Origin of the sequence: Paenibacillus sp. GCM10027629 (genome assembly GCF_042676425.1) — a bacterium.
GTDB lineage: Bacteria > Bacillota > Bacilli > Paenibacillales > Paenibacillaceae > Paenibacillus_K > Paenibacillus_K terrigena.
The window spans coordinates 466,355-697,040 of the sequence record NZ_JBHTGZ010000012.1; the positions used below are offsets into that span (position 1 = coordinate 466,355).

The following is a 230,686-nucleotide window of genomic DNA, read 5'->3' on the forward strand; positions in this document are numbered from 1 at the left end:
AGCTTTTTGTTAGTTTCGTAGTTTCCATGATAGGTCTTCCTTTCATCGATAAAATCCGAAGTTCAAAAAGTCGAATACTTCGTGATCATAAGGTGACTTTTAAATTACCGATTATAGCAAATTTGTAAGAGTTGTTCGGAGCTCGCTTCCCCACCAGGCACTTCAGCCACGATAGACCCTTCTCGAAGCACATAGATCCGATCACATAAGTCCAATATTTCGTGAATATCAGAAGAGACATAGACAACCCCGCGCTTTTCACTCGCTTGCTGCCTAAGCAGGCGATGAATTTCTTCGCGCGTCATGACATCAACCGCTTGCGTTGCCTCATCACATAAGAAGAGCTCCGGATTGTTCATCATTGCTTTGGCAAAGACGACTTTCTGTTGATTCCCTCCACTAAGCTCGGATACGTTCTGCTCACTGGACGTTGCTTTGACATTCATGTGATCCATAAAACGCCGCACTTCGCTCTTCTCGAACCGCTGCCGCACGTAGAATCCCGTTGAGAAATGTTTCAGACGAGGCAGTGTCATATTCTCGCGAATCGTCAGATTCATGACGAGACCTTCCGATCTGCGATCTTCAGGGATGAGTACCATGCCGTTCTCCAAGGCTTGCTGCGGTGTGGCAATGCGCTGCGTTTTCCCTGCGACTGCCACATCGCCACTCTGAATCGGCCGCCCGCCATAGATCGCTTCGAGTAATTCCGTACGTCCCGCTCCAGCCAGACCGAAGATGCCGACAATTTCACCGCGATGGACACGGAAGCTGGTATCTCTCACCGTACCATCGACGGTAGATAAGTTTCTCACTTCAAGAAGTACAGGCTCATGCAAGGCATTTCTGCGCTCTTGTGCCGTTGTTCCTTGATAGTCTGTATCCGTCATATAAGAAATCACTTTCTTGAGATCGGCTTCTTCCCGTTGAAGCGTACCTGCCCACTTGCCGTTCCGAAATACGATAATTCGATCGGATAATCGGAAAATTTCCTCCATCCGGTGCGAGACATACAGAATCGCTGTCCCTTGGTCCGTCATCCGTTCGATCAGGCGGAATAGAACTTCCGTCTCCTGATCGGTTAACGATGCTGTCGGCTCGTCGAGAATTAGCAGCTTGCAATCCTGCATCATAACCCGCATCAGCTCGAGCATCGTACGTTCTGGCGGGGACATCTCCTCTGCGGTTTTCGTCAAATCCAACTCGATCCCAAGCTCTTTTTTCACAGCCTCAGCACGTTCCTTCATCTGGTTCCACTTGACCCGAAGTCCGAATTTCAGCTGTGGAAGCGGAAGACCGAGATACAAATTCTCATACCCTGAGAACGAAGGGATTAAATGCCGCTCTTGATGGATTACATGAATGCCCAAACGATGCGCATCACGCGGTGAATGAATCGTAACGGCTTGTCCATTCCATGCGATGCGACCGCCATCCGGTGTATAGACACCTGTTATAATTTTGATGAACGTCGATTTACCTGCGCCATTCTCCCCCACTAGACCCACGACTTCGCCTGACGCGATCGAGAGGGAAATGTCCGAGAGGGCGTGATGTAGACCGAACTTCTTATCCAGTTGTTGAACCTCTAACAGTGACATCCAGGTCATCCTCCTGCCATGGAAGGAATAAAGCGGCTGGAGACCAGCCGCTCTACCTTCATCCATTTGTGTTATCCTTGGTCTTTCGTAATTAAGCTTGCTGGTGCGTACAATTCTGTACCTTCAACCGCTTTGCCTTGGAATACGAGATCAAGCTGTTGCGCTACGATTTCTGCCATTCCAGGGAAGTTCTGTTTGACGGTTGCGATCAATGGTGAACCCTTCTTGATCATTTCTACCGCTTGACTGTTGCCGTCGATTCCGATAACGACGATATCTTTACGTCCAGATGCTTCGATCGCTTGTGCTGCACCAATTGCTGGCTCATCCCATCCTGTCCATACTGCTGTGATCGAACCTGGCTCTTTATTCGCGAGCAATAAGCTCTCCATTTGTTTACGTGCGCTCTCGATTGGCCCAGGAACTTCAACTTGCATTTCCGTTACTTTCTTCACATCTGCGTTCTCGCTTAACATTTGATCAAGGAAAAGCGTACGTTTCAGAACACCTGGATGCGCACGGTACGTTAAAGCAACCAAATTTCCTTTTTTGCCGATTGTATCGAATAAGTGCGTTGTAATCATTTTCGACATTTCCGTATTGTCGCTTGTCGCGTTCATCGTCATGCCATCAATATATCCAGCGTCACAGCCCATAACCGGGATATTCTTCTCTTTCGCCGATTGAATTTGTGCTTTCAATTGGTTCGGGTCCGTACTTACGATGATAATCGCATCCGTTTTGCTCGCGATGACATCCTCCATGCGGCTAGCTAATTGACCTACATCGCCCTTCGTATCGATGACATTGGCTTTCCAGCCATGATCAGCGGCTTGCTTCTTCAGCGCCTCGACCATCTCGTTCGTCGTTACGGATGATAAGAATGGCGTCATGATGGACACGTTCTTCTCGCCATCCTTGCTTGAATTACCGCCGCCTGAGCACGCTGCTAGACTAATGATAAAAATGATAGATAATAACACGGATACTGCCTTTTTCATTATTATTCCCCCTAGTCATTTCTTTCTCTTGATACGGTTCTATGTAACGGGATGAGCGTGATGCCACTCTAACACAGCCTTGGCCGTAGCCATATCCGTGACGAGTACATTGACCCATTTCCCTCGCAAGACAGAACATATGGCTGGGACTTTATCCATACCACTCGCGGTTGCGATCACATTCGGTATTCGCCGTAATGTCTCCGCACTCATGCCGATCATTCGCTGTTCAGATGGATATGAAATCACATGACCCTGCTCGTCTAAAAACGAAGTACAGATGCCGCCGACCGCGCCCATAGACTTGATCTCATTCATTTCTTTCGTGCCAAAATACCCAAACTTCACAACAGATGCTTCGTCGGTCACTTGACTGATGCCTACGACAGCCACATTTACCTGATCCCACATGTCCACGACCTTCGATATCTCCGGCTCATTTACAATCGTATCGCGCACATCCTTGGACCCTACAACCGCGGGTGCATTGAGCTGCAGATACTTTGCCTTCAACTTCTCTCCAATGACGCGTGCATTCGAATTCGCATGCCATGTTGCGCCTTCAGCGCCCCAGCCTCCGATCAACGGAACGATCTGCATATGCTTGCGGCTGAAATAATTCAGTTCTTTGCTGAGCTCAGAGACTGTTCTCCCTGCCATAATCCCTACGGTGTCATAGTCTTTAAGTACGGATTCAAGCAGTGCGGCGCCCGCTCTTGCAAGCTTCAAATCGATCAAATGCTGTTCTTCTTCTGGCATCTGAATAATAATCACATCATGGATTCCGAAGGTTTCGGCAATCACCCTCTCATACACCTGTTCCTCAGAGTACGGGTTGCGAATCGAAATCTGTACGATTCCTTGCGCTTTCGCAGCACTTAACATGCGACTGATCTGCGGTCTGGAAATTCCGAGTCTCTCCGCAATTTCTTGTTGATTGAGGCCATCCATGTAGTACAAATGGCTCACTTTGACGAGTAACCTCGTTCTTTCTTCTGCGATATCAGTCATGCTGAAAATTCCCCTTTCTGGCACAAATGTTCAAAAATGAAATATTGTTCGTATTTAATCTTAAAGCCATTTCATATATTTGACAAGGGATTTATTGGTTTTCATTAGACAAAATCATACAAATTTCGTGTAAATGCCTCAAAAATCGATTTTTACAGTTCAAGACAAAAAGCCCTAATCCAAATGAAATTTGGACTAGAGCTTGAGATACAACGTTCAGTTAACGAAATGCGGCTAATGACTCAGATAATGCCTTCGTTTGATCATATACTTGCTGGTAAAATCGATAGAGTTGATCGTATTTTGCAACATTTTCCGGGTTCGGCTGATATCTCTGGGCAGGTCTTAAGAACTCATTCGCGCAGGCTTCCAGCGATTCGAACCAACCGCAGCCGTGAGCTGCAAGCATAGCCGCACCCATCCCTGGCCCTTGCTCGCTCGTAAGACGCACAATTTCTGCATTGAACACATCCGCTTGAATCTGCAGCCAGGTCTCATTCTTGGCACCGCCGCCAATCGAGATCATCATCGGAATATGCTTCCCTGCATCACGCAGAATATCAAGCGACTCCCGTAGTGAAAAAGTAATGCCTTCGATCACAGCCCGCGTGAAATGCTCTTGTGTATGTGAGGCGTCCATGCCGATGAACGAGCCACGAATATTCGCATCCGGATGCGGCGTACGCTCACCCACTAGATACGGCGTGAATAGCAGCCCCTTCGCACCAACATCTGTGGATGCTAGACCGCTCAGCATATCCGGGAATGACTGTGTCTTGCAGAAAGTATCATGGAACCACTGCAAAGAATAGCCAGCTGCAAGTGTAACGCCCATGGCGTAATATGCATCCTGCTGCGCATGGTTGAAGAAGTGGACTTTGCCTGCGACAGGAAGTGCCTTATTCTCCTCATAGGACAAGATCACCCCGGACGTACCGATTGAACACATCGCCTTGCCATCCGATAGAATTCCTGCTCCAATCGCGCCACAAGCATTATCTGCACCGCCAGCGAACACTTTGGTATGCACAGATAATCCCGTCGACGCTGCAAAATCCGCCGTTACATACCCTACAAAGGCATGGGATTCGACGAGTGGTGGACACAGCCGTTCCTCCACACCCACTGCGCTGCATATCGCTGAACTCCAGCGTTTATTAGCTACGTCCAAGAGCAGCGTCCCTGCCGCATCGGAATATTCTTGAGCAATGTGACCCGTCATACGATATCGAACATAGTCTTTGGGCAAAAGGAATACATCCGCCTGCGCATAAATTTCCGGTTCATGCTCCTTCACCCACAGCAGCTTCGGAAGCGTGAAGCCTTCGAGCGCCGCATTACGGGCTGTATCCAACAGCATTGGCCCCAACCGATCCTCAATCTGCCGACATTGCGGTGTCGTACGTGTATCATTCCAGAGAATCGCATTGCGCAGCACTTGGTGGCTTGCATCCAGCAAGACAAGGCCGTGCATTTGGCCTGAGAAGGATATCCCGTCGATGTCCTCTGCCTTCACGCTCCCCATGGCAAGCAACTGCTTCATGACGTCCATTGTACCTGTTACCCAATCTTCTGGCCGCTGCTCGCTATAACCGGATTGTTCATGGAATAAGGGGTAACTCGCACTCGCTTCATGAACGACATGCCCGTTTCGATCAACCAACAGTGCCTTAACGGCGCTTGTACCTAGGTCAACCCCGATTACATATTTCATTGCCATCTCTCCTATGGTCTGCTTCTTACTCCGACAACAAATATTCGTTCACGATCGCCTTGATTTGCTCTTGACGACCTGAAGCGTTTTGAATCGGATGATTCTGTAATGCATAAGCTTCGAGCGATTTCAACGTTGCCGTACCAGCTGCAATCTCTGCGCCAATCCCTTCTCGGAAAGAGCCGTAACGCTTCTCTACAACATCCTCAAGCACACGGTCTTCGATCAATTGGGCAGCTACCTTCAATCCCTTCGCATAGGCATCCATCCCCGCAATATGCGCGAAGAACAAGTCTTCTTGATCGAAGGATGCGCGGCGAACCTTGGCATCGAAATTGACGCCGCCACGACCAATGCCGCCGTTTTTCAAAACTTCGTACATCGTCAACGTCGTCTGTGTCAAATCTTGCGGGAACTCATCCGTATCCCAACCGAGGAGCATATCCCCTTGGTTCGCATCAAGAGATCCCAGCATGCCGTTAATACTCGCAACACGAATCTCATGTTCAAACGTATGTCCTGCTAGTGTTGCATGGTTCGCTTCCAGATTCAATTTGAAATGATCTTGTAAGCCATACGTGCGTAGGAAGTTCATCGTCGTCGCAGCGTCAAAATCATATTGATGCTTCGTCGGCTCCTTCGGCTTCGGCTCGATCAAGAATTGCGCGTCAAAACCAATTTCCTTCGCATAATCAATAGCCATTCGGTATAGATGCGCTAGGTTATCCAGTTCCAGCTTCATATCTGTATTGAGCAGCGTCTCATAACCTTCACGTCCGCCCCAGAATACATAATTTTCCGCACCGAGTTCTTTGCCTATTTCAAGACTTTTCTTAACTTGTGCCGCTGCATAGGCGTATACATCTGCATTCGATGTCGTCCCTGCACCATGTACGAACCGCGGATTCGTGAACATGTTCTGCGTGTTCCACAGTAATTTGACGCCCGTGTCCTTCATGAACTGCTTCATCATCTCTACAATAACATCTAGATTCTTATTCGTCTCTTGCAGCGTTGCACCTTCCGGCGCGATATCGCGATCATGAAATGCGAAGAACGGCACGCCAAGCTTCGTAATGAATTCGAAAGAAGCCTCTGCGCGAGCTTTGGCGAGATCAAGTCCGGTGTAACGATCCCAGTTCCGCACCATCGTCCCTGCACCGAACGGATCCGTCCCGTTAGCTGTGAATGTATGCCAATAAGCTACAGCGAAGCGCAAGTGCTCCTCCATCGTTTTGCCTGCGACAACTTCCTTCGGATTGTAATGTTTAAATGCTAGCGGGTTCTTCGAGCCTCTACCTTCATATGCAATCGGGGAAATACCTTCGAAATAAGTCATCAATGATTACCTCCAAATGGTGAATTATCTTGCTTATGGGTTCAGTATACATTCATGAACTTAGTTTGTCTATTGGTTAAACTAAGTTATTATTGTTTTGATAATCGCTGAAAATATGTCATTTATTTCAAGAAATTTCTTCATTATGCTGATATAATGACAACAACGATAATTTATCGGTTATACGAATGAACGTACAAGCAGGAGGTTTCATGAAGACAACAGGTGATCAATTTCTCGTCAAAAAAATCAATAAATCCATTGTTCTTGATACGATTCGGGAGCACTCCCCCATTTCGCGTGCAGCCGTGTCCAAAATGACCGGATTAAATAAAGGAACCGTCTCCTCTCTCGTACAGGAGTTAATCGACAATGGTCTTATTCTCGAGATCGGTACAGGTAAATCAAGCGGGGGCCGCAAACCCGTCATGCTGCTATTCCATGAGACAGCTGGCTATGCGATTGGTGTTGAGCTGGGTGTTTCGAGTATTCGTACGTTATTAACGAATTTGAATGGCGAGATGATCGAAGAAGATCAACGTCCACTTGATACGACGGATCGCGGTCAGGTCATTGAAGGGTTATTCTCAGCTATACAAGCGATGATCGATCGTGCACCTTCATCCCGTTATGGCATTGTCGGCATTGGCATCGGCGTGCCTGGCATCGTGGATGAGAAGGGGCAAATTCTATTCGCACCAAACCTTGATTGGGAGCATGTCGATCTGCATACGCTCGTATCCGATCAGTTCAGGCTTCCTGTTACCATTGATAATGAAGCCAATGCGGGTGCAGTAGGAGAACTGCAATACGGCGCTGGCCGCTCTGCATCGAACATCGTCTATATTTCCGTTAGTGAAGGGATTGGTACGGGCATCATGATTGGCGGAGAGCTCTTCCGCGGTGCTGCAGGCTTGTCTGGTGAAATGGGACATATGACGATTGAGGCGAACGGGCGCAAATGCCGCTGCGGGAATAAAGGCTGCTGGGAGCTGTATGCATCTGCTAGCGCCCATCCGAATTTTGACTTTAAGACTTTGCTGCGATTGGCTTCTGATGGCGATGCGGATGGCATCCGTGGATTCTATGAAATCGGTGAATATCTCGGGATTGGCATCAGTACGATTATCAACACCTTCAATCCAGAGCTCATCATCATTGGAAACCAAATATCCCGAGCGGAACGCTACATCACGAGCGCGATTCAACAGACGGTGGCATCACGTTCCTTATCCTATCACCGCAAACATACGACGATCCGATTCGCGCAGCTCGAGACCCGCTCCACGCTGCTTGGCGCAGCGTATTATGCGATCTCTGGCTTTTTCTCGAAGGATCGTGCGACATTGGTGTAGTTTGAAAACCAGAGATTACTCCGCCGCGATGACTTGGATATCGATAAGACTATCTTGACTATACTCGGCCCCCTTGGTGTGCCTGCCTTTGAACGTCATGCTAACATTCATCTGAGAGTGCGGCTCCAATTGGAGTTCAAATGGATCGAAAGTTACATCGCGCCATTCCAAATCCTGCGGGATCGGAACAACCTTCATTCGCGTTGCTCGCCCATAATTGTAAATCTTGTAATCTTGGGATCGAATTATCAATTCGCCCGCTTCATTGCGCTCGATATAGGCACGTGGATCCTTCGGCGCGACCTGAATGGAACCTGTGCCCTTCGCGTTGTAATGGATGAGGTACATCGTATTCTCCGTCACCCAAGGTATCACAGCAAACAATAGGATGACGCCAATCAAGAGCCGACTAACAATCTTCGGATAGATGGGACGGTAACCGTTGACGACACCCATGAAGCTGATTACCAACATTATGAGGCCGATAATATTCGGGATATGTAATCCTTGCGTCCCTTCGGACCACGGCGACAATCCGATCGCTCGAAACGCGACTTCACCAAGCGATTGATTCAGATGACTTCGCGCGAGCCAGATGAGTGAAATCATAAGCAGGAGCAAAAAGACATGCCGCTTCTTCATCTTTGTCCCTCCTAGTGCGGAATGCAGGGAGAATCTCCCTATGTATAGCATAGCTCATATTTACAGATAATCCCATAACAATCTGCTCGTGGCAACCGCTGATCCGACATGCCTATGGCTAACGAACCCAGTAATCGCTATTTGTCCCAAAATGGGCATTTTGAAATTCTAACGAATCGGTGACACGCTATTCCTTACATTTGAGCCTGTTTTCGCTCATTTTGAGCACAATAGCGTGTCTGGGATTCGTTAGCTCGATAAACGATCCAATTTGAGGCGAATAAGCTCTTTACGATTCGTTACACGCCAAATCCCCTTGTGCTCTTTGGCAAGGGGATTTGTTAACTTCACAAAGCGAGCTACCAAAGTGAGAGGGGTATCTCTTGGAGGAGTTTACGTTCGATCTTTGGGAGCCATTTCCCTCCTTCTATCTAATCCAAGGAAATGGCGGACAAGTATCGACCGGAAAGAGATACCCCTTCACTTCTACTCCGCTCGCCTCCCTTCCCTTGCGCTCTTTGGCAAGGGGATTTGTTAGCTTCACAAAGGCGAGCTACCAAAGTGAGAGGGGTATCTCTTGGAGGAGTTTACGTTCGATCTTTGGGAGCCATTTCCTTCCTTCTATCTAATCCAAGGAAATGGCGGACAAGAATCGACCGGAAAGAGATACCCCTTCACTCCCACTCTGCTCGCCTCACTCTCCACTTAACGCACTAAATCCCCTTGCCAACAAGCACAAGGGGATTTCCACTAATTGAGTTCTGGCCGCTTCCCCGTTACGAGGAACACGACACTCTCGCCAATATTCGTGGCGTGATCCGCGATCCGCTCGATGTAACGTCCAACGAACGTTAAGAGCATCGCTTGGGATACCGTCTTCGGATCTTCCACCATCAGCGTGAACAACTCACGCACGATTTGGCTATAGAGCTGATCCACAACGTCATCGTCTTTGGACATTTTGTAAGCCAGATCCACGTTCTCTTCCATATAAGCACGAATCGATTCAAAGATCATCTGCTGTACCGTCTCACCCATCCGTGGAATATCGATCAATGGCTTGACGAGCGTCTGCCCTTCAAGACGAACGACAACTTTCGCAATATCTACGGAGAGATCCGCCATACGCTCCAAATCGCTAGAGATTTTGAAAGCCACGAGAATGCGGCGCAAATCTTTAGCCACCGGCTGCTGTGTGAGAATCAACTTGGAGCCCACATCCAGGATGCGTTCCTCCATGTGGTTGATCTCTGAATCGCGGGCGATAAGAGCTCGCGCATGATTTACATCCAAGCGCTGCAGCGATTCGATAGACTCTTTCAGCATTTGTTCCGTTTCGTTACCCATCGCTTCTAACAGCTTCGTCAGTTCATTGAGCCCTGAATCAAATTCTTTTCTAGGCATTGCCGTCTCCTCCTGCACATTGATTTCGGATTAACCGAAACGTCCTGTAATATAGTCCTCGGTACGTTGGTCCGTTGGATTCGAGAATAATTGCTCCGTCTGCGAGAACTCGACGACTTCCCCGTTCAAGAAGAACACGGTCTGATCCGAGACACGCGCGGCCTGATGCATGTTGTGTGTAACCATAACAATGGTATAGCGATCTTTCAGCTCTTGTACCAACTCTTCAATCTTCAGTGTCGAGATTGGGTCAAGGGCAGAAGTCGCCTCATCCATCAAGAGAATATCTGGATTGACAGCTAGTGCACGCGCAATACATAGACGTTGCTGTTGACCGCCTGAGAGACTAAACGCGGAACGCTTCAAGTAGTCTTTAACTTCATCCCACAGAACCGCCTGGCGCAAGCTTTGCTCTACAATCTCATCAAGCTTCTGTTTACTCCGAATGCCGTGCAATCTCGGGCCGTATGCAATATTGTCGTAGATCGATTTAGGAAAAGGATTCGGCTGCTGGAACACCATGCCGACTTTCTTGCGAAGAGTCTCCACATCCACCTCATTGCTATAAATGTCCGTACCGGTAATTTCTACGCTGCCTACGATTTTCGTGCCAGCAATCATGTCATTCATACGGTTTAACGTACGCAACAAGGTTGATTTACCACACCCGGATGGTCCGATAAACGCCGTGACCGCCTTTTCTGGAATCGTAAGAGATACATCTTTGAGCGCGTGGTACGTGCCATAATATAAATTCAATTTTTTAATATCGATCAACGTATTCATACGTTATTTCTCTCCTTTAATTACAGCTGGAATCGAGCGTCGAGCTTGTTGAAATAGTACATTACAAATTTTTAGAGTATTTGTTTCTGAGTAGGATCGCCGCGAAGTTCATAATGAGCAGCAAGCCAAGTAAGAGAATGATCCCTGCGGCTGCAAGTTCATGGAAAGCTTCCTGCGGTCTCGAAATCCAGTTAAAAATCTGAATCGGCATAACAGTGAATGAGTCCATAATGCCATTTGGCAAAAATGCCACGAACGTCAGTGCACCGATCATAACAAGCGGAGCTGTCTCACCAATCGCACGAGATAATGCGAGAATGACACCCGTCATAATCCCTGGCATCGCGGATGGCAGTACTGAACCGGATACTGTCTGCCACCGTGTTGCGCCAAGTGCGAAGGATGCATCACGGCGTTGTCTTGGCACCGCGCGCAGCGCTTCTTGCGCAGATACGATAATAATTGGAAGGATCAAGAGTGTCATCGTCAATGCACCCGATAACAAGCTCCGTTCCAAGTGCATACCACGTACGAAAATCGTAAGTCCTAAGATCCCGTAGACGATGGAAGGCACGCCTGCCAATGTACTTATATTTAATTGAATAAGACGTGTAAGCCAATTCTTATTCGCATATTCTTCCAAGTAAATGGCCGCTCCGACACCTAGAATGAAAGAAATTGGCGTCATGATCAGCACCATATAGATGGAGCCTACGATGGCGGATTTCAGTCCAGCCTTCGAAGCCATCCGTGACGGATAGTTCGTGAACAAGTCCGGGGACAATCTCGATAACCCATCCATCATAATGTTCACGAGGAGCGCCATTAGCGCTAGGATTCCAACTGCGGTCGCTGCGATAAAGAGTATGTGCAGAATCCAATCGATTTTACGTCTACGGCTAATCTGTTCTCTGTTGGCATCTTGTAAAATACTCATCTGCTTAGTACTCCTCCCTGAACCGTCTCGCGACCCATAGGGCTAGAATGTTCAATAAGAATGTAATGACGAACAACGCCATCCCTACCGCATAAATCGTTCCATATTCGATAGACCCGTGCGGGATATCCCCAAGGCTTACCTGTACAATATATCCTGTCATCGTCTGAATGCTCTCTAGCGGATTGAATGTCATCTTCGGTGTTGCACCTGCTGCGACAGCAACGATCATCGTCTCTCCAATGGCTCGAGAGAACGCGAGAACGGCGGAGGATACAATACCGGAGAACGCCGCCGGGACGACGACCTTCAGCGCCACTTCAAATCTGGTTGCGCCAAGCGCATATGCACCGTGACGTAAACTGCGCGGTACAGCCTGCATCGCATCTTCACTTAAGGAAGATACCATCGGAATGATCATGATCCCGACAACAATACCGGCACTCAGTGCATTAAACACCCCCGTGTCCGGGAAAATCATACGAATCAATGGCGTTACAAATGTCAGTGCGAAATATCCATAAACAATCGTTGGAACGCCTGCCAACACTTCCAATACCGGCTTCACAATTTTCCGCACTCTCGTCGGTGCATATTCACTCAGATAAATTGCACAAGCTAGACCTACGGGAATTGCGAATAGACATGCAATGATCGTAATCATCATCGTACCGCTGAGCAGCGGGAGAATTCCGAATGATTTCGGCGCGATGAGCGGACTCCAGTTCGTTCCGAAGATGAAATCGAAGATCGGGATTTTACGGAAAAAATCAACGGTCTCGGATAACAACGTGTAGACGATCCCGATTGTAGTTACAATCGAGACCGCTGCACATAAGAACAGGAATAGGGGCATCGCACGATCTAGGATGTACGTCTTCTTATTTTTGAAGGAGATGCTGGTAATGCCTGGGCGTTCCTTCGCTTGGTTCATGGTGTATGCCTCTTTTCTATATCGTTCTACTTGTTAAGCGCTGCAATTTGCTCATCGTATTTCTCTTGCGGAAGAGCGATGAATCCGACTTCTTGAGCGAAGTTAGCTACATTTTTCAAATAGTATTCTGTGAAAGCTTTTACTTCTGGTTTCTCAAGAGCTTTCGTGTTCAGGTATACATACAATGGACGGGATAGCGGCGCGTAAGAATTATCTTTAATCGTCTCTGCCGATGGTGATACAACTGCTGTTCCATTATCGATAGGAACTAATTTCAACTTATCTTGGTTCTCTTCGTAGAAGGAGAATCCAAAGTAGCCAATGGACGTTTTGTCGCCTTCAACACCAGACACAATCGAGTTCGTATCTGCTGCAAATGTGATTTGCTTGTCATTGCGGCTTTCTTGCGCTTTACCATTGATTACTTCTGTGAAGTAGTCGAATGTTCCATGCTCAGAGCCTGGCGAGTAGATCTTGATTGGCTCTGCCGGCCATCCTGCGCGTACATCTGCCCAAGTTTTCGCTGTAGCTTCTGGACCATAGATTTTTTTCAATTCATCAAGTGTTAATTTATCCACCCAAGTGTTCTCTTTGTTCACGACAACAGATAGACCATCGTAAGCTACTTCTAATTCTTTATAATCGATGCCCGCTGCTTTTGCTTCTTCAGCTTCTTTGTCTTTGATTGGACGGGATGCATTGCTCATCGCAATTTCACCTTTGATAAAACGTTTGAATCCGCCGCCTGTTCCAGCTGTACCAACCGATACGCGAACGCCTGCATTTTCTTTACCGAATTCCTCTGCTGCTGCTTCTGTTAATGGGAAAACTGTACTTGAACCGTCAATTTCAATCGTACCGGATAATGCTGCTCCAGTGCCTGTATCCGTTGTGCCTGTTCCCGCTTCTTCTTTCTTACCTCCGCCGCATGCTGCAAGTGCAACGGCAACGATCAACAACATGACTAACATCATGTAACTTTTTTTATTTTTGTGTAGCAATTCTACCACTCCTCTAGTTGATTGATTAACTTCTATAGCTGTATCATAAGATTCGAATGTTAAGGCTATTGATAGAGTTTGTTAACGGATTGTAAATTTTGATTTTTTATTAAGATTTCGTGAACGACGGGTGCTAGCTTGTCTTCTGCAACTGCTCAACGATCTGAGAGAGCGAACTCGTCACTTCGGATGTCTTCTTATCTGCAATGACCGATTGATGGCGAATATCCGACGCTTGCAGGCGATTCTCTTCTGCGGCATGAGACAACCGTTCGAATAGGTCCTTCGCCCCAGTAACGAGCATGGCGCTATTGGCCGTCTCTTCCCGTCCGCTCTGGACATCACGCACCGTGCTCGTTACCGCTTGCGCGATCTGCTCGATCATTTCCGTAATCGCAAGTGCCGAACGCTTCGTCTCGTCTGCTAACTTCCGAACCTCCGCTGCAACAACAGAGAAGCCTTTCCCATGTTCTCCGGCTCTCGCCGCTTCTATCGCAGCATTGACGGCCAACAGATTACTCATCTCTGCAATTTCACGGATAAAATGTGAAATCTCTGATACCGAGCTTGTCTTCTTCTGCAATTCATCAATCTGTCTCTCTTGCCTTTCCGCCTGCAAGGCAAAATTATTGAAGAGTAGCGAGACTTTATCAAGTTCACTCTTACCTTGAAGCGTCAACTGCGCCATTTCCTCGGATTGCCTCATCCCTTGATCCGCTGCACTTGCTACTTCCTCAACCGAAGCATGAATCTGCTCCATTCTCTCCTCCATACTATGAGCAATCCCAAGCTGATCTTGGATCGATTGCTGCTGCTGCATCCGTGCGATGTGGAGCAATACCCCCACCGTCAAAACCCCTATGAATTGTCCCTGGTTCGTCACGATAACGCAGTCGTACATATGTTTTTCCTCACGATTTAACGCCATATCAATCATCTCTTGCGGCCTTATATGTATATCCACGATCAACGGGTTGGGGTCCATGATCTGCGTGATCGGTTTCTCATAATACAGATCTGCACCGTATTTTTTCCCTAGAAAACGGAAGAAGCGATCTTTCATCACAAGCCCCACAGGTTCATGGGTGATCTCATGACATACGACAAGGCATTCGCTATCAATTCCGCGATGTATCATCTGGACGACTTCACGACATGGTTGATTCGGCGAGATTACGCTAGGTACAGTAATAAATTTGTGAATCATTAGTGCTTTTGACATCGCTGTTCCTCGCATTCTTTGCTTTTGCTAATCAATTTACCATCCAACTATTAAATCAAGAGCTGCACTTTGTACTAAAAGTGTAAAATTTGGGCAAATTACGACCGAAGCTTATTTCGAATTTGAACAGAGGTGCACAGGTGACACAGCACAAATCAACCAATACCATACACAAACAAGAACAACGTCTCATCAAACTCTGTCTCGTCGTGGCGATCATTATGCTGCTCGCTTTAACACGGATGTTGATGAAATGGTTCTTATAAAGGAGGCGCGGTTCGCATGAGTCACTATGATCCCGTCGTATACAGCCGAATGTTAACGTCTATCACGCTTGGATTTCACATTATCTATGCCACCATCGGTGTGGGCGTCCCCATGCTCATTGCGCTCGCGGAATGGATGGGCATCAAGCGCAAGGATCCTCATTATCTATTACTCGCAAGACGTTGGGCACGCGGTTATACCATTACCGTCGCGGTAGGTGTCGTCACAGGAACGGCGATTGGACTACAACTAAGTCTATTGTGGCCAAGCTTCATGCTCGTCGCGGGACAGTCGATTGCACTGCCGCTCTTCATGGAGACGTTCGCCTTCTTTATCGAAGCGATCTTCCTTGGGATCTATTTATACACATGGAATCGCTTCAAGAATCCAATCCAACATTTCATGCTGCTGATCCCCGTCGTCATCGGTTCATCGGGATCAGCCTTCTTCATTACTTGCGTGAATGCATTCATGAACACCCCTCGAGGGTTCAATATCTCAGACACGGGGAAGTTGACCGATGTTCAGCCATTCCTTGCGATGTTCACCGCGTCCATGCCGACCAAAGCCGCACATGTACTCGCTACAGCCTATGTCACAGCTTCGTTCATCCTAGGTGCTATGGCGGCGATGGCTTTACTTAAGGGCAAGAACCATGTCTATTATCGAAAAGCACTCAAGATCACGATGGTGGCAGGCATCATCTTCTCTCTTGCGACAATTCTTATCGGAGATTTGTCCGGAAAATATCTCGCAGCCTATCAGCCTGAGAAGCTCGCAGCAGGAGAATGGCATTTCGAGACGGAACGTTACGCCCCGCTCATTGTTGGCGGTGTCCTCGATAATCAGAACAAGGTGCACTATGCTGTCAAAATTCCTTTTGCATTAAGCATTCTGGCGCATGGGCTGCCAAGCGCCGAAGTCCAAGGATTGAATGAGACACCCAAAGATCTTCAACCGCCGCTCTGGATCCACTACATGTTCGATCTGATGGTTTCCATTGGCATGCTGCTGTTATTTATTGGTCTCTGGTTCGTCATTGCGATTCGAAGACGGCGCAAATCAGTAGAACCAGCCAAACCGCTGAACAAGCTGTTGCTATCGCTTATCATTGTCGGCGCCCCACTGTCGGTCATCTCGATTGAAGCGGGGTGGATCTATACCGAAGTCGGTAGACAGCCTTGGATTCTTGTTGGATTTATGAAAACAGCAGAAGGAGCTACCAAATCTGGACAAGTTGATCTTATGCTCTGGGTCTTTGTCGCATTATATCTTGTTCTTGGTGTGAGCAGTGCTTATGTCCTGCGGAGAATGTTCAAGCATCATCCGGCGGAAGAAGAATTGAAGGAGGAGGTCTAGCGTATGAGTTATGAAATCTTGGGGATTACCGTATTGTGGATTTTTCTATATGGGTACCTCATCGTTGCATCCATCGATTTTGGAGCTGGCTTCTATAGCTTCTTCAGTCTTATCACAGGGAAAAGGCATCGCATCCACCCGATCGTTGAACGATATCTCGCCCCTGTGTGGGAAGTGACGAATGTCTTCCTCGTCTTCTTCTTCGTCGGCATCATCGGCTTCTTCCCAGAGACGGCGTATTACTATGGTACGTCCCTGCTCGTCCCTGGAAGTATTGCGATTGTTCTCTTGGCCATTCGAGGGGTCTACTATGTCTACAGCCAATATGGGAACCGCAACAATAAATTCTATATGTTCCTCTACGGGGTTAGTGGATTGCTGATTCCAGCATCATTGTCCATTGTGCTGACGTTGTCCGAAGGAGGATATATTCACGAGAACAACGGTGTCGTCTCCCTGGATTACCACGCGCTGTTTACGAGTGGATATTCGTGGTCAGTCGTTGTGTTAGCCATCGTTAGCGTATTGTACATCTCCGCCATGTTCTTGTCGTACTATGCCGGCAAGGCCAAAGACAAGGAAGCCTTAGAAATATTGCGGCGTTATGCGCTATTCTGGTCCGTACCAACCATTCTCTGCAGCTTCTGGGTCTTCTTCTCGATTCAGCGTCATAACCTGGAGCATTTCAACAAAATGGTCGATAATGCCTGGTTCTTTATCGCATCATTCATCTGTTACGCCATCGCTGTGTATCTCGTGTGGAAGCGGAGACGGCTCCAAGTATCCTTCGTCATGGTCATGCTTCAGTTCGGGTTCGCCTTCTTCGGGTATGGCAAATCGCATCTGCCGTACATCTTGGTTCCTTATCTAACGCTGCACGAACACTTTACCAACAAATCGATGGCCCTTGCGCTCGTCATTGTTTTCCTACTCGGACTGCTCGTTCTGGTTCCTTCCTTGTACTTGCTGCTGCGCTTGTTCCTATTCGATGCGCACTATGTTCGAGGCAAGCTCAGTAAAAAATAACGTGGAGGTTCACTGCCTATGGAAGTATTCCTGTTGTTCGTTGCACCGTTTATCATTATTATTCTCGCTGTTGCGGTGCTGTTCTGGTGGGGAACGATCGTGAAAGAGGATCAGGCATAAAAAAACGCCCAACTTTTATTAAAACGTTGGGCGCTATTTATTAGTCACATTAACGCGGCGCGCTTACCTTCTTGTTCATCACAAGCTTGTAACCTACACCCCGAATGGAGTCGATCTGCACGGATTGTTGATTCATCTCCAGCTTCTTCCGTAGCGAACTCACATGGACATCGACGGTTCGTTGTCCGCCAATGTAATCGAATCCCCAGACGACGTTCATCAAGTCATCGCGCGTGATGACCATACCTGGTCGCTGGACTAAATAGAGCAGCACTTCGAATTCTTTCGGACGTAGTGGAATGGCTTCGCCATGCAGCACGACTTCATATTTCTCCGGATAGATCAGGAGCTCTCCGGCATGAATCACATTCTCCTTGGAAGCGGTTTGGGTTAACGAAGTATCATCGCCAGAAGTTCTACGCAGTACAGCCGAGACTCTTGCAAGCAGCTCCGCCACGCCGAATGGCTTCGTAATATAGTCATCGGCACCATGCTTCAAGCCTTGTACGACTTCTTCTTCCGCATTACGCGCTGTCAGAATAATAATTGGCGTCCGCATACCGGATTGCCGGATTCGACTCAAAATCTCAAACCCGTTCATGCCTGGCAGCATAATATCAAGAATAATCAAATCGTACATTTTCTGAAGGGCTGCCTGTAATCCCTCCGTGCCATGATCAATAACCGTAATCTCATATCCATCTTGCGACAAGTTATAGGAGAGTAATCGAGCTAAGGTCGGCTCGTCCTCGATAATTAATATTTTTTGCGGCATGTGAGTCGCAACCTCCTCGTCAAGCTCTTACCGGTCTATTCGCCTCATTCATCATACCATGATTATGTTAACGGAGTGTAAATGTTTTGTAAATCGAAATTAATATTTACGAATTCACTTACTAAAATGCATGCTCTTGAACAACAGGAATTTCAATGACGAACCGAGTACCTACTCCAATCTCGCTGTCCACCGTAATGGTACCATCATGGGAATCAACCAGATGCTTCACAATCGAGAGGCCAAGCCCTGTACCACCTGAACTGCGTGATCTTGCTTTGTCCACCCGATAGAACCGCTCGAAGATCCTCGGCAGATCCGATTTCGGAATCCCCATACCAGTATCGGAGATCGTGAATCGAATCCGTTCATAATCGCCTGCTGCGTTCAAATCGACCGGCTCCAAAATCACCTTCACCTGACCACCCTCTGGGGTATAAGAAATCCCATTCGATACCAAATTCAAGATGATCTGGCGCAGCCGATCTTCATCCGCTTCTGCATAGAGATGTTCAGGAACTTGGACATATAGATCAATGTGTTTTTTCGATGCTTCTGTTCGAAGCACATCAACCGTTGATTCGACGAAGCTTTGCAGCTCTACAGGAGAGAATTGCAGCGGTACACGTTTCGATTCAATTTTGGACAACTCTAGAATATCGCCTATTAACCGGTTCAAGCGTTCACTCTCATCATAAATAATCTGTAAGAAGGAGTTCGCTGTCGCAGGATCATTTACAGCTCCGCTCAGCAAGGTTTCCGCGAACCCTTTGACCGCTGCAATCGGTGTTTTTAGCTCATGGGATACATTCGCGACAAACTCGCTGCGCATCCGCTCCAACCGCCGAATGGCCGATAAATCCTGCATCAACACAAGAATGCCGCCGAAATCCTCTTCCCAGATCATCGGGACGACATCAATCTCTAACAATCGCTCCTCGGGAAAATAAATCGTCACTTCGTCTCGCATCATTTCACGCTTCTCAAGTCCTTCGGCGATCATCTTCGTCAATTCATACTGCTGCTTCACTTCGGTATACCGATGCCCAAGCAAATATCCCGTTTCTTTACCTAGAATATTCTCGGCCATCTGGTTGACGAGCACGATTTTGCCTGTAGGATCAACCATGACAATTCCGTTAATCATATGCTCGAGTACATTTTTCAATCGGTTCTCATTCTCACGAATCAGATTCATCTGAACTTGCAGACTATCCGCCATCGCATTAATCGCCGAGCCAAGCTGCTCAATTTCATCGACATTTTTCACATCGACACGCGTACGGTAATTCATATGTGAAATTTGGTGCGCGACGCGAGTTATTTTCTCAATCGGGCGAGTAAGATTATGGGCAATGCGATAACTGATGATCCCTGCAAGGACAAACATGATCGCTAGACCCACGGTTAGATAGATCCATAAGGCACGAATGCTCGCCTCTACATCTTTAATGCTCATCGCAAGGCGAATATAACCCTCGAAATAAGGCTTATTCTTCACTGGCAACGCAACATATAACATGTTCTCACCCAGCGTATTGCTGTAGCGAATTTCACTACCAAATCCCTTCGCCTTCGCATTCATCACTTCAAGTCGGTCCAAATGGTTATCCATCGACGCCGGATCATGGTCCGAGTCACCTAATACTGTGCCATCCTCACGAATGAACGTTACCCGTGCGCCTGCGGATTTGCTGAGTAGATGAGCCGCCTCCGTCAATTGCTTCATTGCTTCCGGATCCATCGCTTGAATTTGATTCCAATGATAGGTCGCATCAACAATTTTTATTTCCCGGGTCATATTATCTTCCAAAGCCTCGATATGCGACTTCTTGAACATCTGAACCATATAAAAGCCGGAAGCAGCCATCGATAAACCAATAAGGACGATCATGATCACCGTTAGTCGAACTTTGAATTTTTTCATCACACGCATCCTATCTGTTATTATGGTTTACCTCTTATCGTACCGAGACATGCCTTTTTTGGCTAGATGTCGTATTGTTAAGATTTTATGAAGCGCATGAAAAGCAGTTGCCATCGGCTGCTGGATTAGAATGGACAGGACGACCGGAATCGATGCTTGAGGCGTAAAAAAACCCATCGCAATCACAATCCCAAGCGAGATATTCCGCATGCCTGTGGCATACGCAACTGTAACCTGAAGCGCGGGATCGAGGCTTTCCTTCATTAACCATCGTGAACCAATAGCTCCGATCCCATAACAAATGGCTACTAATAGAATAACCATTGGCACGAGCTTCATCATATCCTGTGATAAATCCTTTACGTACGGTGCTATCGCTGAAGCGTTCAATAGAATCACCGCCAGAAAAGCCAGCTTGGAAGTCGGAAGCATGAACGGCGCTGTCTGCGTCTTGGCATGCCCCTTCGATAATTCATGCACAGCGACACCAATCACTGTAGGGAGAACAACTATCAAGATTAAATCCAGCATGACACCCCCTGTATCGATCGACACCATCTGGCCGAACATCCAATCGATCGAATGAGGGACAACCAACGGACTTAACGCTGAATCAAGTACGACCAAGGCTAAGATTAGCGGCACACTCCCTTGCGAAAGCCCCACCCATATGACGGAAGAGACGCCAAGCGGAATCACCGTGAACAACACCATGCCAACGACATAGGGTGAATGCGCACCGAATACAGCCGAACCGAGCAAATAGGCAATTATCGGTGACAGCAGATGAGCTAACCCTAATGTCAACAACATTAAGCCTGGTTTACGGAATACCTGTCTCACATGTCCCACACCGCATCCCATCGCCATCACGAACGTCGAATATCCGAAGAGATATGGGATAGCGCCAATAGCCGGCTGCAGCAATGGAGCAAAAAGAAACCCCAGCAATAAAGCACCCGGGGTCAGTAGGAACATGTATTTATCAACAAATTGACTGAACTGTATGCCAAAGGACCGCATAGCAGATCCTATTTGAACACTGGGTCTTTGAATTGAGATAATTTCGTTAAAGAGTCTTGCTCAACATCTGCATGCAAACTGTTACCATGGGAATCCATCGTTACAATCGCTGCAAACCCTTCAACCTGCAAATGCCACATCGCCTCTGGTATACCGAACTCCATAAAGTCCACACCATTTACTTTGTTCAAGCATTGCGCATAGTATTGCGCTGCGCCGCCGATAGCATTCAGATAGACTGCACCATGTTCTTGCAGTGCCGCGAGCGTCTTTGCACCCATGCCGCCTTTACCGATAACCGCACGGATTCCGAACTTCTTAATAATATCGCCTTGGTAAGGTTCCTCACGAATGCTCGTCGTCGGTCCAGCAGCCTTCACATGCCAGCCGTCCTCATCCTTCAGCATGACAGGTCCGCAGTGGTAGATCACCGCACCATTCAAATCAATCGGTGCATCGTGATCCATCAAATATTTGTGAAGCGCATCTCGGCCCGTGTGCATTTCACCATTAATTACAACAACATCACCAACGCGAAGGGAGCGAATTTGCTCTTCTGTAATCGGCGTTGTGAGTACAACTTCACGGCGTTCCGCCCCTTCAACCTCACGAACCTCTTCTTCAGCAGCGTTGTTCATCGTCACTTCTGTACCTTGCTCATAGATCCATTCTTGAATTTCACCATTCTCTGCGTTAAGCAATACCCCTTGTCTGCGGTAAGCCCAACAGTTGTATGCCACGGATACGAAGAAGCTTGCTGGAAGACGATCCATCACGCCGACTTTACAGCCCAGCAGCGATACTTGTCCGCCGAAGCCCATCGTTCCGATCCCTAATTTATTCGCATTCTCCAAAATATATTCTTCAAGCTTCGCCAGATCTTCAACCTCGTTCACATCATCGACATGACGGAACAGTTGCTGCTTCGCCAGTTCATATCCCGTTGTCCGATCTCCACCGATTCCAACGCCGATAAACCCAGCACTGCAGCCTTGGCCTTGCGCTTGATAGACGGCATGCATAATACATTTGCGAATCCCATCAAGATCGCGACCCGCTTTGCCGAGCCCTTCGAGTTCGGTTGGCAGACTATATTGGATATTCTTATTCTCGCAGCCGCCGCCTTTGAGTATAAGACGCACATCAATATCATCCCGTTCCCATTGTTCGAAATGAATGACCGGCACGCCAGGACCAATATTATCACCGGAGTTCGCACCTGTTAAGGAGTTCACGGAGTTGGGACGCAGCTTGCCGTTCTTCGTCGCCCGTTGAATGGCACTTTTGATTTGCTGCTTCATTACGATTTGGTTCGCCCCAACGGGGGTATGAACGATAAATGTCGGCATCCCGGTATCTTGGCAAATCGGAGATACGTTACATTCCGCCATCTCAATATTCTGAGCGATTGTCGATAGCGCAATCCCTGCGCGGGTCGCCTGATCTTCCGCCTGACGCGCTCTCTTCACTGCACGCCGTACATCCGCCGGCAAATTCGTCGAAGTCTCTACAATCAACTGATAGACGCTTTCTTCAAACTGCTGCATGTTGTCCATTTTCCCCTCTCATGATTCACGAAATCCTATTTTAACCATCGCTACTATCATAGCATAGCTAGCAGGATCTATAAACGCTTTCATGTCCAATGGATGTAAATTGTTGTTTAAAATAACCATTTCGAAGCTGACCCAGATCGACTATGATAGGAGTATATGAAACTGGATAAAGGAGCCCAAATGGATGGAGAAGCATTTCTCAGCCTATATGTATAGGCTTCGCTATATTGAACGATGGAGTCTGATGCGCAATGTCATGCCTGAGAATGTCGCTGAGCACTCTTATCATGTCGCCTTGCTGACCCATATGCTCTGCACGATTGGCAATAGAGAGTTCAACCAGCAAGTGGATACCAATCAAGCCGTCACCATGGCACTGTTCCATGATGCTACGGAAGTCTTCACTGGGGATATCCCTACCCCCGTTAAGCATCATAACCCACGAATTCTCGCGAACTTCCGCGAGATTGAAGAAATTGCCTCAGAGCGGTTAATTAGTATGGTTCCTAACACACTGCTGCCCATATATGAGTCACTGCTCGACAGCAAGAGCGACCAACATCCCGAGCTTCGTGCTTATGTTAAAGCGGCCGATTTACTGGACGCCTATCTCAAGTGCGTTACCGAACTCACGGCAGGGAATCGGGAATTTGCCGAGGCTAAACGCCAGACCGAAGCGAAGCTTCAAGAACTGGCGATGCCAGAGGTCGACTACTTCCTGATCTATCTCGCTCCTAGCTTCGAGAAGACCTTGGATGAATTGTCGGAGACAGAATAATTTTTAGTAAAGCAAAAGAACCGTCGTTCCACTCATTTTGTAATGTGGGACGCGGTTCTATTTTCTTTCCACTGCGGAGTGAACATGATTGGGATCCGAGATCCTTTGTGAACGAATTTCTTAGCTTAAGCTGCGAAGCAACAACGGAGAGGAAGGTTGAAACTGGAGGAGTGGACACGTCCGCCTTTGTTTTCGGATTTCCTCCGTCGACGATTCATTCAAGAAATCCGAAAACAACAGCGGCCGGAAGTTCAACCTTTCTCGGAGTAACATCGCGCAGCCCTGCAATCAGTAAATTCGTTGCAACAGATCTTTAATCACGATTATGTGAGCGACCTATCCGTTCACAATGTCCCCACCATTGACATGAATCATTTGCCCTGTGATATAGGATGCATCATCACTTGCGAGGAAGACATAGCTTGCAGCAAGCTCTTCCGGTTGACCTGGCCGTCCCATTGGCGTATCTGACCCAAAGGTACTAACCTGCTGCTCATCAAAGCTCGCAGGGATGAGCGGTGTCCAGATCGGCCCTGGTGCCACACCATTGACCCGAATGCCCTGTGCGACCAAGGAACCAGCGAGCGAACGGGTGAAGGAGACAATCGCCCCCTTCGTTGCTGAATAATCAATTAACTCTGGACTGCCTTTATAAGCCGTAATCGATGCCGTATTCACGATGCTGCTGCCCTGCTTCAGATGAGGGAGAGCCATCTTCGTCAAATGGAAATAACCGAAGATATTAGTCTTAAAGGTTCGTAGCAGCTGTGCCGTCGTAATATCGGATAGTGACTTCTGCGGATATTGCTCAGCAGCATTGTTCACAACAATATCGAGCTGATCCCATGCATCAATCACCTGCTTCACGGCTGTCTTACAGAAATGCTCCTCCCCAATATCCCCACTGATGGCAATACACTGCCGCCCGAGCTGCTCGACGGCTTGCTTCGTCTCTTGTGCATCTTGCTCCTCATTAAGATAAAGAATGGCTACATCCGCGCCTTCTTTTGCGAAAGCAACCGCAACGGCTCTTCCAATCCCGCTATCGCCTCCGGATATAATCGCTTTCTTGCCTGCTAATTTCCCAGCTGGTTTATAATTTTTGCCCTCAAAAGCAGGTCGCGGTGTCATTTCTGCTTCAATGCCTGGCTGCTGATTCTGATGCTGTGGCGGGTTGATGGCTTTTTGCTTGGGCTGACTTTGTGGCATATTCGATCCTCCTACACTAACATATTCCTTGGTAGGTTACCCCGAATTGGCTGGCCTATAACAACACAGCAAAAACCCCGAGACCATGTGATGGTCTCGGGGTCCTCGTTATATATGGGAGATGGAATTAACCTTGAACGACTTTGATTACGTTACGTACGGAATCAGCCGATTTATCAAGTGCCACTTTCTCATCTGCAGTCAGTTCAAGTTCGAAAATTTTCTCGATACCGTTACCGCCAAGGATTGTCGGTACACCTAAGAACAAGTTGTCATAGCCATATTCGCCTTCAAGCAATGCGATAACTGGAATGATACGTTTCTTGTCCTTGATGATCGCTTCAGCCATTTGAACCAAGGAAGCTGCTGGTGCATAGTATGCACTGCCGTTACCCAGCAGGTTCACGATTTCGCCGCCGCCAACGCGTGTACGTTGAACGATTGCTTCAATTCGATCAGCTGAAATCAATTTCTCGATTGGGATACCGCCAACGTTCGAGTAACGAACGAGTGGTACCATGTCGTCGCCGTGGCCGCCAAGCACGAAACCACGAACATCTTCAACCGATACATTAAGTTCTTGCGCGATGAATGTGCAATAGCGAGCTGTATCCAGAACACCGGATTGACCGATAACACGGTTTTTAGGGAAACCAAGTGTCTCGAACGCTGCAAATGTCATGGCGTCAACGGGGTTACTAAGGATGATGACAATCGAATCTGGGCAATATTTTTTAATATTTTCACAGACCGATTTCACGATACCTGCGTTTGTGTTCACAAGGTCATCACGGCTCATGCCCGGTTTGCGAGCAATCCCTGCCGTTATGATCACGATATCGGAATCTGCTGTATCTTCGTAATTGGAAGTACCGATGATGTTGCTATCGAAGCCTTGTACTGGACTAGCTTCCAACATATCAAGCGCTTTGCCTTTCGTTGGGTTCTCAAGTTGAGGAATATCAAGCAATACAACATCCCCAAGCTCTTTTTGTGCAAGCATTAGTGCTGTAGTTGCTCCTGTAAACCCTGCGCCAACGACGGTAATTTTCTTACGTTGAATAGCCATGATTACGATTGCCCCCCTTAAATGTAACTACATGTTTTTGATAATTTCATCTGCAAATGCAGAGCATTTCACTTCTGTAGCGCCTTCCATGAGGCGGGCAAAATCGTAAGTTACTGTCTTGTTGTTGATGGAAGTCTCCATCCCTTTATAGATGAGGTCTGCAGCTTCCTGCCAGCCCAAATGCTCAAGAAGCATAACGCCGGAAAGGATAACAGAACCTGGGTTAACCACGTCAAGGTCCGCATATTTCGGAGCTGTACCATGCGTAGCTTCGAAGATCGCGTGTCCAGTCACATAGTTGATGTTCGCTCCTGGCGCGATACCGATACCGCCCACTTGCGCTGCAAGCGCATCGGACAAGTAGTCACCGTTCAAGTTGAGCGTAGCGATCACGTCGAAATCTGTTGGACGCGTCAATACTTGCTGCAATGCGATGTCCGCGATTGCGTCTTTAACAAGAATTGCACCTGCTGCAAGCGCATCTGCTTGTGCTTTGTTCGCTTCGTCTACGCCGTCAGCTGCTTTGATGCGATCATATTGATCCCATGTGAATACTTTATCGCCGAACTCTTGCTCAGCCACTTCATATCCCCAGTTCTTGAACGCGCCTTCTGTGAACTTCATGATGTTCCCCTTATGTACAAGGGTCACACTCTTACGTTCATGTTTAATTGCATATTCTACGGCAGCGCGTACCAAACGTTTGGAACCCTCTTCGGATACAGGCTTAATACCAATACCAGAAGTCTCTGGGAAGCGAATTTTCTTCACGCCCATTTCTTGTTGCAAGAATTCAAGCATTTTCTTCACTTCAGCAGAACCTGAAGCATACTCGATTCCAGCATAGATATCTTCTGTGTTCTCACGGAAAATAACCATGTCTACAAGCTCAGGACGTTTCACAGGCGAAGGTACGCCGTCGAAATAACGAACTGGACGCAAGCAAGTATACAAATCTAGTTCTTGACGAAGTGCCACGTTCAAGGAACGAATACCGCCGCCGATTGGCGTTGTAAGAGGTCCTTTGATCGCTACGATATATTCACGAATTGCTGTTAATGTATCATTTGGCAACCATTCGCCGTACGCATTGAATGCTTTCTCCCCTGCGAACACTTCGTACCAAGCGATTTTCTTGTCGCCGTTGTAAGCTTTCTCTACCGCTGCATCTAGCACGCGTTTGGAAGCTTTCCAGATATCACGGCCTGTGCCGTCGCCTTCGATGAACGGAATGATTGGGTTGCTAGGAACCTGAAGTTTCCCGTTATCGATTGTAATTTTGTCGCCTTCTGTTGGTAAAGCAAATTTCTCAAGTTGCATGAATTAAATCCTCCTTCGTCTTCTTACAAATTCTATCTATCAATACTACCTATGATCATACCTGAAAAATTAACGATTTTGAATCGGAATATATTTTTGATTCGTGAGACCTGTATATTCTGCACGAGGACGGATGAGACGGTTGTTCTCATACTGCTCCAAGATATGTGCTGTCCATCCAGATACACGGCTAATTGCAAAGATTGGTGTAAATAGCTCACGTTGAATGCCAAGAATCGTGTAAACCGAAGCAGAGTAAAAATCAACATTCGGCTTGAGGCCCTTCTGGCCTGTTACCATCTCTTCAATGCGAACAGACATATCGTACAATTCCGTGTTGCCTTGCAGCTGGCTCAAATCCTGTGACATCTTCTGCAAATGCTTCGCACGCGGATCGCCGCCCTTATACACGCGATGTCCGAAACCCATAATTTTCTCTTTGTTATCCAGTTTCGTCTGTACATAATCTTCAACACGGTCGAAGGATCCGATCTCTTCGAGCATCACCATAACCGCTTCGTTCGCTCCGCCGTGAAGAGGTCCCTTCAACGCGCCAATAGCTGATGTCACACCAGAATAGATATCTGACAACGTCGCAACCGTTACGCGAGCAGCGAATGTGGAAGCATTCAATTCATGGTCTGCATGAAGAACGAGAGCTTGATTTAGCGCTTTCACAGCTAGTTCGCTAGGTTCCTCACCGTTTAGCATATACAAAAAGTTATGCGCGATGGACACACCGGATTTCGGCGCAATTGGCTCAAGACCTGCACGAAGACGAGACAAAGTAGCTACAATTGTCGGCAATTGTGCTTGAAGCTTAATCGCTTTCCGGATATTCGCTTCAGAACTCATTTCATTCGCTGTTTCATCATACAAAGCAAGTGCAGAGACGGCTGATCGCAATGCTGCCATCGTGTTCGTCCCCGTAGGATATAATCTCATTTGTTCAACCAATTCGGATGGAATCGCAGCGGATTCACTTAGGTCGCGAAGTAATTGATCCAATTCGGATTGCACAGGGAATCTTCCATACCAGAGTAAATAGATTACTTCTTCAAAAGATGCGTGTACTGCAAGATCATCAATATTATAGCCACGGTATGTCAGAACACCGTCAATAATGGAGCTGATCGATGAAGTTGTTGCAACAATTCCTTCCAAGCCTTTTGTCGCTGTCATATACTTCTCTCCTTTGCAATGTTAGCGAAATAAACGTTAAAAAAAGATAAAGCAGCGTGAAATTTGTCTGAAAATGAAAGCGGTTGCCGATTAGATACCTCTATTTGTCAATACTTATTGCTATACTAATAATATAAGACTTTGGATGTTATGTGAACATGAAAAGACGGAAAAGCGAATAGAATTGTTTATCACACCCATCATCTTTTTTTGTAACATATTTCATAGAAGCTATTATTGATGGTACAATAAGCGAAAATCTTCAAAAAAAGGGGCATCCCTATGCGCAATTCATTAAGCATCGGCATCATTGACATCGGATCCAACTCCATTCGTCTCGTCGTATACAATCGTTCAGAGAACGGGGCCTTCCAAGTCATTGATGAGAGTAAATACGCAGCAAGACTTAGCCAACTTGTCGATTCGGAGAATAAGATCGATTTGGATCAACTTCAACCTTTGATTGAACGTTTAAATCATTTCAAACGGATATGTGAAATCCATCAAGCAGATACAATCCGCGTAGCGGCGACAGCTGCGATACGCAATGCGGGCAACCGCAATGCGCTCCTTACGTATTTGCAACAACATACTGGCTTAACGATCGAGGTATTATCCGGCGAGCAGGAAGCCTACTACGGATTTATTAGTATGGCGAACACCATGGATGTCCAAGACGGATTTCTTATAGACATTGGCGGTGGCAGCTCCGAAATCACATTATTTAGAAATCGTAAAATTGTGAATAGTGTATCCTTCCCGTTTGGTTGTGTAAACACATCTAGAACATTCGGGCAGAGTGATCCGCTCTCCGATTCAGATATGAAACGAATACAATCCATGGTAAAACAAGCTATTCAACAGGAGCCGTGGCTTACCAATGCACCTGGCTTGCCTATGATCGGTTTAGGAGGGGCTGCTCGCACCATTGCCAAAATAGAGCAGCTGCGTACGAAATACCCTCTCCAGCGTATTCATCAATACCAAATGGAATCCGAGCAAGTGTCAGATATGCTGGAGCGACTACGAGATCTCCCGCTCGCACAGCGCACCAGTGTGCCCGGATTATCCAAAGACCGTGCGGATATCATCATCCCAGGAATAATTATTCTACAGACGATGTTCCAGCATTGTGGTTGCAGTCATTATATGATGAGCGGCTCTGGCATTCGAGATGGCTTGTTCTACGAGACCATTATGCCGGAGGCACCGATTGTCCCGAACGTATTGGAATATAGCCTGAGAAACTTGATAGCTCTGCATTTATCCGCTTTACCAAAGGATCATGTCGAACAGGTTAACCGGCTTGGGAATCAGCTCTTCTATAGCCTTCATGAGGACAAGCAATTTAAGTTAACTGTGCAGGACGGGCTGTATTTGCACATCAGCTCTTTGCTCTATCGAGTCGGTACCATCATTGATTATTACGGGTACAGTCAACATACGTTCTATCTGATCATGAATGCACGTCTTTATGGTCTGACTCATCGGGAGCTAATCCTTTGTGCTATGATTGCCTCATATACAACCAAGAGCCGTGCGCGTCAAGTCGTTGCCGAGTACAAAGAAATACTTGATGAGAGTGATTATCCACGACTATGCAAGCTAGGGTCTTTGTTGCAGCTTGCTATTGCACTCGACAAAAGTGAAACGCAATCCATAGAATCATTAAATATTCAGATTCGGAAAAACAAATTGCGAATTCAGGCCTTACACCATCACGGTATCGCCTTTGAACAAATGGAAGTGCAAGGTGTAGCAAAAGAGTTCAAAAAAGCGTGGGATCTTACCCCTATACTAACATCTGAGCTTTGAACCACTCGTCTCATCTTGAGTCGCTTTACGATGAACCAAAAACAGGGTGTTCTCCGAACTGTCACAAGCTCGAAGAACACCCTGTTTGCGTTATTTCTTTCGCCCTATGGTTTTCTCAATATCAGACACGAACGGGCACAGACTTCCATGCTTCAATATGCATTGCTTCGAACTGACTGCGGCATGTTTGATTCTCCCGTCTCACACGCATATATGTACCATTCAATTGCAATTCCCTTGCCTTTGAATTATCTCTTAATTTTAAATCCAGCATTCGAATCAAAGACTTACGGAGCGCCTTATCGAACACAGGACACATAAGTTCAATACGACGCGTCAAATTCCGTGTCATCCAATCGGCACTCGATAAATATACTTCTTCGTCTTCGCCGTTCTTGAAATAGATGATTCGGGAATGCTCCAAGAAACGATCCACAATGCTAATAACACGAATATTCTCACTTAAGCCAGGTACTCCGGGTCTTAAACAGCACACCCCTCGAACGATAAGATCAATTCGAACACCCATCTGTGAAGCAGCGTAGAGCTGATCGATCATTTCTTGATTGGACAAAGAATTAATCTGTGCGATGATATGCGCTTCTTTACCTTCTGAGGCCCATTTCATTTCGCGTTTGATTTTGCTGATTAGCTTGTCCTTCAATTCTGTCGGTGCCACGACGAACGCCTGCCAATCATGCGGTGCAGAATATCCGGTCACCTCATTGAACAGCAGCGACGCATCTTCGCCGATTACCGAATTGGATGTGAACAGACCGACATCCGTGTATAGCTTGGCCGTATTTTCGTTATAATTGCCTGTCCCCACATGGACATACCGACGGAGCATAGACTGTTCGCGCCTTACGACAAGCGTAATCTTCGCATGCGTCTTTAAGCCCACAAGTCCGTATACGACGTGACAGCCTGCTTTCTCGAGCTGACGTGCCCATGCAATATTCCGTTCTTCATCGAATCGCGCCTTCAGCTCCACGACGACGGTCACTTGCTTCCCGGATTCCGCGGCCCTCGCCAACGCTTGGACAAGAATAGAGTTGCCTGAGACGCGGTATAGCGTCATTTTGATCGCTAACACATCGGGGTCATCCGCTGCTTGACATATAAAATCGTTCACCACATCAAATGACTCGTAAGGATGATACATTAGCACATCCTTCATCCTCAACACACTGAACAAATCATCGGCATCTACGAGCTCATCCGGATACACCGGATCCAGCTTCGGATATCGCAGATGGTCCGCATTCTGAAGTGACATTGCGAACTTCATCAGAAAGCTTAAGTCAATTGGACCATCAATCGTAAACACATGCTCCATAATTTCGAATTCTTCTTGAAGCAGTTGAAGTGCATAGGGGTGCATCCCCGATTCAATTTCGAGTCGGACCGGAACGCCCCAACGCCGCCGCCTTAGCTCCTTCTCAATCTCTTCCAGCAAATCTTCTGCGCCTTCTTCATCCAGTGTCAGGTCGGCGTTCCTAGTCATTCGGAAACCATGAACGGCAACAGGAATATAGCCGCTGAACAGAATCTCGATATGTACTTTGATCAAGTCTTCTAACAGGATGAATTCCTGCTTCTTGCTGTTCGTTCGATTAGGTACATGAATATACCTCGGAAGGATCGACGGGACCTGTACGACCGAAAAGAACGGCTCCTGTTCGGGTTCCTGCAATTTATCCGGCCCATATACTCTCCGCTGCAGCACGACAGCTAGATACAGCTCGTTCGTATGAACAAGAGGGAATGGCCGACTCTGATCCACCGCCATCGGAGTTAATACCGGGAATACAATTTCATCAAAATAGATCTGCATGGCCTTCTGCTGCGTACTATTTAAATCATCAAAGGTCGTAAATACCAACCCTTCTTTATGCAAACTCCGGATTAATTCACGATACGTTCGATACTGATCGGTCACCGCTTTACTCGTACGCTTCATAAGGCGTTTTAATAACCCTGAAGGCGTATAGCCGGTAAAATCTTTTTTGTGATATCCAAGTCGTAATTGATCATGAATCCCTGCGACACGCACACTCATAAACTCATCCAAATTGCTTGATACAATCGATAAAAATTTCACCCGTTCCAATAGCGGCGTCTCTGGATCCTGCGCCTCTTCCAGAACACGGCGATTAAATTCCAACCAGCTTAAGTCACGATTCACATATTTTGCAGAAATCATCCGTGTCCGAAGTCCTTTCTCCTCAAGGGATTCCCCTTAATTCTGTAATGAGTCTATTATCCATCAAGAATGTTCGGACAGTTTTAAGATTTTGTAAACGGAGTGTAAACGCAAAATAAAGTCGTGATTTGAAAGGAACAAGCATAGATATCAATAGACAAGTCCAAATCGGAAATTCTTCAAAGGAGCGATCTCCTTGGATCACTTAATTGTTAAAAAAATCCTTCGCGGCTGTTGGGTGTTATTCATCTTTACTGTGTTTATTTATGCGCTTTACTGGGTAACCCCACTCATCTATCCGTTCATTCTGGCTTGGATCATCGCTTATTTCCTGAATCCAATCGTTAATATGCTCGAACGAAAGGGGAAAATGCCAAGGTGGCTTGCCGTGACCATCGCAATCCTCGGGTTCGTCGTTACCATGCTCACCATCGTGTCCGCTGTCATTACACGCATCATTATCGAGATCTTCAACCTCTCGCAATCACTCGAAGGCAGTATTAATGATCTGAAAAATATGCTCGTGAACGTTCTAGAGAACGAACAATTGAATAGATTCATCACCCAAATCAGCTCATTCTATGAAAATAACCGAAATGTGCAGGACACAATCAATAACAATATGAATCATACAGCGCAAACCTTGACCGATGCCGTCTCGAATCTCATCAGCTCCATGCTCAACAGTATCCTGTCGATTCTCTCGTCGCTCCCCAATATTGCAACGATCTTCATCGTGGTGATCCTCGCCGTCTTCTTTATCAGTAAAGATTGGGCGGATCTCATGCGATGGGTACGCAAATGGCTGCCAGAACGTGTCCAGCAGCCAATATCGATCATATGGGTTGATCTTCAGAAAGCGCTATTCGGATATCTCCGAGCGCAGTTTATCGTCATCTCATTAACAGCTATTGTCGTCATCATTGGTCTCATTATCCTACATATTCAATATGCGATTACAATTGGATTACTTATAGGACTATTGGACCTTATGCCTTACCTCGGGGTTGGAATCGCGATGATACCGTGGATTGCTTATTCTTACATGAGTGGAAACCATAATCAAGCCATAGGTCTCAGCATACTCTATTGCGTCGTTCTCATTGCAAGACAAATTGTAGAGCCTAAAGTGCTTGCTTCAAGCGTGGGGTTAAATCCACTTCCTACACTAATCGCCATGTTCGTGGGACTTCAGCTTTTCGGCATCCTGGGACTTATCATTGGTCCTGTGACACTTGTGATTGCATCCGCTATCCAACGCGCGAACGTGTTCCGTGACGTATGGCACTATATTTTCAGAGGCGGTCGTCAAATCTAACGGCGATAAATTGTAAATTTGCCATTCTGCATTTTCTTCATAATCCACATCAGAATCAACCAGCGGTAAAAAGGCCGGGTCAGTGGAAATGCCAACGTAAACCCAATAATATCTGTAATAAAGCCAGGGATGATGAGTAACCAGCCGCCAAGGAGCACACAAATGCCGTCAATAAAGGTGCGTCCAGGGACTTTCCCCTCACTCATTTGCCGCTTGGCATCTTCCAGCACCTTCATGCCTTCAAATCGCGTGATCGCAATACCCAGTAGAGAGGTTAGAGCTATCACGAGCAAGGTGTAGAGGCCACCGATCCAGCTGCTTACAAGTGTAATACCAAAAGCTTCTACGACAAAAACCGCTAACACGATCCATATGCTATTTCTAAGCATCCGGGTCCATCCTTTCTACTGCTTGTTCTAAACAGATAAATAGTTCTGGCGCTTCCTTATCCATACGCACTGGACGAAAATCGCGATTGACCCAAACATGGTGTGTCTCACCGGATACGAGAAGTTTGCCTTCAGGCATCGTTGACGATGGGGAGGAATCTAATGCATTGCGCTCCTCATCCGAGAAGAGGCGAACCTCTGATTGGAAATGCAGCTTCCGTGAACTATAAGCAGCGATCCGGGTACATACGGTGATTTGGTCATCATATCTCGCAGGCATCCGGAATTTTGTCATTAACTCCGTCACAGGCAGCAATAATCCACGTTTCTCGATATCAATGTATTGGATTCCTAACTCGCGAATGAGCTCTGTACGCCCAATTTCGAACCAGTTCAAGTAATTCGCATGATACACGACACCCATCTGGTCTGTCTCTTGATATCTTACCCGTAATTGCGTATAAAACCAACGGCTATATTGCTCCATTTCCATCATTGTACCAAGACTCCTTTTTTGCAAAAAAAGAGCAATGGCTTGTCCCATTGCTCTTCCTTTTTCACTTGCTATCTATAATGAATTAACGTTTTTTCGCGTGGCAAACTTTGATCAAGTTCGTCGAACCGGATTGTCCTGTTGGTACACCAGCAGTAATCACGATAAGATCATCCTCTTCAACAAGACCGGAGTTAAATCCACCTTGGATCGCGCTGTCGAACATGCTGTCTGTCGATGTTGCAACTTCACCTTTAACCGGGATAACACCCCAAGTTAACGCAAGACGACGCATCACTTGGTCTTCAGGAGTTACAGCAACAATCGGTGCTTTTGGACGGTATTTGGATACCATACGCGCTGTGTAACCGGATTGTGTCGAGCTGATGATTGCTTTCGCATCCAAATCTAATGCAGAGCTTGCAACTGCTTGGCTGATCGCTTCTGTAACAGAAGCTTGTTGTGCTAAACGTTGTTTGAAGAACAGCTCACGGTAATGAAGTGCTGACTCTGCACGCTCAGCAATACGAGACATCGTCTCAACGGACTCAACAGGATATTTCCCTGCTGCTGTCTCACCCGATAGCATGATTGCATCTGTACCGTCGAAAATCGCATTCGCTACGTCACTTGCTTCAGCGCGCGTAGGTCTTGGGTTACGTTGCATGGAATCAAGCATTTGAGTTGCTGTGATAACCGGCTTACCTGCACGATTACATTTCTCGATCATCAATTTCTGTGCAAGAGGTACTTCTTCAGCTGGGATCTCAACACCAAGGTCACCACGAGCAACCATTAGGCCGTCAGACACTTCAAGGATTTCGTCCAAGTTGTCAACACCTTGTTGGTTCTCGATTTTGGAGATGATTTGGATATGCTGAGCGTTGTGCTTCTCAAGCAATTCACGAATTTCAAGCACGTCGCTAGCTTTACGAACGAACGAAGCCGCGATGAAGTCGATTCCTTGCTCAATCCCGAAGCGAATATCGCTTGCATCTTTTTCTGTGATCCCTGGCAAAGAAATTTTAACGCCTGGAACGTTAACACCTTTCTTGCTCTTGATTGTGCCGCCATTCACAATTTTACACTTGATTTCAGTTCCTTGGACCTCAGTAACCGTTAGACCAATTAGACCGTCATCGATAAGAATCGTGGATCCAACTTCGACATCATTCGGCAACTGTTCATATGTAACCGAAATGCGATCTTTATCGCCAAGGATTTCTTCTGTCGTTAATGTAATGAATTCGTCTTGAACCAATTCGATCGGCTCAACAGCCAATTTACCAGTACGAATCTCAGGACCTTTCGTGTCTAGTAGAATCGCAACCGTTTTATTTAATTCCTGGCAGGCTTGACGAATCGTCTTGATTCGATTGCCGTGCTCTTCAAAATCACCATGGGAAAAATTAAGACGTGCTACATTCATGCCAGCTAGAATCAATTTCTTTGTATTCTCTAGGGATTCGCTGGATGGTCCGATCGTACATACAATTTTAGTTTTGCGCATTATGGTTTCCTCCGTTTTCAAAGCATCTCTTCACAACTAATAAATTTACAACAAAATAGCATTTTTGTACATGAGAATTGTCATAACTACAATATCATCAGTCTCTCCAACTGAACCTTCGGCCAATCATTAAACTTCATCAAAGGTAAACTTACCAATTTTCCGAAATTTATGATAACGGTCTTCAAGTAATTGTTCGGTCGACATTTCTCTTAACTCAGATAATTGTTTCTCTATGGCAATCTTGATCCATTCCGCCTGCGAAGTCAAATCTTTGTGTGCGCCTCCACGAGGTTCTGGAACGATCTCCTCAATAATTTCCATCCGTAGCAAATCGGAAGCTGTGATCTTTAGAGCTTCTGCCGCTTGATCGGCTTTGCCTGCGTCTTTCCATAAAATTGAAGCCGCACCATTCGGTGAAATTGCGGAATAAATCGCATTCTCTAGCATGATCACGCGATTCCCAACGCCGAGTGCAAGTGCGCCGCCGCTTCCGCCTTCCCCGATCACAACGCAAATAATCGGTACCCGAAGCAGCATCATATCACGTAAATTTCGTGCGATAGCTTCCGATTGCCCGCGTTCTTCAGCGGTGTTCCCTGGGTAAGCGCCTTTGGTATCGATAAACGTAATGATCGGACGGTTAAACTTGTCCGCTTGCTGCATCAAACGAAGCGCTTTGCGGAATCCTTCAGGATGCGGGCTCCCAAAGAAACGCGCGATATTATCTTTCATATCTTTCCCGCGTTGGTGTCCAATAACTGTAACCGGCAAGCCGTTTAATTTCGCTAAACCGCCTACAATGGCCATATCATCGCCGTACAACCGATCACCATGAAGTTCCATGAAGTCGGTAAAAATCGCTTGAATGAAGTCAAGCGATGTCGGGCGCCCCTGATGACGTGCAAGATGCATTTTCTGAGAAGGGGATATGTTCGTGTACACTTCTTCCTCTAATTGCTTATAACGCTCTTCAAGGCGCGCAATTTCATCCGTGAAATCGATACCCTTCTCTGAGCCAAATTGCTTCAGTTCATCAATTTTTTTGCGCATTTCGACGAGAGCCGTCTCAAAAGGCATTTCATTCGCCATGTGAAACATCCCCCTTCACCGTGTGGAAATCAAGCAATTTGGTCAATGTACTCCGCATATCTTTGCGATGAACGACCATGTCGAGTTGTCCATGCTTCATGTTAAACTCCGCCGTCTGGAAGTTATCAGGCAGCTTCTGGCGAATCGTCTGTTCGATAACAATACGACCCGCAAAGCCTGCACTCGCGCCAGGCTCGGCCAAAATGAAGTCGCCCAGCATCGCAAAGCTCGCCGATACCCCACCAAAGGTCGGATCGGTGAAGACAGAAATATAGAGCCCGCCTTGTTCATGGAATTTCGCAAGTGCCGCGCTCGTCTTCGCCATTTGCATGAGGCTAATGATCCCTTCTTGCATCCGTGCACCGCCGGAAGTCGAGAAGATAATAAGTGGATATTTCTTCTGCATTGCCGTCTCAATAGCGCGCGTCACTTTCTCGCCGACAACGCTACCCATACTACCGCTGAAGAAATCGAAGCTCATAACGGCAAGGACGACCGGATACCCTCCGATCGTTCCTTCACCGGTTACAACCGCTTCTTGTAGACCGGAATTGGCCTTTTGCTGCTCTACTTTCTTGGTATAGCCAGGGAATTCCAATGGGTCTTCCGAAATCATATTCGCATCGTATTCGAAGAAGCGACCTTCGTCGACCGTAAGCGCAATACGATCTCTTGCACTTAGACGCATATGATGTCCACAGTTCGAACACACCATAAGACTCTTCTCTAATTCCTTCGTAAAGTGAATCGTGCCGCATTTGGAGCACTTATTCATAAGTCCTTCAGGAATTTCGCGTTTCGGACGCTCGCCTTCTTCCGCCCCGCCCGTGCGTACCGTGCGTTCGGAAGGAACTGTTGCGTACTTTCTTTTTTTCTGGAATAAGTCTTTTAACACAACTACACCCCACAAAAGCCTTATTTTTGTTACCTATTTCGAATAGTTCGAATAAATAGTATCTATTACGAATTTAATATTGAGTTCAATACTTCTTGAACTTCCTCCAGTTCGCCTGAAGGAACTAAAATTTCAAACTGCTGCTTCGATAGATTAATAGGGCGGACTTGCACCAAAAAACCTTCTTCGGACAGTTTCGACTTCAGTCTGTCTGCAATCTTCGCTGTAGGAGCAATATAAATAACCGTCCACATGCGCTTCGTCCTCCTTAACCTCACAAATTAGCCCAATTAATGCAATAATGATAACATAACTCCCATTTTAACATCAAGAATGCTTCTTACGTAGCATCGGGAGGATTCAGTGGATATGCAATGGCCCGCGGGTCGGCATGCGCGATTCTGGCTGATGCCGCTGCGGCTAACCCAGCAACAAGATCATCCAGAAAAACATGAATATGCGGACCCTTCGAATTTAGTTGATGAATGATTCCTATCTTCTCTTTATCCAAATAGCCAAAGCTTGTCAACCCGATCATCCCGTATACATTCGTAATGCCGAGAGCGAGTGTCTCATCAACGCCAAAAAGGGATTCATCCGCTTCCATAATGGCTTGCAATGGCTGCGGCAGCTTCTTCTGCTCTGCAAGTTCATCCAAAGCAATGCCGGTATACAGTGTATATTGGACTTCCCGCTTATGCAATACCGCAATCACACTATCTTCACAATCTTTCATGGTTAATCTAGGGTTATATGCAATCTGCAGCTTGTGAACAATTTCCGTAATCGATTGAATCGTAACTCCGCGCCGCTCCAGCATTTTTACTACGATTTCATATGACATACGCTTCTCCCACCTGTCCTTTGAGTGTAACCTAAATGTATGCAGATGGAAGATCAAATGTTCATAGAAACGTAAAAATTTATTTTTTTAAAATTGAAAGAATGCGTTGTTTTCAAGGTGCTTATCACCAATATTTCCTTAATATAGGATGAGCAACCATAAGATTGAAAGTCAGGCTATTCACCTTGCACAAAACCGGATCAATTGCTCGGATCACATCTACTACTAACGAACTCCTTAAGCCTTATTCGTATCAAAACAGTCTACAGACTCGCTAAGGAACTCCAAGATCGTTATTTCCTCTAAAATTGCATGAAATCATAACTTTTGAGCGCAATAACGCTACTGGAGTTCCTTAGACTGAAAATCAACCGTTATTTGTACGAATAACGCGTCTACGATTCGTTACACGCTGATGCGAGCGTCGCATAGACGTACCTACCTTCTAGTTTGAACGCAAGATTCGACGCAGAGTAAACTTCCTCGAAAATACTTCGTGATCAAAAGCCGCAGGGGCTTTTCAGCACCGAGAAGGTTGCGTGAAAACGAAGCCAGGCTTCCGAAGCGAGTTTTCCTCCGGAAAACTTGTAGGAGGAACAGAGTTTAGGCAAAACCTAAATGAATACCGCACTTCGAGTTTGAGCGCAAGATTCGATGTCGAGTAATCATCCTGATTCATCTTCGTGATCAAAAGCCGCCCGCAAAAGACCTTTCAGCGCCGAGAAGGTTGCGTAAACCTGAAGAGGAGGAACGCAGTGTAGGATAAGCCTACATGAGTACCGGACTTCGAAGGTGAACGCAAGATTCGACGTCGAGTAGACTACAAAGAATAAACATCGCGATCAAAGGTCGACTATTTGATGCGGATGGTTGAGGGGCCGAGAAGCGCCTCAACCTGCTGCAGCAGAATCGGCGAAGGCTTCGTATGGAACGCCTCGCTCAGCGCCATCGCCTTCTGCTCCCGCTCATAGAACAGGACCGTCGGCATCTGTCCTGAATGCTCCTGCAGCAGCTCCTTGAGCTGCGCCAGGATCGTCGCCGTCTCGCGATCGGCGGCGATCTTGATATACACGCGCTGCCCCGCATGCGCGTGCTTGCCTACCGCGCCGCGAGCCGATGCTCCGCTCGGCTGCGGTGCGGGCGGTGCCGCCTGCGCTGCGCCGCCTTGCGGGGCGCTCGCGCGCGGCGCGGTGCTGCTGCCTGGCCGCCCAGCGGCAGCAGGCAGCTCGCGCTGTTGCTGCGGCCTGCGACGCCGCAGCAGTGCCTGGATCGCGCCGGCGTCAAGCGGCGCGACGTCGTCAGCCAGCAGCTTGAAGTCTTCGTCTTGCTGCTGCAGCTTGGCACGAACCGCGAGCAGGGCGCCTTTGTCGATCAGATCATGGCATCGCTCCCACACTTTCGGGAAGAGTACCACTTCCGTCCGAGATATACGATCCTCGAGCTCCATAAAGCCCATCATCTTGCCCTGCTTCGTCGAGATCTGCTTCAACGATACGACCATCCCCGCGACGACCACTTCACTCTCATCAGGCGCTTCCGTTAGATCCATGAGTCGATCGAGCTCAAGCTTGGATAACATTTCATCATGATCATCCAAGGGATGTCCTGAAATATAAAGACCAAGCAGTTCCCGTTCAAATTCCAACTGCTGCGTTATCGTATATGGACGAATGTCCGGGTATTCAATGGACCAGTTATTCACTTCAATGAATCCGAACAACTGGATTTGGAGATCATCACGTTCTTTGCGCCATTTCACCGCGGCTTCCACGGTCTCATCGAGCATGGCAATGAGCTGCGCCCGGTGCCCTGGCAGCGAATCGAGCGCTCCGCCTTGGATCAGCGACTCCAACACCCGCTTATTGCACACACGCAGGTCAATACGGCGGCAGAAATCAATCAGACTGTCATACGGCCGTTCTTCCCGCTCCTTCATAATGCTCTCAATGGCTTGCGTACCAACATTTTTAATCGCAGCAAGGCCAAACCGAATCGCTTGCCGCCCATCCTCAAAAGCAACAGGTGTGAATAACACACCACTCTCGTTCACATCGGGAGGCAGCACATCTATGCCCATATGCTTGGATGCATCCACATACTCCGCCACTTTTCGGTGATTTCCCATCACCGATGCAAGCATCGATGACATGAATTGCACCGGATAATGGGCTTTCAGATAAGCGGTCTGGAACGCCAATACACCGTATGCTGCCGCATGCGCGCGCGGGAATCCGTAATCGGCGAAGCGAACAATCATATCATATACATGATTCGCTTCCTCTTCCGTAAACCCTTCTCCAATACTCCCTGTCACGAAATGTGCGCGCTGTTCATCGAGCACTTCCCTTTTCTTCTTCGATACGGCACGACGTAATAAATCCGCTTCACCGAGCGTGAAGCCCGCCATCTGCGAAGCGATCTGCATAATTTGCTCTTGGTACACAATGATCCCGTACGTATCCTTCAGAATCGGCTCTAGTGATGGATGCGGGTATTCCACTTCGATCTGCCCGTGCTTCCCCTGAATATACTTCGGAATGAATTCCATCGGACCTGGACGATATAACGCAACGACCGAGACGATATCTTCGAATTCGGATGGTTTAAGGTCTTTCAACACTCTTCGAACCCCGGAAGACTCCAACTGAAAGATCCCTGTCGTATCCCCATGTCCTAGCATCGCGTACGTATCCGGATCGTCATCCGGTACCTCGTGGAAATCAATCGACTGTCCCGTCTCCTCACGAATCCATGCCAGCGTTCTTTCAATGATCGATAATGTCCGCAAACCGAGAAAATCCATTTTGAGCAGACCCACAGCCTCTAGATTTTCCATGGAATATTGCGTTAGCGCCGTCGTCTCCGACCCTTCCTGCAGCGGCACGTAATGTGTAAGCGGCTCCTCCGATATAACAACCCCTGCGGCGTGCGTCGAAGCATGGCGCGGCATACCTTCCACTTTCATCGCCATATGAACCAGTTCCATAACCCGCTCACTGCGGTCTTGAAGCGAAGCCAAATCCGGGTTAAGTCGCAGCGCCTCTTCAATCGTAACCCCAAGCTGATTCGGGATCATTTTGGCCACACGGTCAACTTCACCAAAAGGTATATTGAGTACGCGACCGACGTCCCTGACCGCTGCGCGAGCCGCCATCGTTCCGAACGTAATGATCTGGGCCACATGTTCAGAGCCATACTTTCGCACAACGTAGTCAATCACTTCATCTCGCCGCAAATCGCTAAAATCGATATCGATATCAGGCATCGTCACCCGCGCAGGATTCAAGAACCGCTCGAACAATAGCTTATATTTAATCGGGTCCACATCGGTAATATTCAGAACGTAGGCGACCAAGCTGCCGGCAGACGATCCCCGTCCCGGACCAGTCGCAATCCCGTTCTCATGAGCGAATCGAATGAAATCCCATACGATGAGAAAATAATCGGAATACCCCATTCGAGCAATAACATCCAGCTCATATCGAAGCCGTTGCCATACTGTCTCCCGGTACGACGAATCCTCCCAGATTGGTAACGAACCATAACGGCGTTCAAGTCCTTCTTCACACAACTCCGCCAAATACTGTCCCGCTGTCTGCCCCTCTGGGATCGGTTGAAATGCGGGGAGAATCGAACGACCGAATTCAAGCTTCAGATCGGCACACTTGGCCGCGATCCTCTCCGTATTTGCAATCGCTTCCGGGACATGAGGAAATAACTTGGCCATCTCCTCTTCACTTTTCAAATACAACTGATCCGTCGTGATTCGAAGCCGGTCTTCGGCGTCGACTGTTTTGCCCGTCCCAATACAGATCAAGACATCCTGCATCGCCGCATCCTCAGGCGCAATATAATGCACATCATTCGTCACTACGAGCGGAATGCCTGTCTCTTCGCTTAATGCGATCAACTGCGGATTTACCCGCTTCTGCTCTGAAATCCCATGGTCTTGAAGCTCCAAATAGAAATCTTCGCCGAAAATATCCTTATATCGCAGCGCTGAAGCTTTTGCTTCCTCATGTCGACCATGTAATAAATGCTGCGGAATCTCTCCACCAAGACAAGCACTCAGGCAGATAATCCCTTCTGAATACTGCCGCAGCACCGTGAGATCAATGCGCGGTTTATAATGAAATCCTTCTAAATGCCCGAGTGAACAGAGCTTCATCAAGTTCCGATACCCTTGTTCATTCTTCGCGAGCAAAATAAGATGATAGATCGGATTCTCCTGACGCGTTCCCTTATCCTTCATCGAACCCGTCGTCAAATACGCTTCACAGCCGATGATCGGCTGAATACCATGCTGAACACATGCTTTATAAAAAGGAACCACGCCATACATTACACCGTGATCTGTTAATGCGAGTGACTTCATACCGAGGCGTGCAGCTTGTTCCACCATCTTGTCAATCCGCGCCGCGCCGTCTAGTAAGCTATATTCACTATGAACATGCAAATGTACAAATCCGCTCATCGCCTGTCCTCTCTTTCTAGTCTATTCCTTGGACAACACCCATAAGCTTAAGTATACACGATAACGGGGCGCAAACAGAGAGGAAAGGAGCCGAATTTAGAATGGAATCCTTCGCAACCAAGGCATTATTAGATTTTTTCATTGCTTTTGGCATTGTACTCGGGGGCGCAATGCTCGGCGGCATCGGGGCTGTTATTGCATTACAGCCGCCAACGCTTACGATGCTGAATGTCGCCAAATCACTCAAAATATGGGCGCTTGCCGCTGCTGTGGGCGGAACCATTGATCCATTGCGCGTCATTGAGAGCAATTTTTTCGACGGCAATCTATCACCCGCCATCAAACAAATTCTCTATATTATCTGTGCCTTTCTAGGTGCCCATATGGCGACAGAGCTTGTAGCCTGGATCTGCCGAGAGCGAGGGTAGGTTCCCGATGCGAGTGCCGCCTTTTAGCCGATATCGCCATCTGATGCGCTTCGTCGCCATCTTCCTCTGCGGAATGATCGTCGGAAGCGCTGTGTACAATGGTTTCTTTCACCTCCAATTCACGCACCTTACGAATATTAACAGTGATTTGCGTGCACAAATCGAGCAATATAAAGCCGATATTGAAGCACTCAACAAATATAAGAATCAGCACACGTCCATCCGTAAAATTCAAGTCTATATTATCAAGCAAGCGAATGAAAAAGACCAAATCGATCTAGAAATAGAAAATGAGCTCAAGAAACAAATACGTGAAGATCTGCATATCTTCTTAGGACGCGACATGTTCAAAATAAGCTCTGACGCCAAATTCGCCAGCGAGCTAATTAAACATAAAGTCTACAAAGACATCCATGATCAAGACTTCAAAATCCAAATCCGAACGATGCTCGTCAATGATGGATTGTTACAAATTTGGGTCGACGCAAAACGCCATGATATCCCTTGAGGAAATATGTTACAATAGACGGAGCAATTGACGAAAAAAAGGGGCTACAATACATATGACAGGCACAATCTTCATCGTTCTCTACTTCCTGCTTGCTATTTCACTTGGCTTCTCCGTATTCAATAGCTGGAAGTCGCATCGCTCCAAGGATTCCATGCAACGCGGCTTATACGGGGCACGAATGAATATAAGTCTTGGCGCCATGTTGATCCTGCTCGCAGTCATCCAACTGTTCATGTTCAGCGGTTCATCGACACGCGTCGTGATCGGTGCATTGTTCTTACTTCTCGGATGCTTCAACATTTATGCAGGACTGCGAAACTACAGCCATTTCAACAAAATGAATAATAACGCCTAACAGCTGTTCAACGATTAATAACCCTCTTGCTCGCATCTTCATCCGATGTGACAAGGGGGTTATTTGTGTACCTTCTTACTATTCGAATGAACTCATGCCTCGCCAAAAGCCTGCGCCGTTATCATCACCTTGCAGACGATTTGATCATCACATTTCACGACGACATCGACCTTACAGAATCGTCGACTTGCCTCGATCATTTCAACGCGAACCGTCATTTCCTTCTCAATCTGAACGGGTCTTAAAAAGTAGAATGTCATGTTCTCCACGTCATGATCGGTGTGACGCTCGTCTCGAATGAAACGGTACACCGCTTGGGTGACAATGGTCGTAAAGACACCCTTGGAGAGTGATCCCAAATGACTTGACATCTGCGGTGTCACTTGGCCGCGGAAGTACAACTTGTTCTGCTCATCCCGCTCCTCCTCGAAGTGGCTCCAGATGAGATCATCGAATGTCTCTCCAAGCTGCGGCAGCTTCTGTGCATCCCGCATCGCCTGAAGAACCTGCTTCCGCGTCGCGGTCGAGAGCAGCTTGCGATTGCGATCGACGATCGGCAGTACTTCGATACCTTCCCACGCCATCATATGGGCGGCAGAGGCCAGGGAAGTACTCATGGTAACCGTGATCGGATTCCGCGTGTAATGCTTGTCGATGACATGATCCGGCTGCAATCCGGAGATATCTTTGTACGTGATCATCCCGATGACATGGTTCCATTCATCGACCACCGGGAATCTGGATTGACCTGTCCGTTCGCGCAGCTCTTGGAAATCCCCAATGGTACTGTGCGATTTCAATGCATTCACTTTTTTGCCGAGCTCAACGATGTCTTCAATCAGCATAATTTTTTTCTTGATCAACCGGTCATAGATCGCCCGGTTAATGAGCGAAGCAACAGTAAACGTATCGTGCTTACACGAGATAATCGGCAAATCGAGCGCATCGGCAATCAGCTTCACCTCACGGCTCGCCTCAAATCCCCCTGTAATGAGCACGCCTGCGCCTTGCTGCAAGGCTAAACGATGCGCGCTCTGCCGGTTACCAACGATCAATAGGCTTCCCGCGTCAATATAGCCGAGCATATCCTCCAGCTCCATCGCACCGATCACATATTTGTGTAGCGGTTTGACGAGCCCTTTGGAGCCTCCGAGAACGTGCCCGCCAACGATTTTGACGACCTCCTCGAAGGTTAAATGCTCAGATAAATGACGGCGTGAAGCCTTATCGACCCGAATCGTTCCAATCCGATCTTTCGTTAAGACGTAACCGATATTTTCTGCTTCCTTTACGGCGCGGTAAGCTGTTCCCTCACTGACCTGCATTTCTTTGGCGAGCTTTCGAACCGATATTTTGGAACCAACCTTCAGTCCTTCAATATGCTGCAACAACAGCTCATGCTTTGTGAGCGTCTCTTCATGAAAATCCACGCTGTATCACCTCGAATCCGAATCTGTACTATTTCACTAGTATAGCATTCGAAAGCGATTTTTTACACATGAATCCTCACTGTATTATTTCGTACGGAAGCTAACCCATTCTTGATCCATACCGACGTGATTCACATCTACGAGATAACCCGATCCTTGATCTGTCACACGAATCTGTCCATGATTCCGCTTATCCAGGCGATCAACCGTCAGCGTGATGGTCTTTCCGTCTTTCGAAATTTCACCTGCTGTAGGCGTGACACGATTCCCACTAATAACGATTTCGAAATCATCGATCCGACCTTTGTAGCCTTGCACAGGATCACTCAAGGTCAATACGATTTTAGTGCGTTCCGCATATACGCTCTCGATATATGATGCATCGTGCTTGCTTCCTTGGGCCTTGAAGCTGGACTCGTTCGCGCCTTGTGCCGTGTCATACCCTTTACCCTGATCATCCACGATCCGGCCAGAATCCGTGTTATAGATTAATTTGTAATCATCGTTTTTCTTCAGGCCATCCAACTTGTCGGCAAATAAGTGAATGTAGAGCTTGGTACGGTCTTCCGACACTTCGAACGCAGCATTCTCTCCATTTTTCAGATCCAGTGCTTTCCGTTCCTCATTCCATATTGTAAAAGGACCCTTCTCCGCATTACGTACAGGTTCGCTGAATTGCACAGTAATATTATACGGATCTGTCGAAGCTGTGCTTGCGATACGCGGCGCTGCATTATTGTCGCCAATGCCTCGGAACTGTACACTGTACGAATTCGATCCATCGGCAACCTTCATGCTGTTCCAACCTGCTGCATCTGTCACGGCACCCGTAAAGGTCATCGTGTAGACATCCCCATCCGTCGGCGAATCGAGATAAAGAACAGCTTCATCGACTATTTTATTGCGATTATTGATAGAATCCGATTTGATGGTCACGTATCCGCCTTTTGCATCTTTGATGATGAACCCATCGCGCGACACATTACGAACCGGCTCGCTGAATTGCACAAGGACAGAACGTTGATCGAGCGCCTTCACCTGCTTGATCGTTGGAATTGGATTCGCATAATCCGTACCCGAGAACGACTTCACATTCGCTTGATTCCGCGTATTCAAGTTCGGCAGTCCATAGACGGAGGCTTGGATCGTATGCTGCTCACGGAACAGATTCGGGTTCCCGTTATCCGCCGTTCTGAATTGTACACGGATCGTTCGGCTGTCTGGCTGCGTCACATAGGATTGCCATCCAGACATGGAGACGGTATTCCCATTATCCCGGTTCACAACCACGTTCAGCTGCGCAAGATCAGCAGCGGTAAGCGGATCGTCAACCCGAATCTCGAGTGTATTCCAATCGATAGACCGGATGCTCTGCACGTTTAATGTCATCCATGCATCATCATTCACGCCTGTAAAATTAACCTTCGTCGGGTTATTTATTCTGTTCCCGAAGCGATCTTCGATATATTTCATCGAGATCGTATATACTTTCCCATTCACTTGATCTGGTGTTGTTAACGTGACAGATTGGTTCGAATCATTGTAGCTGACACCCGATGGATATCCCAAATCTCCGTTCATGCTGTAGTTGTACTTATCCTCCGCGGTTCCACGGTCCAGACGTTCGTCGAACCAGATGGTTACACGATTCGAATCGGAGGTCACCTTCTTTACGGTCGGTCCCGATCGATCATCATCTTCCCCGAAGCTGAAGTTAACGGGATCGAGTGTATTGCCTGCCTTATCCGCGACCCGATAAGCAACAAAGGTATAGCGTGTATTCGACTTCTGTTCTGAAGTCTGAATCGTAACGGTACGGCCGTCGTTCGAGAGATCTGCACGATATAGATAGAGGTTGTTATTCACGGAGTAATTGGATAAGTCTGTCGCAGAGCTTAGATCAACAGGCTCTGAGAAGGTAATTGACAGCCAATAGTTCGAAGCGGTATGGAATTCGGTGATTCGAGGCTTCGTCGTATCCACAGCAAGCGAGACGAATGGCTTCGTATTGTCATCTACTGTTAATGTGTATTGTGTGGATCCTTCTTGTGGATCAGTTATAATCTCAACCTTCTTCCCGTCACTGCTCAGGACAGCTTGGCGAATGGTGAGTTTGCTATTGCCATAGGTCTTGCGAATCGTAATATTGTCCGGTTTAATGACAGACACCGCTTCATCGAGGTTCAAGACCAGCTTCGTATTCGAAATGACGTCTAGTGATTTCACCTTAAGCGTCTTGTATTCAGGCTCAGCCATCTTCTGATAAGCGGCGTACGTCGCGTCCACGAGCAGCGCTCTCGTCGCATTCCCGGTGTAATCGTACATAATCGGAATAATGCCCTTATCGAGTGCGACAGCTACCGTACTCCGCGCCCAAGATGATACTTTGCCACCAACCCCATTGCTGCTTGATCCTTCGATACCATAGGCACGCACAAGCATAGTAGCAAGCTGCTCGACCGTCACCGGTGCTGTAGGTCCGAACTTGCCTGCTCCAAGGCCCTTCATGAGACCTGCTTGCGTCGCTGCCTCTACGTATCCATAGGACCAGCGTGTCTTAAGTACATCGTTGTAACTCGGTGAACCGGGAACTTGCTTCAAGTCCATCAATCGGAACAAGACGGCAGCGAATTGCTCGCGCGACATTTCCTCATTCAGTCTTGCGCTGCCGTCCGAGAATCCCGTGAATATCCCCTTATCTTTCAGAATTTGATACTTCTCTAGTGTCGTCTGCGCAGCTGCTGATACGTGATTTGAGATACTAACGGAAACGAGCATGAACGTTAATAAAACCGATACCCATCTTCGCATGATGCGAACCTCCCCCATTCTCACTGGTCTGCTTTGCAAAGCATGGATATAGACGTTCTTTTTTCCAGAAAGTTTCAGTTCCAAGGGCCTAAATATTGTTCGACAAAAACGATTAAAATTGTACCCCTTCGCCTCGACAAAGATCGGATCATTCCCCTCTGATTCGTGTCTTCCGTTCGAGTGACTGCGATAGCTTCTGCTGCCATTGTAAACGGCGATATCTTCTTAGGCGCTGAATTTTCTCCTCCTGCTGCTCGCTCGATAGCAATAAATAATGAAGCTGCGATAAAATGATTAAGAAAGCAAATAAGAGCCAGACATAGACGAATACCGTACCTGCTGACCACGACAATAATAGATGAAGTTTCGGCCAAGCGAAGAGCAGCATGCCGAGAGCAACCCCCAAATAAATAACCGATTTTGCTACTTTCCAAGTACGCATACGCAAAAACTCCTTTGCATGTTTGTCCTATTCTTCACCCTATGTGGATAAGGATCGAAATATGACAAAAAGCAAAGGAGCTCGCAATAGAACTATTCTTTTTTCGCTACAACTTATTGATATAGGAACTCCAAGTTCTGAAGCACAATTTTGTTAATGTCTTCAATAATTACACTAAGACGACGCTCTGCATCGAACAATCGACTGATATGTTGGTTCATCTGGAGCAGTTCGAACATTTTCTCCATCTTCTCCATCTCTTCCGGATTCGGCATATCGCCTGACATCATTCTCTGCTGCATCTCAGCTTGATTCGCACGGAACTCATCCAGCATACGCTTGCTGTCTGGGTCTGCAGCGATCAAATTCATCATACTTTTAACTTCAGCCACCTCTGGGCAATCTTTCAACGCTTTTGCAAGCTCATGTGCCTTATCGTATACATTCATTCTTCTTCTCTCCCTTATAATGGTTGTTCAAAAAGTCATCATTTGATCACGAAGTCATTCAAGAAGCATAATCGACATCGAATCTTGCGTTCACCTTTGAAGTCCGGTACTCATTTAGGTTTCGCCTAAACTCCGTTCCTCCTTCTTCAGGTTCTCGCAACCTTCTCGGTGCTGAAATGCCGTCTTTTTGAACTCGCACTTATTATCAATCTGTAATGAGATTCCATCACCCTAACCATAGCATGAACAGAGCCTGGAATAACCCAATAATACCGCCGAGCAGTGCGCCAAGCCATGTAATCGCTTGGAATTCTCGTCCCGACACACTCAGAATAATCTGTTCCAAGCGTTCGATCGGGAATCGCTCAACCTGTTCGCGAACGAGCTGAGGCAATTGAATCGACTTGACGATATTCGCCATATTACGTTCCAACATGCCTAGCGCCACCTGAACAACACGAGGCATAACCAACGTTAGACGTTCTTCAAATCGACTTACGAGCGACCCGATATGTATTTCTTCCGCCTGCTGGACCCATTGCTTCCATTGTAACATGTTCCGGGCATGGCGTGATATCCAGTTCAATCCATCCTCACCCGCCATGGAACGGAGCACCTGATCGAGTGGCAATGTCGACAAGGATTCAAGTTTACGTTCGATCTTCGTACTAAGAATAACCCGAACATGTTCCGACTCTAGCTGCTCGACCAAGACAGGGGTTATCTTCTGAACGATCTTCTCCTCATCCATGAACATGGAAGCCATCGCGCCCAGGAATCCACCCGACTGGCTCACGAGCCCCGAAGCTACACGTCTGAGCATCCGTTGACCTTGTAGGGAAGTAATCTCTTCACGAACAGCGCTCATAATGCCTTCCGCGGCCATATCGGACCACCGTGTCATCAGCTCAGGCGACCAACCTGGAATTAGTTCATGAAGAGGCTTGTCCGCCAGTTCATATCGATTCCACGTCCACTTGATACCCTGATCCACCGCGCCCTGAAGCCAGAGGACCGTTCGATCTTTGTAAGCTTCCCACGCTTCTTCTGACATATATCCAAGCGCGAATTCTTTGAGTGTTCGCTCATCTTGACCTAACCGCTGTATACCCTCAATCAATCTGTTCTCAATTTGGGCTCGGAAGTGAGGCTTTTGCAGGAGCTCCTGCAGACCTTCCGTTGTTACGAGGTAATCCGAGACAATTTCGCCAAGCGAACCTGCTATTTCTTCTTTGCGCTTAGGAATTAATCCTGGCGTGAATGGAACGCGCCAGCTCCCTAGGTAAATCGGTTTTCTCGGATGAAATAACATTTTAATGGCAAAATGATTGGTCAGACCACCCACAAAGGCGGCGACTGCAATACTAATAAGAATATATAACCATGTCGGCATCCTAATCCCCCATTTCTTGTTGGTTTCTTTGTTTTTCGTAAGTGGGTCAATCACCAAGGGAAATATGTCCTCATATGATGAATCTATGCAGTGTAGTACAGTAGGCCACTCTAGTCCCATTAAGTTGTAGTTGAGAGGAGCTCCACAATGTCTAAAAGCAAATTCCCCATCCAGGTGACCAGCTCCGGCATCATACAAGAAGACGTGCTCATGATTGGGGAAAGTACGATCAAACAGTGGAAAATCCCTACCCACCAATACTTGATGCTCCATTTCGGTTCATTCAGACAACACGTGAAAGTCATTCCCGTACCAAAGTACGACGGAATCCGGATCCACCCCGCTTTGGCGCGCAAAACAGGGCTGTTCTCGGGTGTTCAACTTCGATTGAATTACAAAAGCGGAGTACTCAAGATGGGGCCACTTATAAGCGTGTTGATCACCCGTGACTATTCGGAAGATTCGGATAAACCCTTTGGCACCATCACGAGCTTCTGCAAAGAACTCGTCGACGCCTGCCGCGTACAAGGTGCTTTTGTGTATTTCTTCACTCCGGATCATATCGGCTCGAGCACATATCAACTTCAAGGCTGGGTCTATAATGGCCGTTGGCAGAAGTCGATACTTCCCATTGGAGATGTCATCAATAACCGACTTACATCCAGAAAATTTGAGAACAAACCTAGCGTACAGTATTTTCTGAAAGAAGTAAAATCCCGTTACAATACCCCATTCTTCAATGAGAAATTTCTCGATAAGTCGGAAGTCTTCGAGGCCCTTCGCAAAGATACGTCCTTGCAGCGATTTTTACCAGAATCCCATATGCTGCGCAATTTTGCGGGATTGAAGAGCATGTGCGCCAAATACAGCCATGTGTTCCTCAAGCCTATTCGCGGGAGCCTCGGGAAAGGAATCATCCGTGTGAGCAAGCAAAATGGCGGAATCGCATATCAAGCGCATTATGCCACGATGAACGGTACGCGGCGAGCCACCTATCCCTCTTTACCGAAACTGTTCTCTAGCCTCTCGGTCAAAATGAAAACGACACGCTATCAGATGCAGCAAGGACTCAATCTCATCGACAATACCAAGCGTCCCATTGACTTCCGCGCCTTGGTGCAGAAGAATGCAACAGGTAAATGGCATGTCACCTCGATTGTCGCACGGACGGCTGGGGATCATCACTTTGTATCCAATCTCGCACGAGGCGGAACGCTGAGTACAGTAAAGGAAGCGGTGAGTAAATCCAACCTCCCACCCGGCAATAAAGGGGATGCACATCTTCGTCTTCATAAAGCAGCGCTTGAAATCGCCAAGGGTGTTGATGATTACATTCCCGCACACTTTGGTGAACTCGGCATCGATCTCGCACTCGATACATCGGGACATATTTGGCTGCTGGAAGTCAACTCGAAGCCATCCAAGAATGACAATACACCACTTAAAGAGAATAAGATCCGGCCTTCTGTTAAGCAAATGATTGAATACTCGCGTTTCCTGTCCGGATTCTAAAGGAGTCTTGCCTGTGTCAAAAAATAGAGCCTATAAGCCCGCTCAATATCTTGGCATTATGGTATGTGAGACGAGAGGGGACCTCCCGATTCCTGAGAAATCATTCTGCCGGCGATTGTGTGAAGTCGGGCGTAAACATGGTATCACCGTCTTTGTCTTCTCCCCGACCTGGTTACGGCCCAAGCTCGGGTATATCGTTGGCTACGCCTATACCGATAAAGGTTGGGAACGTGGTGCTTTTCCTATTCCGAAAGTCGTCTACGACCGTTGCTATTATCCAACTCTTCACAAATACCTGGAAACCCAACGTGCCATCCAGCGACTGAACGAACTGGCTTCCATTACATTCCTCGGCCGTGGATTGAAAGGCAAGTGGGATGTCTATCAGATCATGTGTGGGTATGAAGCCGTGAAGCCCTATCTGCCTGAAACTGTGCTCTACGAATCGATCACTACATTGCGGGAGTGGATTGAATCCTGTGGTGGTGAAGCCTTCCTGAAGCCACACGGCGGCAGTCATGGCAAGAACACATTATATGTGCGAAGACAGGACGGCAAATTACGCATTCGCGGACGCGACGCGAGCAACGATATCGTCGAACGCGTGTTTAAGCAAGAGGAAGCAGGGTATCGCTGGATTCATCAGTGGGTTGGAAGGCGTAAGTTCATTATGCAGCCCTATTTGTATTTAAATAATCGCAATGAAGAACCCTTTGATATTCGATCCCTTGTTCAGAAAAATGAGCATGGTGAATGGCAATTGACGGGGATGGCTGTAAGACGAGGAAAGCCGGGTTCACTAACCTCCAACTTGCATGGCGGCGGGCATGCAGAAGCAGCGATCCCGTTCCTTGAACATGAGTTCGGCATCGACAAGACGGCAACCCTCATAGAGAGCATCAAGGAACTTTCACAGCAGATTCCCATTCTGCTCGAAGAATGCCACGGCAGATTAGCGGAGCTCGGTATTGATTTTGGTGTCGATCGCAACGGAAATCTCTGGGTATTGGAGGTTAACTCCAAGCCAGGACGATCCATCTTTCTGCAAATGAATGACCGCTCCACCGCCTTGAAATCTGTTGAGAATCCCATTGTATATGCCCGTTATTTATTGCTTCGACAACTTAGGAGGGTCCTTTCATGAGTTTAATGGTTTGTAATGTTCATTTTACGCAGCAGCCCGAGAAGGTCGTCTATGTATCCAATGCTCTGATGAAGACATTGAAGCTTTCTGGCAAAAAGTCTATTTACCTCAAGCTTGGGAGAGTATCGATTCCTGCGACAATGAAGCCGATCAAGAAGTCGGGGAAACACCTCTATCTCACAACCGGCCTTCGTAATTCCATTCGGGTCCCGAATTCCGGTAATGTCTACCTGCTGAATAGCAACGCAGATGAAGTCCAGATCGGCCCGCTGATTGGTATCCTCTCGGATTCAACAGCACGAACGACGACGAATCCTTTTGGCAGCCGCACCGAGTTTATTAAATCACTGCTGCGTGAAGGCAATAAGAAAGGGTTCTTTTTCGCGTTCGCCCCCCGGGATATTAACTGGGTTGATGATACTGTCCTCGGCTATTTCCTGAGTGATTCTGGCACGTGGACGCGCAAGACCGTCCCTCTTCCGGATGTCGTCTATAATCGGCTGCCGAGCAGACGCGCAGAGACGGGGTCGATGATTGGCACCTTACGAGACCGCTTCATCAAACGTAAGATACCCTTCTTTAACTGGAGTTTCTTCAATAAGTCAGATGTCTACGAGCTGCTCAAGGACGACGAAGTAGCGAACCAATATGTGCCCGAATCGGTCATGGGGCCGACATCGGAGCAGGTGAAGGAGATGCTCGAGAAGCATCAATTCCTCTACTACAAGCCGACGGCGGGAAGTCTTGGTATCGGCATTTATCGTCTGACCCATAATCCCAAGAAAGGGTATTTCGCCAGGTACCGTGCGAAGGGAAGCAATGTGCTGCTGCGGTTCAATACCTTCAGCAGCCTCATGCGCATGCTCCAAGCAAGGCATGGCCGCGCCCTGCATAACTATGTCATTCAGCAAGGGATTCGACTGATTGAGATTGATCAATGCCCGATTGATTTCCGATTCCATATGCATAAGAATGGCAGCAATCAATGGGTCGTCGTCGGCATCGGCGCGAAGAAGGCCGGGAAAGGCAGCGTCACGACCCATATCAAGAACGGCGGCCAGCTTCTTACGCCAGAACAAGCATTAAGCCGGACGTTTGGGGCTCGAGGCAATGAAGTGCTCCAGAAGGCCAAAGAAATCTCCATCAGCCTTGCGGAATCGATTGAGAAGAATTACCCCCACCTGCTCGGGGAACTTGGCTTCGACATTGGTATTGACCAAGATGAACAGGTATGGATGTTCGAAGCGAACGCGAAGCCTGGAAGATCGATCTTCAAGCACCCTGCGCTGCGCAAGGAAGGGAAAGCGTCAATCGTTCACATCATCGAACACTGCATGTATCTCAGCAAATTTCGGAGAGGGGAGAGCTAGATGGATGCTAGCACCCAAGAGGCTACAGAAAAACCTGTTATCGCCATTCTAACAGTCGATGATGACCATCTGATGTTCCGGGGGAACAGGGACAATTTCATTGATATATTACGAACAGGCAAAGAACTCGGGTATCTGGTCTACGTCGTGACAGTTAAGGATTTAAAGCTCAATATGGCGAAAGTCACTGGCTACACGTATTACAACGAATCAAATCAGTGGGTGCAGCAATGGTTACCTGCGCCCCATGTCATCTATAATCGTATTCCTCTTCGGGAAGATGAGATCGAACCTGCTGTACAGAGCAAAATTGCAGAATGTTTGGCGAATCCGAAGATTAAACTGTATAATCCTTACTTTTTCAATAAGTGGCAGCTATTCGAATGGCTCAAGAAGTCCAAATCCACGAAACCTCATATCCCAAATACGCATCGGTTAACAGGCTCGACGGAGCTCGGCAAACAGCTTCTGCGACACTCCTATCTCTATTTGAAGCCGGAATCCGGTAAAGCCGGGGTCGGCATCATGATGGTGAAATACCAGCCGAGCAGATCGCTCCCGTTCCGTCTGAAGATACAGGATAAGAAGAATAGTATCACGTACAAATGCTCTACCCTTAACAAGCTCTGGACACGAATTAAGAAAGAGGCAGGACAGAACCAATATATTGTTCAACAAGGGATCGAGCTGGCCTCGATTCAACGGAGGCCCTTCGATTTACGTGTTCTCATCCAGAAAAATCGCCGAGGACAATGGGAAGTATCAGGTATCGGAGCTCGCATGGCAGGCTCCCTTAGCATTACCACCCATGTTCCACGCGGCGGAAGCATCGAAGATCCCGAGAAGCTGCTTATCTCGGCTTTCGGGCAAGTGCCAACCCGAAGAATCCTTTCCCGTGCCCGGAGTACCGCCTTAACGATCGCCAGACAGCTTGAACGTGGGTCTGGCTTTCAATTGGGTGAGATGTCCATGGACCTCGGCGTAGATGCTCAAGGTCATATTTGGTTCTTCGAAGCCAATTCGAAGCCAATGAAATTTGATGAGCCGGATATTCGGAAGCGCTCGATTGAACGTATTTTCCAATACAGCACATTCCTCGTGCAACAAGCTTAGAGGAAGACAGGAGGAACCCCTGTGGACATTCGCGTCATTCGCTCTCCGCACGAAGAGAAATGGCCTGTGCTTCGTGCTAAATTTATCCAATTCATTATTAACGCTGGCGATCAACGAATCACCACCGATGCGTTGAAGAAGCTGGAATCATTACCTGTACGAGGATTACAAGAAGAAGGAACACAGCTCTTGATTGCAACCGAGCGAACATCACGAGCGAAGGCACGTCTAATCGGGCTATCTTTTGTCGAAGACTTCGGCAATACGACATGCCTTGTCGTCGTTCATCCCGAATTCCGTGGGAATCACATCGGCTCGATGCTGATGCGAGAACAGATTAGTCGGCTCGGAAGTCTTACCTGCCATGTGGCCATAGATAACCTGTCTAGCTTACACATGTGTTTTCAAGCGGGCTTAATCGCACATCATCTCATGGAAGGGCCTACGGGGAAACCTACATTAGCATTTGAATACGACGCAAGAAGGTGAATTAGCCTTGTCTCAACCAGTCCTCGGTATACTCACGCTATATTTGAATGAGAAGAAACATTTGGAGGAACGTCCCATCTACCAGCGCATGATTGCAGCGAGCCACAAACTGGGGATGCAGACTTTTGTCTTTACACCGCAAGATGTCGATTCGAATAAGAAACAGATTTATGGGATGTTCTATCACCCCAAATCGCGTACTTGGACGAGGAAATGGACGCCTTTTCCACATCTTATATTTGACCGCTGCCGCATTCAGAATACGCATCGCTTCAAGGAATTACTGAAATTCCGGGCAAGATATAACTCCTTACATTTCCTGAATCGTCCGCTTCGAAACAAATGGACCATCTACCAAGTTCTGTGTAACCATCCCTTGATTAAACCTCATTTGCCTTATACTAAATTATATAACTCTGCGAACGATGTACATCTGCTGATGAAGAAGGAAAGGCTCGTCTTTCTCAAGCCGATCAACGGTACAGGCGGGCGCGGAATTCTGCGCATTGAACGCCTGATTGGAAGTCGTCGATATGATATTCAAGGACGAGACCATAGACGTCATATCATCTCCCCTCAGCGTATTCTACCCTCACAATTAGCCTCAAAGCTCTCTAGCTGGAATGCGAAGAATCGCTATATCCTGCAGCAAGGGATCGCTATCAAGCTGCCAAATGGCCGCGTTCACGACTACCGTCTACTCGTCCAGAAGGACGGCAGCGGGGAGTGGACGGTAACTGGCTGTGCCGGTCGGGTAGGTCCCTTACGGAGTGTCACCTCAAATCTGCATGGAGGCGGAGAAGCCGTCCCGATGATGAAGCTCTTGAAAGAGTGGATCGAAGACCCCGAGAAGATCAGAACGGTCAAGGAAAAAATGGAGACGCTAGGAATTGAGACGGCAAAATTCCTGGAAGAGAAATACGGCGCGCTCTGTGAGCTCGCACTCGATATAGCGATTGATCGCAGCGGGCACGCTTGGCTGCTCGAAGTCAATCCGAAACCAGCGAGGGAAGTATTCGCCAAAGCCGGTGAGAAGGATACTTACAATCTAGCGATAATAAAGCCGATTGAATACGCCTTCTTCGTCTACAATTCGATGTTCAAGGGCAAAGTCAAACCAAATGCCCGCGAAAGAATACGGAGAAAAGAGAGCCGGGTTACCTCCTTCGATACACTGCTTAACTTAGAAGATATTACGAATCTATGAGATCAACCTTGACCCTTATTATAGAGCCCTCCATACGATTATGGAGGGCTTCTCATTATCGTTTTATTACGAACGTCGATAACAGAAAAAAACCCTTAAATCACTTGATCTAAGGGTTATCCGTATAGTTATCTGTGCTCAGCGAACTGAGATAAATACAATATTGGATTAACGTCTTGAGAGACTTACGATGTATACGCGGTTCGTCGAATTTCATCGGCTTCGAATTGGCCTCGAAAAACCACAGCTTCCCGTTGCTATCCACGCCGATGTCCATCGACATCTCACCCAGTTCATATCCCGATGATTTCTCAATTTGTTCCGCAATGACGAGTGCTAATGTTCCCGCGTTCTCTTTGATATCTTGCGCCCTTGTCGCGCCGAATACCGCCTTAAGCACTTTGATTGCGCTCTGAATTGATCCTCCCCTTGGGACATGGGTCGTAATGCTTCGCTTACCTGCAACACGTGCGCCAATCCCTGTCAACTGCCACGTATTCGTCTGATTCTTCTGTACGAGAATCCGAAGGTCAAACGGATCACCATTCGATTTCGTTAAATCAATCGCTTGCTGCACGATATATTCTTTGGCCCCCATTTTCTGCCTCAGATGTAGCCACATCTCGGGAATCGTCCAGAAATTATGAACGTGCCGCTTCTTCCCCTTGGTATAAATAAGCCTGTATTTCGGACCGCCTTCATTCTTCAGTCTTTGCCCCTGCATGATGCCTTTGCCGGCTTTCCCATGAATCGGCTTCAAATAGACAGCTGCATGCTGCTCCAAATAGGTCTCCAGGATGGAGAAGGACGTGAGCTTCTCTGTCTTCGGCAGCGATGTCCTCGTAGATTTGGCGCGAGACAACCATTCATAGAGGGTCCATTTATTGAAGAAAAACGGGTTGAATAACCTCACTTTGCGATCTTGCAAAAAATTGTGAATGGTCTGCTGTATTTCCGGCTTCGCCTCATATTTACGGAAGGGAATCCGGTTATAGATCACATGGGGTGCAGGAAAGGACTTCGTCATCCACATGCCAGACTGCTTACTGTAATAGAGACCCACAATTTTTTTCTGCGATGACCGGATATCCTCTGCGGTCGTGACATACACCGTTGCTCCGAGCTTTTTGCCGACCCGAATGATATCGCTGAAATTGCTGAATCTTCCGCGCATACTTCGATGTTGATCCTTGGCTGTTAAGATAGCTATGACAGGACGTCTGCGCGCCTGAGCCTGATCTGTTGTCATCACCCTACCCTCCCAGGTCAAAACTTGCTAAGGTATTTGCAATAGTCAATCAAATTGTCGAGCGAGGCACGCTCCCCGGATTTCGCGGTAGGATGTTTGAAGATGGAGCGGCCTGGCTTCGCATTCGCTTCGAACATCCAGACCTTACCGGACCGATCGATCCCTAGATCAAAGCCAATTTCCCCTAGTAAATATGGATAATTACGTTCAATAGCTCGCGCTAGATCAACCGCGGTTGACCTTACTTTTCGCAGCATCTGTGGAGCCTCTCCTCCGAATGTCTGTCGAAATACTTGCTCTGTCGAAAGCAGCTTGCCGCCGCTAGCTACATGTGTCGTAATGCTGCCTTTCCCCGCTTTTTTGGCGCCAATCGCAGCGACGACCCATTGATTTTCTCCGTCCTTGGTCATATGGAATCGAAAATCAACCGGACACGAATCTACCTGAATGAGATCAATCCCTTGCTGAGCAATATACTGATGGAATCGGCTTCGCTGATGCTTCATCAGCGTGTTCAACATGCGATCCGCACTTGTATAGTGCACGACTCTATTCTGACCACGACTCCGATAACGAACCGTATAACGACGTTCTCGATGACGTATCAGCTTATAAATACCAACCCCAAGACTACCACCTGACGGTTTCAGATAGACCGTTCCGTGCTTGCTTAGCATCTCCTTCATCGTATTCAACGTCGGACTCAAATGCGATTCTGGAATATGTTTCGCGAGCGGATCGTCAACAAGCAGCTTATAGACATCCGACTTATCAAAAAAGCTCCAGTTAAATAACGGAATGGATCGACGCAGGAAACGCTCTTTGAAGCTACCCATCGATGTCACCCGCTCGGCCTGTCGACTCTGCATTCGGTTATATACGACATCCGGCAGCGGAAGCTTCCTGCGAATCCACCCTCCTGTTTTTTGAGGAAAATAACCCGTAACGGTCTCCTCTTCCCAGTTCACATCCTTTGGACTAAAGGCAAAACTATATGATTTACCCTCGCCTGCGCTAATCAGCTGCCTGAAAAAACCTGACATCCCTCCGAAGGAAATCCCTCCGTGCTCCGTACGTCCTGCCAGGATCCCAATGAGTGGACCAATTTGAATCTCGTTGTCACCTCGTTTGGTGACGAGACATTTCCCCGCATGGGGAAGCTTCAGTTCATTAGACAGCGCTGAGGATAAACGCAAGGAATGACCTTGTCTGTGAGTCAGAACCAAATCAGAAGTTATTAATTTACTACCGAACTTGAGACTGATTTGGCGAGGTTTCCCAATCCCGAGCGTCTTGAGTAGTTGAGAAGAAATACGAATACCATGCCCGGGAGCGATCTGTATCGAACAATTTGCAGAACTCATCGACAGCCTCCCACACTTCTACGAATGTATCAACAGTCTATGGGATTTGACCCTGAAAGGTCACTCATCCGTTGGAAAAAAGTAATCCTACTGCTAAATCGCTGATTCCTTCGTCTAAAAATGATATTCGGCACAGTGATTTCCGTGAGTACAGCCTGTGAACAGAAAAAAGGGCTGTTCCTTTGGTCATACTTCATGACCTATGGAACAGCCCCTTATCGTAAATGCTGCTACTTTGATATTTGATCAAACTCCAGATAATAGCGATAACGCTCCCCAATGTAGTAACATTCCGTATACTCCGAGAAATGCTTCTGTTCATTGAACGTGCTGCGCACGCGTTTGAGAATCGGTTGGTTCGGTTCGATATTCAGGATTTGCTGCAAGCTTTCACTTGGATTCACGGCTTCAAGGTACTCCTGCACTTTCTTAACCTTGATCCCAAGGCCCAGCAGCATCTGATACAACGATCCGTAATAGTCCTCTGGCTTCAGCGAGAGCTCGATCGGAACGTGGATATACGTCTTGAAAAATACGATGGCTGTATCCCCTACGCCTCTGACGCGCTGGATTTCATAGATAAGCTCACCCTCTTGGACACCAAGCTGCTCCGCGATAAATGCACTCGCTGGAGTACGCATCACTTCTGCCTTTAAGGTCCCCGCTTCCTTGCCCATTTCTTTCATCTGATGCGTAAAACTCCGAAAATGGGTTTCATAGACATCCGAATCCTGCCGCTGTCCTGGAACGCCAAGGACATACGTCCCTTTGGCTCTTCGCCGAATAAGATACTCTTCCCATACCAGCTCGTTCAGCGCATCCCTTACCGTTGTTCTGCTTACATCGTACAGCTCACACAAATCAAGCTCATTCGGGATCTTATCTCCCTCACTCCACGTTCCATTCAGAATCTTTGATTTGAGGTCCTGTTTGATTTGAATATATAGAGGCAATGCCTCCTTGCTCTGGTCTAACTCAAAGGCCATTGACATTCCCCCTTCATCCTATCTAAATATCGAGTCCGTTATGCTCTTACAAATGCTTTTATCGTTGCGATCGTCTTGCCAACCGATGGGCCATGCGGACGAATCGTGTACGTTTTGACCGATGCTGGAATGAAAAACGTCTCTGCATAGTGAATAATGAACGGTTCGAATGCATGGGAGGGACTTTCGACGATAGCTTCTTCCCCCTCCACCAAGTTTAGCACATTCACGCTCTCATGGGTGTCATGCAATACGGTCTTGGAGAACCAATGTCTTCTCGTCTCGATAAATTGGCGATCATGCAGCCCTGTTCTTTCTTCGATCCAACCATCGCCCTCAGCAATCTTCTCGATTCGATTGATTAAATTCGATTCCACCCACTCCGTATCCCGGTTCCACTGAATAACCTTCTCCCCGTGATCGATATGAACCGGGCGAGGACGCCCATCCAAGCCGAGACGGTCCCAATCCCACAACTTGAAGGTAAAGATATAAGGTGTTGCACTGATCTCGAGGATCATCGTATTTTCCCCCGAGCAGTGAATCGTACCCGCAGGGATCAGGTAATGATCGTGTTTTTTCGCGATGTAAGTATTAATGTATTTGTCGTCCGGGAAAGAGATCTCGCCGCGTTCTGCTCTACGCAGATCTTCCATCATTCCTTCGGGCTCAATACCTTCTTTGACTCCCAAATACACAAGCCCTTGATCCTTCGCATCTAGAATATAATAGCTCTCATCCTGCGTATAATGCATGCCGAAGCTCTCTTGAATGTACTCCGTTAATGGATGCACCTGGAGACTTAGATTCTGGCCGCCCATCGTATCGAGGAAATCGAACCGAATTGGGAATTCCGTTCCGAAGCGAGCATGTACCTTATCGCCTAGAATTTCGGCCGGATGTCTGAACACCAAGTTAATCGATGGCACTTCAATTCGAACGTCGCCATACGTGAGATACAAGCTGTTCTCCTCCGGCACCCCGTCGAAACTCCAAGCAAAATTGATCTGATCTCGGTCAAGATCACAGACTTCTTTCATCCATTGACCGCCCCATACGCCGGCATCAAAATACGGCACAACGCGGAACGGACGACGACTAGCTTCTGCAAGACCTGCCAAAAAGGCTTCCCCGGTAACCATTTTGGGTTGATTCAACACATTCGTGTCTACGAGATAATCGATTTGTTGGTATAACCGTTTCTTATGTCGATCGGCAATACGCCACTCGACGAAATAACCTCGTTTATATTTGCGCAATATATCTTCGTTATGATTATCAACCTTCCAGTTCCCCATCTCCTTGGAGCGGTATCGCTGTTGAATCTCCCAACGTGCGAGGTCCAAATATACGAGCAGATCCGGCTGGTAGACGAGCGAAGCACCCACACCATAGATCACGATTAATCCTTGGTTAACACCATTTATTTTGTTTTTGGCTTCAGCTATTTTGGCTTGATCATAAAATTCATGCAGCTGGTGGCATGACATGACACCGAATACGCGATCATCCGTTAGATTACGCTCGATCATTGCTGTAATCTCATCACCGGAATAGGCTAAGTCATCAGAATGAATCACAAGATCCGCGTTCAGCGGCTTGATCATTTGCTCTAGAATCTCTTCATATCGAACACCGGGATAACAATCAATGACCAATACCGTTCGCTTACCCAGCTTATTCAATGTGGTATTTAGTTCAGCAACAATTGAATCATAGCCTTTCCATGCGCTTGAATCTTTCCCCTTAACCCGAACCTCTGGAAACTTATCATAATTAGACATCTGTTCTTCCTCCACTCCGAATCATATGTTTTGTTTGTATATTTGTTATAATGTTATAACATTATAACTTAATATGACCATAGCCTAACACAGGCGCAACATATAAGCAATACAACAACGAAAAAGATGATATCCGCGCACTTGCGAGCAGATATCATCCTCTTTGTTTAATGCCGTCCTTCATATAAAGGAAATTGAGATGTAATCTCACGTACACTTCCCAATATCTGTTCTTTAATCGTTAGGCTATTGGGATTTTTAAATGCCAATACAATAAGATGCGCAATTTCTTTCATTTCTTTTGGCCCTAATCCTCTCGCCGTCATGGCGGGTGAACCGAAGCGAATTTATGCAATCCATAACTTTCAGGAATGAGTTTGTGATCTTGTACTTCCCTCATGTGCGACTTCACTGTAAAATGGGGTAATTGCAATGGGAAATGCGCTGTTGGCGGCGTTTAAAACACGATTTTCCTGACAGCATTAGGGAGGTACTCTATGAACATTTTAATTTTGGGAGCAACGGGGCGAGTGGGAGGCCATATTGTCTCTCATGCTCTTCATGACAACCATTATGTTAAAGCGCTAGTTCGCATGCCAGAGAAGCTTCAAGTTAAGAACGGAAATTTAACTATTATTCAAGGTGACGTATTAAATAAGTACGATCTCCTTAACGCCATTTCAGGAACTGACGTGGTCATTAGTGCACTGAATACAGATGGTACAAATACGTTATCAGAAAGTATGCCGCTCATTATGGAAGCAATGGAACACGAGGGGATAAAACGAATCATTACTGTAGGAACTGCTGGTATCCTGCAAAGCCGTACCTCACCTCATGTACTGCGTTATCAGTCGAGCGAGTCTAAACGCAACTCCACTCGTGCAGCCCAAGAACATCATAAAATGTATGATATCCTCAGACGATCGACACACGATTGGACAATTGTCTGTCCTACGTATTTACCTGATGGAGAACGTGTGGGGAAATACCGCGTTGAACGTGATTTTTTGCCAGAGGGTGGCATTCAAATTTCAGTGCCGGACACAGCCGAATTTACATATCAGCAAATAAACAGTAATGATTATATAAAATCACGTGTGGGTATTGCTTACTAATCTATTTTCGTAGGAATGCGTCTGCCGAAGGGCGCAAGACATGAACGAATGCCTTAAAAATAAAAACGAAGAGTTCATCAGGATATCCTGATGAACTCTTCGTTACAATGCCGGTGAAGGGACTCGAACCCCCACGGTTTCCCTCACGATTTTGAGTCGCGCGCGTCTGCCAATTCCGCCACACCGGCTTATGAAGTTATGGAGCGGACGACGGGAATCGAACCCGCGACCCTCGCCTTGGCAAGGCGATGCTCTACCGCTGAGCCACGTCCGCATGTTGTTAAAAATGGTGACCCGTAGGGGATTCGAACCCCTGTTACCTCCGTGAAAGGGAGGTGTCTTAACCCCTTGACCAACGGGCCTTCATATCAATTCCTTATTTACCGGACAGTTATTTACTTTATCATAAGTTATACGGCTTGACTAGAGGTATTTTTTTACAAATATTTTATCTTAAAATACCCGTTTCGTATTCCAATCTGCTTTAATAATCTCGACAGCTTCGCGGAAGCGAAGGGAATGGATGATCTCGCGCTCTCGAAGGAATTTCAAGCTATCCTGCAGATCGACATCATCCGTTAGATCAATAAGCCATTGATAGGTCGCACGTGCTTTCTCTTCCGCTGCGATGTCCTCGTATAGGTCAGCCAATGGATCGCCTTTTGCTTGGATGTAGGCTGCTGTGAATGGAACGCCTGACGAATTGCTGTAGAATAACGCACGGTCATGCTGCGCATACATCTCTGAAAGCCCGGCCTCCTTCATCATCTCTACCGTCGCATCTTTGGTCAGCTTGTAGACCATCGTGGCGATCATTTCTAAGTGAGCGAATTCTTCTGTACCGATATCAGTAAGTAGGCCAATCACCTTGTCAGGGATCGAATAACGTTGATTTAAGTATCGTAAGGCCGCTGCGAGCTCGCCGTCTGCACCTCCGTATTGTTCCAGCAGCAGCTTCGCCATACGGGGATCGCATTTGCTCACTTTCACCGGGTATTGCAACTTCTTCTCGTACAACCACATATCGTTGTTAGCCTCCCTTCGAATCGTAAATCCGCGTTACACCTGCCACGGCCATGGCGTCTCGATCCATTGCCACGGGAACCTTGAATAACTGTGACCATACTGCAAGAGCGGTCCGTAATTCAGCTCGTATTGATACGCAAGCTTCTGGCGTTGTTCAACCCCCTGGTTGAACTGTTGGATGGATTTCATATCATTCGGATGCGTGTTCAGGAACAACGCCAACTCGAGCAGCACAAAATCAACCGCCTGCAGCTCATGCAGCAGCTTGTAATACTCATCATCGATCGGCTTGGTATTCGTGTTCGCATTTGCGTTCATTTTATCACTCATGACGTCGATTCCCCTCCTTCTGACCCTCTCGTTGGTTCATAGGGACTGAATAATGCCGGCCATAGTGTTCCATATCTCAAAGCTTCCTGCGGTGTGAACTGCGGTAGATCGAGCGGTTGAAATTGAATATACTGATTCGGAGGCACGACATATGTCTTCACCCGAATGGGTGGACACGGATTGTTCGGACCAATAAAGGGGTACCAGACGCGGACTTGATCGTTCATATCAAACCCTCCTTCATCTTCGACTTACTCTCCTAACATATGTCGTTCGCCTAGGGATGTGAACCAGAAATAATCCCACAAAGTGAAGTTTTAGGTGCAACGTGATTCTAAATATATACAAAAAAAACCGCCCAAGCTTATACTTAGGCGGGTTCGCTCATACTTCTGATGCGTATCCGAATCACATTATTCAAATTTAATCTTGATCTGGAACAATCCTGCCTTGCGCATCGCTGAATAGACAATAACGACCAGTGGTCCCAGAAATAACCCAATCGCTCCTACTAGCTGCATCCCGACATAGAGACTGATCAGGGCCGATAAGGAACCGATCCCCACCGCATCCCCAAGAATTTTCGGTTCAATAATACGGCGCAATACCGTAATCACGAGGAACAAGACGATGAGCCCGATCCCTGTGAAAATATTCCCCGTCAGCAGACAATATACTGCCCACGGAACCAGTGCCGAACCAACCCCAAGTATCGGGAGAATATCGACAATTGTCACGAGGAGTGCAATCGCAAGCGGATATTTAATACCAAGAATTAACAAACCGATCAGCGTCATGATATAAGTAAACATACTAAAAATAATTTGTGCACGAATAAATCCAAACACCGAATTCTTAAGACTATTCAGCACCTCATTCACTTGGTCGCGAGAGCGTTCTTCGAATAACGTCAGCATGGATCTACGCATAGTGTCCATGTTGAAGCAGAACAGGTATACCGCGACGATAAAGAATAGGAAGAAGAAGAATAAGCCTGGAATGCCTGAAGCAAAGGACAAGAGAATCTGCGATAACTTATTCACTACACCGCTAATGGAATCCGTTAAATTCGATAACATCCCGATGACACGGTTCGCGATATCCGGTGACATGGTATCCAGAAATCCCTGCCCCTGTTCGATCAATTTGAGAATATAGGCCTGAACCCCTTCGAAATATGCTGGTGCATTCGAAAGGAAGTTCATCGTCTGTTCTAATACTTGAAGCCCGAGGAGATAAATCGTCACCAAAAAGATGAGCATGAACAACGTACAGGTGATAGAAGATGCCACGATCCGCTTTATTTTTAAATTACGCATCAGCAAGCCATTGATCGGTTCCAATAGCATGGCGCAAATAAAGGCGAGCAAGAACGGCGCTCCTACCGTGAACAATCCATACAGAAAAGCAAGGCCCAGCAAAATTAATATCAATTGTTTGATCTGCATCGTTCCTCGTTTATCTCCTTTCTCACGCGACTGGATCTTGTCCTCCCTTTTGCCTATAAATGTGTATTCGAACAATCCGCAATCGTTCGACTTCCGCCACTTCGAACCAGACATCGTCGATCAGAATCTTCTTGCCTTCCGCAACATTTCCTTCTAGCTGCTTGAACAACCATCCGCCGATGGAATCTACCTCGTCATCCTCAATCGTAACGCCGAGCATCGCATTCACATCTTCAAGCAGCATCCGGCCATCCACCGAGATAATGCCATCCGTCGTCTCGACATTTGGCCGCTCATCCTCATCGAACTCATCGCGAATCTCGCCGACGATCTCTTCAAGAATCTCTTCAGTCGTCAGCATGCCAGCGGTTCCGCCGTATTCGTCTACAACAAGCGCAATCTGCGCGCGTTTCTTCTGCATGAGACGAAGGACATGACTAACTTCCATCGATTCTGGGACGTTCAGAATCGGCCTTACCAGCGCTTGCATCGCTTCTACGGATTGCGGAGGCGTAATGAAGAGATCAGAGATATGAATGAATCCAATAATCTGATCTTTATCTTCTACGGCCACCGGATACCGCGTATGCTTTGTCTCAAAGACGATCTCCATATTCTGCTCAATCGAATGGGTCGTATAGAGGCATTCCATATCTATGCGCGGAAGCATCACTTCACGAGCCAATCGGTCAGAGAAATCGAAAATATTGTCCATAAGCTTCATTTCATCTTTATCAATAAACCCGCTCTGCGCGCTCTGGCTCACAAGGATGCGAATTTCTTCTTCCGTATGCGCGAGTTCATACTCGGCTGCGGGCTGCAGCCCAAAGAGCTTCAAGAAGCCATTCGCTGCCGCATTCAACAGCCATATTGCAGGCATGAACACCTTATAGAACAATAACAGCGGTCCAGACAACCATAATGATGCAGCTTCTGCCTTCTGAATGGCCAGTGTCTTCGGCGCGAGTTCGCCGAGTACGATATGTAGGAAGGTGATGACAGAAAATGCAGCGACGAAGCTAATCGTCTGCGTAATTGTCGGATCAGCCACGCCAAGCTTCGCAAGCAGCGGTTCTACGATCAAATGGGAAATGGCAGGCTCACCCACCCAACCGAGCGCGAGAGAGGCAAGTGTAATTCCAAGCTGTGTCGCAGAAAGATAGGTATCTAGGCGATGGTTCACTTTCAGGGCAAAATGAGCTCGACGGTTACCTTCATTCGCTAACTGCGTCAAACGAGTCTGTCTCACTTTGACAAGTGCGAATTCTGCCGCAACAAAAAATCCATTCAATAAGACGAGTACCAATACAAGCAGGATATGAAGGAAAATGGCGCCAGGCTCAAAATGGGTCATACTCTAACTCCTCTTCACGGTAGCGAATCTAGATGATTGCTTTTCTTGACTTGAAATCTACATTCTTATAATACATATCTGCGACCAATAAATTCGGACCACAGCATTTTGCAGCACTACAATGACAGTTGATGCGTTGATTCAGTGGATGTTCATGCAACCAGCGGTTGAAGATATCATCCAGCTTCTCTTTCTCCATATTACCAAATGGAGGGATATCTGCAAAATCAGTCACAAACACGTCGCCTGTAAAAGCATTCAAGTTCACACGGTTACGTCCATCCGGATCGTTCCGAAGCGTAACATTCGGTTCCGTTCTAAGACGACGCAGCAGCGTCTGATCTTCTTCGTTATCATTACATGCGTAGAACGGTAGTGTCCCGAACAGCATCCACATGTTCTGATCGCGTGTATCTAGCAGGCGATGAATCGCAGTGCGCATTTCAGCTTGCGACAGAACAGGGAGATCCGCTGCAAATGCGGAAGGGTACATCGGATGCACTTCATGACGGAGACAGCCCATCTCACGAATCAGCTCATGAATCTCAGTAATTTTGTGATGGGTACGATAATTAATCATCGACTCTGCGGAGATGAACATCCCTTCACGGCTAAGTCGACGCGTATTCTCAATCATCCGGTCATATAACTTCGTTGCCGCCTCGAGGCTTACGGAATGCCCCGCGTGCTTGAAGCCCACTTCATGGAAGTCTTCCGGGCTCACATAGTTAAAAGAAATGTGCATCACGTCCAGATAGGGTGCGAGCACTGCATAGCGATCATAGTCTAACGTTAAATTCGAGTTAATCTGTGATCGAACCCCGCGATCACGTGCATATTTCAAGAGCGGCACCATGTAATCCTGCACCGTCTTCTTATGGAAGGTCGGCTCACCGCCTGTAATACTTATCGTCTCCAAATGCTCAACTTCATCCAATGCTTTGAGCAGCTTGGTAAGCGGAATTTTGTCCGGTTCAATGACCGTTAACGAATCGCCTACTGCACAGTGTTCACAACGCATATTGCATAAATTCGTTATCGTAAATTCAACACTCGTCAATACATGTTTGTCGTATTGCTCAAGTGACCGAATGGGATCCCAAGGGTCATATGCCGGTGATAATACTGGCAGTGTACTTGCTCTTTCTGATGATAAAATGCTTCTTGATTGCATGTCTAAATCCCCCTACACTTCGTATTGATCTAAAAAAACCTGGTCCAATGTCCAGGTTTTATACTCCGCCCGTTAAAACAGCAACGATCATTAAATTGAGTTTCACGGACAAATCAATGTCATAAATCGAGCTAAGCTCCTGTCCATCTTCATCATACAGAATCCGGATGATCGGTCGCTGCGGTGATGTTGAATTCAAATCAACGACGACGCCGATCGCACCTGTATTCAATTTGACCGTGACGCCAATCGGATAGATGGCGATCCGATCCCGGAACAGTTCGAGCATCCCCTGCTCATAGAGCGTACCTGATCCTGTGTAGAGAATTTCTAATGCTTGATGCGGCATCATCGCAGACCGATATATCCGATGACTTGTCATCGCATCATACGAATCGACAATGCCGATCATTTTGGAATACTCATGAATCTCTACGCCTCTAATGCCACGCGGGTATCCTGTCCCGTCAATTCGCTCATGATGTTGAAATGCGCAGTGGGCTGCGAGCAACGGAATATTCGCTTCATCTTTCAGAATGCGATACCCTAATTCAGTATGCTGCTGAATAATGCGATATTCCTCATCCGTTAATTTATCCGGCTTCAAGAGCACTTCCATCGGGATTTGTGTTTTCCCAATATCGTGCAGCAGCGCTCCGAGCGCAATTGTATTTAGCTCTTCCGAATTGTAGCCTTTCGACAGCGCCATCATTACCGTATAAATGCACACGTTCAAAGAATGACGATATAAGTAAAAGTCCGTTGAATTGATATCCGACAGCATGATCATGGCATCCTCATGACTGCTCAGATCATCGATCAGATTCGTAATGACTTTGCGAAAATTTTTCCCGAGACTCGGGTATGCCGATTGCTTCTCCGAAAAAGGTTGATTCATTAATTCACGAAAGTTCTTACGAATTTCATACATCGATTCCCGCTTGGTCTCTTCTGAGATTAATTCAGGAATGAGAATATCGTCTGTTCTTGCGTCTTCTATGTACAAGTATCGGAGCCCGAGTTGCTCTAGCCGCAGGATCATCGACGGAGTCAACTCGATATGCTCAGATAAGAGAACGAGTCCATCTTCGTTATATATCTTCTTCCCAAGCTTCATGCCTGGCTGACAAAATTGGATAGGCATTAGTCGCAAATTAAAAACCTCTGATCTGTTTAAAGATTCATATCAACGATTATGAAAAATGATTAACCATCCTATTATGACATATTTACAGCATCAGTTCTACAATTTAGATCATATTGCCTAGATGATTTTTCGCTTATTAACGCAGGATAAAGAACCAGAACAAGAATGCAACGATGAGACGATAATAAGCAAAGTGACGCAGTTGAATCTTCTGAATATATTTCAAGAAAACGACGACGACGATATAAGCAACAACGAAAGAGACAATAAACCCGACGAGGAAGAACATCCAGTCACCGTTAAGAATCACCTCATAATTCTTTAGCAGCTCATATCCTGAGGCCGCACACATAATCGGAATCGCCATTAAGAAGGAGAAATCGGCTGCTGCTTTGTAGCTGAGACCGCTTAACATCCCTCCGGCCATCGTCGAACCCGAACGGCTAAATCCAGGCCATACAACGGACAAGATCTGATAGATACCGATGAGGAAAGCTTGCTTGTACGTCATGTCATCCATGTCTTTCGCCGTAATTTTCACACGACTGCGCGAGAAGAACTCTGCGAATAAGAGGAACAACGCACCAACAACCAGTGCCCATAAGACTGTAGTCGAAGAATCGAACTTACTCTTGATATAGTCTTTCAAGAAAAAAGCGGTAATTAACGCGGGGGCAATCCCGAGAAAGACGTGCATTAAGTTTAATTGTGATTTACGCACACGCCCTCCAGCCGTCGAAGTGGATGGCATTGCAGCTGCTTTTTTCAATCCGAAAAGTCGGTAAAGACGCTCGCGGTAGACAATTGCAATGGCAAGGATCGCAGCAAGCTGAATAATGACCTCGAACGAACTTAGAATGTCACGCGGCACATTGGGATGAATAAGTTTGTCGGTTAGAATCATGTGACCTGTGGATGAGACAGGAATAAATTCTGTCAGACCCTCGACAATCCCGAGAATAATCGCTACTAAAATGGAATCCATAATGGTTCGTACTCCTCTTTTCTTATTATATTATTATTCCATATTCAAGCATTAACGCCTCCGGCGTCCTTTCGAGGACGGTATGCGTTAATGCGAGAAATATATATAAAGATGTGTGTAACTTATCATTCCCTCTATTTTAACAAATGCCAGTGCTCGGTTGGACAAGTAGAGAGCAACGATTCCTGACATAATGCCCAAGCCAGCAGATCCCGGATGAACTCCGGAAGATAATATCGTCTATCGATCCCTTCCTTCAGCGCCATATATCCGACGCCAAAAGTGAACATATCAAGTGTTGCTACTTGATAGACTTCCTCCTTCTGAAGTCGGTCCCCTGTCCCGGTAACAATAACTTCCTGAATCCGTTCATACGGTGGCTGCTCTACATCGTAATAAATCTCTAGACCATCCACAGCGATTGTCCCTAGTACTCGGCCTCGAAATCCGAACCCGCGAATAGCCCGCTGCTGAAATTCTGGAAGAAGCGACTCTTCTAGGGATTGCAGTAATTGCGCCCCCGTAAGATTCAGGACACAAGGATTAATTGGCGATGGACATATGCGGTGCAGCATTTCAAGGGTGATATCCCCAGCTTCAAGCGCATCCAGCAATTGCCCGGTATTCGTGAGGCCAATCCCTGCACCTGTCCATGCCTTAAGCGCTGCAGCCAGCAAGTTCGCAAGTGGTGATTCCTTTTCCTCCGAGATCGTCAGCATATGGTCCAACCTCGCTACGACCTTGCTCAGGTTCTGCCTTGCTATCGCACCGTATTGATCAATGATGGACAGAATCCCAGGGTCTGGCGGAACCTCCTCTAGTGAGATCGCTACGGCACGCGTGACATCATAACGTCTTGAATCCGAATTGAACTCTAGTTCAATTCGTCCTAGATGGGAACCAAATTTCCCGGCGGCACAGATATAGGTATCTCCAATTTTCTCAGCTTCCTCGAACAGGTGATGCGTGTGCCCGCCAAGAATCAGATCGATTCCAGGGATCCGTTCGGCTATTGCTCGATCATGCTTAATCCCAAGATGCGACATGACGATGAGCACATCGACTTGCTGACGCAGTTCGGCCGTTAACTCCGCGATGACATCGTAGGGCTGCAGCACATGCCAGCCGAGCAGCTCATAAAAGTCTGTAAACGCGGCAGTGACGCCGATTAGACCAATGCGCAAATCGCCTTTATGCAGAATTTCATACGGGACCATCCATGCCGGAACTTCTCCACTTGCCATTTCCCGAATATTGCTGCCAATAATCCGAAAGGTTGCTTGATCCGTATATACCTGCTCCATCTGCTCGGGGGTATAAGTTAATCCTTCATTATTGCCTAGCACAATCGCTTCATAACCGATGTGGTTCAAAATATGAACATTGACAGCTCCGATACTCCCCTCGGTCTCCACACGCATTCGATCCATATGATCACCGATGTCTAGAATAAGCATTTCATCAGAGGCTCGCTTTTCACGCTCCAGATCAATGACCGTTGCGATTTTAGCCGCTTGCTCCAGATGACTATGAATATCATTAGAATGGAACAGCACAAAGCTACGTCTTTCTTTATCCATAAACTCTCCTTAAGCCCGTCTATTATTATGTACTCTATCCCTCGTGTCGATCAACTTCGCCACCAGCATCGTATTAATCTCTTTATCGAAAGGGGTAAATCTTCCAATCATTTTACATTTACGCCCAAGTCATAGCATACCATTATCCAGCGCATTATGATACGGGTGATATTCCTAAAAAGCCCATGATGTACCCACTCCATTTTGACGCTGCGCCGCGAGCACTCCCCTGCATTGAACACAACGAGATTGGAAGCGCAAGTCGGTCTTCTACCCGATAACTCAAGCAATCCTCCCTATTGGAAAAACAAAAATATGGGAAGACAGTTCTGTATTAGGAGAACTTCGATTAGGTCTAGGGAACCCAGCCGAATAATGATTCTATCAAAAACGAAAAATAATCCACTACCAAAGCCTTAGTACTAAAGTCGTGTTTTCATCGACAAAAAGGCTCATTTATTGTCATTTTTTTCATTTGTGATATGATGAACTTAATGTTTTTTTCTAGTAAAACCATACCTCATAATGTGAAAAAGGTGGGCACCCCCATGCGAGTGCATGTCATGGATTTAGGCATCGGAGATCGACTAAAGAACGATACGTTTAATTCCTACGGACTCCATGTTCTGTCGCGCGGAACTGTTCTAAGTTCCCAAGAAATCTCTAAATTAATCTTACATCAAGTTGAATATGTAGATGTTGAACCGAGTGAACCTGTCGAACCAGCGACACCCTTATTAAATACGCTTACTGTAGATTCCTTGCAGTCGATCAAACCTCTCTTTGATCATTCGATCTTAGGAACTAGCACCTTATTCGAAGAGGCACTTGAGAATGGGTACATTAATGACGAGATTGTCCAAGATACGTTCATTCCACTAACGAACGAAATTAAGGATCAACGCGATGTCGTGAATTTGCTGCTCATGCTGAACGGCAAGAATGACTATACCTTACAGCACTCCATTCAAGTCGGTCTCCTATCCTATTTTATTGCCACTTGGATGGGATATGCCGAAGAAGAAGCCCAGCTGATCGGTAAGGCTGGTTATCTGCACGATATCGGCAAGTGTCGTATTGATGATGCTATCTTATATAAACCGGGTCGATTAAACGATTACGAATATCGAATGATGACACAACATACGATCCATGGTTATGAGATTATTCGGAATTCCATCTATCCATACTCTATTGCCATCGTAGCACTACAGCATCATGAACGAATGGATGGAAGCGGTTATCCTTACCACTTGCTAGGATCTAATATTCATCCTTATTCGAAAATTGTCGGTATTGCGGATGTCTATTGTGCGATGATTACAGATCGAATTTATCAGCAGAAGCGAGATCTCATGTCCGTCTTGAAGGAACTTCATGAGATGAGCTTCACGAAGCTGGACCCTACGATTACGCATATCTTCATCTCGCATATGATTCCGAACTTCATCGGCAAGAACGTCTTACTAAATTCCGGAGAGACCGGCAAGATCGTTATGACGAACAACTCCGATTATTTCCGACCGCTCATTCATTTAAATGATCGCTTCGTTGATTTATCGATGGATCATTCCTTAGAGATTACCGAAATTTATATGTGAGACTACCCCACAAAACCTATAAATCTTAATAAATAAGCCGTCCTTCAAATGAAGGACGGCTTTTATTTTGTGATATTAACCGATGGAACCTTCCATCTCGAACTTGATCAGACGGTTCATCTCTACCGCATATTCCATTGGCAATTCTTTCGTGAATGGCTCGATGAAGCCCATAACGATCATCTGTGTCGCTTCTGACTCGCTTAGACCACGGCTCATCAAGTAGAACAATTGGTCTTCCGATACTTTGGATACCGTTGCCTCATGCTCCAGCGTGATGTTATCATTCATAATTTCATTGTATGGAATTGTATCTGAAGTCGACTCGTTATCCAAGATCAGCGTATCGCACTTGATGTTCGCTTTGGAGCCCTCCGAATTACGACCGAAGGATGCAAGACCACGGTAAGTTACTTTACCGCCATGCTTACTGATCGATTTCGATACGATTGTTGAAGTTGTATCCGGCGCAAGGTGAATCATTTTTGCCCCTGCATCCTGATGTTGGCCTTTACCAGCAACTGCGATCGATAGAACACTACCTTTCGCGCCACGGCCTTTCAAAATTACCGCAGGGTATTTCATCGTTAACTTGGAACCGATATTCCCGTCAACCCATTCCATCGTCGCATTCTCTTCTGCAACCGCACGTTTCGTAACGAGATTGTAGATGTTCGGTGCCCAGTTCTGGATTGTCGTGTAACGAACGCGTGCGTTCTTACGGCATACGATCTCAACAACCGCACTATGCAACGAGTTTGTGCTATAGATCGGAGCTGTACAGCCTTCGACATAATGTACGAAGCTGTCTTCATCCGCAATGATCAATGTACGTTCGAATTGTCCCATATTTTCGGAGTTAATCCGGAAATATGCTTGTAATGGAATCTCACATTTTACGCCTTTTGGAACATAAATGAAGCTTCCGCCGGACCATACCGCACTGTTCAATGCAGCGAACTTATTGTCTGCTGCCGGAATAACTGTAGCAAAGTATTCTTTGAAGATCTCTGGATGCTCGCGAAGTGCTGTGTCCGTATCCATGAAGATAACGCCTTGATCTTCAAGATCCTTCTGCATGCTGTGGTAGACAACCTCGGATTCGTACTGTGCAGATACCCCTGCTAGGAACTTTTGTTCCGCCTCTGGAATACCTAGCTTATCGAAGGTTTCTTTGATTTCTGTAGGAACCTCTTCCCATGTCTTCCCTTGCTTCTCCGAAGGACGAACATAATACTGGATGTCATTGAAATCTAGGTCATCCAGATCTCCGCCCCATTTTGGCATAGCCATCTTCTCGAACTGTTTCAACGATTTAAGACGGAAGTCTAACATCCATTCCGGCTCATTTTTAATTTTCGAAATTTCACGAACGATTTCCTCTGTTAAGCCTTTACCAGTTTGGAAAACCGCTTTGTGCTCATCACGAAAGCCGTATTTATATTCTTCCATTTCAGGCATTTTTTTTGCCATGCGAGATACACCTACCTTTTCCTTATTATTGTTCTATGCTTGATGATCGTGTTCAATCCCTTTACGCAAGGCATTCCACGCTAAAGTTGCACATTTGATACGTGCTGGAAACTTGTTAACTCCAGACAACGCTTCGATATCTTCAAGCTCCTCGAACTCGACCGCTTCACCTTTCATTAGGCCAGAGAACCGATCTGCCAGTTCCAAAGCTTCTTCGATCGTCTTCCCTTTGACAGCTTCCGTCATCATTGACGCGGAGGATAAGCTAATCGAGCAACCCTCTCCAGAGAATTTAGCTGCCTTGACGACATCCCCATCCATCTGCAGCTGCAGCGAAATTTTGTCGCCACAAGTCGGATTGTTCAAGTTAATCGTTACCGCGCCTTCGTCGAACGTTCCACGATTACGCGGGTTTTTATAATGGTCCATAATGACTCGGCGGTATAAATCATCCAATTGCATAACCAAAATACTCCTTCGTCTGGATTAGACCCTTCACTAAGCGGTCTACGTCTTCCTCTGTATTATACAGATAAAGACTCGCGCGTGCTGTAGAACTTGCTTCCAGCCACCTCATAAGCGGCTGACAGCAGTGGTGGCCTGCACGAATCGCGATTCCTTGCGCGTCGAGCACCGTCGCAACATCATGTGGATGAACGTCGCCTAGATTGAAGGTCACAAGGCCCGCGCGCTTCTGCGGCCCATAAATCGTAATCCCTTCAATTTCAGATAATCGATCCATCGCGTACGCCGTGAGCTGATGCTCATGTCGTTCAATCTCATCCATACCAATTTCTTCGAGGAAATCAATCGCAGCACCAAGACCTACTGCACTTGCAATGATTGGTGTGCCACCTTCAAATCGGTAAGGAATCTCTTTCCACGTGGATTCATAAAGTCCGACTTCATCAATCATTTCCCCGCCGAATTCGATCGGTTCCATATTGTTCAGAAGAGACTTCTTCCCATATAATACGCCGATTCCCGTCGGACCACACATCTTGTGGCCTGAAAATGCATAGAAATCACAATCCAGATCTTGCACATCCACCTTCATATGCGGCGTACTCTGTGCGCCATCCACGACCATCACCGCACCGTGGCGGTGCGCGATTTCAGCAATTTGTTTCACCGGGTTCACAACGCCGAGCACATTGGATACGTAAGTCATCGAGACGACCTTCGTCCGATCCGTAATGATCTGCTCGACATCGGAGAGAAGAATCGTACCATCAGGTTGCAAGGGAATATATTTGAGCATTGCTCCTGTCGCTTTGGCTGCTTGCTGCCAAGGAATCAGATTACTGTGATGTTCCATCGGGGTAATCACAATCTCGTCACCTTCTTGGCAGTTGAGCCTAGCGTATGAGCTCGCTACTAGGTTCAGTGCAGTGGTCGTTCCACGCGTAAATATGATCTCTTCCGAGCGCTTCGCGTTAATGAATCGGGCCACTTTTTCACGCGCGCCTTCGTAAGCGTCTGTGGCACGAGATCCTAGCGTATGAACGCCGCGATGCACATTGGCATTATCATGCTCATAGTATTGCTTCACCGCTTCAATGACCGAGATGGGCTTCTGTGATGAAGCCGCACTATCGAGGTAGACGAGTGGATGTCCGTTAACTTCCTGGTCTAAGATCGGGAAGAGCTTACGAATTTGCGCACTGTTCATTGTCCTAACTTCCTTTCCATCAAGCTGCGAAGTTGCTCTTGAACATTCTCAAGTGGGATCTCGGAAATAACCGGAGCCAAGAATCCATGAATAATCAAGCGTTCAGCATCTTGCTTCGAAATTCCGCGTGACATTAGGTAGTAGACTTGCTCAGGATTTACTTGTCCAACAGAAGCCGCATGACCCGCCGTTACATCGTCCTCATCAATGAGAAGAATCGGGTTCGCGTCCCCACGAGCTTTCGGACTAAGCATAAGAACTTTCTCTGTCTGCTCACCATTCGCTTTTGTTGAACCCTTCTCAATTTTCGTAATACCGTTGATGATCGCGCTAGCTTGATCGCGCATTACCGCACGTGTGAACATTTGGCTGTCAGAGCTTTTACCGAAATGAACGGCTTTCGTCGTAATGCTAAGCTTCTGGTCATTCGTTCCTGCACAGATGACTTTCGCATCCGAAGATGAGCCATTTCCTTTCAGAACGGACATCGTCTCCGATACCGCGTTACCATTGTGCATCTCACCGATAATCCACTCAATGCGTCCGTCGTTCTCTACAACAGCTCGGCGGTATGTCACGTTCGTTGCATTCAAGTGGTGAACGGAAGCAAAACGTACGTTAGCTCCAGCATTAACAAATACTTCAACAACGCCATTGTGAACGACTTGATCTACGCCAACAGCGTCTGTCGACAAGTAATTATCAACATAGGTTACGCGGCTGTTCGAATCCGCGATAAGTAGGACATGCGGTGCAAATGTTGCATTCGCATCATCTGCCATCAATACGGCTTGCAATGGCAAATCCACTTCAACATTCTTCGGCACATAGACGAATACGCCGCCGTTCCATATTGCTGTGTGCAATGCTGCAAGACGATTCTCATCCTTCTTCACAGCTTGGAATAGATATTTCTGTACTAAATCGGCATGTTTCTCAACCGCTGTCTGCAAATCCGTGAAAATAACACCTTTCGCTGCGAGCTCAGCAGATAATTGCTGAAACACAACGCTCGAGTTACGCTGTACTAGAACGCTGCTGTTCTCTTCTAATTTCACAAGAGTTTGCAAGGATTCTGGCAATTCATTCACCGACTGAATCGCTGGGGATTTCGTATATGTTCCGTAGGTATCTAAATTCCAACGGCTAATTTTTTGTTTCTCTACGATGGGTAATTCCAATTGACCTGCAAGCTCCAAAGCTTCCAAACGTAACGCCGACAACCAAGCTGGCTCATTGTTGTTCTGCGACAACGCCGCTAACGTCTCACGGTCAATAGGAAGGATTGTTTGTGTTGTCATCTTCTTTACTCCTCCTCTATTCGCTCTTCGATTAAGCTTCTTGACCTACCGTTTCATCAACAATGCCGAGCTCTTCTTTAACCCAGTCATAACCTTCGTTCTCGAGACGCTCTGCAAGCTCAGGACCGCCGGATTTCACGATACGTCCTTGCATCATAACGTGTACGAAGTCTGGTTTGATGTAGTTAAGTAGACGTTGGTAGTGCGTAATAATCAAGAATCCACGATCTTCACTGCGCATCGTGTTCACGCCGTTTGCTACGATTTTGAGTGCATCGATGTCAAGACCGGAGTCGATCTCATCAAGGATCACAATGCTCGGATCAAGCAGCAACATTTGGAGGATTTCGTTACGTTTCTTCTCACCGCCGGAGAAGCCTTCGTTCAAGTAACGGTGTGCGAATTCAGGGTTCATCTCAAGCTCTTTCATTTTACCTTCCATTTGGCGAATGAACTTGATCAAGGAGATCTCGTTACCTTCTTCGCGGCGAGCATTGATTGCACTGCGCAAGAAGTCGGAGTTCGTTACACCTGCGATTTCACTTGGGTACTGCATCGCTAAGAATAGACCTGCGCGAGCGCGCTCATCTACTGCCATTTCAAGCACGTCTTCACCGTTAAGCTCTACGCTGCCATCTGTTACTTCATATTTAGGATGCCCCATCAATGCGGAAGCTAATGTACTTTTACCTGTACCGTTCGGACCCATGATCGCATGAATCTCGCCGCCTTTAATCTCTAAGCTAAGACCTTTCAGAATCTCTTTTCCTTCGATCTCAGCCTTCAAACCGTCAATTTTAAAATGTGTTGCCATGTTTTTGGAACTCCCTTCGAGCATCTATGTTTATTTTTTGAACATCAAAACAAATATTACTTTATAATCATTCTAAATTGATTCTCACTGATTATCAACAGTAATTTTACTTTATTTTCATCTTGAAAGCAATGAAACCGATTTTGGGGCGCGCAGCCTGTCCGTCCATGTAAGATTACGGCTCAGTTCACGCTTCTAGCGCTCTACGAATCGACTCAACCTGCTCTTGAAACTTTTCATCCGATAATACGGGCACGAGCTTACTTCGCTCAATGGATGTCACCTGCGTCGGCAGATTTACCCATGACTTACAACCTAGATATTCTTCTTCAATCTCAATCGAAAGTCCCGGATCCAGCTTATAGACACGCAGGAGCAAGACATGCAGCGGAAGCTTCTTCTTCCATTTCAGCCGTTCTTCTGCAAAGTGATCCGTCCAAATATGGAAATCTCGAAGCCGATTCAGCGTCTCTTGATCATGAATCTCGATATCTTCGATGACCTCCGCATACAAACGAAGCGTTACCGTTGTATCATCCTTCGACCATCCAGCTAGCGTTACATCGATATCGGATTGATTCGCTTCCTTCAGCAGCTCTCTGCGCTGATGTTCATAAGTAGGATACACATAAAAGGACGGGCTCTTCAGTTCAAAATGCCGTGTCTCTTCAACAATTCCTCCTTTGCGCATCAGCAAGATTTGCTTCCCTGACGCAAGAGCTTCTATGGCGACGGCCCACTCTTTTAATGCGACGGGTTGTGCGTTATTCTGCATGTAAGTAACCGCCTTTCTCACCAACAATATCACTATTATACCTTGATTTCGACAAGAGTTCATCTTTCGCCAGCAAATCTCCCGAAAATTCGCCGTGATTTTTGTCACATCGTCACAATTTAACTATTTTAACATTGGTTCTTATCCAGTATACTTAGGGACAACTATACCATTCCAATGGGAGAATATTGAATTATGGAGGTGGGGCAGAGGTGTCCGCATATCATCCTTTAACCCTCGAAGAAGCAACTCAAATCGCGAGAGAAATTCCAGATTTATTCCATGAACAAGCCGATCTGTCAGCACGTGAAATCGGAGACGGCAACCTGAATCTCGTCTTTCATATTTCGGATGCAGCATCGAATAAGAGCATCATTCTCAAGCAAGCACTCCCTTATGCCAAAGTCGTCGGGGAATCGTGGCCCCTCACCTTGGACCGTGCAAGAATTGAGAGCGTAGCACTCCTCCTAGAGCATCAGCTATGTCCGGACCTTGTACCTACCGTGTACCGCTATGATGCAGAGCTCGCCATGACGATCATGGAAGATTTAAGCGATCACACGATTATGCGCAAAGGCTTAATTGAGGGTCATCGTTACCCGCTGTTCGCAGGTCATATTGCGGAGTTTCTTGCAAGAATGCTCTTCTTCACTTCCGACCTTGGCAAGAACCAACAGGCGAAGAAAGAAGCCGTCAAGCAGTTCATTAATCCCGAGCTATGCAAAATTACAGAGGATCTCATCTTCGCTGATCCTTATTTCGATAGCGAGACCAATAACTTCAACCCTGCCATCCGTGATGCGGTTGAAGCGCTATGGGCCGATCAGCCGCTCAAGCTGGAAGTTGCTCAATTAAGGGAGAAATTCCTTACTTCGGCACAAGCCCTTTTGCACGGTGACCTCCATACAGGCAGCATCTTCATAACGGAACAATCGACCAAAGTGATCGATCCAGAATTCGCTTATTACGGTCCGATGGGATTCGATATTGCCGCAGTTCTCTCGAACCTTGCCATGAATTACATCGGTCAAGCCTATTGGAGCAAGACGAGTGAGGCTCGCGAATCCTATCGTGATTATCTCACCGAGACGCTTCGCGAGATCTGGTCCGCATTCGACAAAAACTTCCGTGCCCTTTGGAATGAACATACTGTAGACCCACTGGCGAATACGCCGGGCTATCAAGACCTCTACATGCAGCGGTTATTGCAAGATGCGATTGGATTCGCGGGCTGCAAGATGATTCGCCGCACGATTGGACTGGCCCATGTCGCAGATATCGATACCATAGCAGATACGGCTATGAAAGAACGTGCAGAACGCATTGCACTTGCAATCGGTCGCACGCTTATTATGGAACACCGTCAGGCGAAGACCTTTGATACATTTATTGACACTCTAGAACAAGCGATAGAAGGAGTTCATGCATCATGACGAACGCACCTCTGCAATCCGTCCGTTGGGCGGATACACATCTAGACTTATTGGATCAACGACTACTTCCCGAGCAAATCGTGATGCTTCCCCTTACAACGGTGGAGCAAGTATGGGAAGCGATCCGCCACCTGGCGGTTCGTGGCGCACCTGCCATTGGAATTGCAGCAGCGTACGGCGTTGCCATGGGTGGCCGAGCACTTCAGATGGAAGAACCTGCTGCATGGCTGCAAGAAGTTCTTAAGGCGGCAGAATACCTCGCAACTTCGCGTCCGACGGCAGTCAATCTGTTCTGGGCACTAGACCGCATGAAACGTTGTGCTGAAGGTGTCGCAACGGATGGTTCGACACTTGCAGGACGGAATGCTGCGCTGCTCGAAGAGGCGCATCGCATTCAAGCTGAAGATGAAGAAGTCTGCCGCCTTATCGGTGAGCATGCATTAACGTTGTTCGAGGATGGCATGGGTGTGCTTACGCATTGTAACGCCGGCGGTCTTGCTACAGCGAAGTACGGTACGGCACTCGCGCCATTCTATCTTGCCAAAGAGCAAGGTATGCATCTGAAAGTATTCGCAGACGAGACACGCCCTGTCTTGCAAGGCGCACGCTTAACGGCCTTCGAACTCCAACAAGCCGGCGTCGATGTCACATTGATCTGTGACAACATGGCTGGTTATGTGATGTCCAAGGGTTGGATCCAGGCTGTAATCGTCGGTACCGACCGCGTAGCAGCGAACGGGGATGTCGCAAACAAGATTGGTACGTACAGCGTTGCTGTTCTTGCCAAGGCGCATAACATTCCTTTCTATGTTGCGAGTCCATTGTCTACGATTGATTTGAATACAGCCAGCGGCGCGGATATTCCAATTGAAGAACGCCCGGATTCGGAGATTACCGAGGGATTTGGGAAGCGTACTGCACCTCAGGATATCAAAGTGTTCAATCCTGCCTTTGACGTGACGTCTCATGAATATGTAAGTGCGATTATCACGGAAAAAGGAATTATTAAACCGCCTTTCCATGTGAACTTGCCGAAGTTATTTAACTAAATAAATCAAAGGTACAGAAGGCATTCATGTCATCATGAAACCTCTGTACCTTTTTTCGGTTCATAATCAATTGACTATACCATCATCAGAATAGCATCTTTCCCTGTCATGCCGGGATGAATACCAAGCGCATCTGCTTCATGGGTCACGGACTCTAACGGGGCTTCTAACAATTCAGTCAAGGTCTTAACACCAACGGCTCTACCAGCAATAATGTTCCGGTCCTTCAATTTGTCATTGAGTAGTCCAACATCTAACGCGCCGCACATAATGTAGCCCCGTTCGGTTGTCACAGCAAGCAGCGTCGTCTTCGGCAATTTGACTTCAACCCCGATGACTGTCACGCTACCTATTTGAATCGGCTCAACCCGAACCATCATTTATCACTTCCTTCATATCGCGACTTTTATAATATATGCGATTCATCAATTTTAGTTCTACATCTGATTTCAGAAACGTGGTACAATAGCACTACTCTTTATCACCGAAGTTGGAGGCGGCATATAGGCATTATGGATAACAATTCACGATCAGACACATCACAGCCAATAGGATACTTGAACCAAGTTGATTTGGCCCAAGCATTATCGCCTAAAAATCCAACGGATGTACAGCTATCTATCAAAGACATTATTCTGGCAGCCATACACCAATCAAAATTGATTCGTTTTATTGTGAACAAAGGACGCGGCGTTCAGCAGAGTATTCCTGGACGCATCTTAGATTTTGACCCAATCCGGTCCTTGATCCATGTCTATCATGTGGATGAGAAACAGGTCTACATTCTAAACCTCACGGAAATTGATGAATTTATCGTCTAAAACAGACAGCGAAAAGGGAGCCCCTCAGGAGCTCCCTTTATCTATCATGACACGACATTCTCGGTCAGCATCTCTTCAATTCTATAGACAGGTACAGGCGGACTATAGTAGTAGCCTTGAATTTCATCGCAGCAGTGCGCCTTCAAAAAGTCAACTTGTTCCTCGGACTCGACACCTTCGGCGATGACTTGCAAATTCAGATGATGCGCCATCGCGATAATCGACGCCACAATGGCCGCTGCGCTTCGATCTTCCATAATATCGCGAACGAAAGAACGATCTATTTTGAGCCGATTGATCGAGAAATCTTTCAAATAGCTGAATGAACTATATCCGGTACCAAAATCATCGATACTAATCCCTACGCCTAGCTCACGCAGCTCCTTCAGACAATTGGATGCATGATCCACGTCCATCGTCATGCTCTCTGTAATCTCGAGATCCAAATACTTCGCCTCGAGTCCCGTCTTCTCTAGCACTTGGCCAACCTTCTCATTCAAATTCTGAAGTAAAAATTGACGCATCGATAAGTTAACAGAGATCGGTATCGACGGCAATCCCGCTTGCTGCCAAGCTTTATTCTGTCTGCACGCTTCTTCTAGCACCCATTCGCCCATCGGGACGATCAAGCCATTCTCTTCAGCCAGTGGAATGAACTGGTCCGGCGGGATCAGCCCTTTCTCAGGATGCTTCCAGCGAATCAGTGCCTCCGCGCCAACAATTTGTCCGGTCTCCATATGTACTTGTGGCTGGTAATAGAGTAGGAACTCTCCATTTCGCATCGCTTTGCGCAGTTCATGCTGTAAGGTCAGACGCTCTAGGGACTTGGTCGACATCTCTGAAGAGTACATCTTATAATGATTTTTCCCTTTATTCTTCACGGTGGAGAGCGCAATATCTGCTTGTTTGATCAGCTGTCTCGCATCGCCTTGATGTCCCCTGCTCATCGATAAGCCTATGCTCGCCGTCAGATGGATGGGTTGATCTTTCAAAATAAACGGATCATCGAGCACTTGAACAATCTGCATACCCTTCTGAAACGCTTCTTCCTCCGTACTGATATTCACAAAATAAAAAATAAACTCATCCCCGTCCATTCTCGCAACGAAATCATATTCCGTTACGATCCGGGTAAGCCGTTCTGCAATCTGAAGCAGCAGCATATCCCCGAAATCTTGACCGAAGGAGTCATTCACGAGCTTGAATCGATCCAGATCCATATAGGCGACGGCGACCCCCACATCCGCGGAACGTGTCGCATCCAATAGATCTGTAAGCCGTTCCAAGAACAATCGCCGATTCGGAAGGCCCGTCATATCGTCATAATAGGACATATATCGAATACGATCATTCACACGTCGTCGATCACTCACGTCCTGGCTAATCAGCATTACACGTTCAAGCCGGTCTTCCTTCATGATCGGATAGATCACCATTTGCAGATCGATTCGGATTCCTCTCTTATCATCGAAATAGGTCGACTTCTGGGTTGCTTTCCCTTGCAAAATATTGGCATGAATCTGCTCATCACTCAACAACAACCGATAATCCATGCCGATTAATTCATGTTCTTCATATCCAGTCAACTCACAGGTATGATGATTGGCATTTGCGATCTTCCCGTTCAGCTCTAATTCAATCACAGAGATCGGGTAATATTCCATTATCGCCCTCAGCAGCTGGTCATTAGAAGATTGCTTCTTCGCCTCCATTGCCACGATCCTCTCTTTATCTATGAGTTACGTAAAGCCGCTACTGCTAGCAACAACCATCCGAGCAGGAATGCAACGCCGCCGAGCGGTGTAATAATACCTAGAACCATAATGCCTGTAACACTGAGTAGATACAGGCTTCCGGAGAATAGAATAATGCCTGTAAATAGAAGTCGTCCTGACCATAACAATTGACGCGAACTCTTCAAGTGCCCTGAGAGAAGCGCAATGACGAGGATACCTAACGCATGAATCATATGGTAATGAACGCCTGTCTCATATGTATTGAGCTGCGACTCCGTCAATATGGATTTCAAGCCATGGGCACCGAATGCACCCAGAGCTACGGCAACAAGTAAATTTAGACTGCCGATCACGACGTACTTACGTAACATGGTCGAATCTCCTTTTCTGCTTTCCATATTTTAAACTTAGCTTAACCTCCTCTATCATAATAAAAAACGTCGTAATTTTCCATATCCTCCACGAAAACGACAATGATTCAATCCTTCCGCTGATCCACGCTCACTGAATGCGGTCACATATCGTTCGCTCTTCTGAATATATTAGAATAACAGGCGATCAAGCACGCGAACGATTTTTTTGGGGAGGGGTTCCTGTATGGATAGAATGGATCAAGTGATGTCCATCGTGTCGCGAGAAGACTGGTCTTTGCATCGAAAAGGGTTCCAAGATCAATCTCGCCATCAGCAAAAAGTCCGTGACGCGATTAAACAGAATTTACCCGATCTCGTCACCGAAGAGAACATTATCATGTCAGACGGCAAGCAAATCATTAAAGTCCCCATCCGCAGTCTGGATGAGTTTCGTTTTATTTATAATTACAATAAGAAGAAACATGTCGGCCAAGGGGATGGAGATAGTCAAGTCGGAGATGTCCTCGGTACCGATCCGAAGAGCGGACCTGGCAAAGGGGACAAAGCAGGAGATCAGCCAGGCCAAGATCTTGTCGAGGCCGAAGTGAGTATCGAAGAGTTGGAGACGATGTTATTCGAAGAACTCGAACTTCCCAATCTGCAGCAGAAAGACAAAGATCAATTGGAGACAACCGAAATTCAATTCAATGATATCCGCAAGACCGGAATCATGTCCAACATTGATAAGAAACGCACCATTCTTGAGAATTTGCGCCGCAACGCCACAGCAGGCGATCCTGGTATTCATGGCATTTCTCCGGAAGACCTTCGTTATAAGACCTGGGAAGAGATCGTGACGCCTCATTCCAATGCCGTGATCATCGCCATGATGGATACCTCCGGTTCCTTGGGTATCTCATAATGAACCATTAGGATACTCCCCCCTCTCCTATTGATAGCGATTGCATAACATCGCAGAGACAGTTCGTTATTCAGGTCAGATGACTTCTACATATTAGACTCGTCACTTCACTTGGCTTATGGTATTCGATTCCATTGGCTCGTTGACTTCGCATCCGTCACACAGACTATACAGAATCGTTACTTTGTACGCATCAATCTCATCAATCACTTCATTACACTGTTTGCAGAGAACAACACCAAACTTTAAGCTGTCGCCATGCGTTGGCATTCACTTTCACTCCTTCATGTAATGGGTTAAAATCAGACTTCATTAGAAGCATATGCGAAGGCGATGTCGTACCATTCCATTTATTTCCATAAAGTGAAGCTTTGGCTCCAAAGCTGATCCAAGTGCTTTGCGGGGGCCCCGAACACGTATTACGCAATACGAACAAAAAAGCCTGCACCGCGAACCTCGGGTTCTGCAAGTACAGGCTATAAACATTCTCGATTCAATTGAGTCTGCTATACGCAGCTTTTCATCGCGACATTGGAGGCATGGTAGACTGGCAGCAGCAAATATTCTTCTGCAATTTCCTCTTGGTCAATGACCATCCCCGGTTTCTTCATATAACCGATCCCTCTTCCAAAAAGAATGGACTTTGTCCCCGCTGAGCTACTTACAATCACGGTATTATGGGATAAAATTTGAGTAATTTTACGATCCGACATCGTCATCCCTCCAAAAAGTGATAGTCATTTTCACTCTCCATTTGAACGCGTTAGCTTTGTTGCTGCGCTTGGAATCGCCCAAGACTTGTATTCGTTCCCCCCTATATCATAAGATAGCAACAATATTTCTAAGTTATTTCGACAGCCTAACTTAAATTCCTTCGCAATCGAGGCGATTAATTCATTTTTTCCCATACGGAAATTAGATGGAAGTCATATCCAGACGATCTCATTCCTCCATGCTTCAAGCTTCCTCGCATAGGACATTGTGTTCGCCGGGCTCGTCGAAGGAAGCTTGTACAGCGTCATATGCTCCAGATCAAGATGCGGCGCCACCTGTCGCATGAACACCTCATAAGCTTTCGTTCCATTGAACAATAGATGGGTAATATGAGGATACGATGCGAATAACGATACGAAGTCATTCGGCACGGCCTCTTGAATATTCGAATCCAGACTCCCTTCTCGGACACACTCTCCTAATACATCCCACAAGCCGATCCCTTTCGAACTTGCAAATGCAATGCGTTGATCATAATCCGTCTCAAGCTGGAGTTGGTTCAAGTCATAGAGGATCCTCCAGAAATGATTCCTCGGATGTGCATAATATTGATGCTGCACTAGCGAGACAACGCCTGGCATAGAACCTAGAATCAATTTATTGGACTGGTCATTGACAATGGGTGAAAATGATTGGACGCGCATAAGTTCTCCTTATTTGTATATGGTAAGTAACATTATAACGAAAACACTCTGAAGGAAAAACCTGACTGATATCAGAACGTTGTCTCATAATATCAAAGCCCGTTCGAATCCGAACGGGCTTCTTACCTATTCATTATGATGAAATCGGTCCGTCCTTTGGACTTGTTCCTAGCACGGCTCCAATTCCACATAATCCATCGTGTTATATAGAATTTTCGTGATGACAGTTCGCCCATGATGGCTATAACGAATACCGAACATCGTTGTCGTTGCCATGACAATATGCCCTGTATAACTAGTGCCATCCTGCAACACCACATTCACACGATTGCCGACATTATTTTTGCAAAAATCACGAATATCGGATGGTGTCATCGATCGTGACATAAGTTCATCCCCTTTTACTCCTACGCAGGTTTCCTACGATCCTATAACAACGTAATGAATCTCACACGGAAAAAAGGAATCACAATGATAACATTGAGCCCGCGCCGTCTCACTCGCAATCGGAAAGATCTTCTATCTGCAGATAAGATTCGCCCCCTATGAATGGTGCCATCAAACAAACCGACAAGCACACGATCTCCAACATGATTCTTAACAAAGCGACGAACTCGACGGACATGATCCCATATACTCCATTTCACCTCAGCCTTGGACCAACACTTCCTCTCTGATCGATATACTATAAAATATGAATCTCTGAATCATTCGGATTGTTCTTATGTCCTAATAGATTTACACAATTCTATTGTTAACATTTCCCTACTCTAATTCTGGATTCGTAGTATATAATGAGATCATTGTTCTTACATATTTTCATTTCAGGAGGTTGTTCTTCATGTCTAACATTCGGGTCTTCTCAGACAGCACTTGTGACTTGCCGCCTGAGTTACGCGAACAATATCAAATCGGTATTATTCCCTTGTATGTAACCTTTGGTGAGGAGGCTTTTCGTGATGGCGAGGATATAACCACGCTTCAGCTCTATCAAAAAGTTGATGTCGTTGGAAGTCTCCCCAAGACAGCTTCACCTTCACCGGGTGACTTCATAAAGGCGTTCACCCCTGCCATCGAAGCAGGTCATGACGTGGTCTTCATCGGTATTTCATCCGAGTTATCATCTGCGTGCCAGAATGCAAAAATAGCAGCCGACGAGTTCCCTGAAGGACGTGTTGTCGTCATCGATTCACGTAATTTATCGACCGGCATCGGCCTGCTCGTGCTTCAAGCCGTCCGTGCTGCCGAAGCTGGACATAACTTACAGGCGATCGAGCAAATGATCCTCGAGGCACGCGAACGCATCGAAGTAGAATTCATCATCGATACGCTCGATTATCTGCATAAAGGTGGACGTTGCTCCAGTCTGCAGAACTTCATCGGCAGCTTGCTTAAGATCCGCCCTGTCGTAAAGGTCGTCGACGGCAAAATGATCCTCGCTTCCAAGGTTCGTGGCAAACGCGAAAAGGCCTTTGATCAGCTGCTGCAAAATGCGCTGAAATACAAAGACCACCTGGATGGCGCTACCATCTCCGTGACCCATTCGTTCGCGGAGGAGGAAGCCGTGAAGATCCGTGAAATTTTATTGCGCGAGACGAAGGTACGCGAAGTGCTGCTCGCTGAGACAGGCTGCGTTATCGCCAGCCACTGTGGTCCGCAGACCGTCGGTATTGTCCTTGCCTGTAATGCTTAAAACACGCCAAAAACGTAAACATTCTATACGAACACAAGAACGCCCATCGCCTCTGAATGAACAGATGCAATGGGCGTTCTTGTGTTATTAATGCTACAGCGTGACTCTCACACGTTCCTTTGCTGAACGTATGCAGGCTTCTATCACACGCATATTGCGAGTGGCATCCTCAGGTGGGAATCGAAGGGACTGCTCTCCCCAGATGGAACGCGCGAAATCATCCACCATCAGCGCATATTGATTGCACGGTGCGAACCGCTCTTCACGACGCTCCCCATTCGTCGTAACAGTAAAACCGTGGGTACCTTCATCTGTCGGTTTGAACGCGTGTTCTAATTCGATTCGTCCGTCTGCCCCGACAATCTCTACGAAATTCCGATAGCTCGCGAGCATACCGCAATCGAAGGTTAATGACAAACCATTTCCGAACTCCACCAATCCGGATGCCATCATATCTACATCCCCGAATTCGGTCAGAAATTGCGCATGTACTGATACTGCTTCGGGCTCAAGCCCCGTAATCAGCCGCGCTGCACTAATCGGATAACAGCCAACGTCATAGATCGAACCGCCGCCAAAGTCCGAGCGGAACCGAACATTCCCCCGATCCATTCGAGCGCCATTGAACGTAAAAGCTCCACGAATCGCTCGAAGCTCACCAATTTCACCTGCTGCGATGATCGCACGAATCCGGTCCCACCGCGGGTGATGGCGGTACATGAAGGCTTCAGCCAGTTTAACGCCCGCCTTGTCGGCTGCTCGAACCATCTCTTCTGCCTCTTCCGGTGTTAAAGCCAATGGCTTTTCACAGAGGACATGCTTCCCTGCTTCCGCAGCACGAATCGCCCATTCGCGGTGCAGATGATTCGGCAGCGGAATGTACACCGCATCGATCTCTGGATCTTCCAGCATGGCTTCATAACTGCTGTAGCTCTTCTCGATGCCGAATTGCTGCGCGACTTCACGGGCTTTTGCTTCGTCTCGACTAGCAACAGCCGCCAATCGACTCGTCTTCGATTCCACTATTGCAGGCATTACCGCTTTAACCGCAATTTTGGCACACCCGATAATCCCTATTTGAAGCTTATTATGCATTGAACTTCCTCTCCCTCCACGAAACACATTCATTACTTTCAGTATAAGGGACAGACCTATTCACTGCAAAAATAGACCTGATAAGCAACCATCAACTGTTCAGAATCGATCGTTACCCGCTCCAATAGCTCATGGAACAATACCCGCGCAGCTGTATCACCGCTTAGCTTCAACGCTATAAATGACTCATAATAATCCTGGAGTGCTGTATCCGCAGCCGGAAGCTCTTCCAATGCTGAGATCTGACGTTCAATCTCCTTCACTTCCTCATCCACTTGCTCGAGCTGCCCTCTGAACGAACGCATCTGCTGCTCATACGTATTCGCATCGAACAGTTCTCGCTGATGGAATAAATCCAGTTGATCCTTATGCCGTTTGGCCCGCAAAGTTAACTTGGTGCTTAACGTTCCTCGAAGGCGTTCTAGATCCTGACGACGATCATAGGTGAAGCGAAATTGATCCTGCGCTAACTTTGCCAATTGTCGCCGAATAGCATTCAGTACAGCTTCTTCCAGCTGATCCGCTTCCGCATTCGGCTGCGAGCAAGCCTCTCGACCATACTTGTGTGCTGTCGAACAGACATAGTATCGATACGATTTGACGCCGGATGATCGCTTCTGGCAGACCATGCGCTTCCCGCATTGGCCGCAATGTAATAGCCCAGTAAGGGGATGATAGGCACGCCGAGGCGCACCCTTCTGCCCTCTGCCCGCTAGTATGCGCTGCGCGGCTTGGAACATCTCCTCATCCACAATCGGTTCATGCGCACGCTCAATAATTTGCCAATCGGATGCGGGAATACGGACTTGCACCTTACGCTTGGACATTTTGCCGGCGTCATCGTATTCTCGCTTCAGCTGATTTCGCCGCGTACCATAGACGACATGTCCGATGTACGCCGGATTTCGCAGCATTTTATTCACATTCTCCCGCGTCCACCTATTCCCGTTCTTCGTACGGTATCCCCGCTTGTTGAGATCCTCCGCCACGCGGAATGTTCCCAGTCCCTGCTCCACATAGAGTTTAAAAGCTAGCGCAGGAATTTCCTCGTGCTCTGGATCAATCACAAGCCGCTGCGTATCACCGTGAATACGATAACCAATGGGCGGTTCTCCGCTCCATTGCCCGCGGCGTGCTTTTTGTTTTCTTGCGCTGCTAACCCGGGACGATATCTTCTTACTCTCTTGTTCAGATAATACGGATAAAATATCGAAAGTGATGTTATCTTTATTGAGCGAATCATAGTTATCATTGATCGCCACCACGCGCACACCATATTGCTCGAACATGCCGATGATCGCCGGGTTCTCCTGCTTATCCCGACCGACCCGGCTGACCTCTTTGAAGACGAGCAGCTTGAACGCTTGCTCACGGGCTGCTTGAATAGCTCGCTTCATCTCCTGCCGGTCGAATACGCTCGTATAATATCCCGATACAGCTTCATCTCGGTAAATCATAATATCCGAAGTATCATAATGCTCGCCAAGACGATGAATGTATTCTTCACATTGACTTATCTGGTTCTCAATGGAATCCCCTTGCTGATCTGTACTTACCCTCGCGTAGATGGCGCATCGAATTCGAGTTTCTGGCTGCATGCGTCCGCCCTCCTATTCGAGTCTATTTCAACGGGGACCGGTACCCTATTGACCTCAATCTCCACACCGTAATGCTCAAACACATAAGACTTGAACCGTGTTCCAATCCACGCAGCTATTGGCTTGTCGCCGAATTTTTCACTTACGGTATAAGGCAAGGGACTCGCCTCCCCTGATTGTCATACTGAAGTGTATGCGCAGCCGAACTTGTCTCATGCGTCCTGTCCTTTAGGCTTCTACAGCTAAACGAAAAACGCCAGGGAGATCCCCTAGCGTTCGTAAATGCATATCAATAGCCTCTCTCGGCATATGCCTTCTCCTGCACATCGTTGTATTCCCAGCCGTCCGCATAATTGTAGCTCTTATAGACCGACGGTGTAAGGCCTTTTGCCAGCAGCTGATCGATGGCTTCTGCCGTTACCGCCCACATGATATAAGCCGCGGACAACCCTGAAGCAGGGCAAATCCCTGTCCCTAGTCCTTCCACCTGCAGCAGCGCATCCCCAAGCGGCGCACCGTTATCGAGTACAATATCACCGACCTCGAATAACCTCTTATGAGATGAATGCATGGACTTGACTTGAGACGAATAGGTTAAGGACGTTAAGACGATCAATGTGACACCCATTTCTTTTGCCGCCAGTGCAATGTCGACTGCCTCCACGCTTTTACCCGAAACCGAACCCATTATGAGTACATCGCCTGGCATCACATTCGAAGCACGCAGGAAATATTCTCCCAGCCCTTCCATCGACTTTTCCTTGCCATACAAGTCACGCTTCCGCACAGGATTGTCGACATGAAGTGTAGCCCGAAGCGGCTTCATCAGCAGTAATCCTCCCGCCCTTCGAATCAATTCATGATCGACAATATGCCCCGTATCGTAGAGATGAACAGCCTGTCCCACCGCGGATGCTTCCGCAATCGCTGTCGCAGCTTGAACTATCGGTGTCTGCTGCGTCGATCGAATACGCGTCTGCAGCGCTTCAACCGCTTCAAAATATCGATCCATTAACATAAATACCCCTCCCCATTCGGTGAATGCATGTGTCATGACTTACCATAAAACTCTATACATCAGTGGAGCATGCCGATCTTCAATAAGTTGTGCTACGGAGGTGGCGAGTCGATCCGAACTTCCTGCATCTTCAGCATAGAACTGGGCGAATAACCCACCCAATGCCGGCTCGAATCGTGGAATGTGGATCTGTACTGAAGGGTGCTCTTCATGAACCTTCTCGCAGAATCGATCGTACATCGTCTTGCAGCCTTTCCATGCGCTGCCTGCGATCATAACCGAGACCCCTGATTCCTTCTGATCCCTGTCCAACATTTCATTTGTCTGCTCCGCCATCGCTTCACCGGCCTTCACGAATATCCGCTGAGCTACCTCATCGCCTTGAGCAGCTGCCTCTGCGCCTAAGATCGCCGCAGAAGCGATCTGCCGCCGTGGATTTGCAGCTTGGTAGACATGATGGATGAGCGCTAGTCGATCTTGCACCTGCCAAGCGTCGATGAGCAGCTGCTTCAATCGCGTAACTGAGCCTCGATCTTCGAAATTCCTTAATACGGCTTGAATCACATCTTGGCCGATCTCATATCCACTACCTAGATCGCCGAGCAGATGTCCCCAGCCGCCAAGATGCTGCTCTTCTTCGGCAACCCTAAATACACCGGATCCCGTCCCCGATAATGCAACAATGCCTTCCTGCTGCACAATCCCCGCAAGCAGCGCCATCTTGCCTTCGCTAAGCCATTGTTCCTCATGAACGATCACATGCTGCCGAAGGATGGACATGAACATGTCAGTCGAAGCTGGCATGGCATAATAGACCTTCTCGATGGTGATCCCACTGTATCCATGCAGACATGAGGCCAGACAGTTCTGAATGGAACCTGCAATATCTACTTGAGAGGCATAATTAATAGCTTGTCCACGCCCAACGCCCAGCACTTCGTAACGATCATTGAACAGAACGGCCGTGAGTTTTGTCCCGCCACCATCTGCGCTCAAGTAGTATGGCATGTTTGGCTCCTCCTTTGGATTCATCAGACACGCATGTATACCGTAAAATAGCTTCATCCATACATATGTAGGACAGAACAAGGCTAGTACACATTTACAAATAGTTCATTATGAGACCCCTAGCTCCATGGGCAGCTTCGAAAAATATTGCGCACGAAGTTTCTTCTTCTGGATGACCCGCTTCCTTCGTCAACAATACGAGAAAGTGGAAATTGTATTCATCGCGCATCATACAGAGGCGAAGGAGGTCACGGAAGATGAATTCTTTACTCGAGGCGAGAGCGGCGGTACGATCTGCTCCTCCGCTTATATCAAAGCACTTGAAATTATAGATCGTCGCTTTCCGCCTGCGAACTATAACATCTATCCGTTCCACTTCTCTGATGGCGACAATCTTACGTCCGATAACGAGCGTTGTGTCAAACTCATCGATGAATTGCTGAAGCGGTGCAATATGTTCGGTTACGGCGAAGTGAACCAATACAATCGGAGCAGTACACTCATGTCGGCTTACCGGCATATCAATAAACCGCATTTCATGCATTACGTCATTAAGGAGAAGAACGAAGTCTACAAGGCGCTCAAGACATTCTTTCAGAAATCACCGGAAGGGGCGACACGATCATGACGCAGGAAATCCGAGATCTTGAATTTGCCATTGCCGAGATTATGGAGATCGCTGACGGCTTCGGCCTTGATTATTATCCGATGCGTTATGAGATCTGCCCGGCCGACATCATCTATACGTTCGGCGCTTACGGCATGCCTACGCGATTCTCTCACTGGAGCTTTGGAAAAACTTTCAATAAAATGAAGATGCAATACGATTTTGGTCTAAGTAAAATTTATGAGCTCGTCATTAACTCGAACCCCTGCTATGCCTTCCTCTTGGATGGGAACTCCCTCATCCAGAACAAACTGATCGTTGCTCACGTTCTCGCACACTGCGACTTTTTCAAGAATAACGTTCGTTTCTCCAATTCGAATCGCAATATGGTGGAGAGCATGTCCGCTACGGCGGAACGGGTAAGTCGCTATGAGCTTGAACATGGCACAGAAGCGGTCGAGAATTTCATTGATGCGGTACTCGCCATTCAGGAGCATATTGATCCGCAGCTCATTAAGCCGCAGCGTCTCGATAAGAAACGTTATACTGAGAAGCTCATGCAGCAGACGAAAGATCAAGCGAATGGGTACAAGGAACCTGGCCAATACGATGATCTCTGGAATCTGGATCCGAAGAACATTCTTAGCAAGAGCGATACCCCTGTCAATCGAACCTTTCCGCCGGAACCCGAGAAGGATATCGTCTGGTTCATTCAAGAATTTTCACCGATCCTTGAAGATTGGCAGCGCGATATTATGTCGATGCTGCGTGAGGAGATGCTCTATTTCTGGCCGCAGATGGAGACGAAGATCATGAACGAAGGCTGGGCTTCGTTTCGCAAAGGTGCTTAGATTTCGGGGGACAAAAAATAACCGGTCGAGAGTGTACCTCGCCGGTTTATTGTTGTTTGATATTATAGACTGAACAGTGTGTTCATAGGCACTTGTAAATCTTTAAAGACGATGGATTGAATCGTTTCCTGCTCCGTATATAAATGACGCACCTGGTAACTACCATCCTGTAGCGCATATACATGTACCGTTCGATTCCCAGGATCGACAATCCAATATTCCTGCACCCCATGCTTTTGATATAAGTTGAACTTCTCATTAAAGTCCCTCAATGCCGTAGAAGGTGACAGCACTTCAATGATAATGGTCGGCGCACCGTGACAGCCATTCTTGGATATTTGGTCCTTCGAACAAACTACCGAAAGATCAGGCTGAGTCACATGATCAGGCGACTCATATTGTTCGCTTTCGCTGAAAAACACATCAAAGGGAGCTACGAACACCAAGCAGCTCCGATTCTGAAAGAATGTCCGAAGAGCGAAGTGAAGCTCTCCTACAATAAATTGATGCAATGAGGTTGGGGCTGGCGACATATTATAGGCTTTGCCGTTAATTAGCTCCCATGTTCCGTCCCATGTCAGCCAATCTTGATAGGTATGGATTTTCTTCTCATCTGGATTTGACACCATGTTCGACCTCCTTCTGATTATGTGATTAACACTTCATTAAGTGTACCATGTCCAAGCAAGTCGTTGCTAACTTTGAATCTAACTGAAATTATAACATATTCACCGATTGTATCTCATTAATGAAAATAGGGCTTCGTTCGCTGATTGTCTTACGTTTGCGGCACCGGATTCAACCCGGCAATGCTCTCTCGCTTCACTTCCAAATGCTGCAGCCATAACTCTACCAACTGATTACCATCAATGAGCTCGATGTTTAATCCTTTAGCATAGGTATACGCATTGGACGTAAACTTACTAGTCGTCACCACATAACCACCTACGGCGCTTTGCTTCATCATTTGGGAATGGACAATTGCGATAGGGGCAAATCCAACCAAGTTCTGATCGTTGTAGCACTTCACTTGTCCCAGGTATAGTCCTCTATCTGCTTGTTCTTCAATGTCGATGCCAAAATCTCCTGAGCTTCTTGTAACGTAAGTATTACCACCGCGCACTGACGTCATAATATCGGCAACAAAATGCTCGAACAGCAACGGATCTTCCTCATTCTGCTGCTCCAAATCTCGTTTAAATCGGTTGTACAGACCAATCCGAAGCGTTTCTTTCATATCTTCGTGCGACGAGAAGGCATCGAGTGCATTTGCTCGGTAGCTCTCTAACATCTTTTTTTGATTGTAGTACAGATACCACAACATACACATTGTTAAGATCGACAAGCTGAATAGAATAGTCATTTCCATCACTCCCTCTAGCTTCCATCTTGTCCAACTCACTGGGCTTCCAACCTCATGAAATGGATGGCTGCGGGATGAAATTACGGAAATTGCGACTGCGCTTGGACTACTAGATTTCTATCCGATGAGATGATAGTTGCCCGTCCGATAACGTTTATTCGTTTGAAGCATTGGAGCTTCAGCAAGACGTTCAACAAGATGAAGATGCAGTACGACTTTGGACTGAGCAAGTTTACGAGCTTCTCATCAACTCCAACCCCCGCTACGTCTTCTTGCTCGATAGCCACTCTCTTGTCCAAATTAAACGGAGCGTCATCCACGTTTTCGCCCACTTTTTCAATAACAATGCCCGGATCTACAAAACAAACCGGAACATGGTCGAAAGTATGACGGGGACCGCTAAACGCATTCCAAATAATGAAATGAAATATGGAACATTATCGGTGGAGCAATTTATTGATGCTGTCCTTGCGATTCAAGAACACGTCAATCCTTCGATCGTGAAACCTTACCACATGCCTAAGGAGCAATATGTTTCTTCCTTTCCAAAGCAACAATCTTCCGCTTCAGCTCCCACATCAGCCGGAAAGATATATCTTATGGTTCATTTGAAGAATATTCTTCGATATTGGACCTTGGTGTCGTGACATCATAACGATGTTTGGGTAAATTGAATAAGGCTGGGCAACCTTTTCCCATCAAAGCATCATAAGAGAGCTTGATTAAACCGATGATAAAACCATTGAATTTGCAATCTGAACTCCTCCGGCGTGCACCACGTCATACGCTAAATCCATACTATCTAGGACTAAAGATTTTTAAAAATATCGAGAAGCGCTGGGATAACCCTACTCCTGAGGAAAAAGAACAACTCTGTCGGGCACCAGGCGCGGCAGGGATTAATTATTTGAAGTGCGAGAACATAATCATGATATTCCCTTCATCCACAACTATTTAACGAAAAATCTGGTGAAGGATCAGGAGTACGGGTTTGAGAAGAAAGGTCCAGAGTGGAAGATTACAGATAAATCATGGGAGAACATCCTTGATCAGCTCGCCTTGCCTTTTCGAAAGTAAACGGCGGATTCCCTTATCTGATGGTCAAAGACGTTGATTATTTGCATAATGAGGAGCTACTTGCTGTAGTTCGAAGGAGTGGAATTCGATTTAAAGTAAGTGGAACGTACGCTCCCTTGTGTGTATCAATTGTGGGGTAAATCCGTTTATCTCGAGACTATCGTCGAGAATATGAATCTGCTGTTTAAGTGTGATGGGAAGAATGTGAATCGTAATTTTATGTAGTTCGGCTAAACAGTGAGAAATTTGGCTCGAAGCAATTAAAATCATCTGGATACCATTCGGTATCCAGATGATTTTAATAAATTCTACTCTGTACTACACACTTTTCAGAGCTGATTCCTCAGTTGAATTGTTTGTCCCTAGTTCCCCTCGAAATGCTTTCGAAAGTAAAGTTTGACTCAACTTAACAAGATTATCCTCGATTAAATCTTCTATATTTCGACTTATCATATACTCTTTCTCCAGTAATTTATCTAAACGGTCCACAATATCATCTTGTTCATCGGCAGATGGGATAGGTACTGGTAAAGTTCGTAATTGGTTTAAATTTATCCCTTGCTGTGCTACACCTTTTGTTATCTTTTTCAAAAAGTTCTGAACTATAGGTGATTGAAAGTAATACGACAAAAATCTTTGGGATAGAGAATTATTTATTGGTATTACTGCAACTTCTCGTGATACGTTTATTCCCTGCATTTCTAAAGTAGGAATACCAACATATCCAACACTACCTCTTATAGAAATTAATATTTCATTCCCAGAAAGCCTCGAACGCGGGTAATTTTTTTCAATTTCATTATTAACTTTCTTTAATTTATTTATTTCAAAACAATCATTTTTCAAATCACCTGCTCGTACTGTAGGAACTCCGCCTGGAGTGTCCTCACCTGTTTGAACGATACCGTAACAAATGCTCGTATTATCACGAATAAGGTCGCCCAAGGGATGGATCAACCAATTTTTAGGGCAAATCTCTGATAGTTGTTTGTGTAATTCCTCACTTTTCCCATCATCAGTTGACTGACCTTTACCCGTGTTAATTATGGCTTTACCATGTGAAAATCGTTTATTAATTGTCAACTCTCCACGAAAAGCCATATCCAAAATTGCCGCTCGTCGAAGTTCAAATGGTTCTTTGGCTTCTTCAATTAATTGTTTGGCTTGATTGATTTTGTCCAAGAGTCTTTCGATTTTGTCAGCAATACGTTTTTGTTCGTTAAGTGGGGGAAGAGCTACTGCTAGACTTTTTACAATTTCTGAATTGATATTTATTTGAGTAGCGCCCTTTGCTTTATTAAGCATCTGATTCAAAGCAGATAATAAAAAATAATATAGGAATTCTTTATGAATAATTGAACTAGTCTCTTCAATTTTTACAAATCCGTCGTGTATACATACTCCAACTTTCAAAATGGCAGGACGCCCAACTGATGCACTTATACTTAAAATAATGGTTTCCGGATCTACCCATACACTTTTTTCTTTTCCTGCTTCTGTTACTGTATCTTCGGTCTCATAAATATACTTACCTTGCTTTGATACATCCGATATTTTTAACCACGGAATAGCACCATTAAAATATCTCGGATCACCTTTTGGACGGGGAGAAGCCCCTCTTTTAATAATTGCAATGTTACCGAGTCTCACCCAAACCCAATTCCCCGGCACCTCATAAGGCTGCTCTTCCACCGGCACCAGAGCTTCCTTCAACAACTCTTCCTGCGACTTCGCATTCTTCTTACTCATTGCCATACACCCCGGATGATTCTGCTACCAATGACAATTTAGGTTTGTTTTCCTTATAGCCATCTCGATTTGCTTCAACTGTCTTCAATTCAGCAACGACTTCGCTCAGCAAAGCTAATGCTTCCTCCAGCTTCGTCATCGCTTCCTCTGCCGAATCGATCGGATCAGGTAGATCGTCATAAGCAGATAACGACTCATCTGCAATCAAGCCGATATCCAGGCTGTCGTCCTTCTTCAATATTTCCTCGCGGTTGAACACATTCCAGCGCTTGTCTTCCACTTTCGTGCGATCCTCAGCTGTATAAGCCGTCACAAAAGCATCAAAATGAGATACCGTCAGCGGCGTACGCTTCCCGAAGCTTGGCATATTCGTACGCAGGTCGTAGATCCATACTTCCTTCGTACTTTCCTTATCCGTCTTCTCACGCGTAAAGAATAAGACGTTCGTCTTCACACCTTGTGCATAGAAGATTCCCGTTGGCAGACGTAGAATGGTGTGCAGGTTACACTTGTCCATCAAGTCAGCACGGATTTTCGCGCCTACGCCACTTTCGAATAGCACATTATCCGGGAGGACAACTGCCGCACGTGCTTTACCATTTGCCTTCAGCGCACGATAAATATGCTGAAGAAAGTTCAGCTGTTTGTTCGTCGTCGCAAAGGTAAGGTCATCACGCGTTGGACGTTCGCCGCCTTGCTTCGTACCGAATGGCGGATTCGTCAGGATGACATCGAGATTTTTCACATGAGCACCAACATCAGATAGTGTGTCTCCATGCATAATCTCACCTTGAATATCATGAAGCATGGCATTCATCATTGCAAGACGATGCGTATCCTCTACCAATTCAACACCAGTGAATGCTTGATGCTTCTGGAACTCAGCTTCCTTTTCGCCCAGGTCAAAATAATCGTCTGTCTTGCTGCGCACATGGCGATCTGCCGCAATCATGAAGCCGAATGTCCCTGCTGCAGGATCGTTACAGCGCTCGCCTGGCTGAGGGTCAACCAGCTTAACAATAACATCAATAAGCGGACGCGGTGTAAAATATTGCCCCGCTCCCGACTTGGTCTCGCTGGCGTTCTTCTCGAGCAGTCCCTCATACAGGTCTCCAAGCCCTTCTTCCTTGGCACTGTACCAATCGAGCTGATCGATAGATGTAATGATCTTCTCCAAGTTTTTCGGTTCTTTGATATTGGAGGTTGCGTTCATATAAATCTGTTTGATTGTCTCGGTACCTTGGTTGCCCAAATCAAGAAGAAGCTGACGGTAATGCTGTTGAAGTGCTACACCATGTCGTCCGGTAAGAGAATCCCAGCGATACTCTTCTGGCAACATAACCTTGCCATCCTTACTTTCTTCCTGATCAGTTTCCTTCATCATTTTCAAGAAGAGCAAATAAGTCAGTTCCGTTACATATTGATGATACGTGATGCCATCATCACGCAGTACGTTACACAAATTCCACAGTTTCTGTACAATATCCTGATTACCCATTTATGCAAGATCCCTCTTTCTTGGTGTGTATAGCGCAGTGTTGATTGTCGTTACAATCGTATCCATCTCGCCGTCGAAAATCTTATTCAACTGCTTATAGCCACCCTTACTCTTAAAAGGCTCGACATCGAATGCCTTCTCCGGGTTCGGGTCCAGTACCGATTCCTGCAGAAGCTGCTTCTCGATCCGTTTTAGCCAGTCCTTCTGGACCTTTGTCCAAACCTTACTATCATATATCTTTTTCATCGCGCCTACAATGCGCTCTTCATGGCTAATTAATGGGTCTCCAAGCGCTTGCTGACGGATGAAGCTAATAATGTCCGCTGCGATGTCTTCATTCTTCGCATCTCGCCAAGCCGCTTGCAGCATTTTCTCGGAATAGCCTTGCTGATCTAGTGCTACTCGCAACTTACGCAACTCGTCACGAGTCAAGTCGTTCGGACGCGTGCAAATAATCGTGAGGGCTGGAATGAGGTTCAGGTTCTCGTTTATAAAAGAATGGAACCCCTCCAAATAATCCTCCGGTTTGTCCGCATTGCCATAACCTCTAGTAGTCGAGAGCAGCTTATCCTCATGCTCGGATATATAGATCCGATGCGCTCTGCCACGATTCTCATCAATAAAAGTAACAAGCGTTTTCTTCATCTGCAGGTCGGCACCCGCTTGAAGAGCACTCATATTCTTCAGATCGGTAATAAATTTCTCGATGGTCATCCCGCCGGATAGCGCCTTGAAGTCCTCGTGATCTTTTGCCATCCACGTGCGCTTCTTGCGCTGCATCTTCGCGACGATCTCATCCTTATGCTGCTTGCCCTTCTCCTCACTCTCGATCTGAGCAAGCTCCTCCGTCAGTACGTCCAGCGTTACAGTAGGTTTGGTCACGACTGGTTTCATGTCCGTGTACGGCTTTAATGTCTCGTAGATTCCCACCGCGTCATAGATCATAAAATGATCCTTGCCAATATCATCGCAGCGTCTCGTCGCTCTTCCCAGCATTTGCTCATACAAGATCCGCGAACGTACGCGTCGCAGGAACACAAGGTTGGTAATGCTCGGAATATCCACGCCAGTCGTCAGTAAGTCGACAGTTACGACGATGCTCGGCAACCGCTCATTTTTAAACAACTTGATTGCATGTAGTGGGTCCTTGATCGAGCCAGTTATCTTAAGAACCGCGTTATCGTCTACTGCACCGTAAACCTTTTCCAGCTCTTCCTTGAAAATTCGAACAACCATATCCGCATGATCATCCGTTGCCGCGAAGATGAGTGTCTTCCCTTCTGATTCGGGGTCGATATACTTCGTCAGTTCTTCCAATATGACGCGGTTGAAATTTTCCGTAATGACGGTTTTGTTGAACTGAGTGACTTCGAGGTTTATCTCATCCTGAAGCAGCTCCTTATCCACATTGCCGGATGAGACATCATACACAGCTACCTCTTCGCCAACCTGCCATTTAATCCCGTGTTTCTTAAGTTGCGTCTCAAATTGCATCGGTGGTTCATGATCGATCAAATAGCCGTCAATGACAGCTTCACGATAGGAATAATTGAATACAGGACGTCCGAAGATTTCGACCGTATGCAAGGCTGGTGTAGCCGTTAATCCAATACGTACTGCATCGAAATAGTCCAGCACCTTACGATACTTGCTCACGTAGTCCTCGTGATCGCGGAACTCCAGCTCCAACTCCGACATTTCTTTGTCCAGTGTATAACCACGATGCGCTTCATCGACAATAATACAATCGTATTGGTCAACTGAAGGAATGTCCCCATCCTCCGACTCACTGTAAAATAACCGTTTGACCATCCCTTGTACAGTAGCGATCTGGACTTTTGTCTCCTGATTGGGCTTCTTGTCATCCAGTGTCTGAAGCTCGAAAATCTCCGTAAATGAATGATAGCTTTCTAGCTTGGAATCTTTAAATGCCGCTTCCGCTTGCCGACCAAGTGCCGAACGGTCAACAAGGAAAAGAATACGTTTGAATCGGTTATGCTTAATCAGACGATAGATAAGCCCGATCGCCATTCTGGTTTTCCCTGTACCCGTTGCCATTGCGAGCAGCATATTGCGCCCACCAGCTTCAATCGCACGTTCAACAGACAAGATCGCATCCTCTTGGTATGGACGAAGCTTCAGGTATTCGAGCGTCTCGTCTTGCAGATCTTTAGAAGCTTGATCTACATCCTGCTGCAGCAGAGCCTTAAGCCCCTGCGGCGAATACCAAGCTTGCAGAGGACGCGGATGATTGCTCGCTTTACGAGCGTCAAGGAACCAGATGCCAGACATATGTTTAAGCTGTTCCAGGTAAGGACGTCCGTTCGTAGAGAACAGGAATGGTACTTGATAATTGCCCCAAGGTCCGTGGATGATCTCATCACCGTGACGGACGACCTGCATCGCATATTTCTTCGCTTGTGCAATATCCGCCTCTACGTTTCTGCTGATCCTTTTGGCTTCAACGATACCGACTAGCTCTAGACCGCAAAATAACGCGTAATCTGCAAATCCAGTCTTGAGCGCCCATTCCGCGATCGCGAGATTACGCCCTTTCTCCGGTCGAACGCCAAGTCCGAAACGAAGTGTCTGCGAATCCACTTCCCAACCAACTTGACGCAGCTTCTCGTCAATAATGAGTCTCGTCTCTGCTTCCGTTAAGGCGAAGGCGCTGCCTGCTTGTTTGGATTTCAAATGACGTTTCTTCTTGTCCTCGTTCGTGACGGTCGCCTGCTGTTGTCGGAGCGCAGCCAGTTCCTGCTGAAGACGCTCCATCTTCGCTTCGTAGGACTCTGCTAGTTGAGCCAATTGCTCTTCATTACTCGCGGTTTCCTGCTGTACCGGTTCTATATAGTCAGGAGCTTGGAAATCCCAGTCGCCGTATACTTGCATAAACCAGACGCTGAGCCGGAACGCCAAATGCGTTAACGCCTGCGCTTCTTTCGTTGAGCCGTAGTCCGATTCATGAACGGCTTTGTTGCCGATTTTGCGAAGGGTATGCAGATAATCTTCAATCTCATCCGTAATGAGATCATCCCGTTTGAGCTGTGACAGCCGATCGACCTGCGTAAGTTCCTTCGTCTCGACCATTTCTTCCATGGCGCATATAAACTTAGTCATTGTTTCGCCAAACATGCGAAGCTTGATTAATGACGTATTCGGATCGACGAATAGATTGCGTTCTGCCATCTCGCCAAGGTTCGATAAAATCTCCCATCGATTATGTAAGAATTCAAAGTTTCCAGCCATCTCAGCACCTCGATATTTAGTAGATATCGTTCATATTGACAGGTTCATATGACAATTAACTGTCATGGAACTTATGTTTGAGCTTGATCGGTTAGTTCTTTAGTATCAGATAAGGATAGGTATTCGACAAGAAGTCCTTAAACACCTTTTCCATAAAATACACATAGTTCGACCATTCCAAATAAGCTAAGCCGCCTATAGGCAGCCTAGCTTTAACCGAACCTGTTCTTTCATAATTACCTAGTGGTTCACTAATGGTTCCTTAATTCTTCATCCACTTTCCGTAATGTTTCGCCTATGGATCGATTGATGACCAAATCTGCATATCGATCAGATGGAGTTGGGTCGTGGTTGATTATGACCAACTTCGCGCCACAAGTTTTTGCCTTCCTGGGGAACTGGTTGGCAGGACTCACCTGTAATGAGGAGCCTAGTACAATAAAAAGTTCGACTCCTTCCATAAGGCTATCAGCGAGCTGAAGTGACACTTCTGGAAGCATTTCGCCGAAGAGTACGACATTCGGTCTGATAAATCCCCCACAGCTGCACGTAATCTTCTCGAGAGGCTTAAGATACATCTGAGAATCATATTGCTTATTACAACTCATGCAACGCAGAGTCCCAAGATCTCCGTGTAGTTTAGCAATCCGGCTAGTACCAGCTTGTTCATGATAATTTTCCACATTCTGCGTAACTACACCCTTAATCATTCCTTTTCTTTCCCAGCTCGAGAGGATATAGTGTCCATCGTTAGGTAGATGTGAGTTCATCTCTTGAATACGCCACTGATAAAAACGAACAAATTCCGGTCGGTTCGAATCGATTGCTTCGATATCAGCAAGTTCGACAGGATTTCGGTTATTCCACATACCTCTGTCTGCAGAACGAAAGTCCTGCAGTCCACTTTCAGTTGACATCCCTGCACCGGAGAATATGACAGTAGAGTTCGATTCCAAAAGTAACTTTTCTAGCAACATGCTCACCTCTGCAACACTGACTTCAATGATTCAACTGCCTGATTCATTAATTTAGGATCAGTTCTCCATCTTCGCGGATGTGAATGCCGTCCTTTATCGTCAATTGCACATGCCAAATGCTCAATCTCTTCTGACCAGGAACAAAGTTGCTTCATCTTTTGATTGAATGCTCCATCTACAAAACCCATAATAACAAACCTAGATTTATTGCATTCATCCAGAAAACATTCCCGAGAATGAGTTATTGGATCTTCAAGTAACGAAAGTTTTTCGACCGGAAGGGCATGTTTAGCTCTACTATGATATATTTCTGCCTTCTGACCATCAGGTTGACGGATATTGGAGAGGTTATAAACTCGAAGTATGCCGTTTGGTTTAGACAATCCTGCAGATTCGTAGCTGCTTCTTATCACTTGGATAACGTTCTGCATGGATAAATCCGGGTAATCCCTGGCTTCAAAAGTATTCGTAGGACCTATCCCTAGTTTGAACTCACTCCACCCAGATGTTTTACTGAATTCAAACTTTCCTGGATTAGTCATGACTGCAATTCCAAGAAGATCATCGGATTCCCCGAAATGAATTTCAGTGGAGTGACGAATTAGTAAGACTTCATCATCATGTATTACTCGAATCATAGAAGCTGTGACCTGCTCTGGATATACCCTTGTCATACGCCTTCCCCCCTCTTCAATCTATTTCCCCATTATACCAATTATGGTTGGTATGTGGTTAAAAAATGGAAAAACCTCATTATTTGACCAAGCAAGCGTATATATAGAAAAACGAAATGTACTGCTCGATTAGTTAACTTTGACAACCGGTTAACCTCAAGCCAGTCAACGGGCATAACGTTAACCAAATTTAAAGGAGCTGTGTTAGAAGTATGGCTGATGTCACATTCGGAGTAAAGGTCACCCCGGAACTAAAGGAACGAATCGAACAATTCATCAAGGATTCGGATTTCGAAACACATAAGGAATGGTTCCAACATCTGCTTTCCATCTATGAAATGCATCAATTGAAGCATCAGGATGGTACGAAGCGATATGCCAGCGATCTGGAATATATCGAGCAGAACCTAACACGCATCCAAGAAACCATCGTTCAGATGATGAAGAAAACAGCGGATGAGGTGGCACATCAAGAAGCTGAATGGAAGAAAGCATCAGACGAGATACAGCAGCAATTGCAGCAAAGTGAGCAATTCCGTAAGGATCTGGAATCCCAATTAAATGAAACAGAAGAACAGGCAAATCAGCACAAGAAAAACCTGACAGAGCTACAGAAGCAAAGCAGCGTTCTCGACGAACTATGCACAACATTGAAGAAATCCTTGCACGAAAAAGAAGCAGAAATCGAAACTATGTACCAGGAACGCGCTCATTGGCTATCTTCCGATTATCCCTCAACAATCCAACGACTAACCGAAGATAACCAAGCCCTTAAGCAACAATGCCAGATGCAGCAGCATCAGATCGATCTATTACGTATGGAATATGAGAAGAAACTAGAAGTCGAGCAATTAAAAACAGAGTTTGCCAAGAAAGAAGTGGAGTTCCTTCTATTGTCCCAGCGCAAACCACGCAAAGAAGATCCTGATGCCTCATCCCGTAAAAGAGGACGTCCTAGAAAAGACGAAACTATACTCTCTGTCAGTGGGCAACAACAGTTATTTACTGATGTTTATGATGACGCAGAAGATGAGCAGAATCAGGAATATGATTTACCCGATGATGCCGAGGAATTGTATGAAATACTCGGCGATGAACCTCCTCAAACGCAAAAAGAATAGACATAACCCCCGTCATCCGGCGGGGGCATTCTTATTGATATTGTATGAATTTATAGAGGCTGTAGTTTAATTTCAATATCTTCATCTCCATGCACGATCACATACTGAATCAACGTTTGAATAATTCCTTTCGCTTGCTCGACCGGAAGTAAATTCATCGCGCTAATGATATTGTTCACTTTTTCGTTTAACTCCTTCTGAACCTGTCCCATATCTACCGATTCAACTTCATCATAATCCATCTTCTCCAGCCCAAATAGAATCTGGTCTAGTCTTTCCTTCTCCTCATTTAAATCGTCCAGCTCAATTAAGCCCGAAGTATAGGCTTCTATTTTCCGCTTATAGCGTGCTTTAGCAGTGTTTGCTTTTTGCTCAAGCTGATCCCTCTCCGACTTTACAACCGCTTCCTTCGCCATGATCATCAGGATCCCGGAAGTATCTTCAACGATCTGCAGCAATCCATCTTTAAACCATTCCTCTACCGAATCGGCACGATATTGCTTACTCGTGCAAGTTCCTTTATTCTTATTCGCTGAACAACGATAAACACGATATCGTTTACTAGGAGAACCTGAGAAACCGATACTCATACCCGATCCACAATTCCCACATCTTAGCATACCGCCCAACAGGTGAGGGCTTGTCTGGGCTCTTGGTGCCATAGTCGTCTGTCCCATTCGCCGTTGCACACTTTCCCATATTGGCTCCTCAATAATGATCGGTAGACAATCTTCCACGTTCACCCACTCCGATTCATCCTTGTCTTTACGCTTTGATTTGCTCGAATCTTTCCGATTCCAGACCAATGTACCTTTATAAGCAGGATTCGTTAACATCAACTTAATTGCTCGAATGGACCACTCTTTCCGCTGTCTGGATGGAATGCCTTCCTCATTTAATCGCTTCGCAATGGAATAAAACCCGAGCCCTTCATTCAGGTATAAGTCATATACCCGCCTTACTATATCTGCTTCCTTTTCATTAATAACTAAGGACTTATCCAATAGGTCATAACCATACGGACTTTGCGTTAACCATTTTCCAGTGGTAGCGGCGTGGTACATATTTTCAAACACTCGTTCACGAATACGCTCCCTCTCAAACTCAGCAACTGCTCCTAGAACCTGCAGCGTAAGGCGACCAGATGGTGTGTTGGTATCAAAAGATTCGCTAATGGATACAAAGGAAACCTCGCAATTTTGAAACATATCGATTAGATTCAGTAAATCTAGCAGTCGCCTACTCATCCGATCGAGCTTGGTGACCATGATGCGAGATACGCGTCCGCTCTTTACCGCATGCAGCAACCGCTTTAACTCTGGTCGATCCAAGTTCTTAGCTGAATAACCGTCATCGACGAATAGCTGAACCTGATCCGACCAGCCCATTGCCCGGCAATAAGCTTTTAACCGTTCCTGCTGTTCATCCAGTGAGACGCCCTCTCTTGCTTGCTCATCGGTAGAAACCCGGCAGTATAAAGCCACAGAACGGATAATATATGCTTCATTTTTCCGTTGTTTTCCGCTCATGACTTCCCCTCCTTGTCCATACCTATGCCTGTCCTCTTATATATATGCTAAATGATAGGGTTGTCCCTTCGACCTTTCCGCATAGATTAGATCGAGGTGATGTTATGGGGCAACTCAAAGTCCGTTTTACAATTGAACATCATAACGAACAAAGCAGCTTCACATCATTATCCGACTTGCAAATGCACTCATTCTCAGAACTTCTATTGAATCGCCTCAATGATTTTGAAATTCATCTAAAACGTGCAGCGGCAGACATATGGCTACAGCAGAAGCTCGGTAGAGATAACCATGCTAACTACCAAATAACGATGGCGCAGAATAATCTAACCTCAGACATAGCTGACGGAACGCCAAAAGCCTAACTCCTTCTACAGGGGTTAGGCTTTCCTTATCGTCGTCCGTTTATTCACCATAATAAACGGATATTTATAATGATGAATACTTTTCCAATGTTTGGGGGAGCTTAATGGATATCGGATGATCGAACTGTGAACAGCTCCACTCCTTGCTCTACCATCGTCATCAAGTAATCAGCAGCAGTCGGATTGGTACGGTGCAAGTCCAACAGCAATTCACTTATGCGCTCTGCACGTAACAATGTATGACCGTTCTCGGGTACTTCCTCGTTAATGATCATATGCAGTTCTTGCTGCAGCTTGCTCAATATTTCCAGCTGGATGGTCTGTGTCTTTCCCGTTTCCAGATTGCTTAAGTATGCGGGTGACACCCCTATCTCTTTGGCAAACTCGTTCAGCCCGAACCCTTTCTGCTGTCTAATCTGCCTTAGCTGTTGTCCGAAAATGCTCATCTTCTTTATCACCACCTTAGGAGGAATAACACCTTGAATCGTAAAAGAACACGTACCACAGAGCTTCAAATCTCGTCCATCAGTCATATTCACGACCCACTTGCCGCACGCAAATGGATGGAACTTTACGTCACACTACTTAAGAAGCAGCTAATCGCAGAACACATTGAGAGCAACCCTGAGGAGTGAATAATCCATGAAGACGGTTTTGTATGCCCGATCTTCCATTAAAACGCAGGAGCATTCTATCGATATGCAAAAGGCTCTTGCTCTAGAGAAAATCAAAGCAAAAGGCTTCTTATTTGATGATCTGTATTTGGATGAAGCCGTATCAGCAAGAAAAACCAAAATCCACGAACGACCCGAGTTAAACCGTTTGGTTCATGACATCGAAAACGATCTAGTTTCAACCGTTTACGTTTATAAACGCGATCGTTTAGCCAGAAATGTGGTGCAGTCAATGGAGCTATTTGAGTTGCTTCGCTCCAAGAAAATCACGGTTGTTTTCACTGCAGACAATGAAATACCGATACAATACTCTCCAGCCGGAGAATTCTTCGAACTGATCATCGCAGGTTTCAATCAGCGTGAAGCTAATCAGATCGTTCAACGCATAAAAGAAACAAAATATACGATGACGAAACAAGGGAAGCATGCTCAAGGTCGGGTCGCATATGGCTATGTAATCGATAAGGACAAGAATTATGATCAGCATCCGGATCAGGCTAAGACGATCTCCAAACTGTATGATGCGATCATTGAAACCAAATGTGTTACGTTCTCTGACTTTGTTCGAGATATACAGCGACATGATTGGTTTCCTGGCAAATGGGATTACAATCGAATCCAAAGTTTGATTGGAAACACCATTTATAAAGGCATTCGAAAAATAGAGGAATTTGGTGAGAATGTAGAGATTGAGAATGAAAAGCTCCGTATCGTTGACGAAATAAAGTGGAGAATGGCACAAGAGCGGATGAAAAGTCTTATCCAAACTCGCTCTCGAAAAACCAGTCGAGTTCCTATGATTCTTGACGATCTGCTATTTTGCGGCAAGTGCGACAATGCCATGTTTGGCAAAGAAAAAACGGATGTAAGTACAAGAAAATATTACACCTGTAAAAGGCATAATTACCTCCGTCTCGCTCCTGATCTGCTAGAGGAAATGATTTTAGAGGAGTGTGCAAAATTCGTCACAGGGCAGTTTCAGACCTACTTTCCTGAACTGTACCAGCTAACACACGGGAACCTGATTCAGTTCTACCAAGACTCTATTGCTGAGAGCAAAAAGGTGATTCAGGTTTACAAACAGAGACTTTATGAAGATACCGCAATATGGCTTCAATCCCCTACACCAGATTTACAGGATATGTTATTGTACCTGCATAATTGCATTCGTCGGGAAGAAGAACTGCAACATTATTATCCCCAGAAGCTTGATGAATTGCAAAAACAGTTCCATCTAATAAAGGAGCTGCAACAATCAGTTGATTTGATAACCGAGGTTCTCTCCTATAGAGACAGTGAACGAGAAGCGTTCATTCGAGATATTGTCTATCGAATTGAGATTGACACTCCCTCACTTCGTATCCAATTTCGAGATCCATTTAAAGGAAAGGCTGTGATTGTACATGTTGGCGTTAGCTGATCTCATACAACCTGGCATGAAGGGCGCATTCTATGGGCGCCATTCTACGGATAAACAAACGATGGAAACCCAGCGGTCCATGGCTTATGAATTTGCCAAGAAATATGGATGCACGATTACAAGAGAGTATGTTGATGCTGGTGTATCCGCTAGAAAAAAGAAGTTAGATGACCGTGATGGAATCTCCCTTCTTCTTAAAGAAGCGAGAGAAGGCAAATTTGATTTCGTTTTAATTAATCATCATGACCGTGTTGCACGAAATCCGATGGAACATCAGGAGATTCGAACGCGTTTAGCCGAATGCAAAATTCCAGTTGTTATTAGCAGTTCTGAGAGCTTGTATGAATCTGGGGATTTCATCGTTGATCTGATCAAGGATGGGACTTCCAAAATGGAAGTCGATAATACTCGGATTCGTACCCGTGATACCGCTAAGAGTATTTTAATTAAAGGAAAATGGACTGGCGGTAAAGCACCTTTTGGTTACCGCTATAACAAAGTAAACAAAACCTTTTCTCAATGCGGAGAAGAATTAACAATTGTAAGGCGTGTGTATGAGTTGTATCGCAATCGAGAGGGTTTCCAATCCATTGCCCGTTTGATCAGCCATGAATTCGGTAAATCCATTAGTAAAGCAACTGTACGATGGATTATAACGAACCCTATTTACGCTGGTTACATGTCTCACCATCGTAAATTCGAACGCTCAAGAAATTCAATTACTCCAATCGAAAACTGGTTGATGATTAAAAGTGACTTAATCGAGCCCATTATGAGCTTGGATGAATGGAAAGAAACCTGGGCGATCTTCGAGCAGAGAAAGACCGGAAATCTCAACCCGAAAATGTACAAAACGAGCTTTTTTCTAAGCAATCTGCTGAATTGTTCAGTCTGTAATAGTATTATGATTGGTAAAGACCAAACCACATTTGATACGAAACGAAATAAACATTACGGAGAAAAGTGGTATTGCTGCCCGACTTGCAAATATAAAGTCAAGTTAGATAGGATGCATGCTGTCATTGATGCTGTGTTAAATGATTTGAAATCTCAAAACCTGAAAACAGTTGGATTACTTGTGTATGATGAGCTTTTGAAGGAGCGTCAGATCGTTACTGATCGATTGAATAGAACCAAGATCGAGTTAAATGGAGCAGAACATCAACTACAAATGGCAGAAGATCAATCCAAACGCCTCGCGTCATTAGTGAAAGATCTTGAATCCATCGACGATAACACCAAGATGGTTCAAATCCTTACTCTACAGAAACAACACCTGTCAAGCCGGATCAAAGAACTGAAAACAGAAATTAATCAGTTAGACATGACCGCTCAGTACCTCGAATTGATAGAAGGAAATGAAGATGAAATCACGCGCAATATCAAATCCATTAGTATCATGACTAGTGACGACAATAATAACGATATCCGAAAAATGATTACCTATCTGGTTGTGCAAGCTACATTTACTCCAAAAACCATTGATTGCAAGAAAGTAGTGACTCTTGGCGATATAGCTATCCAAACCAGAAGCAGCCTTGTAAGAATGACCATTAGTTAACCGACTGTCTTTACTAAGACGGTCGGTTTTTAGTTATAACGATTATCTTCCCTGGATGTGGACAAGTTCTCGGTTATTGGGTTAGCTTGTCCCAAAAATCTCGGTAGCCGGTTAGGCACCCGATCGGGCGCCTAACCGGCTGCCGAGACGCGAAGCCCAGAAAGTGCTTGTACACTGGGCTTTGTCCGTTTCTATATTCACCAGTATGGACAGGTTTTTAGGATGGTAAACGTTTCTCGGTTATTGGGTAACAAGTATTAATCATGCACCCATTAACCTCGGTATTTGGGTATAGAATACCGCACGTCATCATAAGCTTGTACAAAACTATGGTGAGGTGAAATTATATGTTTATTCAAGTAACCAAAAATGAGATGCAGGACTTAATCACAAAGAAACTCGTACAACAAATATCCAGGTGGGAATCGCTAGATAAGGCAAGCTTGTTCTACTCAAAAATGGACGGCATCTTTACTGGATATCATCAAGACCTCAAGAGACTTAAGTCAGCTTATTCAACTCCAGTGGTCGTGTTTAAAATAAAAGCTACCGACTAATTGTCGGTAGCCCCTGGCGTTTACTGTTCAAGTGCCTTTGAAATCCTAAAGTATCTTTTATCTAACGCTTCTTTTCCACCTTCCATCACTTCACATATTGCTTCTCTTACATCAGTTTTTTGTAATGCTCCACTGATTTGCTTTTGGATTTGTCCACCTGCAAAATTCATTTGAATAATATTTTCCGCAGCTCCATTCACGGGAATGTTTGGATTATGAGTAATAATTATTATCTGTTGTTTAGCTTTAAAATTTCGAAGCCCTGTAACCACAAGATCTGTTATACGCTTTGTATCAAGGTCCTCTTCTGGTTGATCTATTATTATTGGTGAATCATCTAGAAGTAACATTAAAGACAACATTGCAGCAGTCCTTTGCCCAGCTGAACCAGTCTCAATATCCTCTTCCTTATTATTAGCGTTTACTAATTTTAAAATGATCTTATCCTCAGGATACCATACAACTAGTCTGTCAATATCCTCTGGTGAATTTTTCTTCAATGCAGATAAATGATTAACGAACATTTTCCCGAAATTATTATTATTTCTGTCGTCTGCTTCAATAATTTTTTTTATTATCTCTTTTCGTTTATCCCATAGGTTTGTGGTTGCTTCTGATAATTCGAATAATATCCCTTTTTCCGGTTTGTCGTCTTCATCACGCTCAATAATATCTTTAGCAAATTCTTTGCCGGATTTTCTTATTATACTTCTAAAGGTACTCTCGGCATTTTCTAAATCACCCATGACTTTTAGGTGTATATTTACATTGGGGTCATCACCTTGCCATTCTTTGATAATGTCTACCCTTTTTGTTCTTAATTCGACTTCATGCAATTCTATTTCTTGGTAAATCTTATTCGATTCTTCCTTTTGCAATTTAATTTGTTCTTCAAGTACCGCTGTTTCGTTAAGCCTCTGTTCTAGCTCACGTCTCTTTGTCACAAGATTACCATATGCGTTTGGATTTTTCTCCCCACTCGATTCAAGACGTTGAACAAACTCTGAATATTTTTGCTCTTGAGATGCTCTGAGTTTCTGCCAAGGGATAGCATCAACAGTATTTCTAACTTGTGTTTTATATTGTTCCAACTTTATTAGAAGATCGCCCATTGTTTGGAGAATGTTTGAAAACTCCTCAGACTCTTTTTGCAAAAGCACTGTTGAATCACTGTCTAATCTTGTGAAAATCTCAGAGTCAAAGATGACACTCGGAGCTTCCACAACAACAGTTTTTACACTATCAGTTAAGTCATCGACTTTTTTCAGATCATAATTTAATTTCTCGTTTACTAATTGTGATTCTTGGTATTCCTCAAGAAGTTCTTTGTACCCCGATTCTTCGAATATCTTCATTTTAGCTTTAATATCATCAAGTTCTGTTTTTAAATTTCCAATTGCATTCAATTTAATTATTAACTCTCTTTGTTTTGAACGCGAATGCAACCATTTAGTTTGTAAACTCTCCGATTTCTCTACCCATGCGCCTTTATCAAACTGTTGATCAATAATATTTAGTATATGGTTCGGGTCTTCAGTCAGTGAGTAAAGATGTTTTTGACTAAATATTCTAACGGGGAACCTAGAATCAATATTACTGCTCTCGTCTTTCAGAACCCACGTTCCTTCATCATTTTTATGCTCTTCGATTATCCTCTTATCTTGCCAAGTAAGCGCAATACTCCTTCCGTCTTTTTGCATCTCAATACGTATTTTTGTTGATTGAGTAAGCATGCCAGGTTTTCCACGTTCTTTTCGCACTTGACTGAATTCTTTAAATTCTTCGTTAATTTTTTTAGGGAGACCCACAGTCTTTGCAAGAGGAAGTCTCATATATTCAATCAAGCTTGATTTCCCTGACCCTCTACCACCAATAATTGTATTTAACCAAGGACTTAATTGTACTTTTAACGGCGCCGCTCTCCCAGCTTTTGCCCCTTCAGTAATTTCAATTGATTTAATAAAAAATCGTGCTTGTACATCATTAGGATCTGATACTGTACTATCGCTTCTCTTTATTCCATCGTCACCGTCATGTAAAGCAAGTCGCAAAGCCTCCAAGTTAGGTATCTCCATCTTGACAAAAGTATAGCTAGAGCCTGCTGATTCAGGATGATGACTGTCAGAACCAGCTACTTCTGTGAGGTTCATTTTCAAATCTTGATAAAGCTGTGGTTTTTGAGATGCTACATCACAAACTTGCATTGCTAATAAACCGTTTGCATTTAAACATTTCTTCAAAGAATTGCCCTCTTGTTCCTGAAATAATCCACGAGCAGCATCTACATGTGCTGGAATTGCTAAACCTCTCATTTGGTGAATTATATCAACTACCTCATTAAACGACTTGTCCGTACAATCATCAGAATCACCCAACGTTCCATTATATCCGCATCTGCTTAACAAATTACTGATATGCATAGACGTTTCAGCTGGATCGAATATCGCCAACAAATGTATATTCCCATGTACTGTTATCTCAACCCCAGGAAAAACAGTTAAGTTTCTATAACCTTGAACATTTTCAGCTTTCATTTGTATCAATTCTTGTTTAAGTGTATCTACCCATTCACCAGAATTATGGTCAGTAACCGCAACACAATCGATTTCTTTACTCATATAGTCCAATAACCAATCACGAGGAGTTCGCTTTTGTAATTCAGTTTGATTAGGTCCCTTTCCATAATCAATTGATATAGGAGTATGTGCATGGAAATCAAATTTCCACCATTTCGCACCATAATAATGCATTGAGAAAACCACCTCTTAGTCATGATATATGAGGCATAATTCGACACAATGGAACAATTATCCTGCAATTCAGGATAATCATTGCTACATGATATGTTTTCGTTTCCATTTATTAGGAAAGATACATAATTCCAAATTTCAGTAATGCAAGTGCAAGATTATAAAGCAATGCCCTTTAAATAGCTCGCCAAATAATGCTGTTAAATGCGTCATAAAAATTGTATAGTTTTCTATGTATAAAACTAATTGGAGGTAATTACCATATGATTGACAAATCAGTTATTGCACAGAATAGAAGGATAGAAGAATACCTAATTAGAATTCAAATTATTAGTGAAGACTACATGGCATCACATGAAGATCAATATAAAGATTGGAAATTACAATCTGTTTCCTTGAATGATCAAAACAATACAACACTATTTCGATACTGTGAAATTAACGATGAGTATGGGGAATTTGAAAAAATTTACAATATCGGAAATATTGTTAATCATGTAGAAGAAATTATCAAAGCTAATTATTAAAAATATTGAATGTATAGATTTCCTGTACTACCGCATTTCTTCATTAAGCACCTTAACGCAACGAAGGCTGGGCTTCCTACTGGCATCAACGCATCCTCCGTGAACTTGACCTCACGAGCGAAGAGACCGTTGAATTTGCGAAGCTGAATTCATCGGTCGTTCAGCCGTCGAAGAACAGCCTCAACCCTTATTACTTAGGGCTCAAAATATTCGAAGATATCGAGCGCCGTTGGGATCAGCCAACGCAAGAGGAACGTGATCGGCTGCACCGCGTACCAGGACAGGGTCGGGCAAAGCTATTTGAAGTCAGAGAGCTGGACTCCGATACATCGTTCATCCGCAATTATTTGACGAAGCAGCTAACGGAGGATTTGGATCTTTATGTGTTCGAGAAGAAAGGCAGCGAGTGGAAAATTACCGATAAAGCATGGATGAATATTCGGGATCAATTGGTCTACTCTAGAGTAAACGGCGGGTTCCCATTCCTTGTCGTACAGGATGGCGATTTCATGCGGACCGGAGAGATCTATTTGAAGCATCAGTATGAAGGGATTGAACTGGATCTGAAGTATTTGGAGCGGACGCTGCCGTTTGTTTATCAGTTATGGGGCAAACCCGTTCACCTCGAAACTTTTGTCGAAGATAAAAAAGTTCTATTTACCTATGACGGCAGAAAACAAGCGCGAAAATTTCTTTAACTGACACTTATTTACGGTCTTCTCCCATTACGGAGGAGACCGTATTTTTATGCCGAAAGACTCGACAACTTTCGATATTCTTTTGAAGCTTTCTCATTTATAATAGAATCGAAGTAGATTTGATCGATCCTTGCGAGTCTGGGGTGTGTGAGATTGATTATTAATATAATCAGACAATTTTTTGTTCCCTCCATCAGTGTATTCGTCATTTTATCGTCCATCTTTCTTCATACAGCAACGAACATCTATCTCTTAGTCATCACGGGATGTCTATTCGTGTTCAGTATCCTTCTCGACAAGAAGTTCCCAGGATTGCAGCCGCTCCAGATCATTCTTCTCGGGGTATTCCATTGGAGCAGCAGTCTGAATTGGTGTCAACTTCTCTACTGTGTTCTGATCATTATCACCATTCAGCGAAAGAAGAAATTCAGAGATTCGGTGCTCACCACGCTGCTCTATGCCATGCAATATACGTTAATTAACTTAACTTATCGACCCATTAATACCTACCAGATGCTCGTGTCCATATTTGATATCCTAACCTTTGTAATCGTTCTCCTCCTCTACTACTTTGTTCACGTCTCCGAGATTGAGAAGAAACGACTTCGTGAGAAGTTTCAATTCCTTAGCACCCACGACTCTGTCACCGGACTACTCAATTATGAAGGCTATATGAAATCCATTCAGAATGATGTGAAACGCAAAGAACCTTTTGTGTTGCTCCTCCTAGACCTGCAAGATTTCAAATCCATCAACCACGAGAGCACACAGAACGGCAATGAAATTTTGGCCAAAATCGCTCAGTTGTTACGCTCGTATTTTCCCAATGCCAAAGCGATGTCTAGATATGCAGGAGACCGGTTCGCGCTTGTCCTGCCCCCTTTCGATAATATCCATCAAGAAATTACGGACGTTCTCGATTCGAATATGCTTGGGTTCCAAGTCACACACAGTACAACGTTTTTCCCTCAGGAAGCCGAAAGCGCACAAGAGATTATCACATTCGCAGAAGAGAAGCTCTTCCAGAATCGACGCAAACTCTGGTTCAAACGCGAAGAGAATATGTTCCGAACTGAGAAGCTCAAAGCCGTCGGTGAACTCGCTGCAGGGATGGCACACGAAATTCGCAACCCCCTCACAACAATCAAAGGCTTCATGCAAATTTCGATGCATCATGATTACAATATTCGCCCCTGGTTCGATACCATTATGAGCGAGATAACGCGCATGAATGAACTAACCGCGGAATTTTTGCAGTTCTCGAAGCCTCATATTGGCAATATGAAGCCGGAGCCCATCGCACATGTGATGGATCGATTGTTATATCTCGTGGAGTCAGAAGCCGCATTCCGCGGTCACCGCATCTATTATGAGCCCATCGGTGTCTCCTTACATATCCATATGGATCGTGACAAAATTGTACAGGTGTTATTGAATCTTGTCCGTAATGCCTTTGAGGCAATGGAGGAGCCCGGGGATATCTACATTCAAGTATCGCAGATTCATAATAAGGTGATCATCGAGATTCGGGATACGGGATGCGGAATCGCGGAACATCATCTCACCAAAATATTCAATCCGTTCTATACCACCAAAGATAACGGCACAGGCCTTGGGTTATCCCTCTGTCAGAAAATCGCCCAAGATCATGGAGGTTCGCTCGAGGTTCGAAGTACGTTAGGCGAAGGATCGATATTCCGCGTAAATCTCCCATTGGATGAGGTAGAGCTCATCGAGGCTATCAATTAATAAGAGCCTGTGCACCACGCTTCGCATGGTGTACAGGCTCTATCTTTATTTAGGCAGTGGGAGCGTAATACTGAACTTCGTCCCTCGCTCCTCGCTGGCTTTAATTTGTATTTTGCCGTTATGGTTCTCGATAATGCGATAGCAGATCGATAGTCCAAGTCCGAGTCCATTCTCCTTCGTCGTGAAGAAGGGGTTAAAGACGTTCTTCATCTGATCTTTCGAGATCCCAACCCCGTAATCCCGAATTATAATCACCGCCGTATTCTGCTTCTTATTGCAGGTCAGTCGAATATCGACCTGACCGCCCTTCGGCATCGCTTCGAACGCATTCTGGATTAGATTGATCAGCACCTGCTTAATTTGAACCGAATCAATATAAATCGGAAGCGGTGACTCGTATAAATCTGTCGTTAGAATAATGTTGTTGAAATTCGCCTGGCTGGTCATGAACTGTACCGTCTCAATCACGACATCTTGCAGGATATGCTCCTTCTTCTCAGGAGAGCTCGGCTTAGCCATGAGTACGAAGTCAGACACCAGCCGCTTCAGATCAAGCAATTCACCATAGACAATCTCCAGGTAACGAACATGCATTTCACGAGACAACGGCTTCTCGCGAAGCAATTGAATGAAGCCCATAATCGATGTGAGCGGATTACGGATCTCATGAGCAATGCCGGCAGCAAGCTTCCCGATGGCTGAGAATTTCTCATACGTTAACATCTGATTCTCAAGCTCATTTCGTTCCGTAATATCGCGAAGCTGCAAGTAGGCCCCTGTTAATTCCTGATGGTCATTCACGACGGGTATCGCATCGAGTATACATGTAATACGCTTATTCGCAGATAGCAAGAATGTACATTCTTGATTTTCAAATCGGTTACCATATAGGATGACATCACACATATAACTCGCAAAGGGTTCAACGTCACAGATCCATCTTCCGATCATCGAAGTACGCTTACGATTCATAATCCGCTCAATCAATTGGTTGCATTCCGTAATGTACCCCTCTGCATCGGTAATAATGATGCCGTTATTGACACTCCGAATTAAGGTATGATTCATAATATCTTTATTATGGTTCGTTCTTCGCAGCTCAATTTCACGTTCCATCGAGTCGACCATATTCGAGAGGAGTGGAAGCGCAAACCGACTATGATGTTCAACGAAGGTCATCATGGAGACTGTGCCTGCCAAATGATCTACCTGATTAACTTGAAAAGGAACACTATAGCAAGCGGTATTATGCATATGTTCGTGAAAATGATCACAGCCTAGAAGCTCAATCGGTTTCTGTTCCTGCAACGCAAGATGTACGGCATTGGTCCCTAAATCTTCCTCGCCCATCAGGGTGCCTACTTCCATCCCGACCTCGTTCACTAGACTTCGAATTTTCTCATTGCCGACAAAGTCAATAATGTAGCCTTGACCATCGGTTAGCGCGATGAGAATCGGAATCCCATCAAGTTGAGATCTGGTCTTCTCGCCGAAAAAATTCATTACCGATATCACTTCACGATAGTTATTCCGAATTCGAAGAAGTTCTTCTTTACAGAGGCGATTCTTCGAGAAGGGAATGGCGCTCGGTGTCATTCCTTGTTCCAGGCATCTTTTTTTGGATTCGACAATATATGAAGCTTCCATGGGTCATTCCGTTCCTTTCATCCTACACAAAAAAAAGTATGATATTCTCAAAGAATACCATACTTATTGAAATAAAACTTCCAAAATATTCAGATTCTTCAATTCGAATAGGAAATAAGTCATATCCTTGACGTAATCTGTTTTGTTAGATATTGCGATTAATGCGGATACGCCGTGTCGAATAGAATGCCGCACGGTCCCCCATCCGGATTGATTCCGAGGTCCACCTCTGTCCCGTCTGCGCGGAATAACGGCCTATAGAATTCACCGATTTGCGCTGCTGAAGCGTTCGCATAATGACAAATGAAAGCTCTCCGGAACCGATCTTTCGATTTGTTGCGATAGGACCCATGAATTAAATTCCCGTTGAAAAATAATACATCACCTTTAGCCATCACGGCTGGAATCGCTTTCTGATCTTTGGGCGGTTTGACGTAATGCGTCGTGAAGGATTCTTGTTGATCTGCTCGATCAGGACACACAATGTCGTAATGGTTCGTCTTCGGCACGATCAGCATACCGCCATTCTCTTCATCCGCCGCATCGATCGCTGTCCACGCGGCGATGCAATTGCCTGGCTCTACTTTCAAGTAGAAATTATCTTGATGCAACGCTTGTCCTCTGGAGCCTGGGGGCTTGTAGTAGAACATACTCTGTGCCGCAAGCGGTTCTTCCTCGTAGAGGTCCCTTAAGACTTCCAGTACAGGGGAATGAAGCATATAATTCTTCGCTGTATCATCAAATCGATGGGGATGCATTACACGCGGGTAGCGTGCTAATGGGTCGTTCACATCCGCATCCAATTGGGGTTCAAAATGTCCCGGAATCGCCTGTCTGCTTATGATGTCAAATGTCTCTTCAATGGTCCGCACATCCATATCCGTGAATAAACCCTTCACAATCAAATATCCTTCTTGCTCAAACTGTTCCTTCTGATCCTTCGTTAACACACGTAATTCGTAAGACATCATCAGCGCCTCCCTTGAGCTTCCTTCCATCATTTCCTACAGTATATTCTAGAAATCGCAGGATCTAAATCATCGATCCTGCTAATCTCTCACACAATTCTGCTATTCTTCTTGTCGATAGCCCTGCTGCATCATATGATAAAGGAGATACGTTATATGCGGATGGAGGGGCTCGAATGCATCAGGAGCGCACCAAGAGGACGATCGAGGAGGAACAAGATTTAATCATTGCTGGACATTTCGCTGTACCAGACACTTATGTATCCAAGCGGCCGCACGGACGGAAGGATTGGCTCATGATCTATACGCTCAGCGGTGAGGGTTACGCGATCACGCCCAACATGCAAATGACTTGCCGGGCTGGTGATGTGACGCTATTGAAGCCAGATATTCCGCAGCACTACGGAACGCGAGAAGGTGCACATTGGGACATGGTCTGGGTGCATTTCTCCGATCAACGCGTTGAGAAGCATTTACTCCCACATCAAGAAATCCATCAACAATCGATAGAGAATGAATCCGCCCAGAACCGGATACGTCATGCATTCGAGCGGATCATTACCGATTCTACGGAAGGTGGACCCTATGCCCAGGAGCTCGGTTATAATGCCTTACGTGAAATCCTCATGCTACTCGCACAACGAGACATGCAGAAGCGCGATGCACGCGTGGAAGAAGTGCTATTCCTCCTCTCACAGCATATTCGCGAACCCCTGAAGGTAGATGCTATCGCGAGAAAAGTTGGACTGTCTTCCTCGAGACTATCACATGTATTTAAAGAAAATACAGGATGCTCCATCGTCGAGATGCTCAATCAAATGCGGATCCGTCAAGCTGCGTTACTCCTTAGGCATACCGATCGGAGCGCATTTGAAGTGAGTCAGGACGTGGGGTTTCACAACTATAATCATTTCATTAATCAATTTCGCAAATATATTCACATGACGCCAAGTGCGTATCGTGAACAACAATAATTTATGACTGTGCGTGCAAAATATCATTCGCCACTTGATGCAATGTCACGCGCGCAAGCTCTTGTTCCATCGCTTGCTGCGCTTTGGCGAAATTCGTCTCTAATGTGCTCTGAATATTTTTGCCCACAATACAAGCAGGGTTCGGATTCTCATGAATCGCGAACAGCTCCTCTTGAACGCCAACCTGAACCGCGCGATACACGTCCAAGAGCGTTATTTCATGAAGTGGGCGGACTAAGGTCGCGCCGGCTACACCCGGACTGGAATGGATTAATCCTGCTTTATTTAATAAACTCATCATACGTCTGATGACGACGGGATTCGTATTTACACTTCCTGCGATAAGTTCTGATGTTATACGTCCTGATTTATGAAGTTCAAGCAGCGTCAAAATATGAACCGCAACGGAAAAACGGCTGCTAATCATCCTCATTTCCTCCTCTGTCTACAGCTATTTATGTTGTAACGATTATAGTTACACAGCCATGAAAAGTCAATTTGGGTATAAAAAGGAGCATCCCCATCGCTATTCCCTCGGAGGATGCTCCCGCTTCAATTGGATGCCAATACATGACATGATATATGATCATGGATGATGGCTCAACATATTTTCCTCATCCGTAATGTATAGCGGAAATGGAGGTTTCTCTTTCAAGTAGAATTGTTGCATAAGCAATTCATAATGCACGCGACCATCCGCGCAATCCTGCATAATCGGCAATTTGTGATTGTCATCGACATAAGCATCGACAGCTTCTTGAACAATGTCCAAGTAATGTGGAATCAACTGATCCTCTTCCGTAAAAATTTCATACGTTTGCGTACTCATATAATAATTTTCAATTGGTATTCCACCTAAATAAGGAACGAGTCGTGCACTGTTAATTCGATTATCTTGATCCACGAGAATGGTACGTTTCACATTTTTCGGCAGATTGGCTTCAAATTGAATAACAGCCTTCTCAATATCTTTCAACGTCGTTTGGATACGTGCCGGCTCTTGATTCGGTTTGTTTCTCTTCCAGAATGTCCACATAGAACTCCCTCCTCGGCCTGTCAGTAAGCGTTCTCAAACTAAACTTACAGATAACGATTTCGTTGTTTCCTACTCCTATTATACCATATTTCTACATATCTTCTAAGGCAAATGTTAGAATGTATATTGTACATTTCGTGGAGAAACGGAGGCATATCCTATGCACATCGAGCAAATTCATCGTAAAGGGCAAGGCACCTATAACGAAGATGCCATCATTATTAACGGGGATCAGCATATTTATGGGGTGGTGGATGGCGTCTCGAGCCTTGTTCCTACGCATCATACCAGCACCAGCTCAGGTCAGATTGCAGCACAGCTTGTCGCGGAGCATTTCATCTCCCCCATCCATTCGACACCCCTGGTTGAACGAACCATGGCGGCCAATGATCAGCTGCGAGCCACCATGCTTGAAGCGCAGGCCGACATCCACGATGCAAGCGCGAGATGGAGTGCGGTCCATGCCGTTGTCCACGTGAAGCCTCATCATATTGACTGGGTGCAGAGCGGCGATTGTATGATCTATGCAGTGTATGAGCATGGTCTTGTCCGGACAATCACGTATGATAGTGTTGAAGTACATGATGAACGGGCCCTTAACCTGTGGAAAAGCATAAACAACATGACGCTGATTCACGGGGAACGTCCACACGAGGTCACCGAACAATTGCAGCGGAATCGACGATTCTCGAACCAGTCCGGCGGATACAGCGTCATCAACGGTGAGCCCGAACTCGCACATCATCTAGAATCAGGTCGAATAACACGACTAGGTCTGAAACATTTGCTCCTGATCACAGACGGTATCTATCCTTGGCAAACCGTCTACCCGCATAATGCCGAGCAAACACAAGCCTTTGTTCATGATGTGATACACCAAGGTCTGCAAGCATATGTTGATCAATTATGTAAATGGGAAGCAGAAGATCCTGACTGCACCCGATCCGAACGGTTCAAAATGTCCGATGATAAGACAGGCATTCTACTCACCTTCTAACACAAATAGAAGAGGGCGCCGTATACGGGCGCCCTCTGTTTTTCATATACGCTTATTCATTTAATCCCTTGAGATCCATCGCAACTTTCTCAATCATTTGTACGAAGGCATGCAGTTCTTCCGAGCTGGCTGCTTGGTGGCGTGCATTCACCGATGTCTGCTCCGACTCCTGCTTCACCTGCATCAGCTTGGATTCAATTTGTTCCAGCTTCTCTTGGATTCGCTCCTGCGCTTGACGTGATGTTAGCGCGAGCTTACGGACTTCATTCGCTACAATCTCGAACCCTCTACCATGCTCGCCAGCATGCGCTGCTTCAATTGCTGCATTCAGGCCGAGTAGATGCGTCTGATTCGAGATGCCACGAATGAGTACGCCCATTTCCGTAATCTGCTCTACTTCCACATTTAAGCTCTCAACGAGCTCATGGGCATGATCTTGCGACTCCGCCGTCGTAATCGCCGTCTCTGCAATAGTCTGCGCACTAGCATCCAGTTCGAGCATCATCGCTGCCAGCTCTTGAACGACTAGGCTGACTTGATGAAGCATATGTTCCTTCTGGTCCACCATGACTTGAATTTTATCTTTCTCCTTCAACTCATAAGCTTCAAGTACCAGTTGAGAATCAAAATTGAACATTTTCGATATCGCATGCACCAATTGAATCCATTGATACGGCAATTCATTCTTAAGTACTTCGGTAGCAATGTTCAAATACACCATGTACGTGCCCAAGTACCAATTCGTTGTCAGACCGATTCGGGAATGAACACCGCCGATGCGGACCCGGTTTATGATGAATTCCTCATCAATAATCCCCTGACTGAGCGACATCCAATAATCGGATTGGGTCTGCTTCAACCGCTCAATGGTACTGAACTTGCCGATCAATTCTACCAGTTCTGGCTGTTGCTGAATTTGTGCGTATAACCGGTCTACCACGAGATCAACCACCTTGCGAAAAACCGGTTGATTGGAAGCAAGCAATTGCAGATCTTCTTCCGTGATACCCGTGTATTCTAACTGTTTCAATCGATGCTGCGAAACGTTGATCATAAATTCCCTGCCCCTTTAAAATATATATAGGTTTATCCCCTGATTATAAGGAATAAAGTCTGGAACATACAGGAAACGCCAATCTTAATATGGAAATTATTAGACAAACTGTCTATTTTATTCGCAATTTTTGATCATATGCCGGAAATGATAGCCGCTGATCGCGATCTCGCCATCTACGTGATAACCTTTCTTCACATACAATTGATACGCTAGCTCATTATCCATCTCCACGAGCAGCGCTAATTTGGAATATCCTCGTTCCTTGCCTTGCTGTTCAAAGGCATCCATCAGCTTCTTCCCAATCCCTTGACCTTGGAAAGCATCGTTCACAGCTACGGAATCCAGATAATATTCATCATCATGGGCTTCCTTCACAAATGTAACTTCTTTCCCGCTAACCGATCGAATTCGATCCACAAAAGGCTTGTCCAATTCCTCCGAATGACTCCCATGATAAGCTAGCAAGAAGCCTACGACCTGACCATCCACTTCATAGACGATCGTGTTCTCGTAGCTAAGTCGATTTCCTGGTTGAGTAAAAAATTCTCCGACGATTTTCAGCGCTTCTTGGTCATCTGTCGTTCCCGTCAGCGTATTTGCAATACGGCCAATTGCCGTGTGAATTAATGGTACTACTTGTCCTGCATCTTCTGCTCTTGCTGTTCGAATCATGATTGTCCCTGTCTCCTTCTTGCAATAACATAGATTACTATAAATAATACCATGAATAACGAGGAGAGGCGAAACATCATCGCATAACTTGTCTTCAGCGCAACAATACCGAGCGTCATCGAGCCCAGTGCAATTCCGAAATCGATGGAGTTATAGAACGCCCCATTGGCTACCCCGCGATTCTCCGGTTTCGCTCGTTGAATCGCCCAAGCTTGCAATGACGGCTGCAGCGCACCGTAGCCAACACCATAACAAAGAGCCGAGACGATCAACATCGGAAGAGATGTCGTATAAGAAAGGAATAGCATTGCGATGATAACCATAAAACAGCCAATTGGAAGTACGGCGCCATGGCCTTTGCTGTCATAAATTTTACCAGAGATCGGACGAACAAGCAGAACCGCAAGCGCATTGAACAAGAAGAACCATCCGACATTCGGGATATCATTTTCTTTGCCCAACATCGTAATAAACGTAATCAATCCGCCGTACGTGATCGACAGTAAAATATTCAAAACGCAAGGAAGCAAGGCATCGCGGTCCATGAACTTGATCTTCATCGGCTTTTTCACAGTATGACTTGTCTTCTCTTGCCGATTCATCTGGATCGAGAATGTGATCGGTATAACGATCGCAATCAGAATCGAAGCAACAACAATAAGGGTACCGAAGCCATAATCATTTAGCAGCCATAAACCAATGACTGGCGCGATGGACATTGATAAGCTTGTCGATAAGCCGAAGTAGCCCATCCCTTCACCGATTCTTCTTTTGGGAATGATCTCCGAGACGACGGTACCATACGTGGTGCTAATAATCCCGAATCCGACACCGTATACGATACGGATGAGGATAATTAGGGCAATCGCCCCGACACCATAGTACGTCATCGTCGATAATAGGAAGATGAGGAGACCTGCAATGACCAGTGGTACCCGTCTCATCCGAGAGACAGCAACACCAGCATACATCCGAGTGGCAATGGCGGAGAGTGCGAACATACTGATGACAAAACTGATCATAAGGCTTGATACGTTAAATTTCTGCGATACATACGCGGGTAAAGCGGGGGTAATCATTTGTAGGTTCAGATAGACGAACAAATTAGACACGGTTATTAATATTAAATCTTTCGTCCACAGCCTCGGGGCAGCGGACGGTTTCACCTCTGTAGCATGTGCAAGTTCCATCAAGGACACCTCTTCTGTCTATTAATTATGCAATATTAATCCCTCAGCGTTCTTATAGAGCAGCATCAGACTCTGTCTGAACTGCGTAATCTGTTCAGGCGTCATGCCAGCGAATAACTCCTTATCGTACGCCTTCTCAATCGGGATTAATTCTTCTGCTTTCTTCCGCCCTTCATCAGTTATGTAGAGCAAGAATGCGCGACGATCACTTGGATCTGTCTCTTTGCGTACAAGCCCTTTCCGGTCCAGGACATCCAGAATACGCGTCAACGTCGGCTGATCACGGGCTGTTCGCTGCGCAAGCTCCTTCTGATTTATGCCGTCTTCTTCCACTAAGCGCACAAGCAGTGTATATTGCTCTGGTGTCATGTCATAAGGCTTGAACCGTTGTGTCAGAATTTGTGAAGCTTTACGATAGGTCATGCCAAGTCGAAATCCTAGTGATTCATCCAAAATACTCGAGGACATGTTAAACCTCCAAAATTTATTAGTTAGTATACTAATTATAATGTATGCAATTAATTGTTGTAAATCGTTATTTTACTTTCACTCTATTTTCACGGAATACAACACAAAAACTCCCGATCATTCATGGTTCGAATAATCGAGAGTTCTTATGTTTTCATTCTATGAACGAGTTAGGCATGAACTCCGCCTTTCACCTGAATGGCACTCCAATCTTTTCGATAGAAGCGATACATCAGGGTTAGGCCAAAGACCATTAAATACGTGTACAGCGCGATCCAAGCGCCAATACTGCCCATATCTAATACAAAAATCAGTAAATAGGACAACGGAACGAAGAGGCACCACGCTACGACTAACGATGCACGTAGAAGGAAGGTTGTGTCACCTATACCTCGCAACCCACCCGCATAAAAGTTCAAGAATCCGTCGAACAACTGCAAGAACGCCGAGATCATAATGAGCTGCGCCGCCGTATGGAAGACACCTGGATCCGTATTGTTATACAGCTTCGAAATATTCTCTGCGAAAATAAATTCTACAGTTCCGAGCACGAGTAAGAAAATTGAACCCATAATGGCCGTATCCGTCCCCGCACGTCGTCCGCGCAGTGGTTGTCCTCGACCGACCTCTTGCCCGACCAGAATCGTCGCCGTCGCTCCAAACGCAAAAGCCGGCATGAATCCAAAGGACATGACATTCAGTGCCACTTCATTTGCAGCGAGCGCCTCGGTACCTAGTCTTGCGACGAATACGGTAAAGATGAACATCGATAAGCTCATCGAGAATTCTTGTACCCCAAGCTTCGTACTCTCGGAGATCATCTCTCCCATATCTTTGAAGCGCGGCATCACCCACGTCCGGGTGTTGTAGAGTGGATGCAAGCGGAAGAAATAGACATAGATCGCGAGCAAGAAGCCGACCGCTTCCCCGATCAGAATCGCAATGCCTGAGCCTTCAAGTCCAAGTTCCGGTAAGCCAAAATGTCCGAAGACAAGCGCGTAGACTAGGAATAAAATGATGACATTACTAATCACAGATAAGACCATGGAAGTCTTCGTATCACCAATCCCGCGTAGAAACCCATGAAACACGAACGAGATCATCCCAATCGCAAGCGCTACGAATCGCAGCTGCAGATAGGACTCCCCCGCAGATACCAGCTCCGAAGAGCCGCCCGTCCAGCCTAATATGACGCCGGAGAACAACCAGCCCATGATTAATAATACGATTGCAAAAAACGTGCATAAATATAATGCATAATACATCCGTTTAACCCCGGTCCTCATATCATTCGCGCCATAGTTCTGAGCGACCAAATAGTTCACCGTATGCCCGATACCGGAGAAAATGGCGAAGCCGTTATACATAATAATGTTCGACACGCCGACAATGGCAATGATAAGCGCTCCGAGATGCCCCACCATGATCAAATTGACCGTTCCGATTACCGTCGCCGTCGCGAATGATAAGAGCGAAGGAATCGCGAGCATTAAAATCTTTTTCCAATTCTCTAACATGACCTTGCCTCATTTTCTTCAAAAGTAAGTTCAAAAAGCTGACTTTTCGAACAACCTCTCCATTAGGTTAACTTCCATTGTGCAATAGAACCCAAGCCTTGGCAACGGAAGAACGGCGTATTCATCCATTTTTGTCATATCTCACAAAGGAATTAACCATTTCTCACAGCATAAATGCGAATTCGGCAATAATCGGCGACCCACTGTCCATCTTGCATGCATTGCGGCCTTGTCTGTTCAATAACTTCTTGGACGACAACAGTACGATGCTCCTTCGTCAAATGATTCAGGTATGGGCCCGCGAACGTATCCAACCAATTCTCCATCCCCTGTTCACCATCCTGAAGGATCGTTGGTCGGTTGAAGTGAATTGCCTGCATGACGCGGAATCCGACCTGCTCTAATAATGAAGCATATTCACCAATACTCGGAAAATACCACGGATTCATCGATTCTTCGTACCATCCATGGGCAGTCATCACATCTTTAAGCGCGGTAGAGATACTCGCAATATTTCCTTTACCGCCAAATTCTGCGACCAATCTGCCTCCGGGACGAAGTGCATTGGCCATGGCGCGAGCAGTACTCGGCGCATCCTTCATCCAGTGCAGCGCCGCGTTACTGAATATCGCATCTGCAGGTTCTATCGTCGACCAATGCTGACCGTCCGCTTGCTCGAAAGATAGATGTGGATATTTCGTCGTCGCTTCTTGAATCATTTCCCGGGAAAAATCGATCCCGTGTATCTTCGCCCCACTCTCCGCGATCTTCGCGGACAAGTCTCCTGTCCCACAGCCCCAGTCTATAATTCGCTCGCCCGCTTGCGGATTCAGCCATTGCACGACCTCCTGGCCAAATCCGGATACGAAAGACATAGATCGATCATAATTTCTCGCATCCCATTGCTGCTGTCCGTGATGGATTGTCATATGAATCCTCTCCTTTCTGGAATATGTTTATTTTGACATCATTTTCTTTATTCGTGAAATATATAATAGTTATTGCTATGATAGTTTTTGACTATAAAAGTGCAACATGTCTCACTCTAAATGAAATAACTGCATATCTGCAGTTATTTCAGCTGGGTATCGACTCTTTCGGCGATTCAACTGCATTTTTGCAGTTATTTCAGCCGGGTAGCAACTCTTGCGGTGATCTAACTGCATTTCTGCAGTTATTTCAGCTGCGCAGCGGCTCTTTCAACGATTTAACTGCATATTTGCAGTTATTTCAGCTGGGCAGCGACTCTTTCAGCGATTTAACTGCATTTCTGCAGTTGTTTTAGCTGGGTAGCGACTCTTTCAGCGATTTAACTGCATTTCTGCAGTTGTTTTAGCTGGGTAGCGACTCTTCGGGCGATTTAACTGCTTATCTGCAGTTATTTCAGCCGGGCAGCGGCTCTTTCGGGCGATTTAACTGCATTTTTGCAGTTATTTCAGCTGGATAGCGACTCTTGCGGCGATTTAACTGCATATTTGCAGTTATTTCAGCTGGGTAGCGACTCTTTATGCGATTTAACTGCTTATCTGCAGTTATTCCGCCCACGATGGCCCCCAACGCCCCCCATCACAAAAGCCATGCCCACCCCACTGGGGCAGACATGGCTAGATGTACTTTATTCCACCGTTACGTATCGGCTTACCGATTGAGTAAGCTTCCCACATAACGCAATAACTCGTTCGCACAGACCGGGCAATAGCCATGTTCATCCATCAACCGTTTGGATACCTCGTTAATTCGCTTCAGCTGCTTCTCATCCGGTGTCTTCGTGGATGTCGTAATCTTAACGATATCTTTCAGATCCGCGAACAGCTTCTTCTCAATCGCTTCCCGCAGCCGATCATGGTTGTTGTATTCGAACTTACGCCCTTTGCGAGAGTAAGCCGAGATTCGAATCAGAATCTCTTCCCGGAACGCTTTTTTCGCATTTTCCGAGACACCAATCTGCTCCTCAATCGAACGCATCAATCTTTCGTCCGGATCCATCTCCTCATCCGTTAGTGGATCGCGGATTTTGGTCCAATTGCAGAACGCTTCAATATTATCGAGGTAATTCTCGAACAACGTCTTCGCCGACTCTTCGAAGGAATAGACAAACGCCTTCTGAATTTCCTTCTTCGCCAGATTATCATATTCTTTGCGTGCGACGGCAATAAAGTTCAAATATTTCTCGCGCTCATCTTTCGTAATAGAAGCATGCTGATCCAGACCATCCTTCAGCGCACGCAGCACATCCAGCGCATTGATACATTGCAGGTCCTGCTTAATAAGTGCGCTCGAAATCCGGTTAATGACATAACGCGGGTCAACACCCGACATGCCTTCTTCCGCATACTCGCTTTGCATTTCTTTCAAGTCCGCTTCCTTATAGCCTTCTACCTCTTCCCCGTCGTACATGCGCATTTTTTTGACGAGATCCATGCCCTGCTTTTTCGTCTCTTTCAGCCGCGTGAGAATAGAGAAAATCGCAGCAGACCGCAACGCATGCGGCGCAATATGGATATGCTTCATATCGCTCTGTCCAACCAGCTTCTCATAAATCTTCTCTTCAGCAGATACCTTCAAATTATACGGAATCGGCATCACGATCATCCGGGATTGCAGCGCCTCATTCTTCTTGTTCGCAATGAACGCCTTATACTCGGATTCATTCGTGTGCGCTATGATGAGCTCATCGGCGGAGATAAGTGCGAATCTTCCTGCCTTGAAGTTTCCTTCTTGCGTCAGCGACAACAGGTTCCACAGAAACTTCTCATCGCATTTCAACATCTCCTGGAACTCCATCAGGCCGCGGTTTGCTTTATTCAACTCGCCATCGAATCGATAAGCTCGCGGATCAGACTCCGAGCCATATTCCGTAATCGTCGAGAAATCGATACTGCCTGTAAGATCCGCAATATCTTGGGACTTCGGATCTGAAGGCGTGAACGTACCAATACCGATACGTTGATCTTCGGAGATCGCTACCCGTTCAACCAAGACACGCTCTATATCACCATAGTATTCAGTGCGAAGACGCATCTGACAAGAGGGGCAGAGGTTGCCTTCGATCCGAACGCCGAGCTCTTTCTCAACTTCAGCACGCAACTCGTGCGGAATCAGATGAAGAGGTTCCTCCTGCATCGGACAGCCTTTGATGGCATACACGGCCCCCTTCTCTATGCGTGAGAATTGCTCCAACCCCCGTTTGAGCATTGTAACAAGTGTCGATTTACCACCACTGACTGGTCCCATCAAGAGGAGAATCCTTTTCCGAACATCGAGCCTACGCGCTGCCGAGTGAAAATACTCTTCCACCAATTTCTCGAGTGCCCGATCCAGGCCGAATAACTCCTTCCTGAAAAAATTGTATTGTTTGTTGCCGTGACTTTCTTCCACACCATGGGACTTAATCATTTCGAACACCCGGGCATGAGCGGTCATTGCCGGGGTTGGATCTAGACGCAGTAAGTCAACATATTCTCGAAATGTCCCAGTCCAAGCTATTCGCTCACTCTCCGCATGATGTTCAGATATTCGCTTAAATAAGTCCATGATTCTAACCTCCTACGCTTCTGTTTTCTATTGGTGCCCCTATCAGACCGAAGTGTGACAATGCCAATAAACCATTTCAAAAGTGTATTACATAACTATGCGCGGAGATGGGATTAGTTGCTCGAAATTTTCAGTTCAATCCTATATAATGAGGGCTAGTTCTGGTACGAAAATTGGAATGATGTGAGATTTATGGGGACAAGGGGAGAAGAATCATGGCGATCCAACACGAGACCGAGCTATATGAGCCGATCAAGCGTTTCTATGAGGCACGCGGTTATACGGTAAAAGGGGAGGTCCGCCATTGCGACCTGGTCGCGGTCAGCCCAGATGAGCAGGACATCGTCATTGTTGAATTTAAGAAAACCTTCAACCTCGCACTACTGCTGCAAGGGGTCGATCGAATGCAATCCAGTGAGCAGGTCTACTTAGCCGTCGAACGAAACCGCAGTAAAAAAGGTGCGGTGAATCAGCGTTGGGGTGAGCTTACGCGGTTATGTAAAAGGTTGGGACTCGGACTCCTTACCGTCACATTCTATAAAACGAAGAAACCTGTCGTTGAGGTCTTGTGCGAGACCACGGCAGCGACCAATTATATGGCAACACCAGTGAACAAACCGGCACGCGTGAGCGGCCGGCGCAAGAACCGCTTGCTCCAGGAATTCAAGGAGCGCAGCGGGGATTACAATGTAGGTGGCAGCACGAAGCGGAAGCTTGTCACCGCATATCGTGAGAAGGCGCTTCACCTCGCGCAATGCCTTCGTGAGCACGGGCAGCTCAGCCCACGCGCACTACGTGAGCTATGCGGATACAGCACCACAGCCACTATGCTCCAGCACAATTACTATGGCTGGTTCGATCGCGCCTCGCGAGGAATTTATCAGCTGACGCCTGCAGGTCACGCAGCGCTCGAAGAATATGCCCGCGTCTTACAAGAAGCTGCAGCCGCAGCACAAAAGGACGTATAGCAGCAGACCAATTCGACAACAAAAGCCCCCAACAGACCGTCAATCCGTGTCTGTTGGGGGCTTCTTCCACATACTCTATTAACTCCGCGCGACGAACTCGCCAATCGATTCGGCTAGAATCTTCATTGCTGTCTCAATCTGCTCACGCGACGAATGCGTGAAGTTAAGCCGCATCCGATTGCGCTTCGGCTCTGCAGCATAGAAATCGTTACCCGGAACGAAGGCAACGCCCTTCGATACCGAAACCTTAAGCAGCGCATCCGCATCGAGTCCTGACGGCAGCTCAACCCAGAAGAACATACCGCCCTTCGGCGTAATCCAGTTCGTCTCCTGCCAGTCCGGACCCTCGAGCAGACCCTTCATGAGCAGCATCCGCTCCTCATATTCTTGACGAATCAATGTGATATGTTCATCCAGATTGAAGTCAGGCGCGACAAGCAATTCATAGAGAATCTGCTGATCGAGCATACTCGAATGAATATCCGCCGCCTGCTTCACCCGTGTCATCGTCTGAATCACGCGCCGATCTCCCATCGCCCAACCTGTGCGAAGTGCAGGTGCTACCGTCTTACTGAACGTGCTGGTATAGACGACGATCCGTTCGTCCGCTTGTTGATCCAGTGAGAAAATCGTTGGATATGGATCTTCACCGTTCGCTGTGCCCTGAGCCTGTCCGCCATCTGTTCGAAACCGCAATTCGCCATACGGATCGTCTTCGAGAATGAGAACGTCGTTCGCGCGGCATAACTCGAGTAGTCCCAGACGACGCTCTAGACTCCAGACGTTCCCCGTCGGATTTGAGAAGGTCGGTACGACATAGACCATTTTCGGCGAATATTGTTTGATTTTGTTCTCGAGATCAGCTAAGTTCATTCCGTCCGCATCACTTTGTACGGGAATAATCTTAACCCCACGGAATTGAAGCACCTGTAGACAAGCCAAATAGGTCGGATTCTCTACGAGCACAATATCGTTTGGCTCCAGATAGACCCGCACGAGCAGATCAATCGCTTGCTGCGATCCTGTCGTCAGGATCATTTCATCCGGACTCACATGCATGTTCTTCCGCGACGCCATGCGCTCACATAACTTCTCGCGCAGCTGTGGCAATCCTTCGGTTACGCCATATTGGAGCGCGCGTTGATTGCCTGACAAGGCCCGATTTGCCGCACTTCGCACCGCTTCCATCGGGAACAATGCCTCATTCGGCAGACCTCCTGCCAAGGAAATGATCGACTTCCCTTGCGTAAATTTCAAGATTTCGCGAACCGCAGACGCCTTAACCTCTTGTACACTCGGAATAAATCGGTAATTCATGGACGATTGCTCCTCTCCCAATACACTTTACACAAGATCATACGCCTTAACATTTTTTTCCGCAATCCCTTGTACGCATCTACGATAAAAATTCATAGATTTACCAGAATTCGACAGAATCTAGTCGTTTTTTGCGATACTGGTAAATCCATGGTAGAATACACAGGTGCAAGACTTAAGGTTGTTCAAAAAGCCACCTTTTTGATCACGTAGTGCTGAAAAGTTGACTTTTTGAACTTGCAATTATTATTTATGAGGTGATAGAAATGAATTCTTCTTTGGAGCCAAATGTCGAATCTTCCGAGGTGAAGCGTAGGGTGAAAAAGGGGGGCGCATCAGCAAAGTGGTTCCTTGTTTTTTGGATCGTTATGATTGGAATTGGTGTATACGCAACCTATTTATATAGCAACCATATGAAACAAAACATGATCACAGAGCTGCAGTCGTCCACTAATCAACAGCTTGCAGAAATCAAATCCGACTATGCAGCGCAGTTAAAAACCATGCACAAAGAAATAGAGACATTGAAGAACAAGGTCGATACGTTCAACGAGCTGCTCACATTCACGAAGGATAACGCCAGCAACAAGACAGACAACAGCAACAAATTATATTCGCAATTAAATGAAGTGAAACAGAAGTTGGATGCACTTCAGAAGAAGATGGATCTCCTGAAATGAGAACGCCCATACAGCGGATGAATCGCGTGTTCATGCTGGCAAGCGCGCCGTTCATCGGCATGCTCCTATTTATGCTTTTCGCTACTCATCCTGTGTCCATTAAGTATGAAGCAGATCCCTTACCACCACAGACAGAATTAATGAAGGCTACGAATCTATTAGGTGAACAATTGGATCAAGCGGGTAAGAACGCGCAGTTCACAATTACTTCGATCCGCAAAGTGGCTACCATCTATCAGAAGACAACGTCGACCATGAATTCGATTGTGAAGCAATCTGTCACCCAAGCTGCACGACCAGAGAAGATCTACAATACACGGATTACGAAACGGCTTGGCAGTCCAAAGGAACGGATTGATAGCAACAACATCACGATGGAGCTCTTCCGTATCAACCAGGATACATACAACGGTTACGCCCTCAAAATCAAACTCAAAGATCCGAAAGCCATGAAGATGGTCCTCGGCCAAGATAAAGTAGGGAAATCTGAAACGACACTCGGAGCTGTCCGAAGATATGGGGCTGCCGCAGGTATCAACGCAGGCGGGTTCGCGGACGGCGGCGGAAGCCGATACCCACTCAGTACAACGATGATGAACGGCAAGTATGTAAATGGCGGATTTGAGCCAAGCTATAAAGACCTCAGCTTCGTCGGGTTAAATAAGCAAGGTAAGCTTATCGGTGGGAAATTCTCGTCCAAGAACCAGCTGGATCAGCTCGATCCGGAGTTCGGTGCGACCTTCGTACCCGTGTTGCTCAAGAATGGGGTCAAAAATCCGATCCCGGATAAATGGAAGGCCCCTCGGCGCGCTCCTCGAACCGTTATCGGCAATTATAAGGACGATCAGCTGCTGATTATGGTCATCGATGGATATAATGAACGGGGCAACTCCGGCGCTACACTGGAGGAAATGCAGAACAAGCTTGCTAACCTAGGTATCACCGATGCATTTAATTTGGATGGCGGAGGATCTTCATCCTTGATCTTCAATGGCAGGATCGTTAACAGCCCTTCCGACGGTCAATTGCGTCCGGTACCGACCCATTTCCTATTCTTTAAATAAGAACGATTTGTGAATCTTAGCCATTAAAATGTTCACATTTTAATGATTTTCATTTAGGTATATATTGGGTATAATAGGTTTTAGCTATTGGAGGTGTGCATAATGTCACTGACTTTCTGGATTGTTATGTTAGTGTTTGTGCTATTCATTACGGCAATTCTCACTTCTTCGTACAACGAAGATAAAACCAAAGGGCTGTAATACATATATTACGTGTCCCGACACGCAAAAAAGCTTCCTAGATCCACGATTATGGATCAGGAAGCTTTTTTCTACCCCCAACATGAAAAAAATTAAGCTTTCCGTTGCAAGAGGTTCATTTCCTCGGCACATTGCATGCATATGTACTTTTCTTTAAATTCGATAACGCTTACCATAGACCCACAGAACAAGCATTTCGGGCGATAACGCTCTAAAATAATGTGATCCCCTTGAACAAGAATTTCAACAGGGTCCCCCTCATTCATTTGATAACGTTTTCGAAGCGACTTCGGCAAGACAATACGTCCCAGTTGGTCAACTTTTCTGACTACACCGGCAGGTTTCATAAGTAGCGGCCACCTTTCTCTATCAGTCTATTTAAACCTTAGAAAACTCTGCCCTTCTACACTTCGCTTATAAAGCCGCAAAATCCTGCAAAAAAAAATCAGAATTTATGAATTTGTTATCCAATTGGTTCGAAATCAAGTTGACGCAGTGCTTCATAGACGATAATCGCCGCAGAATTCCCTAAGTTCAAGGAGCGTACTTTGTCTGTCATCGGCATCTTCATACATGTATCGGGATTTGCATGAATGAGTGATTCAGGCAGCCCTTTGGTTTCTTTACCGAATACGAAGAAATCATTGTCCTGGAACTTAAAATCCGTATATCGATGGCTTGCCTTGGTCGTAGCATAGAAGAATCTTCCTTCAGGATATTTCGCTTGCACTTCCGCAAACGAATCATGATATTCGATATGTACCGCATACCAATAATCCAGTCCAGCGCGCTTCAATGTAGCATCGTCGGTACGGAACCCTAGCGGGCGTACCAAATGTAAATGGGTACCTGTCGCTGCGCAAGTCCGAGCAATATTACCCGTGTTCGCAGGGATTTCAGGCTCCACTAAGACGATATGTAATGGCATCCGTTCATTCACCTCACAATTCTTATTCATTATACACTATGGTGTCAAAATTTACGATGAATCCAATTCATAGATCATTCAACCCATTATGAAATATTTAACATGGTTTTTACGTTAGATTAATCTTCACATGACGAACCTCCCTCATAATGAGCACAGAGGAACAACCAGGAACCATCTGGAGAGGAGCTACCGCGTATGATGAAGAAAAAAATTCTAGTCGTTGATGATGAACCTTCCATTTCTACGTTAATTGACTTTAATTTAAAATTGGCTGGATTCGAAGTAATGTGTGTATTTGATGGAGAAGCGGTATTCGACGTCATCCAACAATTTCGCCCTGATTTAATTGTACTCGATGTCATGCTCCCAAAGATGGACGGATATGAGGTATGCCGATCACTTCGCCGTGAGAACAATCTCGTCCCTATTATTATGCTCACCGCGATCCAAGATATAGCGAATAAAATCACAGGCCTTAACCATGGTGCCGATGATTATATGACGAAGCCATTCAGTCCACAAGAGTTAATCTCTCGCATTCAGGCAATTCTGCGCAGAGTTCAAGCCCTGCCTTCCATGAAGGAAGAGACGATCTATGCGATTGGACGGCTCAATGTGCATGCAGAACAGCGCGAGGTGATCTTAGACGGTGATACCGTCGAGCTAACACCGAAGGAATTCGAGCTTCTCCTATTCCTCTGCAGACATCGCGGCAAAGTGCTCAGCCGACAACAGCTTCTGCATGGCGTATGGGACTATCATTTCCTTGGTGATACACGTATTGTTGATGTGCATGTTAGCCATTTGCGTGAGAAAATCGAGAAAAATGCTCGGAGCCCGCAATATATTATGACCGTTCGTAATGTCGGATATAAATTAAATGAACCCGTGTTCAAAGAGGAGCTCGCTTAGCTCTTTTGTGACCTCGTGCAAGTTCCCATTGCTTTTTGCCACACCAACTCCTATAATGTTCTTGTTCAACCTAAATAAGGAAAACAACAAGGATGTTCTATCCGTAATGAGAAAAGGAGTGGTAAATATGGTAAAAAATACGTTAATTGCCGGAACTGATAACTTGTCGCGAGGTCACAGTGCTCCTTAATTCCATTCATGGACTCCATTCGGTAGACGATTAAGATTAAGGATTCACTGTGGCTTGGATTATGATTTTCAAACCCAAGACCATTAGGAGGAATCCATTTTGACATTTCAATTACAACAATTAGGCTTTAATCCGTCGATTCAGACGGCATTTGAATCATTCGCAAGCTTAGGGTATCAAGCTGCACGCGTGGCGCTTGAGCATACCCATCTATATACGTTATATACAGAACATGGTGAACTAATCGGCGAAGTCTCTGGAAAATATCGGTATGGTGCACTAGGCCGCGGCGATTACCCTGCGGTTGGCGACTGGGTAGCGATCTCGGCTCGTCCCGAAGACGGCCGTGCAACGATTCATGCGGTTCTGCCACGATTCAGTAAATTCTCTCGTAAGGTCGCAGGTTCCACAACAGACGAGCAGATCGTGGCGACCAACATCAATACAGTCTTTCTCGTCGTCGCGCTCAACAATGACTTCAATGTGCGGAGAGTCGAACGTTATCTCATCATGGCATGGGAGAGCGGTGCTAATCCGGTCATTATTCTGAGCAAAGCTGATTTGTGCGATGATCCTGAAGCAAAAGCAGCGGAGCTAGAATCTGTTGCGATCGGCGTTCCTGTTCATATTGTGAGTACTGTCTCAGAAACGGGCTTTAACGAGCTTAAGCCTTATCTAGCAGAAGGAATGACGATTGCCCTACTCGGATCATCAGGTGTCGGCAAGTCTTCGATTATTAATCAGATGCTCGGTAAGGAGAGTCAGAAGGTACAAGAGGTGCGTGAAGGGGATGACCGTGGCCGTCATACGACGACACATCGTGAACTATTCATTCTCCCTGATGGTGCGCTCATGATTGATACACCAGGAATGCGAGAGCTTCAATTATGGGATGCCGATGAAGGCTTCTCAAGCTCCTTCCAGGATGTTGAATCCCTTACAGAGCAATGCTTCTATTCAGACTGTAAGCACCAAGAGGAACCGCGCTGTGCGGTAAGAATGGCGCTTGAGAATGGATCGCTCGAGCAAGGCAGGTATGACAACTATAACAAAATGAAGGCTGAACTCGCTTATCTCGCCCGCAAGGAAGATGCGAAGCTGCGTCAGCAAGAGAAGCTGAAATGGAAGCAGATAACGAAATCCATGCGTAGCAGCTATAAGTCACGGTAAGGCTATGACACGGTTAACCAACAATAAGGGCCGTCCCAATGTCATCAAGATGACAAGGGGACGACCCTTTAATAGTTCTATTCGAGATATTCGTTAGCCATTCTTCTGCTGGAAGTCAGCCATGAAGGTTGCAAGTGCCTGGCAAGTCTCTTGCGGCACCGCATTGTACGCCGAAGCACGCAAGCCGCCTACACTGCGATGACCCTTCAATCCAACGAAGCCTACGGCTTCCGATTCTTTAATGAACTTCTTCTCTAGCTCTTCCGATTGCAGACGGAATGTAAGGTTCATGATCGAACGGCTGCTTTCCTGTGCACAACCAATATAGAATCCACCGCTGTTATCAATCGTGTTATAGATGAGGTTCGCTTTCTCGCGATTATTACGCTCAACCGCAGCTAGTCCGCCTTGCTCTTCAAGCCATTTCAAGGTTTGATTCACCATATAGATCGAGAATGAAGGCGGTGTATTGTAGAGCGAGTTATTCTTGAAATGTGTATCGTAACGAAGCATCGTCGGAATCGTCTTCGGCGATTCAGCGATAAGCTCTTCACGAGCAATCACGACGGTAACACCTGAAGGTCCTAAATTCTTCTGTGCTCCAGCATAGATCATGCCGAATTTCGACACATCGACCGGGCGACAGAGAATATCACTAGACATATCGCCGATAAGAGGTACATTGCCTGTATCCGGGTAGGACGCGAATTGTGTCCCTTCAATGGTCTCATTGGATGTAACGTGTAAGTAAGCTGCATGAGCAGGGATTTCGATCTCGTCCAGCGCTGGAATCCGCATGAATTTATCCGCTTCGGAAGAAGCTGCAATATGCGTCTCACCGATCAATTTTGCCTCTTTAATCGCTTTGTCCGCCCAACTGCCTGTCATGACATAGCTTGCAACTTGTCCTTCGCGCAGTAAATTCATTGGAATCATTGCGAACTGCGTGCTCGCTCCGCCTTGTAGGAACAGCACCTTATAACCAGCAGGAACATTCAATAATTTCTTCAGTAACTGCTCGGTCTCATTATGAACACCTTCATAAATCGCACCACGGTGGGACATTTCCATAATGGACATACCTGATCCCTGGAAATCTACGAATTCTTGCTGCGCGCGCTCTAGCACGGCTAACGGAATTGCTGCGGGTCCTGCATTGAAGTTATAAGCTCTCTTGCTCATGATCATCTCTCCCTACCCTATCTATATTTATTTACCACAATAGAAAGCTGCCGTCGGCAATCGAAGACATTTTCTATTGGGCGATAAAACCTACAATGAACCGCGGTCGATCGTATTCGAGAAGCTTGATGTTGGATTTCACAATAAAATAGTTACGGTTATGATAGCAGTAATATAGGGTTCCATCAAGTGGAATTGTTATGGCAACAGCAAAAAATTCCTGCCCGATCCGTCAAAGGGATCGAGGCAGGAACTGCACTTTATATTAGCAATCGAAGTATAGGCTGTACTCTTGCGGATGAATACGGATATTCACCGATTTCGCTTCGCCACGCTTAAGCTCGATGTAGTTCTCGATGAAGTCCTTCGTGAAGACGCCGCCTTCAGTCAAGAATTCGTAGTCTGCTTCCAGTGCATTTAGCGCATCGTCTAATGTGCCTGGTACGCTGCGAATTTCTTTCTTCTCTGCATCTGACAATTCGTAGATGTTCTTATCGAATGGTCCATAACCAAGAACAGAAGGATCAATCTTACGTTTGATACCGTCAAGGCCTGCCATCAGCATCGCTGCGAATGCAAGGTAAGGGTTCGCTGTGGAGTCCGGTGTACGGAACTCGATACGGCATCCTTTTGGCGTTACAGCCGCAACTGGAATACGAATCGCTGCAGAACGATTACCTTTGGAGTATACCAAGTTCACAGGCGCTTCATAGCCTGGTACTAAGCGTTTGAACGAGTTCGTACTTGGGTTCGTTAATGCGATCAACGCTGGTGCATGATGCAAAATACCGCCGATGTAGTGAAGCGCCATTTCACTCAAGTTCGCGTAGCCGCCCTTTTCATAGAACAAAGGTGTGTCACCGTTGAAGATCGATTGGTGAACGTGCATACCGCTGCCGTTATCGCCGAACAATGGTTTTGGCATGAATGTCGCCACTTTACCATATTGCTTTGCCGTGTTATGAATAATGTATTTGTATTTCATCAAGTTATCCGCTGTCTTCGTCAATGTGTCGAAGCGGAAGTTGATCTCTGCTTGACCTGCTGTCGCAACTTCATGATGGTGACGCTCGATGCGAAGTCCGGCTTCAGCCATAAGACGACACATTTCACTGCGGATATCCTGTTGTGTATCGACTGGAGCTACTGGTACATAGCCACCTTTCGTACGCACTTTGAAGCCTAGGTTCCCGCCGTCTTCCTTACGGTTCGTGTTCCAAGAAGCTTCCTCGGAATCCACGTAGAAGGACGAGCTGTTCATGGAGTTCTCATAACGAACGTCGTCGAAGATGAAGAACTCAGACTCTGGTGCGAAGAATGCCGCCGTACCCACACCTGTCGTTTGCATGAATTGCTCTGCCTTTTGCGCGATGCTGCGCGGGTCACGTTCATAACGTTCACCATCTGGCGTATGAATGTCACACATCACGATCAATGTTGGATGTGCTGTGAATGGATCAATATATACGGATTCAGGATCTGGCATCATAACCATATCCGATTCTTCAATGCCGCGGAAACCTGGGATCGATGAACCGTCAAAAGCAACGCCGTTCACAAATGTCTCTGCTTCTACTTCAGAAGCCGGCAACGAGATGTGATGTGCGCGACCGCCAAGGTCTACGAAACGGAAATCTACCCACTCAATATTGTTTTGCTTAATTAGGTCTAATACGCTTTGAACTGACATCCTAAATTCCTCCCATTCCCGAACATTAATCGGGTTCCCACTTGTGAATGTTCAACTTTTCTTTTCTTTGTTGAAGTTATTATATTCCTGTGTTGAACCATCGTCAATACTCATGTCAGGTATTTTTTATGGTATATGTGAGGTAATGTGACATAGTACAAATCATTCGTTATAAAGTGCAAATGCCCTGTTATGATACCAAAAAAGACCATTGCATCATCGCAATGGTCTCGTTTTATTATCAATCTATTAGACAACCTTCCACGTCTCGAACGCTTCCGCCGGAGCTTTCTCCGTGTCGAAGTTTTTACCCATTAATGCGCCTAACTTCTCCAGATCTTTCAATAGGTTCGCGAATTGATCCGGGAAGAGCGATTGTACGCCATCGCCTGTCATCGAATTATCTGGATCGGTATGCATTTCAATAATCAATCCGTTCGCGCCTGCCGCAACAGAAGCCTTAGACATCGTCTCAACCAACTCCCTACGACCTGTGCCGTGGCTCGGGTCAGAGATCACTGGTAAGTGGCTCAATTGCTGAAGAACAGGAATCGCCGTCAGGTCGAGCGTATTCCGTGTGTATGTCTCGAATGTACGAATGCCGCGCTCACAGAGCATTACATTCGGATTGCCGCCTGCAAGAATGTATTCCGCCGCATTCAGGAACTCATCATACGTAGAACTGAAGCCGCGTTTAAGCAGGACAGGCGTATTGCATTCCCCAAGCTTGCGCAATAAATCGAAGTTCTGCATATTGCGTGTTCCCACTTGAAGAATATCCGCATACTCTGCACAGATATCTACTGTCTCAGGCGTCATGACTTCTGTAATCGTCAATAATCCATGCTTCTTCCCTGCTTCCGCCATCATGACTAGACCTTCGACACCAATGCCTTGGAAGCTGTAAGGACCTGTTCTTGGCTTGAATGCACCGCCGCGCAAAACTTGACCGCCTGCTAATTTAACAAGTCTAGCAATCTCATCAATCTGTTCAGGCGATTCAACCGCACATGGACCGCCCATAATCGTCAGATTGTTCCCACCAATCTTCACGCCTTTAATCTCAATGATCGTATCGTCTGGATGGAAGTCGCGGCTTGCGAGTTTGTAAGACTTCGAGATCTTGATGACATTCTCTACATCTTTCATTTGACGAAGATGTTCTGCGAGCTTCGGCTCGAATTGACCGACAATCCCAATCACCGTACGATCTACGCCACGAGAGATATGGGCCTGTGCCCCTGCTTGCTCTATCACTTTAACAATTTCATTCACACGGGTTTCCGAAGTTTTATTGGATGTAATAGCAATCATGTTCAACACTCCTTGATTTGTCATTATCTATTGTCGTTCCATTGTCACCATTTCACTATTATGCTTCAACGCTTATACGCTTTTAAGCTTTTATTCATTAAAGCGATTATACGACCTATTTGGATGCCCGTCAAGACCATCTAAATAAAAAAACGATGCAAGCGCTTTTTCAGAAAATAACATATTTACTTCCACAGAAAGTTATGGTACCTTAATTTCGATAGATATAGAAATAATGACAACACACAGCGAAGGTGATAAAACCATGTTCGAAGACAACGCAGACGCACGACAAGCTGTCAAAGTATACAAAGCACTCGGGGAACCTACCCGGCTCAAAATCGCCATGCTGCTTACAGAAGAGCAAAATTTGTGCTGCTCCGATATTAAGGATAAGCTCGAATCTGTTGCAGGCTCAACCCTGTCGCATCATCTGAAGCTATTGACCGATTGCGGCCTATTGGAACTTCGTAAAGACGGAACCTATATCTTCTATCGTGTGAATCGCGAAGTCGCACAGAAGTACGCACCGTTTTTGCTCGTATAAATTTTTTGTTGTTATTTCTATATTTTTAGAAATACTGAAATATAAGTGGAGAGAGGAGCAATACAATCATGTCCAATGCTTGGAAAATTTATATATTAGCCATCGTTAGTTTTCTGGTAGGTACGTCAGAGAATATTATCGCGGGGATTCTAGACAAGGTGGCTGCGGATACAGGAATCTCCGTTGCTGCAGCCGGTCAATTAATTACGGTATTCTCACTGGCATTTGCCTTTGGGACCCCCATCCTCATGGCGCTTACAGGGCGCGTGGGAAGGAAACAACTACTAATCTATTCCCTTAGCATATTCGTGATCGGAAATGCGATCGCCGCCATCATCCCTGGATTCGGATTCCTAATTACCTCTCGCATCATCTCAGCGCTCAGTACCGGCGTATTCGTCGTCACTTCATTAACGGTTGCTTCCAAGCTCGCCCCAGCAGATCGACAAGGAAGTGCCATTGCCACCCTTGTCATGGGTTTCAGCACCTCTCTAATCATTGGTGTTCCCTTAGGAAGAGTTATCGCTTCCTCGTATGACTGGAAGCTGATCTTCGGAGGCATTGGTATCCTCGGCATCCTAGCCATCTTCTTGATCATCTACGTCATTCCATCAACAACCGGCGAAGAACCTGTTCCCCTTCGTAAGCAGCTTGCGCTCCTTCGACAACCGCGAATCGCGATTGCCTTATCCATCACCTTCTTCTGGATCCTTGGCTACTCGATCGTCTATACGTACATTTCGCCATTTCTTCTCCAAATCACCGGGATGAATGAACAAGGCGTCAGTATTGGATTATTCGCATTTGGCATCGCCAGTCTCATTGGCTCGAAGTTCGGAGGCTTTAGCACCGACAAATGGGGTGTTGCCCGCACATTGATCAGCGGCATGCTGGTTCATGCAGTCGTTCTCCTAAGCCTATCCATCTCAGCTCATTCTGCTGTAATTGTATTCCCGCTGCTCATGTTATGGGCGTTCTCCGCTTGGTCATCTGGACCTACACAGCAATATTATCTCATTTCACTTGCGCCCGAAGCTTCTGGCATTATGCTTAGCTTGAACACCTCGATTCTCCAGCTGGCCATGGCAGCTGGCGCAGGGATTGGCGGCTTTGCCATCGAGCAAATCTCGCTGGCATCCATCAGCTGGATTGGTGCTGCAGGTGTTGCGGTAGCAGCTGGAACAGCTGCTGTATCGCTAGGACTCTCACGATTCCGCGCACGCGCTCGATCCCGGATTCAGCTTGAAGAGCCACAACGTACCGCACCGAATTGATATCGTTCCGCCACCACGTATGCAAAAAAAAGGCTGCAATTCACGTTATCCGTGAATATGCAGCCTGCGTGTTTTTCGTTTTTCTTTTCGCTTATGTCCTACGTAATCAATCATCCACTTCACAGGAAAGTACATAATCAGTCCGAGTATAACCCCATCAACAATACCACCGACAATTAGTTTCAAATTATACATCATGAACCGATTGATCCATTCCGGCACGTAAGGAATATGAATGTGAACACGCTTCGGCAGCATCATCCCCCCAACCATGCCATTCAGGAAGGACATCGGAATGTAGATGATCTTACCGAAGACAAATCCGATTAACGCACTTGCAAAGCTTGCTCGTAGAATATACACGAGGGGGAAAATCAAGAAAAAAGCCAGCCCCATCGTAGGTAACGTGAACATCTCAATGGCAAGACCAATCGAGAATCCTTTTGCTACTTTTGCTCCACCGCCTCGAGCGCGGATCAGCAGCAAGTATTTATACTTCATCCATCTCCCGATGCCTTTGAACCAGGAATATTTCCGGTTGGACATTGTCAAATTCCTTAGCTGGACTTATCGCGAACGGTTGGCAATAGTTTATCCATCTTCACCGTTCGGATGATTGGCCAAGTCGATTCGTTATCAGCATCATACTGTTCCAAGTATGCGATCACTTCTTTTGTAATCGGTGTCGGTGTTGATGCGCCCGAGGTGACACCTACTTTATGAACCCCTGCTAACCATTCTCGATTGAGCTCTGTAATATCCGCAATACGATATGCTGTGACACCCGCAATCTCTTCAGATACTTGCGCAAGACGATTCGAATTGTTGCTTCGCGGATCACCCACGACAATCACCAAATCCGTCTCACCAGCTTGTTCTGCAACAGCTTGCTGTCGAACCTGCGTAGCCAGGCAAATCTCGTTATGAATTTCTGCACGAGGGAATTTCTCAATCAAGCGATTCATAATATGTTTAATATCCCATTGGCTCATCGTCGTCTGATTCGTAATAATAATACGATCCGTAGACAGTTCAAGCTGATCAATCTCTTCTTCTCTTTCGATCAGATGAACATGCTCTGGCGCAACGCCGATGGCACCTTCTGGTTCCGGGTGCCCTTTCTTGCCGATATAGATCACTTCATATCCATCAGAGACTTTCTCACGAATTAAATCATGCGTCTTCGTCACATCCGGGCAAGTCGCATCGACTGTCGTAAGCCCCTTCTCCCGTGCAATACGGCGGACTTCTGGCGAAACGCCATGTGCCGTGAAGATAACCGTTCCTTTATCTACCTTGCTTAGGATCTCTAGACGGTTCTCCCCATCGAGTGTAATGATGCCGTCCTTCTCAAAAGCATCTGTTACATGACGATTGTGTACGATCATACCTAATATATATATAGGGCGCGGTAAATCCAGATTCTTCGCTGTCTGTGTCGCGAGTACCATCGCGTCGACAACCCCGTAACAATACCCACGAGGCGAAATTTTGACGACCTCCATGTTGCACCTGCTTTCATCTACATACTACCCAAACGTTGTATATCAGAATTATTATACTCTATTCAAGGGTAGGATGAAAGCTACTAACAATAGGAAGCCAGATGATAAAGGTCGATCCTTTCTCTACTGCTGTGACCACTTCTACAGAGCCGTAATGCTCATCAATAATCCATTTGGCAATCGATAGGCCAAGCCCCGTCCCTGCGATAATTCCACGTGATTCATCCGCTCGATAGAAGCGGTCAAAAATATACGGTACCTCCTCGCGATCCATCCCAATACCTGTATCCTTGATTCGGATTCCTACTTGCTCATCATGGCGGATGGCATCGATCGTAACTGACCCTTCTGGCGTATATTTGAATGCATTCTCGATGAAAACAAACAGCATCTGCTGTAAATATTCCTTATGCCCGTTCACACCAATTGCGTCCAGTACCGACAGATCCCCCGTGATCCATTCGGCTGTCCGCGGCAGAAACTGTGCGCGTCGAATCACTTCATCCACGAGCGGCCGCAAATGAATCGGTTCTTTCTCCATGATAACGCCCGCATCTGCGCGAGCAAGCGCCAGCAAGTCGTTCACAAGGCGCGACATACGTCTGGATTCGCCTGCGATATCCTGCAATGCTTCGAGCGACATCTCCTTCTTCATCGCCTCGTCGATGTGCTTCTTCTCTAATTCCCCCGTCGCTCCCCACATCTTCTCGAGCAAGTCCACATTTCCGCGAATCGTCGTGAGAGGCGTCCGCAATTCATGTGAGGCATCCGAGACGAATCTGCGTTGCGCCCGATAGGACTCATCTAGCTCACGGTAGAAGATTTCCATCCGAGAAATCATCTCATTGACAGTATCCGTCAATTGTCCAATCTCATCGTTCGGCCCTGTCCGCTTAATCCGGACACTAAGATCCGACCCCCGCTGAATTTGATTCGCTGCACGAATCACGTTTTCGATAGGGCGCAGTGATTTCCTAGCAAGGAAGAGTCCGATTGAGGACGCGATAAGGACCATCGTAATGGACACGAGCGTAAGAATATTTTTGAGCTGAGTGAAGAACAAAACTTCTTTCCCCGTATAGACACCAATCGTTGCGACGCCGATGGATTTATTGCTATTCTTAATCTTGATCGGGCCTTCATACACATAGAACGGAAGACCTTCGACGGTAATATGCTTAAATCCTGGTTTTATTTTATCGGCTGACTTTGGATATGGGAACTGTATCCCCCCTAAATTAGGCGTCACTTTAATCGTGCCATTCACATAGTTTACGAATTGGGCGTACATTTCCTCCTCGAAACCTCTACCGCCAACATTCAAATCAATTCCATCCAAAAAATTATAATCTGCTGTAATTCGCATCACATCAACCTGCTTGTTAATCCGGTCCCGCATCCCGCCATAAATGCTCTGATCTGCGAACCAATAAATCGCAAGTCCAACAAGTAAGAACGTAACGGCGAGAATTGATGCATACCATGCTGTAAGCCTAAGCCGAATCGACATTACGAATCACCTCGCAGCACGTAGCCTGCGCCACGCACCGTCAGAATGATCCGTTTACCTCCGAACTCTTCGGTCTTCTGCCGCAGCATCGCTACATACACTTCCAGTACATTTGATTCCCCGCTAAAATCATACCCCCAGATTTTCTCCATGATCATGTCCCGCGTCAATACCCGCTTCGGATTCAACATGAATAGATGGAGCAACTCGAATTCCTTTGTCGTCAACTCTATTGTATGCCCATCACGAATCACTTGTCGCATGTCTAAATCCAGCACTAGATCTTCATAAGCAACTTGTCTGGATACGGATTCCACTTCGGTCTCACTCGATTTGCGACGCAGTAAGGCACGAACACGCGCAAGCAATTCTTCAAGCGCGAACGGCTTGACCAGATAATCATCCGCTCCGTTATCGAGCCCTTTCACGCGATCCTTGATATCATCCTTCGCCGTTAACATCAGCACCGGCACGGAGCTGCCCGCTTCACGGATACGCCGGCATACTTCCCAGCCATCCACCTTCGGCATCATGACATCAAGAATGACGATATCCGGATCGGATTCCATCATCTTATTCAGTCCTTGCTCCCCATTCGATGCGGTCATTACTTCATACCCTTCAAAAGCAAGCCCGCGCCGCAGCATCGAAATAATCTTATCATCGTCATCTACAATCAATATCCTCTGCCTCATCGCTTCATCTCCCTGTCTCATGCGAAAAGGAAGCAAGAAGGTATCCCTCCTTCCGCTTCCTCCCTAACCATTATTATTGGTTTCCATTTGCGTTGTATTTATTTTTGTCACCGATTTTGACTTTTAGATCCATCGCTTTCCCATTCCGAACGATATTGAACGTCACTTCGTCGCCGACTTTCTTCTTCTGGATCGCTTCGATCAACACGTCATTCGTCGCATATTTCGTTCCGTCGATCCCTGTAATAATGTCGTACGCACGAAGGTCAGCATCATAAGCTGGTGTACGGTAGTATACTTGCGTAACAATCGATCCTTCGACTTTGTCCGTATTCAACTGCTTCGCAATATCATCCGTCATCGTCGCAAGCGTTGCACCAATGAACGGTACAGGTTCTTGTGGAATTTCCTTGTTCGCTTTTAGGTTCGACAAGTTCTCCAGAATAGTCTTCGCTGGAATAGCAAACCCGATCCCTTGGGAGTCCGCGCTTACCGCCACGTTCATCCCGATCACTTCACCGTTCATATTGAGTAATGGACCACCAGAGTTACCTGGGTTGATCGACGCATCGGTTTGAATCAAATGTTTGTATTCACGCGTCTTGCCTGCTTCTTGATCTGGAATACTAATGGAGCGCTCTTTCGCACTTAACACCCCAGCCGTAACCGTATGGTCGAAGCCGTTCGGGTTACCAATCGCCACAAGCCAGTCTCCGGATTGGGTTTGATCCGAGTTACCGATGTTAATCGTCGGGAAGTCCGTTCCTTCAATTTTGAGAACGGCGAGGTCTAAGTCAAAGCTCGAGCCGAGTACTGTTGCAACATACGGCTTATCATGCCCTTCCAAGACGACCTTGACTTGATCAGCGCCTGCAATAACGTGTTGGTTCGTTAGGATGTAGCCGGATTTGTCGAAAATAAACCCTGAACCTAATCCATTCTCAATTAACTGATCACTGTTGCTGTTCTGACGTTGTTGATTGGACCCGCCGCTGCCATCACCGAAGAATTGACGGAAGAACGGATCATCCATAAATGGATTGGAACTGCTTTGTCGTTTACTTTGCTTCACATACGTCTCGATTTTCACAACCGCAGGACTTGCATTCTTCACAATGCTTGTAATATCTCCTGGGCGATCGAGCTGCGGTGTATTCACATTCGCGCTTGTCGTTACGGCATTCCCACCGGATGAGCCTGCACCTTCAGAAGCATTCGTACTTCCTGTGAATAAGTTATACCGGTCAGATACGAACATTAAGGAACTAATGACGAGCATCCCTGCTAAGAAGGAGATGAACACCGTCTTGAACGATGATTTCGGACGGGCTTGATTCACTTGCCAGTTCCCACCGACGGTACCATTTCCGCTTCCGCCGTTACTGTAGTTCGCGAAATCCACGTTGCCTGCCTTCAATTCCATACCTTGCGAAGTATAGTAGGAACGCGTCGGTGCCGCTTTGATCGGATCTGGAGGTGTTACTTCTACTTCAGAAGCCGTTCCACTGCCGACCGTTGTGGAATCATTTCCCGTTACATCGTTTGGTACCGATTTGAAAGGTCCATAAGAATAGTAATACGAAGATGACTGCTCTTGCTTGTCTTGATTTTCTTTAGGCTCATTATTGTTATGCTCTTCGAATAATTGTTCATTATCATTGCGTTTATTTTCTTCACTCATTCGAATGACCTCCATTACTATATTAGCTGCTCTGTATAGTCATTATCATGAACGATGAACCTTAAACCAACCTTAAAAACAATTTAAACGAAAATAAAACCTAGGCGATAGCCTTTTAGGCGCTTACCCACCCTTTACGATGTGCATATATAGCCAGCTGCGTCCGGTCATCCATTTCACATTTCATCAGTAAATTGCTCACATGAGATTTCACCGTTTTAATGCTGATATGCAGCTCTTCGGAGATATCTTTGTTCGTCTTGCCCTCAGCAATTAGCAGGAGCACTTCCTTCTCTCGCTCGGTGAGGCCATCCGATTCCCCTTGTGTAGTACGCTGCCGAATCCCTCGGGTTAAGGCTTGGGAGACATCTCCGGTCATGACAGGCATGCCACGGAATGCGCCTTGCAGCGCATAGATCAATTCATCGGCAGAGACTGTCTTCAGAACGTAACTGACCGCGCCCGCTTCTACTGCCTCTACCACTTGCCGATCTTCTAGAAAGCTTGTAAGAATAATGATCTTCATCGCAGGAAATTCACGCATAATCTCTCGCGTCGCTTCAACGCCATTCATTTCTGGCATCATCAGATCCATTAATATAACATCAGGCATGCCTTCAGCAAATCCTAGCTTCAATGCTGCAATCGCTTCGAGCCCATTGCTAGCTTCCCCAATGACGTTGAACTTCGGCTCAATCATCAAATACGTGTGTAATCCCATACGTACCATTTCATGATCGTCAACGATCAATACTTTAATCTGTTCCATCGATCTTCGTCTCCTCTTCGAATCTCGGCATGTATACACGAATGGTCGTCCCAACACCTGGTGTACTCATAATATCCACCTGTCCGCCCAGCTTCTCTGCACGTTCTTGCATCGTATGCAGCCCGTAGGATCCAGGCTTCAACATCTGCTTATTAAATCCGCGGCCGTCGTCATTGATAGATAGAATATATTGACTCTCCCGTTCTGTTAGCTTCAGGGTGACTCGCTGTGCCGAGGCGTGCTTCACAATATTTGCTACCGCTTCTTGGATAATCAAGAACATCTGATGTTCCTTTGCCTCCGAGATTGGTTCATGCAGGTCCAGCTCTTTGGTCCCTTGCAGCCCATTATGTCGGCAATAATCAGGAAACCATGCATCCAGCGCTTCCGCCAGTGATTTCCCTTCCAATTCAATAGGCCTTAACTGCGCGATGAGTCCTCGCATCTGCTTCTGCGCCAGATAAGACATTTGGATTAACTGATCCATGACAAGCTTCGCACGTTCCATATCCACTTCCATCACCTTCGGGAGGGATGAAGCTGACATATGAATGGCGAATAATTGTTGACTAACCGAATCATGCAGGTCACGAGCCAACCGCTTCCGCTCTTCGGCTACGGCAGACTCTGTCGTCATCTCCAGCTGCACCACTTGCTGCTCCCCTAATTTCTGCAGCAATTTCATCTTCTTCTCTACGCTATCTACCATCGTATTGAATTCATAGTACAGACGTGCAAAAGAGGGGTCCTCTGTCCGCCGAATTCGAACGGATAAATTCCCCCTTGAGACTTGAAGCATGCTGTCATGAATGGCATCAATACGACGCTGCATCCGCTGTGCTACGGCATAACCGACGATCGTGCATACGATAATGATAAGCAACAAATACCCTATCCATAATCGGAAATCTGTTAACAGCCCCTGATATCGAAAGATACCGAGCAGCACAGCGACGATGCTAAATGCACTGGAGAGTGCGAAGTAAATCAATAATCCCCATTTTGAATTCTGCAATATGCGCGTCATCATGCTTTAACCTACTTTATTCACTTTGACATCACCGATAAATGTGCTGACGATGATGCGTACTTTTTTGCTTGCTTCATTGTAGTACGGTGTTTCTTGACGGATATTCTTCATGAACCCGCTCTCGAAATGATCCAGCAGCTTTACATCGCCAGCTAATGCACTGCAGGAGACTGCAATACCAACCTCAATATCATTCGGAACATAGACCTTAACGTCGCCAATGAAGGAGGAGATATTAATTTTTGTCTCCCCATATGGAATGTGTGCTTTCGTCAAATCAAGGACGGTATCTCCAATGAAATGCGAGATATTCATCGGTTTCAATTCCCAGAAATCTGACCCCATATGGATATCCCCGATAAACCCGGATTTATTGACGGTACTCTCATTCCAACCAAATTCGTAATCATCCTTCCAGGTTGATTTCGGTGCTTCAGTCCCTGGAGGAGGTGGCGGTGGCGGAGTCATCCCATACGGCTCGGGCGGGATATGAAAATGCGGGTCATGTTTCTTATACGAACGCCGCGGTTTGAGAATAACGTACAGACCAATCAGAATAAGCATAAGTGGCACCAAATAACGAAAAAATTCACCAGTTGATAGGTGCAGAACATCCAAATTACGTGCGAGGAAGAATCCACCGATGACGATCAAAATAACATTCCCGAACGAAATCGAACGCCCATATTCATGATTTTTGTACGAAACCACATTCTTCAATCCTGCCAAAATCAGAATCACAGGCCAATACGTTCGGATCACATAACCAATATCCACGTGAACATAACCCATTTGATTCAATAAGAACACGACACCGATTCCGACAAGGATAAGCCCTCCGAACAATCGAGACCCAAATCCTGAATGCATAAACAACGCCTCCACTAACGATCTTCTTTAAGTTCGAGTTCAAAAAGTCGGCATTTCAGCACCAAGAAGGTTGCGAGAACCTGAAGCCATGCTTCCGTAGCTAGTTTTTCTCCGAAAAACTTTTAGGAGGAACGCAGTTTAGGCGAAACCTAAATGAGTACCTGAAATGTTTCCAGAGGAAACATACTCCGTAAGCATATGCTCTTCGAAGGTGAACGCAAGATTCGATGTCGATTATGCTTCTTGTATGACTTCGTGATCAAATGATGACTTTTTGAACTACCTCTTCAATTTAGTTTTAGTGTACAGGATGTCGATAGCATTGAACAGCGTCGGCGGGTTGAAATTCATATCGGTCTCGAGGCGGAGTCCGCTTCCACAAAAAGTTAAAATCAGGCATCAAATAGAAAAAGAGGACGCTTATGCGTCCTCTTTGGATCCATCCGTCTTATAGGTCGTCTGCATCCGCATTTGCTTGAGAAGATTGACGATTCGCACGAGCTGCTGCATTAGCAGCTGCTGCGCTAGAGTCGTTAGCTGCTTCGCTTGCGAATTCCGTATCGAAATTAGCTTTGTTCGCGCGTGCAGCTGCGTTAGCAGCGCGTGCGGAGCTAGCATTGTTCGCTACGCCAGCTGTGTCACTCGCGAATTCTGCATCGAACTTTTGGTTGCCACTCATATTGTTGCGGTTGTTGTTCTTAGCCATGATTGCTCACCTCCAAGAAGTATTATGCGACTTCCTTCGGGATCTTATGCACAATAACCGCCTCATTCATTTCATGGATCAACTTCTCGGTAACCTTGCCCTCACCACGCTTAATGACGTGGACCTTTAAGGTTTTTTTGCCCCACTCTTTGTAGACTTGTTTTGTGGTTTTATAATACAGGTCGATTTTGTTGCCTTTTATTGCTGATCCAGTATCTGCGACAATGCCATAGCCATAACCCGGAATGAACAACACCGTTCCGATCGGCAGCACGCGTGGGTCTGCGGCAATCGTTGATATTTTATGCTTATCGCGTCTGACCTTCACGCCGGAATACGTAATTCCGTATTGCGGATGGCCAGGTCGTTTGCCTGTCGATTCAACTCCAGCTGTATAGCCTGTTGCGACCACGCTAAGTGTTTCTAGAATATCTTTAGGTTCTGGCGCAATGACTTCTTTAGTAGGTTTCTCCTGAGCTAGCGCCTGAAATGATGACGTTGGGAACAACAAACTCATTCCGAATACAATCACAATCATCCAACCATATTTGGGCCATGTTCTGCGTATGCCTCGAAGCATAATGGATATCTCCCCCTTATCCCGAAAGGCTTTCCAGAGGTCCAACATTTTATGCATCGATATCCCCAAAAAAAGAACACACCTAAGCAGCTTAGGCCGACAAAGGTGTGTTCTCCATTCATTTACTTCAATATTTGGCTGGCAATCCAAGCAAGGTCATGAATATCAATGACATTGTTATGGTCGATATCACCCATTGCAATTTGACTCCAATTTGGACTTGCCGACGTCTCTCCATAATGCGCTGCAATGATCGCGAGATCCCCAATGGAGTATTTGCCGTCATGGTTCATGTCGCCAGGCGGTGTACCAGGATCAATCGGCGTGATTTGTACTTCTTGGGAGGAAGCAGCAGCGCTCGATTCTACACCTTCTCCATCGGCGACAGTCGTCTGAAGGGCTGTGATCTGTGCCGTCTTCGCAACACTTGTATTCTTCGCGCGGAAGGTCAATTCAATAATCGACTGTGTTCCTGTAATGCCGTTGCCTTCCCCTTCGCTTGCCACAATGAGACGCAGTTTTCCCGTATTATCAACCTTTTTCTCGACGATGCTAACCCGGTCTTTCATAGGAACCGCAGCGACGAATTCCAAGGCTGTGGGATCATAATGAATAGCAATATCTTGCGCATAGACGCTGTTGGTCACATTCTTCAATCCAAAATTGACTTTCATTTCAGCGCCTGCTTGAACGGTTCCGCTGCCTGTCAGCGTCGTTGTAAGTTCTTTGGTTTCGACAGGGAGGATGAGCGGCTCCGCTTGATATGTCACCTTGTCATCGCTAAGCGCGTACTTGATATTATCGAAGGCAAAGGTACGTCCATTCGCGCTATCCCACAGGAATCCAAGAACAATCCGGTCAAAATTCTTGATCGCTGTCGTCGTCTTCACCAATTGCCCGTCAATATACATCTTGAGATCTGTCTCGGAAGTATAATCCCATTTCAGTTCGTGCCATCCCTTACTCCGCTTGACCGTCGTAGCTTCCCAAGCCGTCGCATTGCTGCTTGCGCGTACCGAATAATAATCAAGCGATCCATATGCACTGCCATCATAGAGTAATCCCATCCCTGCCAAGAGCGTCGTTCTCGCATTCCCAACATGCGCGACCACACGTGTCTTCGTATCCATGGAACCATCGTCGTACAGCATCATCGTCACGACACCTTGCTTCGCCTGCCCGAATAGCTTCTGAATGGCGTTCGACCCGTTACCCACGTTGAAGAGTGCGCTCTGCTTTCCTTGGTATGCGACTTTATCCGAGATCGTGCCTGTTGTTATAGATGCCCCCGTCTCCGGTACGAAATCGCCCCATCCGGACTCGAAGCTCTGTGAGAAGACCAAATCCTTGTATTCTTGTACTTCCGCAGATACTTTGATGGCACGAACACCCGCTAGATCTCCTTTAACTTCCAACTTCCCAATCTGCGAATCAATGATCACGTTAGGCTGATCCGTCTTGTAAGTAACCTGATAGTATGGTGCATACGGAAGCGTATTCCCGTCTTCCGTGATACCGTCTGTTCTTAGTTGAATCGTTGGCGTTGAAGCCGATATTTCATTCACATCACTCGTAATCTTATAAGATGTAACGGTCGATTGCGTTAGTACCCGCACACGTGCCTCCCCTTTGATACTTGGGCTCACTGTACTCTCCGCCGTAATCGTTGCTTCGCCAGGGATCATTGGCGTCACAAATCCACTTTGATTCACTGTAGCTACGGCTGGATTGGAGCTCGACCATTTCACTGTTTTGAACCAGGCGTTTGCAGGAGCTACCGTTGCAATCAATGTCGTTCCTACATGTCCTGCATAAAGGCTGATTTCTGTTCGGTCGATCGCGATGGATTGCGGCACAATCTCTGGAGACTGCTCACCCGGTTCATCATTTGTGAACTCGTGCGCTCCGATATCCACCTTCGCTGGATTCGTGATCGGATTTTTGAAGAAATCGACGGTTGGAGCTGACCATACTGACGGCGTCATTGCCGTCATATCCAGTCCCGCATCGATAGCCGGTGAACCCGATAACAATTTATATCCACTCAATCGATTTACATCAAGGACGCTGCCCTTCGCGTCAATCAGATCTTTCGGTTCTTCACCCGGTCTTGCAAATTTCGGACTTGTAAATACATTGTCTTTGAACGTGATGCCTGTAAACTTCGCATTCTGATAATTCGTTCCTGGGTAGAAAATATTGTTCTTCACTTCACCCCCAGCGAAGGTTTCCGTCCCCATCGCTGTATCTGCCTTCGAATAGAAAATATTGTTATACAACCGCATATATTTACCCGAATCACTCATGAGTTTGGTATTGATGTTCGCATCTGTGAAGAATGTATTGTTATGAATTAATGGTGCATCTGCCGAACTCGTCGGTAAGTAGTGGAAAATATATCTTCCGTCCCCGTCGTTCACACTCACATTGTATCTCACAACTGAATTTTTCGATCCACCCATGAAGAGAATGAATCCGCCTCGGTTGCTGTGGCTGTAATTGTATTGATAGAGCGTGCCCTCGCAGAACATATCCACGTCGAATGCTTGACCATCATTGTAACCGTAAATTCCGCCATACACCTCGTTGTACTGCATGATCATGTCTTTTACGCCAATGACCCACAGCCCAGCATAGTTGACATTCCCAACATTCTTGGCTGAATGCTTCACAACCGTGTTGTACTCCATCCGGCCTTCACTGCCGATGTTGCTCATAACAAAGCCATCGCCTTGCACTTCTTCGACATAGTTGTTATTGAACTTCACATTCTTCAGCACTCTCGGAAAATTCGCATTCACGTCGCCTTCCTTATACAAGCCTGCATTGCGAATTCCCTCGATATCCACCCGCTTCACCGTATTTCCTTCCACGAGCACATCGGAAATATTACCGAGAATCAAGATGCCGCCACTACCGATTTTCCAGCCTTTTGGATTCCCGTCCACGTCATGAATGTAATTATTCTTGATCGTAATCCCGCGGTGCGGATTCGCTTCCCATTCTGTTGTCGTTGTTGAAGCTGTACGAATATTAATTCCCGCGCGCTGCGACACGACATCCGGATTAAAGTTCGTGATCTCGAGGTTCGAGAACTCCAAGTAACTGCCATTCACCACATCAATCGTTGCAGACATCGTCTTATCTTTGACGCTGGTATAATTTTTAACGATAGCTGATTCTTCGGTCGTCGTTGTTCCATTCCCGTTCAAGACGGGTCTTCCCGCTTGCTCCAGATTCCCATAATGACTAAATACAATAGGAGCTTCCTTCGTACCTGAGATTCCTCGGAGCTTGACCGATCCGTTCCAGACATCGCCAGCCCGGAAGAGAATGCGATCTCCTGGAACAAAACGCGTCTGATTAACCTTATCGAGTGTCTTCCATGCCGTCGCTTCAGACAATCCATCCTGATCATCTCGTCCATTCGCACTGACGTAGTATGTATTGTGGGCAGCTGCAGCGGCTTGCGTCTGAACCTCCACTTGCCCTGTCTGGTCTGCTGGTGCGGCTTGTGCCTGAGGTGAAATCATCATAGGCATCGTCATGGTCATGATCAGCAGCATGGACAGACATCGCAAGAGTAACCCCCTGTTCATCCGTTTCTTGTTCAATGCAGTATCCTCCTCATTCATATTATAAGAGCGTCTAAGTAAACGAGATGCGATTCAGTACATCTTGGTGTACTTCAATCACGGCTTTACTCAGTCGCTGACTTACCTGGAGCTCCACTTGCTTCTGAACAAACCTCTGAACGACGGCAGCTCGAACCTTCTCATACGGTTCATATCCTTTATCCTTGGCGGCTAACAGCCTATATAGAACAGTGTCTTCACCCGAAGAATCCAGGGCCGTAAACTCACCAGGTTTCATCTCCGTCAACACCAAATTTAAATTTTGCGCGAGATCATCATCCTTCGATTTGTCATCCAGGTCTAGACTCAGCCGTTCAATATGAATGTCTTGAGTTAAATTCAACCGCTTGACAACTTCCTCGGTTGATAAGTCATTCGTAGACGCCTGTTGTTTCAACGCTTCGAGCTCAGACTGCGCTTCCATTGCACTGGGTACCGATATTTTCTCGTATTCATAGCTGTAGCCCCGATGGAATTGTTCTTGCTTCATGTCCTCGTACGTCGACCGAAACATCTCTTCGGATTCTGATTTCATGGTCTCTTTCGTCAACTGATCCATCCATCGCTGAACATTCATGTTCTGCACATAGGAATAATATTCGCTTGCTCCATACTGCTTCGGGCCATAGATCGGCTGACCATTCCGAACCTTAGCTTCCCTTTGTTCGTTCTCCGTCTCGAACTGCTTCAGAAAGGCATCATACGAAATATCCGACAGGATTCCTTGCTCTCGCATGAGAATTTGCTGCATTTTATATTTGCGCAGCTCTTCCATTGCCTTTTGTTTCACATAATCAAGCGGATTCTCCCCGTCATAGGTCGATGTCCAGAAATCTTCGGTATACTCCGCGTTATATTTCCGTTTGAAGAAGCTTGTTGCAAGCGCTTTATTATTTTGGAGAAAAAGTTCGAACTCCCCCTTTGTTACCTCAACATGATCGATGGTAAATACCACGTCATCCCCGGATGCGTAGGAAGTCATTCGCCATGCAGCGATCACGATAATCATACATATTATTCCGATGCCGACCCCGATGAAATAGCGCTTGTTACCTGTAATCCTTAAGAAGGCTTTTCCTTGTCTCATGACATCAGCTCCTCGATCAGGCTGCTATTTAACTTGATACGAACCAACCATGTGCCATCATTATAACCATTCCAAGTTAATGAAGGCGTGAATTATTTTGACTTTAAATATATAAAATTTTTACCTATTCAAGACACAAAAAAGATCCCTCACTTTAAGACCAAGTAAGGGATCTCTTCGTAGTACAGGATATTAGAAAATCAAGTGTGTACGAATTTCTTCAGCCAGTCGCGCTACAGCCTCATCCAACTTGAGGAAGCCTTGATCGCCTACACCGCGTTGACGGACAGAGACGCCGCCATCGTTCTTCTCGTTCTCACCGACGACGAACATGTAAGGCACTTTCTCCAGCTGTGCTTCACGGATTTTGTAGCCGAGCTTCTCATTGCGAAGATCCGCTTCAACACGAATCCCTTCAGCCTGAAGCTTCTCAACCACTTCTTTGGCATAGTCTTCGAATGCGTTCGAGACAGGAATAATCTTCGCTTGCACCGGCGACAACCAGAGCGGAAGCGCGCCTGCAAAGTTCTCGAGCAAGTAAGCAGTCATACGCTCCATCGTACTGATAATACCACGGTGGATAACGACTGGACGGTGCTTCTGACCATCATCGCCAACGTATTCAAGCTCGAAACGCTCAGGAAGTAAGAAATCGAGCTGTGCAGTCGACAACGTCTCTTCTTTGCCGAGTGCTGTCTTGATCTGTACATCAAGCTTCGGACCATAGAATGCCGCTTCGCCTTCAGCTTCGAAGAATGGAAGTTCAAGCTCTTCCACCACTTCACGCAGCATGCGTTGGGACATTTCCCACATCTCATCATTTTGGAAGTACTTCTCTGTATCCTGCGGATCACGGTAGGACAGACGGAAACGATAATCCTTGATACCGAAATCTTCATAGACTTTACGGATCAAGTTCACGACACGTGCGAACTCTTCTTTAATTTGATCCGGACGGCAGAAAATATGAGCATCATTCAATGTCATTGCGCGTACGCGGTGCAGACCTGTTAATGCCCCTGACATTTCATAGCGGTGCATTGTTCCAAGCTCGGCAATACGAACCGGAAGGTCGCGGTAGCTGCGCATTTCGCTCTTGAACACCATCATGTGATGCGGGCAGTTCATCGGACGAAGAACAAGTTCCTCGTTATCCAATACCATTTTCGGGAACATATCTTCCGAGTAGTGCTCCCAGTGACCTGAAGTCTTATACAACTCTACATTCGCAAGTACTGGTGTATAGACATGGTCATAACCCAATCTTTCTTCGAGATCTACGATATAACGCTCCAATGTGCGACGAAGCTTCGATCCGTTTGGAAGCCAGAGCGGTAAGCCTTGACCTACTTGTTGGGAGAACGTGAAGATTTTCAGTTCTTTACCCAGCTTACGGTGATCACGTTTCTTCGCTTCTTCCAAAAGACGGAGATGCTCGTCCAGTTCTGCTTTTTTCACGAATGCCGTACCATAGATCCGTTGAAGCATTTTGTTCTTGGAATCACCGCGCCAGTAAGCGCCTGCAACGCTGAGCAATTTGAACGCTTTGATGCGGCCTGTCGAAGGAACGTGCGGTCCACGGCAGAGGTCGAAGAACTCGCCTTGATCATAGATGGTAAGTACCGAATCTTCTGGCAAATCACGAATTAATTCTAGTTTCAAATTATCATCGAGCTCTGTATAGATGCGAAGCGCTTCGTCACGGCTCACAACACGGCGACGAATCGGAAGATTCTCACCCACGATACGCTCCATTTCCTTCTCGATCTTCGCAAGATCTTCCGGATTCAAGGAGTGCTCCATATCGATATCGTAGTAGAATCCATCTTCAATAACCGGTCCAATACCTAACTTCACATTGTGCTCTTTATACAGACGTTTGATCGCTTGTGCCATCAAATGTGCTGTACTGTGGCGCATCAACTCAAGTCCATCTTGGCTATCGAGGGTCACGATCTCAACCGCTGCATCCGCATCGATCGGTGTATAGACATCCACGATCTTCCCATCGATTTTACCTGCTACTGCATTCTTCTTCAGTCCGCTGCTGATCGATGCTGCAACATCTTCAATGCTGCTTCCTGCCTCGTATTCGCGTACTGCACCATCCGGCAAAGTTACTTTAACTGACATGTTCCCTTTTCCTCCTTCAATATAAAAAAACAACAAAAAACACTCATCCCAGAAAGGGACGAGTGTTATATACCCGTGGTTCCACCCTAATTCGAACGTAATGCTAAGCCCAAATGACTTGTAACAAAAACGTTCCTTAGTGCATTCGGTAACGAGAATGAATCGGATCCATCTACTATCATTCGATGAATCAGCTACAAAGGGGTAAATCGAAGGTGAGCTCTGAAGGAAATTACAGCCGATGTTTCCTCTCTCTGGACAGTTCAACCAAGGACTCATGTCTTTGTCATCGCTATTCGCGATTTAAGTTACCGTTATTATAAATCCATTCGAGGAGGAGGTCAAGCTGTATCCCTTTAACAATTCGTTAATTAATCATGCTGCTGCGCACTTTCACTCAAGTACGGCGAACAGACAGGACAATACACACATAACTGTGCACGGCTTTCGAAAATTTGCTGGATCGTCTTAATCACTTGCAGTTCTGGTTCACGCGTATGGATATAAATCTTCTGCGGTGAGACGGTAATTAAGGTGCTCACAATCATATCCTCGACCTCAATATCATGATCAGGCATCTCAACCACAACACTCGTCATTTGCTTCGTCTCAATCGGACGCATTTGATCATTCAGCAGCACAAATTGATGATCGCCGCGATGCATCACATGGGCCACAGGAATTTTAGTCTCCTGCACGAACACAAAATATTTAAGCAGTGCGATAAACTCATGATATTGCTGATCGAGAATATACTCATCAACCGCATACTCCACAATGTCACGCAATTCCTTCGTGTAGGCATCCAGACGGAATCGGATAAAGCCTTCCACGTGAAGCGCCGTATTCTCTTCAAAATACTGCGTAATCTCCTGAACGAGCAGCCGTTTGCGCCGTTCGCGATCATCCGGTGTACGGAACTCTTCGTTCGTCTCTTGTAGCAGTTCCATACAATACGTCTCGATTTTATCTAGATCCTCTGATCGTTTGTAATGAAATTCTTTGCGAATAATGCGGCGTAGTACCGCACGTTCTTTGATTTCCAGAATATACTCCGCAAGCACATTCGCCGCCTTACTATAGACCTTCGGCGCGTGCTGCGTCAGCTTAAATCCTGGCAATATGCCATGGCAAATGATCTGGTATTCATGGGAATTCCTCGATTCCGTAAATGTGACGCCTTCCGGCTGCATATGTAAATCAGCGAATTCTTGTTCCATCTGACTATGAAATTTTGACCAGGCTTCATCGGAAGTCGTCGTTATTGTGACTGTAAACAGTTCCATGTGACTTGCTCCTTCCCGAACAATGTTCTTATTCAGTATATGGGCTTTAGGAAACAGATATACAACGAGGATTTTCCCAGCAAGTCCAGAATCAAGGCGAATTTCTCACGGATGCAATAAAAAACAGCTACCGCCAAGGGTAGCTGTTATCAATTAATTCTGCATAATAAAATCGCGTTCAACATTCGATTCTTCTTCAAAGACCCGCAGGATATTATATTTCGTATCCCGTTGCGCAGGGATCTTGCCCGCTTCACGAATTGTCTCTAGAATCGTTCCGATATTCACTTTATGGGTTGCGCCCGCTGCCGAAACGACATTCTCTTCGATCATCGTGCTGCCAAAATCGTTGCAGCCATAGCTTAACGTCTGCTTCCCAACTTCTGGTCCCATCGTAACCCATGAGGATTGGAAATTCGGGATATTGTCGAGATAGATCCGGCTGATCGCAAGTGTCTTCAGATACTCTTCAGGTGTGACGCGTTCCGCCTTCATGTTCGTATTGTCCGGTTGGAAGGTCCACGGAATAAAGGCCAAGAATCCTTTAGACGGATATTGATTGTTAAGACACTCATCCTGTGCAATCCGCACACGATCCAGATGCAGCGCACGCTCATCCATTCCTTCGCCGAAGCCAACAACCATCGTCGCTGTCGTGTTCATGCCGACTTTATGTGCCGTCTGCATCACGTCCATCCAATCCCGCCACGAGCCCTTCAGACGACTAATCTTGCGGCGTGTACGATCATCCAAGATCTCAGCTCCACCACCTGGTAGTGAATCGAGTCCAGCTTCATGAATAGCACGAACGACCTCTTCGAGCGATAAGCCATCTGATACTTCCTTCATCTTCATAATTTCAGCTGGAGAGAAGGAATGCATCGTAATGTTCGGGAACCGCTGCTTAATCTCACGTAATAAATCGGTATAATAGCTAAATGGCAAGTTCGGATTCGTTCCGCCTTGCATCAGAATTTCTGTTCCGTTCACATCGATGGTTTCTTGGATTTTCTGGAAAATCGCCTCATTCGGCAATACATATCCTTCATCCGAGCCAGGTCTGCGGTAAAATGCACAGAATCGGCAATATACATCGCAAATATTCGTATAGTTAATGTTGCGTCCAATGACGAACGTCGTAATCGGATCTGGATGCCATTTCTGCATGATCTGGTTCGCGACATGACCCATCTTCTCCACTTGATCCGATTCAAACAAGGTAATGCATTCTTCTACGTTGATGCGCTCACCTGCTGCAGCTTTATCCAATATGTGATCTACTGACATGTCTGCTCACTCCTTTGCTTCCCCATACTTGTAGATGTAGTTCAAAAAGACATCTTTTGATCACGATGTGTTTCAAGACATCGAATCTTGCGTTCACCCTCGAAGTCCGGTACTCATTTAGGTTTTGCCTAAACTCCGTTCCTCCTTCTTCGGGTTCTCACAACCTTCTCGGTGCTGAAAAGCCGTCTTTTTGAAATTTTTATTTTACTTTCCCCTAAAACACCTGTACTTTTTATCGTAACACATTTCACAAGGAAAAACAGCATCCTAAGATGCTGTTACCGAACGCAATCGATGTATTTTGTGTTTCATTTCATCGAGATAGAGTCGACCATGGCTTGGCATGAATCGTTCCGGCTTCGCAAAAAAGTACCCTTGCCCCATCTCAACATTGTGCCGCATTAGCACGCCTGCTTCTTCTTCTCGTTCGACCCCTTCAGCAATGACTTGGCATTGTATGTCATGCGCGAAGGACATGATCGCTTTGAGCATGGATTCCTTGGCGGCAACGCGATCAATTTCTTGAATGAGCGACTTATCAATTTTGATAATATCCGGAATGATCTCAAGAATAGATTGCAGACTAGAGAAGCCTGCACCTGCATCGTCAATCGCAACGCGAAATCCGAGACTGCGAAGCTTACGGATTACTTGCGAGCTGCTCACATAATCACGCATCAGATGTTGTTCCGTAATTTCGAAGATCACATGACTAGGGCTAATATTTTCTTTCTCAATATACCGTCTAATATTCCGTTCGAAGTGTGGGTGACTCAGCGTCACCGCTGTAATGTTAATAAAGACGGGACTCATGATGCCCCGACCCTTCATTTCTTCGAAGGCCTTCTGGATCACCACGAACTCCAACTCAGACAGCAATTGAACCCGATCCGCATAATCAAACAAGGCCTCTGGCGAGTGAAATATCGTATCGATCGGTCCCCGCGTGAGCACCTCATAACCGTATACTTCGCCCGTCTGGAGATTCAAGATCGGCTGCGTAAGAACCGTAATATCCTTGTATTCAATAATTTGACTTAATTGCTGCTTCAATGAATTGTACGGAATCGGCGCAAGCCCGGCTGCAAGCAGCCAGGCTTCTTGGACAGCGAGGTAGATCCCATGCTTCTCATCATCGATATCTGCAGGGAGCTGTGTCGCACCGCTAATAATCTGAACCGTTAAATCACTCTCTTGTAGTTCAAAATTCAGATCCGTCTGAATCGACTTCCCGATGAGAATGGCAAGCGCATCCGTCTCTTGCGCCAGGAATGGAATCGTCTCACGAATAAAAATGCCATAGACATTGGTCTGAATCATCTTGACCCCGATGAGCCTGGATGCATCGACATATTCAAGAATCGTATCCCGAAGAATATGTTCGAGGACCTTAGTCAGGTGCTGCATTGTATCTGAAGAATGCTGACGAATGAATTGATCAAATTGATGGACACTTAGTAGAATGAGCGAGCATATATGGCCCTGTCGACGGGCCTTACGAACCTGATGAATAACGGGATCCCTCAGCTTAAAGCTCGGTGGCAGAATATTCATGGAACGGTTCGTTCGAGATAACATACAGATGTTCTTCAATCGTTTGATCGATTCATCAAAAAAGGTACCCATACTACGCTCTTATGCCCCCTCGCATCCAGACGTTCTTATTGTCACTATTCTATCACAGCGTAACAAAATATAACAATATTTACCTTATCGTTACACGTCTCGCAGGGCGTTCGATAAATCATCAATCAAATCGTCAACATGCTCAAGCCCTACCGAATAACGAAGCAATCCGTCTGTAATTCCCTTCTCTAGACGAACTTCTCGAGGCATGGAGGCATGAGACATCATGGCTGGGTACGATAAAATGCTCTCTACAGCGCCAAGGCTGACGGCTACGAGCGGGATTTTTACTTTACTGAGCACTTGCTTCGCCCGTTCACCGGAACCGACATCAAATGATACAACTGCGCCATAACCCGTGGACTGTTGTTCATGAATTACACGGCCAGGATGATTCGCTAGGCCTGGATAGTATACCTTCGCAATCGAAGGTTCTTGTTCCAGCCATGCCGCCAGCTTCTTCGCACTCTGCTCCGAATGCGCCATACGCGCTTCAAGCGTCTTCATGCCGCGCATGAGGAGCCAGCTTTCTTGCGTACTAAGCACCGCTCCCATCCCATTCTGCAAATATTTAACTTGGCGGGCAAGCTCTTCTGTAGCTGTGACAGCTAGTCCAGCAAGCACATCACTGTGACCGCCTAAGAACTTCGTCGCACTATGCAGTACAAGGTCCACACCAAGCTCAATAGGACGTTGATGATACGGTGTCATAAACGTATTATCCAGCATCGTTAGGAGGCCGTGTTCCTTCGCCCATGAAGTGACAGCGGCAATATCGGTAATTTTGAGCGTCGGATTTGACGGTGTCTCCATAAATACAGCTTTTGTATTCGGCTTCAGAGCGCTCTTCACTTGATCGAGATCCGTCATATCGACGAACGTCGTCTCAATGTTCATCCGACTTAGGATGGTCGTTAGGAAACGATAGGTCCCCCCGTACACATCTTCCGTCACGATCACATGATCTCCTGCGGATAACAACATGAAAGCGGTAGAGATCGCTGACATCCCGGACGGGAAAGCATACCCATTCGTTCCGCCCTCAAGCAAGGCGATATAGTCTTCTAGCGCTTGGCGTGTCGGATTCCCCGAACGGGAATAGTCATACGTCGGCGGATTGAAGATATCATGATGGTGGAAAGTTGATGCTTGATAAATCGGGACACTGGAAGCACCCGTCGTCTCGTCGATTTCACTTCCGAAATGAATCAACTTCGTTGCAAATTTACGATTCCGTTCTGATCCTTCTGCATGTGCCACGACTATGCCCCCTCGATCTCTTGTCTTGCAAGCTCAATTGCACGGCCTAAATCCGCAATAATATCATCGGCATGCTCAATCCCCACGGAGAAGCGCAGGAGACGATCGTCTACACCGACCTTCTCACGAATTTCAATCGGAATATCCGCATGGGTCTGCACGGCTGGATACGTCATCAACGACTCTACTCCGCCAAGGCTCTCGGCAAAAGCAATCAATTGAATATGACGTAATATCGGCTCAATATATTTTGCTTCCTTCATTTTGAAGGAGAAAATGCCCGTATTGCCTGAGGCTTGCTTCTTCTGAATTTCATAGCCCGGATGTCCCGGCAGACCTGGGAAATAGACTTGATCAACAAGCGGATGCTCCTGCAAATACGTAGCAACCCGTGTCGCATTATATTCATGACGCTCCATCCGCAGCGCTAATGTTTTCATGCCGCGCATTAACTGATAGCTGTCACTTGGACTCAGTACAGCACCAATCGAATTGTGCAGGAATCCTGTATACTCTGATAGCTCCTTGCCTTTCGTAATGATCAGTCCGGCGAGCACATCATTATGTCCGCCCAAATATTTCGTCGCACTGTGCACCACAATATCTGCACCTAGCTCAATCGGACGTTGCAAGAATGGTGTTAACAAGGTGTTATCGACAATCGATAACAAATTTTTTCGCTTCGCCCATGCCGCTACAGCTTCAATATCTGTGATCATCATCAGTGGATTCGTTGGTGTCTCGATAATAACCGCCTTCGTATTCGGCTGTGCCACTTCTTCCAGGGCATCGAAATCATTTGTATCCACATAAGAAGCTGTCACGCCAAAGCGCGACATAATTTTCTCGATTAACCGGTAAGTACCCCCGTATAGATCCAGCGAGACGATCAGATGATCGCCTTGACCGAACATGGCAAATACGGTCTGAAGCGCCGCCATTCCAGAGCTACAGGCAAACGCTGCATCGCCGCTCTCGAGTTTAGCTACCGCTTCTTCCAAGACGCTGCGCGTCGGATTCTTCGTCCGAATATAATCGAATCCCGTGCTCTGTCCTAGCTTCGGATGACGAAACGCAGTTGCTTGATATATAGGATAATTAATCGCTCCCGTAACAGGTTCCTGCACAGAACCAATCTGTGCGAGACGACTTTCAATTTTCAAATCTTCTGACATGTCTAGATATCCTCCTCTGTCCTATTAAATGCCTGCGCCAAGGTCAAATGGTGTCTCTTGATATACATAGTAATTCAGCCAATTAGAGAATAATAAGTTGGCATGCGCACGCCATAGCGATAAAGGCACCCGTGATGGATCATCCTTCGGATAGTAGTTCTTCGGAATTTCGACATCAAGTCCTTTGGCAACATCACGGTCATACTCCCATTTTAATGTAAGCGGGTCATACTCGGAATGGCCTGTCACGAAAATTTGCTTGCCGTCTTTGGTCGCAACGATATAGATTCCTGATTCTTCGGATTCCGATAAAATCTCTAGGTTCTCATTAAGCTCGATATCTTCACGTCTTACCTCGGTATGACGGGATTGTGGTACGTAGAACTGCTCGTCGAATCCACGCAATAAGCTGATATTCGGCGTTGTAATCACATGCGGGTATACGCCAAAACACTTCTCTTCCAAAGAATATTTGGGTACGCCAAAGTGATAATACAGACCTGCTTGGGAGGCCCAACAGATATGCATGGTTGATGTTACGTTCGTCTTACTCCATTCGAAGATTTGTTCAAGCTCTTCCCAATAGTTCACTTCTTCGAACTCCATTTGTTCGACAGGCGCTCCCGTTACGATCATGCCGTCAAACCGGCGATGGCGAATATCTTCAAAGGTATGGTAGAACGTCTCGAGATGCTCTGCCGATGTATTTTTCGACGTATGGGATTTGGGATGAAGAAGAACCACCTCGACCTGCAGCGGGGTATTCCCGATGAGGCGCAGCAGCTGTGTCTCTGTCGTTTCCTTCGTTGGCATCAAATTTAAGATCACAATCTGAAGCGGACGAATGTCTTGATGGTATGCAACACTCTCATCCATCACAAAAATATTCTCATTAGTTAATATTTCTTTCGCTGGCAATGCATCTGGAATTTTAATCGGCATGCGTCATTCACTCCTTTGTGGGATTCTTAAACCATTTGATGGGGTATTGCTCGGAGGGTACAAAAAAAGGCCTCCACAGAGAAGGCCTACGTTAATATATCCGGCGCTTCTCTTATCTCTCAGCAACGAAATCCATTCGTTTCCGCAAGAATTAGCACCGTGCTTTTCAGTCGGTTGCCGGGTATCATCGGGCTAGTCCCTCCACCTACTCTTGATAAGAATTTAGCAAAACCTTATTTGGTTTTTTTTACATAACCCTACTTTAATCCAATTTGAAACAGACGTCAATACACTTCCATCAGCTTCATCCATCCCATGCTGAGGAACGCACCATTCTTCGGTCCGCGCCATATTCTACATTAACTTGGTTCACCGTTTTTTTCATTGCTTGTAAGATATAAGCGCGTTATACTAAGACGAGTGTTCCAAGAGATGAAACATAAAGTAGAGGTGAGTAAGGATGGAAGGCGACCCTATACCGCAGAGGACAATGTCACATATACAACTAAATAGGAATGAAATCTGTCGGTTGTGCCTGAAATCTGTGTAACAACGCATCTTTTGGCCTGCCTTCTGGTTTCATTCGGGAAGAGGAGTGAAATCAGATGAAAATCCGGTTGGTACAAGAAGGTGTGTTCACCGTCATCGAAGATATTAACCAAACGATCATCCCGCCAGAGAACGGCTTCTACTGGATTGATGCAGATGTTGAAGATCTGATCGTCCTGCAGCCGTTATTCACGTTGCATGATTTGGCCGTGGAGGACTGCCTCAGTGAAGAGGAACAACGTCCGAAGATCGAAATTTATGAAGGACATTATTTTATCGTTATTAACAGCATTCGATTTGATGATGAGGAGATTTTCCTACGCGCCCTAAGCATGTTCCTGGGCAAACATTATATTATTACGGTAACGAAGCAGAAGATCAATGAGCTCCGCACAGTGAAACCTATTCTGTGGGAACAGGAAGTCAATCGACCTGATAACTTCTTATATCATTTGGTCGACCTTGTCGTCGACAGCTATTTCTCTGTCGGAGATCGCATCGAAGACCGCATTGAACATCTCGAAGAAGATATCGTGCTTCATACGAAGAAGACCCATTTGAACGAAATTATCGGTCTGCGAAGCGAAATCCTGTGGCTCAAGAAGGTTCTTGGACCGCAGAAAGACGTGATCGCGACCTTAAATAAGAAAGATCTGCGTCTTATCGACGATCAGCTGCAGAAATACTTCAGCGACATCTATGAGAATGCCGTCAAAATATCCGAGACCTTCGACACGTTCCGCGACCTGATGGCCAACTTACGAGAAGCTTATCAGTCCAGCGTCGCGAACCGAGCGAATGAGATCATGAGAGTCTTCACGGCGCTGACGACCATCTTCATGCCGATGACGATCATCACAGGGATCTACGGGATGAACTTCACCCACATTCCTGAGCTTAATTGGGATTACGGATATTACATTGTTTTAGGGGCGATGCTCTGCCTCGGATTCGGGATGTATTTCCTATTCAAGAAAAAAAACTGGCTATAACAACTTCTTGGTGCTGATAAGTCGATTTTTCTAACATAATTAATGCAGGACTTGATCTGAACTGCTGCGCTTAGCAGTGTAGATCAAGTCCTGTTTTTCATTTATCCTGCCTGACGTTGTTGATTGTCTATCTCCCGCTGACGCCGATAACGAATACGAACCAACCGAATACGCTCGTAATACATGGCCGCTTGCTCTCCTTGCAGCCCCGTATCCCCATAGACCTCGAGCAAGATCGGCTTCAAATATCGATACCCATCGCGCTCAATAGCCGACCATATGGCGGCCTGCTCCTCTAGAGGCACCTGCTGGAGCTCTTCTTCGATCAGACGCTCGATATCATACCCTTCCCGATCAAGACTTTCGAGCGCAATCAGAATATTCCGACGCGACATGCTGCAATACTGCTCCAGATCTGTGATGGAACAACCCTGCTGAATTCCTTCCAGCAAACGTTTCTGTTCTGCAAGCCGATCCATTTCCTGCTTATATTTTTGTTCTTTTTGCTTATACAGCCATTGGGCATATTCTTCCCGAGTCACCTGTTCTTTGACCCAATCCAGCGGAAACACTGTCGTTCGTTCAGTATCTTGAAGCAAGCTTACGATCTCCTCGCCATAGAGGTTCACCTTGTTCTCTCCGAAGCCAGGCAGTTGAAGTAACTCCTCCATCGTCTGCGGTACATAGACGCTGAGTAGGCGCAGCATACGGTTCGTCGCAATGAAATAAGGAGCCTTCTTGTCAGCAGTGGCGCGAGATCTACGCCATTGACTTAACATGGCATATAACGATTCATTCGGATATAAATCGCTATAGCAAGCGAGCAGCTGCGACCGAACCAATCGTCCCGAGTGCTCCGCATCACTCATCATTCCATCAATAATCGGAGCGTACCCTTCCCCTAACTTCACCGCAATACCATGTCGAAATGTGGTTAGAAGCTCCTCCCAGGACGTACCCGAGTACCATACCGATTGTTCCATCTTTCCATGGTAGGGTTCACTCCATACAAGCTGCCACACCCCATGTGCCTCACCAATCGATAATTGCGATGTAATAGTCCCATCTGATTCTTGCTTCCTTTCAAACGTGTTCAGAAAAACGATATTCATCATCCACCTCCAAAAAGTTCATGAACGCACGCAAAAAAGCACCCCTCTTATATAAGATAAGAGAGGTGCTTCCTCATTCGTCCGTTCATGCAATTGAGATCATCATAGCATAATTCCAAATTCTGGGCAAGTATAGGGAGACAAAAGTTTTCAAATAACTATAGGTACAGAAATTATAGTTCCTGTTCTTCCCAAATTCCGCTATAATGACCTCATAATCATTGAAGGAGTGACATCCATGTCTCAGCACGAGTTAGATTTTCTATCGGATTCAACGGAAGCAACGACGACGCGATTTGTGACATTCATTGGCGCAAGCTATAAACGGTTCGACCTCGCCATCATGACAACCAACCGCTTCTACGGGAAGAAATTAGTTACTGATCTACAGAGCGGTATTACGGCAATTATCGGTGAAGAAGACTTAGAGGAAGAAGGCTACTTGGAATTCACCTTCAAACTGTCGGAAGAGGAAGCAAGCGACCTGCGCGAATTCCTCCACATGGTTGTAGGCCCGACTGTCTTCACAGATTAATTACAATCCATCGATATAGAAAAAGGCTACCTTACTCATCGAGCAAGGTAGCCTTCTTTCTGTTTCACTGCAAATTCATGCCGAACAGCAGCATGTTGCTCAGCGGTCTACCTGCTGACGTAAGGACTCTCCCATTGGCATAGAGGCCGGATGATGCGCCCCCGTCCAAATTCATTGCCTGCTGCGCTCCAAGCTTCTGCATCACTTGTGCCCACGCTTGAATTGTCGCTCCATTGACCGTTGCAATCATAATGGAGCCATCCTTCATGACAGCAATCCCGCTTCGCGCACCGCCGCTGGTCAAAATTTTGGCAGATGTAAACCCTTCGGCCGTCGGATTCACCGCGAGCTTACCATCTTTCACAAGTCTTGGGCCCGCCCCAACTGCGGTGATGACATCTCCCCAAGGGATCTCATTGCCTTTCAGGTCCTTATAGTGAACTTCATATGATGCCATTGCACCCACTTTAAATCGTTTTGCTTGCCCTGTCTCGCTACCGTTAAAGACAAGCACATAACCATTCGCTGGGATCGCGACATCTTGATTTTGCGTCACTTTGGTGACTACGCCTTTATCTACGACAACCATCTCACCATAGTTAAATCCAATGGTTTTACCCCGTGCCGGCGTGTAGAGAATGCTGCTCGATTTCCCTTTAACGGGCGTTCGATTTGCAAAATAGACATAATAACTGCCGCTCTTGCCGCTGTCCGGATCGTAGACACTCCCCGTAACAGATACCCGTAAATGATCCATCCGAACTTGGCCATTTTTCGTAAATCCGATCGTTGTCCCGGTGTTACCAATATGCGCAAGCTGACCATTCTGTATGATCATGCCATAAGGCTCTGGGATGCCGCCATAGGCTTCAAAGTATGTGCCATTGATACCATAATCCGCATGATACCGTTTAACAATGTCTTTCATATTAGCTGTCTGACCAACCTTGCCGCCTGCCAGACCTACTTGTACACCGATATTTTTCGGCATCGTCACGGTCTGTACCGTATAAGTACGTCCGCCTACGGCAACCTTCTTCATCTCGACTTTTGGTTGGTAAGCAAGCTTCTGCGTTCCTTTCGAGGAAGATGTCGTACTGCCCGCAGTACCTCCTTGCCCTGCTGCCGTAGCCATGACAGCTCCGGTAAGACTGAGGACAAGTGTGAGGACGATGGTCCGAATAAACTTAGTTGACATGCTGACTGTTACACCCCGATCAATGAATTTAAACTCTGCATTTCTAACTCTGCAAATTTGCGTTCAATTTGTGTACGATCTAAGGTGAATTCGCAGTTGTCTATCGAACAGACGAGCGGCACATCGCAACGAATACGTGCTAAATCGCGAGATAAGTGCAGCATGTCGATGTCCGCTTCAATTTTGGTACGCACGGCTTTGGTCAGTTCATGAAGGTTCTCTAAGATTCCTTCTACGGATTCGTATTGTTGAACGAGCTTGTAAGCTGTTTTCTCTCCAATCCCGCGAACACCCGGATAGTTATCACTGGTGTCCCCCATCAAGCCTTTCACATCGATCACTTGCGCCGGTGTGAGTTGACGTTCTTCCATGAGTGTGGACGGATTGTAGACCATATAATTCCCGTGTCCTTTTTTCATAATGATGACATGGACACGCTCGTCAACCAATTGCAGCATATCGTGATCGCCGGTCAGGATATAGATATCCATGTCAGATCCATATTGCTTGGCAATCGTACCGATACAGTCATCGGCCTCGTATCCAACTTCACCGATATTCGGAATGCCGAAGCTCTCCATCACTTCACGAATTAAGCTGAATTGCGGGATAAGATCTTCTGGTGCTTCGCCGCGATTAGCTTTGTAATCCGAGAATTGCTCGGTACGAAACGTCTTGCTCCCCATATCCCAACAGCAAGCGATATGCGTTGGATCGAATTTCGATACGGCATCCCAGAAATAACGAATGAATCCATAGATCGCATTCGTCGGAATGCCTGAACTTGTCTTGCGAATATAACCGCCATATGCTGTCGCATAATAAGCGCGGAATAACAAAGCCATCCCGTCGACGAGGAGTAACTTCTGTTTATTGTGTTCCACCTTTGGATCTCTCCTAACTCTAATCTAGTAACAATCCTGTAAGTAACATCCTATTATTCTAGCATAGTACGCTCGTGACTGCCCGGCCTCTTTTTGCCATTATAGAGGTTGTTCAAAAGTCATCATTTGATCACGAAGTAGTCCGTGAAGCATATTCAACATCGAATCTTGCATTCACCCTCGAAGTCCGGTACTCATTTAGGTATCTCCTAAACTCCGTTCCTCCTTCTTCGGGTTCTCGCAACCTTCTCGGTGCTGAAATGCCGACTTTTTGAACACGCATTATAATATCAGACCCCAGGGATCAGCCCCAGCTGGTCTCGTACTGCTCTTCTTTGAATCCAACCGTAACTTGTTTCCCATCCGTAACAATCGGGCGTTTGATCAATCGGCCGTTTGATGCCATCAGCTTGACTTGTTCCTCCGCGCTCATCTTAGGCAGCTTGTCCTTCAGCTGCATTTCCCGATAGACTTCACCCGAAGTATTCCAGAATTTCTTCAATTCAAGGCCGCTATTTTCGATTAATGCCTTTAGCTCCGCTTCCGTCGGCGCAACCTCGAAGATATCCTGCAGCTCCAGCTCATGCCCTTTCGCTTGAAGCGATTTAATGGCGCTGCGGCATGTGCCGCATTTCGTATAATGATAGACTTTTAACTTGGACATCTATATTTCTCCTTTTAAACAAGCACTTATAATGCTAACTAAGTTAATTCGTTCTGCATCGCGTCTTGCAGCTGCTGAAGGTCATTCGGCAATTCTGCGGTAAATTCCATCCATTGCTTCGTGATCGGATGCGTAAGACCAAGCTTCCAAGCATGCAGCGCATGCCGATCCATTCGCGCGTCTAACGCCTTTGCCTTAACATCTGTATCTTCGTCAACGAGAACTAGAAACTTGTACATTTTATCACCGATTAATGGACAGCCGATGGATTGCATATGCACGCGAATTTGATGGGTGCGGCCTGTCTCCAGCTTTAGTTGAATCTTAGCACCCGCAGGCGACTTATAAGATTCCAGCGTTGTATAATGTGTAGTCGATGCATAGCCTGTTGGCGTCACAATGCGAACATGCGGTGATTCCGGGTCACGATCAATCGGACCTTCAATCGTCCCATACTGCGGATCCGGTATCCCATGCACAAAAGCCAAATACTGCTTATCCACTTGCCCTGCAATCATTTGCTCAGAAATATGCTGATGGATATACGGATTCTTCGCGATCGCGAGCACACCCGAGGTCTCTTGATCCAAGCGATGAACAGGCCGGAATCGATAATTCCAGCCCTGCTGCTGCCAGTAATGGACAACTCCATTGGCAAGTGTATTCATATAATGACCATGCGTAGGGTGAACGATGATCCCTGGTTCTTTATGCACGACTAAGAGATGTTCATCCTCGTAAATAATGGTGAAATCAATCGGCTGCGGCAAAATATCATCCGACTGCTCTTGCTCCATCCGAATCTGAACACAATCCCCTGCCTGCACACGAACACTGATATAACGTCGCTCACCATTCACCGTAATCCCATGCTCCGTTAGCTTCAATCTCGACATTAATTTGCGAGATACCATTAATCGATTCGATAGAATCGTCTTTAACAGCATCCCCTCCTCCGATGGAGGAACGATATAAGTGATCGGTTCGTAATATTGTGTCTCGGTTGTCATGGCTCGGAACGGAACACCTCTGCACTGCGAATATATTCAACATCGGGAACACCGCTCCGTACATTCGCCGTTCGAGCGAGCACGAAGAATAAATCCGATAATCGATTCAAATAATGGCGAACCTCGGTATGAATGTCCGCGACACTCCCCAGCTTCACAACAAGTCTTTCCGCACGACGGCATACCGTTCGGCACACGTGAAGCGATGCAGATCCACTGCTTCCACCCGGAAGAATGAACCGTGTCAGCTTCGGATTTTCTTGTTCATAATGATCAATCCATTGTTCTAATTGCGCTGTCATCTCAGCTTGAACTTTGAAGCTCTTCCCATCTGGATTCGCGAAGGCGAGATCCGAGCCGCAATCGAATAGCTCATGTTGAATTTGCAGCAATACGGATCGGATATCTGAGAATCGCTCCCCGCCAAGTTGACTCATCGCTTGACCAACGAAGCAATTCAACTCATCAATTGTTCCATACGTCTCTACTTGAATATGATCTTTCGGCACACGTCCGCCGATGACCGACGTCGTTCCTTGATCCCCCGAGCGAGTATAGATTTTCATCCTAAATCCCTCCCGAATTTCACCTGTTTACTTAATAGTTCCACAGCAATCCCTGATGTTAACAAATACAATTGCTTGCTTCTTGCAGCTAATCGTTCATTAATCGCCGGCAGCCATTCATGAAATAAACGTCGATACGCTACGGTCTCATCCCATCCGCCGTTCATCTCATTGGTAATGACGAGAATTGCACCTTGATAGGCAAGAATAGACTGCACCAGCTGTTCGACGCGCATCTCGACATGCGCTTTCATGTCCTTCTCATCGAGATTGAGCTTGGCAGCAGCCTTTACTTCACTGTAGAGCCATACCGCGATACTATCCACCACGAGCACACGATTCCGCGCCGTGTATGGATTCGACTGCACATTAATCGTATCAATAATTTCAGGAAGTAACGGATCGGTCTCAATAATTTTCCATACAAAGGAGGAGGGAGCCACTTGTTCCTTATCTTTATCCGGCCATCGCGAGACAAGCCACATGCCCGTCTTACCCAATGTCGAAGCCAACTGCAGCGCAAAGCTTGTCTTCCCACTGCCTGCGCCACCTGTTATCATCACCAACAAGTGAGTTCCTCCCTTCCTTCATTTATTTGATCGAAAATCTCACTACCCGCTACTCTACCATCGACTTCAACACTTGCTTTGCAAGTTCAGGATGCGGCGCGTTCGACGGAATAATCACGAACAGATTCTCTAATGCGAACCCAATGGACTTGAACATCTTCATATCATGAATTGGAATTGCGTAGAGATGTTCTTCCTTCTTCTCTTGGTCTTTCCCTGATGCATCCGGTACAAGAACAGTCCCTTCAACAAATCCGCGTTTGTACTTCTCCTTGTCAAATGTATCTTCGAGCGGTGTCGTTCCTGAATTCTTCGCAAAGTTCTTCATATCTTCCTCAGGAACTACCATCATATCATTCGCGCCTACCGCAAGTTCGGCAATCAACTTCTGTATACTGTACATCGCGCTTGCATTTACTTCGACCTTCTTTTCACTTCCGAGCTGCTGCTGCAGCTGAGCCTTCACTTGATCTGTTACTTCCTGCGGTATAACTTGCTGTTGCCCTGGCATCAATAAGATCGTAAGATCTGCCTCATCACCGCAGCCCGCTAAGAGGCCCATCGTAACTAATATCATAAGAATGATTCCGATTCTTTTCATGTACATTGCGTCCCTTCTGCTGTGTGCATCTATACCAACCACTATATCATAAACTTGGAAGACACAAAATAACCCCACAAAGTGGGGAAATCCGCTTCGAAGCTGATTCAGGTACTTTGCGGGGGGGCCCCGAAATAATAATTTCTATATGTTTAAAAAGAAGACTCTGGAAGGTCTTCTCTTCTTCATCAGCTTAACTGCACTTTCATTTCCTGGAAGCAGGTAGACTGACGGAATAATAATGAGATCGTCGTCCCCACACCAACCTGACTCTCTACCTCAATATGACCATCATGCTCGTGAACAAGCTGTCTCGCGATCGCCATGCCAAGACCAGTCCCTTGATGGAGATTCTCGGTCGGAGTGCCTCGGTAATAACGTTCAAATAATCGATCAACCGTCGCCTCATCCATTCCTAACCCCTTATCTTGAATTTCGATTCGAAACGCACCATCCTCTTCGATAGCCATCATCACCTGAATATGTGTATCCGGTGGGTTATGTAATTGTGCATTGGCCAGCAAATTCTCAAGGATACGGCGGAAATATTTCACATCAACCGGGTAATAAATCGGCTGGGCGGCAGGTACAAACTGAATCTGTCGCTGTTCGTGTTGCGGATGCTGTTGCATCTGCAGTACCATTTTGCCGATAAATTCATTCATTTCGATCTCGACCTTCTGCATCGGAACGGCATGATTGTTCAGGCGATAGGTTAGATTGAGATCATCAATCATCTCATCCATATGGAAAGACTTCTCCCGAATAATACACGCGAACTCTTGTATTTCCTCTTGCCGCCATTCATAGGCATTCGATTCGAGTACATGCGCATACCCCATAATCGACGATAAAGGTGTCTTAAGATCATGCGATACACCCGCAATCCACTCTTCACGCGTCGTCTCTAGCTGCTTGCGAATCAGCTCGTTCTTCTGCAGCGACTCTGTTAGGTAGTGCAAGGAGTCGATCATCTCAGCATAGGTCTGAAACCTTCTCTTCATCCGCCCTGACCGGTTCATACTCCGTGCATACCCTTTACGATCCACAGGTTCCATGAACCGTCCCTGCGCCAAATGCTTCAGCCAATCAATCATATGAAGAATTGGCGTTCCGAACCGATGACCATACCATAACGCTATGATAGCTAATAGAATGATAATAATTCCAAGCAAGATACATAGGCTGATGACAAAGACATAGATCATCGCCAAATAAGGATCCTGTGGGGCACCTGAAGCGTCATTCTGAATAGGAAGATGCACTAACCAAGTATTTCCTGTTGCTGGATCAAATACGGACTCCAACTGCGAAGCATACCGCTCAGGATATTGCGTGCGTAAGATAATATCATGTACAGCATATTGGCTTGGTCCATCCGCAGGTTTATGGTAGGAGGCGATCTCTAACCCCTCCGCATTAATGACCTGCACCCACCCCGATAATTGGGAGATTTGAGCAGCAAGTGACCCTGTGATCTGAATCTTCCCATTCTTTAATTCGACCGATTGCAGTAAGGTTCTCTTCATCTGTGCAATAGGATTGTTGACGCCATAAATCAACGTATAGAGATTCCCTTTTCTTTCTTGAATCCACACATATAAGCCATATGGGAACGGTCGCTCCCTCGTCCAATAGCTAGTTAATTCACCGGGATTATACTGACTCGGCAAATCATCCGGCGTCTCAAAATCAGCAATCACCTGGTTACGTTCATTAATCAATTGCAGCCATCCGCCCTGCTCACGAACTTGATCTAATAGTTCAGGATCAAATGTGATTTTCCCATCCTTCTCAGAAAGAGAGTTCATGAGCATGGGCAGACCTGATTTGGCAAAATCACGTTCCTGCTCTAGCTTATTTAGTTTGTCGAATGCAACAAATAGAACCGTTAGAATTAATGTGAGCAGCAGCATACCAACGAACAATAACTGTCTAATATAAATGAAAATAAAACGTCGATTCACGCTCATCCGCTTATTCATCGTTCCTCCGAACGAGCTTATACCCAAGTCCTCGCACCGTCATCAAATATTTCGGCTCTGCCGGATTCGGTTCAATGCGCTCACGAATCCGATGGATATGGACCATCACGGTATTATCATCATTGATGCTATGATCTCCCCATACCCGTTCATACAGCTGCTGCTTACTGAATATTCCGTTCGGATGCTGACAGAAGAATTGGAGCAGTTGGAACACTTGCGCCGGGCAATCCACTCGCTTCCCTTGTACCCAGAGTTCCCCTGCATACGCATCCAGCTGAAAACCACCATAATCATAAAAGCTGATGCTTCGCTCTGCTTCCCGGTTCCCGTTCTTCGCATACCGCCGGAGCTGCGCCTTCACACGTGCAATGACTTCAAGCGGGTTGAAAGGCTTCGTGACGTAGTCATCCGCTCCCAGTGCAAACCCCGTTAATTTATCCAAATCCGTCGTACGAGCTGTTAAGAATAGAATCGGCGCATCGGTCGTCTGCCGAATCCATGGACAAATATCAAACCCACTCTGACCCGGCAGCATCACATCCAGCAAGACCATATCATACGTCACGCGTTGACAGGCCTTAATCGCTTCTTCCCCTGTCGATGCTGTATCTACATTGAGGAACCCCTCTTTATTTAACACCGTTTTTAATAGCTTCAATATCGATGCTTCATCATCAACTAACAAAATTTTAGCATGATTCATCCTGTATTCCCCAATCTTTCGGTACTGCTATCACCATAACATCTTTTGTTTTCTTAGAGTAGAATGTGATCTTAACAGAACCTTAATTTTCATGAACAAGATTAAGGCATTCATAAGATTACGTTATTCGTACGATAAACTCCATCCCTTATGATTGGTTATATCAAGCATAAAGGAGCAAATATACAAATGAATTTGAACCGAAAACCGACTATTCTACTCCATCTCATCTGCATGGTGACTATCGTTGGAACGTTGACTGCCTGTACTCGTGATGGGCAAGACCCACCAACGAATATTGCGTCATCAAGCCACACCACCTCTTCTTCCATCGTGGATGTAAAACCATTCCAGCCAGAGGAGCTACCTGATCTCCTTCTTCAAGGTAAGAATGAGACAGTTTATCAGCAATTCAATGAACAGTTTAAGCAGCAAGTATCATTGAAAGATATGGAGCAGCTATCCGCTTTTCATGAGGGCGTCCAATCCTATACCTTGAAATCGACAATGAAGCTGAGCGGTTCCACCAATTACATTTGGTCGGATGAGCAAGGTACGAAAGGCATTCAAGCCGTATTCGATCCGGAAGGGCGCATATCCGGGCTGCTCCTTGTCCCTTTAGAAACTTTTCCCGAGACGGATGTGAAGAAGACAGCTACGACATTCGCACTTCCATTCCACGGGGAATGGTTCACCTTCTGGGGCGGAACGAATGTCCTTGTCAATTATCACTATGAACATCCAAGTCAGCGTTATGCGTATGATTTTGTGCAACAAAAAGATGGCAGCTCCTATCAAGGCGATGCCACCCAATTATCCAGCTACTACGCCTTCGGCCAGCCTATTGTCGCTTCGGCTCCGGGCAAAGTCGTAGAACTGAAAGATCAAATTCCAGATAACGAGCCTGTAGGGACGATGAATGAAAAAGAGCCTGCAGGAAATTATGTTGTGATCGACCATGGAAATAAAGAGTATAGTTTGTATGCTCATTTACAAAAAGGGTCTGTTAAGGTTAAGGTTGGCGATCAAGTCCACGCCGGAGATATTCTCGGTCTGTGCGGCAACTCTGGCAATTCCAGTGAACCTCATCTTCACTTCCAAGTATCTAACGGCGTGAATCTATTCGAATCCGAATCGATCCGCATCCAATTCGAGAACAATGCAGACTATATTCAAGGAACAACAATAAAGGCGCCGTAACCGGCGCCTTTATTTGTTATGATTTTCGTGGACGAATTCTCATATACTCATTAATCTTCACATCTAGCAGACTACTAATTTGAATAACCATATCAGATGTAAATGATTTCTCTAACAACACGATTTCTTCCATCTTAAGACGTAAAAATTGAATTTCATCCTCCAGAGCAATCGCTGGCGAAAATGAATTTCTCGCTTTGTCGCGCAAATCATATTCTACAGAATACAACACGATCCCTCCCCGGAGTACAAATTCAATGGCGACTTGTGCAAATCTTCTAACATATGATACTAAAAGTGAGACTCATGTTATATTATATCAAAAGTTCCCTATTATTGGTATATTATTTTTCACGAATTTCTCAGTTTCACGAGAAAGTTACCAATTCTGTCAAAGGCTTCGTTCAATTGAGCAACGGATGTCGCATAAGAGCAACGCAAGAATCCTTCACCGCCGAGTCCAAAAACATCCCCTGGAACCGCGGCGACTTTCGCTTCCATCAACAATCTTGTAGCAAATTCTTGCGATGTGAGTCCTGTCGATTGAATCGAAGGGAACGCATAAAATGCGCCTTGCGGTTCATGACATTCCAGCCCGATCTCACGGAAGCTTTTCACAACAAGTCTTCTCCGTTGGTTGTAAGATTCGACCATCCGGTCTTTCTCTTCCATCCCGTTCGTCAAGGCTTCTAATGCAGCAACTTGCCCCATCGTCGGTGCACACATCACCGTGTACTGATGAATCTTCAGCATCGCCGCAATAATCTCCGGATGTCCACAAGCATATCCCATCCGCCAACCCGTCATCGCGAACGCCTTGGAGAACCCACTTACCAGAATCGTCCGATCTTTCATACCCGGCAGCGATGCGAAGCTTACATGCTTCTGGTCGTATGTCAATTCCGCGTAGATCTCGTCCGAGATGACGATCAGATCGTTCTCTTCTACAATCTTCGCAATTGGCAGCCAATCCTCACGCGTCATAATCCCGCCTGTTGGATTGCTCGGATAACAGAGAATAAGTACTTTGGAGCGAGGTGTAATCGCCGCTTTGAGCGATTCCGCCTTTAACTTGAACTGATCCTTCGCAAACGTCTCAATCCCTACTGGAACGCCGCCGCCAATGGCCGTGATCGGCGAATAGGTGATGTAACACGGCTCTGGAATGAGAATTTCATCCCCCGGAGCAATGAGTGCGCGCAGAGCAAGGTCAATCGCTTCACTGCCGCCAACCGTGACGAGCACTTCATTTCCCGGGTCATATTCGACATGGAATTCGTTATTCAAATATTGGCCGATCGCTTCACGAAGCTCTGGAATACCTGCATTAGACGTATATTTCGTCTTGCCGCGCTCTAAGGAATACACGCATGCTTCGCGCACGTGCCATGGAGTACTGAAATCCGGCTCCCCAACACCGAGTGTAATGATATCCTTATTTCCTACTGCCAAGTCAAAAAACTTCCGAATCCCCGATGGCGGAATCGCACGTACAGCAGGCGCTAAATACGATGACATCGATTTGTTTTGTTCTTCCTCTTTTATGATCATGGCTACTCTTCCTTTTCGTTACGGTGAGACAATGAGACGGTGATCGTCTTCATGCTCTTCGAATATGATTCCATCTTGCTTATATTTTTTGAGAATAAAGTGCGTCTTCGTCGATAACACCGAGTCGATCGGCGACAATTTATCCGATACGAAGCTGGCCACTTCCTTCAAGTTCTTCCCTTCTACTTCAACGAGCAAATCATAGGCTCCTGACATGAGATAGACCGACTTTACTTGCGGGAACAAATAAATCCGCTCCGCAATCCCTTCAAAGCCGCGTCCGCGTTCAGGTGTAATCTGAACTTCGATTAGTGCCGTGACTTTATCATCTTCCACTTTGCTCCAGTTCACAACCGTCGCATACTTCACGATGACATGTTCTTCTTCCAGCTCCGCGATGGCCTTCTTAACTTCTGCTTCAGTCACGCCAAGCAATGTGGCGAGCAGCTCCGGATCCCGGCGTGCATCTTCTTTTAACAAGTCTAGAATTTGTAATTTTAACGCGTTCATTCCACAGACCTCCCAAACCATAATAACTATATTACAACGAATACCAACTTCATGCAAAATAAAAAAACCGCTTCTACAGGTGATAAATCCCCTTCAGAAGCGGTACTTGCGATGGGTTACATGTAATACGGATTCTTACCGCTGTTCGTATGCTGCGTTGCTTGCGCTTGCGTATGAGCCAGGAAGGACAGCGATTGGCCACCGCCATTCAACTGCTGCTGTACGAATTGATCCATTTGTTGGTGGTTCTGCTGCACCTGCTGAATTTGTTTGTCAATGGCCTGCTTCAGTGCCGGCTGAGGTTTGGTGTACATATTATTCTGCTGCATGAAGTTATAGAGATCTCCTTGCATGCGAAGGGAATGATTCTGCAGCTCCATGAACATTTGACGAACCATCGGGCAGGAAGCTTCCGTCGTCGCCGTCGTATATTCGCCTACCGTTCTTTTTAAATCTGTCAATATCGTGAATAGCATGTCTTTATCCTGCATGACACCACCAGCATGCTGCTGTTGTTGACCTTGTTGCTGCGAGTACATGGATACTCCTCCTTCGTTATCGGATTATTGCATTTGATATGGGGCGATCGATTGATGGTGCTGCAACGATTGCGTCAACATCTGAATGTGTTGATGATGTTCCCGGAGCATTTGCGTACATAGCTGCTGGACGGCTGGATTCGATGAATTATGCGCAGCGACGGCGCATTGTTTGACGAGCAGATCTTCGTTCGAGATGGAATCGGAAATATAGTCTAATTCTTTGCCGGATAACGGCTGATGGTGCATCATGTTGTGCATGGTTAAATTCCTCCTTATCGGAACACAGTCATTCTGATTCTTACCTAGAATGGGCAATCCGAGAGTCATTTATGTATCTAAATTATCCCCACCCGAAAAAAGAAAAAGCCCCGCACACTTTTGAAGTGCGCGAGGCTTAGATCTTCTAAGAAAATCAGAACAAATCCATACTTAAATAGCGCTCACCCGTATCCGGAGCCATCGCAAGGACACGCTTGCCCGGACCCAGCTTCGCTGCAATCTCTAAAGCCGCCCATACGGTAGCACCTGAAGAAGGCCCTACGAGTATTCCCTCCAGACGAGCAAGGCGTCTTGTCGACTCCAATGCATCCTCATCTGCGACTTGAACAATCTCATCATACACCGATGTATTAAGGATCGATGGAATGAATCCCGGGCTTGTACCTACCAGCTTATGGGGTCCTGGGGAGCCGCCGGACAACACCGGAGATCCCTTCGGTTCAACGACGGCGATATGGAGATTAGGCCATTGTTGCCTAAGTGTCTCTCCTGTGCCGGTAATCGTGCCGCCCGTACCTGCAGAAGCAACAAAGGCATCCAGCTTGCCATCCATTTGTTCGATGATCTCACGAGCTGTTGTATGACGGTGCGCATCAGGGTTCGAGCCATTCTCGAATTGGTTCGGAATGAAACTGTTCTCCATTTGCGCTGCAAGCTCTATTGCTTTCCGAAGCGCACCTGTCATTCGCTCTGCTGCGGGTGTAAGTACAATCTCTGCACCGTATGCTCTTAGCAGATTGATGCGTTCCGCGGTCATATTATCCGGCATCACGAGAATCGCACGATAGCCTTTCGCTGCTGCTGTCATCGCAAGTCCAATGCCTGTATTCCCGCTCGTTGGCTCAATGATCGTTGCACCTGGTCGAAGTAGATCCGCTTGCTCTGCATCAACAATCATCTGATACGCTGCTCGGTCCTTAACACTTCCGCTCGGATTGAACATTTCTAGCTTCACGAACACATCCGCATGGTGATCTGTAACCATTCGCGATAATTGAACAACCGGCGTATCACCGATCAAATCCGTAATATGCTGCACGACACGCGGCATACGCAGCCCTCACTTTCCCTTAACGGCTAAGTCGATTAATCATCTTCTGACGATCTTCGGCTGATAAGACATACGCCACTTGGAAGCATCCTGTACATACATACATGTTCACGTTGAACGGCGCTTCGACGAATGGCTGGCCTACAGCTTCAGGGACATTCGGTTGAAAAGTGTTAGGCGCTGTCGCCTGTTTGCCTGCGAGCACCATATATTCGCGGCAGTACATACATTCAGGCACTTCTTCCTGTTGATCCAAGACTTGCTCAACGGTCTCTTCATAGCGACCCATCTGCTCGTCATCTTCGGTAACGGCATCGAGCTGCACTTGCAGCGTTCGATAACCTTTCAATTCATTATTGCAATGCGGACATTCTTCTTCTGGGCCGATCTCCTCATCCCATACAATCTCTGTATCACACCAAGGACAAATTACTGGTTCCATAGTTATTCCCTCACGATTCTATATGTTTATCCAATAAATAACACCAATTACAATAAAGACCAATGCTAGCACAAATAGCGATCCCCATAAATACTTCATTCGTTCCACGATTCTCCTTCTCTATAAGAGCTTCTAAGACAACCCCGCACTAATAATGAATGATAGCGAGATCGAGATCATCATGGCAATGAGCCCCACGGCCCGATTATCTTTGCCGATCTCTTCATCAATATGAAACACAGGCGTCACAAACTCAAATAAAAAATAGGCAATGATTAAGAGTACGAATCCGAAAGAGGCCCAAGCGAGTGATTCATAAATCGATCGCGCCTCTTGAATACTCGAGCGAAAAATATTGCATATACCAAATATTTTACCACCCGTCGCCATTGCAACAGCCACATTCCCGCGCCGAATTTCTTCCCAACACCGGTATTTGGTAAATAACTCAAAACAAGCTAAGAAGACGATCAGCGCAAGAACAGCGACTGAAAAATAAGCTACCATTGAGAAATAAGGATTTTCTAACAACGTTTCCAGTTGAGATTCCATGCCGATCCTCCTCACCCATCATCTAATCATCGCCCTAAGCTCTCGCTTAAGACAATTCCGCGACCGTCACGCCCGTTCCACCTTCGCCGTAGTTTCCAAGACGATAGCTCTTCACATGGCGATGCTTACGCAAGTATTCTTGAATCCCCGTGCGCAGAATGCCCGTTCCTTTGCCGTGGATAATATAAATCTGACCAAGATTCGATAAGAATGCCTCATCGATGAAACGATCCACTTCCATAAGCGCCTCTTCGAGATTCGCTCCTCGAAGATCGAGCTCCGTACGCACATTCTCATCTCGCGTTCGTTTGACACTCGTAACATGGCGTTGTTGCTGCACTTTCGCTGGCGCTGCAGCCTGTACCATCTCCAGATCATTCAAGCTTACCTTCATCTTCATAATGCCAAGCTGAACAACAGCTTCTGTCCCTGCCGTCTCAACGACATGCCCCCGCTGATTCAAGCTGTAGACCATCACTTCATCTCCCGCCTGGATTGGTCTAGCTTGTTTGGTTTTTGCACGTTTTGGAGTCGAAGTGCGGCGCTCAGGTTCTGCTTCATCCAGCTGGCGACGCGCTGCAATCAACTTGTGCTCCTTAACAGAAGCGCCTTCCTCCATCGCGAGCTTCCGCAAATCTGCAATAATTGTCTCTGCCTCACGACGCGCCTTGATGACCACATCACGTGCTTCTTCTTCGGCCTTAGCAATCATCTTATCGCGCTGTGCATCGAAGCGTTCCCGTTCGCTCTCTTGCTGTTTGCGCAGCGTTTCAAGCTCACGACGCAGCTGCTCCGCACTGACACGCTCAGCCTCTGCACTTAAACGGTTCTCTTCGAGGGAAGCGATCATGCTCTCTACGCGCATATCCTCTTCTTTGACATTGCCGCGCGCATGCTCAATAATTTCATTTGATAATCCAAGCCGTTCTGCAATCGCAAATGCATTACTTCGACCTGGCACACCCACGAGGAGACGATACGTCGGACTAAGCGTCTGTACGTCGAATTCCATGCTCGCGTTAGTGACGCCTTTCCGATCATAGGCATAGGCTTTGAGCTCGCTATAATGCGTCGTTGCCACCATCCGGCAGCCCTTCGCATGGATATGCTCCAAGATCGAGATAGCAAGTGCAGATCCTTCTGCAGGGTCTGTACCTGCCCCCAGCTCATCCAATAGAATGAGGCTCTTCTCCGTCATTTGATGCAAGATCCGAATAATGTTCGTCATATGGCTGGAGAAGGTACTTAGACTCTGTTCAATACTCTGCTCATCGCCAATATCGGCATAGATCGCATCAAACACACACATCTGACTTCCATCTTCGGCTGGAATGAACAATCCAGACATGGCCATCAGACTCAGCAGACCTATGGTCTTCAATGACACAGTCTTACCGCCTGTATTCGGCCCTGTCACAATAATCGAAGTAAACGAATTACCTAACTCTAGATCGATCGGTACTACCTTATCCAGTTCAATCAACGGATGGCGCCCTTTTCGCAGCTTCATAAAGCCGCGATCATTCATGATCGGCAGCGTTGCCTTCATCACATGCGCTAAACGAGCTTTTGCAAACATGAAGTCGAGATCACCCATAATCTCAACATCTGCTCTTAGCAGTTCTTCCTGCTCTCCAGCTTCGGACGATAGACGATACAATATTTTCTCGATTTCACGTTCTTCCTTCAATCTTGCCTCACGGAGTTTGTTGTTCATCGCGACGATTGATTCTGGTTCGATGAACATCGTTGCCCCAGAGCTTGATTGATCATGCACAATACCGCCAAAATGTGAGCGATATTCACTCTTCACTGGAATTACAAATCGATCATTCCGAATGGTAATCAATTGATCCTGAAGCATCTTCGATACCGAAGATGAGCGGATCATCTGTTCCAGCTTCTCTCGAATACGTACCTCACCGTTACGCAGCTCCCTGCGAACAAGGGCAAGCTCGGCACTCGCTTGATCCATCACTTCCGCCTGATCGTCGATGCATGCCTTAATCGAATCTTCGAGCGGCTTCTGGTCCGTAATCAACTGACTCAGTTCATATACGAGCGGCACGGGCTCATCGTCATGCACCTGCTCAATGAAACGTTTCACCCTTCTTCCACCAAAGATCGTATTCGCAATATCGAGCAGCTCATGCGCATTCAGCATACCGCCGATATGGGCACGTCTTAGGCTGTTGCGAATATCAACGACGCCTCCGAACGGCGCGCTTCCTTTGAGTCGATCGATGGTATAAGCTTCGTCCGTTGCTTGCAAGAGCCGCTTCACATCATTTAGAGAAGATACAGGTTGCAGTTCTTCCGCCATTTCTTTTCCAATACTTGTCGAAGCATGGCTTGCTAATCTATGTAAAATCTTCTCATATTCCATCGTTCTAAAAATTTTCTTATCCACTGAGAATTCAGCTCCTCTCGATGTTATTATAGCTGAACCGCGCGTGTAAAGCCATGTTCGAGCTTTTTTTCAGCTGTACTCATAATGTTCGCCAAGAAGGGTAAAATAATCGTTGAACCCGTTGTAATGATTACATCAAAGGAGGATTCACATGAATTTTCTTGGCCACGTTGTTCGATTTATCGTCTCGGCGCTTGTACTACTCGTCGTCAGTTGGATCGTTCCTGCCTTTAAAATCGGAGGATTCTGGAGCGCATTGTTCCTCGCCCTTGCGATTGCCGTCATTGGATGGATCATCGAGAGCATCTTCGGTACGAAGATAACGCCATTTGGACGCGGTATTGTCGGTTTCTTGACGAGCGCGCTCGTCATATGGGTCGCTCAATTTTTTATCGGCGGCGTATCCGTCTCGGTCATCGGCGCGATTCTCGGTGCATTGGTGATCGGACTTATCGATCTATTCATTCCGGTGTCTACCCCTTACGAAGCCGCGAAATGATCTGTGCAGGTCGATAAATCATTAATCGCACCACATATTACAAAAAGAGCGGTTATAACATGCAGTTCCTCCCGCATGTCGTAACCGCTCTTTTTGCTTATTGACCAAGCCACAGCTAAATCCCTGTAATTCGTGCGATAAACTGTGCGGTCGCTGCAATAATATCAGGCATATGAGTGCTGATCTGGCGTGATACCCAGCTACCCTCAAGCATCGATTTCATCTCGGGTGCTTTCATGTATTTCGCCAGATAAATGATGATAATCGAGATGACAATCCATTCAAAGACACCAAATATCGCGCCGGACCAGCGATTCAATCGATGAATCCCCGGTGCCTTCGCAATGAAATTCAGGAAGCCCCCCGCAATGACTAAAGCGTATTTCGTCACTAAGAATAAGACAATAAAGGCAAGAATACTAGAGAGCGTTACATTGAGCCCTGTTGTCTTCCCCAGCCAGCTACTAAATCGCTGATAATAGAGTATCGAAATAATAAAAGAAAAACAAATTCCAAATATCGATACGAACGTATTCACGAACCCACGAATATACCCATAAACTCCGGCAATAATAGCGATCCCAAGCCATATATAATCAATCACGTTTACATGCATATCGAATAACCCTCTATCATTCTGTCCATCCTGTTAGTTCTGATCAATGAGTTCGATCCACTCATTATATTCTTGTTGTAGCTTCGCGTACTCTTCCTGTAGTTTACGATATTCTTCTGCGATTTTGCTCTCTTGATCCGCACCAAGCTCGCGTTCGGATTGAAGTAAACGATATTGGTGGGAAACTACTTCGAATTGTTCTTTCAGAACACTCAGCTCATCATAAGCTTCGTTCAATGACCGCTCGAGCAGCTCGCTGCGTTCCACAGCAGCACGAGTTTTCTCTTGCACTTGGTTAAGCTTCTCCTTCAGTCCGTCACGCTCATCTAGCCATTGCAGCTGATCTAGTTCAAGCTGATCCTTATCCGTTCGAATCCGTTCTGCTGTAACGGCAAGCTCTTCATTGGTCGCAGCCAACTGGGCATTCAATTCCTTAAGCGGTGTGAGTTCTTCTAGAAGCTGCTCGAATTGAAGCTGTTCTTCGGTTAACTTAAACTTCTCATTCTCCAGTTCTTGCTCTAGCAAGCTGTTGCGCGCTGCTAACTCACTCTCCGATGCTCGAATACTATTCTCTCGCTCTTCCAGATCATAAATTTGCGCTTGCAATTGCTTCATGTCCTGCTGCTTCGCTGAAAGACCCGCTTCGAGTTCCATAACCTTCGCTTGAATTGCCGCAAGTTGTTCTTCCATCTGCAGCTTCTCTTCTTGGATCAACTCGTCATAATAGGACTTCGTATCCTCCAGTTCAACTTCCGCGTTCAACTTCACATGTAAGAGATCTTTCTGGGATTTTTCCTTCAGATCCGCGAGCTCCTGCTCATATTGTTGCTTCATTTCGGACAATTCTTGCTCCGAGAGAAGTTTATATTCCGTAAGCTCTTGTTCCGCTTGCAGCATCAATTCCGCAAGCTCCTCTTCAGACTTCTTCTGGAGCTGCTTATACTGAGCAGTAGAGTCCTGCTTCGCTGCTGCGATTTCACGATGGTACTGTTGTTCTGCAGCTTGCTGCTGCAGCTCATATTGTTCCATCAGCTCGGCAAGCTCCTGCTCCGACTGTAATTTCAATGCCGTAAGCTGCTGTTCGGATTGGGTATGCGCATCAGCAAGCTGCAGTTCAAGCTGCGCCTTCATCGTTTCGAATTGCTCTTCGAACTGTGATTTGAGCGCTGCAAGGCGCTGATCGGATTGGGATTTCTGCTGTTCATGCTGCGACTTCACTTCAGAGAGCTGCTTCTCAAGCTGCTCTTTCATGGTCGTAAACTCTGCTTCGTACTTCAACTTCAACTCCGCCAATTGCTTCTCTGCAGTTGTTCTGGTTTGAACCGCATTTGCCTTAACCTCTGTAATTTGTTTCTCGGCTTGCGCCTTCACTTCTGCGATCTGATTCTCGGCTTCTGCTTTCGCTTCTTCCAGCTGTTTCACAGCTTCTGCATTGGCTTCTTGCAGCTGGTGTGCTGCTTGCGCTTTAACATCATTCAACTGCTTATCCGTACCGATTTTCACGATATCAAGCTGCTTCTCAAGTTGTGTAATTTGCTCTTTCAGTTTCCCTTCACTCGACTTCAGCGCCTGTTCACGCTGCACCGCTTGTCCCAATTGCGAACGAAGATCGCCTGCTTCCTTCTTTGCTGCATTCCATTGCCCTTGAAGGGACGATAATTGATAATTCTGTTTTGTCTCTAGCTGAGCCAACTGCTCTTTATGTACACTTTCAGCCTTGGCAGACTGATCCTTGAGCTGTGCTTCACGCTGAGCGAATTCATTCTTATATTTGGACTCTAATTGCGAGAACTCTTTCTGTCGTTCAGCACCCAGCTGCTTCAATTGCTCTTGATGCTTGAGTTCAACTTGCGTCAACTGTTCCTGATGCTCCGTATTCAGCTTCATCATCTGAGCCTTCTGCTCATCAATCACTTTCAATTTCTCTTGCACCTGCTGCTTCTGATCTTCCAGCTGCTTCTGTGCTTGTTCCTGCTGTACAGCCTGTTCAGCGCGATTACGGTGCAATTCCGCCTGAATTCTATCGTGATCCGCTTTGATTTTATCAATATTCTCCTGATGACGACGTGCGTCCATCAGTTGTTCCGCCATATGTACCGCTGCAAGAACAGCGATTCGAGGAACATCAAGTCTTGGATTTCCTTTTGCAATTTCAACCATATGTTCATTGACGTAGTCCGCCACCGTTTTAACGAAGTCTTTACTAGAGGTTCCGACAAGTTTGTATTGTGCTCCGTAGATTTCTACGGTAACGCGGGTACGATCCTCTGTAGTCATGGTCGTTGCCCTCCTTATCATCTTTTTGTACAAAAAAAACAGCCACACCGATTCCTCTGATTACATTCGATGTGACTGTTCGTATTTCCTGCTATTTTCTTAATTCCGCCTCAAAAGATTGTTCCAGGCGGCTTACCACCTTACCATGTACTTCTGTCACTTCTTCATCTGTCAACGTACGCTCTAAATTACGATACACAAGCGAGATCGCCACACTTTTCTTGCCTGCGCCAAGCTTCTCACCCATATAGATGTCGAACACTTGGATAGACTCTAGCAATTCCGATGCTTCTTCACGAGCCGCTGAGACCATATCGCCAACAGCAACTTCTGTCGCCACAACAACCGCAATATCACGCTCTACTGCAGGGAAACGAGGCAATGATTTATACGTCACTTTGAAATCAGCTGCTTCATAAAGAGGTGCAAGCTGCAATTCAGCAATATACGTGTCATCCAAATCTTTGTTCTGTTGAATCTCCGGATGGACTTGACCGATTGCGCCGATCCGTTGCTCGCCAAGATAGATCGATGCCGAACGGCCTGGATGGTAGCCTTGTGGCTTATCGGAAACATAACGAACTTGTTGGTCAACGCCAATGTAAGTAAAGATCGCTTCCAGTACACCTTTCGCATCATAGAAATCGTATTTCATGGCTTTCAGATTCCATTGTGCGGATTGACGGTTCCCTGCAAGCAATAGACCGAACATCGGCTGCTCGCTCGGCAACTCCGTTAATGTCTCTTCATCCGTCGAATAGAGGTTCGCAACTTCGAAGATGGCAACATCTTCTGTCTTCCGGTTCCGGTTGTAAGCTGCATTCTCAAGCAAGCTCGGCACGATACTCGTACGAAGTACGCTGCGCTCTTCACTCATCGGCATGGACAGGGCTACCGCTTTGGATCCTAGCGTTAAGCCGCCGAACAACTCATTTTGAGCTGGATGCGTGAATGAATAGTTCACAACCTCATACAATCCCATGCTTGTTAGCAATTGACGCAATTCACGACGAATTTTTTGCGATTTCGTGTATCCGCCTGGTGTCGTTGCGCCTTCGATCAATGTCGTCGGGATATTGTCGTAGCCGTATAGACGAGCCACCTCTTCGATGAGATCAACATCGACTGTAATATCGCCGCGGCGTTTTGGTACCGATACGGTAACGATATCGCCTTGTTCTGTATATGCAAATTGAAGACGATCGAAGATCGCTTTCACTTCTTCTGCGGATAGGGATGTGCCTAGGTAACGATTTACTTTGGCAAGTGATAATGTTACCACCGCAGGCTCCGACATGCTGACAACAGATTCAACGATCCCTTGCGCAACCGTTCCGCCTGCACATTCTGCCATGAGTGCCGCTGCACGATTCAATGCTGGAATGACCGCTTCCGGGTTCACTTCCTTCTCGAACCGAATGCTTGCTTCCGAACGCAAGCCTAATGAGCGTGATGCCTTACGAACCGAACCGCCGTCAAATTTCGCAGATTCAAGAATAATGCTCACTGTCTCAGCAGAGACTTCCGAGTTCGCTCCACCCATGACACCAGCAATACCAATAGCCTTGTTCTCGCCATCTGTAATGAGCAGCATAGAAGGCTCCAGCTTACGCTCTTGATCGTCAAGCGTCACGAGCACTTCGCCTTCGTTCGCAAGACGAACACCAACTTTGCCGCCTGCGAGTTTGCCGGCATCAAAGGCATGTAACGGCTGTCCGTATTCGAGCATGACGTAGTTCGTAATATCAACAATATTGTTGATTGGACGTACACCAGCTGCCATCAAGCGGTTCTGCATCCATTGCGGGGATGGACCGATCTTCACGCCGCTGATATAACGAGCAGCGTAATGACTGCACAATTCCGTTGCTGTAATGCTCACTTCCACATGATCTTTCGCTTGCGCATTCGAAGACACGGCATCCACGTCTGCTTTCGGCAATTTGACTTCACGGCCGAGAATCGCAGCTACTTCGTATGCTGCACCCAACATGCTTAAGCAATCCGAACGGTTTGGCGTTAGATCCAGTTCAAGTACATGGTCATCGATTGCAAGTACGTCCACAATTGGCGTCCCAACTGGTGTTGCTTCAGGCAAGACCAAGATACCTTCTTGCTGCTCTTTTGGGAGCAGTTTGTCATTGAGGCCAAGCTCTTTCGCCGAGCAGATCATTCCGTGCGATGCTACGCCGCGCAGCTTCGCTTTTTTGATTTCCATGCCGCCAGGCATTACTGCACCCACAAGGGCAACAGGAACCTTCTGGCCTGCGTCCACATTTTTCGCACCGCATACGATTTGCAGCAATTCTTCTTCACCGACATTAACGGTACATACGTTCAATTTATCCGCATCCGGATGTTTTTCCTTCGTCTCCACATAGCCGACAACGACTTTGTTAACACCTTTATTCCGGTTCTCTACAACATCGATTTCGATACCTGCGTATCTAATTTTATCTGCGACTTGCTCCGCAGTGAGATCACTAAGATCGATATAATCCGTTAACCATTGGTAAGATACTCTCATCGCTCATTCACTTCCTTATTCTTGTTAAAGTGTTAAATCCGTGAAAATTGCTTCAAGAAGCGCAAATCATTCGTATATAAATGACGGATATCGTCAATGCCGTATCTCAACATCGCAATCCGGTCAATGCCAAGGCCAAATGCGAAGCCTGAATATTCTTCAGGGTCGTAGCCACCCATACGCAATACTTCCGGATGCACCATACCTGAACCTAGAATTTCCAGCCAGCCTGTATGTTTACAAATGCGGCAGCCATCGCCGCCACAAGTCACGCAAGTCACGTCAACTTCTGCACTAGGCTCTGTGAACGGGAAGAAGCTCGGACGCAAGCGAATTTGCGTATCTTTACCGTACATTTGCTGTACGAATTGCAAAAGCGTCCCTTTTAAGTCGCTCATGCGAATGTTTTTGTCGACCACAAGACCTTCCATTTGGTAGAACTGGAACGAATGCGTCGCATCGTCATCATCGCGGCGGAATACTTTACCCGGGCAGATGATTTTGATCGGACCTTGGCCTTTTTTCGCTTGCATCGTACGAATTTGAACTGGAGAAGTCTGTGTACGCATCAGAATTTCATCCGTCACATAGAATGAATCCTGCATATCGCGCGCTGGATGGTTCTTCGGCAAGTTCAAGGCTTCGAAGTTGTAGAAATCATTCTCCACTTCAGGGCCTTCCGCAATTTCATAGCCCATCCCAATGAAAATATCTTCAATATCTTGAATGACTTTATGAAGCGGATGCAATGCACCTGCGTTCATTGGACGACCCGGTAAAGTCACGTCAATCGTCTCTGCTGCCAGTCGTTGTGCGGTTTCTTCTGCACGGAATTTCTCTTGCAGGTTCGTGATCAATCCTTCGATCGCACCGCGCACTTCATTGGCTACTTGCCCGATAACCGGACGTTCTTCTGCACTCAGGCTTCCCATGCCGCGCAGCACTTCAGTGAGCTCACCTTTTTTACCCAGGTATTTGACGCGCAGATCGTTTAGCTCTTGCGGGTCCAACACTTTAGACAGCGCAGATACTGCGATTTCCTTGAGTTCCTCTAAGCGTTCTTTCATCAACATCAGGTTGACCCCCTTATAGAAATAGTTAATATACCTAACCAACAAAAAAAGGCCTTCTCTCCCGTAAGGGACGAAAAGACCGTGGTACCACCCTTGTTAGACAACACCTCATACACATGCGTGATGCATTCATGCATTCGGATATTCTCTCACTCATCGAATAACGGTTCGAAGCCGGTATCTTCTACTGAACTAGGATTAAGCCTGTCGTTCAAAGAACTGCTCAAGAGTGAATTTCGGCAGCCTATCTCTACAGAGATGCTCTCAATCTTCGGCATCTCCTCCCTGGTCTAGAGGTACTGCGTACTTGTCTCTATCATCGCATTTCACATTCATTCAACAATCAGGTTATATTATATGCAAAAAAGTGCTTTGTTGCAAGCTATCGCACTAACCATCCGCCATCGACACAAAGGACATGACCGTTCACGTAGTCCGATGCACTCGATGCGAGGAAAACAATCGGCCCCTTCAGGTCCTCAGGTGTCCCCCAGCGCCCTGCTGGAATCCGATCGGAAATCGATTGGAATCGATTCTGATCTGCACGAATTTGTGCCGTATTGTCGGTCTCCATATAGCCTGGTGCGATCGCGTTCACCTGCACGCCTTTGGATGCCCATTCGTTCGCCAGCGCCTTCGTAACCCCCGCCACGGCATGCTTACTCGCTGTATATCCAGGCACATTAATTCCACCTTGAAAAGTTAACATCGACGCGATATTGATAATCTTCCCGCTCCCACGTTCAATCATATGTCTGCCAACCTGCTGACAGAGGTAGAATACGGTATTCAAGTTCAGATCAAGTACCGCTTGCCAATCTTCCCAGCTGTGCTGCGCTGCAGGTGTCCTACGAATGATCCCTGCATTGTTCACCAGAATATCTACGCCGCCAAAAGCTTCAATCGCTTGCGTTACAACGTTGTCCAGTACTTCATGCTGGCTCAAATCAGCTTGGATAAAAGCAGTTCTACGACCAAGCTTCTCAATCGCCTTCATCGTCTCGCTCGCATCCGAATAAGATACCGCGATGATGTCAGCACCTGCTTCCGCCAGACCCAGCGCCATCGCTCTTCCAAGCCCGCCAGAGACGCCTGTCACGAGCGCTGTTTTACCTTGCAATTCAAAACTTCCCATCCGAATGACACGCCCTCTCTCAAGATCGATCTATCATGACACCGGCTTGCTGATACTTCAGATAAATTTCCTCAGACAACTTCTCATCGGTAATAATGCCATCTAACTCTTGAATCGCAGCCACCGTTCGAAGCGCACTCCGATCGAACTTCGAATGGTCGACCACCGCATATACTTTCTGTGCCATTTCCAGCATGGCTCTTTTCATCTCAATAAAATCCCCAGTAAACACAGACAAGCCTTGTTCTAAATGAATCCCTGTCGCTGAAATAAACGCTGTCTGCACATTCAACTTCCGCATATATTCGATCGCTTCTGTGCCCGTCAGCATATTCCGAACGCGGTATCCTCCAGGGACGACGAGACGAATCTGATCCTTGGCTGTTAGCACGCCGATAATATGAAGGTCATTCGTAATGACCGTGTACGGCCGATTTTCAAGTAATTTGGCGATTTCAAGGGTCGTGCTTCCCCCGTCCAGTGCAATTACATCATCATGCTCAATATATTTCAGTGCCCGCTCGGCAATTAAAGTCTTGTCTTCACGATGTTGCATGATCGGTTCATGAACAGACAGCATCCCGAATTGATCTTGATGCTTCAGCATGGCTCCCCCATGGACACGGACCAGCAGCCCTTGTTCCTCCAGCTTGCTGAGATCCTCGCGAATCGTCTTGCCTGTCACCTGCAGCTGATCACTGAGTTCATTCACAGACACTTCGCGCTGCGAGAGCAATATTTCCATAATTTTTTCATGCCGCAAAATACTGTTCATTCGTTCCCTACCATCCAATCCCTAAAGTATAGGCACTCATTGTACCACAGCCAAAGGCGTGTTATCTCAGATCCTGCATCGCAACCGCGTCCATATCTTCGAACGTCTGGTTCTCACCCGCCATGCCCCAGATGAATGTATAGTTGTTCGTTCCTACACCGCTATGAATCGACCAGCTTGGCGAGATAATCGCCTGCTCATTACGCATTACCACATGGCGCGTCTCATCCGGCTCACCCATCATATGAAAAACCACACCATCTTGCGGCATATCAAAATACAGGTACACTTCGGATCGGCGGTTATGTGTATGGCATGGCATTGTATTCCACATGTTGCCAGGCTTGAGCAGCGTCATTCCCATCACAAGCTGACAGCTTTTTACACCATTCTGATGGATGAAGCGATAAATCGTACGTTCATTCGAGCTCGTAATACTTCCGAGGTGGTTCGGGGATGCTTCTTCGAGCGCCGATTTGACTGTCGGGTAATGTTGATGAGCTGGCGTTGAGTTCAAGTAGAACCGTGCTGGTGCTGCCTCATCAACACTTTCGAACAAGACTTGCTTTGCGCCAAGTCCTATATATAAGCAATCTTTAGTCTGCATTTCATAACGTTCACCATCGACCGTAATCACGCCCGCCGGACCAATGTTGATGATCCCGATCTCGCGGCGTTCGAGAAAATATTCCGTTCCCATATCCTTCGCATCGGCTTCCAGCTTCACTGGCTCTTTCGTCGGAACAACGCCGCCCACAATAAAGCGATCTACATGCGAATAGACAAGATTCAATTGGCCTGGGGCAAATAACGTCTCGATTAAGAATTCTTGACGCAAACGATCGGTATCAAATTGCTTCACTTCATTCGGGTGGGACGTATAACGGACTTCCATCAGGATCAACTCCAATTTATCGTATTTTCGTTCATTATAGTTCATTTGTTCGTTTATGTATATATTATTTATTTTAATGAACTTAAATGAACATAAAATACACCGCCATTGCCTAAAGAGACGGAACGAAACCTTGGAATCTCATAATCGCAGCCGTGGAACTGAAGGACGGGAACTCGCTGAATGAGGTTCGCATGCTCTGTAACTCCATGATGGAGAACAACAATCGGATGAAGGCGGATAAGACAATAAAATATAAGCCAGACAAATCGATTCTGAAATATAATTTTGATGATGAAATAAAATTAAGTAAGGATGATTTCCTGCAACTAGCTAAAGCGTTTTTTGCAGATATCGAATTCAAATTTTTGTAAACAATCAGAAGGCTGGGTGATGGATCGTGCTGATCTTGAAAAATGCTAGCCTCGCGCTCGCTTTTCTCTTGGAGCTCTGCGCATTCGCAGCACTAGGGTATTGGGGATTCACTCGAAATACCGGGTGGCTCGTTAAAATCATCTTAGGTATTGGCACACCTGTCATCGTTGCATTTATATGGGGCATGTTCGTTGCTCCGAAAGCAACCTATGTTCTTCCTGAGATTTACAAGGAGTTGCTTGCGCTTGCGATCTTTGCGATCGCTGCGCTCGCATTATATGCGGCGGGTAGATCGGGCTGGGCGTTGTGGTTTGCGATTCTCGTCGTCGTGAATCGGGTGTTGATGGTTGTGTGGGAGCAGTAAGGGGATCTGTGAGGGGAATTGTGAAAGAAAAGATTAGGAAGCTATCCGTGGGGGTGGCTCTTTTGTGTATTAGTTTGGCTATCATGTAAATTTGCAGGATAGACAGCCGTAAATGATATGGTTGAGCGCCTATCGTGGATATTTGCATGAACTTTGGTAGAAAGTGCGGGGATCGAGCGTATTGCGGTTGCTATCGTGCTATTTATACAGGATAGCGTAGAAATTGTACCAAAAGGTAGGGCCTATCGTGCAATAATCCAATATAGGTGGTGAGGGGAAGAAATTGAAAGTCCTTCAATTTCGATGAAAGAGAAATCAGAAAAACCAAATCAGTGGCTTTTTATCAAGGGTGATGGGAATACTCCCTCAGTCTCGTCAGCCTCAAATCTCGGCCGCCTCGAACAGCTTCGGGACGCTCGTCCGGGCTCACTCGTGCAATGGCACGATCTCGCCTAAGGGCGGTACTCAACATGAATGATCCTCGGAACTATCCATTCCTCGATCATATAAGTGTTGACGCTCGTCTGGACTCGATCGTGCAGTGCGCACGATCTCACTAACAGACGGTCGAACCCATTACCGTGGCTTCGCTTCCCACACAGTCGCTCTAACATACAAAAAAAGCCACCCAATGGGTGGCTGCTTTTTATCAATTTACAGGTGATGGGAATACTCCCTCAGTCTCGTCAGCCTTAATTTCCGGCTGCCTCGAACAGCTTCGGGACGCTCGTCTGGACTCGATCGTGCAGTGCCACGATCTCACTAACAGACGGTCGAACCCTTACCGTGGGTTCAATTCCCGGCACAGCCGCTCCAAAATCAAAAAGCCACCCATAAAGGGTGGCTACTTTTAATTTTTTACTGGAGCGGGTGATGGGAATCGAACCCACGCTATTAGCTTGGAAGGCTAAAGTTCTACCATTGAACTACACCCGCGCGACCTTTAAAAGGATAAATGGTCGGGATGACACGATTTGAACATGCGACCCCCTGGTCCCAAACCAGGTGCTCTACCAAGCTGAGCTACATCCCGATGCTGCGGTGCTTCTAGTATGTCACCATCGCGGCGACAAGTAATAATATATCACGGTTGATTATTGTTTGCAATAGTTTTTTTGAAAAAAATTTGGAACGACCTTCATCATAGAATAAGGCCGTTCTCAATCGCATAACGCGTTAACTGAACACGATTCTCTAAATGCAATTTCTGCAATATATTTTTGAGATGATTCTTTACGGTATGCTCCGAAATTTTCAACACCTCGGCTACCTCGCGATTGGACTCACCCTTCGCGACCCGCTCCAGAATCTCCTTCTCCCTCGCAGTCAATGGATTCATCGCGGCTTCAGGCTTCAGCTCACGCGGCTGAAACTCCTGCAATAACCGGAATGCCAGCTCCTTCGACATCGGTGCTTCATCGATCGCAATCGCTCGCAAGTATTCATGCCACGCAGAAGGCTTAAGGTTCTTCAACAAATAACCTTGCGCCCCCCGCTTCAATGCCTCGAATAAATGTGTAATATCATCCGAGACGGTGACCATAACAATTTTGACGTAAGGATACGCGGCTTTAATATGTTTGGTCGCCTGCAGTCCATCCATCTCCGGCATGGAAATGTCCATCAAGATTAAATCCGGCATGTACTGCGATGTCAATTCGATCGCCTCAAGCCCGTTCTTCGCTTCGGCAACGACCTCGAATTCAGGATCAATCGATAGAATATCCCGCATCCCTTCACGACCATGTGCATGGTCATCTACAATCAACACTCGAAACGCCTTCATTCCGTTTCCTCCTTTCCTTTCTGAATCCGAACCACCGTAAATCCCTCTTCACGCAGAAACGCAAGCTTCCAGCCCATTTGCCCTGCGCGATCCTTCATCATTTGCAACCCGTATTTCCCTTTAAGCTCATAAGGATATTCCGTGAATCCTCGCCCATTATCTTTCAGTTCACACCGAAACCCCTCGCCAGTCGAGTGGCCTGTCAACCATACCTTCGTCGCCTGCGCATGCTTCTGAACATTCATCAGCGCTTCACGCAGGCAGGCGAACAGCTCGATCTTTTCCTTGGCCGATAGCGGGTCTTCGGACAGCTGCCATTGGAGATGGACTTCCACACCAGTCTCGCGCTTGAATTCCTCGACCATCGTCAAGAGCGACTGCGACCAAGGCAAATCCGCAGCTTCTGGTTCGGTCTGCAGATTGCCGATCGCTTGTCTTACATCCTCATAGACATATCGCACCTTCTCGCGGAGCTTGTCCAATTTGTCGTTACGCTCCTGGTCAGACTTCGCCATCTCCAATTGGTCGAGTTTCACCGAGAGCATGAACAAGGATTGCGAGATGCCATCATGCAACTCACGCGCGAGCTTCTCGCGTTCTTGCAGCGCCGCCTTGACCATCCGCTCTTCGTTCAGCTTCTCCTGTGTCTCTTCCATCTTCTTGAACAAGCCGCGCATCATCGTAATCGTCACCAGGAATACGATCACCGTGGCGAGCACATTGCCTAACTCCATCGAGATATAAGGCAGCAAGAACGTATGCCGCGCATACTCCCAGAGCCCAATCGTAATCGTCGGGATGCATAATATCATCCATTTAAGCGATTTATAAGACATGAAGCCTCATTTCCTTTATTCGTTGTTACCGCGATTCCCTCAACCTTGAAGATACACAAGCCGAGCTGCACCGACAATCCCTGCGTGATCGCCGAGCTGTGCCGGAACAATCGGAACGGTCTCCGAATCTCGATACACCTGCATCACTTTATTATTTACTGCAGATCTAATTCTGTCGAATAAAAATTCGCCTTGTGCGGTAATCGCGCCCCCAATAATCATCGCCGAAGGATTAAAAATATTCAAGAGGTTCGCAAGCCCAACGGCGATAAATTCCGAATAATTGTCAATGATCTCAAGCGCAGCTGCATCGCCTTGCCGTGCAGCTTCGAACAGCAGCTCCGGCGTGCCAAAGTCTGGACCACCCTGCTCTGCTGCGGCCTTCATTTGCCTGATCAACGCCGTTACCGATGCATATTGCTCATAACAGCCCGCGTTGCCGCAGTTGCAAGACACACCACCGTGAACAATCACTTGATGGCCCACTTCTCCTGCGTATCCATCTCTACCTCGGAATGGCTGCTTATTCAGAATGACACAGCCTCCAACACCCGTGCCAAGCGTAATGCAAACAAAGTCGTTCCACGCTTGCCCCGCTCCTGTCCAAGCTTCTCCAAGCGCGGCTGCATTGACATCGTTATCTACCACGGCTGGTAGTCCTGAGACTTGTCGTACCCATTCTGCCGACAGTGCATCCGCCCATCCCGGCAAATTGCCCGTAGCACCCGTCACGCGACCCGTGCTATGCTGCACCTGCCCTGCCGTCCCAACCCCAACGCCAAGGAGCTGAACATCCAGTTCCTCCGCCTTCGCAATCAAAGAACGGATCATCTCCTGCAATCGATTGAGCAAAGAGGACGAGCCGCTCGCTGCCTCGGTCGACATTCTGTCCGTATAGCATAGTTCACCGTTGTCCAAGGCGATTCCCGCCTTAATGTTCGTACCACCAATATCGATCCCTATTGAGCCTCTCCGCATCTCATTCTTCCCCCTTCAGCGCCACAATTTAATATAGTTTATCCATAACCGCCTTCGCAGTCCGTTCAATGGCACGATTCGTCTGTTCCTTCCATTGCATTGAAGTTGCCGTTGTTAGAATATCGAGCACATGAATTTGCGTAATCTTCGATTTGAACGCTCCGCCTTCTAGTGGATTTTCCTTGGTATACGAGAGCAGCACCGCATCCGCATATTGCGTAATGGGAGATTTGGCATGGCTCGTCAGACAGACGAAAAACGCTCCATTCTCCTTCGCGGATCGAACCGTATCCACCACATCCTTCGTGCTCCCTGAGGTAGACACCGCAAACAACACATCATTCGGACGCATTAATGTCGCGGCCATCGCCATCACATGCGAATCGGTTATACACTCCGTATTGAAGCCAAGCCGCATGAATCGATACTTCGCATCCTCAGCCGTATAGGCGGAAGACCCCACGCCGATAAAATAGATTTTACCCGCCCGCTGCATCGCATCGATCGCTTTCTGCATTTCTTGCGTATCTAATAGCGCTAATGTATTCTCCAAAAATGACTTATTCTCCGACGTGATCTTACTAGCAATGGTAGCAAGGGAGTCATCCTCGTGAACATCACCATCTTCGCTTGTTACGCGATGAACCAGTTCTTGCGCAAGAGACAATTTGAACTCCTGATAGCCTTGAAAACCAAGCTTCCGACACAACCGAAGGACGGATGTGTCTCCCGCTCCTGCTTTTTCCGCTAAATCAGTCAACGTCGCATAGACGACACTCTCTGGATCACTTTTAATATAGTCTGCAATCTTCTGCTCGGTACGAGACAATGACTTATACATGCTATCGATCAGTACTAACGTATTCGATCCTTCATTTCCTTTGTTCAATGCTATTCGTTCTCCTTTATTCCGATGGCGGCTCTTCGACTTTCATGGATTGTATCGACGAATCGCTCGGTTATGCTCTGTGGTCTCGTGATCGCTCCACCTACGACGACGGCATATGCACCTATCTGGAGCAATGCTGCTGCCTGTTCAGGTGTGTAAATACGTCCTTCAGCAAACACAGGAATAGGCACTTGCTTCGATAATTCCTGAACAAGTTCCATATCAGGTCCTGCAATCGCTGGACTGTAATCGGTATAGCCAGATAGTGTTGTCGATATAATGTCAAAGCCGAGACGATAAGCCTCAAGGCCTTCTTCAAGGGTCGAGATATCCGCCATCAATAGACACGTATAATTAGCCTTCACCTTCCGGACAATATCCTCCAAATTCTCGCCATCCGGTCTCTCCCGTAAAGTCGCATCCATCGCCACGATGTCCGCCCCTGCCTTTACAACCGCTTCGACATCGTTATATTTCGGGGTTATATAGACTTCTGAATCTGGATAATCGCATTTCCAGAGGCCGATAATCGGTAAATCCACTTGCTCCCGGATTGCAGCAATATCTACAGGCGAATTCGCCCGAATACCTGCTGCTCCACCGCGTGCCGCGGCTACTGCCATCTTGGCCATCACATCACTCCCATGCAAGGCTTCCCCCGATAATGCCTGACACGAGACAATCAATTTCCCTGCAAAACGTTGAATAAGATCCTGTCGATTCATTTTATACACGTCCCAGCTGATAGATTTGGTGAACAATGTAGACTCAATGGTTATTCGGAGTTATCCTCCATTTTTAATTACAATATCGGTTGTTTCCTCCAAATCTTATCATCGCCAGCACGCACTGTAAACCATTTTTATACACAAAAAAACGAGGGCGAATGAAGGAGAGTCCCTTACTACAAAGGGTCCTCGCTTCATCCACACTCGTTCTCTAGCATTTCACATATCTACCGAATACTGCGCGTTGAATCTCTAACAATGAGTTCTGGCTGCAGCTTGACGATCGTGTTCCGCTTGCTTGTGCCTTGAATTTGCTTCATGATTAGATCGACAGCTGTCCTCGCAATTTGCGTCGCAGGCTGTCTAACCGTCGTTAAGTGAGGCCTGAGCGCCTCCGCAAGATATTGATCATCGAATCCAACGATTGATACTTGATCCGGCACCCGGATTCCCGCTTCGGACAATGCATTAATCGCTCCAAAGGCAAGATTATCATCCCCAGCAAAAATGGCCGTCGGCAGCCGGTCCTCTTGAATCCATTTCCGAACAATATCATACCCCTCTGCGATCGAAAATTCTGCTTCCTCCACGATAAAAGGCTCTAATTCAGCTTCTGATAACGCGCGAAGAAAACCTTTCTCACGGTCAATGGAGCTTCGGAACACATGCGGCCCACGAATATGCGCGATACGCGTATGGCCTAATTCAATCAAATATTTCGTTGCATCATATCCACCCTGATCATTGTCGACGATGACACTGGAAACGGACGGAATGTTCAGCTGGTTATCGACCAGCACGAAAGGAAGCTTTCTTTTCTTCAATTCCGTCACGTAATCCAATTCATGAATCGGTGAGAGGATGATAAGGCCATCCACACGCTCTTCTTGAATCAAGTAAGGATTCTTATCTTCTTTGTCCTTGGATACTGACAGCACCAGGAAATATCCATGTGATTCTAATTCTGAAGTAATCTCATGCATAATTTCATCCAGAAAAGAGTCGTGTAATGTCGTTGCAATGAGACCGACGATACGTGTCTTCCCGCGAGCTAGCGACCTTGCAGCCGCATTTGGAACATAGTCCAGCTCTTTGACAGCATCGAGCACCCTTTGCCGATTTTTCTCGCGAACAGAAGGTGAATTATTCAGAACCCGGGATACCGTGACGACGGATAAACCTGATTTTTTTGCCACATCAAAAATACTGACCTTCATCACGATTCTCTCCACCCACTATAGGGCAAACCCTATTTATTCAGACGCTCCAACAATTTTGTGATTTTTTCTTGGATGCCAGGCAGTGCCGCCTCAACCTTCTGATCCCCATTCTGAACGGACTGGAATTCATTAATGAGCAGCTCATTCAATTGCGAATAATTCGAGATCAGATGATTATACGATTCGACACCATATTTGTTAGCACCTTCATACACTTGCTTGATTACTTGAGGATCAACACCCTCGAAGCTATTATAATATTTCTCTTTGGCATTGTCATTGACTGGAGGCGTTCCGCCGCTTAACTCAATCGACTTTTCCTGTACCTCTGTCGTGAGCATGTATTTGATGAACTCATATGCTTCTTTCGGGTGCTTGGAATCTTTCAAGACGAACAATGGATCAACATAGAGCACGCTGCGCACGTCTGGATTCCCACCGATCGGTACCGCGGCAACACCTACTTTGAAGTTAAAGTCCTTCTGACTTGCTAGACTCCATGAACCAACAACCGACATTCCGATTTTACCGGAGAGGAACGGATCGCCGAATTGCCCGGCTACGGCTTTGGAGAAGGCAGGAGGAGGTGCTACCTTCTGATCCCAGATCAGCCCAATCCACTTCTGGTAGGCTGCGATCGCTTCAGGCGAGCCGAAATACGTCTCGCTTGGCTTGCCGCCATTCGTCCACGCGTCATCCGAATACACTTTGGCGCCGAAGTAAGCCGGACGCATATCGAGTTCGCCCCATCCAAAATCGATACCATACTGCGTCTTCGTAATATCATCGGATACCACCGTTAATTTCTTCGCCATCTCAATCATTTTGTCGAATGTCCAGCTCTTATCTTCATAATCCGATGGCGGATACGATACGCCCGCTTTGTCGAACATATCCTTGTTGTACAACATTAGCGTTACGTAGTTGTTCGAAGGAATACCATAGGTCTTCCCATCTACTTTATAGATGTTCATCAATTCGTCTTGAATACCGTAATCCGATGCCTTAAAGTTATCTGCCTTCATAATATCCGTAAGATCTGTCAGCAGCCCCTTATTGTAATACTCCATAAAGCCGCCATAACCGAAGTGAGATGTGATGTCTGGCGATTTTTTGGCAGCAATATTCGCTTGCAGCTTGGAATCAAATTGCTCGTATGGCGCTTTATCGACTTTGACTTTAATGTTCGGGTGTTTGCTCTCGAAATCTGGAATCAACTTCTCCACGAACGTGCGGTCCGGCGAATCAATCGTATAGTAGGTGATCGTCACGGGATCCGAGCTGCTTCCTTCCGAAGAACCCCCCTTCCCACATGCAGATAAGAAGAGTGTTAATAGCATCGATGTTGCTAACATAACAAACCACAGTTTACGACCATTTTTCATTCTTATATCCCCCTTAGTAATTTGTACAATTTGTATACATGAACGAATCGAAGAACGACTATTTAATACCTGTAAGTACAATCCCTTCGGTAAATCGTTTCTGTGCGACAGCGAACAACGCCACAACAGGAATAACCGCCATAATCGCAGCACACATGAGCAGGTTCCAAGGTGCAATTCGGAATTTCGAAGAGATCATGGCCGCCATTCCGATCGGAAGAGTAAATTTCTCCTGCGAATTCAAATACAAGACCGGAGCCAATAGATCATTCCAACTCCATACGAAGGAGAAGATTGCAACCGTCGCAAGTGCGGGACCAGACAACGGTAAGGCAATACTGCGGAACATCCTTAGTTCTGACGCGCCATCGATTTTGCCCGAATCATACAGCTCATTTGGTAAGGTATTAAAGAACTGCCGCAATAAGAAAATTTGATACGCGGACCCGAAAAAAGCTGGGACAATTAACGGCAGGAACGTATCCATCCAATTCATTTCCGAAAACAATAAAAATTGCGGGATCATAATCGCCGGATAAGGCAGCATCATCGTCGAAATCATCAGCATGAACATGAGATTCCGCCCTTTGCCTCGGTATCGCGAGAATCCATAGGCGACAACGGCCGATGAGAAAACGGTTCCAATAACCGTCAACACAGCAATGATGATACTGTTCTGATATAGCACGCCGAATTTAATCTCATCGTTCGTGAACAATTCCTTGAAATTCTCCCATTGAAATGATTGCGGGATCCACGTTGGCGGAAATAACAGCATTTCACTTTTGGTCTTGAGTGACGTCGAGATCATGAAAAAGATCGGTGAGATCATCGCTGCCGTACACACAATTAGAATAAGGAATGCGAGCCCCCGGCTGATGAGTTGTCTGTTCATCATGATTATTTGCCCCCCTCGTAGTACACATAGCGATTGGATGTCTTCATGATGATATACGTGATGATCAATACAGCGATGAGGAGCAGCCAAGCCATGGCAGACGCATAGCCTAACCGGAAATTCTTAAAGGCAGATTCGTATAAATGATAGACGTAAAATCGCGTGGAGTAATTCGGACCGCCTTGGGTCATAACATACGCTGGCGTAAACACTTGGAAGGATTCGATAATCGCCATGATGAGTTGGAATAAGAAGATCGGAGAAATCATCGGGAATGTGACATTCCAGAACGTAGACCACCGGCTTGCGCCATCAAGCTTCGCGGCTTCTAACAAACTTGCAGGTACACCTTGTAGTGCAGCGAGGAAGATCAGCATCCCTGCACCCATTCCCCAGAAGGACATAATAATTAACGCCCACAATGCAAGGTGCTCATCCAAGAACCAGAGCTGAGGCTTCACGCCGAACCAAGACAAGATGTAGTTGAAAAATCCGATTTGGGGATTGAAAATCCAGAACCAGAGCAAGGACATCGATACGCCGGACACCATACTAGGAAAATACATGGCTGTTCGGAAGAACCCTTTGGCTGGAATTTTCTGATTAATCAGCATGGCGAATATTAACGATAGAATCAGGGTAAGCGGCACGCTAATAATCGTGTACTTGAAGGTGACCCAAATGGATTTGTAGAACAAATCGTCTTGGAATAGTTCTTGATAGTTCGTAAGACCAACGAACTTCGGCGAGCTGATGATGTCATAATCCGTGAAGCTGTAAAAGAGTGATGCTGCGATTGGGTATAATGCAAAGATAATAAATCCGATAAGCCACGGCATAATAAAGAGATAGAAATAAAAATTCTCCCTGCCGGATGCGGATAATTTCATCCCGTCACCCTCCCTCTTTGTATTTTATCATCAAAATTAAAGGGCTTTAACTTTTAGGTACAAAAAAAACCTTTAACTTAAGGGGTAACACAGCGTAAGATTTACAGTAATTACTTTGAATCTACTATTAGATGCAAGGATTACTTCGAATCTAGCGATTCATGCTGTATGAACACCTGAAAGTTAAAGGGCTTTAATTTTGATGTATATCAGTATCATATCACCAATGGATAAAATTTCAATATTTTTTTTAGAAAATTAAAATGAAATTTTTTCAGAAGTTGTGCGTAATATTAATGAATGACTTGGAGAAAAATACATACATAACAGAAGGAGATGATCACATGATCGTTGTAACAACTGAAAATATTGCTGGTCACGAAGTGGTCGAAGTCCTTGGTCCTACGTTCGGCGTTGTCGTTCGCGCACGAGGGATTGGCGGAGATATCATGGCATCCCTAAAGGGGATTGTCGGTGGAGAAGTCAAACAATATACGCAAATGATCGAAGACGCGCGTCGCCAAGCGATGGATCGGATGGTACAGAACGCGCATGCCATGGGCGGAGATGCCATTGTCATGATGCGATTTGACAGCGGTGAAGTCGCGCAGAATATGAGTGAAATCGTGGCCTATGGTACGGTGGTCAAAGTGAGACGCTTGCCATGATATGGCTCTTCGGCTATTGGGGATTCCAAATTGTTCTTTTCCTGATCCTCTTATGGCTGAGCTGGGCATATTATGACAAGCGATATCGCAGCAAGTCCAATCAAGACAAAAGCCCGCTCTATTCCGGGGACTATATCAAAACGAATGAAATATTCGTTGATCCGAAGGATGGCTTGACCTATCAAGTTTACTACAATCCCAAGACCGGTGAACGCGAATACGTCGTCATTGACGATAAATGAATATCGAACTTATTCATACCCTATGTAAAATGGAGCCGCGCATTGCGGCTCCATTTTTATTACATTTCCTTGATATCCAGCTTTTCTTTACACGTTCAGATACGCCTGTAACTGACTGACCGGATTTACTACAGCACTCCCATGACATACTTCAAGCTGCCTTGGCTTCAGTTTCTCTACGATACGTGCGCTCTTCATCGCCTGATCCATATCAGCGGTGAACATTGGCATTGGACGCTTCAATTTGCTCCCGCTGCGATTGGAGGTGAATAGATCTCCGGCGAGCAGGATCTCATCACCTTCATGATAGAAGACGACATGCCCTGGCGAATGCCCAGGTGCGAAATAGGGTGTAAGCCCACCGACTGGTAATAATTCTCCTTGCTCATTCACAGGCAGCGGCTGAGCAAGTCCGCGTTTCACATTGAACTCCATCTTCTTGCGACGCGGATACATCCGCTCACCTTCCATATATGGAATCTCTTCTGCATAAGCATAGACCTTCGCACCTGTCTCCTCCACAATCGCATCAATGACACCCACATGATCAATATGTCCGTGCGTCAATACAATCGTGCGAATCGACCCCTGATTCAATTGTTTGACATGCGCCAATACCCCTTGTGCCATGTTCTTCATTCCCGCATCAACTAGTGTCCAGCCACCTTCCGCCTCATCACGGACTAACCACACATGAACAGGAATGAACGGGAAAATGAGCCATCCTTTACCTCTCCAAATTTGCTCCGATACTTGTGTCCACTTCATATTACTACTCTCCCTTTACTGTAAATTGTTGAATCATTCCTGCGATCATGACATCCATTGTTGTCTCAATGACTGGTGTAAGACGTTCCATAAGCACTGACGTGCCCTCTTCATTATCGATATACGTATGCACAATTCCCATTAACATGTAGAAATAGATTCGTGAACAAGTGAGACGTTGCTCTGCCGTGAGCCTGCTTGGTAAATTCGTGATAAGCACCTCTTCAAGTTGGCGGTAAATATCAAGACGCAGCTGATTGAGCGGCAATTCAGGTTCAGCTTCATCCACTCGAACAGACTTGATTGTAATCAATACCGATGCGATGCTGCGATGCTTCAAGCAGAACGTAATCCATTTCATACTGATCTGCTGCAGCACGCTGCGTGACTCGTTCCCGGAGTGGAGTAGTTCATGTGCTTCCGTTTTAAACTCCGTAAGGGGTGGGATCACCAATTGATGCAGCAGATCCTCCTTATCCTTGCAATGCATATAGATCGCCGTATGTGAGCATCCTGCCTGCTTAGCAATTTCTCTCATCGTAACTGCTTGAAATCCCTTCTCTTCAAACAATTCCCCTGCAGCACGCAGGATCCGTTGTTTTGTCTCTTCAGCACGTGCACCTTTTATTTTCGATGGTGTCTGATTCACCAGGAAACCCCCTTAACCCCATAACTAACCATTGGTTACTAACCTTTGGTTATATATTATGCGATAATGAATATTTTGTCAATCCACATCAATAAAAATTTCAATTTAAAGCCGAAACCATCATCCAACGCCACACTTTACATAGAAGCAGCTACTTTATCACAAAATAGAAAAAAACATACGGGAGTGACTGCTACAATGTCCAAGAAATCTCGAACTCACCGCTTACGAAACTTATTGATGTTGACATGTATTTGTCTTGTCTTCGCTTCTTGCAGCAAACCAATGGATCACCCTAAAACTTACAATGCTTCAGGCAGCTTTCACGACCAAGTCGTGCTAACCGAGAAAGACGGCACGGTATGGGTGCCTGTCAAACAAGCGGTTCAATCCTTAGGTTTTCAATTGCATGAGACGCGGAACCGGACGCTGATCGGTTATACCGATCCGATGTATGAGGTACAAACCGACAATCTGGAAGCCACCTCCCTCGGCTCGCCAGTTACCTTAAGTCAAGCGCCAGTTCGCCTAAAAGGTCGATTATATATGTCGACGAATGCCTTGTCCGAACTCTTGCAGACGAAAATGTATTGGAATAAAAATCAGCGCAAAATGATCATCGGCAATTTACAAGACAAAGGACCGATTAATTCCCATATAAAAACGCAAAGTGTTCATGGAATCCGGCCGCTTAGTAATGGAGGCACGAACCCAGAGGCAGTTGTCAATTATGCGCGCAACTATCTTGGGACACCTTATGATTTTGGAGCTCAGCCGTATGCCCAATCCAAAAAATTCGATTGCTCTTCCTTTACTCAGCATGTATTTATTAATTTCGGGGTTAGTTTACCACGTCTCGCAAGGGATCAAGGTAACATGGGAACACCTGTCACGAAGAGCAATATGGCGACGGGCGACCTCGTATTTTTCCGAGTACCTGGTCGATTCAATGATGCTAGCATTCCAGGACATGTTGGTATTTATATGGGGAATGGCAAAATCATTCATACCTGGGGAGATCCCGGCGTACAAATCAGCAATATAACCTCCGGGCACTGGGCGGAGAATCTGTTATTCATCCGCAGAGTATTGTAGGAAGTGCACAAAAAAGGACATGTACACAGCATAAAGCTGTCGCTCATGTCCTTCTTCACATTTATCTCGACGAATCGTCGTCATCAGCCTTCCGTCGTTCTTGTTCTGATCAGCGTATCAACACGTTGTTCCATCTGATCCATATAAGCGCGAACCTCTGGGACATCCTTCTGTTCACCTTGATCCTTCACATACAACTGATCCTTCGATAGCTTTAGAACGGCGAGGAATTCCTTCACCATATCTCCAGTTAGCGTGTTCTCACGATCCTGTGCGAGCTTCTGCAATTCTTGCTTCATCTCCGCCTGAAGCTTGAATGAATCCCAATCGTAGGTCGGTGTATTGTCTAACCCGAACAATACCATGTGCAGTTCATTCAAATACAGCTGCTTGATCCGATCATAACGGGGGGAAGCTGGATAAGAAGTCAGAAACTTCTCAGCATGCAGTGTCCTCTGAATCAGCTCTTCGCGAGAAATAACGAGGCCCGCATCCTTTGCAACAGGCCGATTGGAGTCGTCCGCCATTAATGTGATATAGTCTTGCATTGGTTTCGATACATTCGGTTGGAAAGACTTCAAGGCTTCGTAATCCACGACAGGGAAGATCATTCCTTCCGCGGATTCCAGCTTATATTTCCCCTTCAGTAGATTAGTCATCAAGTCCTTCAACTCCGTATCCTTCACCGTTGACGCTTGCTCCAAGGTAATCGGCCATTTGAGTTGAAGAAGCTTCTGCTGTACTTCAGGATTGCTCACCTGTGCCTCAGCCTCTTGCAGATGAGTTTCATAGAAACCTTCAAGCAGCATGAACATTTGATCCGCTTGTTCTGTCGTTACCCCTTTCATGTATCGCTCCGTTAAGCCAACAGCTTCGGCTACATCCTTCGTCTGCGACAATTCCTTCTGCAGCAAGGCTTCCAGCTTCTCTTGTGGCTTCTTCTCGTTGTCATTCGGTGTTTCCTTGGGCGGCGTTACGATTGGTGTCGAAGTGCCGCTATTCGGGCTAGCCCCTGGGTTGGAGCTGCACGCCGTAGCTGACAAGAACGCACAACATATAGTAATTATGAACATGTATCGTCGCAAAAGATATCCCTCATTTCTTGATGAATCTGAGATACGCACTAGACGCAGAAAGATGGAAGTTTGTTTCAATTGCAATATACAATTGGGCATGAGAAAACCCTATCGAGGCTTATTTCGAAGATGAGCGACCGCGGTCAAAGGTAGGTTTTATCGCCAATAAGAAAGCTGTTTTCGGATGCCGAAAACTTATACTTTCTAATGTGGTAAGAAAAGCCATGAACTCGTATGTTTACGAGTAGCATGGCTTTCGTTTTATGATTTAGGTTTTGTGATTGCCGTTTCCGGAGTCGTTAGGCGGTCATAGAAATCAACAGCCTTATCTTTATCATCCGATGCACGAAGCGCCATCGCAGAGCGTGGATGCTCGTCCAATGTTCCCGTGATCATGTATGGAATGATATAGCCCCACTCTTCGCGCTCACGAAGTGGAACCATGTAGCGCTCAATGATATCAAGGACCGGACGCAAGGAATACTTGCTGTGCTTCAGATGCGTTACAAGAAGCTCTGTCGGGCAGTTCCCAGCGGCACGTCCCATACCGTATACCGACGCATCAAGCAATTCAACGCCTAGCTCTGCAGCAATAAGCGAATTGGAGAATGCCAATTGCATATTGTTGTGCGTATGCACGCCAAGACGTTTGTTCGGCAAATGAAGTTTGAACTTCTCAACGAGATGTTCGATATCGTTATGATCCAGGCTGCCATAGGAATCGACGATATAGACAACATCCACGACACTTTCCCTGATCATTTCGAACGCTTCGAGCAACTCATGCTCCATAACATTCGACAAGGCCATAATGTTCAGCGTCGTCTCATAGCCAAGATCATGGAATTTCTGCACCAAATCAAGCGCTTTATCGACGTCTTTGCTGTAGCATGCAACGCGGATTAGATCCAGCATGCTCTCGCTGCGAGGAAGAATGTCGTTCTCATCCACGCGACCGATATCGACGAGGGCTGATAATTTCGTATTTCCTTTTTGCGGGATGACTTTACGAAGGAAATCATCATTTAGGAAACGCCAAGGTCCGACTTCATCGGCACCTTTTAATAATTTCGGGGAGTTCTTGTAGCCGATTTCCATATAATCAACGCCTGCTTCATTCAATCCAGCATAAAGATTCTGAACGAATTCGATGCTGAAGTCCCAATTATTCACTAGGCCGCCATCACGAATGGTACAATCGACGATTTTACAATGATTTGTCTTCATTAAGCTTGTCTCCTTTGATCCTCTTTTTCATTTCCTTCCATTCTACTTGAATTAGTGTGGTAAATCAAAAGGATTTTCGGCAATTTCCTCAGGGTTTCGACGCAATTTCGCCAAAAAAAAGGATGTTCATTCTCCGGCAAACATGTTATAGTGAAAATGTTCACAATGATAACTATTCTCAATTACTATAAGAAACAAGGGTGACTTTCGATGAACAGCCAAGCAATTGTAAACCTAGCCAGCGTTGCCCCAGGTTCAACCGTGCGCATTCATAGCTGTGCCGATCTCCATGTCCTCGTAAGCAGGAGGCTGCTCGATTTGGGCATTACCATTGGATCAGAGATCCACATGAAACGGAAAGCGCCTTTCGGCGGGCCAATCACTTGTGAATCGAACGGGCAGATGTTCGGTATCCGCAGACAAGAAGCGAAGAAAATCGAGGTGATCTTGGTATGAGAACGATTGCTTTAGCTGGTAATCCGAATACCGGGAAAACCTCACTGTTCAACACCCTCACGAAGTCCTACGAATATGTAGGTAACTGGTCTGGTGTGACGGTCGAAAAGAAGGTAGGGCTGCTGCGGAACAAACAGGGCCAACTCGTAGACCTTCCCGGCATCTATTCCTTACATCCGGTGTCCAGTGACGAAGGTGTTGCTGCGAATTTTCTGCTTACTGAATCGCCGGATGCCGTGTTGAATATCATCGACAGCTCTCAGCTCGAGCGAAATTTCTATCTTACTGTACAGCTGCTTGAATATAACAAGCCCTTTCTCATCGGATTAAACATGATTGATGTCGCTAAGGCACGCGGCATTCATGTCGATACGGATAAATTATCCGACCTTCTGCAGGTCCCTGTTCTACCGATTGTCGCACGTACGGGACAAGGCACGAATCAAATGCTGAGTCATTTATCGGAGCCGAACCTGCCTGTAAGTCAGTTCCAAATTTCATATGGATCCATTGTCGAACAAGCAATAACGGCTTGTATCCGCGCGCTCCCTCAACAAGTGGAGTTGCCGAATCCTCGCTGGTTAAGCTTGCAATTTCTCGAGAATAACCCGGTTGTTATCGAGAAGCTGACCAGCATCATGTCGATAGAACCATTGCGGGCTATCTACGAACAGGCCGAAGAGTCTCTTCGTGCATCGGGAGAAGGCCTGCACCTGCCGCAATTCATCCGCAGTGTGCGAATGGGCTTTATTCGACAGCTTATGGAGCAATGCGTAGACATAAGGCAATCTGAGGCCCATACGCTAACCGAACGGATCGACGCGATCATAACGCATAAATGGCTCGGTCTGCCTATCTTCCTGGCCTTTATGTTCCTGCTGTTCAAGCTAACTTTCGACTGGTTCGGTCAGCCCCTCTCCGATGTATTGGACGGATTCATTGGCGGCCCGATCAGTGACCTAGTAAATCAAGCGCTGACAGCCGTTGGTGCTTCCGAGTTCACCCATGCATTGATCGTCGATGGGATTATTGCTGGCGTAGGCGGTGTTCTCGTCTTCGTCCCACAAATTTTCATGCTGTTCTTCTTAATTTCATTGGTTGAAGACTCCGGATACATGGCTCGCGTGACCCTTGTGATGGATCGCGTCATGGAGATGGTAGGACTCAACGGCAAAGCCTTTATTCCTTTTATTATTGGATTTGGCTGTAATGTGCCGGCGGTGATGGCTGCGAGATCGATCGAGCAGCCGAAGGAACGGCTTGTTACGACGCTTCTCACCCCGCTCATGTCTTGTTCGGCAAGACTGCCGGTCTATAGTCTGTTCGCTGGTGCATTTTTTATCAGCAACAAAGCGGCCGTCGTCTTCTCGTTATACCTGCTTGGCATCGTCATGGCATTAGTCTTAGCCAAGTTGTTCACGCATTTATTCTATACAGGGGAGAAGTCGATCTTCGTCATCGAGATTCCGCCCTACCGTATGCCCCAAGCCCGCTCCTTGCTGCGTAACACGTGGGAAAAAGGGAAAGGCTTCATTCGTAAAGCCGGTACATTCATTCTCGGGGGATCGGTCGTGATCTGGTTCTTATCCTATGCGGGACCCAGTGGGTTCGGCGTCGACATGGATCATAGCTTCCTTGCATGGATAGGGGGCCTATTCGCTCCTATACTTGCACCTCTTGGATTCGGCACTTGGCAAGCGGGAGCATCTCTATTGACAGGGTTTATGGCCAAAGAAGTCGTCGTCTCTACCATGAACATCATCTATCATACACCGGATATGTCAGGCTTAGAGACACAGATCAAGCACGCGTTCTCACCACTGCAAGCTTACAGTTTCATGGCCTTTATTCTTTTGTATGTACCTTGCCTTGCTACAGTTGGCGTCATCCGAAAAGAAACCGCTTCGATGCGGTGGACTTTATTCTCAATTGCATACGGACTCGTGCTTGCTTACACAGTCAGCGTTCTGATCTATCAAATCGGGCTATGGATCGGCTTGACATAGATGTTAATATCACTTGAAGGAGCGATTCGAATATGGTGGATGTTCTAATTATTTCGGTCATCGTCGGTTACTCCGCATGGACATTATACCGATATTTCCGCAAGAGCAGACAAGGCGCATGTGCTTCTTGCTCACAGCATAAATCCTGTCATATGAACCAATGTTCTTCATCACAACGCCCAGAGTCCGAGGACGTCAAGCAATAAAATGAATGCGAAAGGGAGAACGAGCCCAGAATACGGCTCTTTCTCCCTTCTCTTGTTATTATTGATCTTCCTGTGACATGAAGAGCTCCGTAATGGTACGGACCATCTCCCCTGTAGCCCCTTTGCTATCAATCCCACGATCACGCATCAGAAATGCCGTACCGCCTGTATCCAAGTGAATCCACGGGAGTCCTTCCGCGAATGTGCCAATGAATAAGCCCGCCGTAATCGTCGCACCGTGTGAACCCGTGCTATTACGCAAATCGGCAACATCGCTTTTTAGCATATCCCAGAACTCGTCGTATGCAGGCAATTGCCACACCTTCTCGCCCGTCCGTCTGGAAGCAGCGATGAATTCCTGTAAGAACGTCTCATCATTCGTTACCGCGCCGGTTGCCACATCGCCTAGCGCAACGAGCACCGCACCTGTAAGCGTCGCCACATCGATGAGCTTGGTCGCCCCAAGCTGCTTCGCATAGGTCATGCCGTCTGCAAGAACAACACGTCCCTCTGCATCCGTATTCAGAATCTCAATGGTACGTCCGCTGAGTGTCTTCACGATATCCCCGGGTTTAAAAGCACTCGATGATGGCATATTCTCTGCCGATGGGATCACTGCAATGACATTTATTCGAGGACGCAGCTGCGCAATCGCCTGCATGACGCCAAGGACAACAGCCGAACCGCCCATATCGCTAATCATCTCTTCCATCCCTGAGGCTTTCTTCAGCGATATCCCACCTGTATCAAAGGTAATGCCTTTGCCGACAAGACCGAATACATCCTCTGCATCGTCTGCGCCGTGGTATTTGAGCACGATCATGCGAGGAGGATTCGCACTGCCTTGCCCGACTGCGAGCAATCCGCCCATCCCATGGTCTGCAATCTGCTGCTCATCCAGAATATCGACTTCAAGCTGATGTGCGTTCGCAATGCTCACGGCTTCATCAGCAAGCAGCTTCGGTACAAGCATATTGCCTGGCACGTTCGTCAAATCTCGAGCCATATTCGTCGCTTCTGCAACGATCTGCCCTGTGCGTACACCATCCATCCAGTCTTCTGTAGCATCTTCCAAGCCTGCAGATTCACGTAGATAGATCAATTCCGATACACCCTGATATTTAGGTTGGTCCCGGTAATATTTCTTCATCCGATATGCGCCGTGCAAGAATCCTTCAGTCAGTGCACGAGCACATGTATAAGAAGGTCGATCGGTCACAATGACCTCGTGTACAGCAGGTACGATCCAAGCAACAGATGCTGACTTCAACTTTATGACCGCTCTGCCTGCAGCCTGCGCAGCTCGCCTCAGCACATCCGGTTGCAGCTCACGACTTCCAAGTCCCACGAGCATCACCGTCTTGAGTTGGAAAGCGCCGCCGACCGGCATCGAATAGATCTGATTGGGTTTGGCTTCGAATAAGCCTTGGGCTGCAGTCGCCTGCAATAGCGCATCCAAATCCGGATGAATGCTTCCCGACTTCAACTGTTCTTTGCGGATTGGCCAGATGATGACTTCCGTCTGCGCACTTGCTAACCAGGTCATCGCATCACACCGTATCGTTGTTTTCATGGTTGTCTGATCACCAGTCCTTCATCGTTTATGCTTCATTATATTCACAATTATGCCCAGTAATCGATTATACGCTGTATTTTCACAACAAAAAAGGCGGCAATTTGTCTGCCGACTTTCGTTTATTTTCCATGATCGGACGAAGATTTCGTATTGAAAAAGGCTTTTATAAGGTACAATTCCATTCTCCCTCATAAAAGCCTTTTTAATTTAAACTACCTCAAATTGCGCATTGAGCCACTGGCAGCGTAAGTATGAATTCAGTCCCGACACCAACTTGACTATCCACCTGTATCGAACCGCCGTGATTTTTGATAATCCGCTCACTAACCGATAGACCTAATCCCGTGCCTGACGGCTTGGTCGTATAGAACGGTTCGAACAGCTTCTTCTGCGCGAGCTTGCTCATCCCTTTGCCATTATCCCGAATCATAATTTTCAACTGTTCACCGGTGTTCTTCACCACAAGCTCAATAAGACCTGGCACTTGCTTCCCGGATTCACAGATCGCATCCATCGAATTTTTCATCAGATTCAGCATGACTTGCTTCATCTGCTTCACATCAATCGCTACTTGCCAATCCGTAATCGATTCCTCCAGTACTCGAATCTGACATCCACGCATCAACGCCTCACTCTCTATCAGCATGATGACCTCACGAAGCAGCGAATGAATTCCCATACAGGATTTCTCTGGTTTCGTAGGCTTGGACGAATTCAAAAATTCATAAATAATATCATTGGCGCGGTCGATTTCCGTTAGTATAATGCGCGAATATTCTTCCTTCCCGATCGCCATCAAATAGGGCTTCAATAATTGGATAAACCCTCGAATGGCTGTAAGCGGATTCCGAATTTCATGCGCAATCGCCGCAGAAATCTGTCCTAGCATGACCAGCTTGTCCTGCTGATACGTCGTCTGTTCGACATCCTTATATACCGAGACGTCTTTGATCGTAAGCATGCAATACCCACCCATACGAACGGAGTTCGTGATCGTGATAAGCCAGTGCCGGTTGCTCACATCCATGAGTTCATACCGGGTCAGCTTGTGCCTGAGCACGGCTTTGGTCACTTGAACGATCATCGAGCGGAACTCTCGCTTGAGCGCCGGATGGCGCATCAACTGCTTGAGCGAATAACCTTGCAGCGTATCCTCAGATATTTCGAGTAAACGTAACAATTCCTGATTGGTGAAACATAATGTCCCACCCGAATCGAATAATAATACGCCGCTATCCAACTGCTGGAGTGCATTCTCATATACGTGGTTCCGAAGATCTACCGCCAAAGCTATACCTCCCTTAGCTAAAAATGCAACTTTATCACCATCATAGTAAAAAAATGGCAAATTGGTCAACCATAGATCCTGTCGAATTAGAGGTAGTTTTAGCGTATCACAAAAAAAATCTTACCTCGCAGGTAAGATTTAAATGAACGATGATAAATTCGATTAAGATTTGTTCTTCTGCAATAACCGCTGCTTCCGATGACTCATGACCGCGAGCCGTTTCTTCAGCTGCATCTGCCACGCTGTATCATTCAAATGCCCTGCCACCGTCAACAGATCAAGCGCCATGTCAATCTGAGTCTTCACCACTTCGAGTGGATCCTCATGTTCCGAATTGACACAATTTTCGTACATGTCCTTCTCTTCTTCAACCACATAATCTCGGAAATCCACCTCATCTGCCCCATCACCATGAGCATATTCAGCTAATATTTCATATTCATTCTCCACCATGTGATGCACTTCAACCCGATAACAGACCGGACAGAACAGAAGAGGTACGTTGTGAATCTGGGTTTGAAAATGCTTCAAAGTTCCCTTCGTTCCCATCATACTCGCGCCGCAACAAAAACTCATTTTGACATCCTCCTCCTACAAATATTCCTTGTGGAATCCTCTGCAATGAATATTTCCATTCGCCCATGTCACAGGAGCTATATAACAAAGTCAAGCTGCACTTCGCGGTAAGCGTTTTCTTGTGTGTGCTTACAATCATATTCGCGATACACCGTTAGAATTCCTTTTTTTAAAATATAAGAGCTTATCCGTTTCAAGATAAATTGTTCTTATATTTTCCGAAGAAATGCTTAAGTTATAAACCCATTTCCAGCGACATATAGATGAAAGACAATTGCGAAAATAAGGAGGGAAAACCATTGTCCTTCATCATTCCGATTTGTTCCAAGCAGATTAGCTATCTGCTGTACAATGACAGCACCCATGAGCTGCATGCCCAATATCATAACGGTGAGATTAAATCTTTCACTTCCGTAACCAAGGACATCTACGATTCCTTAGTTCAATCCGAGAACCGTTATGACGACTTCATCCAGTTCATGGTAAGTGCGAAATGAATGATGTAACCCACGATTCCAGCGTAAAAGGAGGTCGCTATGTCAGAATCGGAACATGCTCCTATACTCCCTGCATATCATCACAACGTGCTGCAACTCATGGTTGTGAGCCCGACCACCCTCTATGCATATTGGGAAATTTCTGAGCGTACTATCACGGCTGTAACGCGCCATTATCACACCGATTGGGCCTCAATGCCCAAAATTATTCGACTCTATGAAAATAATGGCTCCCTCTCTAGTATTTCGCACGATGCCGCAAAATATACGGATCATTCGGTGGAAGATGCAAGATCCTGGTATTTTCACGATCTCACACCTGCTAGATCGTATACCGCGGACTTTGGAACATATAACATTTACCATCAGTTCGTTCCATTGCTCCGTGGAAATACCGTGAGAACGCCAAGAAATCGGGCAGCGACAATCGAGCAAGGACACCCTCTGTCTGAACATATGCATGAACAGCATCCATCGCTGAACCAAGGTGCCACCTTGGAGAACACATCCCCGTATCATGAATTCTCAACCTATTCTGTCTATCATTTCAAAGAAGGAGTTCATACATGAATTTGAGTACCCAAGGTTATCTCTCTCTTATTCTTCATGCGCACTTACCTTATGTTCGTCACGCAGACCGAGATGATTATATGGAAGAACGTTGGTTTTTCGAAGCGATGACGGAGACTTATCTTCCACTGCTGCTCATGTTCGATCGGTTGCATCGCGATCATATCCCATTCCGACTTACGCTATCACTCTCACCACCTCTACTTGCGATGATGGAAGATCCACTCATGTCCGAGCGATATGAAGCTTATCTGATACAGCTCATTCAACTGTCCGAACTTGAACAAGAACGGAATCAGAGTAATCCCGAATTCGCTGCGCTTGCGGTCATGTATACCCAAATATGGACCGAGCTTTACGATTATTATAAGGCGTGTGGTCGTCAGATTATTGCCAAATTCCGCTATTATCAAGATGTTGGCTGTATAGATATTATGACTTGTTCAGCCACCCATGCTTTTCTGCCTTTCTTGAAACATGAGGTATCAATCAAGGCACAACTGATGGTCGGTGTACTTGAATATGAACGCCATTTTGGACGACCACCTCGGGGCATCTGGTTGCCTGAATGCGCCTATACGGCTGAATTATCACCACTCTTGCAGGCCGCGGGACTGCAATATTTTGTTGTTGATTCTCACGGTATTGAACATGCTTCGCCGAAGCCGTCTCGCGGGCTAGCAGCACCTGTGATGACAGTAGACGGGATTCATGCGTTTGCCAGAGATCCTGAATCATCGCGTCAAGTCTGGAGCAGTCGCGAAGGATATCCAGGTGACCCTGATTATCGGGAATATTATCGCGATATTGGCTATGACCTTGGTTGGGGTGATGCCGAGGAATGGGAATATATTAAACCTTATGTTCTCTCGAACGGAGCACGGATACATACTGGTGTGAAATATTATCGAATCAGCGAAAACGAGCAAGAGAAGAAGCCTTATAACCCGGTGTGGGCTCAGCACAAAGCAGCAAAGCATGCAGATCATTTCCTCTATTGCCGAGAACAACAGATTAAGAGCTATCAATCACAGTGTGATCGTAAACCGCTCATCGTGAGTCCCTATGATGCTGAATTATTCGGTCATTGGTGGTATGAAGGCCCATTATGGATCGAAGCACTATTCCGTAATCATAGGAACCAGCAGGGTACGTTTACTTTTATTACACCAGAAGACTACTTGCGTGAATATCCGGTATCGGAACAAGTGGATATACCCTTCTGCAGCTGGGGAAGAAATGGATATGCCGAAGTATGGCTTGGGCAAGAAAATGATTGGATTTATCGATTGTTGCACCAAGCTGAAGATCGATTACTACATACGATGCAGCATCATACCACAAACCTGTGGGGGCATACCGCTGTCGCTGAACGAATATTGAATCAATCAATTCGTGAATTAATGCTCGCGCAGAGCAGTGACTGGGCTTTTATCATGGATGCGAAGACGGTTCCTACGTATGCCGCCGCACGCACGGAGCATCACCTGAAACAGTTCCACGAGCTTATCGATATGATAGAGCATCGATTTTACGATTTGGAACATCTCGAACGTATGGAACACCATGCTGCTTGTCTTGCTTCCGTGCACTATGAACTCTATACATCATCCTTATCCAGTCCGCCGCCTATGCTGCTGCCGGATGCTTATGCCATGGATGCCAGATCCACCTGGCGCTATCGTAAGGTGCTGATGCTCGCCTGGGAATTTCCGCCGCTCGTGATTGGCGGGCTTGCCAAAGCGGTATTCGATTTATCTCGTTATCTTGTCGATCAACGAATTGAAGTCCATGTCATAACAAGGTCCGTGCAGGGCAGTCCGTCGTATGAACAGATGAACGGCATTCACGTCCATCGTGTGAATGTCCTACAGACCACGACACCAATCGACTTCATGGATTGGGTCTTTCAGTTAAATTTGGCTATGAGCGATTACGCTGTTCTACTCATGGAGAGCGGTCATCAGTTTGATTTCATCCATGCGCATGACTGGCTTGTCCACTACACAGCCAAAGATCTGAAGGACTATGCCAGGACGCCGCTGATTGCAACCATTCACGCAACCGAATATGGCCGCAATCACGGCATCATTGAACACGATGTTCAGCGTCGTATCCATCAGATGGAGACCGATCTCACAGCCATCGCGGATCAAGTCATCGTATGCAGCAACGCCATGGTCAGTGAAGTACAATCCCTATTCACACTCCCTCCATCCAAAGTATCTATGATTCCGAACGGGGTCGAAATCGCATCATTCGAACAGAACTCTTCCGAGCACAATCACGCTAACCTTCGATTACAATATGCCGCGCCACATGAGAAAATCTTGTTCTATATCGGCCGATTAGTCTATGAAAAAGGCATCCACATCTTAATTGAAGCACTGCCTCATGTTCATTCGTCTGTCCCGAATGCCAAGCTGATTATTGCAGGGACAGGTCCGATGAAGGCTGAGCTAGAAGCTCTCGCCGCGCGACTTGGACTTACTTCCCATGTTACTTTCACAGGCTTCATTCACGATGATACGCGTAACGACCTGTTACAGCTTGCAGATGTCTGCGTCTTCCCAAGTCTCTATGAACCTTTTGGTATTGTTGCCCTTGAAGCGATGCAGAGCGGTACCCCCGTTGTCGTCTCCGATACCGGCGGACTAGCAGAGATTATTGAGCATGGCGTGGATGGGTACAAAGCCTTGCCCGGCCATGTCGAATCCCTCGCTTGGCATGTAACTGAAGTGCTGCTGCACCCAGATATTGCGGATAACATGGCAGTGAACGCGCTTCACAAAGTGGAACAACGCTACGATTGGAAATCAATCGCCGTCTCTACCAAACAAGTGTATGAAGGAGTGATTATGCGATGAAAGCAGTGATTATGGCAGGCGGTAAAGGCACGCGTCTGCGTCCTTTAACCATGCAGACCCCGAAGCCGATGGTACCTCTCTTGAACCGGCCTTGTATGGAATACATTATTGAGCTGCTGAAGAAGCATAACATTACCGAAATTGCCGTTACGGTGCAGTATTTGCCGGATGTGATTCGCGATTATTTCGGCGATGGATCGGAATTTGGCGTGAATCTACACTATTTTGAAGAGACCGAGCCTCTAGGGACTGCAGGCAGTGTACGCAATGCTTCCTCCTTCCTGGATGAGACATTTATCGTAATCAGCGGCGATGCGCTGACCGACTTCAACTTGGATGATGCCGTTGCCTTCCACCAGGAACGCGAATCGATCGCAACCATCGTCTTAACCGAGGTTGATACACCGCTCGAATATGGCGTTGTTATGACCAATCAGGAAGGACGAATTACGCGATTCCTAGAGAAGCCCAATTGGAGCGAAGTGTTCAGCGACACCGTCAATACAGGAATTTATATTCTCGAGCCTGACATTTTCGAGCTGATTCCAGCTCAGCAGGTCTATGACTTCAGTATGCAGCTCTTCCCGCTCCTGCTCGAGAAACATGCCCCCTTATATGGCTATATCGCCGAAGGATACTGGTCCGATATCGGAAATCTCCAGCAATACCGCGAGACACAATTCGATATGCTAGACCGCAAGGTGCAAGTACATATTGCCGCCGATGAAATTGCTCCAGGAATTTTCGTAGAAAATCACACAACCTTAACGGATCGCGTAACCTATATAGGCCCCGTTTATATCGGTGCACACAGCATCATTTCACCTGGGGCCGTTATCGGTGAATATTCCATCATCGGCAGCAGCAATCAAATCCTACAAGGGACACATATCGATCGGACTATTCTGTGGGATAACAATCAGATTGGACCGGACTGCGAGTTGCAAAGCGCACTTGTCTGCGATCGGAACTTGATCGGTCAACGTACGCGGATGCAAGAGAATGCCGTTATCGGGTCAGGATGCACACTTGGACCTGAAGTAACAGTGAAATCCAATGTTAAGCTATGGCCGAATAAAGTGATCCTTCCAAGCAGTAAAGTGCATACCTCCATCATCTGGGGGGAACAGACGATGCATCAGCTCTTCCGAGGCAAAGGGGTCTATGGGATTCCGAATTCAGAGATGACACCCGAATTCGCTGGCAAACTGGCAGCAGCCTTCGGCTCCATTCTGTCGCCTACGACCACCGTTGGTCTCTGCAGCTCGACGCATCCCTTCGCCTCCATGATGAAAATTGCATTCGCTGCCGGGCTGCAAGCCGCGGGCATTCATGTCCTTGATCTGGGAGCAGGGACGACAGCTGTCTGCCGTAATAGCGTTCAGACGATGCAGTTGAACGGTGCTGTTCATATGCGAATGATCGATGTGCAAGGCCAAGATCATTTGTTGATTGAACTACTCGATAGTCAAGGGCTTCCGCTTGCCAAAAGTCTCGAACGGAAAATTGAGAATGCCTTCTGGCAGGAAGATTTCATTCGCGGACATGTCAATCAGATCGGCGAATATCGCCAGTACAATTATGCAGAGACCGACTATATGCAGAAACTCGTCAGAGATCTCTCTGCTATTGCTGTACTGCCGCATCCCGTATTTGCCGTTCTGCAATACGATCCGCATGATCACGGCTCCTTTATCGAACGGTTCGCAAGTCTTATTCTAGGTCATCGCATCATTCTGCATCATAACGGGACCAAAGGATATGAAGAAGAGCTGATCGATACAGTGATGCAGACAAATGCAGATTTTGGAATTCATCTTGGACGCAACGGGCAAGGACTTCACCTTGTACTTCGAGATGGGACACGGATTAGCGATGAACAACTGCTAGCGCTTAAAATTCTCGCTACCAGCAAATTAAAGAAATCCTACAGTCTAGGGGTTCCCGTGAGTGCTCCGCAAGTCGTAGAATCGCTTGTCCTAGACACTCCACTGTCTCTTGTGCGTACGAAGGAAAATAATCGCGCCTTACTCGAATCAAGTCGAGGCTTTCTCTTCAACCCATTGCTGGATGACATCTATGCGGTTAGCCTCATCATCCAAGCGATGATGACGGAATCCATAACGCTTGAAGAACTAATATCACAAATTCCATACTTTTATACCGCCAAAGAAGTCATTCCATGCGCATGGCATGAGAAAGGCTCTATGATGCGCCAAATCCTCAAGGCCACCAAACATCAAGCAACAGAACTCATCGACGGCATTAAAGTGATGACAGAAGAAGGCTGGGTTATTATTCTGCCGGATCATGATGAGCCCCTATTCCGCGTCATCGCACATGCTTCATCTGAGACGAATGCGGAACGAATGATCTCGAATTATTGCAACCAACTTGTTAGAACGAATTCGCCCCTAAGGAAGTGATGACGTGCCTAGACACCTCGTCGTAGGAAACGGTAAATTTCTCATAAATCTGGATCAGTACGGCTGTATTCGCGATATGTTCTATCCTTACGTCGGTCAGCTGAATCATGTTGGAGGTTATCGCTGCCATATCGGATGTTATGTGGATGGGCAATTCAGCTGGCTTAGTGACCCGGAATGGAATTTTCATCTTTCCTACCTCGAAGATTCTCTTGTCACCCAGGTTACAGCGATCCATGATCGGCTCGGCATTACCCTAACCATGAATGATGGCATTCACCAACGAGACGCCATTTATTTGAAAAGAATCGAAGTCCACAATCATGCCTATACGGATCGCGAGGTCCGTATCTTTTTTCATCAAGATCTGATCATCAATGAGACCGAGGTTGGTGATACAGCGGTTTACTACCCGACGAATCACACGATTTTTCATTATAAAAAAGACCGGTATTTCATGTTCAACGCCCGCTTCGATCAAGATGGGATCCACCAATTCTCGACAGGGACCAAACGTTTTCATCAAGCTGAGGGAACCTTCCGCGATGCCGAAGATGGCGATTTGTCGGGGAATCCTATCGCACAAGGCTCCG

General features: G+C 46.4%; 211 protein-coding genes, 5 tRNA genes, 5 pseudogenes, 1 riboswitch and 1 other annotated feature (2 of these 223 cut by a window edge). Of the genes and pseudogenes, 62 read left to right on the top strand and 159 right to left on the bottom strand.

Translation table 11 applies throughout. The features are described from left to right. The 6 genes from ACFQZR_RS22715 to xylA form a co-directional block, all read right to left on the bottom strand. On the bottom strand, positions 1-28 hold the beginning of the coding sequence (locus tag ACFQZR_RS22715; RefSeq protein WP_379350160.1) for an ABC transporter permease. 947 nt of this gene lie to the left of the window's left edge; the window shows 28 of its 975 coding nt (coding positions 1-28); it begins with the start codon at positions 26-28; its stop codon lies off the left edge, out of view. Positions 29-104: 76 nt separating this feature from the next. Continuing rightward, a complete protein-coding gene (locus ACFQZR_RS22720; RefSeq protein ID WP_379350162.1) occupies positions 105-1,601 on the bottom strand; it encodes a sugar ABC transporter ATP-binding protein in 1,497 nt (498 codons plus the stop codon). Between the two features lie 71 nt (positions 1,602-1,672). Beyond that, positions 1,673-2,602, bottom strand: a complete 930-nt coding sequence (locus tag ACFQZR_RS22725) for a sugar ABC transporter substrate-binding protein (protein WP_379350164.1) — start codon at positions 2,600-2,602, stop codon at positions 1,673-1,675. A 39-nt stretch (positions 2,603-2,641) separates the two neighbouring features. Next, positions 2,642-3,613 (bottom strand): sugar-binding transcriptional regulator, encoded by a 972-nt coding sequence (locus ACFQZR_RS22730; protein WP_379350166.1) that lies wholly within the window; start codon positions 3,611-3,613, stop codon positions 2,642-2,644. 220 nt (positions 3,614-3,833) lie between these two features. Beyond that, positions 3,834-5,327, bottom strand: a complete 1,494-nt coding sequence (gene xylB, locus ACFQZR_RS22735; protein ID WP_379350168.1) for a xylulokinase — start codon at positions 5,325-5,327, stop codon at positions 3,834-3,836. 25 nt (positions 5,328-5,352) lie between these two features. Beyond that, entirely contained in the window at positions 5,353-6,666 is a 1,314-nt protein-coding gene (gene xylA / locus ACFQZR_RS22740; protein ID WP_379350170.1) for a xylose isomerase, read from the bottom strand. A gap of 212 nt (positions 6,667-6,878) precedes the next feature. On the opposite strand from xylA, the gene ACFQZR_RS22745 reads away from it, so the two are divergent. Further along, entirely contained in the window at positions 6,879-8,021 is a 1,143-nt protein-coding gene (locus ACFQZR_RS22745; RefSeq protein WP_379350172.1) for an ROK family protein, read from the top strand. Between the two features lie 15 nt (positions 8,022-8,036). Here the strand turns inward: ACFQZR_RS22745 and ACFQZR_RS22750 are convergent, their stop codons facing one another. From ACFQZR_RS22750 to ACFQZR_RS22780, 7 genes are all read right to left on the bottom strand, one after another. Further along, positions 8,037-8,663, bottom strand: a complete 627-nt coding sequence (locus ACFQZR_RS22750; RefSeq protein WP_379350174.1) for a hypothetical protein — start codon at positions 8,661-8,663, stop codon at positions 8,037-8,039. Positions 8,664-9,413: 750 nt separating this feature from the next. Further along, the gene (gene phoU, locus ACFQZR_RS22755; protein ID WP_379350176.1) at positions 9,414-10,067 is read right to left on the bottom strand and encodes a phosphate signaling complex protein PhoU; all 654 of its coding nucleotides are present in this window, start codon (positions 10,065-10,067) and stop codon (positions 9,414-9,416) included. A gap of 30 nt (positions 10,068-10,097) precedes the next feature. Beyond that, positions 10,098-10,853, bottom strand: a complete 756-nt coding sequence (pstB, locus tag ACFQZR_RS22760; RefSeq protein ID WP_379350178.1) for a phosphate ABC transporter ATP-binding protein PstB — start codon at positions 10,851-10,853, stop codon at positions 10,098-10,100. Positions 10,854-10,914: 61 nt separating this feature from the next. After that, positions 10,915-11,790, bottom strand: a complete 876-nt coding sequence (gene pstA / locus ACFQZR_RS22765) for a phosphate ABC transporter permease PstA (protein ID WP_379350181.1) — start codon at positions 11,788-11,790, stop codon at positions 10,915-10,917. A 4-nt stretch (positions 11,791-11,794) separates the two neighbouring features. Then, positions 11,795-12,724, bottom strand: a complete 930-nt coding sequence (gene pstC / locus ACFQZR_RS22770) for a phosphate ABC transporter permease subunit PstC (protein ID WP_379350183.1) — start codon at positions 12,722-12,724, stop codon at positions 11,795-11,797. A 26-nt stretch (positions 12,725-12,750) separates the two neighbouring features. After that, positions 12,751-13,698 carry a PstS family phosphate ABC transporter substrate-binding protein gene (locus ACFQZR_RS22775; protein WP_379350185.1) on the bottom strand — a complete coding sequence of 316 codons (948 nt, stop codon included), beginning with the start codon at positions 13,696-13,698 and terminating at the stop codon, positions 12,751-12,753. A 160-nt stretch (positions 13,699-13,858) separates the two neighbouring features. Further along, positions 13,859-14,947, bottom strand: a complete 1,089-nt coding sequence (locus tag ACFQZR_RS22780; RefSeq protein WP_379350187.1) for a methyl-accepting chemotaxis protein — start codon at positions 14,945-14,947, stop codon at positions 13,859-13,861. Positions 14,948-15,087: 140 nt separating this feature from the next. Here ACFQZR_RS22780 and ACFQZR_RS22785 point away from each other — a divergent pair, with 140 nt between their 5' ends. From ACFQZR_RS22785 to cydS, 4 genes are read left to right on the top strand one after another with little or no spacing between them, the layout of a single operon-like run. Continuing rightward, positions 15,088-15,213 (top strand): hypothetical protein, encoded by a 126-nt coding sequence (locus ACFQZR_RS22785; RefSeq protein ID WP_379350189.1) that lies wholly within the window; start codon positions 15,088-15,090, stop codon positions 15,211-15,213. 16 nt (positions 15,214-15,229) lie between these two features. Beyond that, positions 15,230-16,573: a cytochrome ubiquinol oxidase subunit I gene (locus ACFQZR_RS22790; protein WP_379350191.1), complete on the top strand. Its 1,344-nt coding sequence runs from the start codon at positions 15,230-15,232 to the stop codon at positions 16,571-16,573. Between the two features lie 3 nt (positions 16,574-16,576). After that, a complete protein-coding gene (locus tag ACFQZR_RS22795) occupies positions 16,577-17,599 on the top strand; it encodes a cytochrome d ubiquinol oxidase subunit II (RefSeq protein ID WP_018756064.1) in 1,023 nt (340 codons plus the stop codon). Between the two features lie 18 nt (positions 17,600-17,617). Continuing rightward, positions 17,618-17,719, top strand: a complete 102-nt coding sequence (gene cydS, locus ACFQZR_RS22800; RefSeq protein WP_018756065.1) for a cytochrome bd oxidase small subunit CydS family protein — start codon at positions 17,618-17,620, stop codon at positions 17,717-17,719. A gap of 49 nt (positions 17,720-17,768) precedes the next feature. Here cydS and ACFQZR_RS22805 read toward each other — a convergent pair whose 3' ends face one another. The 4 genes from ACFQZR_RS22805 to ACFQZR_RS22820 form a co-directional block, all read right to left on the bottom strand. Next, positions 17,769-18,494, bottom strand: a complete 726-nt coding sequence (locus ACFQZR_RS22805) for a response regulator transcription factor (RefSeq protein WP_018756066.1) — start codon at positions 18,492-18,494, stop codon at positions 17,769-17,771. A 121-nt stretch (positions 18,495-18,615) separates the two neighbouring features. After that, positions 18,616-20,421 carry a two-component system histidine kinase PnpS gene (gene pnpS / locus ACFQZR_RS22810; protein ID WP_379350197.1) on the bottom strand — a complete coding sequence of 602 codons (1,806 nt, stop codon included), beginning with the start codon at positions 20,419-20,421 and terminating at the stop codon, positions 18,616-18,618. A 27-nt stretch (positions 20,422-20,448) separates the two neighbouring features. Further along, a complete protein-coding gene (locus ACFQZR_RS22815) occupies positions 20,449-21,399 on the bottom strand; it encodes a bile acid:sodium symporter family protein (RefSeq protein ID WP_379350199.1) in 951 nt (316 codons plus the stop codon). 53 nt (positions 21,400-21,452) lie between these two features. Further along, positions 21,453-22,991, bottom strand: coding sequence for a fumarate hydratase (locus tag ACFQZR_RS22820; RefSeq protein ID WP_379350201.1), 1,539 nt, complete (start codon positions 22,989-22,991; stop codon positions 21,453-21,455). 193 nt (positions 22,992-23,184) lie between these two features. Here ACFQZR_RS22820 and yfbR point away from each other — a divergent pair, with 193 nt between their 5' ends. Beyond that, positions 23,185-23,778, top strand: coding sequence for a 5'-deoxynucleotidase (yfbR, locus tag ACFQZR_RS22825; RefSeq protein WP_379350203.1), 594 nt, complete (start codon positions 23,185-23,187; stop codon positions 23,776-23,778). Positions 23,779-24,114: 336 nt separating this feature from the next. Here yfbR and ACFQZR_RS22830 read toward each other — a convergent pair whose 3' ends face one another. From ACFQZR_RS22830 to citZ, 4 genes are all read right to left on the bottom strand, one after another. Beyond that, the gene (locus ACFQZR_RS22830; RefSeq protein WP_379350205.1) at positions 24,115-24,987 is read right to left on the bottom strand and encodes an SDR family oxidoreductase; all 873 of its coding nucleotides are present in this window, start codon (positions 24,985-24,987) and stop codon (positions 24,115-24,117) included. Between the two features lie 127 nt (positions 24,988-25,114). Continuing rightward, on the bottom strand, positions 25,115-26,056 hold the full coding sequence (mdh, locus tag ACFQZR_RS22835; protein ID WP_379350207.1) for a malate dehydrogenase: 942 nt from the start codon (positions 26,054-26,056) through the stop codon (positions 25,115-25,117). A gap of 27 nt (positions 26,057-26,083) precedes the next feature. Then, positions 26,084-27,376: an NADP-dependent isocitrate dehydrogenase gene (gene icd, locus ACFQZR_RS22840; RefSeq protein ID WP_379350209.1), complete on the bottom strand. Its 1,293-nt coding sequence runs from the start codon at positions 27,374-27,376 to the stop codon at positions 26,084-26,086. A 69-nt stretch (positions 27,377-27,445) separates the two neighbouring features. Further along, a complete protein-coding gene (gene citZ, locus ACFQZR_RS22845; RefSeq protein WP_379350211.1) occupies positions 27,446-28,558 on the bottom strand; it encodes a citrate synthase in 1,113 nt (370 codons plus the stop codon). A 282-nt stretch (positions 28,559-28,840) separates the two neighbouring features. On the opposite strand from citZ, the gene ACFQZR_RS22850 reads away from it, so the two are divergent. Further along, the gene (locus ACFQZR_RS22850) at positions 28,841-30,373 is read left to right on the top strand and encodes a Ppx/GppA phosphatase family protein (RefSeq protein ID WP_379350213.1); all 1,533 of its coding nucleotides are present in this window, start codon (positions 28,841-28,843) and stop codon (positions 30,371-30,373) included. A gap of 121 nt (positions 30,374-30,494) precedes the next feature. Here the strand turns inward: ACFQZR_RS22850 and ppk1 are convergent, their stop codons facing one another. Then, positions 30,495-32,579: a polyphosphate kinase 1 gene (ppk1, locus tag ACFQZR_RS22855; protein WP_379350215.1), complete on the bottom strand. Its 2,085-nt coding sequence runs from the start codon at positions 32,577-32,579 to the stop codon at positions 30,495-30,497. A gap of 196 nt (positions 32,580-32,775) precedes the next feature. On the opposite strand from ppk1, the gene ytvI (ACFQZR_RS22860) reads away from it, so the two are divergent. Continuing rightward, positions 32,776-33,897, top strand: a complete 1,122-nt coding sequence (gene ytvI, locus ACFQZR_RS22860; protein WP_379350217.1) for a sporulation integral membrane protein YtvI — start codon at positions 32,776-32,778, stop codon at positions 33,895-33,897. Here ytvI (ACFQZR_RS22860) and ACFQZR_RS22865 read toward each other — a convergent pair. The 8 genes from ACFQZR_RS22865 to ACFQZR_RS22900 form a co-directional block, all read right to left on the bottom strand. Next, positions 33,894-34,286 (bottom strand): FxsA family protein, encoded by a 393-nt coding sequence (locus ACFQZR_RS22865; protein WP_379350219.1) that lies wholly within the window; start codon positions 34,284-34,286, stop codon positions 33,894-33,896. The genes ytvI (ACFQZR_RS22860) and ACFQZR_RS22865 overlap by 4 nt on opposite strands. Next, on the bottom strand, positions 34,279-34,782 hold the full coding sequence (locus ACFQZR_RS22870; protein ID WP_379350221.1) for an acyl-CoA thioesterase: 504 nt from the start codon (positions 34,780-34,782) through the stop codon (positions 34,279-34,281). The genes ACFQZR_RS22865 and ACFQZR_RS22870 overlap by 8 nt, the downstream gene beginning before the upstream one ends. 82 nt (positions 34,783-34,864) lie before the next feature. Next, entirely contained in the window at positions 34,865-36,289 is a 1,425-nt protein-coding gene (gene pyk / locus ACFQZR_RS22875; RefSeq protein WP_379350223.1) for a pyruvate kinase, read from the bottom strand. Positions 36,290-36,418: 129 nt separating this feature from the next. Beyond that, complete coding sequence (locus ACFQZR_RS22880; protein WP_379350226.1) at positions 36,419-37,381, bottom strand: acetyl-CoA carboxylase carboxyltransferase subunit alpha; 963 nt, start codon at positions 37,379-37,381, stop codon at positions 36,419-36,421. Continuing rightward, positions 37,371-38,276, bottom strand: a complete 906-nt coding sequence (gene accD / locus ACFQZR_RS22885; protein WP_018756082.1) for an acetyl-CoA carboxylase, carboxyltransferase subunit beta — start codon at positions 38,274-38,276, stop codon at positions 37,371-37,373. Before accD ends, ACFQZR_RS22880 begins: the two co-directional genes overlap by 11 nt. Before the next feature lie 65 nt (positions 38,277-38,341). Beyond that, positions 38,342-38,530 (bottom strand): hypothetical protein, encoded by a 189-nt coding sequence (locus ACFQZR_RS22890; protein ID WP_018756083.1) that lies wholly within the window; start codon positions 38,528-38,530, stop codon positions 38,342-38,344. A gap of 86 nt (positions 38,531-38,616) precedes the next feature. After that, positions 38,617-39,120 (bottom strand): phosphatidylglycerophosphatase A family protein, encoded by a 504-nt coding sequence (locus tag ACFQZR_RS22895; protein ID WP_379350229.1) that lies wholly within the window; start codon positions 39,118-39,120, stop codon positions 38,617-38,619. An 853-nt stretch (positions 39,121-39,973) separates the two neighbouring features. Beyond that, a complete protein-coding gene (locus tag ACFQZR_RS22900) occupies positions 39,974-43,594 on the bottom strand; it encodes a DNA polymerase III subunit alpha (RefSeq protein WP_379350231.1) in 3,621 nt (1,206 codons plus the stop codon). Positions 43,595-43,695: 101 nt separating this feature from the next. On the opposite strand from ACFQZR_RS22900, the gene ACFQZR_RS22905 reads away from it, so the two are divergent. From ACFQZR_RS22905 to ACFQZR_RS22915, 3 genes are read left to right on the top strand one after another with little or no spacing between them, the layout of a single operon-like run. Continuing rightward, positions 43,696-44,022 carry a YtrH family sporulation protein gene (locus tag ACFQZR_RS22905; RefSeq protein WP_018756086.1) on the top strand — a complete coding sequence of 109 codons (327 nt, stop codon included), beginning with the start codon at positions 43,696-43,698 and terminating at the stop codon, positions 44,020-44,022. A gap of 7 nt (positions 44,023-44,029) precedes the next feature. Then, positions 44,030-44,530: a sporulation membrane protein YtrI gene (locus ACFQZR_RS22910; protein WP_379350234.1), complete on the top strand. Its 501-nt coding sequence runs from the start codon at positions 44,030-44,032 to the stop codon at positions 44,528-44,530. A 55-nt stretch (positions 44,531-44,585) separates the two neighbouring features. Then, entirely contained in the window at positions 44,586-44,888 is a 303-nt protein-coding gene (locus tag ACFQZR_RS22915; protein WP_379350236.1) for a YtpI family protein, read from the top strand. A 92-nt stretch (positions 44,889-44,980) separates the two neighbouring features. Here ACFQZR_RS22915 and ACFQZR_RS22920 read toward each other — a convergent pair whose 3' ends face one another. The 5 genes from ACFQZR_RS22920 to ACFQZR_RS22940 form a co-directional block, all read right to left on the bottom strand. Then, a complete protein-coding gene (locus ACFQZR_RS22920; protein ID WP_314586930.1) occupies positions 44,981-46,318 on the bottom strand; it encodes a DRTGG domain-containing protein in 1,338 nt (445 codons plus the stop codon). Positions 46,319-46,402: 84 nt separating this feature from the next. Continuing rightward, positions 46,403-49,129, bottom strand: coding sequence for an Ig-like domain-containing protein (locus ACFQZR_RS22925; protein WP_379350239.1), 2,727 nt, complete (start codon positions 49,127-49,129; stop codon positions 46,403-46,405). A gap of 148 nt (positions 49,130-49,277) precedes the next feature. Beyond that, complete coding sequence (locus ACFQZR_RS22930) at positions 49,278-49,571, bottom strand: hypothetical protein (RefSeq protein WP_018756091.1); 294 nt, start codon at positions 49,569-49,571, stop codon at positions 49,278-49,280. Between the two features lie 113 nt (positions 49,572-49,684). Then, positions 49,685-50,020, bottom strand: coding sequence for a YlbF/YmcA family competence regulator (locus ACFQZR_RS22935; RefSeq protein ID WP_018756092.1), 336 nt, complete (start codon positions 50,018-50,020; stop codon positions 49,685-49,687). 226 nt (positions 50,021-50,246) lie between these two features. After that, positions 50,247-51,413 carry a DUF445 domain-containing protein gene (locus ACFQZR_RS22940; protein ID WP_379350242.1) on the bottom strand — a complete coding sequence of 389 codons (1,167 nt, stop codon included), beginning with the start codon at positions 51,411-51,413 and terminating at the stop codon, positions 50,247-50,249. A gap of 147 nt (positions 51,414-51,560) precedes the next feature. Here ACFQZR_RS22940 and ACFQZR_RS22945 point away from each other — a divergent pair, with 147 nt between their 5' ends. Genes ACFQZR_RS22945 through ACFQZR_RS22970 form a run of 6 tightly spaced genes read left to right on the top strand, consistent with a single transcriptional unit; the run spans position 51,561 to position 58,248 of the window. Continuing rightward, complete coding sequence (locus ACFQZR_RS22945; protein WP_379350244.1) at positions 51,561-52,925, top strand: YheC/YheD family endospore coat-associated protein; 1,365 nt, start codon at positions 51,561-51,563, stop codon at positions 52,923-52,925. 13 nt (positions 52,926-52,938) lie between these two features. Continuing rightward, the gene (locus ACFQZR_RS22950; RefSeq protein WP_379350246.1) at positions 52,939-54,069 is read left to right on the top strand and encodes a YheC/YheD family endospore coat-associated protein; all 1,131 of its coding nucleotides are present in this window, start codon (positions 52,939-52,941) and stop codon (positions 54,067-54,069) included. Next, complete coding sequence (locus tag ACFQZR_RS22955) at positions 54,066-55,439, top strand: YheC/YheD family endospore coat-associated protein (protein ID WP_379350249.1); 1,374 nt, start codon at positions 54,066-54,068, stop codon at positions 55,437-55,439. The genes ACFQZR_RS22950 and ACFQZR_RS22955 overlap by 4 nt, the downstream gene beginning before the upstream one ends. Continuing rightward, complete coding sequence (locus ACFQZR_RS22960; protein ID WP_379350251.1) at positions 55,440-56,552, top strand: YheC/YheD family endospore coat-associated protein; 1,113 nt, start codon at positions 55,440-55,442, stop codon at positions 56,550-56,552. Positions 56,553-56,573: 21 nt separating this feature from the next. Further along, positions 56,574-57,041 (top strand): GNAT family protein, encoded by a 468-nt coding sequence (locus ACFQZR_RS22965; RefSeq protein ID WP_379350253.1) that lies wholly within the window; start codon positions 56,574-56,576, stop codon positions 57,039-57,041. Between the two features lie 7 nt (positions 57,042-57,048). Next, positions 57,049-58,248 carry a YheC/YheD family endospore coat-associated protein gene (locus tag ACFQZR_RS22970; protein ID WP_379350255.1) on the top strand — a complete coding sequence of 400 codons (1,200 nt, stop codon included), beginning with the start codon at positions 57,049-57,051 and terminating at the stop codon, positions 58,246-58,248. A 109-nt stretch (positions 58,249-58,357) separates the two neighbouring features. On the opposite strand, the gene ACFQZR_RS22975 is transcribed toward ACFQZR_RS22970, so the two are convergent. The 4 genes from ACFQZR_RS22975 to ACFQZR_RS22990 form a co-directional block, all read right to left on the bottom strand. Further along, a complete protein-coding gene (locus ACFQZR_RS22975) occupies positions 58,358-59,497 on the bottom strand; it encodes a YheC/YheD family endospore coat-associated protein (RefSeq protein ID WP_379350257.1) in 1,140 nt (379 codons plus the stop codon). 17 nt (positions 59,498-59,514) lie between these two features. After that, complete coding sequence (locus ACFQZR_RS22980; protein ID WP_379350259.1) at positions 59,515-60,861, bottom strand: YheC/YheD family endospore coat-associated protein; 1,347 nt, start codon at positions 60,859-60,861, stop codon at positions 59,515-59,517. A gap of 230 nt (positions 60,862-61,091) precedes the next feature. Beyond that, on the bottom strand, positions 61,092-61,847 hold the full coding sequence (locus ACFQZR_RS22985; protein ID WP_379350261.1) for a GntR family transcriptional regulator: 756 nt from the start codon (positions 61,845-61,847) through the stop codon (positions 61,092-61,094). Positions 61,848-61,885: 38 nt separating this feature from the next. Then, positions 61,886-63,631 (bottom strand): class I mannose-6-phosphate isomerase, encoded by a 1,746-nt coding sequence (locus ACFQZR_RS22990; RefSeq protein ID WP_379350263.1) that lies wholly within the window; start codon positions 63,629-63,631, stop codon positions 61,886-61,888. Positions 63,632-64,128: 497 nt separating this feature from the next. Here ACFQZR_RS22990 and ACFQZR_RS22995 point away from each other — a divergent pair, with 497 nt between their 5' ends. After that, entirely contained in the window at positions 64,129-64,749 is a 621-nt protein-coding gene (locus tag ACFQZR_RS22995) for an NAD(P)-dependent oxidoreductase (RefSeq protein WP_379350265.1), read from the top strand. A gap of 108 nt (positions 64,750-64,857) precedes the next feature. On the opposite strand, the gene ACFQZR_RS23000 is transcribed toward ACFQZR_RS22995, so the two are convergent. The 12 genes from ACFQZR_RS23000 to ACFQZR_RS23055 all read right to left on the bottom strand — a co-directional run bounded on the left by ACFQZR_RS23000 (position 64,858) and on the right by ACFQZR_RS23055 (position 73,793). Then, a tRNA-Leu gene (locus ACFQZR_RS23000) sits at positions 64,858-64,937 on the bottom strand. A gap of 11 nt (positions 64,938-64,948) precedes the next feature. Beyond that, positions 64,949-65,023 (bottom strand) — tRNA-Gly (locus ACFQZR_RS23005). A 13-nt stretch (positions 65,024-65,036) separates the two neighbouring features. Further along, positions 65,037-65,111: transfer RNA gene (locus ACFQZR_RS23010), tRNA-Glu, on the bottom strand. A gap of 91 nt (positions 65,112-65,202) precedes the next feature. Continuing rightward, positions 65,203-65,772, bottom strand: coding sequence for a manganese catalase family protein (locus ACFQZR_RS23015; protein WP_379350267.1), 570 nt, complete (start codon positions 65,770-65,772; stop codon positions 65,203-65,205). 36 nt (positions 65,773-65,808) lie between these two features. Beyond that, positions 65,809-66,105, bottom strand: coding sequence for a spore coat protein CotJB (locus ACFQZR_RS23020; RefSeq protein ID WP_018756110.1), 297 nt, complete (start codon positions 66,103-66,105; stop codon positions 65,809-65,811). Next, on the bottom strand, positions 66,102-66,332 hold the full coding sequence (locus tag ACFQZR_RS23025) for a spore coat associated protein CotJA (RefSeq protein WP_018756111.1): 231 nt from the start codon (positions 66,330-66,332) through the stop codon (positions 66,102-66,104). The genes ACFQZR_RS23020 and ACFQZR_RS23025 overlap by 4 nt, the downstream gene beginning before the upstream one ends. A gap of 186 nt (positions 66,333-66,518) precedes the next feature. Further along, positions 66,519-67,667 (bottom strand): sporulation integral membrane protein YtvI, encoded by a 1,149-nt coding sequence (gene ytvI, locus ACFQZR_RS23030; protein WP_379350270.1) that lies wholly within the window; start codon positions 67,665-67,667, stop codon positions 66,519-66,521. Further along, entirely contained in the window at positions 67,576-68,907 is a 1,332-nt protein-coding gene (locus ACFQZR_RS23035) for a hemolysin family protein (protein WP_379350272.1), read from the bottom strand. Before ACFQZR_RS23035 ends, ytvI (ACFQZR_RS23030) begins: the two co-directional genes overlap by 92 nt. Positions 68,908-68,935: 28 nt before the next feature. Further along, complete coding sequence (gene yfkAB, locus ACFQZR_RS23040; RefSeq protein ID WP_379350274.1) at positions 68,936-70,081, bottom strand: radical SAM/CxCxxxxC motif protein YfkAB; 1,146 nt, start codon at positions 70,079-70,081, stop codon at positions 68,936-68,938. A 58-nt stretch (positions 70,082-70,139) separates the two neighbouring features. After that, positions 70,140-71,234: an HD-GYP domain-containing protein gene (locus tag ACFQZR_RS23045; RefSeq protein ID WP_379350276.1), complete on the bottom strand. Its 1,095-nt coding sequence runs from the start codon at positions 71,232-71,234 to the stop codon at positions 70,140-70,142. A 130-nt stretch (positions 71,235-71,364) separates the two neighbouring features. Next, entirely contained in the window at positions 71,365-72,213 is an 849-nt protein-coding gene (locus ACFQZR_RS23050; protein WP_379350278.1) for an undecaprenyl-diphosphate phosphatase, read from the bottom strand. A 134-nt stretch (positions 72,214-72,347) separates the two neighbouring features. Next, positions 72,348-73,793, bottom strand: a complete 1,446-nt coding sequence (locus ACFQZR_RS23055; RefSeq protein WP_379350280.1) for a bifunctional metallophosphatase/5'-nucleotidase — start codon at positions 73,791-73,793, stop codon at positions 72,348-72,350. 548 nt (positions 73,794-74,341) lie between these two features. Between ACFQZR_RS23055 and ACFQZR_RS23060 the strand changes: the two genes are divergently transcribed. After that, the gene (locus tag ACFQZR_RS23060) at positions 74,342-75,394 is read left to right on the top strand and encodes an HD-GYP domain-containing protein (RefSeq protein WP_379350282.1); all 1,053 of its coding nucleotides are present in this window, start codon (positions 74,342-74,344) and stop codon (positions 75,392-75,394) included. A gap of 75 nt (positions 75,395-75,469) precedes the next feature. Here ACFQZR_RS23060 and sufB read toward each other — a convergent pair whose 3' ends face one another. The 6 genes from sufB to ACFQZR_RS23090 form a co-directional block, all read right to left on the bottom strand. Beyond that, a complete protein-coding gene (sufB, locus tag ACFQZR_RS23065) occupies positions 75,470-76,867 on the bottom strand; it encodes a Fe-S cluster assembly protein SufB (protein WP_379350284.1) in 1,398 nt (465 codons plus the stop codon). A gap of 33 nt (positions 76,868-76,900) precedes the next feature. Beyond that, positions 76,901-77,329: a Fe-S cluster assembly sulfur transfer protein SufU gene (sufU, locus tag ACFQZR_RS23070; protein ID WP_018756120.1), complete on the bottom strand. Its 429-nt coding sequence runs from the start codon at positions 77,327-77,329 to the stop codon at positions 76,901-76,903. After that, the gene (locus ACFQZR_RS23075; RefSeq protein WP_379350287.1) at positions 77,316-78,539 is read right to left on the bottom strand and encodes a cysteine desulfurase; all 1,224 of its coding nucleotides are present in this window, start codon (positions 78,537-78,539) and stop codon (positions 77,316-77,318) included. The genes sufU and ACFQZR_RS23075 overlap by 14 nt, the downstream gene beginning before the upstream one ends. Then, on the bottom strand, positions 78,536-79,840 hold the full coding sequence (sufD, locus tag ACFQZR_RS23080) for a Fe-S cluster assembly protein SufD (protein ID WP_379350289.1): 1,305 nt from the start codon (positions 79,838-79,840) through the stop codon (positions 78,536-78,538). Before sufD ends, ACFQZR_RS23075 begins: the two co-directional genes overlap by 4 nt. 31 nt (positions 79,841-79,871) lie before the next feature. Continuing rightward, complete coding sequence (gene sufC / locus ACFQZR_RS23085) at positions 79,872-80,654, bottom strand: Fe-S cluster assembly ATPase SufC (protein WP_018756123.1); 783 nt, start codon at positions 80,652-80,654, stop codon at positions 79,872-79,874. A 187-nt stretch (positions 80,655-80,841) separates the two neighbouring features. Beyond that, positions 80,842-81,429, bottom strand: coding sequence for a DUF1802 family protein (locus tag ACFQZR_RS23090; RefSeq protein ID WP_379350292.1), 588 nt, complete (start codon positions 81,427-81,429; stop codon positions 80,842-80,844). 212 nt (positions 81,430-81,641) lie between these two features. Here ACFQZR_RS23090 and mtnK point away from each other — a divergent pair, with 212 nt between their 5' ends. Together mtnK and mtnA are read left to right on the top strand one after the other, a co-directional pair. Further along, complete coding sequence (mtnK, locus tag ACFQZR_RS23095) at positions 81,642-82,862, top strand: S-methyl-5-thioribose kinase (RefSeq protein WP_379350294.1); 1,221 nt, start codon at positions 81,642-81,644, stop codon at positions 82,860-82,862. Beyond that, positions 82,859-83,911 (top strand): S-methyl-5-thioribose-1-phosphate isomerase, encoded by a 1,053-nt coding sequence (mtnA, locus tag ACFQZR_RS23100; protein ID WP_379350296.1) that lies wholly within the window; start codon positions 82,859-82,861, stop codon positions 83,909-83,911. The genes mtnK and mtnA overlap by 4 nt, the downstream gene beginning before the upstream one ends. Before the next feature lie 74 nt (positions 83,912-83,985). Here the strand turns inward: mtnA and ACFQZR_RS23105 are convergent, their stop codons facing one another. Further along, positions 83,986-84,288 carry a YunC family protein gene (locus ACFQZR_RS23105; protein ID WP_379350966.1) on the bottom strand — a complete coding sequence of 101 codons (303 nt, stop codon included), beginning with the start codon at positions 84,286-84,288 and terminating at the stop codon, positions 83,986-83,988. Between the two features lie 135 nt (positions 84,289-84,423). Here ACFQZR_RS23105 and ACFQZR_RS23110 point away from each other — a divergent pair, with 135 nt between their 5' ends. Further along, the gene (locus tag ACFQZR_RS23110) at positions 84,424-84,732 is read left to right on the top strand and encodes a hypothetical protein (RefSeq protein WP_379350298.1); all 309 of its coding nucleotides are present in this window, start codon (positions 84,424-84,426) and stop codon (positions 84,730-84,732) included. 44 nt (positions 84,733-84,776) lie between these two features. Here ACFQZR_RS23110 and ACFQZR_RS23115 read toward each other — a convergent pair whose 3' ends face one another. Beyond that, positions 84,777-86,444, bottom strand: coding sequence for a putative bifunctional diguanylate cyclase/phosphodiesterase (locus ACFQZR_RS23115; protein ID WP_379350300.1), 1,668 nt, complete (start codon positions 86,442-86,444; stop codon positions 84,777-84,779). A gap of 20 nt (positions 86,445-86,464) precedes the next feature. Further along, entirely contained in the window at positions 86,465-86,839 is a 375-nt protein-coding gene (locus ACFQZR_RS23120; RefSeq protein WP_379350302.1) for a DUF423 domain-containing protein, read from the bottom strand. A 235-nt stretch (positions 86,840-87,074) separates the two neighbouring features. Between ACFQZR_RS23120 and ACFQZR_RS23125 the strand changes: the two are divergent. After that, a pseudogene (locus tag ACFQZR_RS23125) lies at positions 87,075-87,734 on the top strand (DUF444 family protein); the annotation flags it as partial. A 111-nt stretch (positions 87,735-87,845) separates the two neighbouring features. Here ACFQZR_RS23125 and ACFQZR_RS23130 read toward each other — a convergent pair. The 4 genes from ACFQZR_RS23130 to ACFQZR_RS23145 form a co-directional block, all read right to left on the bottom strand. Then, the gene (locus ACFQZR_RS23130; RefSeq protein WP_379350304.1) at positions 87,846-88,013 is read right to left on the bottom strand and encodes a GapA-binding peptide SR1P; all 168 of its coding nucleotides are present in this window, start codon (positions 88,011-88,013) and stop codon (positions 87,846-87,848) included. 236 nt (positions 88,014-88,249) lie between these two features. Further along, a complete protein-coding gene (locus tag ACFQZR_RS23135) occupies positions 88,250-88,456 on the bottom strand; it encodes a CAT RNA binding domain-containing protein (protein WP_018756133.1) in 207 nt (68 codons plus the stop codon). 213 nt (positions 88,457-88,669) lie between these two features. Next, positions 88,670-89,161 carry a DNA-deoxyinosine glycosylase gene (locus tag ACFQZR_RS23140; RefSeq protein ID WP_379350307.1) on the bottom strand — a complete coding sequence of 164 codons (492 nt, stop codon included), beginning with the start codon at positions 89,159-89,161 and terminating at the stop codon, positions 88,670-88,672. A gap of 168 nt (positions 89,162-89,329) precedes the next feature. Beyond that, entirely contained in the window at positions 89,330-89,548 is a 219-nt protein-coding gene (locus ACFQZR_RS23145) for a hypothetical protein (protein ID WP_379350309.1), read from the bottom strand. Between the two features lie 454 nt (positions 89,549-90,002). On the opposite strand from ACFQZR_RS23145, the gene ACFQZR_RS23150 reads away from it, so the two are divergent. Next, entirely contained in the window at positions 90,003-90,854 is an 852-nt protein-coding gene (locus ACFQZR_RS23150) for a DegV family protein (protein ID WP_379350311.1), read from the top strand. Positions 90,855-90,947: 93 nt separating this feature from the next. Here ACFQZR_RS23150 and ACFQZR_RS23155 read toward each other — a convergent pair whose 3' ends face one another. From ACFQZR_RS23155 to ACFQZR_RS23170, 4 genes are all read right to left on the bottom strand, one after another. Continuing rightward, positions 90,948-91,949: a Gfo/Idh/MocA family protein gene (locus ACFQZR_RS23155; protein WP_379350313.1), complete on the bottom strand. Its 1,002-nt coding sequence runs from the start codon at positions 91,947-91,949 to the stop codon at positions 90,948-90,950. Between the two features lie 56 nt (positions 91,950-92,005). Then, the gene (locus ACFQZR_RS23160; protein WP_379350315.1) at positions 92,006-93,547 is read right to left on the bottom strand and encodes a recombinase family protein; all 1,542 of its coding nucleotides are present in this window, start codon (positions 93,545-93,547) and stop codon (positions 92,006-92,008) included. 289 nt (positions 93,548-93,836) lie between these two features. Then, complete coding sequence (locus ACFQZR_RS23165; protein WP_379350317.1) at positions 93,837-94,565, bottom strand: sugar isomerase domain-containing protein; 729 nt, start codon at positions 94,563-94,565, stop codon at positions 93,837-93,839. A gap of 39 nt (positions 94,566-94,604) precedes the next feature. Further along, entirely contained in the window at positions 94,605-95,573 is a 969-nt protein-coding gene (locus ACFQZR_RS23170; protein WP_379350319.1) for a BadF/BadG/BcrA/BcrD ATPase family protein, read from the bottom strand. Between the two features lie 115 nt (positions 95,574-95,688). Here ACFQZR_RS23170 and ACFQZR_RS23175 point away from each other — a divergent pair. Continuing rightward, positions 95,689-96,201, top strand: a pseudogene (locus tag ACFQZR_RS23175) (DUF444 family protein); the annotation flags it as partial. Further along, a pseudogene (locus ACFQZR_RS23180) lies at positions 96,198-97,016 on the top strand (SpoVR family protein); the annotation flags it as partial. The pseudogenes ACFQZR_RS23175 and ACFQZR_RS23180, both read left to right, overlap by 4 nt. Positions 97,017-97,093: 77 nt before the next feature. Here ACFQZR_RS23180 and ACFQZR_RS23185 read toward each other — a convergent pair. Together ACFQZR_RS23185 and ACFQZR_RS23190 are read right to left on the bottom strand one after the other, a co-directional pair. Next, complete coding sequence (locus tag ACFQZR_RS23185; RefSeq protein ID WP_379350321.1) at positions 97,094-97,660, bottom strand: Uma2 family endonuclease; 567 nt, start codon at positions 97,658-97,660, stop codon at positions 97,094-97,096. Positions 97,661-97,809: 149 nt separating this feature from the next. Continuing rightward, complete coding sequence (locus ACFQZR_RS23190) at positions 97,810-98,394, bottom strand: restriction endonuclease (RefSeq protein ID WP_379350323.1); 585 nt, start codon at positions 98,392-98,394, stop codon at positions 97,810-97,812. Between the two features lie 67 nt (positions 98,395-98,461). On the opposite strand from ACFQZR_RS23190, the pseudogene ACFQZR_RS23195 reads away from it, so the two are divergent. Beyond that, positions 98,462-99,696 (top strand): annotated as a pseudogene (locus ACFQZR_RS23195) (SpoVR family protein). Between the two features lie 93 nt (positions 99,697-99,789). Here ACFQZR_RS23195 and ACFQZR_RS23200 read toward each other — a convergent pair. The 5 genes from ACFQZR_RS23200 to ACFQZR_RS23220 all read right to left on the bottom strand — a co-directional run bounded on the left by ACFQZR_RS23200 (position 99,790) and on the right by ACFQZR_RS23220 (position 107,618). Then, on the bottom strand, positions 99,790-101,220 hold the full coding sequence (locus ACFQZR_RS23200) for a restriction endonuclease subunit S (RefSeq protein WP_379350325.1): 1,431 nt from the start codon (positions 101,218-101,220) through the stop codon (positions 99,790-99,792). Next, positions 101,213-102,718: a class I SAM-dependent DNA methyltransferase gene (locus ACFQZR_RS23205; RefSeq protein ID WP_379350327.1), complete on the bottom strand. Its 1,506-nt coding sequence runs from the start codon at positions 102,716-102,718 to the stop codon at positions 101,213-101,215. The genes ACFQZR_RS23200 and ACFQZR_RS23205 overlap by 8 nt, the downstream gene beginning before the upstream one ends. Beyond that, the gene (gene hsdR, locus ACFQZR_RS23210) at positions 102,719-105,967 is read right to left on the bottom strand and encodes a type I restriction-modification system endonuclease (RefSeq protein ID WP_379350329.1); all 3,249 of its coding nucleotides are present in this window, start codon (positions 105,965-105,967) and stop codon (positions 102,719-102,721) included. A gap of 251 nt (positions 105,968-106,218) precedes the next feature. Then, positions 106,219-106,941: an NAD-dependent deacylase gene (locus ACFQZR_RS23215; protein ID WP_379350968.1), complete on the bottom strand. Its 723-nt coding sequence runs from the start codon at positions 106,939-106,941 to the stop codon at positions 106,219-106,221. A 5-nt stretch (positions 106,942-106,946) separates the two neighbouring features. Next, positions 106,947-107,618, bottom strand: coding sequence for a hypothetical protein (locus tag ACFQZR_RS23220; protein WP_379350331.1), 672 nt, complete (start codon positions 107,616-107,618; stop codon positions 106,947-106,949). A 338-nt stretch (positions 107,619-107,956) separates the two neighbouring features. On the opposite strand from ACFQZR_RS23220, the gene ACFQZR_RS23225 reads away from it, so the two are divergent. After that, positions 107,957-108,739, top strand: a complete 783-nt coding sequence (locus ACFQZR_RS23225) for a hypothetical protein (RefSeq protein WP_379350333.1) — start codon at positions 107,957-107,959, stop codon at positions 108,737-108,739. Between the two features lie 50 nt (positions 108,740-108,789). Here ACFQZR_RS23225 and ACFQZR_RS23230 read toward each other — a convergent pair whose 3' ends face one another. Further along, on the bottom strand, positions 108,790-110,268 hold the full coding sequence (locus ACFQZR_RS23230; RefSeq protein WP_379350335.1) for a recombinase family protein: 1,479 nt from the start codon (positions 110,266-110,268) through the stop codon (positions 108,790-108,792). 104 nt (positions 110,269-110,372) lie between these two features. On the opposite strand from ACFQZR_RS23230, the gene ACFQZR_RS23235 reads away from it, so the two are divergent. Continuing rightward, entirely contained in the window at positions 110,373-110,633 is a 261-nt protein-coding gene (locus ACFQZR_RS23235) for a hypothetical protein (RefSeq protein WP_379350337.1), read from the top strand. Positions 110,634-110,734: 101 nt separating this feature from the next. On the opposite strand, the gene ACFQZR_RS23240 is transcribed toward ACFQZR_RS23235, so the two are convergent. Continuing rightward, entirely contained in the window at positions 110,735-111,079 is a 345-nt protein-coding gene (locus ACFQZR_RS23240) for a helix-turn-helix domain-containing protein (RefSeq protein WP_379350339.1), read from the bottom strand. A 33-nt stretch (positions 111,080-111,112) separates the two neighbouring features. Here ACFQZR_RS23240 and ACFQZR_RS23245 point away from each other — a divergent pair, with 33 nt between their 5' ends. From ACFQZR_RS23245 to ACFQZR_RS23255, 3 genes are read left to right on the top strand one after another with little or no spacing between them, the layout of a single operon-like run. Continuing rightward, on the top strand, positions 111,113-111,268 hold the full coding sequence (locus ACFQZR_RS23245; RefSeq protein ID WP_379350341.1) for a hypothetical protein: 156 nt from the start codon (positions 111,113-111,115) through the stop codon (positions 111,266-111,268). A 7-nt stretch (positions 111,269-111,275) separates the two neighbouring features. Beyond that, positions 111,276-112,727: a recombinase family protein gene (locus tag ACFQZR_RS23250; RefSeq protein ID WP_379350343.1), complete on the top strand. Its 1,452-nt coding sequence runs from the start codon at positions 111,276-111,278 to the stop codon at positions 112,725-112,727. Beyond that, positions 112,711-114,288: a recombinase family protein gene (locus ACFQZR_RS23255; RefSeq protein ID WP_379350345.1), complete on the top strand. Its 1,578-nt coding sequence runs from the start codon at positions 112,711-112,713 to the stop codon at positions 114,286-114,288. Before ACFQZR_RS23250 ends, ACFQZR_RS23255 begins: the two co-directional genes overlap by 17 nt. Positions 114,289-114,865: 577 nt before the next feature. On the opposite strand, the gene ACFQZR_RS23260 is transcribed toward ACFQZR_RS23255, so the two are convergent. Continuing rightward, complete coding sequence (locus ACFQZR_RS23260) at positions 114,866-117,595, bottom strand: TrlF family AAA-like ATPase (protein WP_379350347.1); 2,730 nt, start codon at positions 117,593-117,595, stop codon at positions 114,866-114,868. A 263-nt stretch (positions 117,596-117,858) separates the two neighbouring features. On the opposite strand from ACFQZR_RS23260, the gene ACFQZR_RS23265 reads away from it, so the two are divergent. The 3 genes and pseudogenes from ACFQZR_RS23265 (at position 117,859) to ACFQZR_RS23275 (ending at position 120,569) form a co-directional block, all read left to right on the top strand. Further along, entirely contained in the window at positions 117,859-118,122 is a 264-nt protein-coding gene (locus ACFQZR_RS23265) for a hypothetical protein (RefSeq protein ID WP_379350349.1), read from the top strand. A gap of 59 nt (positions 118,123-118,181) precedes the next feature. Then, positions 118,182-118,820 (top strand): annotated as a pseudogene (locus ACFQZR_RS23270) (SpoVR family protein); the annotation flags it as partial. A 147-nt stretch (positions 118,821-118,967) separates the two neighbouring features. Beyond that, positions 118,968-120,569 carry an ATP-binding protein gene (locus ACFQZR_RS23275; protein ID WP_379350351.1) on the top strand — a complete coding sequence of 534 codons (1,602 nt, stop codon included), beginning with the start codon at positions 118,968-118,970 and terminating at the stop codon, positions 120,567-120,569. Between the two features lie 45 nt (positions 120,570-120,614). Here the strand turns inward: ACFQZR_RS23275 and ACFQZR_RS23280 are convergent, their stop codons facing one another. Together ACFQZR_RS23280 and ACFQZR_RS23285 are read right to left on the bottom strand one after the other, a co-directional pair. Beyond that, positions 120,615-122,216, bottom strand: a complete 1,602-nt coding sequence (locus ACFQZR_RS23280; RefSeq protein ID WP_379350353.1) for an ATP-binding protein — start codon at positions 122,214-122,216, stop codon at positions 120,615-120,617. Positions 122,217-122,374: 158 nt separating this feature from the next. Beyond that, the gene (locus ACFQZR_RS23285) at positions 122,375-123,184 is read right to left on the bottom strand and encodes a phytanoyl-CoA dioxygenase family protein (protein ID WP_379350970.1); all 810 of its coding nucleotides are present in this window, start codon (positions 123,182-123,184) and stop codon (positions 122,375-122,377) included. 176 nt (positions 123,185-123,360) lie between these two features. Here ACFQZR_RS23285 and ACFQZR_RS23290 point away from each other — a divergent pair, with 176 nt between their 5' ends. Then, positions 123,361-124,158, top strand: coding sequence for a helix-turn-helix domain-containing protein (locus tag ACFQZR_RS23290; RefSeq protein ID WP_379350355.1), 798 nt, complete (start codon positions 123,361-123,363; stop codon positions 124,156-124,158). A 1-nt stretch (position 124,159) separates the two neighbouring features. Here the strand turns inward: ACFQZR_RS23290 and ACFQZR_RS23295 are convergent, their stop codons facing one another. Then, positions 124,160-124,585 (bottom strand): Rrf2 family transcriptional regulator, encoded by a 426-nt coding sequence (locus ACFQZR_RS23295; RefSeq protein ID WP_379350357.1) that lies wholly within the window; start codon positions 124,583-124,585, stop codon positions 124,160-124,162. A gap of 159 nt (positions 124,586-124,744) precedes the next feature. Then, on the bottom strand, positions 124,745-125,194 hold the full coding sequence (locus ACFQZR_RS23300; protein WP_379350360.1) for a DUF3939 domain-containing protein: 450 nt from the start codon (positions 125,192-125,194) through the stop codon (positions 124,745-124,747). Positions 125,195-125,354: 160 nt separating this feature from the next. Here ACFQZR_RS23300 and ACFQZR_RS23305 point away from each other — a divergent pair, with 160 nt between their 5' ends. Further along, positions 125,355-126,191, top strand: a complete 837-nt coding sequence (locus tag ACFQZR_RS23305; protein WP_379350362.1) for a protein phosphatase 2C domain-containing protein — start codon at positions 125,355-125,357, stop codon at positions 126,189-126,191. 52 nt (positions 126,192-126,243) lie between these two features. On the opposite strand, the gene ACFQZR_RS23310 is transcribed toward ACFQZR_RS23305, so the two are convergent. The 6 genes from ACFQZR_RS23310 to ACFQZR_RS23335 all read right to left on the bottom strand — a co-directional run bounded on the left by ACFQZR_RS23310 (position 126,244) and on the right by ACFQZR_RS23335 (position 132,024). Next, positions 126,244-127,245 carry a protoglobin domain-containing protein gene (locus ACFQZR_RS23310; protein WP_379350364.1) on the bottom strand — a complete coding sequence of 334 codons (1,002 nt, stop codon included), beginning with the start codon at positions 127,243-127,245 and terminating at the stop codon, positions 126,244-126,246. A 117-nt stretch (positions 127,246-127,362) separates the two neighbouring features. Next, complete coding sequence (locus ACFQZR_RS23315) at positions 127,363-127,920, bottom strand: GNAT family N-acetyltransferase (RefSeq protein ID WP_379350366.1); 558 nt, start codon at positions 127,918-127,920, stop codon at positions 127,363-127,365. Continuing rightward, positions 127,917-129,110 carry an MFS transporter gene (locus ACFQZR_RS23320; protein ID WP_379350368.1) on the bottom strand — a complete coding sequence of 398 codons (1,194 nt, stop codon included), beginning with the start codon at positions 129,108-129,110 and terminating at the stop codon, positions 127,917-127,919. The genes ACFQZR_RS23315 and ACFQZR_RS23320 overlap by 4 nt, the downstream gene beginning before the upstream one ends. A gap of 21 nt (positions 129,111-129,131) precedes the next feature. Continuing rightward, positions 129,132-129,578 carry a MarR family winged helix-turn-helix transcriptional regulator gene (locus ACFQZR_RS23325; protein WP_379350370.1) on the bottom strand — a complete coding sequence of 149 codons (447 nt, stop codon included), beginning with the start codon at positions 129,576-129,578 and terminating at the stop codon, positions 129,132-129,134. A gap of 170 nt (positions 129,579-129,748) precedes the next feature. Further along, a complete protein-coding gene (locus ACFQZR_RS23330; protein ID WP_379350372.1) occupies positions 129,749-131,095 on the bottom strand; it encodes an MATE family efflux transporter in 1,347 nt (448 codons plus the stop codon). Positions 131,096-131,247: 152 nt separating this feature from the next. Next, on the bottom strand, positions 131,248-132,024 hold the full coding sequence (locus ACFQZR_RS23335; protein ID WP_379350374.1) for a class I SAM-dependent methyltransferase: 777 nt from the start codon (positions 132,022-132,024) through the stop codon (positions 131,248-131,250). 188 nt (positions 132,025-132,212) lie between these two features. Between ACFQZR_RS23335 and ACFQZR_RS23340 the strand changes: the two genes are divergently transcribed. Beyond that, positions 132,213-132,380, top strand: a complete 168-nt coding sequence (locus ACFQZR_RS23340; RefSeq protein ID WP_379350376.1) for a hypothetical protein — start codon at positions 132,213-132,215, stop codon at positions 132,378-132,380. A 98-nt stretch (positions 132,381-132,478) separates the two neighbouring features. Here ACFQZR_RS23340 and ACFQZR_RS23345 read toward each other — a convergent pair whose 3' ends face one another. Together ACFQZR_RS23345 and ACFQZR_RS23350 are read right to left on the bottom strand one after the other, a co-directional pair. After that, positions 132,479-132,640 (bottom strand): hypothetical protein, encoded by a 162-nt coding sequence (locus ACFQZR_RS23345; protein WP_379350378.1) that lies wholly within the window; start codon positions 132,638-132,640, stop codon positions 132,479-132,481. Between the two features lie 93 nt (positions 132,641-132,733). Then, positions 132,734-134,629: a PrkA family serine protein kinase gene (locus tag ACFQZR_RS23350; RefSeq protein WP_379350380.1), complete on the bottom strand. Its 1,896-nt coding sequence runs from the start codon at positions 134,627-134,629 to the stop codon at positions 132,734-132,736. Between the two features lie 215 nt (positions 134,630-134,844). On the opposite strand from ACFQZR_RS23350, the gene ACFQZR_RS23355 reads away from it, so the two are divergent. Continuing rightward, positions 134,845-135,597: a DUF2161 domain-containing phosphodiesterase gene (locus ACFQZR_RS23355; protein ID WP_314585575.1), complete on the top strand. Its 753-nt coding sequence runs from the start codon at positions 134,845-134,847 to the stop codon at positions 135,595-135,597. 78 nt (positions 135,598-135,675) lie between these two features. On the opposite strand, the gene ACFQZR_RS23360 is transcribed toward ACFQZR_RS23355, so the two are convergent. After that, positions 135,676-136,914: an aminotransferase-like domain-containing protein gene (locus tag ACFQZR_RS23360; protein WP_379350382.1), complete on the bottom strand. Its 1,239-nt coding sequence runs from the start codon at positions 136,912-136,914 to the stop codon at positions 135,676-135,678. A 266-nt stretch (positions 136,915-137,180) separates the two neighbouring features. Here ACFQZR_RS23360 and ACFQZR_RS23365 point away from each other — a divergent pair, with 266 nt between their 5' ends. Together ACFQZR_RS23365 and ACFQZR_RS23370 are read left to right on the top strand one after the other, a co-directional pair. Then, positions 137,181-137,594 carry a hypothetical protein gene (locus ACFQZR_RS23365; RefSeq protein ID WP_379350384.1) on the top strand — a complete coding sequence of 138 codons (414 nt, stop codon included), beginning with the start codon at positions 137,181-137,183 and terminating at the stop codon, positions 137,592-137,594. Further along, complete coding sequence (locus ACFQZR_RS23370; RefSeq protein WP_379350386.1) at positions 137,591-138,658, top strand: phosphodiester glycosidase family protein; 1,068 nt, start codon at positions 137,591-137,593, stop codon at positions 138,656-138,658. The genes ACFQZR_RS23365 and ACFQZR_RS23370 overlap by 4 nt, the downstream gene beginning before the upstream one ends. A 293-nt stretch (positions 138,659-138,951) precedes the next feature. Here ACFQZR_RS23370 and ACFQZR_RS23375 read toward each other — a convergent pair whose 3' ends face one another. Further along, entirely contained in the window at positions 138,952-139,206 is a 255-nt protein-coding gene (locus tag ACFQZR_RS23375) for an AbrB/MazE/SpoVT family DNA-binding domain-containing protein (RefSeq protein WP_018756163.1), read from the bottom strand. A gap of 116 nt (positions 139,207-139,322) precedes the next feature. Continuing rightward, on the bottom strand, positions 139,323-139,787 hold the full coding sequence (gene trmL, locus ACFQZR_RS23380) for a tRNA (uridine(34)/cytosine(34)/5-carboxymethylaminomethyluridine(34)-2'-O)-methyltransferase TrmL (protein WP_379350972.1): 465 nt from the start codon (positions 139,785-139,787) through the stop codon (positions 139,323-139,325). Positions 139,788-139,985: 198 nt separating this feature from the next. On the opposite strand from trmL, the gene ACFQZR_RS23385 reads away from it, so the two are divergent. Next, entirely contained in the window at positions 139,986-140,702 is a 717-nt protein-coding gene (locus tag ACFQZR_RS23385) for a response regulator transcription factor (RefSeq protein WP_018756165.1), read from the top strand. Positions 140,703-140,991: 289 nt separating this feature from the next. Then, on the top strand, positions 140,992-142,062 hold the full coding sequence (gene rsgA, locus ACFQZR_RS23390) for a ribosome small subunit-dependent GTPase A (protein WP_379350391.1): 1,071 nt from the start codon (positions 140,992-140,994) through the stop codon (positions 142,060-142,062). Positions 142,063-142,155: 93 nt separating this feature from the next. On the opposite strand, the gene serC is transcribed toward rsgA, so the two are convergent. The 3 genes from serC to aroF form a co-directional block, all read right to left on the bottom strand. After that, positions 142,156-143,244 carry a 3-phosphoserine/phosphohydroxythreonine transaminase gene (gene serC / locus ACFQZR_RS23395; protein ID WP_379350393.1) on the bottom strand — a complete coding sequence of 363 codons (1,089 nt, stop codon included), beginning with the start codon at positions 143,242-143,244 and terminating at the stop codon, positions 142,156-142,158. Between the two features lie 265 nt (positions 143,245-143,509). Continuing rightward, positions 143,510-144,934, bottom strand: a complete 1,425-nt coding sequence (glnA, locus tag ACFQZR_RS23400; protein WP_018756168.1) for a type I glutamate--ammonia ligase — start codon at positions 144,932-144,934, stop codon at positions 143,510-143,512. 249 nt (positions 144,935-145,183) lie between these two features. Continuing rightward, the gene (gene aroF / locus ACFQZR_RS23405) at positions 145,184-146,248 is read right to left on the bottom strand and encodes a 3-deoxy-7-phosphoheptulonate synthase (RefSeq protein ID WP_379350395.1); all 1,065 of its coding nucleotides are present in this window, start codon (positions 146,246-146,248) and stop codon (positions 145,184-145,186) included. A gap of 265 nt (positions 146,249-146,513) precedes the next feature. Between aroF and ACFQZR_RS23410 the strand changes: the two genes are divergently transcribed. Then, complete coding sequence (locus ACFQZR_RS23410; protein WP_379350397.1) at positions 146,514-146,795, top strand: ArsR/SmtB family transcription factor; 282 nt, start codon at positions 146,514-146,516, stop codon at positions 146,793-146,795. Positions 146,796-146,863: 68 nt separating this feature from the next. Further along, the gene (locus tag ACFQZR_RS23415; protein WP_379350400.1) at positions 146,864-148,069 is read left to right on the top strand and encodes an MFS transporter; all 1,206 of its coding nucleotides are present in this window, start codon (positions 146,864-146,866) and stop codon (positions 148,067-148,069) included. 45 nt (positions 148,070-148,114) lie between these two features. On the opposite strand, the gene ACFQZR_RS23420 is transcribed toward ACFQZR_RS23415, so the two are convergent. The 19 genes from ACFQZR_RS23420 to metA all read right to left on the bottom strand — a co-directional run bounded on the left by ACFQZR_RS23420 (position 148,115) and on the right by metA (position 171,846). Continuing rightward, positions 148,115-148,615 (bottom strand): DUF2062 domain-containing protein, encoded by a 501-nt coding sequence (locus ACFQZR_RS23420; protein WP_379350402.1) that lies wholly within the window; start codon positions 148,613-148,615, stop codon positions 148,115-148,117. 11 nt (positions 148,616-148,626) lie between these two features. After that, on the bottom strand, positions 148,627-149,574 hold the full coding sequence (locus tag ACFQZR_RS23425) for a 4-hydroxy-3-methylbut-2-enyl diphosphate reductase (protein WP_379350404.1): 948 nt from the start codon (positions 149,572-149,574) through the stop codon (positions 148,627-148,629). A 58-nt stretch (positions 149,575-149,632) separates the two neighbouring features. Continuing rightward, positions 149,633-151,084 carry a sensor histidine kinase gene (locus ACFQZR_RS23430; RefSeq protein ID WP_379350406.1) on the bottom strand — a complete coding sequence of 484 codons (1,452 nt, stop codon included), beginning with the start codon at positions 151,082-151,084 and terminating at the stop codon, positions 149,633-149,635. Then, positions 151,084-151,779: a response regulator transcription factor gene (locus ACFQZR_RS23435; protein ID WP_379350974.1), complete on the bottom strand. Its 696-nt coding sequence runs from the start codon at positions 151,777-151,779 to the stop codon at positions 151,084-151,086. Before ACFQZR_RS23435 ends, ACFQZR_RS23430 begins: the two co-directional genes overlap by 1 nt. A 73-nt stretch (positions 151,780-151,852) precedes the next feature. Then, a complete protein-coding gene (locus ACFQZR_RS23440; protein ID WP_379350408.1) occupies positions 151,853-153,460 on the bottom strand; it encodes a S1C family serine protease in 1,608 nt (535 codons plus the stop codon). Positions 153,461-153,575: 115 nt separating this feature from the next. Next, positions 153,576-154,229, bottom strand: a complete 654-nt coding sequence (locus tag ACFQZR_RS23445; protein ID WP_379350410.1) for a response regulator — start codon at positions 154,227-154,229, stop codon at positions 153,576-153,578. Next, positions 154,216-155,259 (bottom strand): sensor histidine kinase, encoded by a 1,044-nt coding sequence (locus ACFQZR_RS23450; RefSeq protein ID WP_379350412.1) that lies wholly within the window; start codon positions 155,257-155,259, stop codon positions 154,216-154,218. Before ACFQZR_RS23450 ends, ACFQZR_RS23445 begins: the two co-directional genes overlap by 14 nt. A gap of 3 nt (positions 155,260-155,262) precedes the next feature. Next, positions 155,263-156,129: a cell wall-active antibiotics response protein LiaF gene (gene liaF, locus ACFQZR_RS23455; protein WP_379350414.1), complete on the bottom strand. Its 867-nt coding sequence runs from the start codon at positions 156,127-156,129 to the stop codon at positions 155,263-155,265. Positions 156,130-156,577: 448 nt separating this feature from the next. Next, on the bottom strand, positions 156,578-156,835 hold the full coding sequence (locus ACFQZR_RS23460) for a hypothetical protein (RefSeq protein ID WP_379350416.1): 258 nt from the start codon (positions 156,833-156,835) through the stop codon (positions 156,578-156,580). Positions 156,836-156,857: 22 nt separating this feature from the next. Next, positions 156,858-157,415, bottom strand: coding sequence for a 3D domain-containing protein (locus ACFQZR_RS23465; RefSeq protein WP_379350418.1), 558 nt, complete (start codon positions 157,413-157,415; stop codon positions 156,858-156,860). 122 nt (positions 157,416-157,537) lie between these two features. After that, complete coding sequence (locus ACFQZR_RS23470; RefSeq protein ID WP_379350420.1) at positions 157,538-161,029, bottom strand: cohesin domain-containing protein; 3,492 nt, start codon at positions 161,027-161,029, stop codon at positions 157,538-157,540. 34 nt (positions 161,030-161,063) lie between these two features. Then, positions 161,064-162,137, bottom strand: a complete 1,074-nt coding sequence (locus ACFQZR_RS23475) for a hypothetical protein (protein ID WP_379350422.1) — start codon at positions 162,135-162,137, stop codon at positions 161,064-161,066. A gap of 192 nt (positions 162,138-162,329) precedes the next feature. Further along, on the bottom strand, positions 162,330-164,270 hold the full coding sequence (thrS, locus tag ACFQZR_RS23480; protein ID WP_018756185.1) for a threonine--tRNA ligase: 1,941 nt from the start codon (positions 164,268-164,270) through the stop codon (positions 162,330-162,332). Positions 164,271-164,641: 371 nt separating this feature from the next. Next, positions 164,642-165,556: a putative sporulation protein YtxC gene (locus ACFQZR_RS23485; protein WP_379350425.1), complete on the bottom strand. Its 915-nt coding sequence runs from the start codon at positions 165,554-165,556 to the stop codon at positions 164,642-164,644. 153 nt (positions 165,557-165,709) lie between these two features. Next, positions 165,710-166,843: a cyclic dehypoxanthinyl futalosine synthase gene (gene mqnC, locus ACFQZR_RS23490; protein ID WP_379350427.1), complete on the bottom strand. Its 1,134-nt coding sequence runs from the start codon at positions 166,841-166,843 to the stop codon at positions 165,710-165,712. Positions 166,844-167,110: 267 nt separating this feature from the next. Further along, on the bottom strand, positions 167,111-168,469 hold the full coding sequence (locus ACFQZR_RS23495; protein ID WP_379350429.1) for an EAL domain-containing protein: 1,359 nt from the start codon (positions 168,467-168,469) through the stop codon (positions 167,111-167,113). 90 nt (positions 168,470-168,559) lie between these two features. Beyond that, the gene (locus ACFQZR_RS23500) at positions 168,560-169,729 is read right to left on the bottom strand and encodes an aminotransferase class I/II-fold pyridoxal phosphate-dependent enzyme (protein ID WP_379350431.1); all 1,170 of its coding nucleotides are present in this window, start codon (positions 169,727-169,729) and stop codon (positions 168,560-168,562) included. 2 nt (positions 169,730-169,731) lie between these two features. Then, positions 169,732-170,904, bottom strand: coding sequence for an aminotransferase class I/II-fold pyridoxal phosphate-dependent enzyme (locus ACFQZR_RS23505; RefSeq protein ID WP_379350433.1), 1,173 nt, complete (start codon positions 170,902-170,904; stop codon positions 169,732-169,734). A 24-nt stretch (positions 170,905-170,928) separates the two neighbouring features. Next, a complete protein-coding gene (gene metA, locus ACFQZR_RS23510; RefSeq protein WP_379350435.1) occupies positions 170,929-171,846 on the bottom strand; it encodes a homoserine O-acetyltransferase MetA in 918 nt (305 codons plus the stop codon). A gap of 109 nt (positions 171,847-171,955) precedes the next feature. After that, positions 171,956-172,067, bottom strand: a riboswitch (SAM riboswitch). A gap of 384 nt (positions 172,068-172,451) precedes the next feature. On the opposite strand from metA, the gene corA reads away from it, so the two are divergent. Further along, positions 172,452-173,387, top strand: a complete 936-nt coding sequence (gene corA, locus ACFQZR_RS23515) for a magnesium/cobalt transporter CorA (protein ID WP_379350437.1) — start codon at positions 172,452-172,454, stop codon at positions 173,385-173,387. Between the two features lie 101 nt (positions 173,388-173,488). Here corA and ACFQZR_RS23520 read toward each other — a convergent pair whose 3' ends face one another. After that, a complete protein-coding gene (locus tag ACFQZR_RS23520; RefSeq protein WP_379350439.1) occupies positions 173,489-174,502 on the bottom strand; it encodes an HRDC domain-containing protein in 1,014 nt (337 codons plus the stop codon). Between the two features lie 235 nt (positions 174,503-174,737). On the opposite strand from ACFQZR_RS23520, the gene ACFQZR_RS23525 reads away from it, so the two are divergent. Further along, on the top strand, positions 174,738-175,034 hold the full coding sequence (locus ACFQZR_RS23525; protein WP_379350441.1) for a DUF3055 domain-containing protein: 297 nt from the start codon (positions 174,738-174,740) through the stop codon (positions 175,032-175,034). A gap of 64 nt (positions 175,035-175,098) precedes the next feature. On the opposite strand, the gene ACFQZR_RS23530 is transcribed toward ACFQZR_RS23525, so the two are convergent. The 9 genes from ACFQZR_RS23530 to ACFQZR_RS23570 all read right to left on the bottom strand — a co-directional run bounded on the left by ACFQZR_RS23530 (position 175,099) and on the right by ACFQZR_RS23570 (position 183,217). Further along, positions 175,099-176,232, bottom strand: a complete 1,134-nt coding sequence (locus tag ACFQZR_RS23530) for a phosphodiester glycosidase family protein (RefSeq protein WP_379350443.1) — start codon at positions 176,230-176,232, stop codon at positions 175,099-175,101. Positions 176,233-176,240: 8 nt separating this feature from the next. Then, positions 176,241-177,116, bottom strand: coding sequence for a 5'-3' exonuclease (locus ACFQZR_RS23535; protein WP_018756196.1), 876 nt, complete (start codon positions 177,114-177,116; stop codon positions 176,241-176,243). A gap of 304 nt (positions 177,117-177,420) precedes the next feature. After that, a complete protein-coding gene (locus ACFQZR_RS23540) occupies positions 177,421-177,780 on the bottom strand; it encodes an arsenate reductase family protein (protein WP_379350446.1) in 360 nt (119 codons plus the stop codon). Between the two features lie 38 nt (positions 177,781-177,818). Further along, entirely contained in the window at positions 177,819-178,790 is a 972-nt protein-coding gene (locus ACFQZR_RS23545) for an RluA family pseudouridine synthase (protein WP_379350448.1), read from the bottom strand. Further along, positions 178,787-179,356: a cob(I)yrinic acid a,c-diamide adenosyltransferase gene (locus tag ACFQZR_RS23550; protein WP_314585621.1), complete on the bottom strand. Its 570-nt coding sequence runs from the start codon at positions 179,354-179,356 to the stop codon at positions 178,787-178,789. The genes ACFQZR_RS23545 and ACFQZR_RS23550 overlap by 4 nt, the downstream gene beginning before the upstream one ends. After that, positions 179,353-179,916, bottom strand: coding sequence for a bifunctional adenosylcobinamide kinase/adenosylcobinamide-phosphate guanylyltransferase (locus ACFQZR_RS23555; protein ID WP_379350976.1), 564 nt, complete (start codon positions 179,914-179,916; stop codon positions 179,353-179,355). Before ACFQZR_RS23555 ends, ACFQZR_RS23550 begins: the two co-directional genes overlap by 4 nt. Positions 179,917-179,974: 58 nt before the next feature. Further along, positions 179,975-180,526: a hypothetical protein gene (locus ACFQZR_RS23560; RefSeq protein WP_379350450.1), complete on the bottom strand. Its 552-nt coding sequence runs from the start codon at positions 180,524-180,526 to the stop codon at positions 179,975-179,977. A gap of 188 nt (positions 180,527-180,714) precedes the next feature. Next, positions 180,715-182,511: a sensor histidine kinase gene (locus tag ACFQZR_RS23565; protein WP_379350452.1), complete on the bottom strand. Its 1,797-nt coding sequence runs from the start codon at positions 182,509-182,511 to the stop codon at positions 180,715-180,717. Then, on the bottom strand, positions 182,504-183,217 hold the full coding sequence (locus ACFQZR_RS23570) for a response regulator transcription factor (protein ID WP_379350454.1): 714 nt from the start codon (positions 183,215-183,217) through the stop codon (positions 182,504-182,506). The genes ACFQZR_RS23565 and ACFQZR_RS23570 overlap by 8 nt, the downstream gene beginning before the upstream one ends. A 189-nt stretch (positions 183,218-183,406) precedes the next feature. Between ACFQZR_RS23570 and ACFQZR_RS23575 the strand changes: the two genes are divergently transcribed. Further along, positions 183,407-184,417, top strand: coding sequence for a peptidoglycan DD-metalloendopeptidase family protein (locus ACFQZR_RS23575; protein ID WP_379350456.1), 1,011 nt, complete (start codon positions 183,407-183,409; stop codon positions 184,415-184,417). Between the two features lie 16 nt (positions 184,418-184,433). On the opposite strand, the gene ACFQZR_RS23580 is transcribed toward ACFQZR_RS23575, so the two are convergent. From ACFQZR_RS23580 to ACFQZR_RS23620, 9 genes are all read right to left on the bottom strand, one after another. Then, positions 184,434-184,649, bottom strand: a complete 216-nt coding sequence (locus tag ACFQZR_RS23580; RefSeq protein WP_314585628.1) for a Spo0E family sporulation regulatory protein-aspartic acid phosphatase — start codon at positions 184,647-184,649, stop codon at positions 184,434-184,436. Positions 184,650-184,768: 119 nt separating this feature from the next. Next, positions 184,769-185,968, bottom strand: a complete 1,200-nt coding sequence (locus ACFQZR_RS23585; RefSeq protein ID WP_379350459.1) for an aminotransferase class I/II-fold pyridoxal phosphate-dependent enzyme — start codon at positions 185,966-185,968, stop codon at positions 184,769-184,771. An 18-nt stretch (positions 185,969-185,986) separates the two neighbouring features. After that, complete coding sequence (locus ACFQZR_RS23590; RefSeq protein WP_018756207.1) at positions 185,987-186,478, bottom strand: Lrp/AsnC family transcriptional regulator; 492 nt, start codon at positions 186,476-186,478, stop codon at positions 185,987-185,989. A gap of 116 nt (positions 186,479-186,594) precedes the next feature. Then, a complete protein-coding gene (locus tag ACFQZR_RS23595) occupies positions 186,595-187,017 on the bottom strand; it encodes a spore coat protein (protein WP_379350461.1) in 423 nt (140 codons plus the stop codon). Positions 187,018-187,041: 24 nt separating this feature from the next. After that, positions 187,042-187,278, bottom strand: coding sequence for a hypothetical protein (locus ACFQZR_RS23600; protein WP_379350463.1), 237 nt, complete (start codon positions 187,276-187,278; stop codon positions 187,042-187,044). A 154-nt stretch (positions 187,279-187,432) separates the two neighbouring features. Further along, on the bottom strand, positions 187,433-188,350 hold the full coding sequence (cysK, locus tag ACFQZR_RS23605; RefSeq protein WP_379350465.1) for a cysteine synthase A: 918 nt from the start codon (positions 188,348-188,350) through the stop codon (positions 187,433-187,435). Positions 188,351-188,369: 19 nt separating this feature from the next. Further along, positions 188,370-188,792, bottom strand: coding sequence for a hypothetical protein (locus ACFQZR_RS23610; protein ID WP_379350467.1), 423 nt, complete (start codon positions 188,790-188,792; stop codon positions 188,370-188,372). Positions 188,793-188,924: 132 nt separating this feature from the next. Further along, complete coding sequence (locus tag ACFQZR_RS23615) at positions 188,925-189,344, bottom strand: DUF350 domain-containing protein (protein ID WP_018756212.1); 420 nt, start codon at positions 189,342-189,344, stop codon at positions 188,925-188,927. A 46-nt stretch (positions 189,345-189,390) separates the two neighbouring features. Further along, positions 189,391-191,754 (bottom strand): endonuclease MutS2, encoded by a 2,364-nt coding sequence (locus ACFQZR_RS23620; RefSeq protein ID WP_379350470.1) that lies wholly within the window; start codon positions 191,752-191,754, stop codon positions 189,391-189,393. Between the two features lie 151 nt (positions 191,755-191,905). Between ACFQZR_RS23620 and ACFQZR_RS23625 the strand changes: the two genes are divergently transcribed. Beyond that, positions 191,906-192,253: a phage holin family protein gene (locus tag ACFQZR_RS23625; RefSeq protein WP_018756214.1), complete on the top strand. Its 348-nt coding sequence runs from the start codon at positions 191,906-191,908 to the stop codon at positions 192,251-192,253. Positions 192,254-192,368: 115 nt separating this feature from the next. On the opposite strand, the gene ACFQZR_RS23630 is transcribed toward ACFQZR_RS23625, so the two are convergent. From ACFQZR_RS23630 to kduI, 7 genes are all read right to left on the bottom strand, one after another. Beyond that, positions 192,369-192,857, bottom strand: coding sequence for a CvpA family protein (locus ACFQZR_RS23630; RefSeq protein WP_379350473.1), 489 nt, complete (start codon positions 192,855-192,857; stop codon positions 192,369-192,371). A gap of 45 nt (positions 192,858-192,902) precedes the next feature. Continuing rightward, a complete protein-coding gene (zapA, locus tag ACFQZR_RS23635) occupies positions 192,903-195,146 on the bottom strand; it encodes a cell division protein ZapA (protein ID WP_379350475.1) in 2,244 nt (747 codons plus the stop codon). 91 nt (positions 195,147-195,237) lie between these two features. Continuing rightward, the gene (pheT, locus tag ACFQZR_RS23640) at positions 195,238-197,673 is read right to left on the bottom strand and encodes a phenylalanine--tRNA ligase subunit beta (RefSeq protein ID WP_379350477.1); all 2,436 of its coding nucleotides are present in this window, start codon (positions 197,671-197,673) and stop codon (positions 195,238-195,240) included. Between the two features lie 32 nt (positions 197,674-197,705). Beyond that, complete coding sequence (gene pheS, locus ACFQZR_RS23645; RefSeq protein ID WP_379350978.1) at positions 197,706-198,740, bottom strand: phenylalanine--tRNA ligase subunit alpha; 1,035 nt, start codon at positions 198,738-198,740, stop codon at positions 197,706-197,708. A gap of 69 nt (positions 198,741-198,809) precedes the next feature. After that, positions 198,810-199,075, bottom strand: a binding site (T-box leader). Between the two features lie 53 nt (positions 199,076-199,128). After that, positions 199,129-199,881, bottom strand: a complete 753-nt coding sequence (gene kduD, locus ACFQZR_RS23650; RefSeq protein WP_379350479.1) for a 2-dehydro-3-deoxy-D-gluconate 5-dehydrogenase KduD — start codon at positions 199,879-199,881, stop codon at positions 199,129-199,131. Between the two features lie 19 nt (positions 199,882-199,900). Further along, the gene (locus tag ACFQZR_RS23655) at positions 199,901-200,656 is read right to left on the bottom strand and encodes a DeoR/GlpR family DNA-binding transcription regulator (protein ID WP_379350481.1); all 756 of its coding nucleotides are present in this window, start codon (positions 200,654-200,656) and stop codon (positions 199,901-199,903) included. 61 nt (positions 200,657-200,717) lie between these two features. Further along, positions 200,718-201,551, bottom strand: a complete 834-nt coding sequence (gene kduI, locus ACFQZR_RS23660; RefSeq protein WP_379350483.1) for a 5-dehydro-4-deoxy-D-glucuronate isomerase — start codon at positions 201,549-201,551, stop codon at positions 200,718-200,720. A gap of 155 nt (positions 201,552-201,706) precedes the next feature. On the opposite strand from kduI, the gene ACFQZR_RS23665 reads away from it, so the two are divergent. Then, positions 201,707-201,925, top strand: coding sequence for a hypothetical protein (locus ACFQZR_RS23665; protein ID WP_379350485.1), 219 nt, complete (start codon positions 201,707-201,709; stop codon positions 201,923-201,925). Between the two features lie 26 nt (positions 201,926-201,951). Then, positions 201,952-202,290, top strand: coding sequence for a YrdB family protein (locus ACFQZR_RS23670; protein ID WP_379350487.1), 339 nt, complete (start codon positions 201,952-201,954; stop codon positions 202,288-202,290). Positions 202,291-203,152: 862 nt separating this feature from the next. On the opposite strand, the gene ACFQZR_RS23675 is transcribed toward ACFQZR_RS23670, so the two are convergent. The 11 genes from ACFQZR_RS23675 to ACFQZR_RS23725 form a co-directional block, all read right to left on the bottom strand. Next, positions 203,153-203,226, bottom strand: a tRNA-Gly gene (locus ACFQZR_RS23675). Between the two features lie 20 nt (positions 203,227-203,246). Further along, positions 203,247-203,323, bottom strand: a tRNA-Pro gene (locus ACFQZR_RS23680). Between the two features lie 108 nt (positions 203,324-203,431). Continuing rightward, positions 203,432-204,076: a response regulator gene (locus tag ACFQZR_RS23685; RefSeq protein ID WP_379350489.1), complete on the bottom strand. Its 645-nt coding sequence runs from the start codon at positions 204,074-204,076 to the stop codon at positions 203,432-203,434. Next, complete coding sequence (locus ACFQZR_RS23690) at positions 204,073-204,888, bottom strand: sensor histidine kinase (protein WP_379350491.1); 816 nt, start codon at positions 204,886-204,888, stop codon at positions 204,073-204,075. The genes ACFQZR_RS23685 and ACFQZR_RS23690 overlap by 4 nt, the downstream gene beginning before the upstream one ends. Before the next feature lie 63 nt (positions 204,889-204,951). Continuing rightward, entirely contained in the window at positions 204,952-205,890 is a 939-nt protein-coding gene (locus ACFQZR_RS23695; protein WP_379350493.1) for an ROK family protein, read from the bottom strand. Positions 205,891-205,918: 28 nt separating this feature from the next. Further along, entirely contained in the window at positions 205,919-206,779 is an 861-nt protein-coding gene (locus tag ACFQZR_RS23700) for a MurR/RpiR family transcriptional regulator (RefSeq protein ID WP_379350495.1), read from the bottom strand. Positions 206,780-206,781: 2 nt separating this feature from the next. Continuing rightward, a complete protein-coding gene (locus tag ACFQZR_RS23705) occupies positions 206,782-207,504 on the bottom strand; it encodes an N-acetylmannosamine-6-phosphate 2-epimerase (RefSeq protein WP_379350497.1) in 723 nt (240 codons plus the stop codon). A 230-nt stretch (positions 207,505-207,734) separates the two neighbouring features. Beyond that, positions 207,735-208,724 (bottom strand): LacI family DNA-binding transcriptional regulator, encoded by a 990-nt coding sequence (locus tag ACFQZR_RS23710; protein ID WP_379350980.1) that lies wholly within the window; start codon positions 208,722-208,724, stop codon positions 207,735-207,737. 32 nt (positions 208,725-208,756) lie between these two features. Next, complete coding sequence (locus ACFQZR_RS23715) at positions 208,757-210,112, bottom strand: ABC transporter substrate-binding protein (RefSeq protein WP_379350499.1); 1,356 nt, start codon at positions 210,110-210,112, stop codon at positions 208,757-208,759. Between the two features lie 58 nt (positions 210,113-210,170). Next, a complete protein-coding gene (locus ACFQZR_RS23720) occupies positions 210,171-211,010 on the bottom strand; it encodes a carbohydrate ABC transporter permease (RefSeq protein WP_314585653.1) in 840 nt (279 codons plus the stop codon). 2 nt (positions 211,011-211,012) lie between these two features. Continuing rightward, the gene (locus ACFQZR_RS23725) at positions 211,013-211,900 is read right to left on the bottom strand and encodes a carbohydrate ABC transporter permease (protein WP_379350501.1); all 888 of its coding nucleotides are present in this window, start codon (positions 211,898-211,900) and stop codon (positions 211,013-211,015) included. A 344-nt stretch (positions 211,901-212,244) separates the two neighbouring features. On the opposite strand from ACFQZR_RS23725, the gene ACFQZR_RS23730 reads away from it, so the two are divergent. Beyond that, complete coding sequence (locus ACFQZR_RS23730; RefSeq protein ID WP_018756237.1) at positions 212,245-212,568, top strand: YbjQ family protein; 324 nt, start codon at positions 212,245-212,247, stop codon at positions 212,566-212,568. Further along, positions 212,565-212,810, top strand: a complete 246-nt coding sequence (locus ACFQZR_RS23735) for a hypothetical protein (RefSeq protein ID WP_018756238.1) — start codon at positions 212,565-212,567, stop codon at positions 212,808-212,810. The genes ACFQZR_RS23730 and ACFQZR_RS23735 overlap by 4 nt, the downstream gene beginning before the upstream one ends. An 87-nt stretch (positions 212,811-212,897) precedes the next feature. On the opposite strand, the gene ACFQZR_RS23740 is transcribed toward ACFQZR_RS23735, so the two are convergent. After that, positions 212,898-213,578, bottom strand: coding sequence for an MBL fold metallo-hydrolase (locus tag ACFQZR_RS23740; protein ID WP_379350504.1), 681 nt, complete (start codon positions 213,576-213,578; stop codon positions 212,898-212,900). 4 nt (positions 213,579-213,582) lie between these two features. Further along, positions 213,583-214,227 carry a TetR/AcrR family transcriptional regulator gene (locus ACFQZR_RS23745; protein WP_379350506.1) on the bottom strand — a complete coding sequence of 215 codons (645 nt, stop codon included), beginning with the start codon at positions 214,225-214,227 and terminating at the stop codon, positions 213,583-213,585. A 198-nt stretch (positions 214,228-214,425) separates the two neighbouring features. On the opposite strand from ACFQZR_RS23745, the gene ACFQZR_RS23750 reads away from it, so the two are divergent. After that, positions 214,426-215,322, top strand: a complete 897-nt coding sequence (locus tag ACFQZR_RS23750; protein WP_379350508.1) for a C40 family peptidase — start codon at positions 214,426-214,428, stop codon at positions 215,320-215,322. Between the two features lie 83 nt (positions 215,323-215,405). Here the strand turns inward: ACFQZR_RS23750 and ACFQZR_RS23755 are convergent, their stop codons facing one another. Continuing rightward, positions 215,406-216,365, bottom strand: a complete 960-nt coding sequence (locus ACFQZR_RS23755; RefSeq protein WP_379350510.1) for a hypothetical protein — start codon at positions 216,363-216,365, stop codon at positions 215,406-215,408. 294 nt (positions 216,366-216,659) lie between these two features. Beyond that, on the bottom strand, positions 216,660-217,625 hold the full coding sequence (locus tag ACFQZR_RS23760; RefSeq protein WP_018756245.1) for an aldolase catalytic domain-containing protein: 966 nt from the start codon (positions 217,623-217,625) through the stop codon (positions 216,660-216,662). A 210-nt stretch (positions 217,626-217,835) separates the two neighbouring features. On the opposite strand from ACFQZR_RS23760, the gene ACFQZR_RS23765 reads away from it, so the two are divergent. The 3 genes from ACFQZR_RS23765 to ACFQZR_RS23775 are packed head-to-tail and all read left to right on the top strand — an operon-like array spanning position 217,836 to position 220,293. Beyond that, positions 217,836-218,081 (top strand): FeoA family protein, encoded by a 246-nt coding sequence (locus tag ACFQZR_RS23765; RefSeq protein ID WP_379350512.1) that lies wholly within the window; start codon positions 217,836-217,838, stop codon positions 218,079-218,081. Then, a complete protein-coding gene (feoB, locus tag ACFQZR_RS23770; RefSeq protein WP_379350514.1) occupies positions 218,078-220,087 on the top strand; it encodes a ferrous iron transport protein B in 2,010 nt (669 codons plus the stop codon). Before ACFQZR_RS23765 ends, feoB begins: the two co-directional genes overlap by 4 nt. Positions 220,088-220,119: 32 nt before the next feature. Beyond that, positions 220,120-220,293: a FeoB-associated Cys-rich membrane protein gene (locus ACFQZR_RS23775; protein ID WP_379350516.1), complete on the top strand. Its 174-nt coding sequence runs from the start codon at positions 220,120-220,122 to the stop codon at positions 220,291-220,293. Between the two features lie 58 nt (positions 220,294-220,351). Here the strand turns inward: ACFQZR_RS23775 and ACFQZR_RS23780 are convergent, their stop codons facing one another. The 3 genes from ACFQZR_RS23780 to ACFQZR_RS23790 all read right to left on the bottom strand — a co-directional run bounded on the left by ACFQZR_RS23780 (position 220,352) and on the right by ACFQZR_RS23790 (position 223,733). Continuing rightward, positions 220,352-221,866, bottom strand: a complete 1,515-nt coding sequence (locus ACFQZR_RS23780) for a leucyl aminopeptidase (RefSeq protein WP_379350518.1) — start codon at positions 221,864-221,866, stop codon at positions 220,352-220,354. Positions 221,867-222,086: 220 nt separating this feature from the next. Next, entirely contained in the window at positions 222,087-223,157 is a 1,071-nt protein-coding gene (locus tag ACFQZR_RS23785) for a two-component system sensor histidine kinase NtrB (RefSeq protein ID WP_379350520.1), read from the bottom strand. A gap of 162 nt (positions 223,158-223,319) precedes the next feature. After that, on the bottom strand, positions 223,320-223,733 hold the full coding sequence (locus tag ACFQZR_RS23790; RefSeq protein ID WP_018756250.1) for a hypothetical protein: 414 nt from the start codon (positions 223,731-223,733) through the stop codon (positions 223,320-223,322). A 299-nt stretch (positions 223,734-224,032) separates the two neighbouring features. On the opposite strand from ACFQZR_RS23790, the gene ACFQZR_RS23795 reads away from it, so the two are divergent. The 5 genes in view from ACFQZR_RS23795 to ACFQZR_RS23815 are tightly spaced (at most 39 nt apart) and all read left to right on the top strand, a layout consistent with a single transcriptional unit that may run on beyond the window. After that, positions 224,033-224,230: a KTSC domain-containing protein gene (locus ACFQZR_RS23795; protein WP_018756251.1), complete on the top strand. Its 198-nt coding sequence runs from the start codon at positions 224,033-224,035 to the stop codon at positions 224,228-224,230. A 39-nt stretch (positions 224,231-224,269) separates the two neighbouring features. After that, positions 224,270-224,800 carry a DUF4912 domain-containing protein gene (locus tag ACFQZR_RS23800; RefSeq protein WP_379350523.1) on the top strand — a complete coding sequence of 177 codons (531 nt, stop codon included), beginning with the start codon at positions 224,270-224,272 and terminating at the stop codon, positions 224,798-224,800. Then, positions 224,797-227,667 carry a 1,4-alpha-glucan branching protein domain-containing protein gene (locus ACFQZR_RS23805; protein ID WP_379350525.1) on the top strand — a complete coding sequence of 957 codons (2,871 nt, stop codon included), beginning with the start codon at positions 224,797-224,799 and terminating at the stop codon, positions 227,665-227,667. Before ACFQZR_RS23800 ends, ACFQZR_RS23805 begins: the two co-directional genes overlap by 4 nt. Next, positions 227,664-230,093 (top strand): sugar phosphate nucleotidyltransferase, encoded by a 2,430-nt coding sequence (locus ACFQZR_RS23810; RefSeq protein WP_379350527.1) that lies wholly within the window; start codon positions 227,664-227,666, stop codon positions 230,091-230,093. Before ACFQZR_RS23805 ends, ACFQZR_RS23810 begins: the two co-directional genes overlap by 4 nt. A 4-nt stretch (positions 230,094-230,097) precedes the next feature. Beyond that, positions 230,098-230,686, top strand: partial view of a glycoside hydrolase family 15 protein gene (locus tag ACFQZR_RS23815; RefSeq protein WP_379350529.1) — the 5' portion only. Its footprint extends 1,376 nt past the window's final position; 589 of the gene's 1,965 nt are visible here — the first part of the coding sequence; the start codon lies at positions 230,098-230,100; its stop codon lies beyond the right edge, outside the window.

Excerpts from the sequence above, each read along its gene's own strand:
- mdh (WP_379350207.1), bottom strand. The coding sequence starts at position 26,056 with ATGGCTATTCAACGTAAGAAAATTACCGTCGTTGGCGCAGGGTTTACA.
- ACFQZR_RS23290 (WP_379350355.1), top strand. The coding sequence starts at position 123,361 with ATGCATCAGGAGCGCACCAAGAGGACGATCGAGGAGGAACAAGATTTA.
- trmL (WP_379350972.1), bottom strand. The coding sequence starts at position 139,787 with ATGCCATTACATATCGTCTTAGTGGAGCCTGAAATCCCTGCGAACACG.
- ACFQZR_RS23775 (WP_379350516.1), top strand. The coding sequence starts at position 220,120 with ATGGTGGATGTTCTAATTATTTCGGTCATCGTCGGTTACTCCGCATGG.
- ACFQZR_RS23550 (WP_314585621.1), bottom strand. The coding sequence starts at position 179,356 with ATGAAAATCTATACTCGCTCGGGGGATCAAGGAACGACGTCGGTCATC.
- ACFQZR_RS23365 (WP_379350384.1), top strand. The coding sequence starts at position 137,181 with ATGAATTCTTCTTTGGAGCCAAATGTCGAATCTTCCGAGGTGAAGCGT.
- metA (WP_379350435.1), bottom strand. The coding sequence starts at position 171,846 with ATGCCGATTAAAATTCCAGATGCATTGCCAGCGAAAGAAATATTAACT.
- ACFQZR_RS23440 (WP_379350408.1), bottom strand. The coding sequence starts at position 153,460 with ATGAGTGAAGAAAATAAACGCAATGATAATGAACAATTATTCGAAGAG.
- ACFQZR_RS23235 (WP_379350337.1), top strand. The coding sequence starts at position 110,373 with ATGGGGCAACTCAAAGTCCGTTTTACAATTGAACATCATAACGAACAA.
- ACFQZR_RS23495 (WP_379350429.1), bottom strand. The coding sequence starts at position 168,469 with ATGGGTACCTTTTTTGATGAATCGATCAAACGATTGAAGAACATCTGT.
- ACFQZR_RS23460 (WP_379350416.1), bottom strand. The coding sequence starts at position 156,835 with ATGGCTAAGAACAACAACCGCAACAATATGAGTGGCAACCAAAAGTTC.
- ACFQZR_RS23385 (WP_018756165.1), top strand. The coding sequence starts at position 139,986 with ATGATGAAGAAAAAAATTCTAGTCGTTGATGATGAACCTTCCATTTCT.
- ACFQZR_RS23725 (WP_379350501.1), bottom strand. The coding sequence starts at position 211,900 with ATGAAATTATCCGCATCCGGCAGGGAGAATTTTTATTTCTATCTCTTT.
- ACFQZR_RS23485 (WP_379350425.1), bottom strand. The coding sequence starts at position 165,556 with ATGGAACTGTTTACAGTCACAATAACGACGACTTCCGATGAAGCCTGG.
- pheS (WP_379350978.1), bottom strand. The coding sequence starts at position 198,740 with ATGAAAGAACGCTTAGAGGAACTCAAGGAAATCGCAGTATCTGCGCTG.
- ACFQZR_RS23295 (WP_379350357.1), bottom strand. The coding sequence starts at position 124,585 with ATGATTAGCAGCCGTTTTTCCGTTGCGGTTCATATTTTGACGCTGCTT.
- ACFQZR_RS23375 (WP_018756163.1), bottom strand. The coding sequence starts at position 139,206 with ATGAAACCTGCCGGTGTAGTCAGAAAAGTTGACCAACTGGGACGTATT.
- ACFQZR_RS22905 (WP_018756086.1), top strand. The coding sequence starts at position 43,696 with ATGGAATCCTTCGCAACCAAGGCATTATTAGATTTTTTCATTGCTTTT.
- ACFQZR_RS23260 (WP_379350347.1), bottom strand. The coding sequence starts at position 117,595 with ATGCATTATTATGGTGCGAAATGGTGGAAATTTGATTTCCATGCACAT.
- ACFQZR_RS22870 (WP_379350221.1), bottom strand. The coding sequence starts at position 34,782 with ATGATGGAAATGGAGCAATATAGCCGTTGGTTTTATACGCAATTACGG.
- ACFQZR_RS23360 (WP_379350382.1), bottom strand. The coding sequence starts at position 136,914 with ATGAATTACCGATTTATTCCGAGTGTACAAGAGGTTAAGGCGTCTGCG.
- ACFQZR_RS22975 (WP_379350257.1), bottom strand. The coding sequence starts at position 59,497 with ATGACAACAGATCAGGCTCAGGCGCGCAGACGTCCTGTCATAGCTATC.
- ACFQZR_RS23055 (WP_379350280.1), bottom strand. The coding sequence starts at position 73,793 with ATGGATAAAGAAAGACGTAGCTTTGTGCTGTTCCATTCTAATGATATT.
- ACFQZR_RS23685 (WP_379350489.1), bottom strand. The coding sequence starts at position 204,076 with ATGAAGGCGTTTCGAGTGTTGATTGTAGATGACCATGCACATGGTCGT.
- ACFQZR_RS23585 (WP_379350459.1), bottom strand. The coding sequence starts at position 185,968 with ATGATCATAAAAGAGGAAGAACAAAACAAATCGATGTCATCGTATTTA.
- ACFQZR_RS22750 (WP_379350174.1), bottom strand. The coding sequence starts at position 8,663 with ATGAAGAAGCGGCATGTCTTTTTGCTCCTGCTTATGATTTCACTCATC.
- ACFQZR_RS23240 (WP_379350339.1), bottom strand. The coding sequence starts at position 111,079 with ATGAGCATTTTCGGACAACAGCTAAGGCAGATTAGACAGCAGAAAGGG.
- ACFQZR_RS22815 (WP_379350199.1), bottom strand. The coding sequence starts at position 21,399 with ATGTTCCTACTGACCCCGGGTGCTTTATTGCTGGGGTTTCTTTTTGCT.
- ACFQZR_RS23595 (WP_379350461.1), bottom strand. The coding sequence starts at position 187,017 with ATGTACTCGCAGCAACAAGGTCAACAACAGCAGCATGCTGGTGGTGTC.
- ACFQZR_RS22895 (WP_379350229.1), bottom strand. The coding sequence starts at position 39,120 with ATGTCATATGAAATCGTAGTAAAAATGCTGGAGCGGCGCGGAGTTACG.
- ACFQZR_RS23230 (WP_379350335.1), bottom strand. The coding sequence starts at position 110,268 with ATGAGCGGAAAACAACGGAAAAATGAAGCATATATTATCCGTTCTGTG.
- ACFQZR_RS23335 (WP_379350374.1), bottom strand. The coding sequence starts at position 132,024 with ATGACAATCCATCACGGACAGCAGCAATGGGATGCGAGAAATTATGAT.
- ACFQZR_RS23765 (WP_379350512.1), top strand. The coding sequence starts at position 217,836 with ATGAACAGCCAAGCAATTGTAAACCTAGCCAGCGTTGCCCCAGGTTCA.
- glnA (WP_018756168.1), bottom strand. The coding sequence starts at position 144,934 with ATGTCAGTTCAAAGCGTATTAGACCTAATTAAGCAAAACAATATTGAG.
- sufB (WP_379350284.1), bottom strand. The coding sequence starts at position 76,867 with ATGGCAAAAAAAATGCCTGAAATGGAAGAATATAAATACGGCTTTCGT.
- sufU (WP_018756120.1), bottom strand. The coding sequence starts at position 77,329 with ATGCAATTGGATGATTTATACCGCCGAGTCATTATGGACCATTATAAA.
- ACFQZR_RS23015 (WP_379350267.1), bottom strand. The coding sequence starts at position 65,772 with ATGTGGTTGTACGAGAAGAAGTTGCAATACCCGGTGAAAGTGAGCAAA.
- ACFQZR_RS23285 (WP_379350970.1), bottom strand. The coding sequence starts at position 123,184 with ATGTCTTACGAATTACGTGTGTTAACGAAGGATCAGAAGGAACAGTTT.
- ACFQZR_RS23445 (WP_379350410.1), bottom strand. The coding sequence starts at position 154,229 with ATGGAACAGATTAAAGTATTGATCGTTGACGATCATGAAATGGTACGT.
- ACFQZR_RS23570 (WP_379350454.1), bottom strand. The coding sequence starts at position 183,217 with ATGAATCATGCTAAAATTTTGTTAGTTGATGATGAAGCATCGATATTG.
- kduI (WP_379350483.1), bottom strand. The coding sequence starts at position 201,551 with ATGGAAGTCCGTTATACGTCCCACCCGAATGAAGTGAAGCAATTTGAT.
- ACFQZR_RS22775 (WP_379350185.1), bottom strand. The coding sequence starts at position 13,698 with ATGATGTTAGTCATGTTGTTGATCGTTGCCGTTGCACTTGCAGCATGC.
- ACFQZR_RS23805 (WP_379350525.1), top strand. The coding sequence starts at position 224,797 with ATGAATTTGAGTACCCAAGGTTATCTCTCTCTTATTCTTCATGCGCAC.
- ACFQZR_RS23420 (WP_379350402.1), bottom strand. The coding sequence starts at position 148,615 with ATGTCCAACCGGAAATATTCCTGGTTCAAAGGCATCGGGAGATGGATG.
- cysK (WP_379350465.1), bottom strand. The coding sequence starts at position 188,350 with ATGCCGCGTGTCGTGCAGCATATTACGGATTTGATCGGTGATACGCCG.
- ACFQZR_RS23735 (WP_018756238.1), top strand. The coding sequence starts at position 212,565 with ATGATATGGCTCTTCGGCTATTGGGGATTCCAAATTGTTCTTTTCCTG.
- ACFQZR_RS22820 (WP_379350201.1), bottom strand. The coding sequence starts at position 22,991 with ATGCAGCAGTTTGAAGAAAGCGTCTATCAGTTGATTGTAGAGACTTCG.
- ACFQZR_RS23540 (WP_379350446.1), bottom strand. The coding sequence starts at position 177,780 with ATGTCCAAGTTAAAAGTCTATCATTATACGAAATGCGGCACATGCCGC.
- ACFQZR_RS22850 (WP_379350213.1), top strand. The coding sequence starts at position 28,841 with ATGCGCAATTCATTAAGCATCGGCATCATTGACATCGGATCCAACTCC.
- ACFQZR_RS23530 (WP_379350443.1), bottom strand. The coding sequence starts at position 176,232 with ATGTCAACTAAGTTTATTCGGACCATCGTCCTCACACTTGTCCTCAGT.
- ACFQZR_RS23465 (WP_379350418.1), bottom strand. The coding sequence starts at position 157,415 with ATGCTTCGAGGCATACGCAGAACATGGCCCAAATATGGTTGGATGATT.
- ACFQZR_RS23140 (WP_379350307.1), bottom strand. The coding sequence starts at position 89,161 with ATGCGCGTCCAATCATTTTCACCCATTGTCAATGACCAGTCCAATAAA.
- ACFQZR_RS23695 (WP_379350493.1), bottom strand. The coding sequence starts at position 205,890 with ATGCGGAGAGGCTCAATAGGGATCGATATTGGTGGTACGAACATTAAG.
- pheT (WP_379350477.1), bottom strand. The coding sequence starts at position 197,673 with ATGAGAGTATCTTACCAATGGTTAACGGATTATATCGATCTTAGTGAT.
- ACFQZR_RS22830 (WP_379350205.1), bottom strand. The coding sequence starts at position 24,987 with ATGCCACAAAGTCAGCCCAAGCAAAAAGCCATCAACCCGCCACAGCAT.
- ACFQZR_RS23025 (WP_018756111.1), bottom strand. The coding sequence starts at position 66,332 with ATGAACGATCAAGTCCGCGTCTGGTACCCCTTTATTGGTCCGAACAAT.
- pstA (WP_379350181.1), bottom strand. The coding sequence starts at position 11,790 with ATGAGTATTTTACAAGATGCCAACAGAGAACAGATTAGCCGTAGACGT.
- ACFQZR_RS23560 (WP_379350450.1), bottom strand. The coding sequence starts at position 180,526 with ATGAAAAGAATCGGAATCATTCTTATGATATTAGTTACGATGGGCCTC.
- ACFQZR_RS23160 (WP_379350315.1), bottom strand. The coding sequence starts at position 93,547 with ATGCAGCCAGAAACTCGAATTCGATGCGCCATCTACGCGAGGGTAAGT.
- ACFQZR_RS22795 (WP_018756064.1), top strand. The coding sequence starts at position 16,577 with ATGAGTTATGAAATCTTGGGGATTACCGTATTGTGGATTTTTCTATAT.
- ACFQZR_RS23355 (WP_314585575.1), top strand. The coding sequence starts at position 134,845 with ATGGCGATCCAACACGAGACCGAGCTATATGAGCCGATCAAGCGTTTC.
- ACFQZR_RS23090 (WP_379350292.1), bottom strand. The coding sequence starts at position 81,429 with ATGCAGAATAACGCACAACCCGTCGCATTAAAAGAGTGGGCCGTCGCC.
- ACFQZR_RS23205 (WP_379350327.1), bottom strand. The coding sequence starts at position 102,718 with ATGGGTAATCAGGATATTGTACAGAAACTGTGGAATTTGTGTAACGTA.
- ACFQZR_RS23165 (WP_379350317.1), bottom strand. The coding sequence starts at position 94,565 with ATGTTAATGGATCGATATTTTGAAGCGGTTGAAGCGCTGCAGACGCGT.
- ACFQZR_RS23190 (WP_379350323.1), bottom strand. The coding sequence starts at position 98,394 with ATGACTATTCTATTCAGCTTGTCGATCTTAACAATGTGTATGTTGTGG.
- mtnA (WP_379350296.1), top strand. The coding sequence starts at position 82,859 with ATGACGAACGCACCTCTGCAATCCGTCCGTTGGGCGGATACACATCTA.
- xylA (WP_379350170.1), bottom strand. The coding sequence starts at position 6,666 with ATGACTTATTTCGAAGGTATTTCCCCGATTGCATATGAAGGTAGAGGC.
- ACFQZR_RS22980 (WP_379350259.1), bottom strand. The coding sequence starts at position 60,861 with ATGAGTTCTGCAAATTGTTCGATACAGATCGCTCCCGGGCATGGTATT.
- ACFQZR_RS23280 (WP_379350353.1), bottom strand. The coding sequence starts at position 122,216 with ATGGAAGCTTCATATATTGTCGAATCCAAAAAAAGATGCCTGGAACAA.
- ACFQZR_RS23590 (WP_018756207.1), bottom strand. The coding sequence starts at position 186,478 with ATGAACGCGTTAAAATTACAAATTCTAGACTTGTTAAAAGAAGATGCA.
- ACFQZR_RS23105 (WP_379350966.1), bottom strand. The coding sequence starts at position 84,288 with ATGGTTCGGGTTGAGCCGATTCAAATAGGTAGCGTGACAGTCATCGGG.
- ACFQZR_RS23615 (WP_018756212.1), bottom strand. The coding sequence starts at position 189,344 with ATGGAATCTCAACTGGAAACGTTGTTAGAAAATCCTTATTTCTCAATG.
- ACFQZR_RS23730 (WP_018756237.1), top strand. The coding sequence starts at position 212,245 with ATGATCGTTGTAACAACTGAAAATATTGCTGGTCACGAAGTGGTCGAA.
- ACFQZR_RS23555 (WP_379350976.1), bottom strand. The coding sequence starts at position 179,916 with ATGATAACAGGTGGCGCAGGCAGTGGGAAGACAAGCTTTGCGCTGCAG.
- ACFQZR_RS22865 (WP_379350219.1), bottom strand. The coding sequence starts at position 34,286 with ATGCTTAGAAATAGCATATGGATCGTGTTAGCGGTTTTTGTCGTAGAA.
- ACFQZR_RS22730 (WP_379350166.1), bottom strand. The coding sequence starts at position 3,613 with ATGACTGATATCGCAGAAGAAAGAACGAGGTTACTCGTCAAAGTGAGC.
- ACFQZR_RS23110 (WP_379350298.1), top strand. The coding sequence starts at position 84,424 with ATGGATAACAATTCACGATCAGACACATCACAGCCAATAGGATACTTG.
- ACFQZR_RS22960 (WP_379350251.1), top strand. The coding sequence starts at position 55,440 with ATGGATGCTAGCACCCAAGAGGCTACAGAAAAACCTGTTATCGCCATT.
- ACFQZR_RS22805 (WP_018756066.1), bottom strand. The coding sequence starts at position 18,494 with ATGCCGCAAAAAATATTAATTATCGAGGACGAGCCGACCTTAGCTCGA.
- ACFQZR_RS22745 (WP_379350172.1), top strand. The coding sequence starts at position 6,879 with ATGAAGACAACAGGTGATCAATTTCTCGTCAAAAAAATCAATAAATCC.
- zapA (WP_379350475.1), bottom strand. The coding sequence starts at position 195,146 with ATGACTACAGAGGATCGTACCCGCGTTACCGTAGAAATCTACGGAGCA.
- ACFQZR_RS23450 (WP_379350412.1), bottom strand. The coding sequence starts at position 155,259 with ATGATGACGCGCATATTGCAGAATTCAAAATGGGGATTATTGATTTAC.
- ACFQZR_RS23115 (WP_379350300.1), bottom strand. The coding sequence starts at position 86,444 with ATGGAGGCGAAGAAGCAATCTTCTAATGACCAGCTGCTGAGGGCGATA.
- ACFQZR_RS23435 (WP_379350974.1), bottom strand. The coding sequence starts at position 151,779 with ATGAGGCAGAGGATATTGATTGTAGATGACGATGATAAGATTATTTCG.
- ACFQZR_RS22940 (WP_379350242.1), bottom strand. The coding sequence starts at position 51,413 with ATGCCGACATGGTTATATATTCTTATTAGTATTGCAGTCGCCGCCTTT.
- ACFQZR_RS23715 (WP_379350499.1), bottom strand. The coding sequence starts at position 210,112 with ATGAAAAATGGTCGTAAACTGTGGTTTGTTATGTTAGCAACATCGATG.
- ACFQZR_RS23300 (WP_379350360.1), bottom strand. The coding sequence starts at position 125,194 with ATGTGGACATTCTGGAAGAGAAACAAACCGAATCAAGAGCCGGCACGT.
- ACFQZR_RS23050 (WP_379350278.1), bottom strand. The coding sequence starts at position 72,213 with ATGGATTCCATTTTAGTAGCGATTATTCTCGGGATTGTCGAGGGTCTG.
- ACFQZR_RS23610 (WP_379350467.1), bottom strand. The coding sequence starts at position 188,792 with ATGGAACCAGTAATTTGTCCTTGGTGTGATACAGAGATTGTATGGGAT.
- ytvI (WP_379350270.1), bottom strand. The coding sequence starts at position 67,667 with ATGTCTGGTTCGAAGTGGCGGAAGTCGAACGATTGCGGATTGTTCGAA.
- liaF (WP_379350414.1), bottom strand. The coding sequence starts at position 156,129 with ATGCATTCAGGATTTGGGTCTCGATTGTTCGGAGGGCTTATCCTTGTC.
- ACFQZR_RS23145 (WP_379350309.1), bottom strand. The coding sequence starts at position 89,548 with ATGTCACGATCGATGACACCATCCGATATTCGTGATTTTTGCAAAAAT.
- ACFQZR_RS23655 (WP_379350481.1), bottom strand. The coding sequence starts at position 200,656 with ATGAACAGTATTTTGCGGCATGAAAAAATTATGGAAATATTGCTCTCG.
- ACFQZR_RS23475 (WP_379350422.1), bottom strand. The coding sequence starts at position 162,137 with ATGAGACAAGGAAAAGCCTTCTTAAGGATTACAGGTAACAAGCGCTAT.
- ACFQZR_RS22880 (WP_379350226.1), bottom strand. The coding sequence starts at position 37,381 with ATGGCGAATGAAATGCCTTTTGAGACGGCTCTCGTCGAAATGCGCAAA.
- mqnC (WP_379350427.1), bottom strand. The coding sequence starts at position 166,843 with ATGTCAGTAGATCACATATTGGATAAAGCTGCAGCAGGTGAGCGCATC.
- ppk1 (WP_379350215.1), bottom strand. The coding sequence starts at position 32,579 with ATGATTTCTGCAAAATATGTGAATCGTGACTTAAGCTGGTTGGAATTT.
- thrS (WP_018756185.1), bottom strand. The coding sequence starts at position 164,270 with ATGTCAGTTAAAGTAACTTTGCCGGATGGTGCAGTACGCGAATACGAG.
- ACFQZR_RS23265 (WP_379350349.1), top strand. The coding sequence starts at position 117,859 with ATGATTGACAAATCAGTTATTGCACAGAATAGAAGGATAGAAGAATAC.
- ACFQZR_RS23810 (WP_379350527.1), top strand. The coding sequence starts at position 227,664 with ATGAAAGCAGTGATTATGGCAGGCGGTAAAGGCACGCGTCTGCGTCCT.
- ACFQZR_RS22725 (WP_379350164.1), bottom strand. The coding sequence starts at position 2,602 with ATGAAAAAGGCAGTATCCGTGTTATTATCTATCATTTTTATCATTAGT.
- ACFQZR_RS23565 (WP_379350452.1), bottom strand. The coding sequence starts at position 182,511 with ATGAATAAGCGGATGAGCGTGAATCGACGTTTTATTTTCATTTATATT.
- hsdR (WP_379350329.1), bottom strand. The coding sequence starts at position 105,967 with ATGGCTGGAAACTTTGAATTCTTACATAATCGATGGGAGATTTTATCG.
- citZ (WP_379350211.1), bottom strand. The coding sequence starts at position 28,558 with ATGACAGCGACAAAAGGCTTGGAAGGAATTGTTGCAACAACTTCATCG.
- ACFQZR_RS23760 (WP_018756245.1), bottom strand. The coding sequence starts at position 217,625 with ATGAAGACAAATCATTGTAAAATCGTCGATTGTACCATTCGTGATGGC.
- ACFQZR_RS23310 (WP_379350364.1), bottom strand. The coding sequence starts at position 127,245 with ATGATCAACGTTTCGCAGCATCGATTGAAACAGTTAGAATACACGGGT.
- ACFQZR_RS23600 (WP_379350463.1), bottom strand. The coding sequence starts at position 187,278 with ATGCACAACATGATGCACCATCAGCCGTTATCCGGCAAAGAATTAGAC.
- sufD (WP_379350289.1), bottom strand. The coding sequence starts at position 79,840 with ATGACAACACAAACAATCCTTCCTATTGACCGTGAGACGTTAGCGGCG.
- ACFQZR_RS23690 (WP_379350491.1), bottom strand. The coding sequence starts at position 204,888 with ATGATATTATGCATCCCGACGATTACGATTGGGCTCTGGGAGTATGCG.
- ACFQZR_RS23720 (WP_314585653.1), bottom strand. The coding sequence starts at position 211,010 with ATGATGAACAGACAACTCATCAGCCGGGGGCTCGCATTCCTTATTCTA.
- ACFQZR_RS23020 (WP_018756110.1), bottom strand. The coding sequence starts at position 66,105 with ATGAGTGATAAAATGAACGCAAATGCGAACACGAATACCAAGCCGATC.
- aroF (WP_379350395.1), bottom strand. The coding sequence starts at position 146,248 with ATGATTGCTATTACATCCAATAAAACTTCGGAAACCCGTGTGAATGAA.
- ACFQZR_RS22995 (WP_379350265.1), top strand. The coding sequence starts at position 64,129 with ATGAACATTTTAATTTTGGGAGCAACGGGGCGAGTGGGAGGCCATATT.
- ACFQZR_RS23035 (WP_379350272.1), bottom strand. The coding sequence starts at position 68,907 with ATGACCCATTTTGAGCCTGGCGCCATTTTCCTTCATATCCTGCTTGTA.
- xylB (WP_379350168.1), bottom strand. The coding sequence starts at position 5,327 with ATGAAATATGTAATCGGGGTTGACCTAGGTACAAGCGCCGTTAAGGCA.
- ACFQZR_RS22910 (WP_379350234.1), top strand. The coding sequence starts at position 44,030 with ATGCGAGTGCCGCCTTTTAGCCGATATCGCCATCTGATGCGCTTCGTC.
- ACFQZR_RS23520 (WP_379350439.1), bottom strand. The coding sequence starts at position 174,502 with ATGATGAATATCGTTTTTCTGAACACGTTTGAAAGGAAGCAAGAATCA.
- ACFQZR_RS23130 (WP_379350304.1), bottom strand. The coding sequence starts at position 88,013 with ATGCCAACGCATGGCGACAGCTTAAAGTTTGGTGTTGTTCTCTGCAAA.
- ACFQZR_RS23410 (WP_379350397.1), top strand. The coding sequence starts at position 146,514 with ATGTTCGAAGACAACGCAGACGCACGACAAGCTGTCAAAGTATACAAA.
- ACFQZR_RS23150 (WP_379350311.1), top strand. The coding sequence starts at position 90,003 with ATGTCTAACATTCGGGTCTTCTCAGACAGCACTTGTGACTTGCCGCCT.
- ACFQZR_RS23625 (WP_018756214.1), top strand. The coding sequence starts at position 191,906 with ATGAATTTTCTTGGCCACGTTGTTCGATTTATCGTCTCGGCGCTTGTA.
- corA (WP_379350437.1), top strand. The coding sequence starts at position 172,452 with ATGAAAATCCGGTTGGTACAAGAAGGTGTGTTCACCGTCATCGAAGAT.
- icd (WP_379350209.1), bottom strand. The coding sequence starts at position 27,376 with ATGCAACTTGAGAAATTTGCTTTACCAACAGAAGGCGACAAAATTACA.
- ACFQZR_RS23545 (WP_379350448.1), bottom strand. The coding sequence starts at position 178,790 with ATGACAACCGAGACACAATATTACGAACCGATCACTTATATCGTTCCT.
- ACFQZR_RS22930 (WP_018756091.1), bottom strand. The coding sequence starts at position 49,571 with ATGCGTACTTGGAAAGTAGCAAAATCGGTTATTTATTTGGGGGTTGCT.
- ACFQZR_RS23790 (WP_018756250.1), bottom strand. The coding sequence starts at position 223,733 with ATGAGTTTTTGTTGCGGCGCGAGTATGATGGGAACGAAGGGAACTTTG.
- ACFQZR_RS23250 (WP_379350343.1), top strand. The coding sequence starts at position 111,276 with ATGAAGACGGTTTTGTATGCCCGATCTTCCATTAAAACGCAGGAGCAT.
- ACFQZR_RS23320 (WP_379350368.1), bottom strand. The coding sequence starts at position 129,110 with ATGGAACTTGCACATGCTACAGAGGTGAAACCGTCCGCTGCCCCGAGG.
- ACFQZR_RS23425 (WP_379350404.1), bottom strand. The coding sequence starts at position 149,574 with ATGGAGGTCGTCAAAATTTCGCCTCGTGGGTATTGTTACGGGGTTGTC.
- ACFQZR_RS23185 (WP_379350321.1), bottom strand. The coding sequence starts at position 97,660 with ATGGTGTCAAATCCAGATGAGAAGAAAATCCATACCTATCAAGATTGG.
- ACFQZR_RS23255 (WP_379350345.1), top strand. The coding sequence starts at position 112,711 with ATGTTGGCGTTAGCTGATCTCATACAACCTGGCATGAAGGGCGCATTC.
- ACFQZR_RS22790 (WP_379350191.1), top strand. The coding sequence starts at position 15,230 with ATGAGTCACTATGATCCCGTCGTATACAGCCGAATGTTAACGTCTATC.
- serC (WP_379350393.1), bottom strand. The coding sequence starts at position 143,244 with ATGAGCAAGAGAGCTTATAACTTCAATGCAGGACCCGCAGCAATTCCG.
- ACFQZR_RS23430 (WP_379350406.1), bottom strand. The coding sequence starts at position 151,084 with ATGTCGATTCGGCTTAGGCTTACAGCATGGTATGCATCAATTCTCGCC.
- yfkAB (WP_379350274.1), bottom strand. The coding sequence starts at position 70,081 with ATGCAATCAAGAAGCATTTTATCATCAGAAAGAGCAAGTACACTGCCA.
- ACFQZR_RS22985 (WP_379350261.1), bottom strand. The coding sequence starts at position 61,847 with ATGGCCTTTGAGTTAGACCAGAGCAAGGAGGCATTGCCTCTATATATT.
- ACFQZR_RS22900 (WP_379350231.1), bottom strand. The coding sequence starts at position 43,594 with ATGAGCGGATTTGTACATTTGCATGTTCATAGTGAATATAGCTTACTA.
- ACFQZR_RS22955 (WP_379350249.1), top strand. The coding sequence starts at position 54,066 with ATGAGTTTAATGGTTTGTAATGTTCATTTTACGCAGCAGCCCGAGAAG.
- ACFQZR_RS23220 (WP_379350331.1), bottom strand. The coding sequence starts at position 107,618 with ATGACAAGGGTATATCCAGAGCAGGTCACAGCTTCTATGATTCGAGTA.
- ACFQZR_RS23750 (WP_379350508.1), top strand. The coding sequence starts at position 214,426 with ATGTCCAAGAAATCTCGAACTCACCGCTTACGAAACTTATTGATGTTG.
- cydS (WP_018756065.1), top strand. The coding sequence starts at position 17,618 with ATGGAAGTATTCCTGTTGTTCGTTGCACCGTTTATCATTATTATTCTC.
- ACFQZR_RS23200 (WP_379350325.1), bottom strand. The coding sequence starts at position 101,220 with ATGAGTAAGAAGAATGCGAAGTCGCAGGAAGAGTTGTTGAAGGAAGCT.
- feoB (WP_379350514.1), top strand. The coding sequence starts at position 218,078 with ATGAGAACGATTGCTTTAGCTGGTAATCCGAATACCGGGAAAACCTCA.
- phoU (WP_379350176.1), bottom strand. The coding sequence starts at position 10,067 with ATGCCTAGAAAAGAATTTGATTCAGGGCTCAATGAACTGACGAAGCTG.
- ACFQZR_RS23225 (WP_379350333.1), top strand. The coding sequence starts at position 107,957 with ATGCATCAATTGAAGCATCAGGATGGTACGAAGCGATATGCCAGCGAT.
- ACFQZR_RS23710 (WP_379350980.1), bottom strand. The coding sequence starts at position 208,724 with ATGAAGGTCAGTATTTTTGATGTGGCAAAAAAATCAGGTTTATCCGTC.
- ACFQZR_RS22915 (WP_379350236.1), top strand. The coding sequence starts at position 44,586 with ATGACAGGCACAATCTTCATCGTTCTCTACTTCCTGCTTGCTATTTCA.
- ACFQZR_RS23330 (WP_379350372.1), bottom strand. The coding sequence starts at position 131,095 with ATGTTAGAGAATTGGAAAAAGATTTTAATGCTCGCGATTCCTTCGCTC.
- ACFQZR_RS23740 (WP_379350504.1), bottom strand. The coding sequence starts at position 213,578 with ATGAAGTGGACACAAGTATCGGAGCAAATTTGGAGAGGTAAAGGATGG.
- ACFQZR_RS22945 (WP_379350244.1), top strand. The coding sequence starts at position 51,561 with ATGTCTAAAAGCAAATTCCCCATCCAGGTGACCAGCTCCGGCATCATA.
- ACFQZR_RS23370 (WP_379350386.1), top strand. The coding sequence starts at position 137,591 with ATGAGAACGCCCATACAGCGGATGAATCGCGTGTTCATGCTGGCAAGC.
- ACFQZR_RS22720 (WP_379350162.1), bottom strand. The coding sequence starts at position 1,601 with ATGTCACTGTTAGAGGTTCAACAACTGGATAAGAAGTTCGGTCTACAT.
- pstB (WP_379350178.1), bottom strand. The coding sequence starts at position 10,853 with ATGAATACGTTGATCGATATTAAAAAATTGAATTTATATTATGGCACG.
- ACFQZR_RS23350 (WP_379350380.1), bottom strand. The coding sequence starts at position 134,629 with ATGGACTTATTTAAGCGAATATCTGAACATCATGCGGAGAGTGAGCGA.
- sufC (WP_018756123.1), bottom strand. The coding sequence starts at position 80,654 with ATGGCAACACATTTTAAAATTGACGGTTTGAAGGCTGAGATCGAAGGA.
- yfbR (WP_379350203.1), top strand. The coding sequence starts at position 23,185 with ATGGAGAAGCATTTCTCAGCCTATATGTATAGGCTTCGCTATATTGAA.
- kduD (WP_379350479.1), bottom strand. The coding sequence starts at position 199,881 with ATGGGAAGTTTTGAATTGCAAGGTAAAACAGCGCTCGTGACAGGCGTC.
- pstC (WP_379350183.1), bottom strand. The coding sequence starts at position 12,724 with ATGAACCAAGCGAAGGAACGCCCAGGCATTACCAGCATCTCCTTCAAA.
- ACFQZR_RS22890 (WP_018756083.1), bottom strand. The coding sequence starts at position 38,530 with ATGTGGACGGTTATTTATATTGCTCCTACAGCGAAGATTGCAGACAGA.
- ACFQZR_RS23170 (WP_379350319.1), bottom strand. The coding sequence starts at position 95,573 with ATGCCATACTACTTGAGCGCAGATGGTGGCGGGACAAAACTCACGGCC.
- pnpS (WP_379350197.1), bottom strand. The coding sequence starts at position 20,421 with ATGAAAAAATTCAAAGTTCGACTAACGGTGATCATGATCGTCCTTATT.
- ACFQZR_RS23075 (WP_379350287.1), bottom strand. The coding sequence starts at position 78,539 with ATGAACAGTGCGCAAATTCGTAAGCTCTTCCCGATCTTAGACCAGGAA.
- ACFQZR_RS23135 (WP_018756133.1), bottom strand. The coding sequence starts at position 88,456 with ATGTCGGATCGTAAAATTACTCAAATTTTATCCCATAATACCGTGATT.
- ACFQZR_RS23780 (WP_379350518.1), bottom strand. The coding sequence starts at position 221,866 with ATGAAAACAACGATACGGTGTGATGCGATGACCTGGTTAGCAAGTGCG.
- ACFQZR_RS23505 (WP_379350433.1), bottom strand. The coding sequence starts at position 170,904 with ATGTCAGAAGATTTGAAAATTGAAAGTCGTCTCGCACAGATTGGTTCT.
- ACFQZR_RS22925 (WP_379350239.1), bottom strand. The coding sequence starts at position 49,129 with ATGCGAAGATGGGTATCGGTTTTATTAACGTTCATGCTCGTTTCCGTT.
- pyk (WP_379350223.1), bottom strand. The coding sequence starts at position 36,289 with ATGCGCAAAACTAAAATTGTATGTACGATCGGACCATCCAGCGAATCC.
- ACFQZR_RS23305 (WP_379350362.1), top strand. The coding sequence starts at position 125,355 with ATGCACATCGAGCAAATTCATCGTAAAGGGCAAGGCACCTATAACGAA.
- ACFQZR_RS23060 (WP_379350282.1), top strand. The coding sequence starts at position 74,342 with ATGCGAGTGCATGTCATGGATTTAGGCATCGGAGATCGACTAAAGAAC.
- ACFQZR_RS22780 (WP_379350187.1), bottom strand. The coding sequence starts at position 14,947 with ATGTCAAAAGCACTAATGATTCACAAATTTATTACTGTACCTAGCGTA.
- ACFQZR_RS23325 (WP_379350370.1), bottom strand. The coding sequence starts at position 129,578 with ATGTCCTCGAGTATTTTGGATGAATCACTAGGATTTCGACTTGGCATG.
- ACFQZR_RS22935 (WP_018756092.1), bottom strand. The coding sequence starts at position 50,020 with ATGAATGTATACGATAAGGCACATGAGCTTGCAAAAGCGTTGAAAGAT.
- ACFQZR_RS23800 (WP_379350523.1), top strand. The coding sequence starts at position 224,270 with ATGTCAGAATCGGAACATGCTCCTATACTCCCTGCATATCATCACAAC.
- ACFQZR_RS23415 (WP_379350400.1), top strand. The coding sequence starts at position 146,864 with ATGTCCAATGCTTGGAAAATTTATATATTAGCCATCGTTAGTTTTCTG.
- ACFQZR_RS23705 (WP_379350497.1), bottom strand. The coding sequence starts at position 207,504 with ATGAATCGACAGGATCTTATTCAACGTTTTGCAGGGAAATTGATTGTC.
- ACFQZR_RS23525 (WP_379350441.1), top strand. The coding sequence starts at position 174,738 with ATGTCTCAGCACGAGTTAGATTTTCTATCGGATTCAACGGAAGCAACG.
- ACFQZR_RS22990 (WP_379350263.1), bottom strand. The coding sequence starts at position 63,631 with ATGTCTAATTATGATAAGTTTCCAGAGGTTCGGGTTAAGGGGAAAGAT.
- ACFQZR_RS23120 (WP_379350302.1), bottom strand. The coding sequence starts at position 86,839 with ATGTTACGTAAGTACGTCGTGATCGGCAGTCTAAATTTACTTGTTGCC.
- ACFQZR_RS23575 (WP_379350456.1), top strand. The coding sequence starts at position 183,407 with ATGAATTTGAACCGAAAACCGACTATTCTACTCCATCTCATCTGCATG.
- ACFQZR_RS23315 (WP_379350366.1), bottom strand. The coding sequence starts at position 127,920 with ATGATTCGAACAGCAAGAGCAGAAGATGCAGGACAAGTAGTACCATTA.
- ACFQZR_RS23155 (WP_379350313.1), bottom strand. The coding sequence starts at position 91,949 with ATGCATAATAAGCTTCAAATAGGGATTATCGGGTGTGCCAAAATTGCG.